Origin of the sequence: Enterobacter cloacae complex sp. P43RS, from assembly GCF_014930585.1 — a bacterium.
Lineage (GTDB): Bacteria > Pseudomonadota > Gammaproteobacteria > Enterobacterales > Enterobacteriaceae > Enterobacter > Enterobacter bugandensis.
Map to the genome: position 1 here is coordinate 56,593 of NZ_JADBRJ010000001.1, position 228,535 is coordinate 285,127.

Sequence of the window (228,535 nt, forward strand, 5' to 3'; positions counted from 1 at the left end):
AATAAGGTCTTACCGGTTTTTACCCAACAAGGTAACGCAAGCATGAATGCTGCTATTTTCCGCTTCTTCTTTTACTTTAGCACCTGACTCCAGGAGGCTAGCGCGTGAAAGATGAAACGAAAAACAGCGCCAGATAAGCCTCCCGATGGAGGCTTTTTTTGTGCCTGAATTTGAGAGAATAACTCCACCAAATCGGTGTCTGCACCGACATAATGAGGAAAATCATGTCACATCTCGCAGAGCTGGTTGCCAGTGCAACAGCCGCCATTAATCAGGCCTCAGATGTTGCCGCGTTAGACAATGTCCGCGTCGAATATCTTGGGAAGAAAGGGCACCTGACCCTTCAAATGACAACCCTGCGTGAACTGCCGCCAGAAGAACGCCCGGCAGCGGGTGCGGTGATTAACGAAGCCAAAGAGCAGGTTCAGCAGGCGCTGAACGCGCGTAAGGCCGAGCTGGAGAGCGCGGTACTAAACGCGCGTCTTGCGGCAGAAACCATCGACGTTTCTCTGCCGGGTCGCCGTATTGAAAACGGTGGTCTGCATCCGGTTACCCGTACTATCGATCGTATTGAAAGTTTCTTCGGTGAGCTCGGCTTTACCGTGGCGACTGGCCCGGAAATCGAAGATGATTACCACAACTTCGACGCCCTGAACATTCCTGGCCATCATCCGGCACGCGCTGACCACGACACTTTCTGGTTTGACGCGACGCGTCTGCTGCGTACCCAGACCTCTGGCGTTCAGATCCGTACCATGAAGGAACAGGAACCGCCAATCCGCATCATCGCGCCGGGCCGCGTGTATCGTAACGACTACGATCAGACCCACACCCCAATGTTCCACCAGATGGAAGGTCTGATTGTTGATAAAAACATCAGCTTCACCAACCTGAAGGGCACGCTGCACGATTTCCTGAACAACTTCTTTGAGGAAGATTTGCAGGTTCGTTTCCGTCCGTCCTACTTCCCGTTCACCGAACCGTCTGCGGAAGTTGACGTGATGGGTAAAAACGGCAAATGGCTGGAAGTGCTGGGCTGCGGCATGGTGCATCCAAACGTGCTGCGCAACGTGGGCATCGATCCGGAAGTTTATTCCGGCTTTGCGTTCGGCATGGGCATGGAGCGTTTGACCATGTTGCGCTACGGCGTGACCGACTTACGTGCATTCTTCGAAAACGATCTGCGTTTCCTCAAACAGTTTAAATAAGGGCAGGACAGAACAATGAAATTCAGTGAACTGTGGTTACGCGAATGGGTTAACACCACGCTGGACAGCGAAGCGCTTTCCAACCAGATCACCATGGCGGGCCTGGAAGTTGACGGCGTTGAGCCGGTTTCCGGTGCCTTCAACGGCGTCGTGGTGGGTGAAGTGGTCGAGTGCGGCCAGCACCCTAATGCCGACAAACTGCGCGTGACAAAAGTGAACGTAGGCGGCGACCGTCTGTTGGACATCGTCTGCGGTGCGCCAAACTGCCGTCAGGGCCTGAAGGTGGCCGTGGCGACCGTCGGTGCCGTACTGCCGGGTGATTTCAAAATCAAAGCGGCCAAGCTGCGCGGTGAGCCGTCTGAAGGCATGCTGTGCTCCTTCTCCGAGCTGGGTATTTCCGACGACCACAACGGCATCATCGAGCTGCCATTGGATGCGCCAGTGGGTACCGATATCCGTGAATACCTGAAGCTTGATGACAATACTATCGAAATCAGCGTCACGCCAAACCGTGCCGACTGCTTAGGTATTATCGGTGTGGCGCGCGACGTGGCCGTACTGAACCAGACCGAACTCAACGCGCCGGAGATTGTGCCGGTTGAAGCGACCATCAGTGACGTGCTGCCGATTCAGGTTGACGCTGCTGATGCCTGCCCGCGCTATCTCGGTCGCGTGGTAAAAGGCATTAACGTTAAAGCGCCAACCCCGCTTTGGATGAAAGAGAAACTGCGCCGCTGCGGTATCCGCTCAATCGACGCCGTGGTTGACGTCACTAACTACGTTCTGCTGGAGCTGGGCCAGCCGATGCACGCGTTCGATAAAGATCGTATCGACGGCGGCATCGTTGTGCGCATGGCGAAAGAGGGCGAAACCCTGGTGCTGCTGGATGGCACAGAAGCCAAACTGAACGCCGACACCCTGGTGATTGCTGACCACAGCAAAGCGCTGGCGATGGGCGGTATCTTTGGTGGCGAACACTCTGGCGTCAACGACGAAACGCAAAACGTCCTGCTCGAATGTGCGTTCTTCAGCCCGCTCTCCATCACCGGCCGCGCGCGCCGTCACGGCCTGCACACCGACGCGTCTCACCGCTACGAGCGCGGCGTTGATCCGGCGCTGCAGTACAAAGCGATGGAGCGTGCAACCCGCCTGCTGATCGACATCTGCGGCGGCGAAGCGGGTCCGGTTATCGACGTCACCAACGAAGCGACCCTGCCGAAGCGTGCGACCATTACCCTGCGCCGCAGCAAGCTGGATCGCCTGATTGGTCACCACGTTGCCGACGCGCAGGTGACCGACATCCTGACGCGCCTGGGCTGCGAAGTGACCGAAGGTCAGGACGAGTGGAAGGCCGTTGCGCCGTCATGGCGTTTCGACATGGAAATTGAAGAAGACCTTGTGGAAGAAGTGGCCCGTGTTTACGGCTACAACAACATCCCTGACGAGCCTGTGCAGGCGGGTCTGGTGATGGGCACCCACCGTGAAGCCGACCTGTCCCTGAAGCGTGTGAAAACCATGCTGAACGACAAAGGCTACCAGGAAGTGATCACCTACAGCTTCGTTGATCCTAAGCTGCAGCAGCTGATCCACCCGGGTCAGGAAGCGCTGATCCTGCCAAGCCCAATCTCCAGCGAAATGTCCGCGATGCGTCTGTCCCTGTGGACGGGCCTGCTGGGGACTATCGTTTACAACCAGAACCGCCAGCAAAACCGCGTGCGCATTTTCGAAAGCGGTTTGCGCTTTGTGCCGGATAATCAGGCAAATTTAGGCATCCGTCAGGATCTCATGCTGGCTGGCGCCATCAGCGGTAACCGCTACGAAGAGCACTGGGACCTGGCAAAAGGCACGGTTGATTTCTACGATATGAAGGGCGATCTGGAAGCGATTCTTGATCTGACCGGTAAATTATCTGAAATTGAATTCCGCGCGGAAGCGATTCCTGCGCTCCATCCGGGCCAGAGCGCGGCGATTTATTTAGACGGCAAACGCGTTGGTTTCATTGGCGTTGTTCACCCAGAGCTGGAGCGTAAGCTGGACCTGAATGGCCGTACCATCGTGTTCGAGCTGGAGTGGAGCCCGGTTGCAGACCGCGTGATTCCTCAGGCGCAGGACATCTCTCGCTTCCCTGCAAACCGCCGTGATATCGCGGTTGTGGTCGCCGAAAATGTGCCCGCAGCAGATATTTTGGCCGAATGTAAGAAAGTTGGCGTAAATCAGGTAGTTGGCGTAAACTTATTTGACGTGTACCGCGGCAAGGGCGTAGCAGAAGGTTTCAAGAGCCTCGCTATCAGCCTTATCCTTCAGGATACCAGCCGTACACTCGAAGAAGAGGAGATTGCCGCTACCGTCGCCAAATGTGTAGAGGCATTAAAAGAGCGATTCCAGGCATCATTGAGGGATTGAACCTATGGCGCTTACAAAAGCTGAAATGTCAGAATATCTGTTTGATAAGCTTGGGCTTAGCAAACGGGATGCCAAAGAGCTGGTAGAGCTGTTTTTCGAAGAGATCCGTCGTGCTCTGGAAAATGGTGAGCAGGTAAAACTCTCCGGTTTTGGCAATTTTGATTTGCGAGACAAAAACCAACGTCCGGGCCGTAACCCGAAGACGGGGGAAGATATTCCCATTACAGCCCGCCGCGTGGTGACCTTCAGACCCGGCCAGAAGTTAAAGAGCCGCGTCGAAAACGCAACGCCTAAAGCAGAGTAATATGAACTAACCAAAAAGGCCGCCCACGCGGCCTTTTTTCTTTGCGCTCTCCGGCAAACACGCCGTAAAATCAATTACATCACTCGCTAACAAACCGTACACATGCTTGATTATGCTCATCGCCAGCACCGTTCCGATCGGCGTCGCCTGCTTCTGCTGGTGCTGCTGCTTATTCTTGCCGCGGGTATTAGCCTCTGCGCAGGCGACAGCTGGATCGGGCCTGAAAGCTGGCTGGGGCCTGACGGGCAGCTCTTCGTCTGGCAAATTCGCCTGCCGCGCACCGTCGCGGTGATCCTGGTCGGCGCCGCGCTGGCGCTGTCTGGCACCATTATGCAGGCGCTGTTCGAAAACCCGCTGGCGGAGCCCGGCCTGCTGGGGGTGTCGAACGGTGCAGGCGTCGGGCTGATTGCGGCGGTGATGCTGGGCGGGGGAGGACTCTCCGGCTGGAGCATTAGCCTGAGCGCCATTCTCGGCGCACTGCTGATCACAGTCATTCTTCTTCGCTTCGCCAGACGTCACCTGTCGACCAGCCGGCTGCTGCTTGCCGGCGTCGCGCTGGGGATCATCTGTAGCGCGCTGATGACCTGGGCGGTTTACTTCTCGACCTCCTTTGACCTGCGTCAGCTCATGTACTGGATGATGGGAGGCTTTGGCGGCGTTGACTGGCACCAGGGTTGGCTAATGGCGCTGCTGGTACCGGTCATCGCGTGGGCTGCGCTGCAGGCCCAGCCGCTGAATCGGCTCGCGCTGGGGGAAATCTCTGCCCGCCAGCTCGGCATGCCGATTGGTTTCTGGCGTAACGTACTGGTCATTGCCATTGGCTGGCTGGTAGGCGTGAGCGTGGCCCTGGCGGGGGCGATTGGCTTTATTGGGCTGGTCATTCCGCACATGCTGCGTCTTTGCGGCTTCACGGATCATCGAACCTTGCTTCCGGCCTCGGCGGTTGCCGGGGCTGCCACGCTGCTGGTGGCCGACATCATCGCCCGTCTCGCCCTGACGGCCGCAGAATTGCCTGTTGGCGTGGTAACCGCAACGCTGGGCGCGCCAGTCTTTATCTGGCTACTATTAAAAGCTGGACGTTAAATCGACAACCTGAGGAAATGCTATGCAGTCAGATATCCTGAATACCGAAGTGACCACCATTGATGGGGATAACACCACGCTGGAAAGCTACAAAGGCAAGGTGTTGCTCATCGTCAACGTGGCATCGAAATGCGGCCTGACGCCGCAGTACGAGCAGCTGGAGAATATTCAGAAGGCCTGGGAGAAAGACGGTTTTACCGTGCTGGGCTTCCCGTGCAACCAGTTCCTGGGCCAGGAGCCGGGCAGCGAAGAAGAGATCAAAACCTTCTGCAGCACCACTTATGGCGTGACGTTCCCGATGTTCAGCAAAATTGACGTCAACGGTGAAGACCGCCATCCGCTGTATGCGAAGCTGATTGCCGCCGCGCCGAAAGCCGTTGCGCCGGAAGAGAGCGGTTTTTACGAGCGCATGGCCAGCAAAGGCCGCGCGCCGCTCTATCCGGACGATATTCTGTGGAACTTCGAAAAATTCCTGATTGGTCGTGACGGCCAGGTCGTTCAGCGTTTTTCGCCGGATATGACGCCTGAGGACCCGATCGTCATGGAATCTATTAAGCTGGCGCTGGCGAAATAATGTCGCTGCTGATGCAGCTCACGGACGTCGCCGAGAAGGGGCGTCTGGAGCCGGTAACCTGCGACATCAATTCGGGTGAAATCCTGCATCTCGTCGGGCCAAACGGCGCGGGTAAAAGCACGCTGCTGGCGCGGATGGCGGGGCTGACCACCGGGCCAGGGCAGATTACGCTGCTGGAACATGCTTTGGTCGACTGGTCACCCGCCTCGCTGGCCCACCGGCGCAGCTACCTGGTGCAGCAGCAGGTACCGCCTTTTGCGATGCCGGTCTGGCATTATCTGATGCTGCATCTGCACGACAAACAGCATACGACACTGCTGGAGGAAGTGGCTGCGGCGTTAGGGCTGGAAGATAAACTGTCCCGGCTTGCCAGCCAGCTTTCCGGGGGGGAATGGCAGCGGGTGCGTCTGGCGGCGGTCATTCTGCAGATCCATCCCGCGGGCAACCCTCACGGGAGGATGCTGCTGCTGGATGAACCGATGAGCGGTCTGGATGTTGCCCAGCAGGCGGCGCTGGATAACCTGCTAAGCGCTCTGAGCAGAAAAGGTATCGCCGTAGTGATGAGCAGCCACGATCTTAACCATACGTTACGTCACGCCCATCGCGTGTGGCTCCTGTCGCGCGGCAGGATGATCGCCAGCGGTACGCGGGATCGGGTCCTTACGCCGCCAAATCTTGCCCGCGCCTACAACATGTCGTTCCGCAGGCTGGATATAGAGGGACATAAGATGCTGATTTCTACCGGGCAGGAGTAACCGTTTCTTGCCTGTGAACACAATTGCACGCTAAATTACCAAAAGAACAATAAAAGCAGAGGATTCGTCTGAAAATGCGATTCTGGTTTCTCTTCGTGGCGGCACTCTTTCTTGCGGGATGCAGCAGCCATCGTGCACCGCCGCCTAATCCGCGGCTATCGGATTCTATCACTGTTATTGCCAGCCTTAACGATCAGCTGAGCAACTGGCGCGGCACGCCTTACCGCTACGGCGGCATGAGCCGCGGCGGGGTGGACTGCTCAGGCTTTGTCCTGATGACGTTTCGTGACAAGTTTGATTTACAGCTTCCGCGAGACACGCGCAAGCAGGCGGAAATAGGCACTGAAATTGATAAAGACGATCTCCTTCCCGGTGATCTGGTCTTTTTCAAAACCGGATCGGGAGAAAGCGGCCTGCATGTTGGGATATATGATACAGACAATCAGTTTATTCATGCCTCTACCAGCCGCGGCGTGATGCGCTCTTCTCTCGATAACGTGTACTGGCGTAAAAATTTCTGGCAGGCGCGACGTATTTAGACTGCCCGAACACGTTTCTTATGTCGGCATGGTAACTATTAAACCATGCCGTTTTTCTCAAATAAGCTGATTAAAGTTAAATTTACCTAAATTAGCAACATCCTTATGTATCTGTTTTATCTAAAACTGGCTATTACTCAGTAACCAGGATAAGATTATTTTAGATTCAGGGATAAATCTGAAAATTAATACGGAACTAATGAAATTAAACTTATTAAAATCAAGACAGTGGAATTGTGTCAGCAATTGCTCCAGGATGTCCTCTCTCATCTTTAATGCGGGGCGAGTGCAATGATTATTACGCTAGATAATGCTTACCAGTCTGAACTGATGCTTCTGCCTGCCCGTAATAGCGCAGGCGAGCTAAAAGGTTTAGAAATACTGGTTAACTTTACTGGCGTCGGCACCGATGTGAGGATCCCCACTGAGCTCGTTATCCCTCGGCTTTCAGCGGCAGAGGAGTTAGCGCTGTTTAACGAAAAACTGCAATTGCTTGATACCTGTAAACTGTTTTTTATTCAGCATCAGTTAATTGCATGGATCAATATTACACCAGCAATTGTTGAGTTTTTATTAAGTAATGGGAATGCTGTTTCAATTCTTGAGCGTTATCCGTTTCTTGAGTTTACTGTTAATGAGAACTATCCAGGTTTAAATAACGGAAAGGACGATCTGCAGCTGGCAAGAATGGCGATCCATTTTCCGCTGGTGCTGGCAAACTTTGGAGCCGGTGCTGCATCGCTCAAGGCCGTCTATGATGGATTATTTAAACGGGTTATTCTTGATAAAGGATTCATCCAGCAGCGTGCTTCTGAGCTTTCTTTCGAGCCTTTTATGCGCGCGATCCTCTGGCAAATAACGCCGCACTGCCAGTCGGTGATCGTCTCCGGCATTGACGACCACGGTTTGCTGCAGCGCGTTCTGTCCTTCAATTTTGGTGCCATGCAGGGTGCGCTCTGGCCAGCCGTCTCGGCGGAGCACGTCACGACGCTCGTTCAGCAGCGATAACCCTGCCTTTCGCCCGTGTTTAAGTCCGGGTAAACCCTCTACACTAAAGGCAGGAGGACTTATGACCCTGTCTTTTACTGCTCACTGGCATGACGAGTTGCCTGGCTTTTACACCGCACTCAAACCAACACCGTTACATAATTCACGTCTTATCTGGCATAACGATCGGCTGGCCGATGAGCTGGCTATTCCGCCCGATCTGTTTCAGCGTTCAGACAGTGCTGGCGTCTGGGGAGGCGAGACGCTTCTCCCCGGTATGCAGCCTCTGGCTCAGGTCTATAGCGGACACCAGTTTGGCGTCTGGGCGGGGCAACTGGGTGACGGCAGGGGGATCCTGCTCGGCGAACAACGGCTTCCCAACGGGGAGACGGTTGACTGGCATCTGAAAGGCGCAGGTCTTACCCCTTACTCACGAATGGGCGACGGGCGCGCGGTATTGCGGTCAACGATACGCGAAAGTCTGGCATCCGAAGCGATGCATGTGCTGGGGATTCCCACCACCCGCGCGCTGTCGATCGTCACCAGCGACACGCCGGTGACGCGCGAAACGGTGGAAAAGGGGGCGATGCTGATGCGCATTGCGCAAAGCCATCTCCGCTTTGGTCATTTTGAGCACTTTTACTATCGCCGCGAGCCTGACAAGGTTCGCCAGCTCGCGGATTTCGCCATTCGCCACCACTGGGCGCATCTGCAGGATGAGGCGGATAAATACGTTCTCTGGTTCCGGGACGTGGTTGCCCGTACCGCCACGATGATTGCGCGCTGGCAAACGGTAGGCTTTGCTCACGGGGTCATGAATACGGACAACATGTCGATTCTTGGCCTGACCTTTGATTACGGTCCGTTTGGTTTCCTGGACGATTATCAGCCGGGGTATATCTGCAACCATTCCGACTATCAGGGGCGTTACAGCTTTGACAATCAGCCGGCGGTTGGGCTGTGGAACCTCCAGCGGCTTGCACAAACCTTATCGCCGTTTATCGACGTTGATGCCCTGAACGATGCGCTCGACAGCTATCAGGACCTTTTGCTGCGGGAATACGGCACGCTGATGCGTAACAAGCTGGGGCTGATGACCCAGGAGAAGGGCGACAACGACATCCTCAACGGCCTGTTTGCCCTGATGGCGCGTGAGGGAAGCGATTACACCCGCACCTTCCGAATGCTGGGCCAGACGGAGCAGCACAGCGCCGCCTCGCCGCTGCGCGACGAGTTTATTGACCGTCAGGCGTTTGACGACTGGTTTGCACAGTACCGCACGCGGCTGCAGCAGGAGCAGGTAGACGACGCTACCCGTCAGGCGCAGATGAACGCAGCGAATCCCGCGATGGTATTACGCAACTGGCTGGCGCAGCGGGCGATTGAGCAGGCAGAGCAGGGTGAGTACGACGAGTTACACCGGCTGCATCTGGCGTTGCGCACGCCGTTTGCCGACCGGGATGATGACTACGTCAGCCGCCCGCCCGACTGGGGCAAGCGGCTGGAGGTCAGCTGCTCAAGCTAGCGATTTTAGCCGGGCGGCGACGTTGCCTTACCCGGCCTGTTCATCACTGAGCAACCCAGCCGCCATCCATATTCCACGCAGCGCCGCGAACGTTCACGGCGCCGTCGCTGCACAAAAACAGCGCCAGCTCGCCCAGCTGTTCCGGGGTAACAAACTCCCCTGAAGGCTGTTTCTCCGCCAGAAGCTGTTCGCGAGCCTGCTCCGGCGGTACGCCGTCCGCGATACGTTTGTCGATTTGCTGCTGCACCAGCGGGGTCAGTACCCAGCCGGGGCAAATAGTATTGGCGGTAATACCCGTGCGGGCGGTTTCCAGCGCCAGGGATTTGGTAAAGCCCACCACGCCGTGCTTGGCCGCAACGTAGGCCGATTTCTCTTTCGACGCGACCAGCCCGTGAACGGAGGCGATATTGATGACGCGCCCCCAGTTTTTATCCCGCATGGTCGGCAGCGCCAGCCGGCTGGTGTGAAACACCGCGGAAAGATTAATGGCGATAATGTCGTTCCATTTCTCTACCGGGAAGGCGTCAACCGGAGCCACGTGCTGGATCCCGGCGTTGTTCACAAGAATGTCCACGCCGCCAAACTGCGATTCGGCGTAGCGCATCATGGCCTCAATCTGCAATACGTCCCGCAGATCCGCATCGTGATAGCCCGGCTTTTTGCCCAGTTGCGCAATCTCTTCCCGTGCCGATGCGCTGTCGCCGAAGCCGTTGAGGATCAGCTGCGCGCCCGCCTTCGCCAGCACGCGGGCGATCCCCAGACCAATGCCGCTGGTTGAGCCGGTGACCAGGGCGGTTTTACCGTTCAGATTCATTTTTCTCTCCTTACACAATGCCGGTCAGATAGAACACGGCAATGACAAAAAGTACTGCCAGACTTTTAATGATGGTGATAGCGAAAATGCCGCCGTAGGCCTGGCGATGGCTCAGGCCGGTGATAGCCAGCAGGGTAATCACCGCCCCGTTATGGGGAAGGGTATCCATCCCGCCGCTCGCCATCGAGGCCACGCGGTGCAGCACCTCGAGCGGGATATTGGCCGCATGGGCGGCGGCGACAAACGAGTCGGACATGGCGGCAAGGGCAATACTCATCCCGCCGGACGCCGAACCGGTGATCCCCGCGAGCACGGTCACGCTGATGGCCTCATTTAGCAGCGGATTCGGAATGGCCGCCAGCGCTTTGGATAACACCAGGAACCCAGGCAGCGCCGCGATAACCGCGCCGAAACCGTATTCCGAGGCGGTATTCATCGCCGCCAGAATGGCTCCGCTCACCGCCGTTCGGCTGCCTTCAGCCAGACGCCCCCGGATATTGCGAAAGCCAAAAACCAGCACCAGCACGATACCGGCGATCAGCGCCGCCTCCACGGCCCAGATGGCGGTGATCTTGCCCACCTCGGTCACAATCGGTTTCGCCAGGCCGGGCAGGGTAAGCTCGTGACTCACGCCGTACCAGCCGGGGATCCAGCGGGTAAACAGCAGGTTCAGTATGCCCACCACCAGCAGCGGAGAGATAGCAATCAGCGGATGCGGGAGATTAATGTTATCCGGCGTCTCGGGTTCATTTTTCAGATCCGTGCCGTAACCTTCATTATTATTGAGCGCCTTCCGGCGCTGGCGCTCCAGCCAGAGCAGGCCAAAGATGATAATAAACAGAGAGCCGATAAGCCCCAGCCACGGGGCCGCCCAGGCGTTCGTGCCGAAGAAGCTGGTGGGGATGATATTCTGGATCTGCGGCGTGCCGGGCAGGGCGTCCATGGTAAACGAGAATGCCCCCAGCGCCACGGTGGCCGGTATCAGCCGCTTAGGGATGCCGCTCTGGCGAAACAGCTCGGCGGCAAACGGGTACACCGCAAACGCCACCACGAACAGCGAAACGCCGCCGTAGGTTAACAGCGCGCATACCAGGACAATCACCGGGATGGCGTGTCGACGCCCGAGGATCTGGATTGCGGCGGCGACGATGGAGCGTGAGAAGCCGGAAAGCTCAATCAGCTTGCCAAACACCGCACCCAGCAGGAACACCGGGAAGTAGAGCTTGACGAAGCCCACCATCTTTTCCATAAACAGGCCGGTAAACGTCGGGCCGACGGCACCCGGATCGGTCAGCAGCACGGCACCGAGCGCCGCGATCGGCGCAAACAAAATAACGCTGTATCCGCGGTAGGCCGCCAGCATCAGCAGTGCCAGCGCCGCCAGGGCTATTAACACACTCATTATGACTCCTCACTTTACTTATTATTCGGGTACCAACGAGAGGTTTAACGCTCGACGGTCAGGGCAATGCCTTGTCCGCCGCCTACGCACAGGGTGACGAGCCCTTTTTTAACGTCACGGCGCTGCATTTCGTACAGCAGGGTCACGAGGATTCGGCAGCCGGAAGCACCAATCGGATGGCCCAGGGCGATGGCACCGCCGTTAACGTTGACCTTGTGCTCATCCCAGCCGAGCTGCTGGCCCACCGCCAGCGCCTGGGCGGCAAAGGCTTCATTGGCTTCAATGAGGTCCACCTCGTCGAGCGTCCAGCCCGCCCGCGCCAGCGCCGTCCGGCAGGCGCTGACCGGGCCCATGCCCATTACTGACGGGTCAACGCCCGTCACGGCGTAACTCACGATGCGGCCAAGGACAGGCAATCCGCTCTCCCGCGCCTTTTCCTCGCTCATCAGCAGCACCGCGGCGGCACCGTCGTTGAGCGTGGAGGCATTCCCCGCCGTGACGGTGCCTTCCTCGTGCAAAAAGGCGGGGCGCAACTGCGCAAGCTGCTCTGCGGTAGTGCCTGGTCGGGGCTGTTCGTCACGATCAATAACCAGCGGCGGCTTTTTACCCTGTTTCACCGTCACCGGCGCTATCTCGGCGTCAAGCCGGCCGGACTCAATGGCGGACGCCGCTTTTTGCTGCGAGCGGGCGGCGAAGGCGTCCTGCTGCTCGCGGGAAATGTCATACTCGCGGGCGACGTTTTCTGCGGTGATCCCCATGTGGTAATCGTTGAATGCGTCCCACAGGCCGTCGGTAATCATGCTGTCCTTGAGGCCCGCATGCCCGAAACGCAGCCCGGCACGTGCGCCGTCCAGCAGATACGGGGCGTTGCTCATGCTCTCCTGACCGCCGGCGATAACCACCTCCGCGTCGCCGCAGCGGATCGCCTGGGCGGCGAGCTGGACCGCTTTTAAGCCCGCACCGCACACCAGGTTGACGGTGGTCGCCGGCGTGCTGACGGGCAATCCGGCGCCGATGGCCGTCTGGCGGGCGGGGTTTTGCCCGCATCCGGCCGTCAGCACCTGGCCGAAAATCAGTTCGTCTACCTGTTTGGCGCTGAGACCACTGTTCTCCAGCAGGTGCCGTACCGTGACGGCCCCAAGCTCAACCGCAGAAAGGGACGAGAGCGATCCGCGAAAACTGCCAATGGGGGTTCGCGTTGCTCCGACAATCATGACCTTTTTCATGCTGACCCCTCAGGTGAAGCGCATCTCGCGCACGTCGTCCGCCACAATGATTTTCCCTGCCGTTTTACGCACGATCTCGTCAATACTGGCGCCCGGGGCGTATTCCCGCAGGATGAACGCGCCGTCCTGAATTTCCAGCAGCGCGAGATCGGTCAGGACCCGACGGATACAGCCCGCGCCCGTGAGCGGCAGCGTGCAGCGCGGCAGCAGCTTCGACTCACCGCTCTTTGAGGCGTGGGTCATCACCACGATGATATTCTGCGCCCCGGCAACGAGATCCATCGCGCCGCCCATGCCCTTCACCATCTTTCCGGGGATCATCCACGAGGCGATGTTGCCCTCCACGTCCACTTCAAATGCGCCCAGCACGGTCAGGTCCACGTGGCCGCCGCGGATCATGGCAAACGACTGGGCCGAGTCGAAAATGGCCGCGCCGGTCCGCGCGGTCACGGTCTGTTTACCGGCGTTGATCATGTCAGGATCAAGGGTCTGCTCGTCGGGAAAAGCCCCCATCCCCAGCAGGCCGTTTTCCGACTGCAGCATCACGTCCATCCCGTCCGGAATGTAGTTCGCCACCAGGGTAGGGATGCCGATCCCCAGGTTGACGTAATAACCGTCGCGCAGCTCGCGGGCGACGCGCCTGGCCATCTGTTCACGGGTTAACATCGTCACACTCCTTGCGCGCGCAAGGTGCGCTGCTCAATGCGTTTTTCAAACTGGCCGACAATCAGCCTGTCGACGTAAATTCCCGGGGTGTGAATGGCCGACGGGGGCAGTTCACCCGGCGGAACAATCTCTTCCACCTCCACCACCGTGATCCGGCCCGCCGTTGCCATCAGCGGATTAAAGTTTTGCGCGGTATGGCGATAGATGACGTTGCCGTACCAGTCCGCTTTCCACCCCTTGATCAGCGCGAAGTCACCGACGATCGCCTCCTCGAGGATGTAGTGCTTCCCCGCGAACTGGCGCACGTCCTTGCCGGTCGCCACGGGCGTGCCGTAGCCGGTGGCCGTATAAAACGCCGGAATACCGGCCCCGCCCGCGCGCACCTTTTCCGCCAGCGTGCCCTGCGGCGTAAGCTCAATTTCCAGCTCGCCACTCAGCACCTGCTGCTCAAACAGCGCGTTCTCGCCGACGTAAGAGGCCACCACTTTTCGAACCTGCCGCGTTTCGAGCAGTATCCCCAGGCCGAATCCATCCACGCCGCAGTTGTTTGACACCACGGTCAAATCTCTCACCTGGCGGCGTCGGACCTCCGCAATCAGGTTCTCCGGAATGCCGCACAGGCCGAAGCCGCCCGCCAGCAAGGTCATTCCGTCCGTCAGCCCGTCCAGCGCCTGCGCATAGCTGCCGACGCGCTTATCCAGTCCTGCCATAGTCATCCCTCCCGTTAACCGTGCCGGTATCATTAGGGGCGGCGACTCATTTGTTAATTTTGAATTTGTGACCCACTCATTTGGTTTTCTTATTAATTTCCTGTTAACTAATTCTTTTCAATTAGTTAACAGGGTGAAAAATGAGAATGAGTGTCAAACAGTTACGCGCGTTTTTAGCGGTAGCTCACACTCTCAATTTCGCGCACGCCAGCGAACGCTTAAATCTCTCCCAGCCGGCCCTGAGCCTGACGATTAAAAGTCTGGAAGACGCGCTCGGCGGCCCGCTGCTGCAGCGGAGCACGCGCAAGGTTGCCCTTACGCAGGAAGGAGAGACGTTTCTGCCGATGGCGCGGCAACTCCTTGCCGACTGGGATAATGTGGAGGAGGCGATGCACCAGTGCTTTACCCTGCAGCGCGGCAAAATCTCGGTCGCGGCGATGCCGTCATTTGCCGCCAACGTTTTACCGGAGGTGCTCAAGGCGTTTCGCGATCGCCACGCCGGGATCAACGTCACCGTGCATGACGTCATTAACGAGCAGGTGATTGAGATGGTGCGGGAAGGGCGGGTTGAGATGGGGATCGCCTTTGAGCCAGCCCCCACGCACAACCTGCTATTTACGCCGCTGGGGCTCGACAGGTTTGTCGCCATTGTGCCGAAGGACTCCGCGCTGGCGGGCAAAAAGCGGCTGGCCTGGGAAGAGCTACTGACGCTGGATTTTATTACCCTGCAGCGCCCGTCGGCGGTACGTCTGATGATGGAGGAGGAGCTGGCCCGAAGCGGCAGAAAGCTGGATGTGGCGCTGGAGAGTCATCAGCTGGTGACGGTAGGTCGCATGGTCGCCAGCGGGCTGGGCGGCAGTGCCGTACCGGCGCTCTGCGAAGCGCAGATGACGGCGCTGGGCGCGGTCTGTATACCGCTCGATAATCCGCCCATTGAAAAGTGCATCGGAGCAATCCATCCGGGGCACACGCAGCTCTCTAAAGCGGCGCATGCCCTGCTGGAAACGCTGAAGGATTTTTACCAGCCCGCTCACGGGGCGAGAAATACCTGCGGTACGGGGTGATCCGGATGGCTGCCGACGCGCACCTGTGCGCCGTACCAGCGCGCCAGCGTCCCGGCCTGCAGCACGTCCTCCGGTGTGCCACTGGAGACCAGCCTGCCGTTGTGCAACAGCAGAATGCGATCCGCCCACAGCGCCGCCAGATTGAGATCGTGCAGCACCACGCACACGTGGAGATGACCCCGACGGGTCAGGGATCTCATCAGGCGCAGCAGATGCTGCTGGTGGTAGAGATCCAGCGCGGAGGTGGGCTCATCAAGAAACAGCCAGCCGCGCGGGGCTCCGTCGCACCAGAGCTGGGCCAGCGCGCGGGCGAGCTGGATCCGCTGCTGCTCGCCGCCGGAGAGCGTCGAATAGCGTCTGCCCGCCAGCGGTAGACAGCCCGTTATCGCCATCACTTCCTCAACTACCGACGCTTCAGGGGAGCGAGTCCAGGGCGCGCGTCCCATACCGACCACCGCGTCCACCGGCCAGTCGAATCCGGGCTGAGTATTCTGGCGCATCACCGCCCGGTAGCGCGCGAGGGTATCCGGCGGCCAGTCCGCAAGCGGCGTCCCGGCCAGAGTGCAGCGTCCGCTTGCGGGCTTGAGATAGCCGGTAAGCAGCCGCAATAACGTCGATTTCCCGGCACCGTTGGGGCCAATCAAGGCGACCAGCTCACCTTGAGAGAGGGTAAGCGACACATCGTCGATCAGCGTCCGCTGCCCGGCGTGAAAGAAGATTTTCTCTGCACAATAACGTTCAGCCATGCGTACCTCCGCGACGAAAGATAAGCCACAGGAACCACGGCGCGCCGAGAAGGCTGGTCAATAACCCGACGGGCATCTCCGCCGGAGAGACCTGGGTGCGCGCCAGCGTGTCGGCAACCAGCAGCAGCAGCGCACCGGCCAGCACCGAGCCGGGTATGACGGCCCGGTGGTCGGCCCCCAGCCACATGCGCATCAGGTGCGGCACCACAAGGCCAATAAAGCCGATCACGCCGCTGACGGCTACCGCCGCGGCAACCAGCAGGGCGCTGCACAGCAGCAGGATCCGCTGTACCATCGCGACATCCACCCCGAGATAGTGCGCCTCTTCATCGCCCAGCTGCAGCAGGTTGAGCGGGGCGGCCAGCCGCCAGATAATCAGCACCGCGGGCACCATCAGCGACGTTACAGCCAGCAGGGTGGACCACTGCGCCTGCCCGAGGCTGCCCATTCCCCAGAGGGAAAGCTGGCGAAGCTGGGCATCATTGCTGAGCCATGAGAGCACCCCGACGGCCGCGCCGCACAGGGCGTTGATGGCGATCCCCACCAGCAGCAGGCGGGACAGGGAGCCGTGACGCTGCTGGCTAAGCAGGAAGATAATGACGGTTGCGGCCAGCGCACCGAGGAACGCCGCGAGCATCGGGGCATACAGCATCAGCAGGGCAGGTAACGCGGCGGGAATGACCACCCACAGCGCCACCGCCAGCGCCGCGCCGCTGCTGATCCCCAGCAGACCCGGGTCCGCCAGCGGGTTGCGGAACAGCCCCTGCATCACACAGCCGGCCAGCGCCAGCGCTCCGCCAATCACCAGCGCCAGCAGTACGCGGGGCAGGCGAATGGTAAGCCAGATCTGACGCATGGCCTCATCGCTGCCGCTCCACAGCAGGCTGACCGGCAGGTGCAGTGCCCCAAACCCGGTCGCGGTGAGCGTCATGATGCTCAGGATCGCGGCCAGCATCCACAACGACAAGGCGATCCGCCGGGACATCAGGGCAGTTGCTCCGCTTTGGCGCGCAGCTGCTGGATGGCATCCGGCGTTCGCACGCTGAAGCCCAGCAGCGCCATATCATCAATCGCCAGCACCTGCCTGTTCCGTCCCGCCGGGGTTTGCGCCAGACCGGGCAACTTCCACAGGTTTTCTTCGCCGCCCAGCGCGTTCACGCCGTCCTGCGAAATCACCACCAGATCGGGCTGGCTGGCAATGACCCCTTCCTGAGACAGCGGCTGATAGCGGGTGAATCCCTGCATCGCGTTCTGCAGCCCGGCTGCACGGATGGCAGCGTCTGCGCCGGTCTGCTGCCCGGCGGCCATTGCTGTCATTCCCCCGTGGTTGAGGATAAACAGCACCCGCTTGTTGAAGGGAGCGGAGGGCAGGGCCGCCAGCGCCTGACGCAGCGTGTGGCGCAGGGCTTCCCCCTCGGCTTCATGGTGCGTAGCGTTGGCAATCACCCGAACCTTTTCGTCAATGATGCTCAGGTCGTTGCGGCCGGGAACGGTTACTACCCTGACGTGACTTTGTTCGACCTGCTTTAACGCCAGAGACGGCTGCGCCTGGTCGCTGGCCAGCACCAGCGTGGGGCGCATGGACAAAATGCCTTCGGCGTTAAGCTGGCGTAAATATCCCACGTCAGGCAGATCGTTTGCCGCCTGCGGCCACTGACTGGTGCTGTCGCGCGCGACCAGCGAAGACTGCGCGCCAAGCGCGTAGACAATCTCCGTCACGTCGCCGCCAAGGGCGACAATTTTCTCCTGCGCGGCGGCAAACGCCACCAGAGGCAGGGCGCTCAGCAGGGCTAACCACGTTTTCATGCGGCCAGCCCTTTTGGCGTCAGGGCGTCAATCTGGCTGCGCCACTGGCTCTGCTCCGGCTCACCTTCGGTACGCTGGCCGTAAAGCTGGGCGATTTGCGTGCCGTCGGCGGCAAACAGCTCCAGGCTCGTGACGTGGCCGTCAGCCGTGGGCTTGCGCGTCACCCAGCTCTCTGCGATCGTCTCCTCCAGCAGATGTAGGGTAAAGGCAGGGTTAAAGACGTTCAGCCAGCCTTTCATCGGCACGACTTTTTCCACCGCGCCGGTGAATATCTGCACGCAGCCGCGGTTGCCGACGAAGACCATGATTTCGTTGCCGTCCCGGCGTGCCGCTTCCAGCAGCTGTGCCAGCGCGCTGTTCTCCACCTTACAGGCCAGGTCGTCGCCCACCAGGCGAAACGCCTGCTGACGGCTGAGATTGTGGCGCTTGAGCAGGCTGAAGAACTGATGCACGTCGGTCATGGCGCGCCACTCCTTGTCCACGAGAGCGGCATCCGCGTTTTCGGCGTGAGCCGGGACATCCCCAGCGCTCAGCTCAAGCGGCGGGTTATCGGCAAAGATAAAGCGGGTCAGCACGTCGCCCCAGGCGGCGAGGTCGGTGTTGTCCGTGGTGTAGACCTTCAGCACCGCATCGCCCTGACGATCGAAGAACTGAATGCTCTGTCGCTCGCCGCGGGCGGTGGTTTCGCTGAGGTGAAACGCGCTCGCCCACTGGTTGAGGAACAGGCGCAGATCCAGCGCGCGCGGGTTCAGCACCAGCCCGGCGTGGCCGTTCAGGTGCTGGTTGGTGAAGCTGCCCACCTGCTCGTGAACGGCATACTCGTTGCGGCAGATGCACTTGGTTTCACCCACGGCTTCCAGCGCGCCCAGAATATCGCGGATTTCGCCGCGCAGTCGCCAGGCGTCATGGCCCACGCGGGAAAAGGTCAGCTCCGCTTCGCTGATGTTCATTAACCCTGCGATGTCTCGCGCATACTTACCCGGATTTTCTTCTTTTAGCTCAAGCCAGCGTGCGTAGTGATGCATTGTCTTATCCTTCTGAAGAGTGGCCCCGAAGGGAATTACCACTGATAGCTTACGAAAATCTTGCCGTTACGACCGTCCTGCGGAATACCCTGCGGAGACCAGTACTCCTTATCGAAGGTGTTGCCGAGCACCAGCGTGGTGGTGACGCCCTTGAACTCCTCCTGGCCCTTATAGCTGACGTAGAAATCGTTAACCGCATAGCCCGGCTGCTTGCTGTAGCTGCTGCTGACGTGGGTTGAGCGATCGGCAAAGGTGCCGATCCAGCCCACGGAGAAACCGCTTTGCGCCACCGGAACGTCCAGCTTGCTGGTGACGGTATCCGGGTTAATGCTGGAGATGTACTCGCCCGTATCGGTGTCTTTCCCGCGCGTGCGGTTATAGGCCACGTCGAGGCTAAACAGATCGGCCGAGTATTTTGCCATCATGTCCCAGCCCCAGATTTTGGCGTTCGGAACGTTGTACGACATGGTGGTCGCCGCGGCAAAATCGACGGTGGTGGAGATATAGTCTTTGGCTTTGGTATCGAAATAGCTGGCTTTAAACTCCAGCGCATCGTTGGCAAGCATCAGATCGTCAAAGCGCAGGCCAAAACCAAACTCCTGCGTTTCGTTGGTTTCCGGGCGCAGGTTCGGGTTCGGCACCCAGTAGTTGGTGTAGAAGCGGCCAATGGAGAAGTGTTTGGCGTCGTTATACATCTCACCCATGGTCGGCGCGCGGAAGGCCTGCGCGTAAGATCCGAACAGCATCAGCCAGTCGGTGGGGCTGACGGTTAACCCGGCGCGGGAGGACCATTTATCGGCATCGACATCGTCGTAGCCATTGCTGCTGCCGCGGTAGTTGTCATACCGCGTGCCGCCCAGCAAGGTGATCGGCAGATCGCGAAGGGTGATTTCATCCTGCAGCCAGCCGGAGCTGAAGTCGATTTTCGCCTCCGGGAAGCCGGTCGTGGCCCCGCCCGGACGCTGCTCCTGACGATAATATTCTCCGCCGTAGGTCAGCAGGTGAGAGGCAAAAGAGTCGCTGAACAGGCGGGTACGGTTTTCCACCTTGCCGCCTTTGGTGGTCTGCTTGCGGAACTCGCCGGTGCTGTCGATGTTCTGGGCATTAATGCGCGCTTCGGACCAGTAAACCTTCGCATCGGCGTTCAGCCAGTCGTATCCTTCCGGCGCAATGTGGTAGCCAACCTGCGCATCGCGCTGGATGGTGGAGCGGTCTGTCATCGGGTTGCTGCTATTGGCATCAGAGATTTGCGGGTTTTTCGGCTCCTGCGCGGCATTGTTGTAGTAGCGCAGGGCGCCGCTCAGCGTCTGGGCCTGGTCGATTTTCCAGCTGCCTTTCGCCAGCATGTTATTGATGGATTCGTCGTTCGGCGCCGTCGCACCGTCGCTCTGGCGGATATCGCCGCGGTCGCGGCTGGACCACGATACCAGGCCGTCCAGGGTATCGGTACGACCATAGGCGCTGGCCCCCAGGCCGAGGCTGTGGTCCCCCGTTGCGCCGGTACCAAACACGCGATAACCGCTGTTTTTGCCCGGTTCCAGCAGATCTTTGGCGTCGACGGTGTCATAGGAGATGACGCCACCCAGCGCGCCGCTGCCGTAGAGCAGCGCAGACGGACCGCGCACCACTTCAATACGTTTAATCAGCGCCGGATCGAGGAACGTGCTGTTGAGGTGCCCGGTGTCGGTACCCTGGCGCACGCCGTCGACCAGCACCAGAACGCCGCGGCGGTCGTAGCCGCGCAGGTTAACGTCCTGACCGTTGGTGCGGCCGGTGCCGTCCAGCGTCAGACCGGGCACGTTGCGCAGCAGGTCGGCGGCAGAGCTGGCGGTCTGTTTTTCCGGGGCGGTGGCGTCAACCACGCTCACCATCATTGGGGCTTCGAAAGCGCTACGGGCGTTGCCTGTGGCGGTGACGGTTATTTCATCTGCGGCAGCAAACGCGGCGCCCGGCAGGGTGCTGACAATCGCCAGCGCCAGAAGGGACGGGCGTAAACGTGCGGTATGCAGGTGTAGCATAGCAACTCTCCATAAAGTATCGAAAGCGCTGGCTGCCTGGGGATCACCTGGGTGGCTGGCGAAAGTTTTGGTTTATTTTGTGAGGATCAGTTTTCCGGCATTCGTCTGGCGCAGCAGATACTGCTGGCCGTCATGCTCGATAATCACCCGGCCTTCCTCACCCAACAGGCTTTTGCTGTCGATGCGGCGATCGGTGGAAGCAGGGGATGGCGCTGTGTGTGTTTTTACTGGCGTTGCCGCGCTGTTATCGGTCGGTGACATAATGTTTATAAATAACAATCAATGTAACAATGATAATCATTATCAATAAACTGCAAATTCACGGCAAGCGTTTTTGTGAAAATTGTGTGACGGGATCAAATTCAGGGGAAGGCGATGCGGTCTGATGCCCTCACCCCAACCCTCTCCCACGGGGAGAGGAAGAAGGGCGCGAACCGTAGGTCGGGTAAGCGCAGCGCCACCCGACAATAACATCAGAAGCGAGAATCAACCGCAGCTGCCAGCTTCTCCAGCAGCAGCTCGCTGTCTTCCCAGCTCAGGCACGGGTCGGTGATCGACTGACCGTATACCATCTGCTGGCCGGCAACGATTTTCTGCGTGCCTTCTTTGATAAAGCTTTCGGCCATGATCCCGGCAACGGCGGTCGAGCCGCTGCGGATCTGCTGACAGACCTCATCGCAGACGTCCAGCTGGCGGCGATGCTGCTTCTGGCAGTTGCCGTGGCTGAAATCCACCACCAGATGTTCCGGCAGGTCGAATTCGGCCAGCGTTTCACAGGCGGCAGCGATGTCTTGTGCATGGTAATTAGGCTTCTTCCCGCCGCGCATAATGATATGCCCATACGGGTTACCGCTGGTCTGGTAGATGGTCATATGGCCGTTCTTGTCCGGCGACAGGAACATATGGCTGGCACGCGAGGCGCGAATCGCATCGACCGCAATCCGAGTGTTGCCGTCGGTCCCGTTTTTGAAGCCGACCGGACAGGAGAGGGCTGAGGCCATCTCGCGGTGGATTTGGCTTTCGGTAGTGCGCGCGCCAATCGCGCCCCAGCTGATCAGATCGGCGATAAACTGCCCGGTCACCATGTCGAGAAACTCGGTGGCCGTCGGCACGCCCAGCTCGTTGACCTGCAACAGCAGCTTCCGCGCCAGCTCAATGCCGTGGTTTACGCGATAGCTGCCGTTAAGGTCAGGGTCGGAAATCAGCCCCTTCCAGCCCACCACGGTACGCGGTTTTTCAAAGTAGGTGCGCATCACAATCTCAAGGCGATGCTGGTATTTTTCCCGCAGCCCCTGAAGTCGTTTTGCATAATCCATCGCGGCATCCAGATCGTGGATGGAGCAGGGCCCAATCACCACCAGAAGACGCTTGTCTTCACCATTGAGGATTTTTTCAATGCGGCGGCGGGAGGCCGTCACATGTTCCGCGACCGCGGCGGAAACGGGGTGCCGCTCGGCCAGTTCAGCCGGGGTGACCAGGCTGTCTATGCGCGCCGTGCGGAGTTCATCGGTTTTATTCATGACTTGTCTCAGAAAATTTTTGCTTCATCGGCAGACTACCGGGAAGTGATGGGCATCACATTAAACCAATCCCTGCTGATTTCAAGTTCGGGGCGACACCGCCCCGCTGTTGAAAAGGATGATACATGAATCTGAGCTAATGTACTAGCTTATTAGTACATGCGGCGGTTAAGCCCCATGATGTCGAGAATTTTGGTGGCGATCTCTTCTACCGAATAGTTCGTGCTGTTCAGCCACGGGATCTGGTTTTTGCGGTACAGCGCTTCCACTTCGGAAACCTCCATGCGGCACTGACGCATCGAGGCGTAGCGGCTGTTCTCGCGGCGCTCTTCGCGGATCGCCGCGAGACGTTCCGGGTTAATCGTCAGGCCGAACAGCTTGTGCTGCAGCGGCTTGAGCGCAGCGGGCAGCACCAGGTTATCCATATCGTCGGCAATAAAGGGGTAGTTTGCGGCGCGGATGCCGAACTGCATCGCCAGATAGAGGCTGGTCGGCGTTTTGCCGCAGCGCGACACGCCGAGCAAAATCACCTGCGCCTGGTCGAGGTTGCGCAGCGAGATCCCATCGTCGTGCGCCAGGGTGTAGTCGATGGCGGCAATACGCGCGTCATATTTGGTCAGGTTGCCGGGGTTCAGCCCGTGGGTGCGGTGCGCGATAGGCGTCGGGTCAAGCTTCAGTTCGCTCTGGAGCGGGGCCACCAGCGCCTGCACGATATCCTGGCAAAAGCCTTCACTTTGCAGAATGATGTGGCGAATCTCAGGAATAACGATGGAGTAGAACACCAGCGGGCGCACGCCGGTCTGCTGGAAGATGGCGTCAATCTGGTCTTTCACCGCTTTGGCACGGCTCTCATTTTCCACAAACGGCAGCGTGATGCTGTTAATCGAAACGGGGAATTGCGACATCACCGCGTGGCCCAGCACCTCGGCGGTGATCGCCGTACCATCAGAAATATAAAAAACGTGACGATCGACAGCATTATCCATTTTACCCACCCTGAATATCATACCTAATTGTCTGAAAGCATAAATTAAAAAAGTTAATTGCACAGCAAAGAAGTTATCTGAATTTAAAATGAAATGATGTTTTTGATTTTCCTGAAAAGCGGATTTCATTTTTCAAATAGCGACTTTATTTTTGTGGTTTCTGACTGAATATAGAGGAATCATCAGCTTATTGGCTGGTGGGAAACTATCCGAAAAGTTGAAAATTTAAATTGCTTACACGATTCACCGTTTTTTTAGCGCAAATAATTATGCCAGTATAAATACGTAGTCAGGTGTTACTTACTCCGATCAAATATCACAAAAGGATTGTTTCGATGTCCAACAATGGCTCGTCACCGCTGGTGCTTTGGTATAACCAACTCGGCATGAATGATGTAGACAGAGTTGGGGGCAAAAATGCCTCCCTGGGTGAAATGATTACAAATCTGTCCGGTATGGGTGTCTCCGTACCAAACGGGTTTGCCACGACCGCCGACGCGTTTAATCTGTTTTTAGACCAGAGCGGTGTAAACCAGCGCATTTACGACCTGCTGGATAAAACGGATATTGATGACGTCACCGAGCTTGCCAAAGCCGGGGCGCAGATCCGCCAGTGGATCATCGACACACCTTTCCAGCCGGAACTGGAAAAAGCTATCCATGACGCGTACAACCAGCTCTCCGCTGACGACGCGCAGGCCTCCTTTGCCGTACGTTCTTCCGCGACCGCAGAAGACATGCCGGACGCGTCGTTTGCCGGGCAGCAGGAGACCTTCCTGAACGTTCAGGGCTACGATGCGGTGCTGGTGGCGGTGAAGCACGTATTTGCTTCCCTGTTCAACGACCGCGCCATCTCCTATCGCGTGCACCAGGGCTATGACCATCGCGGCGTGGCGCTCTCCGCGGGCGTGCAGCGCATGGTGCGCTCGGACGTGGGTTCCTCCGGTGTGATGTTCTCCATTGATACCGAATCCGGCTTCGACCAGGTGGTGTTCATCACCTCCGCGTGGGGCCTGGGTGAGATGGTCGTGCAGGGCGCGGTGAACCCTGACGAATTCTACGTACACAAGCCTACGCTTGCCGCGGGCCGTCCGGCGGTGGTGCGCCGCACCATGGGCTCGAAAAAAATCCGCATGATTTATGCCCCAACCCAGGAGCATGGCAAGCAGGTTAAGATTGAAGATGTGCCGCAGGAGCAGCGCGACCGCTTCTCCCTGACCGACGCCGAAGTGCTGGAGCTGGCGAAGCAGGCGGTGCAGATTGAGAAACACTATGGCCGTCCGATGGATATCGAATGGGCGAAAGACGGGAACACCGGCAAGCTGTTTATCGTTCAGGCGCGCCCGGAAACCGTTCGCTCTCGCGGCCAGGTGATGGAGCGTTATACGCTGCACGCGCAGGGTAAAATCGTGGCGGAAGGCCGCGCCATCGGTCACCGCATCGGTGCCGGTCCGGTCAAAGTGATCCACGACATCAGCGAGATGAACCGTATTGAGCCAGGCGATGTGCTGGTGACCGACATGACCGACCCGGACTGGGAACCGATCATGAAGAAAGCGTCGGCCATCGTCACCAACCGCGGCGGCCGTACCTGCCACGCGGCGATCATTGCCCGCGAGCTGGGGATCCCGGCGGTTGTCGGCTGCGGTGACGCCACCGAGCGCATGAAGGACGGGCAGAACGTGACCGTCTCCTGTGCCGAAGGCGACACCGGCTACGTCTACGCCGATATCCTTGACTTCAGCGTGAAGAGCTCCAGCGTGGATACCATGCCGGATCTGCCGCTGAAGATCATGATGAACGTGGGTAACCCGGACCGCGCGTTTGACTTCGCCTGCCTGCCGAACGAAGGCGTTGGCCTGGCGCGTCTGGAATTCATCATTAACCGCATGATCGGCGTTCACCCGCGCGCGCTGCTGGAGTTTGACGACCAGGACGCGAAGCTGCAGAACGAAATCCGCGAGATGATGAAAGGTTACGACTCGCCGAAAGAGTTCTACGTCGGCCGTCTGACCGAAGGGATCGCCACGCTGGGTGCAGCGTTCTACCCGAAACGCGTGATTGTTCGTCTGTCTGACTTTAAGTCTAACGAATACGCTAACCTTGTGGGCGGCGAGCGCTACGAGCCGGAAGAAGAGAACCCGATGCTGGGCTTCCGCGGGGCCGGACGCTACGTGTCCGACAGCTTCCGCGACTGCTTCGCGCTGGAGTGCGAGGCGGTGAAACGCGTGCGCAACGACATGGGGCTGACCAACGTCGAAATTATGATCCCGTTCGTGCGTACCGTGGATCAGGCGAAAGCGGTGGTGGACGAGCTGGCGCGTCAGGGCCTGAAGCGCGGCGAAAACGGGCTGAAGATCATCATGATGTGTGAGATCCCGTCCAACGCCCTGCTGGCCGAGCAGTTCCTGGAGCACTTCGACGGCTTCTCTATCGGCTCGAACGACATGACTCAGCTGACGCTGGGCCTGGACCGCGACTCCGGCGTGGTTTCCGAGCTGTTCGACGAGCGTAACGAGGCGGTGAAAGCGCTGCTTTCCATGTCCATCCGCGCGGCGAAGAAGCAGGGTAAATACGTCGGGATTTGCGGTCAGGGTCCATCCGACCATGAAGACTTTGCCGCCTGGCTGATGGAAGAGGGGATTGACAGCCTCTCCCTGAACCCGGACACGGTAGTGCAAACCTGGCTGAGCCTGGCGGAACTGAACAAGTAACGGCAACACGATCGCAAAAAGGCGAGGATTTTATTCCTCGCCTTTTTTATTTCACCTCTAATTTGCTCCCCATCACAAATAATCTAAAAAACCAAATATCATAATTTGTCTGTTAATTAAGACAATTGTTAGTGCGCAACGCGTTGCTAATACTTGAGCCTTACTGCGCATTTCCCTTCAGATGATGCGCAACTGGTTGAAATACGTTTTAACCTGATAAAAAGGCAAATAACAATGACACTTTCCTCTGTATTGTGTACCAAAGATAAAATAGGTTATGGCTTAGGTGATATGGCCAGCGCGCTGGTCTGGCAAACGGCCACATTATTTCTTGCTTATTTCTATACCGACGTTTTTGGTTTGCCTGCCGCGATCATGGGTACCATGTTTTTAGTGGTGCGCGTGCTTGATGCGTTTGTCGACCCGTGTATTGGCGCGCTGGTTGACCGCACGCAGACGCGTCACGGCCGTTTCCGTCCCTGGCTGCTGTGGTTTGCTATTCCCTTTGGCGTAAGCTGCCTTATTACCTTCTACGTACCGGACGTCGGGCCGACGGCAAAAATTGTTTATGCCTGCGCGACCTACGCGATTTTAAGTCTGATTTACTCCGCCATTAACGTGCCTTACTGCGCCATGCCGGGCGCGCTGACGCTGGATCCGCGCGAGCGTCACTCCCTTCAGTCCTGGCGTTTTGGCCTGTCATTTATTGGCGGGTTGATCGTAACGGTTATCGCTCTGCCGCTGGTCTCATTGTTGGGCCAGGGCAACATGCAGAAAGGCTATTTCTTTGCCATGAGCCTGATGGGGCTGCTGGGAATTGTGCTGTTCTTTTGCTGTTTCCTGATGACCCGCGAGCGTTATTCCCCGCGCAATGATACCTCCGGCTCCATGCTCACCGATTTAAAACTGCTGGCCGGTAACAGCCAGTGGCGCATTGTGTTTGTGTTTAATATTTTGCTGTTAACGGCGGTGGTGACGCGCGGCTCTGCCACCATGTATTACGTCAACTATGTACTGTTGCGCCCGGAGCTGGTTTTTGCCTTTATTGTTTCTGGCATGGTGGCCTCGCTAAGCGGCGCGTTATTATCTGAACGCCTGCTGGGGAAATTTGACCGCGTACGCGCCTATCAGTGGACGATAATGTCCTTCGTCATTTTCGGCGCGCTGATTTTCTTCCTGCCGCCTTCGCAGGTGTGGCTAATCTTTGGCCTTAACATCGTCTTTAGCTTTATTCAAAACCTCACAACGCCGCTCCAGTGGACCATGTTCTCTGATGTGGTCGACTACGAAGAGCATCGTAGCGGCCGCCGTCTGGACGGGCTGGTCTTCTCTACCGCGCTGTTCGCCATCAAGTTTGGCCTTGCGCTGGGCGGGGCGGTGGTCGGCTGGGTGCTCGGCATGGTGAATTACGCCCCGGGCCAGGCAGCCCAGGCGCCGCACGTGCTTTCCACCATCAACGCGCTGTTCACCCTTATTCCGTGCGCGCTGTTCCTCTGCATGGTGGCGCTGCTTTCCATCTACAAGCTCAACAGCAGGCTGGTGGATTCCATCGCCCGGGAGCTGGCCAGCAAGCGTGAGGTAAGACCCGACGCGGGGCAGCTCAGCCCGGCAACCCCTTCCGCACTACAGGAGTAAAATATGACTGCTATCTATAAGGACGCGGGACGTCCCGTGCACGAGCGCGTCGCTGATTTACTGGCGCGCATGACCCCCGAAGAGAAGTTCGCCCAGATGCACGCCTACTGGCTGATCCTTGATGAAAACGGCAACCACCGGGAGCGCAGCGATTTGAGCGACGAATTCGCCGGCGTCAGCGAGCAGGCGGCGCTGAGCGAACGGCTAAAACTGGGCGTCGGGCAGATCACCCGTCCGCTCGGCACCCACATCGTTGACGCGAAAACCGGGGTGCGCGCGGCTAACCGCCTGCAGCGCATGATGATGGAAGAGACGCGGCTTGGCATTCCGGCGTTGTTCCACGAGGAGTGCCTGGTGGGGCTGCTGTGCAAAGACGCCACCCTGTTCCCGTCCTCGCTCAACTACGGCTCGACCTGGGACCCGGAGCTGGTGCAGCGCGCGGCAGAGCAGATCGGTAAAGAGGCGCGTTCCGTCGGTTGCCAGCAGGGGCTGGCTCCGGTGCTGGACGTTTCCCGCGACGTCCGCTGGGGGCGAACCGAAGAGACGTTCGGGGAAGATCCCTGGCTGGTGGGCGTGATGGCAACCGCCTGGGTGAAAGGGTTACAGGGCGACAAGCGCGATCTGCTGGCGACGCTCAAGCATTACGTGGGCCACTCGTTCAGCGAAGGGGCGCGCAACCACGCCCCGGTGCATCTTGGCTTTAGCGAGCTGAACGACACCTTCCTGCTGCCGTTTGAAATGGCGGTGAAGCTGGCAAACGCCGGTTCGGTCATGCCCGCCTACCACGACATCGATAACCAGCCGGGGCACAGCGACAGCTTCCTGTTGACCACCGTCCTGCGCGAACAGTGGGGCTTCGACGGCATTATTGTGGCGGACTACGGCGGCGTCAGCCTGCTGCACCAGCACCACGGGATTTCCCACGACGCAGCGGAGTCCGCCGCGCTGGCGTTTAACGCCGGGCTGGACGTTGAGCTGCCGAAAGATGACTGCGCACGCCATCTGGCGGAAGCGGTAGAGCGCGGGCTGATCTCTATGGCGAAAGTCGATGAGATCGTGGCGCGTACGCTGACCGAAAAATTCCGTCTCGGCCTGTTTGAGAACCCGTATGCCGATGAAAACGGCATCGATCTGCAAAATGAGATGACCCGCCAGGTGGCGCGGGAGGTGGCGACAAAATCGGTCACGCTGCTGGAAAACAACGGCATTCTGCCGCTGAACGGTAAACCTCGCGTGGCGGTGGTGGGGCCGACGGCAGACGATCCACTGGCGTTACTCAGCGGGTATAGCTTCCCGGTCCATCTGATCATCAGCGATATGGTTGAGGAGACCTCACAGGTGACGACCCCGCGCGCGGCGCTGGAGCAGTACCTGGGTGCATCGAACGTGCGCTACGCGAAAGGGTGCCACATTATCGAAAAACGGATGGCGGGCGCGCCGGTCTTCCCGGGCGACAGCGGCGGCAAGCCAATGCAGCAGTCTCCGGTGTCGCAAAGTACCGCACTTATCCCCGAGGCGGTCAGCGCCGCACAGGAGAGTGACGTGGTGGTGGCCTGCGTGGGCGATCTCGCCGGGCTGTTCCAGAGCGGCACCGTGGGGGAAGGCTCCGATACTGACTCCCTGAATCTGCCGGGCGTGCAGCAACAGCTGCTGGAGGCGCTGGTGGCGACGGGCAAACCGGTGATCGTCGTGATGACCGGCGGGCGTCCGTACAACCTTCAGGGGCTGGAGGAGAAGATTGCCGCGCTGATGATGGCCTGGGCGCCGGGACAGGAAGGGGGCTGGGCGATTGCCGATGTGTTAACCGGTCGCGCGGAGCCGCAGGGCCGGCTGGTGGTCAGCGTGCCGAAAAGCGCCGGGGCGATGCCGTTCTACTATAACCACAAGCTGAAAAGCGGCGGCACGCCGTTCGCGTTCCATTTCGGTGCGCGTTACCCGTTTGGTTTCGGCCTCGGCTGGACGCAGTTTAGCTGGGGCACTGCCCGCGTCGCTGAAAGCAGCGTGCCGGTCGACGGGGAGGTGACGCTAAGCGTGGATATCACCAATACCGGCGAGCGCAGCGGCAGCGAGGTGGTGCAGGTCTACGTGCGGGACAAGGTCGCCACCCAGGTGCGCCCGCTTCAGGAGCTTAAGGCCTTCCAGCGCGTCACGCTCTCGCCGGGCGAAACCGCCACGCTCACCTTCACGCTGCCGGTTGAGATGTTCAACTTCACCCGCCGTGACGGCAAGCGCGTCGTTGAGCCGGGCGAGTTTGAACTGCAGATTGGCGCATCGTCGGCGGATATCCGCCAGGCGGTGACGGTCAATGTGACAAGTGAAACGCGGGTGCTGCCTGCTGAGTGGCAGATGCTCAGTGCCTGTGAGGTTACGCGCGCGTAGTCAGGATAAAAAAAAGCCCATCGTGGGAGATGGGCAAAGACTACACACAGCAATTCGTTGTTTCACTCAGGGGATTTCCATGCTTATAAATCAAGGTGTTGATTTATAACCGTGAGCTAATAGTAGGCATTGTAATTTTTAGCGTCGATCAGATTCGTCTCAATAGTTAAAGAGACGTAAAGATTTCTTGAGAATAATAGCGGACTTAGTGCTGAAATGGCGGGTCTGACCAGTGTGCAACGAATAAATACTTTAGCGGTGTTAAAGTATTGTGCGGGATAATGTAGGCCGGGTAAGCGTAAGCACCACCCGGCAACAAGGCTTAATGGGTATTCTTTTCTTCCAGCTCGTCCAGCTCGCTCAGAATCACGTCCGGGTCGGTTCCAGGCGGCGGCACTTCATGAACCCAGGCGGAGAACAGACGCCAGGTAACGGCGAGCAGCACTGGGCCAATGAACAGACCGATCATCCCGAAAGCAATCAACCCGCCGATAACCCCGGAGAGGATCAGGATCAGCGGCAGGTCTGCGCCCATGCGGATGAGGATGGGGCGAATCACGTTATCCATGGTGCCAACCACGCAGCTCCAGACCAGCAGCACCGTTCCCCACGTGGTATCACCCGTCCAGTAAAGCCAGATAATGCTCGGAACCAGCACCAGCAGCGGCCCCAGTTGCGCAAGGCAGGTCATCAGCATGACTACGGTAAAGACGGTGGCGTACGGTACGCCGGAAATGGCCAGGCCGATACCGCCCAGCACCGCCTGCACCAGCGCCGTCACCACGACGCCCAGGGCGACCGCGCGCACGGCCTGCGCGGCCAGCAGCACCGCGGCGTCACCCCGTTTTCCCGCCAGGCGGGTGGCAAAGTGACGAACGCCTAAAGCCACCTGCTCACCGCGCCAGTAAAGCAGGGCGCTGAAGACCAGCATCAGGGTACAGTGCATCATAAAGCGGCCGATATGTGCGGCCTGACCGACAAACCAGGTGGTGGTGGTGCCAATATACGGACGCACTTTCGCCATCAGCGCGCTGCCGCCCATCTCCAGCAGGCTATGCCAGCCGCTGTAAAGCTTAGCGCCCACGACCGGAATGCTGTTCAGCCAGCCGAGGTCCGGCAGAGTCAGGTCGCCGCTTGTCACGGCGCGGATCACCGGGCCGCTGGAGTCGACAAGGCTGTTTACCAGCAGCGCAACTGGAATAATAAACAGCAGGAACAGCAGCAGCGTCATCACCAGCACGGCCAGCCCGCGGCGGCCAAACAGCAGTTTCTGCAAGCGCAGCAGCAAAGGCCACGTGGCGACGACAACGGTCGCAGCCCAGGCAAAGCCGAGAATAAAGGGTTGAACAATCCACAGACACGCAATAATCATGAGGGCCAGGAACAGCACCGACAGCAGAATTTGCGCAACATCCCTGGGCTGGCGAAGATTGACCATAAATGAAACTTTCCTTAAAAGAACGCCAGTACCACTGGCGGGAATGGAAAACCGCGTCTCTCTTATCATTAGCGATCGCAGCGGTTTTTGACAGGCGAATTCTGCCTGTAATTCAGCAGAGATTATAAGAAAAAAATGTGATAAAACTTTTAAGATACACGCAAACGATTCCCACAACTCTAATTAGGGTCGACAGTAATGATCCCACAGATTTCTCAGGCACCTGGCGTCGTTCAGCTGGTGCTTAATTTTTTGCAGGCACTGGAGCAACAGGGTTTTACAGGTGATACCGCCACGAACTATGCCGACAGGCTGACGATGGCAACCGATAACAGTATCTACCAGCTTCTTCCCGATGCGGTCGTTTTCCCTCGTTCCACGGCCGACGTGGCGCTTATCGCCCGGCTGGCAACGCAGGAGCGGTTTGCCTCTCTGGTCTTCACGCCGCGCGGCGGTGGCACCGGAACCAACGGTCAGGCGCTGAACCAGGGCATCATTATTGATATGTCGCGCTATATGAACCGCATCATTGAGATCAACCCCGAAGAGGGATGGGTGCGGGTTGAGGCGGGCGTTATCAAAGATCAGCTTAATCAGTACCTCAAGCCTTACGGCTACTTTTTTGCCCCTGAACTCTCCACCAGCAACCGAGCAACCATCGGGGGGATGATCAACACCGATGCCTCCGGGCAGGGGTCGCTGGTCTACGGTAAAACCTCCGATCACGTGCTGGGCGTGCGGGCAGTATTGTTAGGCGGCGATATCCTTGATACCCAGCCGATGCCGGTCGAACTGGCGGAAACGCTGGGTAAAGATAACACCGCCAGCGGGCGCATCTACCGCACCGTGCTGGAGCGCTGCCGCGACAACCGCCAGCTTATTCTCGACAAATTCCCCAAACTGAACCGCTTCTTAACGGGCTACGACCTGCGCCACGTGTTTAACGACGACCTGACGCAGTTTGATTTAACCCGCGTGCTGACCGGGTCCGAAGGAACGCTGGCGTTTATTACCGAGGCGCGGCTGGATATCACCCGCCTGCCGAAGGTGCGTCGCCTGGTGAACGTCAAATATGACTCCTTCGATTCCGCGCTGCGCAATGCGCCGTTTATGGTGGAAGCGCAGGCGCTGTCGGTGGAAACCGTCGACTCTAAGGTGCTGAATCTGGCGCGGGAAGATATCGTCTGGCACTCCGTGCGCGAGCTGATTACCGACGTGCCGGACAAAGAGATGCTTGGCCTCAACATCGTGGAATTTGCCGGTGATGACGCGGAGCTGATTGAAAGCCAGGTGACGACGCTCTGCCAGCGCCTGGATGAGCTGATTGCTCATGGCGAAGGCGGCGTGATTGGCTGGCAGCTTTGTCACGATCTGGCCGGTATCGAGCGTATTTACGCCATGCGTAAAAAAGCCGTGGGCCTGCTTGGCAATGCGAAAGGGGCGGCGAAGCCGATTCCGTTTGCCGAAGACACCTGCGTGCCGCCCGAGCATCTGGCGGATTATATCGTGGAGTTTCGCGCCCTGCTGGATAGCCACGGCCTGAGCTATGGCATGTTCGGCCACGTGGATGCCGGGGTGCTTCACGTGCGTCCGGCGCTGGACATGTGCGACCCGCAGCAGGAGATCCTGATGAAGCAGATCTCCGACGACGTCGTTGCCTTGACCGCCAAATACGGCGGTCTGCTGTGGGGGGAGCACGGGAAAGGGTTCCGCGCGGAATACAGCCCGGCGTTCTTCGGGGAGCAGCTTTACGCGGAGCTGCGCAAGGTCAAAGCGGCGTTCGACCCGGATAACCGCCTCAATCCCGGGAAAATCTGCCCGCCTGAAGGGGTGGACGCGCCGATGCTCCAGGTGGATGCCGTTAAGCGCGGTACGTATGACAGACAGATCCCGATTGCGGTGCGCTCGTCCTGGCGCGGCGCGATGGAGTGTAACGGCAACGGCCTGTGCTTTAACTTTGACGTGAAAAGCCCGATGTGCCCGTCAATGAAAATCACCAGCAACCGCATTCACTCGCCGAAAGGGCGTGCGACGCTGGTGCGCGAGTGGCTGCGTCTGCTGGCGGACCGTGGCGTCGATCCCCTGAAGCTGGAGCAGGAGCTGCCGGAAAAACGGGCCAGCCTGCGCTCGCTGATTGAGCGCACCCGCAACAGCTGGCATGCCAATAAGGGCGAGTATGATTTCTCCCATGAGGTGAAAGAGGCGATGTCCGGCTGTCTGGCCTGTAAAGCCTGCTCTACCCAGTGCCCGATTAAAATCGACGTGCCGGAATTCCGCTCGCGCTTCCTGCAGCTCTACCACACCCGCTATCTGCGCCCGGTGCGCGATCATCTGGTGGCGACGGTGGAAAGCTACGCGCCGCTGATGGCGCGCGCGCCGAAGACCTTCAACTTCTTTATCAATCAGCCGCTGGTGCGCAAGCTTTCCGAAAAGCATATCGGCATGGTCGATCTGCCGTTGTTGTCGGTGCCGTCGCTGCAGCGCCAGCTCGTCGGCCACCGCTCGGCGAACATGACCCTGGAACAGCTCGAAGCGCTTACTCCTGAGCAAAAAGCGAAGGTGGTGCTGGTGGTCCAGGATCCGTTCACCAGCTACTACGACGCGCAGGTGGTCGCTGACTTCATCCGCCTGGTTGAAAAACTGGGCTATCAGCCTGTAGTGCTGCCGTTCTCGCCAAACGGCAAGGCGCAGCACATTAAAGGCTTCCTGAACCGCTTTGCGAAAACGGCGCAAAAAACCGCTGATTTTCTCAACCGGATCGCCGAACTTGGGATGCCGATGGTCGGCGTCGATCCGGCGCTGGTGCTTTGCTATCGCGATGAATACAAGCAGACGCTGGGTGATAAGCGCGGCGATTTCCACGTCATGCTGGTGCACGAGTGGCTGCCGGCAGCCCTGGAAGAGAAGGCCATTCAGGAGGCGGGCGGTGAACCGTGGTATCTGTTCGGACACTGTACGGAAGTGACGGCGCTGCCCGGCGCCCCGGCGCAATGGGCGTCTATTTTTGCGCGTTTCGGCGCGAAGCTGGAGAGCGTCAGCGTGGGCTGCTGCGGCATGGCGGGCACCTACGGCCACGAGGTGAAAAACCACGCCAACTCGCTCGGCATCTATGAGCTGTCGTGGCATCAGGCGATGCAGCGATTGCCAAGAAACCGCTGCCTGGCGACGGGCTACTCCTGCCGCAGCCAGGTGAAACGGGTTGAGGGTAACGGCGTACGCCACCCATTACAGGCTTTACTGGAGATAATTGGATGATCTGGAAACGTGCCGTCACGCTGCAGGCGCTAAACGCCATGGGCGAGGGGAATATGGTGGGGCTACTGGATATCCAGTTCACCCGCATTGGGGAAGACGATCTGGAGGCGACGATGCCTGTCGATAGTCGCACCCATCAGCCGTTTGGCCTGTTGCACGGCGGGGCTTCCGTCGTGCTGGCGGAAACCCTGGGCTCCGTCGCGGGATATCTCTGCACCGAAGGCGAACAGAAGGTGGTCGGGCTTGAGGTGAATGCCAACCACATTCGCTCGGTGCGCAGTGGGCGCGTGCGCGGTATCTGCCGCGCGCTGCACGCTGGTAGCCGCCACCAGGTTTGGCAGATTGATATACTTGACGAGCAGGATCGCCTGTGCTGCTCGTCGCGTCTGACGACGGCGGTCGTGTAAAGTTTTCAGATGAATTGCCTTTGGTCAAAAACTAGCCAGCATGTTGTGATATACTGGTCAGGATTTGTACATAAGCGAGGACATCATGGATACTGAAATAACCCCAACACAGCTGGCAATTGAATATTTACGTCGCGATAAGAGCAACCTGTCTCCGGCGCAGTACCTGAAAAAGCTGAAACAGCTTGAGCTGGAGTTCACGGATCTGCTGGCGCTCTCTTCGAATGAACTGAAAGAAGAGATCTACTTTGCCTGGCGGTTGGGCGTTCACGTCCATTGAGTGAGTGTTGTTGAACAGGCCGCGAGTGCGGCCTTTTTTGTGTCTGACATTCAGTATTTAGCGGGGAGCTTGTTGATTTTAATAAGCCTGCCTTCTTCCATTTCGATAAATCCGCCGGTTTTTAAATCCGCCAGAATGCGCATTACGCCGCTGCGGGAGAGCTGGGTTTTCTCCCGAATATACCTTTCCGCCGTTACGCTGCTGCGATAACTTTCATCTTCCTCCATCAGCTTTATCAGCTGCTGGCGAATCATCTCATATGCCGTCGGTGCGCCCTGCGGCATCACGTTGTTATAAAGCCGGCTATAGACAAACATCAGTTGTTTCGAGAGCAGCCCCCATAGCGCCTTTTCCTTGATTATTTCATTCACCCGTTCGGTGGTGAGCGTTCCTATCAGGCACGGGCTAACGGTCTTCAGGTAATCATTGAAATAGATATCTGTCAGATTAGCGAGACCGAAAAGGGCGGGGCTGCGGGCCGTGGAGAGCATCATGTCGTCGCTTCTTCTGTAGATAGCGACCGTCCCCTCAAGAATTAAATAGCACATTCCCTGACCGTTGATCTGAAGATCGAGCCGCTCACCGCGAGCGGTGCGTCGCGTTGTGCAATCAGGCAGTAAGTGAGAAATAAGCTCTTGTGCGTAGGGCGAGCCACGGTGAGACTTTTCTGGAAGGGACATGGTAGCCGGTAACCTTAAAAATAACCTGGCTAATTATAGCGTTTCTCGCCGGGACAGGCACGGTGGCAATCAATATTTGCGTGGCAGATGGTGAATTTCAAGCAGCACGCCGCGCTCCATGGTGATGTACTTGCCGGTCCGCAGTTCCGACAGAATACGCATAATTCCGCTACGTGAAAGATACGTCCGGCTTTTTATGTAGGCTGCCGCCGTTGTATTTTGCCGTATGGCGTCCGGCTCTTGCATCAGCTCAACAAGCTGGAAGCGGATGATATCGTAAGCAGACATTTGCGATATTTGTGCACAATGTTCGTATACCCGCGAGGCGGTATAAATAAGCAGTTTTGAGAAGTGCTCCCATAAATCGTACTGGGACACTATTTGATTGAAACTCTCCAGCGAGACGCGCGCGATCTCGGCAGTCTCCAGTGCCCTGACGTACAGGTGCTCAGAGGAAAACTGGCTGCTGACGCCCAGAATAAAAGGCGCAGATTCAGAATTTAACACAATACCGTCGCCGCGACGATGAAGCGCCACGCTGCCCTGGATTAACAAAAAACACTGCCGGACATTATCTTTATAATAATGTACCGTCTCCCCCCGACCGATGATCATTCTGCTGGCGGCTGGCAGCACATGTTTAATCAGGGTGTCTATATCGGCGAACGGCTTTAAATCCAGAACTGAGGATTGATAATTATTCAGTGGGGTGGTTAAACGTGTATTCATAAGATACCTCACATCGACTTCTTGTGTGATCAATTTTTGATCTGCAGAGGGAATTATCTTAAAAACGAAGAACACAGGGAATATTCTGGTGAGGTCTAAAAGTAGACCGGGAGTCCTTATGGGGGTAACTGGTTGAATATAAATAAAAAACTTGCAAGGTCTAATAATAGACTTCTGCAATATAAGATAAGATTTTGCTGGCGTAAATGTTGAGTTTTCGTTAAATCAGAGTCTACAGCTAGACCATCTAAAAGTTGTACTCATTAAAATGATTATATAAATTTTGACCAGTCAGTCAGGAAGACCTTAAGCCATTCAGCGAAAAATAAAAGAACCCTTAGCGATTCTTTTATCGGTCTTCTGCTGCTTGAATTTCAATAATAAATAAAGTTATCCCGTGAACAGGAAAATGAACATTATGAAAAAGAGTATTATTTTAGCGATGGTTGCGACGGGTTCAGCCTTAATGATGGGCAATGTTCTCGCCGCCGCAGGAACCGTTAATTTTAATGGTAACATCCTGGATTCAGCCTGCGACGTGGCGGTTGCTTCTCAAAACCAGGTGGTCGTATTAGGCGATTATTATAAAACAGAATTCCCGACAACGGGTTCCAGAACGGCGGCAACGAAATTCGATATTATTCTGAAGAACTGCCCGGTTACGGTCACCAGTGCCAAAGTTCGTTTTGATGGTACGCCTGACCTGACCAACGCCGATCTGCTGGCGATTGATACCTCTGTCGCCGGGGCGGCAACGGGTGTTGCCATTAATTTGATGACCGCTGATAAAGCCGATCTGCCATTGCACGGCAGCAACGGCTACAACTATGTACTGAGCAGCACCGCAGACAATACGCTGAATTTCTATGCACAGTATATTTCAACGGCGGCATCGGTAACGGCGGGTCCTGCCAACTCCGTCGCTAACTTCTCCGTTGTTTACAACTAGTCATTAAGCAGAACAAGAGTCAGCTCCGCGAGGCGCTGCGCGGGGGCATAAACTGCCCCCTTGTTTTACGAGGTCCAAAATGAATTTTATTAGCAAAACCCTGCTGAGTGCGGCGGTTATTACTGTATCTGTTTCGCATGCTTATGCCGGGGTTATTATTGGTGGTACCCGCGTAATTTTTGATGGCGGGAAAAAAGAGGCATCCATCAGTGTAAACAATGTGGATACCGCCCCTTATTTAATCCAGTCCTGGGTCGACATGCCAGAGGGTAATGCTAATAAAGCACCTTTTATCGTCACGCCACCTTTGTACAGACTGAACGGCGGCCAGCAAAATATTGAACGGATTTTACTTTCCGGCTCACTGCCGCAGGATAAAGAAAGCCTCTTCTGGTTAAATATTAAAGCGATACCTTCAGCGAGCAAACAGGCAAACTCGTTACAAATTGCCGTTAAAACACGTATTAAGCTTATTTATCGCCCGACAAGCCTGAAGGCGTCAACACCGGAAGAACAGGCGAATAAACTAACCTGGTCCCGGAGCGGAAACAACCTTCAGGTCACAAATCCTACACCGTATGTGATCAACTTTAATGAAATAAGCGTCGGCGGTAAAAAGCTGGAGGATGTTTCCTGGGTTGCACCTGGCGCAGTGGCAGCATTTCGCTTACCGCCAGGCGTTAATGGCAATCAGATCGTATTTAAAGTGATTAACGATTATGGCAGCCCGGGAATAATACATCAGGCCAGCTTTTAGTTCCTGAGAAAAGTGGCATCCGCAATATCGAGTCAGGTTTATGATGATGGCAACAATCAATATAAAAATGCAGCCCGCGCGTCTGGCAATGTGTATTGCCTTCGCGCTGGCGAATGCAGTCCCCGTGGTTAACGCCCGTGATTCCTTTAACGCCGAACTGGTGGAACTGGATAATCCGGGAATGGCTAAAGCCGATTTATCTGCATTTGAATCAGGTTCGCAGGCACCAGGGAAATACCATGTTGACATCATCCTCGACGACCAGCTTATTGAGACCAGCGATATTGATTTTGTTGCCGGGAAAGATGGGCAGGAAAACGATAGCCTGCAGCCCTGCCTGAGCATGGATCAGCTAAAAAAATGGGGCGTTAAAACGGCGCTGTTCCCCAACCTGGCGGTTGAAAGCACCTCCTGCGTCAACCTCCAGGCAATTCCTCACGCCACTACGGATTTTCAGTTTGGTGTACAGCGGCTTGTTATCAGCATTCCCCAGGCCGCGATCGACCTGCCTGCGAGAGGGTATGTCCCGCCAGAACAGTGGGACGAGGGGATCGCCGCTGCGATGCTCAACTACAGCCTGAGCGGAGCCAACAGCTGGGCGAAACAGAGCGAGAGTAAAAACAGCAGCAGTCAGTACGCCAACTTACGTCCAGGCCTCAACGTTGGGCCATGGCGACTGCGCAACTACACCACCTGGTCGCGTGATGAGAACGGTCAGGACAAATGGGATACCGTCTACACCTATGCACAGCGGGCGATTATTCCGCTCAAGGCGGAGCTCACGCTGGGCGATAGCTCCGCGCCCGCCGACGTGTTCGACAGTATACCGTTTCGCGGCGGAGAGCTGGCTTCCGATGATGACATGCTCCCGGATTCGCTCAAAGGCTACGCGCCCGTCGTGCGTGGGATTGCGCGTACGAATGCTCAGGTCATTGTTCGCCAGAATGGCTATCAGATTTACCAGACCTATGTCGCGCCCGGCGCCTTTGAAATTACCGATATGTATCCCACCGGCGGGGCAGGCGATCTGGACGTCACCATTAAGGAAGCTGACGGCAGCGAGCAGCATTTCACCCTGCCTTATGCCTCATTACCGGTTTTGCAGCGTGAAGGGCGCCTTAAGTATGCGGTGACCGGAGGGCAGTATCGTTCTTACAGCAGCAGCGTGGAAAAGACCCCGTTTGGCCAAATCACGGGGATTTATGGTCTGCCATATGGCCTCACGCTCTATGGCGGGCTGCAGGAGTCGAGCAAATATCAGTCGATCGCCACCGGGATCGGGAAAAACATGGGGGATTTCGGCGCGATTTCGGCGGACATGACCCAGGCCTGGTCAACCCCGCAGGGGGAAGAAAAATCCAACGGGCAGTCCTGGCGTGCGCGTTACAGCAAGAACTTTATCGGGACAGGGACCCAATTTTCGATTGCGGGCTACCGCTATTCGACCAGCGGTTACTACGGCATGCAGGAGATCCTTGATTCCTGGGGAGACAGCTCTGCGCTCCAGGACCGTCGTCGTAACCGTGCCGAGCTCACGATGAGCCAGACGTTGGGCAGCAATCTTGGCTCGCTGACGCTGAGCGCGGTCCGTGAAGATTACTGGAATTCGGGCAAAAGGATGGCGTCTTACAGCCTGGGTTACAACAACTACTGGCACAACATTAGCTACGGACTCACCTGGACTTACAGTAAAAACGGCAGCGCGGGTTCATATGACGGCAATAAACGCTACGACAACGATCAGCTGCTGGCCTTTAACGTCAGCATTCCGCTTGAAAAATTCCTGCCGCAGACCTGGGCTAATTATAGCGTGAGCGCCAGCAAGAATAACGGCACCACGCAGAACATTGGTCTGAACGGCGTGGCGCTGGAAAACCATGGGCTGAACTGGAACGTGCAGCAAGGGTATGGGTCGGACGGCGTTGGCTATACGGGCAACATGAACGGGGATTACAGGGGCACGTACGGCGAAGTGACGGCGGGCTATAGCTACGACAAAAACAGCGAGCGTCTTAACTATGGTTTGCAGGGGGGCATTCTTGCTCACAGAGAGGGGATTACGCTTTCTCAGCCTCTGGGGGAGACCAATGTTCTGATTAGCGCACCGGGCGCGCATGACGTAGATATTCGTAATCAGCCGGGGGCAAAAACAGATTTCCGGGGATATACGGTGGTCAGTAACCTTTCCGCGTACCGTAAAAATGACATCACGCTTGCCCCGGAAAGTATGCCGGATGACGTTGAGCTGGATATTAATACCCGCACGGTAACGCCGACGCGCGGTGCAATTGTCCTGGCCGACTATAAGGCGAAAGTGGGAAGGCGGGCATTATTCACGTTAATGCATAACGGCCATTTTGTTCCTTTTGGCGCAATCGTGAGCCTGAAAGGCAGCGACAACAGCAGCTTTATTGTTGGCGACAAAGGGCAAGTCTATCTCACTGGCCTGGATTCGCAGGGGACAGTATTCGTTACGTGGGGAGTGGAAAGCGATCGGCAGTGCCGCGCGCCGTTCCGGCTTTCGCCGCAATCTCCGGCAGGCGGAATTACTGAAATTAACGTCACTTGTATTTAGGGTTTTTAAAATGCGCATACTTAACATCCTGTTCCTGCTGTGTATCACCGCTGCCTGGAATAGTGCTCATGCAGGAACCTGCACAACGATTACGCCACAGGAATCCACTTTGTCCATCGGCACAATTACGGTGCAGCGTGATGTCGCGGTTGGCACGGTATTATTTTCAAAAAATGCGTCGGTCACCGGGTCTTATTTAAGCGGCTGTACTAATCCGTTAATGCTCGGGTTTAGCATGCGGTACCTTAATGCAACGCCGAGTACTTACGGTAATCACGTTTATAACACCAATGTAAGCGGTATTGGCGTGCGCTTTTCATCAGGTAATTATTTTGAAAACCCGACCTATACCTTTTCTTATAACGCGCAGACAAGTTATGTCGAATGGTGGGGCGGTAAAATAGAACTTGTCGTTACCGGACCCGTTGCCTCTGGCTCGCTGACGCCCGGCGTACTGGGTGTCGTTATGCTGCAGGGGAGCGATGGTGTGTATCGCGATGGCCTTACGACGACGCTTCTGGACGGGACCATCAACGTGCTGGCCTGCAGCATAACGACGCCGCAGCTGACGTTTCCCATCGGCGATATTTCTGCCGCGACGTTTGGCTCAACGGTCGGCACCACGCCGACGGGCGCTCAGAATACGCAAAACCTGGGTCTGAACTGCGACCCGGGGGCAAACGTCAACGTTTCGCTCAGCGGCATTCAGAACCCGGACGTAGCAACAACGAGCGTACTCGCGCTGACGGGGCAGGGTAATACCGGCACGGCGAAAGGGGTTGGCGTTCAGCTCCTCTATAACGGTACGTCTCTCTCGTTAAATACCCGTTTGCCGTTAAATGCCGCCGCGGGTGGGCAGCAGGCATTTCCATTAACAGCGCGTTATTACCAGACCCAAACGACGGTTGAACCCGGTACTGCCAATGCGTCTGCAACCTTAAATTTGACGTATCAGTAAAGGATAAATGATGAATATTCTGCGCACGGCAGCGCTTGCCGCCATATTAATAAGCTGCAATACCTTTGCGACGGACAGCGTTAACGTCAGCGTTACCGGAAATATTGTGGCCTCTCCCTGTATCTTTAATGGGGGAAATAACAGTCTGAATATCAACCTTGGCAATATTCAGGCATCCAATATGGCTACGCCGGGGTCATCGTCCGATCCTGTGCCGTTTAACCTGCTGTTTACCCAGTGTCCGACAGGGACGCGCAGCGTGACGGTCTCCTTTACCGGAAACCCCGATCCGGTCGCCGGGGCGGATTACTACATGAACAGCGGTTCGGCCACGAACGTCGCGATTGCGATGAGTGAGGCCGCAACGGGTGCAATGAAGGGAACCGGAACAAGTATTACACAAACTATTGCAGCAGACAGAACCGCAACGATGGCCATGCTGGCATCGGTCAGATCTTCCACGGGCGGCGCAACGCCGGGGAGCATCAGTGCCGTCGTCGTCATGACTATGCAGTACAACTAATCAGTACATGAGTTGATATTCCTTAATGATTGACAGATGTCGGTAACGGTAATGTTGAATATTCTGATAAAAGAGACAGATTCATTTTTTCGAGATGGCCTAAAGCGTTTTCTGGGGGAGTTCTTCTTTCATAATTTCAGACACCAGCTTCATTTTGAGGTTGAACTTACGCCGGAAAATGTCAGCGTTGCGGATATCATTTTTCTCTCTTTATGCCAGGGGGAAACGTTGACCTGTTATCCCGAGCTACAGGCGCGGAAAAAAGGGATTGTGATCGGCCTGGTTGATGATGAGCAGCGTTTCTCGGCATTTCCCTCCTGTTTTCAGGATATGATTTTTATCTCTCGCCGGGCCTCGCTCGATCGGATCGGTGAGGCGCTCTTTATCGCATGGTATCGCACGCAATTACCGGGATATCGCTGGAAGAATAAAAGCTGCTACGAATGCCAGCACAAAATATTATCGCCGCAGCAGATTCGCGTTATGGTCAATTTTTACCGCGGGTTATCGGTAGGGCAGATTGCGAATAAACTAAACACCAGTGATAAAACCATTTTTACGCATAAATATCTGCTGATGCAGAAATTCGACCTGCGCAGCGATTTTGAACTTATGGCCTTGATTCACCGGATGGTAGAGAAAAATGCCTGTCCGAACCGGCTGCGTGACTATCTGATTAACAGCTTATAACCAGCAATAACGCTAAAGCGTGGCGCTGTTGCCGGGTGGTGCTGACACCACCCGGCAGGAGCATCAGACGTTCACGGCATTGATCAATCGCGTTTTCATCGTCTGGTAAGACGACGCAGCAAATTCCTCCGCCCAGTGCTGATCCTCAATCACCTCCAGCTGCACCGCACAATATTTTGTCTCCGGCGTTTTTGATACGGGGTCGAGATTATCCTGCGTCAGCTCATTGCAGGCCCCGATCCACCATTGATAGGTCATATAGACCGCCCCGGCGTTGATGCGCTCGCTAATGCTGGCGCGGGTGATCACTTTACCCCGGCGCGAACGTACCCAGACCAGTTGACCGTCGCTAATACCTAGTCTCTCCGCATCGGCAGGATTCACCTGCACCCGTCCCGGCTCATCGGCGAGGCTTTGCAGCGCGGCGCAGTTACCCGTCATCGAGCGGCAGGAGTAGTGCCCAACTTCGCGTACCGTGCAGAGTACCAGCGGATAATCATCATCGGGCGTCTCGGCCGGCGCGCGCCACGGTGCGGCAAAGAGCTGCCCTTTACCGCTCGGGGTATCGAACTGATTATCTTTGTAGAGGTACGGCGTGCCGGGGTGATCGAGCGTCGGGCACGGCCACTGTACGTGGCCCATCTCGCCCATTTTTTCATACGTCACGCCGTAGAAGAGAGGGCACAGCTCGCGCATTTCATCCCAGATCTGCTGGTTATCGTCGTAATGCATCGGATAGCCCATCTCAGTGGCGAGCAGGCTGATGATCTCCCAGTCGCGCTTCACGTTGCCTTTGGCCTCAATAGCCTGGCCAAAACGCTGGAAACCCCGGTCGGCGCAGGTAAAGACGCCGCCGTGTTCGCCCCATGAGGTGGCAGGGAGCAGAACGTCCGCCACTTCCGCCGTTTTGGTCATAAAGATGTCCTGAACCACCACGAAGTCAAGCGCCTCGAAACCGCTGCGGACCAGGCCGAGATCGGCTTCCGTCTGCAGCGGATCTTCCCCCATGATGTAATAGGCTTTGACCTTGCCTTCCAGCGCAAGGTGCGGCACCTCGGTAATGCGCGTTCCAACGCGATCGTCCATGTTATTCACGTCGATCCCCCAGGCATCGGCGAACTTCTGCCGGACAGCCGGATCGGTCACATCCTGATAGCCGGGGAACATATTCGGCAGAACGCCCATATCGCAGGCGCCCTGAACATTGTTTTGCCCGCGCACGGGACCAACACCGACGGCAGGGTGGCCGAGGTTGCCGGTCAGCAGTGCCAGGCTGGAAAGCCCTTTGACGACATCGACGGCCTGGCCAAACTGGGTCACGCCCATTCCCCACATTACGGTGGCGGAAGGGGCCGCCGCGAAGGTGCGCATTGCCTGACGAACGTCGCGGGCGGGGATGCCGGTGAGGTGTTCTACGCGCTCTGGGGCATACTCTTTCACCGTCTGCCGATAGGCCTCAAGTCCTTCGGTAAACCGCGCGACGTAGTTCTTGTCGTACAGATCTTCTTCCAGAAGCACATAGCCAAAGGCGTTCACCAGCGCCATGTTGCTACCGTTCTTCAATTGCAGATGCTGATCGGCAATGCGCGCCGTTTCGATGCGGCGCGGGTCGCAGACGATGATTTTCGCGCCGTTTTCACGGGCTTTTAGCACGCGCCGGGCGACGATAGGGTGGGAGTCTGCGCAGTTATAGCCAAATACAAGCAGGCATTTGGAGTGTTCAATATCGTTGATAGAGTTGCTCATTGCACCGTTGCCGAGGGTCTCCTGAAGTCCGGCGACGGAAGGACCGTGACAAACGCGCGCGCAGCAGTCGACGTTGTTGGTGTGCAGCACCGCGCGGGCAAATTTTTGCATCACGTAGTTGGTTTCATTCCCGGTACCGCGCGACGACCCGGTGGTCATAATCGAACGCGGGCCGAACTGGGCTTTAATGCTGCTGAGCTTCCGGGCGGTGTAGCGGATAGCCTCTTCCCAGGTCACGGGAGTGAATGTCTCTCCCTTGCGGTAGCGGATCATCGGCTGGGTCAGGCGTGGGGTGAGCAGGCGGGTATCGTTAAGGAAATCCCATCCGTAAAATCCTTTCAGGCATAGCGTGCCCTGGTTTGTGGTCCCCTCTGCCGCTTCGGCACGGATGATACGGTTATTCTCAACGACAAGGTTTAGTTTGCAGCCTGCACCACAGTAAGGGCAGACGCTGGCGATTTTTTTCATCAATAACAGACCTGTTAAGAAATGAAGCAAAATGACTGGTAAGCCCAGTCCCGTAACAGGGAGTAAGCAGAAACCATGCCAACTTTATAACGTTTCTTTACAGGGGGTTATGAAGAGAGGGGGGTGTCATCGTCAGCCTGTTCGACAATTCTGACGATGACACGATCGCTGAATGGCAGGGCGTTTAAACGTCATCCATGGTGTAGCCCACAACGATTTCAAGCGTCTTACGAATAACATCCGCCTGCACAACGTCTCTGGTCGCTTCCAGCGTCTGAATGAGCCACAGGATGATCGCTTTATTGGAAATATGACCTTCAGAGGCCAGAACACAGCGTACTGCAGTAGAAAAAATAGCGGACTCTTCAGCAAAACGATCGCCTGCGTGACGGAAATATTCCGCCAGCGCACTGTCTAAAAAAGCAGAGTGGAATTCGGGTTGAAGCTGAATATTTTGTCTCATTTGTTCTCACCGTAGCTGTTAAATTGCAGTCAATGTATTTTTTTGGGATCGGACGGTTTTCCCTTTCCAAACAACGACACTACATTGCCTCTGTTATCATTGAGAGGTCCCTCTCTGCTCATTCGTCCTTGCGCGGTTCTGCGACGTTTTAATCCGAGGCTTTTTGATCCGATATCGGCAATCGCCTTCGCCAGTGTCTCCCGCCGCCGGGGATTCTTTTCATGTGTTTTCATCTGCCGCAGACGCTGAACCAGAGCTTCAGTTGTAACGGGGCCACGCTCTCTCAAAAGAGAAAGAACGGCTTCGCCAATCAGCTGATCGGTCAGTTTGTCTGCGTCACTGCTGTTCATCACGTTATCGTTCGAAGAGCAAGCCAAGCAGCATATGGTAATGCTGTTCCTCTTCGGGGCCCTCGGCCCTTTCAAGGCGACTTAACAGTTTGGTACAGAGCGATTTGCGATTGAGATTTCGCCCGTCGCTAAGGATCTCAACAACGACCTGACCCAGCGTTTCCTGTTGGGTGGGAAGCGTGGCTTTTTCGAAGTACTGTGCGATCGCTGCTGCGGAATCTGCGACGTAACCTTTCTGCTGCATGTTTCGCTCCTGTAAAATTTTGTAATCAGTAACGTTACATTTAAGGTATACACTTTTTCTAAATCTGTACATTAAAAATGTACAGATTTTTAATAAAATCAGGATATATTTTATAAATACTCTATTTTTCAATTAGTTGTTTGTTGTTCATGAAACGGTAATGCTACAGAATATATTGTACAAAACGCACGGGCGCTGTTAAGTTGTACAACACTTGTGAGAGTGCCATTAACGGGCGTAAATGATTGAGATGTAAATTATTTGTGAGGCAATTAATGTGCTATAAGAGAAGTCTCTCCACATGTTTTTGTGGTCAATACCCTTAACCCCCAGGAATCGCATGCTTACAACCATCATTTACCGCAGTCATATCTGCGAGGACGTTCCAGTGAAAGCACTGGAAGCTATGGTCGCTGCTGCAAATAATAAAAACCGGCAAGCCAACGTCACGGGGATCTTGCTGTTTAACGGCACACATTTTTTTCAGTTGCTTGAGGGGCCAGTGGAGCATGTTTCTGCTATTTATGAGGAGATCTGCAACGACCCGCGACACCATAACGTAGTCGAGCTGATGCGCGATCACGGCCCCGTCCGGCGTTTTGGCAAGGTGGGGATGGAGCTTTTTGATTTGCGCCAGTTCGACAGGAACGAGGTGCTGCAACAGGTGCTGAACAAGGGAACAACACGCTATCAGCTGACTTACAATGACCGTCCGCTGCAGTTTTTCCGTACCTTTGTCGAGGCCACGGAAAAAGCGAACTATTTTGAACTGCCGCCTGCGGATTCCTGGGAGTTCGTTCGCGAAGAAACACGCTTGTCAGCGCAACCCGAGGTAGTCGCGAAAGGAGCGGATTGCAGCTTTGCTTTCCAGCCGATAGTCGATCCGTTTATGCAGCAGGTTGTCTCCTGGGAGGCGCTTCTCCGCACGCCTGACGGCGGCGCTCCGGGGATCTACTTCGCCAATCTGCCGCGTGACGACGTGTATACCTCTGATTTGCACAGCAAGCAGGTGGCACTCTCAATGGCCAGCGCACTCGGGTTGCAGAACCAGACGTTATCCCTCAACCTGCTGCCTATGACGCTGGTTAACATTCCTAACGCCGTTGATTTCCTGCTCACCGCGATTGGAGCAAACGGTTTTGTTCCTGAGCAAATTGTGGTGGAGTTTACCGAAAGTGAAGCCATTTCCCGTTTTGACGAGTTCACGGATTCAGTCAGACAGCTAAAAAGTGCAGGCATCAGCGTGACGATCGATCACTTTGGTGCCGGCTTTGCGGGACTACAGCTACTGGCCCAATTCCAGCCCGACAGAATTAAGATTAATCGCGATCTCGTCGCGAACGTGCATAAAAGTGGCCCTCGGCAGGCCATCATTCAGGCGATTATCAAATGCTGTTCCTCGCTGGAAATTCAGTTCTGCGCGGTCGGCGTGGAGAAGGCAGAAGAGTGGATGTGGCTGGAATCTGCGGGCATTTCCCAGTTCCAGGGCCATCTGTTTGCAAGCCCCCGCCACGGCGGAATTCCGGCGATTGCATGGCCGGAGAAAAAATTTGATTTTTGATAAAGCTGTACAAAATTCGGCAGACTTAGCTGTACGAGAAGCAAACTTTAGACAACAATGTATTAACAGGTGAAGGGAGAACGACCCCTTTCACCTGTGCAAAATGCGGTCTTAGTTATACAAATGGTTTGTACAATCTGATAAGGTTGGTGTAGTTAGGTATGGAAGTTCTGAGCGTGAGGGAGTTAATGGCCTATTACAGTATCGGCGAAGTAGCCGAACGATGCGGTATCAACCCCGTTACGCTGCGTGCCTGGCAGCGACGTTATGGATTGTTGAAGCCGCAGCGCAGCGAAGGGGGTCATCGTCAGTTTGACGATGAAGATATCCTGCGTATTGAAGAGATCAAACGCCTGATGAAAAGCGGCGTTTCGGTCGGAAAAGTAAAAGCCTTGCTGGAAAATAAAGAAGTCCTGACTCAGGGTAACTGGGTCTCGTTCCAGGAAGAGATGATGACCGTTCTGCGTTATGCCAGCCCGGCAAAGCTGCGCGCCAAAATCGGTGAGTTCCGCCGGGATCACGCCATGGATGCGCTGATTGATAACATCATTTCCCCCGTCCGCCAGCGAATGAATCAGGATCAAAATACTGTACGCCACATGGCGAGCATGCTTGACGGCGTCCTGATTGAATTCGCGGTTCTAAGCCTGGCGGAGTCGCGCAAGAAAGCGGGTAAAGATGCGTTGCTTATCGGCTGGGAATGCGATGACCGTACCCATCTTTGGCTTGAAGCCGCGCGGCTGGCGCAGCAAGGCTGGCACATTGACGTGCTGGCGGACCCGATTGATTCTCCGCGTCCTGAACTTTTCCCGGGGCAAAAAATCTTCGTCTGGACGGGAAAAACGCTAACACCGCGTCAGCAGGAACAGCTGGATCACTGGCGTGAGCAGGGTTTTAGCGTTTCATTTCACCAATAATAATCAGAGGCCTTGAGGGCCTTTTATTGTTTTAGACACTTCCAGAACAAAAGCTATCTCAAAAATAGGCATTTCCGATACATATTTTACTTTTCCTCTCTTTGCTGTTTTCTCCAACAGATAATCCATTAATTTTCAAAGTATTGAACAATTAAATCCATCCCGCCCGCATCTTCTGACAGGGTCTATGCTTAATAAAAGTAGACAAAAAGGGCGGTTTAGCCGAATGCCCCTGCTGACAGAGGGTTGAAGTGATAATCGTTATCACTAACATGGTGTTATGCCCTGATGGCTAATCAGATGAGGTGGACCTATGGAACTGCATTCAGAAACCTTCAATCCTGCCGATTTTGCCTGGCGAGGATTAACGCTCACGCCTGCGGCGGCGGCGCATATCCACGAGCTGGTGGCAAAAAATCCCGACATTCTCGGCGTGCGCTTAGGCGTTAAGCAGACCGGCTGCGCGGGCTTTGGCTACGTGCTGGATACCGTCACCGCACCGGAAAAAGATGACCTGGTGTTTGAAACCGACGGCGCAAAGCTGTACGTCGCGCTGCAGGCTATGCCGTTTATCGATGGAACCGAAGTGGATTACGTGCGGGAAGGTTTAAACCAGTTATTCAAATTTCATAACCCGAAAGCCCAGAACGAATGCGGCTGCGGCGAAAGCTTTGGGGTATAGGCGGTACTATGTCTCGTAATACTGAAGCAACGAGTGATGTAAACACCTGGAGCGGCGGACACCTCAACTATAAAGAGGGTTTTTTCACGCAGCTGCAGACCGACGAGCTGGCGAAAGGCATTAATGAAGATGTGGTGCGCGCCATTTCGGCCAAACGTAACGAGCCCGAGTGGATGCTCGAATTTCGCCTGAGCGCGTTCCGCGCCTGGCTGGAGATGGAAGAGCCGCACTGGCTGAAAGCCCACTACGACAAGCTGAACTATCAGGATTACAGCTACTACTCCGCGCCCTCCTGCGGCAGCTGTGACGATACCTGCGCCTCGCAGCCCGGCGCGGTCCAGCAGACCGGTGCCGAGAACAGCTTCCTGAGCAAAGAGGTTGAAGAGGCGTTTAACCAGCTGGGCGTGCCCGTGCGCGAGGGGAGAGAGGTGGCGGTAGACGCCATTTTCGACTCCGTCTCGGTGGCGACCACCTACCGTGAAAAGCTGGCCGAGCAGGGGATCATTTTCTGCTCCTTTGGCGAAGCCATTCATGACCATCCCGATCTGGTGAAAAAGTACATCGGCACCGTGGTACCGAGCAACGATAACTTCTTCGCCGCGCTGAATGCCGCGGTAGCCTCTGACGGCACCTTTATCTACGTGCCGAAAGGCGTACGCTGCCCGATGGAGCTCTCCACCTATTTCCGCATCAACGCCGAAAAAACCGGACAGTTTGAACGCACCATTCTGGTAGCGGACGAAGGCAGCTACGTCAGCTATATCGAAGGGTGCTCCGCCCCGGTACGCGACAGCTACCAGCTGCACGCGGCGGTGGTAGAGGTCATCATTCACAAAGACGCCGAGGTGAAATACTCCACGGTGCAGAACTGGTTCCCCGGCGACGGCAATACCGGCGGTATCCTGAACTTCGTCACCAAGCGCGCGCTGTGCGAAGGCGAAAACAGCAAAATGTCCTGGACGCAGTCGGAAACCGGCTCCGCTATTACCTGGAAATACCCGAGCTGTATTCTGCGCGGGGATAACTCCATCGGTGAGTTTTACTCGGTGGCGCTGACCAGCGGGCATCAGCAGGCCGATACCGGCACCAAGATGATCCACATTGGGAAAAATACCAAATCGACGATTATCTCGAAGGGGATCTCTGCCGGGCATAGCCAGAACAGCTATCGCGGGCTGGTGAAAATCATGCCGACGGCCACCAACGCGCGTAACTTCACCCAGTGTGATTCAATGCTGATCGGTGCCGATTGCGGGGCGCATACCTTCCCGTACGTGGAGTGTCGCAACAACACGGCTCAACTGGAGCACGAGGCGACCACGTCGCGCATTGGGGAAGATCAGCTCTTCTACTGCCTGCAGCGCGGCATCAGCGAAGAAGATGCCATTTCGATGATTGTGAACGGCTTCTGTAAGGACGTGTTCTCTGAACTGCCGCTGGAATTCGCCGTTGAAGCACAAAAACTCCTCGCCATTAGTCTTGAACACAGCGTCGGTTAAGGAAAGCACATGTTAAGCATTAAAGATTTACAGGTCAGCGTGGAAGAGAAAGCGATCCTGCGCGGTCTCAATTTTGACGTCAAGCCGGGTGAAGTTCACGCCATCATGGGGCCAAACGGCTCCGGGAAAAGTACGCTTTCAGCGACGCTGGCGGGACGCGAAGATTACGAAGTGACAGGCGGCTCGGTCGAATTTAACGGCAAAGATCTGCTGGAGATGTCGCCGGAAGACCGCGCGGGCGAGGGCATTTTTATGGCCTTCCAGTACCCGGTGGAAATTCCGGGCGTCAGCAACCAGTTTTTCCTCCAGACGGCGCTGAATGCGGTGCGCAAGTATCGCGGCCAGGAGGCGCTGGATCGCTTCGACTTCCAGGATCTCATGGAAGAGAAGATCAAACTGCTGAAAATGCCAGAAGACCTGCTGACCCGCTCGGTCAACGTCGGCTTTTCCGGCGGCGAGAAAAAGCGTAACGATATCCTGCAGATGGCGGTGCTGGAGCCCGAGCTGTGCATTCTGGATGAGACCGACTCCGGTCTGGATATCGACGCCCTGAAGATTGTCGCCGACGGGGTGAATTCCCTGCGCGACGGCAAGCGCTCGTTCATTATTGTCACCCACTACCAGCGCATTCTGGACTACATCAAGCCGGACTACGTCCACGTGCTTTACCAGGGACGTATTGTGAAATCCGGTGATTTTACGCTGGTTAAACAACTGGAGGAGCAGGGTTATGGCTGGCTTACCGAACAGCAGTAATGCGCTCCAGCAGTGGCACCGGCTGTTTGAGGAGCAGGGTAATACGCGCTCCGAGCAGGCGCAGCAGCACCTGCAGCAGATGCTGCGCCTCGGCCTGCCGACGCGGAAGCATGAGAACTGGAAATACACCCCACTCGACGGCCTGCTGAACGGCGAGTTTGTGACGCGTCTGGCGGAGATTGACCCGGCCCGGCGCGACGCTCTGGCGCTGACGGTGGATGCGGTGCGTCTGGTCTTTGTCGACGGCGTCTGGCGCCCTGAACTGAGCGACGACGCCCGGGATAGCGGGTTCGATATCGTCATTAACGACGACCGCCAGAGCCTGAGCGCCCCGGTTCAGCCGGAAGTCTTCCTCCACCTGACCGAGAGCCTGGCCCGCAGCGTGACGCATATTCAGGTCAAGCGTAACCAGCGTCCGGCAAAACCGCTGCTGCTGATGCACATCACACAGGGCGTGGAGGGCGATGAGATCAACACCGCGCACTATCGCCATCACCTTGAGCTGGCGGAGGGGGCGGAGGCCACGGTAATCGAACATTACGTCAGCCTCAACGAGACCCGCCATTTTACCGGGTCCCGGCTGACGATGAACGTTGCCGCCAATGCGCAGCTTCACCACATTAAGCTGGCGTTTGAGAATCCGCAGAGCCACCATTTTGCCCATAACGATCTTCTGCTGGGCCAGGATGCCGCGGCGTACAGCCACAGCTTCCTGCTCGGCGGCGCGGTGCTGCGCCACAACACCAGCACGCAGCTTAACGGTGAAAACACTACGTTGCGCATCAACAGCCTGGCGATGCCGGTGAAGGCAGAAGTGTGCGACACGCGCACCTGGCTTGAGCACAACAAAGGCTACTGCAACAGCCGCCAGCTGCACAAAACCATCGTCAGCGATAAAGGGCGGGCGGTGTTTAACGGCCTGATTAACGTGGCCCAGCACGCCATCAAAACCGACGGGCAGATGACCAACAACAATCTGCTGCTGGGGCGCCTGGCGGAAGTGGACACCAAGCCGCAGCTGGAGATCTACGCCGACGACGTAAAATGCAGCCACGGCGCGACGGTCGGTCGGATCGACGACGAGCAGATGTTCTACCTGCGCTCGCGCGGCATCGACCAGCAGGCGGCGCAGAAAATGATCATCTACGCCTTTGCGGCGGAGCTTACGGAAGCGCTGCACGATGGCGTATTGAAGCAGCAGGTGCTGGCCCGCATTGGTCAGCGTCTGCCCGGAGGCGAAGCATGAGTTTTCCCGTAGAGAAAGTGCGGGCCGATTTCCCGGTTCTGACCCGTGAAGTGAACGGCCTGCCGCTGGCCTATCTCGACAGCGCGGCCAGCGCGCAGAAGCCGAATCAGGTGGTGGATGCGGAAGCCGAGTTCTATCGCCACGGCTACGCCGCCGTGCATCGCGGTATTCATACCCTGAGCGCCGAGGCGACCCAGCGCATGGAAAACGTGCGCACGCAAATTGCAGCCTTCCTCAATGCACGCCAGCCGGAAGAGCTGGTATTTGTGCGCGGCACAACCGAGGGGATTAACCTCGTCGCCAACAGCTGGGGCAACGCCCAGGTGCGCGCGGGGGATAACATCATCATCACCCAGATGGAGCACCATGCCAATATTGTGCCGTGGCAGATGCTCTGCGAGCGTGTCGGCGCGCAGCTGCGGGTCGTTCCGTTGAACGACGATGGCACGCTGCAGCTGGAGCAGCTTGACGCCCTGCTGGACGATAAAACGCGGCTGGTGGCGGTCACCCAGGTCTCTAACGTGCTGGGCACCGAAAACCCGGTGACAGAGATTATCGCAAAAGCCCATCAGGCCGGCGCGAAGGTGCTGATTGACGGCGCGCAGGCGGTGATGCACCACGCGGTGGACGTGCAGGCGCTGGACTGCGATTTCTACGTATTCTCCGGGCATAAGCTCTATGGCCCGACCGGGATTGGCGTGCTGTATGTGAAAGAGGACATCCTGCAGGCGATGCCGCCGTGGGAAGGGGGCGGATCGATGATCGCCACCGTCAGCCTGACGGAAGGGACGACCTACGCCCGTGCGCCCTGGCGCTTCGAGGCGGGCACCCCCAACACCGGCGGGATTATCGGCCTGGGGGCGGCGGTGTCTTACGTCTCCGCAATCGGCCTCGACGCCATTCAGGAGTACGAACAGCTGCTGATGCACTACGCGCTGCAGGAGCTTGCCAGCGTGCCTGACCTTACCCTGTATGGCCCGGCTGACCGACAGGGCGTAATTGCCTTTAACCTGGGGAAACACCACGCCTATGACGTGGGCAGCTTCCTTGATAACTACGGCGTGGCCGTCCGTACCGGGCACCACTGCGCCATGCCACTGATGGCCTTTTATCAAGTGCCGGCAATGTGCCGCGCATCGCTGGTGATGTATAACACAATGGAAGAGGTCGACAGGCTGGTGGCGGGGCTTAAGCGCATTCACCAGCTGCTGGGCTAAGAAGAGGCAAAAGATGGCAGAACTGCCGGACAGAGACAAATTGCTGCGCAACTTTGGGCGCTGTGCAAACTGGGAAGAGAAGTACCTTTATATCATCGAGCTGGGGCAGCGTCTGCCGCCGCTCGGTGAAGAGGCGCATAACCCGGAAAACATTATTCAGGGCTGCCAGAGCCAGGTGTGGATTGTGATGGAGCAGTCTGACGACGGCACTATCGCCCTGCACGGCGACAGCGATGCGGCCATTGTAAAAGGGCTGATTGCGGTCGTCTTTATTCTTTACCACCGGATGTCGGCGCAGGATATCGTCGCGTTCGATGTCCGCCCGTGGTTTGAAAAAATGGCCCTGACCCAACACCTCACCCCGTCCCGCTCCCAGGGGCTGGAAGCGATGATTCGCGCCATTCGCGCCAAAGCTGCAATCCTTAGCTAGACTTACAGAACAGCATTCATTCTGTTTCGCGAGGTGGTTCCCGCCTCGCTGGTTTTTCAGCTTTCTGGCATCCTGCCAGTGAATAAGGAATCTCAGCATGAAGCGCGCGTCTCTAATAACTCTATTACTCCTCAGTTCGCTCGGTACGTTTAATTCGGCCCGCGCGATGGACTATCCGTTGCCGCCCGCAGGCAGCCGTCTGATTGGGCAAAATCAAACCTACACGATACAGGAAGGGGATAATAAGCTTCAGACCATCGCCCGTCGGTTTAATACGGCGGCGCAGGTGATCCTTGAAACGAACAATACCATTGCGCCAGTAAACCCGGCGCCGGGTACCGTTATCACGATCCCGTCGCAGATGTTGCTGCCGGATACCCCGCGCGAAGGCATTGTGGTTAACCTGGCCGAGCTTCGGCTCTACTACTTCCCACCGGGAGAAAATATTGTCCAGGTCTTCCCGCTCGGCATCGGACAGCTGGGGCTGGAAACGCCGGTGAGCACCACCCGCGTCAGCCAAAAAATCCCTAATCCAACCTGGACGCCAACGGCGGGCATCAGAGCGCGTTCCCTGGCCCAGGGAATTAAATTGCCTCCCGTCGTCCCGGCGGGGCCAAATAACCCGCTGGGGCGCTATGCGCTGCGTCTGGGAATTGGTAATGGGGAATATCTTATTCACGGCACCAGCGCGCCGGACAGCGTAGGTCTGCGCGTCAGTTCCGGCTGCATGCGAATGAACGCCCCGGATATTAAAGCCCTGTTTGAACAGGTGCGGGTCGGCACGCGGGTACAGATCATCAACGAGCCGGTGAAATTCTCGGTTGAGCCGGACGGTAAGCGCTATATTGAGGTCCACCGTCCGCTGGCGCAGGTGGAGGGCGAGAACCCGCAGATTTCGCCCATTACCCACTCGGCAGACTTTGCCACCTTTGTTTCTCAGGCCGGAAGCGATAAGGCGTTAATTGATAAAGCCCTGGCGCGCCGTGCCGGGATCCCGGTTGTCGTATCCGCGGGTAGCGGCCCGTCGGCCAGCAATAGCGTGTTGTCAGTGCAGAACAGCCGGGTGTCTGCTGCGGTAGCAGAAGAGGAAGGGGAAAAGGTAACGCAGTAGCAGTTTGACGCAGGCAAAAAAAATGGCGCACAATGTGCGCCATTTTATTAACAGGTACTATTACTTACGGTATTTAGTAGCCTGGTTGTCCAGACGCTGGTTAGCGCGAGCTGCGTCGTCTTTAGCAGCCTGAACGTCGGAACGCATTGCGTTCACGTCGTTGCTCAGCTGGTCAACTTTAGCGTTCAGAGTCTGAACGTCAGAAGACAGCTGATCGATTTTAGCGTTGCTGGAGCAACCAGCCAGCAGAGTAGAACCCAGGATTACCGCGCCCAGTACCAGTTTAGTACGATTCATTATTAATACCCTCTAGATTGAGTTAATCTCCATGTAGCGTTACAAGTATTACACAAACTTTTTTGGGTTGAGAATATTTTTTTGATGGGAATACGCCTATTTTTGATCGTTCGCTCAAAGAAGCATCGAATCAGTGCGTTTTGAGTAAAAAGCTATGTAAAAAAAGGCATTTTTCATCGGATTCATCTTAGATAAATCGCATTTAAATAGAAAAACCCGATTTGCTTTTTGAATCAATTTGGCTAATGCCGGGAATAAAAAAAGCGCCCATTGGGCGCTTTTTATCAAATTTAATTCGTTCGTGAATTATTACAGCACGTGAACGGAGGCAGTATTGGTTGTTCCGCTTGGTACCAGAGCACCAGAAACCATTACAACCACGTCGCCCTTCTGCGCCAGACCGCTTTCCAGAGCCATTGCTTTACCCTGAATGTAGAAATCGTCAGTAGAGGCGATCTCTTTGACCAGGTGCGCAACCACGCCTTTGCTCAGCACCAGCTGACGTGCGGTGGTTTCGTTGGTGGTCAGGGCCAGGATGGTGGCATCCGGGAAGTATTTACGCACTGCGCGCGCAGATTTACCGCCCTGGGTCGCAACAACAATCAGTGGCGCTTCCAGTTTCTCAGCGGTTTCTACCGCACCGCGGCATACTGCTTCAGTGATGCGCAGCTTGCGGCTGTCGTTGTTGAAGTCCAGACGGCTGGTCATTACGCGGTCAGTACGTTCGCAGATGGTCGCCATGATGCCGACCGCTTCCAGAGGGTATTTCCCTTTCGCGGATTCACCGGACAGCATTACTGCATCGGTACCGTCGAGGATGGCGTTCGCCACGTCGCCTGCTTCAGCGCGGGTAGGGCGTGGGTTTTTGATCATGGAGTCCAGCATCTGCGTGGCGGTGATAACCACTTTACGCGCGCGAACACATTTCTCGATCATCATCTTCTGCGCGAAGATCACTTCTTCAACCGGGATTTCAACGCCCAGGTCGCCACGAGCAACCATGATGCCGTCAGACGCTTCGAGGATTTCGTCGAAGTTGTTCAGGCCTTCCTGGTTTTCGATTTTGGAGATGATCTGGATCTTCTCGCCGCCGTGGGCTTTCAGGTGCTCACGAATTTCAACCACGTCGGAACGCTTACGGATGAAGGACGCCGCAACGAAATCAACGCCTTGTTCGCAGCCGAAGATCAGGTCCTGTTTGTCTTTCCCCGCCAGTGCTGGCAGCGCGATAGAAACACCCGGCAGGTTAACGCCTTTGTTTTCGCCCAGGTCGCCGTTGTTCAGCACTTTACAGATAACTTTGTTGCCTTCGATAGCGGTGACTTCCATACCGATCAGACCATCGTCGACCAGCACGGTGTTACCCACGGACAGATCGCTGGTGAAGCCTTCATAGGTGACCGCAACGATTTCGCTGTTACCAACAACGGATTTGTCGGTAGTGAAGGTGAAGGTCTGGCCCGCTTTCAGAGAGACGTCGTTACCGCCTTCCAGTTTGATGGTACGGATTTCCGGGCCTTTGGTATCGAGCAGGATCGCCGCTTTTTTACCGGTCTTGCTCATCACGTTGCGCAAGTTCTGGATACGCTGACCGTGTTCTGCGTAGTCACCGTGGGAAAAGTTCAGACGCATCACGTTCATGCCGGCGTCCAGCATTTTGCTCAGCATCTCTTCGGATTCGGTTTTCGGGCCGATAGTACAAACAATTTTCGTCTTTTTCATGACAGTCTTAGTCTTTAAGTTGGGAAGGATATGGAAATCTCGCTCCGGGGGCGCACCGCCGCGGAGTCAAACCTGTGTTGCAAAAGAGTATATGACACGCACTAAGGATAGGAGACATCAAATGAGCGTGCAGAAGAAAGTGTGCCTGAGTGACAGCCCAACGAAGGAGAGGAGAAGTTGTACGTTGTTTTTTGTATTCCAAGCGCTGAAACCATTCACCAGGGATTTGGCGCGCATTATACGCTAATTTTAAGATAAAAGGAAAATGGAAACGGTGTTTCAGAATTAATCAATGCCGTTTCACATAATATTGTTATCAAGGCGTTAAGCCATGATGACAACTTTTGGCGGCAGGTGAGCGACCTGCCGCCGTTTGCTTATTTTTGCAGCGCCTGGCTGAGGTCGGCAATCAGGTCTTTTGGATCTTCAATGCCTACCGAGAGGCGGATCAGCTGCGGCACAATGCCGTTTGCCAGCCGTTGCTCCAGCGGAATCGAGGCGTGCGTCATGCTGTAAGGCTGGCTCACAAGGCTCTCCACGCCGCCCAGGCTTTCCGCGAGGGTGAACAACTTCAGGTTGCGAATCACCTCGCTGGCACGCTGCGCGTCACCTTTCACCACGACGGAAATCATGCCACCGGGGAGCGCCATCTGGGCGCGGGCTAGCTGGTACTGCGGATGCGATTCCAGGCCGGGATAGAACACTTTTTCGACCAGAGGATGCTGATCGAGCCATTGCGCAATCGCCAGCGCGTTGCTGCTGTGCTTTTCGACCCTCAGCGCAAGCGTGCGGATACCGCGCAGCGTCAGGAAGCTGCTGAACGGATCCAGGACGCCGCCCACCGCGTTTTGCAGATAGCCCAGCTTGTCCGCCAGCGCCGGATTATCTCCCACCACTGCCAGCCCGGCCACCACGTCAGAGTGCCCGTTAAGGTATTTGGTGGCGGAGTGCACCACGATATCGAAACCGGACGCCAGCGGACGGTGGATCACCGGCGATGCGAAAGTGTTATCCGCCACGCTGATGACGTTATGACGACGGGCGATCGCCGCAATGGCCGCCAGATCCGCCAGCTTCAGCAGCGGGTTGGTCGGCGTTTCCACCCACACCATGCGGGTCTCCGGGCAAATGGCGGCCTCAAGCCCGGCTAAGTCGTCCGGCTTAACCCAGCTGACCTGCAGGCCCATACTGCGTTTGCGCACGTTTTCAATCAGGCGGTACGTCCCGCCGTAAACGTCATCAATGGCGACGATATGGCTGTCTTTATCCAGCAGTTCGAGCACCGTGGAGATGGCCGCCAGACCGGAAGCAAAGGCGTAGCCGCGCGTGCCGCCTTCCAGTTCGGCGATGGCGGTTTCCAGCGCATGGCGCGTTGGGTTGCCGCTGCGGGAATACTCATAGCCGGTATGCTCGCCCGGTGACGGTTGCGCAAACGTCGACGTGGCGTAAATCGGCGGCATGACGGCGCCGTGCGGGTCGTTGAATGCGCCGCTGTGGACGCTCAGGGTTGCCAGGTTTTTCATCGTTTAATCCTTTATTGCTGTAGACGATTGCGCCACGCGGTCAGGACGTCGCTGCGCGTAATCAGGCCGAGAAAATGGTCATTGTCGTTAATCACGGCCACCAGACCGCGGTCGAAGATGGCGTGCAGGGCACTCTCCGGGGCACGTTTATCGAGAAATTCCACCTGACGGGTCATGGCCGCCGTGACCGGCAGGGCAAAGCGGTCGCAGTCGCCGCCGATATGCCGCAGGAGATCCCACTCGTCGATAATGCCCACCACCTTGCCGTTCTCCAGGACCGGCAACTGAGAGATGTCATACAGGCGCATGCGTGCCAGTACGGTGGAAAGCGTATCGTCCGGCGCGGCGGTGACGGTAGCGCCTTCATCATGGCGCAGGGCAATGTAGTCAGAGAGGTCGCCCGCCTGAGGGCGCGTGATAAGCCCCTGCTGGCGCATCCAGTCGTCGTTAAACATCTTCGAGAGATACTTATTGCCGCTGTCACAGGCAAAGGTCACCACGCGCTTCGGCGTGGTCTGCGCCTGGCAATACTTCAGCGCCGCCGCCAGCAGCGTGCCGCTGGAGGAGCCCGCCAGAATGCCTTCCGTCTTCAGCAGCTCGCGCGCGGTGGCGAAGGCTTCGCGGTCGGTGATGCGCCAGGCGCGATTCACCCCTTCAATGTGGGCCAGCGGCGGAATAAAGTCTTCGCCAATGCCTTCGACCAGCCAGGAGCCCGCGTCGTGGTAGCGTCCGGTTTCCACCTGGTCAGCGAGAACGGATCCGGCCGGGTCAGCAAGGACAAACTCCGTGTGCGGAGAGTGCTCGGCGAACCACGCCTGCAGGCCGCCCAGCGTGCCGCCTGAGCCGACGCCGACGACGATGGCGTCAATCTTGCCGTCAAGCTGTTCATAGAGTTCCGGTGCCGTGGTGGTGCGGTGCGCCAGCGGGTTGGCCACGTTATTAAACTGGTCGATGTAAAACGCGCCGGGCAGCTCGTTGGCCAGACGCCGGGCGTAATCCTGGTAATAGGCGGGGTGGCCCTTATTCACGTCCGAGCGGGTCAGCACCACCTGAGCACCCAGCGCGCGCAGGTGGAAAATCTTCTCGCGGCTCATTTTGTCAGGCACTACGAGGATCAGCGAGTAGCCTTTCTGGGCGGCGATCAGCGCCAGGCCAAGGCCGGTATTGCCCGCCGTGGCCTCAATAATCGTGCCGCCCGGCTGCAGCTGGCCGGTACGTTCCGCTTCGTTAATCATCGACAGCGCAACGCGGTCTTTAATCGAGCCGCCGGGGTTCTGGTTCTCCAACTTCAGAAACAGCGAGCAGGGACCGGTATCAAGCTTATGCAGCTGGATCAGCGGCGTGCGGCCAATCAGTTCGGTGACAGAGTGGTAAATCGTCATGATGTTTTCCTTTCGGTATGTCATGACGGGATGATAGGGCGGTGAAATTTTCTCAATAAAGAACCATTCACTGCCGTTTAGAACAGAAAGGAATATAAATACCGTTTTTGGATGTCAGGACAGCAAGACGTAAAGTTGTCTGGATGTGGGGATGGCTATATCGGGATAAAATGCTGCAAAAATGACCGTTTTTTGCGCGCGTCCGCCAGCAGATATGCATCCGGCAGATAATCATTGCTGAAATTGGTCTAAATGCTTCCCACCCGGTAAATCCGCTGTTTATTTCCGAAAGTTATAACACATTCTTTTTTGTTCATTTAAAAGCTGATAACGCCTGTTTACTATCGTTTGGACATCCATACTGCTAAACCGCCGAGGGCGGCACGGATAATGAATAAGAATGATTGTACTGAGCAATATTTCGAAGATTTTTGACAACGGAAAGGTCGCACTCACAGCCGTTGATAACGTCAATTTGACGATAGAGCAGGGACAGATTTACGGCATTATCGGTTACAGCGGCGCCGGGAAAAGCACGCTGATTCGCCTGCTGAACGGTCTGGAGAAACCCAGCACCGGGAGCGTCACCATTAACGGGCAGGATATCTCCGCCGCAAAAGGTGAAGCACTGCGCCAGGCGCGTCTGAAGATCAGCATGGTGTTTCAGCACTTCAACCTGCTGTGGTCGCGCACGGTGAGTGAGAACATTGCTTTCTCTATGCAAATTGCCGGTGTGCCAAAAGCGAAGATTAAGGCGCGCGTCGCCGAACTGGTGGAGCTGGTTGGCCTGAAGGGACGCGAAAATGCGTATCCGTCGCAGCTGAGCGGCGGGCAAAAGCAGCGCGTGGGGATTGCGCGCGCGCTGGCCAACAACCCCGACGTGCTGCTCTGCGATGAGGCTACGTCCGCGCTCGACCCGCAGACCACCGATCAGATCCTCGATCTGCTGCTGGACATTAACCGCCGCTTCAAACTCACCATCGTGCTGATCACGCACGAGATGCACGTGGTGCGCAAAATCTGCGACCGCGTGGCGGTGATGGAGAACGGCAAAGTGGTGGAAGAGGGCGACGTGCTGAGCGTCTTTACCCATCCACAGCAGCCGATTACGCAGCAGTTTGTCCGCCAGGTGAGCCAGTACGCCGAGGAAGAGACCTTCAATACTGAACTCGCAAACGATCTGGAAGGCACGGTGATCAGGCTGACCTTTACCGGACACAGCATGCATAAGCCGATTGTCGGGGAACTCACCCTGCGCTACGGCCTGCCGTTTAACATCCTGCACGGAAAAATGACGCAGACCGCCCACGGTGTTTTCGGGCAGCTCTGGGTCCACGTGGCGGCATCCGATGAACAACTGAACAATATCCTCGCCGACCTGCAGCACAGCGATATTGAAGGCGAGGTAATTAAACATGTTTGAGAATCTCTTTCCGCATCTCAAGTGGGATCAGCTCTGGGCTGCAACGCTGGAGACGCTGTACATGACCGCGCTGTCCGGCGTGGCGACCTTTGTGCTGGGCATCGTGCTGGGGCTGGCGCTTTTTTTAACCGCGCGCGGTGGCTTGTTCCACAACCGCACGGTCTACAGCGTCATTTCGATAGTGGTGAACGTGTTCCGCTCTATTCCGTTCATCATTCTCATCGTTCTGCTGATCCCGTTCACCAAGACCGTCGTCGGCACCATCCTTGGCGCTAACGCGGCGCTGCCGGCCCTGATTGTCGGTGCCGCGCCGTTCTATGCGCGTCTGGTGGAGATCGCCCTGCGCGAAGTGGACAAAGGGGTCATTGAAGCAACGCGCTCGATGGGCGCACGACTGAGCACGCTCGTATTTCGGGTTTTACTGCCGGAATCATCACCTGCACTGGTATCAGGTATTACGGTGACGCTGATTGCGCTGGTGAGCTACAGCGCCATGGCGGGGGTGATTGGCGCCGGTGGTTTGGGAAATCTGGCTTATCTGGAAGGATTCCAGCGCAACCATGGTGACGTCACGCTGGTGGCAACGGTGACCATTTTAATCATCGTTTTCATTATCCAGTTCTGCGGCGATGTCATTACTTCACTGTTAGATAAACGCTAATAAATACACACAGGAACCACATCATGAAAAAGACACTGACACTGATCGCCGCCGCAACCCTGAGCGCCCTGAGCTTCGCCTCCTGGGCCGACACCCTGACCGTGGGGGCATCCAACACGCCGCACGCCGAAATTCTGGAGCAGGCCAAGCCGATTCTGGCGAAGCAGGGTATCGACCTGGAGATTAAACCGTTCCAGGACTACATTCTGCCGAACACTGCGCTGGCGGGTCATGACATCGACGCGAACTATTTCCAGCACATTCCTTACCTGAACAGCGTGCTGAAAGATCATGCGGGCGATAAAGACTACGATTTTGTCAGTGCGGGCGCGATCCACATTGAGCCAATCGGCATCTACTCAAAAAAATACAAATCCCTGAAGGACCTGCCGGAAGGCGGCAAGATCATCATGCGTGATGCGGTTTCCGAGGAAGGCCGTATTCTCTCCATCTTCGAAAAAGAGGGCGTGATCAAGCTGAAGCCGGGCATCGACAAAGTGACGGCGCGCATCAGCGATATCGTTGAGAACCCGAAAAAACTGAAGTTCACGCCGAACGTGGAAGCGTCCCTGCTGCCGCAGATGTACAACAACGACGAAGGCGACGCGGTGGTGATTAACGCCAACTATGCGATAGACGCCGGTCTGGATCCGGTTCACGACCCGATTGCGGTAGAGAGCGGTGAAAACAACCCGTACGCCAACATCATTACCGTGCATCGCGGCGACGAGAAAAAGAAAGACATCGTCGCGCTGGTGAACGTGCTGCACTCCAAAGAGATTCAGGACTGGATCCGCACCAAATACAAAGGCGCGGTCATTCCAGTAAACAACTAATTATTTGATTTTCCAGATGAAGCCCGGCGAGATCCTCGCCGGGCTTCTTTTTTGTATCCGGCGGGAGAATCATTTAAGCTCAACGTTTAACAGGCAATGGAGTGATGACGATGGGAAACGTGACCAAAGATGAAGCGCTGTACCAGGAGATGTGCCGGGTGGTCGGAAAGGTGGTGCTGGAGATGCGTGATTTAGGGCAGGAGCCGAAGCATATTGTCATTGCGGGCGTGCTGCGCACGGCGCTGGCGAACCAGCGCATCAAGCGCAGCGCACTGACAACCGAAGCGATGGAAACGGTGGTTAAGGCGCTGGCCGGCTAACGCGCCAGCGTTTCGCGACCTGTTCAAGCGAGCAGCAGAGCAGGTAATAGACCGCACCCGTAAAGATAAAGATGGCCGCCGGGTAGATTTGCACCCGGTTGTTGACCTGTCCCGCCACCGTGGTTAGCTCCGGGACGTTGACGATGAATGCCAGCGACGTATCCTTCAGCAGGCTGATAAAAATTCCCACCAGCGACGGCAAAATATTTCTCAGCGTCTGCGGCAGCAGCACGCGCCACAGGGTTTGCTGCGTGCTGAACCCCTGAGACAGCGCGGCTTCGTGTTGACCCGCAGGGAGCGCCCTGAGCCCGGCAAAAACCGAATGCATCACCGATGCCGCCGTAAACCAGGCCAGCGCCAGCGTCACGGTCAGCGCCCCCGGCAGATCCCCGCCGGTGATCAGCGGCAACAGGTACCACATCCAGAAAATCACAAAAATCAGGGGAATACCGCGAATCAGCTCTGCCCACAGAAAAAGCCCCCTGCGCACCAGCCCAGGATAGCGCCAGGCGAGGCACGCCAGCGCCACGCCGCCGGGAAGCGCAAGCAGGGCGGCCCCTGCGGCCATCAGCAGCGAAAGCAGTACGCCGCCGGGTTCACCCGCTGCCGTTCGTCCCCACAGCAGATAATCCAGGTTTTCGACAATAACGTTAAATCCTGCAACCATCTTTTTTCCTCCCTGAATGCGGACCGACGCGCACCAGCACCATCCCCATGACAATGCCGGTAAGCAAATAGAGCACCGTACCGACGATAAACGCCTCCATGGCGTGGGCGTTGTAACTTTCAATCTGCCGGACCTGATAGGTTAGCTCAGCGAAGCCAATCCCGCTGGCGAGCGAGGAGAGCTTCATCAAGTTGAGGTACTGGCCGACAACGGGCTGCCAGGCGTTGGCGAGCCCCTGCGGCAGAAGGATGTAGCGAAATAAACGCCACGACGAGAACCCTTGCGCCAGCGCCGCTTCCTGCTGTCCGGCAGGAACAGAACGCAGTCCCGATGCCGCTTCCTCAATTAGAAACGCCGAGGTAAAAACGCCCAACCCCCAGGCAGAACATAAAAACTCAGGGGTAAACCACCAGACGTCGCCGGGCAGAATTGACCAGCTGTGATCCGCATTCACCGCGTCTCGAAAGCCCTGCGGTAATCCGTTCCAGGCGGCGAAATACCAGAACAGCAGCTGCACCAACAGCGGCGTATTGCGAAACAGCGATACCCAGCCGCTGACGACCGCATTCCCGATGCGTCCACCGGAAAGACGCAGGAGCAAAAAGGTCGGTGCAAGCAGGCTGGCGATCAGGCCCCCCGCCAGCGTCACCCACAGGGTGGTGAGAAATCCGGAGAGTATCCACTGCAGAGGCTGTCCGGCCAGCACGCCCTGCCAGTCGAGGGCGGGCATCAGAGGTGCTCCTGGTGCAGTGGGTTCAGCACTTTTTGCAGGAAACGCTGCGCCCGGGGATGCGACGGTTGACTGAAAAATTGCCCCGGCGGCGCGGTTTCAAGAATCTGCCCGCCGTCGATAAAGACAATCCGGTCGGCAATTTCCCGGGCGAACTGCATCTCATGAGTCACGACAATCATGGTGATCCCGCTATGGGCAAGGGCTTTCATGACGAATAACACTTCGCCAATCATCTCCGGATCGAGCGCCGACGTCGGCTCGTCGAAGAGGATGATCTGCGGCGACGAGGCCAGGGCGCGGGCAATCGCCACGCGCTGCTGCTGGCCGCCGGAAAGCTCCGCGGGGAAGTGGTGAGCCTTTTCCTGCATTCCGACCTTCTCCAGCAGCGCCAGCGCGCGCTCCTGAGCTGGCTTTGGCTTCCAGCCGTGCACATGCTCCAGCGCCAGGGTGATGTTCTGGCTGGCGGTGAGGTGGGCATACAGATTGAACTGCTGAAACACAAATCCAACGCGGCTGCGCAGCTGACGCAGCCTGCTGCCGGAAAGCTGCCCGGTCGGCTTGCTGTCGACCAGAATTTCCCCGCCGCTCAGGGTTTCAAGCTGATTGATAAGACGGATCAGCGTTGATTTACCCGAACCGGAAGGGCCGAGAATAGCAACCACTTCACCGGGCGTAATGGTGAGGTTAATGTCGCGTAAAACCTGATGGTCGCCGTAGCGTTTGTCCACGTGACGAAACTCAACGCTGGCCTGTTCCAGATGTGAAAAATCCGCGGCACCGGCCGCGGAGTGGGAAAATAAACCTGAGAGCATAATTACCTGGCTTCTATTTTAAAGGCGCGAGGCTGTGGAGCGGGCGTGTTTGGGCCAAACCAGACGTCATAGATCTTTGCCGCCTGACCGTTCTTCTCGAGATTAACCAGCTCATCGTTGACGGCTTTCAGCAGCGCCGTTTCACCTTTCTTCACCCCGACGCCAATTTCTTCTTTACTGAGCAGATCGGGCAGGATTTTAAAGTTCGCTTTATCCGGGGCCTGTGCCAGCAGGCCTGCAAGAATTGTGCTGTCCTGGGTAATGGCCTGTACGTTGCCGTTGCGCAGCGCCGTCAGCGCCAGAGGAATGTCGTCATAAGCCAGTACGCGGGACTGGGGGAAACGCTGGTGGAGCGCCTGTTCACCCGTGGTGCCTTTGACCGCGCCAATGCGCGCCCGGCTGTATTCATCCAGCTTATCGGGCGATTTGGCGGGAACCAGGAACTGTTGTCCGGTCACGAAATAGGGGGTGGAGAAGTCAATCACCTGCGCGCGTTCCGGGGTGATGGTGATATCCGCTACGATCAGATCTGCTTTACCGGACTGAAGCAGCGGAATTCGGTTGGCCGGATTGGTGGCAACCAGTTCAAGCTTCACGCCGAGTGATTTTGCCAGTGCTTTGGCAAAGTCCACGTCGTAACCCACGATCTCGTGCGTTTTTGCATCAATTGAGCCAAACGGTGGGTTGGCGTCAAACGTGGCGACTTTCACCACCCCCGCGGCCTTAATATCCTCCAGCCGATCGGCCAGCGCCTGCGCTGAAAACAGGCTCCCGGCGGCCAGTAATCCCAGAACTGCCGTCCCTTTTTTAAACCTTTTCATCTTTGCTGCCATAGTCATCGTTCGTCCCGTTGTTTTTGTTTTGCACCGTTACGCTCCCATAAGCAAAAGCTATCGCCAAATAAGAAAATGTTCTTTGCTCTATACAAAAAAGCATTAGTGAACAGTGTGTTACCGGCAGGTAAATGTAAGGAGCTATTTGCACTTCCTGCACATTGACTGCCGGAATTGATATTTCCGCGGCCAGGAAACGCGTGCTTAACTCAGGGCTGGTGAAGCGAGAGGGGTAAAGGCAATGAAAAAATGGATCGGCACGCTACGGCGGTTTTTTGCGACCCGGCCAGCGAATGCGGAGAACAGCGCGCAGCGTGTTCTGGAGTCAATACTGCCTGTTGCCAGCCTGTATGGCGTGGACGTCGCTAACATCGACCCGGAGTGGTTCCATGATAAAACGTCACGCTGAACTTCGCCGCACGCGCGAAACGTACTGGAATGAGCTGTGCGTGATCCGTGTAAAGCAGGGATGAACGGAAAAATAGGCGGGCAAATCCTCGGTAAACCCTGGCCGTTTTGATACCAATATCTCCTTTCTCAGAAGGAGATGATAATGAAACGGACAGTATTAACCCCGGCACTTTCTGCCACCGCACTACTGATTGCCATGCAGGCGGCGCACGCTGCGCCACAGGCGCACGTCGTCTGCGGTTACTCCCACACGCTCGGCGACGATGCCATTATGATGCACGGCATGCCCAACGAGGCCATGCTGCACGATTTTTTTGGCAACGTGCAAACGGATGCCTTCTCCAGCCGTGAATCGCTGCGTAAAGATGAAAAGACCACCTGCGATAACAAAGCAGACAGCTCGGCCTACTGGGCACCCTCTCTGAAATTGCCTGACGGAACGGTGGTCAAACCCGCCTATCAAAAAACCTATTATCAGGCATCGAACGTGGACGCCTGGCCGCTGCACCCGTTCCCGGCGGGGCTGTCGCTGCTGGCGGGCGATCATCACGGTACCGCGCCGAATCCACATATCACCTTCCTGTGCGCTAACGGCAAGGGCTACACCACCAAAACGGGTGAGGTCTGCGGCTTACGCAAGGCGAACGATGCCGTGCAGTTTAATATCGGCATTCAGTTTCCGAACTGCTGGGACGGGGTAAATCTTAAGCCCGCTCACGGTCTGGCCAACGCCACCTACGACACCAAAGGGCAGTGCCCGTCCGACTTCCCGGTGAAAATTCCCACCGTGAACATGAACATTGCGTACGTGCTCCCGACGATTAGCTCGCTCGATACCAGCAAAGCGCAGCTTTCCCTCGACCCCATCATGCACGGCAACGAGCGTGAAGAGCGGTGGGGGAGCCTGTATACGGCGCATGCTGATTTTATGAACGGCTGGACGGAAGATGCCGCGCGCTTTATGACCGACCTGTGCATGAACCGCGGTCTGGACTGCGGCACCACCGTTCCGTATGGTTATTCAAAAGCGAAGGCCAGCGTCTGGCTCAGCAGCCTGGAGCCCGCGCTTACCCAGCCAGAGCCCCAGGTCCTGCTGGTGCAGGATAACTGGCAGAACGGCGGGCGCACCAAAAACAGCGAAACGCTGTCGCTGGTGAAGTTTCACATTCCCCCGCTGCCTGCCGGACAGGATCCTTCGCAGTTTAAATACCGCGTGCGGATTTATGGCGGGAAAGTGGAAACCAACGGCGCGGATCAAATTTTCTTCTATCCGGCAAGCAACGACTGGGATCCGGCCAGCGTGAGCTGGCAGTCGCGGCCAGCCTGTAACTACCGCTCGGATGCGGTGCTTTACCTTAACCACTCCCGCGAATACCGGATGGTGGACGTGGATAAAGCGGTGCGCAAGGCGCTGGCAGAAGGGAAAACCGAGATTTCGTGGTACATCGGCGGCGATCGTCAGGGAAATCACTACCAGTTTGAGACGGCGTCTTCCCCGCAAAGCCTGATCCTGATGCTGACCGGCTTTAGCAAAACGCCGGAGATCTGATTACGCCCGCGTTTTTTTGTTCTCATCAACGTTAACTGGTAATGTCGACAGCCTGAATGACGGGCCAGTTAACGCGATGAGCATAAAAAAGATGATAAAGCGCAGCATCGCTGCGTGGGTGGTGGTCTGCCTGATAAGCGGCGTGCTGCTGTATGCGGAACAGATACGCCGCCAGTTCTGGGAGCGCGACCGCGAGTTTACGGCGCTGTATTCGGGGATCGGCGCCGTGCTGACGCAAAACGAGTCGGTACTTCCGCTTCTGACCGGCGATGAAGACCTCACCGCGTTACGCAAAAAATTCCCCCACATTAAGGCTCTGGAAAAAACCACCGGTCGCGCGCTGGACGCCGCCCGCGTGGAGCCTTTTCGCGGCGTTCAGTACTGGCTATACAACCCGTGGCGGCAGATCCGCATCCTGATCGACTTAAGCGCGCTGCTTGCGCCGAGCCATAGCTTTGCTGAGCTGCATCTGAATCTCTCGAATGACGATTGGCCGCGGTCAACGGGCGCTTTCTGGCACTGGCAGCGCACCTTCCCGCAGCATACTCAGCCCTTTATTCTCACTGCCGCGGCAGATCCGGACTGGTTCAGGGTCTCCTGGCTGGCGTATCCGCTGCTGTTTCTGACGTGGGGGATAGTGATTGCGGGCGCAGGAACCGTGCTCTGGCAGCGCAAACAGCGCCAGCAGGCCGAACAGCGTGCGCTCTATTATCAGCACGCCAGGCTTAACACGCTGGGAGAGATCACCGCGGGCATTGTCCATGAAATCAACCAGCCGCTGACCGCCGTGCAAACCTGGATCCAGGGGGCGCAGCGACAGCAGCAGGATAATCCGCAGGCCGTGTCGCAGGCGCTCGCGGCCGCGCTGCTGCAAACGCAGCGTATAAGCGCCTTGCTGACCCGATTTCGCGAGCATGTGGTACAGGAAAAGGTGACCCTGCGCGAAACCGATCTGGTGCAGTGCTGGCAGCAGGTGGAGAATTTACTGGAGCACGAGCGTAAATCCCGGCGTATCGCGGTTATCCATGCGTTTGCTGTGGATGCTACGACCGTGATGGCGGACCGACTCTGGCTGGAGCAGATCCTGCATAATCTGCTCAGTAATGCGATTCAGGCGCAGCAGGAGAGCGCGGACGGCTGGGTGCGAATCGACAGTCAGAAAAATGAGAAGGGCATTCTGGTTACCCTGACCGACGGCGGGCCCGGGTTTAGCCCGGATGCCCTGCAGAACGCATTTATGCCATTCTTTAGCGGACGCCCCGGCGGAATTGGGCTGGGAATGACGTTAACGGAAACGCTGATGACGCGCATGAACGGCTCGATCGCCCTGGGCAATGCCCCGCAGGGTGGGGCGCAGATCCGCTTGCAGCTGGCAGCAGGAAAGGAGTTAAAACATGGATAAGGTGGTCTGGCTCATTGATGACGACGAGTCCATCAGAGAATCCCTGTCGTTTTTACTGTCGGGGATGGGCTGGCAGGTTAAGACGTTTGCGAGCGTCGAGGCTTTTACTCAGGCGCAGAGCGGTGAATCGGCGCTTGTCGGCTGTCTGCTGCTGGATATGCGCATGCCGGGTAAAGGCGGGCTGGCGTGGCTGGAAGAGGGCGAATGGCCGTGGCCGCTGCTGCCGGTCGTTGTCATGACCGGACACGGAACGATCGACGCCTGCCGTCGCGCGTTTCGCAACGGCGTATTTGAGTTTTTCACCAAGCCGTTAGACGCCGATAAGCTCATCGAAACGGTTGGGCTGGCCTTTGAGGAGAGCCAGCGGCGGTCTGCCGCCTGGCAGGATATTTCGCAGATCAAAGCACGCTTTGAACAGCTAACCGCGCGGGAGCACGAGGTACTGACCGTACTGATGGAAGGGTGCAGTAATAAAGAGGTGGCAGCACGCCTGAATCTTTCCCCGAGAACCGTGGAAGCGCACCGTGCGGCGGCGTTTGCCAAGCTCGGCGTCACCAGTCTGGTACAGGCGAGCCGGGCGTACGACAAATTGCAATCCGTATAACTACCAGGTGGAGTGCGTAATCAACCGAATTACGTTTCATCGCGCCGTTAAGTAACCTCCGGGATGTCTAACAACACGCGAGGAAGTGCGATGAAAAAAGTCATGATGGTTGCGGCACTGGTCGCAGGTAGCGTAAGTCTGGCCGCACAGGCCGAGACGTTGACCCAAAAAAATCTCTCTCTGACGCAGGCTAACGCACTGGCAACATCCGCCATTCAGTCCTGTGCAACGAAAAATTACCAGGTCGCGGTCACGGTGGTTGACCGTGCGGGCGTGGTAAAAGCGGTGCAGCGTATGGATAACGCCGGTCCTCACACGGTTAAAGCCAGCGAAATGAAAGCGTTTACGGCGCTCAGCGCAAAGAATGCGTCAGGCAAAGTGATGGAAGCGGCGCAGAGCAATGCGGGCGCACAGAACATGCGTGATATTCCTGGCTACTTGCTGCTGGCAGGTGGTCTGCCGGTAAAAGAAGGCGATGAGGTGATTGGGGCGATCGGCATCGGCGGCGCGCCGGGCGGTCATCTTGATGAAGCCTGCGCTCAGGCGGCCATTGACGGGCTGAAAAAGTAATATAAAAAAAGCACCGGTTTACCGGTGCTTTTTTTATCAAATCTTGCAGGCATCACCGCAGTCGTCGTCGGCAACAATCGCCTGCGCTTTTTTATCCGCGTCGTCCAGACGTTCCGCGTTACGCTCTTCCGCTTCATCCAGACCGTTAAAAACTAAGTTATCGAGATCAATTTCCATGTTGCACCTGCTCTGTTCGGTTTTTGATACTGGCACAGTATAGGGTAAAAAACGTCGGCAATGTACCTCGCAGCACATAAGGATAATCCCTGCCATACTCAGTGCTTTATCACCGAGGAGCGCTCATGATTACACTCTGTAAAACCTGCGGTACCTCCTATGATGGAAAGCCGGAGAGATGTCCGATTTGCGAGGATGAACGCCAGTATGTCCCGGTCAGCGGTCAGGCGTGGATTGATTACGCGACGGTGACGGCCACGCACGTGAATAAATGGCAGCAGTTGGAGCCCGCGCTGTTCAGTATCAAAACGGTTCCCGCTTTTGCGATTAACCAGAGGGCGCTGCTTCTGCGCACCCCGCACGGCAATATTCTTTGGGACTGCATTGCCAACCTTGACCCGGCAACCCAAACGCTCATCACCGCGCTCGGTGGCCTTCACGCCATTGCGATTTCGCATCCGCACTATTACACCACGATGCAGGAGTGGGCCGCGGCTTTCGATGCGCCGGTCTACCTGCACGCCAGCGACCGCGAATGGGTGATGCGCAACAGCCCGGCGATTCATTTCTGGGAGGGGGAGGCGCTGGAGATTTGGCCGTCCGTCACGTTGCTACGTCTCGGCGGCCATTTTGCGGGCGGAACGGTACTGCACTGGCAGGAGGGCGAGGGCGTTTTGCTGGCGGGGGATATTTTGCAGGTCACCCCGGGGAAAGATGCGGTGTCTTTTATGTGGAGCTACCCGAATATGCTCCCGCTGCCTGCCCGTACGGTTGAGGACATTACCCGGCGCCTGGCGGGAAAATCGTTCGCTCGTCTTTACGGCGCATTCGAAGGGCAAAACATCCCGGCGAACGCCGACGACATCGTGCAGCGGTCGGGCCAGAAATATATTGCTTGTCTCAGGTAAAGTACGGTGGGTAAACTTTACGAGTGTGATCGCGATCATACCTAAACGAAAACAGATAAAAGAGAAATTGCTATGCAACATATCATTGAAGGTTTTCTCAGCTTTCAAAAAGAGATTTTCCCGCAACGTAAAGAGCTCTTTCGCAGTTTAGCGTCCAGCCAGAATCCCAAAGCGCTGTTCATCTCCTGCTCCGACAGCCGTCTGGTTCCTGAACTGGTCACCCAGCAAGAGCCGGGACAGCTTTTTGTCATTCGTAATGCTGGCAACATTGTCCCGCCTTTCGGGCCGGAGCCGGGCGGCGTATCTGCAACTATCGAGTACGCGGTGGTGGCGCTGGGCGTGACGGATATCGTGATCTGCGGCCACTCCAACTGCGGCGCGATGAAGGCGATTGCCGATAACGCCAACCTGGAGCCAATGCCAGCCGTATCGCACTGGCTGCGCTATTCCGACGCGGCGAAAGCCGTGGTAGAGAAGAAAAGCTGGGACAAGCCTATCGATAAAGTGAATGCGATGGTGCAGGAGAACGTGTTTGCGCAGCTGAGCAACATCAAGACCCATCCGTCCGTCGCGGTGGGCCTGCGTAATAACTCGCTTCGTCTGCACGGTTGGGTGTATGACATTGAAAGCGGCAAAATCCTTGCCCTGGATAAGAACACCAAAACGTTCGTATCGCTGTCGGAAAACCCGGAGGTCTTCTTCGAGTAATCACCGATAGCAGGGCATGGAAGCCCTGTCAGTTCTCCACGTACGGTAACCGACGCCGTCTCCCCGAGGCAGGTTTTTCAGCCGCCTTCGCCATCGCCTCTGCAATCTCCGCACACTCCGCCAGCCCCTGAACGAAGGGACTATCGTGCATCAGCCACGGTATCGCACCGAAAGCAATGCGCCCGCGAACCGTTTCAGGCGCTTTAAGCGTGTAATCCTCGCCAACGTCGGGTATCTCGTCGCCCGTCTCTGCCAGCTGTTTACGCAGCGTCGGGAAAGGCAAATCCTTTGTTTTGAGCGGCTTTTGTCCGCGCGCGTCAATAAACACGTCGAAACGATAAACGCTCTCTTTGGTGGTAATTACCGTCCGATCGCTGCCAGCGTCGAGCGTGTAATCATCGCCGAGCGCCGCCACGCTAATGATGCCGGCCTCGCGAAGCGCAAGCAGCCTGCGGATAGACTGCGGCGGAATGGCGGCATAGTTGTCGATAAACACGCGGGCGAGGCCCTGCTTAAAGCGCTCTCTGTCCTCTTCGCTGAGGTGGGGCACAATCTCCTGAACCACCTCATGCAGTCGAAGGACGGTATAGCGCCAGGCCACGGTGCGCCGTTCGCGTTTGTTGCGTTCAACCTCGCTGAGGTTCTCCTCCGCCCAGGTAAAGGGCCCGTGCCGTTTACGGTCCTCAAACCAAGCCTCACGAAGGCTGTCGGCATCCTGGTTACGCAGAGAAATTTTCTCGCACCACGCCGGGTCGGCGAGCTCGAGCTCTTTCACCATCAGGGAAAATATGCGGTCAAGCAGGCCGTCCGATCCTTTGGCTATCTCGTGTTCAACCACGAATTCGGTCAATACCGACAGCGGTTCGTAAGGGATTGGACAGTAAAAATCGGCTTCCGGCAGAATGCCCGTGCGGGACATCAGCGTAATGTTTAAACCTTCACTGCCCTTGTCGAGGAGGAATTTACCCTCACGAAACTCACCGTGCTGCATTACCACCGCCATAGCCGCGTCCAGACCGCTCAACGACGTTCCCATAATGCCCACGCGGCAAGGGGGAATGCTGGCGTCCATCAACCCCGACCACGGGCTGGGGAAGAACGTGCGCGTAGCTTCCTCCTCATCTGGCCAGACGTGGCCGGTGGCGATAACCGCCAGGTCAAACCGATCGGGCAAAGTGGTGTCGTTGACGGAAAGCGTTACGCCAGTTGTCGAGGGGATGATGTCCGTTACCTTCGCGGATTCATGGACCGTAACCTGGAACCCCAGCTTTTTTGCCTCTTTCACGATTGAACGCAAGCTGTCGCGAAAATACTCTCCCAACAGGAGTCTGGGCAGGAACTGCCGGTCATGCAGGCTGGCTTTATCAACCTTAAAGCGCGCCAGATGGGTGTCGCTCTGTTCCTTGAGCCAGTCGAGGTAGGTCATAAAAATGGGCGGAATTTCTATGCTCGCAATGTTCGCCAGCATCAGCCGGGAATTATTGTCGTCGTTATAGGGCATGCCCACGCCGGCTTCATTTGCCTGTTCGAAGACGGATACGGAGAGCGGGGTGCTGTTATTAAGCAGATGATAAAAGGTGTAAATCCCTGTAGGGCCGGAGCCGATAATCGCGATATTCTTCATTGACGCGCTTCCTGTATTTATTCCATAAGAAAAGCGTAGCAGGAGAATAATGATGAAAATAAGCGATTAAGAAAATTCAGGGTAAAAGGAGAGAATTTGCACCATTTCAGGACTGAAATGGTGCGTCCGAGTGGACTCGAACCACCGACCCCCACCATGTCAAGGTGGTGCTCTAACCAACTGAGCTACGGACGCAGAATGGTGCGTTCAATTGGACTCGAACCAACGACCCCCACCATGTCAAGGTGGTGCTCTAACCAACTGAGCTATGAACGCAACGTGTTGTCGGTGACAACGGGGACGAATATTAGCGGCACAGCATCAAGGAGGCAAGAGGGAAAACGCATTTTTCTCTCTGATTTCACGCGATTGCTTCATTACCGCGCAAAGTGAAGAGAAAGTAGCCGCCAGCTGGCGGCTACTGCGTAGTTAACGCGCAGCGCGCTGCAAAATTACCGTTGACGGCTGGCGCTGCAGGAAGCGCATGCGCATCATCATCATGATCGCCGCCGACGTCAGTCCGATGATAAAGCCCATCCAGAATCCGGCTGGCCCCATGCGATCAACGACCAGATCGGTCAGCGCCAACACGTAGCCAGTAGGCAGACCCAGCACCCAGTAGGCGATAAAGGTAATAAAGAAGATCGAACGCGTGTCTTTATATCCGCGCAATACGCCACTGCCAATCACCTGGATGGAATCAGAAATCTGATACACCGCAGCCAACAGCATCAGGTGCGAAGCCAGCGCCACCACGTCCGGGTTGTCGTTATAGAGCAGGGCGATCTGCTCGCGCAGCGCCACCGTAAACAGCGCCGTACAGATGGCCATGCAAACACCGACGCCGAGCCCGGTGCGCGCGGCCGTTTGCGCATCCAGGGTGGAGCCCTGTCCCAGGCGGAAGCCGACACGAATCGTCACCGCCGCCGCCAGCGACATCGGCAGGACGAACATCAGGGAGCTGAAGTTGAGCGCAATCTGGTGTCCGGCCACGTTAACAATCCCCAGCGGGGAGACCAGCAGGGCAACCACGGCAAAGAGCGTCACCTCAAAGAACAGGGCCAGCGCAATCGGCAAGCCTAGCTGCACCAGGCGCGTCATGATGCTCCAGTCCGGCGTGCTGAATCTGTTCTCGTTACGAATATCGCGCATTGAGCGGGCGCGTTTCACATAAGCGATCATACTGAAGAACATTACCCAGTAAACCGCAGCCGTCGCCACGCCACAGCCGACGCCGCCCAGCTCCGGCATGCCGAAATGGCCGTAGATAAAGATGTAGTTCACCGGAATATTCACCAGCAGGCCGATAAAGCCCATCACCATGCCTGGCTTGGTTTTCGCCAGCCCTTCACACTGGTTACGGGCGACCTGGAAAAAGAGGTAGCCGGGCGCACCCCAGAGCAGGGCGCGCAGATAGCCCACGGCTTTGTCTGCCAGCGCCGGGTCAATGTTATGCATGGCGCGGATGATATGACCCGCGTTCCAGAGCACGACCATAATCAGCACAGAGACAAACCCTGCCAGCCAGAAACCCTGGCGGACCTGATGGGCAATACGCTCGCGACGACCCGAGCCATTAAGCTGAGCGATAACCGGGGTGAGGGCGAGCAGCAGACCGTGGCCGAACAGGATGGCCGGCAGCCAGATTGACGTGCCGATGGCAACGGCCGCCATATCGGTGGCGCTGTAGCCACCCGCCATTACCGTATCCACAAATCCCATTGCGGTCTGGGCCACCTGCGCGACGATCACTGGTATAGCCAGTGCCAATAGCTGGCGCGCTTCATTCATGTACTTCTGCACGTGAACACCTTTATTTTGTAGTTATATGAGAGACTAAAAAAGCCGCCGAAACGGGCAGTAAGAAGAAAATGCAGGGGGGTGCCAGCTATTGTAGCGGGCTTTAGCTATTTATCTAGTGAAAAAATCGCCAGAAAATGCGCTCCGCTGGCAACCTGTTTTTCCAACTGTTATTGTGGTGGGATTAAACGGTGTCACCACCGTCCGGAAAAAACAGGAGTTGTAAGCATGTTTACTGGTATTGTGCAGGGCACCGCCAAAGTGGTGTCCATTGATGAAAAACCTAATTTTCGTACTCATGTTGTAGAGCTGCCGGAATATATGCTCGACGGCATCGAAACCGGCGCCTCGGTTGCCCATAACGGCTGCTGCCTGACCGTCACCGAAATTAATGGCAACCAGATTAGCTTTGATTTAATGAAAGAGACGCTGCGTATTACTAACCTGGGCGAGCTGGTGGTGGGGGACACCGTCAACGTTGAGCGCGCGGCGAAGTTCAGCGACGAGATTGGCGGCCATCTGATGTCCGGGCACATCATGACCACCGCCGAAGTGGCGAAAATCGTTACATCAGAAAATAACCGTCAAATCTGGTTTAAAGTGCAGGACCCGTCATTAATGAAATACATCCTCTATAAAGGGTTTATTGGCATTGATGGGATTAGTCTGACGGTGGGAGAAGTTACTCCGACGCGTTTTTGCGTGCATTTAATTCCCGAGACGCTGCAGCGCACCACGCTGGGTTCGAAAAAACTGGGGCATCGCGTGAATATCGAAATCGATCCGCAAACCCAGGCGGTTGTAGATACCGTTGAGCGCGTGCTGGCCGCAAAAGAAGCCGCAATAATTAAAACTGTAGAAGAAGAATAAAAAATAACCCCGGCTGGCCGGGGTTATTTTTCTAGCGTGCGACCCGCAAGCCGTGTTCAATCCCACGGCTAAAAACAACCTGCCAGAGCTGAATATCTCGCGCGCGAAACGCCCCCGCGCAGGCATTCAGATAATAGCTAAACATCCGCTTGAATCGTTCAGAATAGTTGTCCGCAATTTCAGGCCAGGCTTCCTGAAAACGTGCATGCCACGCCATTAACGTGGTGTCGTAATCCGCGCCGAAGTTATGCCAGTCTTCCATCACGAAATGGGATTCGCTGGCGTTGGCAATCTGGCGTACGGACGGTAAACAGCCATTCGGAAAGATGTATTTGTTGATCCACGGGTCAACGTTATTGTCGGTCCGCTTAGAGCCGATGGTGTGCAGCAGGAAAATACCGTCCGGTTTCAGATTACGGTCCACCACCTCGAAATAGGTGTCGTAATTTTTCGGCCCGACGTGCTCGAACATGCCCACGGAAACGACCCGGTCAAACTGTTCGTTCAGATCCCGGTAATCCTGCAGGCGGATATCCACATCAAGCCCCAGGCACCGCTCCTGCGCCATTTTTTGCTGTTCAGCGGAAATGGTGACGCCGACCACGCTGACGCCGTAGTGCTTCGCCATAAAATACGCCAGCCCGCCCCAGCCGCAGCCGATATCCAGCACGCGCATACCGGGCTGCAACTGCAATTTCTCGCTAATCAGGCGCAGCTTGGCCTGCTGAGCCTCTTCAAGCGTCGACGCCTCTTTCCAGTAGGCGCAGGAGTATTGCATGAAGGGGTCCAGCATGCGGCTGAACAGATCGTTGCCGAGATCGTAATGCTCTTTGCCGACGATCCAGGCACGCTTTTTACTTTGCAGGTTAAAGAGACGGGCAGAGGCGACACGCAGGGTGTCTTTAAGATTACGGGGGAGTTGTTTTTCCAGACCAGCACGCAGCACGCTGGCGAAAAAAGTGTCCAGCCGTTCGCATTCCCACCAGCCGTCCATATAGCTTTCCCCCAGGCCTAGCGACCCCTCGCGCAACACGCGTTTAAAAAAATCGGGATGTTTAACCTGAGGATCCGATGGGGATGATCCGTTGATAGTGATGCCTGCCCGACCTAACAGTTCACTGACGATCCGGGACCAGTTATCGTCCGGAACGCTGACTTCTTCTATACACGATGAACTCATAGCTTCTCCATCACCCTACTGTGATCAGAACCTTAAAACAGCGTAGACGCTTTTTTGGTTTGTGAGAAATCTCACGGTAAATACCGCGAGGCTAGTATCCGACGTAGAACAGAGGAAGGGAGATAACCCTTGCCGAAATGCCTTCCATGGTAAAACGGGAGCACTCCGGCTCCCGTTAACACATAATATTTATCGTATTTAATCGAACCAAATTTAGTATAGGCCTCAAAATTTGGTGATTCAATAGAAAATTCTTAGCAACCTAATCACTGAAAATTAACATAGTTTCTGGCGCGATTAGGCATGCGAGGTTTCTACCTGCGTGCTCTCATCCTGCGCGGAAGCCTGCATGCGATAGCCTATGACGGCCAGCGCAACGGTAGCCAGCATCACGCTGGTTGTCGTCAGCAGCGGCGTGGCAATCAGCGCGGAGACCACCAGGCTTGCCAGGAAGCACAGCCCCAGCTGCAGGGTGTTCTGCAGCGCAGCCGCGCGGCCTGTCGCCTGCGGGAACGGACGCAGCGCCTGCGCCACAACGATAGGGTAGATCGCCCCGTTCGCGATGGCCATCACGCAGAATGGAATCAATATTTCGGCCAGACCCGCGCCCGGAATAAAGCCAACGGCCCAGGTGCCAATGACGCTCAGCGCATAGAGCACCAGCAGCCACGGCAACATCTGCTGGCCTTCCCATTTTTGCAGCGCCGCGCGGCAGCCGTACCCGCCCACCAGGAACGCGATGGTCTGCGGAACGTAGCTCAGGCCAATGGCCGCCGGGCTATAGCCCATATCGTGCAGAATAAAAGGCGAACCGGTCAGCCACGCGAAGAAGCTCGCCGAGCAGGCGGCATAGATCAGAACGTTGCCGCGATACGCTTTCGCGCTCAGCAGGGAGGTGAAGGTAATCGGCTTCGCGTCTGCGTGCGCCTCTTTTTTATGCGCGGGCTTGAGGGCGAACGCCGGCAGCATCAGCACCAGCGTGATGGCAAACAGCGTGGCAAAGATGGCCTGCCAGTCAAAGTGCGCGAGGATCCAGCTGCCCAGCAGCGGGGCGAGGGCCGGTGAGAGCCCCACCAGCGGCATGATGGTGGCGAAAATACGGTTAGTGCGGTTCGCCGGGTAGTAGTCGGTGACCAGCGCCTGCCAGGTCACGGCCGCGGCACAGACGCCGACCGCCTGAACAAACCGCAGCACCAGCAGCCAGGTGGCATCGCGCACCCATAGCATCCCCAGGCAGCCCACGGCAAAAATGGCCAGCCCCAGCAGCAGCACCGGTTTACGCCCAAAGCGATCCGAAAGCGGTCCCCAGAGCAGCTGCGCGAAGGCAAAACCGGCCAGGAACAGGCTCAGGCTGGCGCTGATGGCGGCAGCAGGGGTTTGCAAATCTTCCTGCATGGCGGCAAACGCCGGCAGGTACATATCGGTGGCCAAAAAGCCCAGCACGCTTAAGCCGCCGAGCCAGACTAAAAAACCTTTCCTGGGTTGCACTGTTTTATTCTCCTGAGGAGGCAGGTATACGTTGGCGCTGAGTGTAGGGAGTGCAAAGCCGCTTGTGAAACGCTAATATTTGGCGGGTGCATTCAAATTTTTTGCAGGCAGAAAATGTGGTCAGATTATTCTCTTGAGGTGGTCGATGCTGTCGCGCGTAACGGCAGCTTTAGCGGAGCGGCGCAGGAGTTGCACCGCGTACCTTCAGCCATCAGCTATACGGTGCGACAGCTTGAGGAGTGGCTGGCGGTACCGCTGTTTGAACGGCGGCATCGTGATGTGGAATTAACGCCCGCAGGGGCGTGGTTTTTGAAGGAAGGGCGTTCTGTTATCAAAAAAATGCAGATCACCCGCGAGCAATGCCAGCAGATCGCGAACGGCTGGCGGGGGCACCTTTCCATTGCGGTGGATAACATCGTTAAGCCCGAGCGCACCCGGCAGATGATTGTCGATTTTTATCGGCATTTCTCTGACGTAGAACTGCGGGTCTCGCAGGAGGTGTTCAACGGCGTCTGGGATGCGCTGGCGGACGGCAGGGTAGAGATGGCGATTGGCGCAACCCAGGCGATCCCGGTCGGGGGACGTTACGCCTTCCGCGATATGGGGATGCTGAGCTGGAAATGCGTGGTGGCAAGCGATCATCCCCTGGCGGCGACGGAAGGGCCGCTGAGCGACGATACGCTGCGCAGCTGGCCGTCGCTGGTGCTGGAAGATACCTCCCGCTCGCTGCCGAAGCGAATTACCTGGCTGCTGGACAACCAGCGGCGGGTTGTCGCCCCTGACTGGGGATCGTCGGCGACGTGCCTCAGCGCCGGGCTCTGCGTAGGCATGGTGCCCGCCCATTTTGCACGTCCGCGAATCGACACCGGTGAGTGGGTTGAGCTAACACTGGAGAATCCGTTCCCAGATGCGGCCTGCTGCCTCACCTGGCAACAAAATGATGTCTCGCCGGCGATGGCCTGGCTGCTGGACTATCTGGGGGACAGCGAAACGCTTAACCGGGAGTGGCTGCGGGAGCCAGACTGACTGGCTCCGCAATGAAATTAACGACGGTAGTCGCGGAACGGGCCATCCGCAACGGAACGGCGTTCGATGAGGCGAGGGTGAACTTCAATGGACTGCGACTCTTCACGCTTGTTGACGATCCTGTCCAGCAGCATATTGAAGGCGGTTTCACCCAGCGAATCTTTCGGTTGGTGAATGGTGGTCAACGCTGGCGTGAAGAAGCGCGCGTTGCGCACGTTGTCATACCCGATCACGGAGATGTCCTGCGGTACGCGCAGACCCAGCTCGTCGGCCGCACAGAGGGCGCCCATCGCCATGATATCGCCCCCGCAGAAAACGGCGGTTGGACGGTGCGGCTGGGAGACGATCTGCTGCATCGCGCGGTAGCCTGATTCCGGCTCAAAGTCGCCCTGCACGATCCAGTTTTCCGGCACGGTGATTAGCGCTTCTTCCATCGCTTTCATAAAACCAGCCAGGCGGCCCGCGCCGGTGTTGCGTTCCAGCGGGCCCGGGATCACGCCAATCTCGCGGTGGCCGCGTTCGATCAGATAACGGCCCGCCATGTAACCGCCTTCGAAGGCGTTATCGATAACGGAGTCGGTGAAGTCGGCGCGCGCTTCGCCCCAGTCCATCACCACCATAGGGATATGGCGATACTCTTCCAGCATCGACAGCACGGATTCCGGGTACTCTGAACACATCACCAGCAGGCCGTCCACGCGCTTTTGCGCCATCATCGACAGGTAGGCGCGCTGTTTTTCAATGCTGTTCCAGGCGTTGCCGAGAATCAGGGTATAGCCTTTCTGGAAGCAGTTTTTTTCTACCGCTTCAATGATCTCGGCAAAATAGGCCGCTTCGCTGCTGGTCGCCAGCAGACCAATAGACTTGGTGTGATTAACCTTGAGGCTGCGCGCAACCGCGCTCGGCGAGTAGTGCAGCTCTTTGATCGCTGCCCAAACGGCGTTGCGCGTCTCTTCCGCCACAAAACGGGTTTTGTTAATTACATGTGATACGGTTGTAGTGGAAACGTTTGCGCGTTTTGCTACGTCTTTAATTGTTGCCATTAAATGTCACTCCAGACCATATCCTAAGCTCCTGAAAAACTTGAAGGTAAACGTTTGCCTTCTCTCACCCTTATCACGCAATTTTGAATTGCGGCACGCCGGGAAAACGACACGGGACGTCAGGAGGGGGTCAATGGCCGGTACGCTAATAAATTTAGCGTGGAATTTTGGCCTATCTTGATGAAAAGGGGAAGAGGTAAAGTGTTTATCAGCTTAAATCCAGGAAGATTTTTGACGTAAACTGTGCAAAAATGAGCAAGCTCACTTTTCGTGGGGGGATTAAAAGGAGAAAAATTGATGAGTTCCGATCTGAAGTTTTCGCTGTTCACCACCGTTATTGTGCTGGCGCTGATTGTGGCGGCTGGCCTGACGGCTGCGCTGCATTGATTTACGCGGGGGGAGAGCCTTCTCCCTCCCGAACGCTCCGATTGTTACTTCTCTGGCAAAAATCTTTTGCCATTTTGTTAACTTCTCATTTTTTGTGATTGATGTCATGCTTTCCGCTTCTTTGTTCTGTGTCACCACATGACACGGCATCCGGAGTTGACGCATGAAAATCAATTTTCCCCTGCTGGCCCTGGCGATTGGCGCTTTTGGGATTGGCACCACTGAATTCTCCCCGATGGGGTTACTGCCCGTTATCGCCCGGGGCGTGGACGTCTCGATCCCGGCCGCCGGGATGTTAATCAGCGCCTACGCCATCGGCGTGATGGTAGGAGCGCCGCTGATGACGCTTCTGCTTTCGCACCGTGCGCGTCGCAATGCGCTGATTTTCCTGATGGCGATTTTCACCCTGGGCAACGTGCTTTCGGCCATTTCGCCGGATTACACCACTCTGATGCTGTCGCGCATTCTGACCAGCCTCAACCACGGTGCCTTCTTTGGTCTGGGCTCAGTCGTGGCCGCAAGCGTGGTGCCAAAACACAAGCAGGCCAGCGCCGTGGCGACCATGTTTATGGGGCTGACCATCGCTAACATCGGCGGTGTTCCTGCGGCAACCTGGCTGGGCGAGGTCATTGGCTGGCGGATGTCCTTCCTGGCGACGGCCGGACTGGGCGTGGTCGCGATGGTGGCGTTATTCTTCTCCCTGCCAAAAGGCAGTGCGGGTGAACGCCCTGATGTACGCAGAGAGCTGTCGGTGCTGATGCGCCCGCAGGTACTCTCCGCGCTGCTGACCACCGTGCTGGGGGCAGGAGCGATGTTTACCCTCTACACCTATATTTCGCCGGTCTTACACGACATTACCCACGCAACGCCACTCTTTGTTACCGCGATGCTGGTGCTGATTGGCGTCGGCTTCTCGATTGGCAACTATCTCGGCGGGAAATTTGCTGACCGTTCCGTGAGCGGCACGCTGAAGGGCTTTTTAACCCTGCTGATTGTCATTATGGTCGCGATCCCGTGGCTGGCACAGAATGAATTCGGCGCGGCGATTGCGATGGTTGTCTGGGGCGCTGCCACCTTTGCCGTGGTGCCGCCGCTGCAGATGCGCGTGATGCGTGTCGCCCATGAGGCGCCGGGTCTCTCGTCTTCCGTGAATATCGGGGCGTTCAACCTCGGCAATGCGCTGGGTGCCGCCGCCGGAGGCGCCGTGATTTCAGGCGGTCTGGGGTACAGTTTTGTGCCGGTGATGGGGGCGATCATTGCCGCGCTCGGCCTGCTGCTGGTGATGATGTCCGGCCGTAAACAGCCTGAAGCGGTTTGCACGGCTGAATAAGCAAAAACGCAGAAGGGTTACCCCTTCTGCGTGTCTCTTACGCGGCGAAGTTCTTCGCGACAAAGTCCCAGTTAACCAGAGCCCAGAAGTGCTCCAGGTAGTTCGGGCGCGCATTACGGTAATCAATGTAGTAAGCATGTTCCCACACGTCCACGGTCATCAGCGGCGTAGCGCTGGTGGTCAGCGGGGTGCCCGCGTTAGACGTGGACACGATAGCCAGTTTGCCATCCGCCTCTTTTACCAGCCATGTCCAGCCAGAACCGAAGTTCTTGATGGCGGCATCGGTAAACTTCGCTTTAAACTCTGCAAAGCTGCCAAAGGCGGCGTTGATGGCGGCTGCCAGTTCACCGGCAGGTTCGCCACCGGCATTCGGCGCCAGGCAGTGCCAGTAGAAAGTGTGGTTCCACACCTGAGCCGCGTTGTTAAAAACGCCACCCTCTGAGCTGCGAACGATCTCTTCCAGCGTTTTGCCTTCAAAATCGGTGCCCTTGATGAGGTTGTTCAGGTTAGTGACGTACGTCTGATGATGCTTGCCGTAGTGGTATTCCAGGGTTTCCGCAGAAATGTGCGGTGCCAGGGCGTCTTTTGCATACGGTAGTGCAGGTAATTCGAACGACATTGCTTCTCTCCTTATTGTATTTTGTGTTGCCAATAACCCTACAGACAACAAGGACAGGATAGCAAATTGAAAGGGTATGCAAAAGAGGAACTTACCCTGCCGCAGATGCGGCAGGGCAGGGATTAACGAATGGTTTTTGGCGTCATGACGCGACGCGCGCCGACGTAATGACGTACCCAGTAATCTTCGCTGAGCGAGGTGATCTGAATGTCCTGACCGCTGCGCGGAGACTGGATGAATTTCCCGTTGCCGACGTAGACGCCCACGTGGTCAGCCGTACCGCGACCCTGCGTGCGGAAGAAGACCAGGTCGCCGTTTTCCAGCTCACCCCGGTTAACCGGTGACGCATCGCGCAGGTGATACATCTCATTGGCGGTACGTGGAATACGGAATTTAACCAGATCTTTATAGGCGTAATAGACGAGGCCGCTGCAGTCGAAACCGGTACGCGGCGAACTGCCGCCCCAACGATAAGGTTTGCCAATCTGCCCCATCAGTTTATTCATCGCGGTTTTTTGCGCTTTTTGCACACGCACTTTATGCACATCCGCCAGCTTTGTTACCTTCGTGCATTTTGCTTTATGGCCTTTACGGGTAATGCATTTTTCTGTAACGAGGTTAGCGGCGGTCTGCGAAGCATTATTTTTGGCGGTGCGGGTAGTGCGGGAAGATTTTGTTTTCGTCTTGCTGGAAGCGGTTTGTTTAGTCTGAGCGGTGGTTTTTTTCTTGTCGTTCTTGTTGCTGGTTTTTTTCTTACGTTCTGTGGCTTTCACCAGATGGCTTTTTTGTACAGCAGATTGCCGCGCCTGCTGAGAGGCGTTTGCCGCTGGCGTTAACGTGAGTGATGTAAACAGTAAAGCACAGAGCGTGATCGAGATTTTAGTTATCCGCGCCACTGGGCAGTCCCCTGATATATGCAGGTCATCAATAATACCCGCGTGTGATTTACAAAGCCCGTCGATTCTAATCCATAAAAACCCGAGAAGTTAATAGCATTTTTCAATCTAAAAACGTGTTTCGTTAGCAAGTGCAAAAAAATTCATCGTTCTGACGCACAATTGTTCACTCCCTAAGCAAAACCCTGACGGGCGGAGGGGTAAACACCATTTGCAATGCAACTTTTGTGGAGTCGGGGTAAAATATATAAACGTGACGAAAATGTTATTTTCCGATGCCAGCCTGACCCGCTACAATGTCAGACTATTGCCGTAACAGAAGTTAAAGGAAGCAAGACATGAGCACCACTATTGAAAAAATCCAGCGCCAGATCGCTGAAAACCCGATTCTGCTGTATATGAAAGGTTCTCCGAAGCTGCCAAGCTGCGGCTTCTCCGCGCAAGCGGTTCAGGCGCTGTCAGCCTGTGGTGAGCGTTTTGCTTACGTTGATATCCTGCAGAACCCGGACATCCGCGCTGAGCTGCCAAAATACGCTAACTGGCCGACCTTCCCGCAGCTGTGGGTAGACGGCGAGCTGGTGGGCGGCTGCGATATCCTGATTGAGATGTATCAGCGCGGCGAACTGCAGCAGCTGATCAAAGAGACGGCGGCGAAGTACAAAACGGAAGAGCCGGACGCTGAATAATTTTCTGCGTTAATAAAAAAGCGACCTGAAGAGGTCGCTTTTTTTTATTCTTCACTGTCGCCCATCGGCAGCGGCCAGCCGCCCAGACGCTTCCAGCGGTTGACGATCTCACAGAACAGCTCTGCGGTGCGCTCCGTATCGTATAAGGCGGAGTGCGCCTGGGTACCGTCAAACGGTATACCCGCCGTAATGCAGGCTTTGGATAAAACCGTTTGTCCCAGTGCCAGGCCGCTTAGCGCGGCGGTGTCGAAGGTCACGAACGGGTGGAAAGGGTTGCGTTTGAGCGACGCGCGTTCGGCTGCTGCCATGGTAAAGCTGTGATCGAAGGTGGCGTTATGGGCTACCATGATGGCGCGGCTGCAGTTGCTCTCTTTCATGCCTTTACGCACCATTTTAAATATGGCGTGCAGCGCATCATATTCACTGACTGCACCACGCAGCGGGTTATGCGGATCGATACCGTTAAACGCCAGCGCCTCCGGCTGTAAGTTTGCCCCTTCGAAAGGTTCAATGTGGAAATGCAGCGTGGTGTCCGGTGTAAGCCAGCCCTGTTCATCCATCTTCAGCGTGATGGCGGCAATTTCGAGCAGCGCATCGGTTTTAGCGTTAAATCCGGCTGTTTCTACATCAATGACAACGGGATAAAAACCACGAAAACGGTCGCACAGACCGCTAAATTGAGCGTTATCGGACATCAGGGTCTCTTACAAGGGGAAAAAGCAGTGCGCATTATGGCAAATTTTGCAGGGTGATGCAGTAAAACTACGGGCGCATGTTGCGCCCTGAGGGATCAGTTGCCCAGACCGCGACCCGCGTCTTTGGCTTCAATCAGCTCGATCTTGTAACCGTCCGGATCTTCTACAAAGGCAATAACGGTGGTGCCGCCTTTTACCGGGCCGGCTTCGCGCGTGACGTTACCGCCGTTGCTGCGAATGCGTTCACACGCCTCGGCCGCGTTATCCACTTCCAGCGCGATATGGCCGTAGGCGGTGCCCAGCTCATAGCTGTCCACGCCCCAGTTGTAGGTCAGTTCAATGACCGCTTCATCCGTTTCCGGGCCGTAACCCACGAACGCCAGCGAGTATTTGTATTCCGGGTTTTCGCTGGTGCGCAGCAGCTTCATGCCCAGGACGTTAGTGTAGAAATCGATTGAACGTTGCAGATCGCCAACGCGCAGCATGGTGTGAAGTAGGCGCATAATTTCCTCATTAACCAATGGAATAGACTATTTTTTTGAACAGAAACGATGTTTTAGTATAGCGGCGAAGTGTCGCCGCTATCAATGAACAATGGCGAGATTACAGTGAAGGGTAGTCGGTGTAGCCTTCCGCGCCGCCGCCGTAGAAGCTCTCAGGACGCTGCGGGTTCAGGGCCGCTTTCTGCTGTAGTCGAGCAACCAGATCCGGGTTGGCAATATAGTCGCGGCCAAACGCCACGGCGTCGATCAGCCCTTTATTAATCAGGTCTTCGGCTTTCTCAGGGGTATAAGCACCCGCTCCGATGATCACCCCGTGGAAGCGCTCGCGCACTTTCTGACGGAAGGCTTCCGTATAAGGCTTACCGCCGGCCCAGTCCGGCTCGGACATGTGCAGATAGGCAATGCCGCGTTTCGCCAGCTCTTCAATCAGATACAGCGCGTCCGCTTCTTCATTCGGACCGTTGTCGACGTTCTGGAACGTACCGATTGGGGAGACGCGGATACCGATACGGTCCGGGCTCCACTCCTGACAAACGGCGTCAACCACTTCCAGCACCAGGCGGGCGCGGTTTTCGACGCTGCCGCCGTACTGGTCGGTGCGATGGTTAGACGACGGTGACAGGAACTGGTGCAGCAGGTAACCGTGAGCGGAGTGCAGCTCAACCAGGTCAAAACCGGCTTCGCGGGCGTTGGCCACGGCCTGACGGAAATCGTTCACGATACCCGGGATCTCATCCAGCTCCAGCGCGCGTGGCGTAGAGGTGTCGACGCGGATCGCGTTACCGTTTTCATCGCGCAGGGAGGTGCGGGTGTTCGCGTTCAGGGCAGACGCTGAAACCGGCGCCTGACCGCCAGGCTGAATGCTGCTGTGGGAGATACGACCGGTATGCCACAGCTGGACCGCAATGCGACCGTCTTCAGCGTGAACGCCCGCGGTGATTTTCTGCCATGCGGCGATCTGCTCCGGGCTGTGCAGCCCCGGCGCACCCGCATATCCCTTGGCCTGAGCAGAAATCTGCGTGGCTTCAGTGATGATCAGGCCAGAGCTGGCGCGCTGACGATAGTATTCACCCATCAGTGGGGTTGGGATATCACCCGGCTCAATGCTGCGCAGACGGGTAAGCGGAGCCATAAACACGCGGTTTGGCGCGGTGACGGCACCCACTTTTAAGGGGGTAAATAATTTTTCAGCTGACATAACGACTCCTGAGTAGACCAGTCGACTAGTAATAACGTAAATAAAAACGCCTGCTAAGCGCCAGGCGCAGTAATCGTACTTATCACATGTGCCAGCGCGCTTTCGAGCGGCACGGCACTGCGAGAAATTTTAGCCTGCAGGTTGGCGCCTAACCAGAGGGAGTAGAGCACCTGAGCCTGCGTTAAGGGATCCCCGGGGAAGGCGAGCGTATTTTCTTCGCGCCCCTTCGCCAGCGCCTGCGCCAGCAGGGCGATAACGCCGCTGGCGCCTTTATCCATTGCAGTGCGCATATCTTCTGAGAGATCGCACACTTCGGCAGAGAGTTTAACCGTCAGGCATCCGCTGATAATGCCCTGCTGACAGAACTGGTTCAGCGTTTCCTGGTAGTAGTTCAGAACACGATCCCGATAGTTACCTTCCCCCGTGGCGAAGTGGGTCGCGAGGCGCTGGTGGTAAGCAGCATAGTGCCGCTCCAGCATCGCCACGCCAAAGGCCTCTTTGGACCGAAAGTAGTGATAAAACGACCCTTTCGGTACCTCAGCGGTTTTTAATAGCTCGCTCAACCCCATACCGGTGAAGCCGCGGTGCATGCACAGCCGCTCGCCGGTCGCCAGGAGATGTTCGCGCGTGTCGTGTTCAGTATTTCTGCTCATGGATTCACTCTAATAGACCGTTCGGTCTAATGCAAGCGCTGTTACCGGCGACACGCATTCAGAATGTCCAGCTGTTGCTGATAAACGCTTGATTTAACGTCCATCATGCCCAGCACCGTCGAGAATAAATTGTCCTGCGAAACCGCATTTTTTGCTGCGTGGTCGCGTAAACACTGCGCGTTGATGCCAAAGTTTTTCGCATAGTCCGGGGACAGCCAGAACATAAACGGAATGTGCGTCTGCTGCTCCGGCGCCAGCATGTACGGCGTGCCGTGCAGATAAATACCGCTTTCACCGAGCGATTCCCCGTGATCCGAGAGGTAAATCAGCGCGGTGTTCATGTTCGCCTGACGGGCTTTCAGCGCATCAATGGTTTTGCTGACCATGCTGTCGGTATACAGGATGGTATTGTCATAGGTGTTCATCAGCGCCTGATGGTCGCAATCCTGAATTTCGTTGGTGTCGCAGGTGGGGGTGAATTTACGGAAATTATCCGGGTAACGGCGATAGTACGCCGGGCCGTGGCTGCCCATCAGGTGGATAACCAGCACCGTGTCCTGCTTCAGACCGTCCAGCACGTTGTCCAGGCGGTAGAAATTCACGTCATCAATACAGGACTGGTCTTTGCAGAACTGATCCAGCTTCCACTGCGTCATGTCGGTATGGGGAATACGATCGCAGGCACCTTTACAGCCACCGTCGTTGTCGCGCCACAGGAGGTTGATACCCGCATGGTTGAGTACGTCGAGCAGCCCTTCCTGATGGTGCGCCAGGTCGGCATCGTATTTGCTGCGCGTCATACCGGAGAACATGCACGGAACGGATACGGCGGTTTCAGTGCCGCACGAGGAGGCCTGCGGGAAGTTAATCACATCCTGCTTTTTCAGCTCGGGGTTGGTTTCACGCCCGTAGCCATTGAGGGAGTAGTTCGCCGCGCGCGACGCTTCGCCGATGACCAGCACCAGAACGGCTTTCTTCTGCTGACCCGTAATCAGCGCGCCTTTGTGCGCATCTTCGCCAATCCGCACCAGCGTTTGATCGCCGGCAAACCAGCGCATCTTGCTGTATTTCACCACGGCGCTGACGTAGTTCGCCGGAGTGACCATTTTGACGATGCTTTTGTTATTGCGGAACAGCGACGCGTAATCTTTATAAAACACTGCGGCGATAAGAATAATCACCAGCAGGGCACCGAGCATCGCGGCAACTCGCGTCAGCAGGGCGTACCACCATTTGCCGGTACGAATGCGGGTCAGCGCCAGCACCAGGGATGGAACAAGACCGGCTATGACAATCCACAGAATCATCTGCGGGGTCACCAGCGCGGTGGCTTCCTGGGAGTTAGTTTCGAACACGTTCACAATCATGTTCTGATCGATGACCGCGCCGTAGGTAAACATAAAGTAAGTTGCCGCAGCGCACCCGACAGTTAAGACGATCATCAGCGGCTTACGGATATACGGGATATTGAGCAGGCTAAATACAATGATCCAGCCACAAAACAGCACCACCGGCACGGATGCGGCGAAGAGAATATCGTGCAGATGCGCAGGGGCAATAATGGCCCAGCTGCGCTGGATAAACAGCCCGTTAAGCAGAGTAAAAAAGAGTGCACAGCCCAGAGTAAATTTTATGTCGTTACATTGTAACTTTTTACTTAACCACATCGATCGTAAAACCTGTCATTGTCATGATGTGGCGAGTATAAAGAGGGAAGATTAGTGAAACCTTAATGCCACAAAACTGTGGTAAAGCCCTTGCACGCGGCGCTTTTAGCGTCTTCACTGTAGGTGAGAGAGGTTAAACGGAGGTGAGTGTGGCAGAGCAACTGGAGTTTTTCCCCATCCAGAGCCCGTGCCGGGGGATTTGTCAATCAGATGAACGCGGTTATTGCCGCGGGTGCATGCGTACCCGTGACGAGCGTTTTAACTGGCAAAACTTCAGCGACACGCAAAAGCAGGATGTGCTGCGCCTCTGCAGACAGCGACTTCTGCGCAAAATCCGCGCAAACAAAGCCTCTGAGACCGAAGAACCCCAGCAACCTTCACTGTTTTAATGCGGTAATTGCGTATACTCATGACATCACGTCCTTGAGGAAAATGTTATGGTTCAGCGTATTACCCTTGCCCCCCAGGGGCCAGAATTCTCCCGTTTTGTGATGGGCTACTGGCGCCTGATGGACTGGAATATGTCCCCCCTCCAGCTGGCAAGCTTTATTGAAGAGCATATCGATTTAGGGGTAACAACCGTCGATCATGCGGATATTTACGGTGGCTATCAGTGTGAAGCCGCCTTTGGCGAGGCGCTCAAGCTGGTTCCGGCACTCCGGGAGCGCATGGAGATCGTTACCAAATGCGGTATTGCCACCACGGCCAAACCGGAGCATGCCCTCGGCCACTACATCACCGACAGCGCTCATATCATCAAGAGCGCCGAGCAGTCGCTGGTCAATCTGGCAACCGATCGTATCGACCTGCTGCTGATTCATCGTCCGGACCCGCTCATGGATGCCGACGAGGTGGCGGAAGCCTTCCTGAGTCTGCATCAGAGTGGGAAGGTGCGTCACTTCGGCGTCTCCAACTTTACCCCGGCCCAGTTTGCGCTGCTTCAGTCTCGTCTGCCGTTTACGCTCGCCACTAACCAGGTTGAGATCTCCCCGGTGCATCAGCCGCTGCTGCTGGATGGTACGCTCGACCAGCTGCAGCAGCTGCGCATTCGCCCGATGGCCTGGTCGTGCCTCGGCGGTGGACGCCTGTTTAATGATGATGCGTTCCAGCCGCTGCGCAATGAGCTGGAAACCATCGCCCGCGAGCTGAACGCCCAGAGCATAGAGCAGGTGGTTTACGCCTGGATCCTGCGTCTGCCGTCAAAACCGCTGCCGATTATTGGCTCCGGGAAAATTGAACGCGTCCGTTCCGCGCTGGCCGCCGAAGAGCTGCAGATGACCCGCCAGCAGTGGTTCCGCATCCGCAAAGCCGCGCTGGGTTACGACGTGCCTTAAACCGCAAGAAGGTGACTTTCCGGTGAAATCTGGGCCCCTGGTATACACTTAAGGGGCAAAAAATAACCAGCGGAGGTCATATGAAGCGTTTTACTCTGGCATTGGTCACGCTGGTTGTTTGCGCAGGGGCGCAGGCAGCCAGCGACGAAGTAGAAATGAATCTCGTCACCTCACAGGGTGTGGGTCAGTCCATCGGGACGGTGAAAATCACCGAGACCGATAAAGGGCTGAAATTCGCACCCGATCTTAAAGCACTCCCGCCGGGCGAACACGGCTTCCATGTTCATGCCAAAGGGAGCTGTCAGCCAGCCATGAAAGAGGGTAAACCGTCGGCAGCGGAAGCAGCAGGGGGCCACCTTGACCCGCAGAATTCAGGCAAACATGAAGGGCCTGAAGGTATGGGACACCTGGGCGACTTGCCGGTGCTGGTGGTAAACAATGACGGTAAAGCCACGGATCCGGTCGTGGCCCCGCGGCTGAAAAAGCTGGATGAGGTCAAAGGCAAAGCGCTGATGATCCATGTGGGCGGCGATAACATGTCCGATCAGCCTAAACCGCTTGGCGGCGGCGGGGCGCGCTATGCCTGCGGCGTAATCTGATCCCCAATCGTTCCCGGCGGGGGCGCCTGTTCCAGCTGCGACAGCGAGCAGTGCAGGCGCCAGATTATCGAGGCCAAATCGCGGGCTGCGGGAAGATGATGCCGGGCAAGGGTGTCGCAGATCCGCTGCAGTTCAGCCAGTGTGGCCTCCAGAGGCCGCTGCTGAACGCCGCGCTCGCTCATCACATCGCGTAGCAGAGAGATACACACATCACGTACCTGCGACAGCGGATCGGAGCGCGTTTCCCATGCGCGAAGCTGCCAGACCACGTGCGAGCAGTTCAACAGCACCACCCCCCAGCGCAGCAGCCAGCGGCGGGACAGCGCGTCCTGGCTGTTATTTAACTGGCTGACGTGGTGATAAACCAGCGATTCATACTCGCTTTCTTGCAGATGCGGCTTGCGGCTGAGCTGGTCGACAAATCCTCTGCGCAATTCACGGATATGTCGACGGCTTTTGCGTGCGTCAGAGCCGGGACGCAACACCGCGAAGGCCAGCCACGCCAGCCCGACGCCAAGGATCTTTGCCAGGTTGTCATTCAGAAAAGCGGCGTAATCATACACCGGCGGATTCGTCACGGAGATAAACGAGCCCATAAAGACAATCAGCTGCCCCCACAGACCCGCCAGTTTCGGCATTTGCAGCTTAAGGAGCTGCATCGTAGTTAGCAGCGGAAACAGGAACAGCAGAAACTGCCAGAGATCGCTTATCTGTACCATCAGGCCAAACTTCACCACAAAACTGAACAGTGATAGCAAAACAAGCGTTCGCAGCAGCAACGTAAGCGAGTTAAACGGCGAGGCCGCGACGGAGTAAAGCACGCAGCTGATAGCGGCAAGCGTTAACGCCGCAGAACCTGACTCCCACTGCGTAGTAATGCTCCACGCCCCCACCAGCATCAGTGCGCTGAAGGTGCGAAAACCGCTCCACAGCGCTTCCAGATAATCGGTGTGACGTGCGAGAGCCGGGCTGCCGGGAACGGCGAACTCCGTGACCGGGGTAGCATTCTCTACCGCCTTAATCCAGCGGCTGCTGCGCAGGTATAGCCGACAAAAGTAATTCAGCCGCTGCCAGAAGGCGCGATGGCGATAATCAAACTCATCCACCGGGGCGAGCGGGGCGATGATCTTCGCGACGGTATAGATGTCCGCATCCGGTCGCGCGAGCGCCGCGAGCAGGGTTTCGATTACCGCGCGGGTGTTTTCTGGCGGTGTCGGCCAGTTGAGCAGCATTCGGCGCAGGCTGGAGATAGCGCTGGTCATGCGCAGCTGCTGGTGCAGCAAATAGTTAAGCAGCGTGTTCTGACGGCGAAAACGGTAATGGCTCCAGAACGCCTGAATTCGCAACAGATTCATGGTCAGGATCTGCCCGATAACCTTTTCATGCGCGAGGCGGATGTCATCGCTGGTATCCGGTTGCCACAGCAGGCTCGCATGTTCCAGTAGCCGGGTATGCATGGTTTTCAGCGCAGTGATAAGCGCAGTGCCGTCAGAGGTGCTGGGCAGGATCATCATCATAAATCCGCCGCAGAGGATCCCGACAATGACTTCGCAGACGCGCGCCTGTGCGATATCCCATAGCTCGGTGGTGTCGAGCACGTTGACGACCGGGAAGGCGATAATGGCGGCGGTATAGCCCGCCAGCTGGAAAGCATAGGCCACGTTATTGGTGAAATGGGCGCAGGCCCAGGTACAGCAACCCAGCCATGCCGCCATGCTCAGCAGGAACAGCCACGGATCGTTCAGCGTGTGGCCCGCAATGATTAACGCCGCGGTGGCGCCCAGCAGGCTACCTGCGATACGGCCAAGGCTTTTGCTGATCACCCCGCCAACGGTGGGGAAGCTTACCACCGCCGCGGAGGTCATCGCCCAGTAGGGTTCATCCAGGTTCAGATAATAGGCAACAGTCAGCGCCAGGCACATGGCAATGCCGTTACGCAGCGCGTAGCGCCACTGGGGGCGCGTCGCTTTCATCCACGGCGTGTTTTGCCAGGAGAGCGCCTGCAGCTTCATTAACGGGTTCCGATAGAGACAGTGCAGGTGGTGCCGGAAACCAGCGTGATGTCCTCGGGTAAACGGTCAAACTCCACGCGCACAGGCACGCGTTGAGCCAGGCGCACCCACGGTACGTTCGGCTTGATGTCCGGCACCAGCCCGGAATCCGTTTCAACGCTTTGATCGTAAATGGCGCGGCCAATGCTGGAAACGTGACCCTGTAACTTTTGCGGGCCACTATACAGCGTTATGGCGGCGGGTGCGCCTTCACGGATATGACGAAGCTTGGTCTCTTCGAAATAGCCCACGACGTAGAACGAGTGGCTGTCGACGAGAGCAAAAACCGGCTGACCGGCGGTGGCATAATTTCCCACCCGGGCGGAGAGGTTGGTCACCCATCCGTCGACGGGTGCGGTGACCACGGTTTGGGTTAATTCCCACTGCGCCTGCTTCAGCGTGGCCTCAGCCACGTTGACGCTCGCCTGCATGGCCTTGACGTTGATATTGGCGGTATCTAAATCTTCCGCGGAGATGTAGTTTTTCGACAGGTGACGGCGGCGATTGGCCTCATTATTGGCCTTTGCAAGGTCAGACTGGGCTTTTGCCAGCTGCGCCTGGGCGTTCAGAATCGCAATGTGATACGGGGTGTCGTCGATGCGGAATAACACCTCTCCCTTTTTAACGTACTGATTATCCTTAACCAGCAGCGTTGTGATACTTCCCGACACCTGGGGGGTGATGCTGACCTGCTCAGCGCGAACTTTGCCGTCACGGGTCCAGGGGGACTGCATATAATAATTCCACAACCACCATCCAGCAGCCAGGGCGAGGACAAGAACGAACAGGGTGGAAAAGTACTTCAGCGTTTTCAGAGGCATATTCACCACACGATCAGAACAGCAAGGCCCAGGCATACGGAGAGGGCAAACAGGGAGAGATCCATCAGCATGGGGTGCCAGATTTCGCCGGAGTACATCCAGTCGCGAAGCAGGCGATGCGCGATGAGCCAGAGAACAAAGCCCACCAGCACGGCTTTAAACAGGGGAGGAAAGTAGACTGACGCACCGAAGATCAGGTCCTGAAGGGGTAAACCTTCTGAGCGATGAAAAAAGATCACAGGCAGAAATCCTTTGCAGTGAACAGAATGCCGCGTTGGCTTGTCTGAGTATGAAGAAGCATCATAATTCAGTGTAAGTCATACTTTTGAGTCCGATGAATGCAGTATTGCATTTGTTTTGCCAATACAAATGCTGCACACTATTCTAAAATCAGTATAATAACTTAGCAAGCTAATTATAAGGAGATGAAATTGGAATCGCCATTAGGTTCTGATCTGGCAAGGTTGGTACGCGTCTGGCGTGCTCTGATTGACCATCGCCTGAAACCTCTGGAACTGACGCAGACGCATTGGGTCACGTTGCACAACATTCATCAGCTGCCGCCCGACCAGTCGCAAATTCAACTGGCTAAAGCGATAGGCATTGAGCAACCGTCGCTGGTGCGCACGCTTGACCAACTGGAAGAGAAGGGACTGATCTCCCGGCAAACCTGCGCCAGCGATCGTCGCGCCAAGCGCATTAAGCTGACGGAGAAAGCGGCGCCTATCATCACTGAAATGGAAGCGGTGATCACCAAAACGCGCGGTGAAATCCTTTCAGGGGTTTCACCGACGGAGCTGGAAATGCTCATCAGCCTCATTGCGCGCCTTGAGCAAAACATTCACGAGCTACAGTCTCGCGACTGACCAGACAACAAGGCCTTGCATCTGCAAGGCCTTGTTTTTACTTAAAGACAACGACGCGGTTACGGCCCGTCTCTTTCGCTTCATACATCGCCTTATCGGCACTTTCCACGCACGCTTCTGCGCTTACCGACGAAGAGGTTGCCGTAAACACACCCATGCTGATGGTAATCGGCTCTGGTAACTGACCCTCGCTGCTAATTTTATCAAAACCGCTTAGCTTCAACCGAATGCGCTCTGCCACCTGATATGCGTCTTCTGCGGAGGTGTTTGCCAGCATCAGGACAAACTCTTCGCCGCCGATTCGCGCTGCGATATCCTGCGGACGTACGGAGTCCATCAGCAGATTGGCGACAAACTGCAGGACTTTATCTCCCTGCAGGTGACCGTAGTTGTCGTTGATACGCTTGAAACGATCGAGATCGCTGACGATAACCGAAACCGGGCGGCTGGGTTTGGCGATGCCCAGCGCCTGGTTTAACGATTCATAAAAATAGCTGCGGTTATACAGGCGCGTGAGCGGATCGCGAATCGAATTTTGATACGACTGCTGATACTTCAAATGGGAGTCACGATACAACCTGAAGACATCATAGAGCAGCACAAAAATAATAATCAGCGTCGCGACGGTTTCAAATAATCGGGCGCGATACCAGGATATATCTTCTGCATGTCCGCCTACCAACAGCATAGAGAGCGTGACGACATAGCAGACACACAGAAAATTACCGCCTACCCAGAACAGATTACGCACGCGCGTAATAAACATCAGCGTGGCTAGTGTCACGACCCAGAGAACGATTAATGAAATATTAATGCTGTGGCTCCAGAGAACCATAAACTGCCGCGTTTCATTATCAACCAGATCGAGGGATAAAAACGGGGAATGGCTGGAATACATCCAGGCCAGCATCACCATACATGCGGTAAAAAGAAATGAACCGCTAACGATGATGATATGCGCCAACCGTGAAAGGGGCAGATTGCGCGTGGGATAAAGTAATGCCGAAACGATCATCAGCACCGCCATTAAGAGGTGGCGGAACATATAGTAGATCATCGCATCGTTGTAGTTCACAACGTTGAACTGATAGAGATCCAGCCACGCCGGAAAGCTGGTCAATGTTCCGACCATCAGCAAGGCCGAACCGGCAAAGGCAAATGAGATGGCAATCAGATAGAGCCGCCGCTTATCACACCAGTATTTCATTGCCATAAAACAGGCAATAAACAGGTGAAACACGAGTAAAAAAATGGTGAGTGTGGGGAACAAAAGAGGCGAAAAGGACGGAACCCAGTCAACCAGTTTTGAAAATAAAGCCTGTAATATTCCGATGACGACCAAGCAACCGAAACAGAACGAGATATAACGACCTTTTACAGAACGACTATTCGCAAGCATATAAAGTTATACAAATTAAAATAATTATGAAGAGATGATTGCGAAGAGTTTAATCAATTAGCACGCTAAATACTTTGCGCAGAAACAATATATGGCGCGTTTAATAATGCGTGGGATGAATGCATTCTGTAAATATATTTGTGAGGGTGATATATATTGTAAATGGATGTGACCTGATGACCACATCCATTTTTAATTAACGCGGAGAAACGGTAACCTGGCTGCCGTTGCTCGCCAGCACGACGCGTTGACCAGCCGAGAAGCGGGTGTTGCCCTGCTTCTGAACAACCATAATGGTGCTGCCGTCGTCTTTACGAATTTCCAGCTCTACACCCTGGGTTTTGTTCATCGCGCCCTGAACGCCCTGACCCGCGACACCACCCGCTACAGCCCCCGCTGCGGTTGCCAGAGAACGGCCCGTGCCGCCGCCAACGGTATTACCCAGGAAACCACCCAGTACAGCACCGCCGATTGCGCCCATCACGTTGTTTTCATCACCACCCTGAATTTGCACAGGACGGGCGTTAACAACGGTACCGTAAGTCACGCTCTGAACCTGTTTTGCTTCAGAAGCGCTGTAAACGTCGCCAGACAGCGAGCTGTCGTTCACACAGCCAGCCAGGGTTAAACCAATCAGCGAAACGCCCAGTACACGTACAATCATTTGAATCTCCTGTTCACCAAAAACGCCCATCTGGAGGCATCCGTTATGGCTAAATTATATGGCATAAAGAGCCATAGTTCATATCTTTGCACTAACAATAAGAAAATTGTACTTGAATTTGACTTAACGAGACATAAACAGGAGCCACTCGCCATACCGGCAAGACATTGTTAAAAAATATTATCGTCGGATGGCAAAGGAGCGCTGTTTATGGTTGAGTGGATATCCTTAGCCCACGCAACGTAAGGAAAGCGCATGAAATCGGGTCGCTACATTGGTGTGATGTCGGGCACCAGTCTGGATGGGGTAGATGTCGTTCTGGCCGCCATTGACGAACATATGGTGGCACAGCAGGCGAGCCTGACCTGGCCAATCCCCCTTTCGCTGAAAGAGGACATTCTGAGCATCTGTCAGGGGCAGCAGTTAACCCTCTCCCAGCTTGGTCAACTTGATGTTCGGCTGGGGGCGCTGTTTGCGGATGCGGTGCAGGCGTTAATGCAAAAAGAACACCTTCGTCCCCAGGATGTGGTCGCCATCGGGTGTCACGGACAAACCGTCTGGCATGAGCCGACTGGCGACGCGCCGCATACGTTGCAAATCGGCGATAACAACCAGATTGTGGCGAAGACGGGCGTAACGGTCGTCGGGGATTTTCGTCGCCGCGATATTGCGCTTGGCGGCCAGGGCGCGCCGCTGGTGCCTGCCTTCCATCAGGCGTTGCTGGCGCACCCAACAGAACGCCGCATGGTGCTCAACATAGGCGGGATTGCTAACCTCTCGATGCTTATTCCGGGGCAGCCCGTTCGCGGCTACGATACCGGCCCGGGGAATATGTTAATGGATGCCTGGATCTGGCGGCAGTGCGGTCAACCGTATGATAAAAACGCCGAGTGGGCGAGCGAGGGTAAAGTGGTTCTCCCGCTGCTGCAGTCCATGCTCAGCGACCCTTATTTTGCCTTACCGGCGCCGAAAAGCACGGGACGAGAATACTTCAACTTTGGCTGGCTCGAGCGCCAGCTTGCGCTGTTCCCGGCACTCGCTCCGCAGGATGTCCAGGCGACGCTTGCCGAATTAACGGCCGTGTCGATCTCTGAGCAAGTGCTGCTCAGCGGCGGCTGCGAACGCCTGCTGGTGTGCGGCGGGGGAAGCCGAAACCCGCTGGTGATGGCGCGTCTTGCCGGGCTGCTGCCGGGCACCGAGGTGACGACGACGGACGAGGCCGGCATCAGCGGGGATGATATGGAAGCGCTGGCTTTCGCCTGGCTTGCCTGGCGCACTATCGCAGGGCGGCCAGGGAATTTGCCGTCGGTAACCGGCGCGCGCGAGGCCAGCGTCCTCGGGGCGATTTTCCCTGCAAATCCTCGTCATAATCAGAGTTAACTGAAATTCAGCGCGGCGCCTCGTCGTTAGAATGGAATAAAACAGGGGGGCAGCCATGCCCTCCAGGACCAGGAAAGTCTTCGGAATACGACCATGAAAAAACTTCTTCTTATTGCCGCGCCTTTATTGCTGTCAGGATGCAGCGTCTATAACCAGTTCCTTGAGCGCATGCAGACCGATACGCTGGAGTATCGCTGCGATGAAAAACCGCTGACCGTGAAGCTGAATAACCCGCGTCAGGAAGCCAGCTTCGTTTACGATAACAAGCTGCTAACCCTTAAGCAGGGTATCTCGGCCTCCGGGGCGCGTTATTCGGACGGCATCTATGTCTTCTGGTCGAAAGGCGACAGCGCCACGGTCTACAAACGAGACCGCATTGTGCTGAACAACTGCCAGCTTGAAAATCCGAAGCGTTGAGATTTTTACAGGGGCGGCGCACAATAGCGCCACCCAATCTCAAGATCAGCTAACGCCATGTCAGATAACGACGAACTGCAGCAAATTGCGCATCTGCGCCGTGAATACACCAAAGGCGGCCTGCGTCGCCAGGATCTTCCCGCTGAACCCCTCGTGCTTTTTGAGCGCTGGCTGAAACAGGCCTGCGACGCGAAGCTGGCCGACCCAACGGCCATGGTCGTCGCGACGGTAGATGAAAACGGTCAACCGTATCAGCGCATCGTCTTGCTTAAGCATTACGACGAGAAAGGGCTGGTGTTCTATACCAATCTGGGCAGCCGCAAGGCGCACCACTTAGAAAACAACCCGCGCATCAGCCTGCTGTTCCCGTGGCATATGCTTGAACGTCAGGTGATGGTCACCGGTAAAGCGGAACGTCTCTCGACCCTTGAGGTGGTGAAGTATTTCCACAGCCGCCCGCGCGACAGCCAGATTGGTGCCTGGGTGTCAAAACAGTCCAGCCGGATCTCTGCCCGCGGCGTGCTGGAAAGTAAATTCCTGGAGCTGAAACAGAAGTTCCAGCAGGGGGAAATTCCGCTGCCCAGCTTCTGGGGCGGCTTCCGCATTCCGATTGAGCAGATGGAATTCTGGCAGGGCGGTGAGCATCGCCTGCATGACCGCTTTTTATACCAGCGCGAGAATGGCGGCTGGAAAATCGACAGACTGGCCCCGTAATCCCCGAAATTTGTTGATTTAAGCGCTAGCGCACACCGCGCTTGCGCTTTATTCTATGGTCCTTTCGCATCAGGCGAAAAGTCGTGTACCGGCAAAGGTGCAGTCGTTTATACATGGAGAATTTGATGGCAAGCAGTAACTTGATTAAACAATTGCAAGAGCGGGGCCTCGTGGCCCAGGTGACGGACGAGGAAGCGTTAGCAGAGCGACTGGCGCAAGGCCCGATCGCGCTCTATTGCGGCTTCGATCCCACCGCTGACAGCTTGCATTTGGGGCATCTTGTTCCATTGTTATGCCTGAAACGCTTTCAGATGGCGGGCCATAAGCCTGTTGCCCTGGTGGGCGGCGCGACCGGTCTGATTGGTGACCCGAGCTTTAAAGCCGCGGAGCGTAAGCTGAACACCGAAGATACCGTGCAGGAGTGGGTGGATAAGATCCGCAAACAGGTTGCACCGTTCCTCGACTTCAACTGTGGTGATAACTCTGCCATTGCTGCTAACAACTACGACTGGTTTGGCGGCATGAACGTGCTGACCTTCCTGCGTGACATCGGCAAGCACTTCTCTGTTAACCAGATGATTAACAAAGAAGCGGTCAAGCAGCGTCTGAACCGTGACGATCAGGGTATCTCCTTTACCGAGTTCTCCTACAACCTGCTGCAGGGCTATGACTTTGCCTGCCTGAACAAGCTGCACGGCGTCTCTCTGCAGATCGGCGGCTCTGACCAGTGGGGGAACATCACCTCCGGTATCGACCTGACCCGTCGTCTGCATCAGAACCAGGTCTTCGGCCTGACCGTTCCACTGATCACCAAAGCAGACGGCACCAAATTCGGTAAAACCGAAGGCGGCGCGGTGTGGCTCGATCCGAAGAAAACCAGCCCGTACAAATTCTATCAGTTCTGGATCAACACGGCGGACGCCGATGTTTACCGCTTCCTGAAGTTCTTCACCTTCATGGACATTGCAGAGATCAATGCGCTGGAAGAGGAAGATAAGAACAGCGGTAAAGCGCCGCGTGCCCAGTACGTGCTGGCGGACGAAGTGACCAAACTGGTTCATGGTGAAGAGGGCCTGGCCGCGGCAAAACGCATCACCGCAAGCCTGTTCAACGGTACGCTGAGCGATCTGAGCGAAGCGGACTTCGAACAGCTGGCGCAGGACGGCGTGCCGATGGTTGAGATGGAGAAAGGAGCTGACCTGATGCAGGCGCTGGTGGACTCTGAGCTCCAGCCTTCCCGTGGTCAGGCGCGTAAAACCATCGCCTCCAACGCTATCACCATCAACGGTGAAAAGCAGGCTGATCCGGAATACACCTTCGTTGACGGCGACCGTCTGTATGGCCGCTACACGCTGCTGCGCCGCGGTAAGAAAAACTACTGTCTGGTCTGCTGGAAGTAAGTAAAAGTCTCGAGGGGCGTGGGAAACCACGCCCTTTTTGTTTGTTCAGGGTTTGGTAAGAAAAAGATGAAGAACATCCTCGCCATTCAGTCCCACGTTGTGTTTGGACATGCTGGCAATAGCGCAGCGGAATTCCCGATGCGCCGCCTCGGTGCCAACGTCTGGCCTCTCAATACCGTGCAGTTCTCTAACCACACGCAATACGGCAAATGGACCGGTTGCGTGATGCCGCCTTCGCACCTCACAGAGGTTGTGCAGGGTATTGCGGATATCGACCAGCTCAAGCGCTGCGACGCCGTTCTGAGCGGCTACCTCGGCTCAGCGGAGCAGGGGGAACACATCCTCGGCATCGTCCGTCAGGTGAAAGCGGCAAACCCGGCGGCAAAATATTTCTGCGACCCCGTCATGGGACACCCGGAGAAAGGCTGCATTGTGGCGCCTGGCGTAGCGGAATTTCATGTTCGCCATGCGCTGCCCGCCAGCGATATCATTGCGCCCAACCTGATTGAGCTGGAGATCCTCTGCGAGCATCCGGTTGACAGCGTAGAAGAGGCTGTACGCGCGTCTCGCGAGCTGATAGCCCAGGGGCCGGAGATTGTGCTGGTAAAACATCTCGCCCGCGCAGGGCTGACCCAGGAGCGTTTTGAGATGCTGCTGGTGACGAAAGATGACGCATGGCATATCAGCCGTCCGCTGGTGGATTTCGGCACGCGTCAGCCGGTGGGCGTGGGTGATGTGACCAGCGGGCTACTGCTGGTGAAACTGTTGCAGGGTGCAACGGTGAGAGACGCGCTGGAGCACGTGACGGCAGCGGTGTACGAAATTATGATTGCGACGAAAGAGATGCAGGAATATGAACTGCAGGTGGTCGCGGCACAGGATCGTATCGCGAAGCCGGAGCACTATTTCAGCGCCACACGGCTATAATCGTCCAGAGTTCGTAGGCCGGGTGAGCGTCAGCGCCACCCGGCAACACAGACGCCTCGCTTAATTCAACCCTTCCGCTTTTAGCGCCGCGGCCACCGCTGGACGCTCCGCCACGCGCGCCATATACGATGCGATATGGTCCAACCCTTCCAGGTTCAGCTTAACCGCACGCGCCCAGCGCAGTACGGTAAACAGGTACGCGTCGGCAATGGTGAAGCGTGAACCACAAATCCACTGATCGTCTTTCAGCGATTCGTTAACATACTGCAGCTTTTTCTCCAGCAGAGCTCGCACGGTAGGCTTGTACTCTTCCGGCGTATCCGGGCGGAAGAGGGGGGTAAAACCTTTGTGCAGCTCGGTGGCGATATAGTTCAACCACTCCAGCGTTTTATAACGTGCGACGCTGCCGGTAGGGGCAAGGAGCTGGCGATCCGGTACGTTGTCCGCCAGGAACTGCATAATCGCCACGCCTTCGGTCAGCAGAGTTCCGTCATCCAACAGCAGGGCCGGAACCTGCCCTTTTGGGTTAATCGCAAAAAAGTCATCCCCGTTTTCCAGGCGCTTTTTCATCAGATCAACGCCATCCAGCGTGAAATCTTTGCCGCTCTCGCGCAGGGTGATATGGGAAGCAAGAGAGCACGCGCCCGGTTTGTAGAACAGTTTCATCGGTAACTCCTTTTTGCTGAGGTTTCAGCTATGTTAGTGCGCGAAGGGACAAAAAAAAAGCCGCTAATCTCTTAGCGGCTTCTGTTCTGTCGTTTCTCTCAAATATCACGCGGTAGCGGTTTTGTTCGCTTCCGCCGTCTTGTCGTCGTCCTGAGTCATTCGATTCAGTTTCGGCGCGGTCAGCAGCATCAGCGCCGCGATAACCGCCGTAGCGATACCAATCTGCATGAACACGGTACCGTAGACGTTCAGGGAGAGCAGCGGATCGGTCACGTTTTCTGGCACAGCCATCAGGTTCGCGATCTTACCGGCGATGATCGCCGCACCGGCAGTGGTCAGGAACCAGCTACCCATAATGAAGCCCATCAGACGCTGTGGAACCAGCTGTGCAACCATCGCCAGACCCAGACCGGAGATCATCAGTTCGCCGATAGACTGCAGCGCGTAGCTCAGGATCAGCCAGTTAACGGACACGATACCGGCGTCGGACGCAAACTTAGTCCCCAGCGGCAGCACCAGGAACGCACCAGAACAGAGCACCATACCCACCGCGAACTTGTGCGGCATTGGCAGACGATCGCCCATCTTGTTATAGATTGCGGCCAGAATCGGGGAACCGATCATGATCCAGAATGGGTTCAGTGCCTGGAACTGCTCGGGTTCGAATGCGATACCCAGGATAGAGTGCTCAACGTTACGAATAGCGAAGAAGTTCAGAGAGGTTGGCATCTGGCTGTACAGCACGAAGAAGATAATCGCTTCCAGCATCAGAATGAACGCCACAATCATCTTACGACGGGCTGCACCCTTCATAGCGAACGCTTCTTTCGCGAAGATGACCACGATGCCCAGCGCAACTACGCCCAGAACGGCACGAGCGATACCCTGGTTGTGCAGCAGCCAGGTGGCGATCGCCGCCAGGACGACAACGCCCACGATGGTAGCCAGCAGCTTGCCCATGTGTACAGGCTCGAAGTCAGGTTTTGAACCGTAGTCTTTCACCCAGTTGCGGCAGAACAGGAAGTTTACCACGGTGATCAGCATACCCACGAAGCTCAGCGCAAACGCCACGCTCCAGCCGAATTTCGCGGCCAGCCATGGGGTTGCCAGCATGGAAAAGAAGGAACCGATGTTGATGGACATGTAGTACATGGTAAATGCACCGTCCAGACGTGGGTCATCTTTGCTGTAGCAGGTTGAGAGCAGGGAAGACGGGTTCGCTTTGAACAGGCCGTTACCCACGGCGATGGTTGCCATGCCCATGTAGACCACAGCCGCATCATGTCCTGACCATGCAACCAGACCATAGCCAATAGCCAGAACAATGGCACCCAGCATAATGACGCGCTTAGTACCGAGAACTTTATCACCCAGCCAGCCGCCGATAGCAACCAGACCGTAAACGAGGGCACTAAAGGAGGAGAACAGCGTGATGGAATCGGCTTCGGACATACCCAGTTGTTTAACCAGGTAAACCGCCATGATCCCTTGCAGGCCGTAGTAACCAAAACGCTCCCATAACTCGATAGAGAAGATGAGATAAAACGCTTTCGGTTGTTTAAAAGCGTTCAGACTCACGCTTTCATCTGTTGGTTTATTGTTTGCAGTCGACACATATACCTCTTTTTTTACATCCCATATTAACGGGGGTGTTCATCGCGTGATGGCCGTAGCCCATCCGCCTTATAGTTATATTGGGAGGAGAAACGGCGGGTAATGTTCACTATCCTGCCCCGTCTGGCAATACGTTTGTAATAATCTGTTACATATATCTTGAACGGTATAATTGTCGGTTTCTACAAATGTTATTTAGCGTTAAATTTTATACGATAACTAAAGGTAGTTTTTTCGACTGGTATACACCCAGTGTGATGGGGTTTTGGCGATATGTTCTGCTATTTGCCGCTTGTTGTAGTGATATAGCCCATATTCTGAAAAATAGCTGGTCTTATCTTCCGGGTAAACGCATTTAAATCTTGCCCGGCAAAGGGTTTGCGATGACTTTGACTACAAAAAATCAACATGACGTTATCAGAGTGATCGCGATCACAGATGTATAGAAATTTTTGGCTATGAAAAAAGTATTAACCTGTTTGAGCGTTATAGAGCCGAACAAGTGACAAGTCAGAAGAAAGTAAGAGCGGACAAATAACGGCCAAAAGAAGAACGAACGGTAGTCCTTCTTTTGGTAGGGGATTATGACGATCAGGGATAGACTTTTTCTTTATATTCGCAGAGATCTTCAATAACGCAGGAGCCGCAGCGCGGCTTTCGGGCTATGCAGGTATAACGACCGTGCAAAATCAGCCAGTGGTGGCAGTCAACCTTGAATTCGGCAGGAACCACTTTTAACAGCTTCTCTTCTACCTGCTCGACATTTTTCCCTGGGGCGAAATTGGTCCGGTTTGAGACGCGGAATATATGCGTATCAACGGCGATGGTCGGCCAGCCAAACGCGGTATTGAGCACAACGTTCGCGGTTTTACGCCCCACGCCCGGCAAGGCTTCCAGCGCGGCGCGATCTTCCGGTACTTCGCCTCCGTGCTGTTCCAGCAGGATCCGACAGGTCTTAATCACGTTCTCGGCTTTGCTGTTAAACAGGCCGATGGTTTTGATATATGACTTCACGCCTTCCACGCCCAGCTCCAGCATGGCCTTCGGCGTATTGGCGACCGGATAGAGCAGGGCAGTGGCTTTATTGACGCTCACGTCGGTCGCCTGCGCAGAGAGCAACACCGCGATCAGCAGCTCAAACGGGGAGGTAAAATTCAGCTCCGTCGTCGGGTGCGGGTTCTCGTCCCGCAGACGGGTCAGGATCGCAATGCGCTTTTCTTTATTCATGAGGCCTTCTCGGGTGTCCCTTCCAGAACGCTGCGCTCAGCCGCGCGGCGCTTACGTTTCTCATCAATCAGGTATTTTATTGCCAGCATCATGCCGAGGCCAATAAACGCGCCGGGCGGTAGCATCGCCAGCAGGAATGGCGTATCGGTGTGAAACACCTCAACGCGCAGCGCTTTAGCCCAGCCGCCCAGCAGCGCATCTGCGCCGTCGAACAGCGTACCGTTGCCGAGGATTTCACGCAGCGAGCCCAGCACGAACATGGCGCACGTGGCGCCCATGCCAATGGAAAAACCATCCAGCGCCGACATGGCTGGGCTGTTTTTTACCGCGAACGCTTCCGCACGCCCGACCACGATACAGTTGGTGACGATAAGAGGAATGAAGATCCCGAGCGACTGGTACAGACCAAACGCGTAGGCGTTAATCAGCATCTGGACAATACTGACCACCGACGCAATGATCATGACGTAAATCGGAATACGAATTTCCGACGGCGTCCAGCGTCGCAGGGCAGAGATGGAGAGGTTGGTCAGGGTCAATACCAGCGTGGTTGCCAGACCCAGACCGAGCGCGTTGGTGGCGGTGGATGTCACCGCCAGCAGGGGGCACATACCCAGAAGCTGTACCAGCGCGGAGTTGTTCTTCCACAATCCCTGGACAATAACCTCTTTAACCTGGCTCATGATTACTCCTCACAGGCCGGAAGATTGTTGATCTGCGCGGGCAGCGTTTCAGCGTACAGCCCGGCTCGTTTTACGGCGTTTACCACCGCCCGCGGGGTGATGGTTGCGCCCGTGAACTGGTCAAACTCGCCGCCGTCTTTCTTCACCGCAAACGCGGTGTCATCTTCACCATGGATCACTTTACCGGCAAAGTGCAAAATCCAGTCGCTCAGACGGGTTTCAATTTTGTCGCCAAGACCCGGCGTTTCATGATGCTCCGTCACGCGGGTGCCCAGGATGGTACCGGAGAAATCGCTGCCCACGAGCAGCTGAATGGCGCCGGAATAGCCATCAGGCGCGGTCGCTTCCATCACCGCGCCGACCGGTTTATCCCCTTTGCGGGCGATAAAGAGGCGGTGCGGGCCTTTCCCAAGCTGCGGCGCGTCTACCACAAAGCAGCTTTTTTGCAGGTCATTATCGTAGAAATCGGACGGGATCACCTGATCGAACAGCGCCTTTTGCTGCTTCGAGGCCTGTTCTTCGATGGTCGTTTTGGTCAGCGCATTAACCAGTGCCGTCAGCCCCGTCAGAACCGCGGCGAAGACAGCCAGCGTGACGCCGTGTTTTTGCATCGTTTTTAACATGGCGAAACCCTTAGCGATGGCCGTACACGCGGGGGCGCGTGTAATAGTCGATGAGCGGAACGGTAATATTGGCGAGCAGGACGGCAAACGCCACGCCGTCCGGATAGCCGCCAAAGCTGCGGATCAGCCAGACCAGCAGGCCAGCCAGCGCGCCGAAGATCAGGCGACCGCGGTTGGTGGTGGAGGCCGTCACCGGATCCGTCAGGATAAAGAAGGCACCCAGCATAGTCGCGCCGGAGAGCAGGTGCATCTGCGGGCTGGCCAGCGATTCAGGAGAGAATACCCAGCCCAGCGTGGCGCAGACCGCCAGCGTTACCAGGAAGCTGACCGGAATATGCCAGCGGATAGCCTTCTGCTGCAACAGGAACAGGCCGCCCAGCAGATACGCCAGGTTGACCCACTGCCAGCCGGCTCCCGCCAGCACGCCGCTGTAGATGGCGGACTTCATGATTTGCTCAACGCTGTGCCCGGCGTGCAGGGACGTTTTAAACGTATCGAGCGGCGTCGCCTGGCTGATACCGTCCACGCCCATACGCAGCGCGTTCATATCAGCACCCAGCGCCGTATGGCCGGTAAAGATCACCTGCAGAGCATCCATAAAGCCGGGCACTGTGGCTGCAATCTCGTGCGGTGGCAGCCAGCTGGTCATCTGTACCGGGAAGGAGATCAGCAGCACCACGTAGCCAATCATCGCCGGGTTAAACGGGTTATGACCGAGGCCGCCATAGAGCTGTTTGGCAATAATCACGGCAAACACGGTGCCGAGCACCACCATCCACCACGGGGCAAGCGGGGGAATGCTGATGGCCAGCAGCAGGCCGGTCAGCAGAGCGGAGTTGTCGGCCAGGATGCGGGAAACCGCCATCTTGCGCAGCTTCAGCACGAGGGTTTCCGCGGCGACGGCGCTGGCGCATCCAAGAGCTATCTGGAACAGAGTTCCCCAGCCGAAAAACCAGCACTGAACGGCAATGCCCGGCAGCGCGGCCAGGCAGACCAGCATCATGATGCGCGAGGTCTGGCGCTGATTGTGGGTGTAAGGGGAACTTGCGATTCTGAAAACCATTTAATCCTCGTTTACGGCTTGCTGTGCGGCTTTCTTTGCCTGAACGCGCGCAATGGCGGCGGCGACGGCGGCCTTGCGCGGGTCATCGTTGGCGGCCTGCGGCTGCTCTTCCTGCTGTGCTGCTTTGCGCGCTTTGGCGCGGGCTATCGCCGCTTCAACGGCGGCTTTGCGTGGGTCGACCGGTGCTTCAGGTTCTGCGGCTGGCGCCTGCTGCGCTGCTTTGCGCGCTTTGGCGCGGGCAATCGCCGCTTCAACGGCAGCTTTACGCGGATCGACCGGTTCCTGTTCAACCACCACTGGCTGCTCCCCGGCCTTGCGCGCTTTGGCACGGGCAATCGCCGCCTCAACGGCGGCTTTGCGTGGATCGATTTCAGCTTCCGGCTGCGCCGCTTGCGCTTTTTCCGCCTGACGGGCGCGGGCCGCAGCTTTACGCGCTTCGCGGGCGGCAATCGCTTCGCTGTTATCCGGTTTTTCACCGGCCTGGATCACCAGCGTCTGGGCGGCACTGGCTTTTTTCTCGCGAACGCGCGCCAATGCGGCGTTGATTGCATCCTGATCTTTCCCGGCAGGCTGAACGGCGGCCTGCTTATGTCGCTCCTGACGAGCCATCTTCTCACGTTCGAGACGCGCCTGACGCGCTTCGAAACGTGCCTTGGCTTCCGCGGCGCGTTTTTCTTCCATGGAGATGGCATAAATCTCGGCCTTCTCCTGGCGGAAGTACTGCACCAGAGGAATGTTGCTTGGGCAGACCCAGGCGCAGGCGCCGCATTCGATGCAGTCGGCCAGGTTATGGGATTTGGCCTTGTCGTGTAGCTGGCCTTTGCTGTACCAGTACAGCTGCTGCGGGAGGAGATCCGCCGGGCAGGCATCGGCACAGGCGCTGCAGCGGATGCAGCCTTTCTCTTCCTGCTCCTCCCCCATTTCGGTTGGGGAAGGGGCAAGCAGGCAGTTGGTGATTTTCACTACCGGAACGTCGAGCCACGGCAGGGTAAAGCCCATCAGCGGACCGCCCATGATCACCATCTGGTCGCTGGCCGGGCAAAATTCAGCCTGTTCCAGCAGATGGCGCACCGGCGTGCCGAGGCGCGCCCAGACGTTACCCGGACGAGAGACAGACTCTCCGGTCAGCGTTACCACGCGCTCGGTCAACGGCTCGCCGTCAATCACCGCACGCTTGACGGCGTAAGCGGTGCCGACGTTTTGCATCAGCACGCCGATATCCGACGAGCGTCCGCCGTGCGGGACCTGCTTGCCGGTGAGGATTTGCGTCAGCTGTTTTGCGCCGCCAGAGGGGTACTTGGTCGGAATAACGCGCAGGGCGATATCATGGCTACCGGCCAGCACGGCGCGCAGCATTGAAATAGCCTGCGGTTTATTGTCTTCGATACCGATCAGCACTTCCCGCGGCTGTAAGATGTGGGCGAGGATGCGGATGCCTTCCACCACCTGGGCGGCGCAGTCCTGCATCAGACGATCGTCGGCGGTGATGTACGGCTCGCACTCGGCGGCGTTGATAATCAGCGTCTGAATCTTATCGCCACCACCGCGCAGCTTGACGCCGGTCGGGAAGCCCGCGCCGCCAAGCCCCGCGACGCCGAACTGATGAATACGCTCAATGAGCGCTTCGCGGCTCTGGCTGCGGTAGTCGCTCCAGCCGTCACGGTCAATCCAGCGATCTTCGCCGTCGGCTTCAATAATCACGCTCAGTTCCGACAACGCGGACGGATGCGCCACCGTATGAGGGGCAATTGCCACCACTTTCCCGGAAGTAGGGGCGTGTACCGGCAGCATACGTCCGCGTCCGAAGGTCAGCGGCTGACCGCGCAGCACCGTATCGCCTTCTTTCACGCACAGCTCGCCCTCAGCGCCAATATGCTGCTTGAGCGGCATGACGTAACGCGTCGCCAGCGGAATTTGACGCAGCGGCGTGCCGTTGGACTGGGTTTTCATCTCTGGCGGATGGATACCGCCGTCAAAGTCCCAGATCTTCTCTTTTCTGAAAGCAGAAAATAACTTAAGCATGTTGTTCCACAGGAATATTGCGAACCGGAATGGTTTGAAGATCCCACTTCCAGCTTTCGGTAGTCGTTTCAACCGGGCGCAGCTCTATACATTGCGTCGGGCAGGGGGCCACGCAAAGGTTACAGCCGGTGCAAAGATCCGCCACAACGGTGTGCATGGTGCGCGTTGCGCCAACAATGGCGTCGACCGGACAGGCCTGAATACATTTGGTGCAGCCGATGCAGTTTGCTTCGTCGATCACCGCGAGGGCACGGACCGGCTCCTGGACTTCCGCATCGCCATCAACGGGCTGCGGATCGACGTTAAGCAGGGCGGCAATTTTCAGCATCACCGCTTCGCCGCCGGGCGCACAGCGGTTAATTTTTTCACCCTGAATGCCTACCGCTTCAGCGTAAGGGCGGCAGCCCGGGTAGCCGCACTGTCCACACTGACTTTGCGGCAAAAGCTCATCAATTTTTTCAACAACAGGATCGTCCTCTACCGCGAAACGGCGGGAGGCGTAGCCTAGGATAAGGCCAAACACCAACCCCAGGACGCTGATAGAGGCGATGGCAATCCAGATAGCATTCATTACAACTTCACCAGACCACTAAAGCCCATAAAGGCCAGAGACATTAAACCCGCGGTCACCAGCGCAATGGCATTACCGCGAAATGGCGCAGGGATATCCGCTGCTGCCAGACGTTCGCGAATCGACGCGAACAGCACCATAACAAATGAGAAACCGACAGCGGCGGAGAAACCGTACAGCGCCGACTGCATGAAGTTATGGCCAAGGTTGATGTTCAGCAGCGCCACGCCAAGCACCGCACAGTTGGTGGTGATCAGCGGCAGGAAGATACCCAGCAGGCGATAGAGCGCCGGGCTGGTTTTACGCACCACCATTTCGGTAAATTGCACCACCACCGCAATGACCAGAATAAACGCCAGCGTGCGGAGATAGATTAACCCCAGCGGGATGAGGATCCAGGTGTCAATCAACCACGCGCAGATGGACGCCAGCGTCATGACGAAGGTCGTCGCCAGCCCCATGCCCATCGCCGTTTCCAGCTTTTTGGACACGCCCATAAACGGGCACAGGCCAAGGAACTTCACCAGAACGAAGTTGTTAACCAGCACGGTGCCGACAAAGAGCAGTAAGTAATCGGTCATTATTTAGCCTGAAATAAAAAAGCCGCCTATTATCGGACAAACCGGGGCAGGCGACAACAGGTTATCTGTAAGGTTATTACGGGTTCACGAAGGTGTTTTTCACACGCGTTGAACGTTTGAAATAGGGCACCAGCAGCGCCGCAGCAAGTAACGGGAAAAGCAACTGGCGGACAGCAAGCGCGTCAGAGACGGGCGAGAAAGCAAACGCTTTAACCGCCAGCAGGACCGAAATGAGCAGCCAGATAATGTAGTGCTTAGGCACACTCTTGCGGCGCTTAAAGAAGGCGATAGTCAGCCACAGGGTGTAGTACCACATCCCAATCGCGAAAACGAACGACACAAACCACATCGCTATATTCAGCACGCTTTGCGACATCAGGGTCTGAATAGCGTGAGGGGTAATCAGTGCGGTGGTATAAAGCAGCAGCGCAAGCGATGCGCTTAATAAGGCAACCAGCAGCCATGCCAGTGGGGCGATTAACCAGCCTCCGATGCGTTCTCCAGGCGTTGCGGTCATGAACTCTCCCATTATCTGCGCGAAATGTTGTACAGCCAGTTTGCAGGGCGGAGAGTATATAACATTTCGCGCGGATGGCTACTTTCTTATAAAACGTAACGCCATACGGACTTCGGCACCTCGCCGACGTTGAACAAGCGTCCGCCGGAGACCAGCTCCGCACGGCGATGGTCAGCAGCGCGATACATATTGATGATGTCCTGATTATCCGACAGGGTGTAGTTCAGATGGTCAAACAGTTTTTCCAGGCTCTCAAGCGAATTGATCTTGCGAAATTTTAATAAATAGTCCTGAACTGTCATATTAATAATTTTCCATATAAAAGTGAGTAATACCAGTTAAGGTAATTCGGTCGAATAATAAACGGATTAATACAGACGTAAACAGCCCACTCAGATAACGCGACGAAATTAGGAGTTTTCTTTGCTGAAATTCAGGCACCGAAGGTGATGCCTGGAAGAGAAGGTTAACCGCGTTCACCAGGGCTGGCAATACGAAACTGACACATTATGTCACTCTTTAAAGCAGCAACCGGTTACTTAGGATGGGTGACGGCAGCAGGCTCCGGCGGCTGGTAGTTATCAATATGGCTGGCTACGCCGAGCAAAATGACCGAAACCCCAAGAACAATCCATCCCGCTAATTCAATGATTCGATTAATAATTGATGCCATGATTCACTGTTGTAATTTATCCATAAATACAGGTCGCAAATGTTACAGCGCTGTTTCTCTGACGGCAAGCGCTTTGGGAACGATTCCCTTAAACAAAATCAGAAGGTTAATACTATGTAACAAAAATAGCCGGTACAGCCTGCTATTTTAAGCGCCATGGCTCATTATTAATGAGGACAATGCCAGAAAAGCCAGTATGAAATAAGAAACGCAACAAGAGGACAACACGATGAGTGATAACATTCGCGTCGGGCTTATAGGCTACGGGTACGCGAGCAAAACGTTTCATGCGCCTCTGATAGCCGGAACGCCGGGAATGGCGCTGGCGGCGGTATCCAGCAGCGACGCCGCCAAAGTCCACGCTGACTGGCCCGCAGTGCCGGTTGTCTCCGAGCCTAAACACCTTTTCAACGATCCGAATATCGATTTAATTGTTATTCCCACCCCGAACGACACGCACTTCCCGCTGGCGAAAGCCGCGCTGGAAGCCGGGAAGCACGTCGTTGTTGACAAACCCTTCACCGTGACGTTGTCACAGGCGCGTGAACTGGAGGCGCTGGCAAAAAGCCTGGGCAGAGTGCTGTCCGTTTTCCATAACCGCCGCTGGGACAGCGACTTCCTGACGGTTAAAACGCTTCTCGGGGAAGGCACGTTAGGAGAGATTGTTTTTTTTGAATCGCATTTTGACCGCTTCCGTCCGCAGGTGAGAAACCGCTGGCGCGAGCAGGCCGGTCCGGGCAGCGGCATCTGGTACGATTTAGCCCCGCATCTGCTGGACCAGGCCGTGAATCTGTTTGGACTGCCGGTGAGCATGACGGTCGATCTGGCCCAGCTCAGGCCCGGGGCGCAGACAACGGATTACTTCCACGCGGTGTTGAGTTACCCGCAGCGGCGGATTGTGCTGCACGGCACGATGGTCGCGGCCGCGGAATCTGCCCGCTATATCATCCACGGCACGCGCGGGAGCTACGTGAAGTTTGGCCTCGATCCGCAGGAAGACCGCCTCAAAAACGGTGAACGTCTGCCGCAGGAAGACTGGGGCTATGATATGCGCGACGGCGTCGTGACACGGTCGGAAGGTGAGGAGCTGGTTGAGGAAACCCTGTTAACGATCCCGGGTAACTATCCGGCTTATTATGCTGCCATCCGCGATGCGCTGAACGGCACGGGGGAGAACCCGGTTCCGGCCAGCCAGGCGATCCAGATTATGGAGCTGATTGAGCTGGGGATCGAATCTGCCAAACATCGCGCCACGCTCTGTCTGGCATAAGTTTTAAATGCTTTTGTATGCCGGGTAAGGCCTAGCCGCCACCCGGCAAAGGGTTTACGCGGTTGCCACCTTATCCCGCAGCGCCTGCTTCTCTGCAGGCGTAAGGAAGGCGATCTCCAGCCCGTTGATCTGCGCCTGGCGGATCTGCTCGCGGCTCAGGCCCGCCTGCGGCGCGGCGATGTTGTACTCGTGGATGATATCCACGCCCTGAACCGCCGGATCGTCCGTGTTCAGCGAGGCCAGTACGCCGTGCTCAAGGAACGTTTTCAGCGGGTGCTGCGCCAGCGTTGCCACGGTGCTGGTCTGAATGTTGGACGTCAGGCACGACTCAATGCCGATGCGCTGCTCCGCCAGGAAATCCATCAGCGCGCGGTCTTCTACCGCCTTCACGCCGTGGCCGATACGCTCGGCGCCCAGCTCGCGGATGGCCTGCCAGATACTTTCCGGGCCCGCTGCTTCACCCGCATGGACGGTAATGTGCCAGCCAGCATCGCGCGCGCGGTTGAAGTGGGAGAGGAACAGGCTGCCGGGGAAGCCCAGTTCGTCGCCGGCGAGGTCGACGGCGGTGATGGCATCGCGGTGCGCCAGCAGCGCTTCCAGCTCCTGCAGGCAGGCGGCTTCGCCGAACGTGCGGCTCATGATGCCGATCAGGCGGGCCTGAACGTCGAACGTTTTACACCCTTCGCGGACGCCTTCAATGACGGCTTCCACCACGCCTGCAACGGGCAGGTTGTGGGTCATCGCCATATAGCCCGGCGAGAAGCGCAGCTCGACGTAGTGCAGGCCGTTGCGGGCGGCGTCTTCAATGTTTTCAAACGCCACGCGGCGGCAGGCATCCAGCGAGGCCAGCATCTTCACGCCCCAGTCGAGTTTGCTCAGGAAACTGACCAGGTCCGGTTCATTGGAGGTGACCTGTACGTGTGGGATCAACGACTCAAGCGTCTGAGCGGGAAGCGTTAAGTTGAACTGGCGGCCAAGATCGAGGATGGTTTGGGCACGAATGTTACCGTCAAGGTGACGATGAATATCAGTTAAGGGCAGGCGTGTATCAATCATGGTCGCACTCTTTTCGGGTTAAAGTGCGCCATATTATAAAAACAAAACGGGGTAAAAAGCTATTTGCGCAAGGGAATATTCCGTTGCGCAAACAAATTACAGGAGCGTGTTGATCCCGGCGATGAGGCGCTGCACCCCTTGTTCCAGCTTGCTGCGCGGGCAGCCGGCGTTAAGGCGCACGAAGCCGTTACCCTCGTTTCCATACGTGTATCCCGGCATGATGGCGACTTTTTGGTGCTCGATCAGTACTTTTTGCAGTGCCCTGTCGTCAATGTTCAGCGGGCGCAGGTCAATCCAGGCCAGATAGGTTGCTTCCGGCGGCTGCCAGTTCAGTTTCGGAAAAGCACTGTTTAATTCCTGTGCGATATACAACAGATTCTCTTCCAGATAACGACGCAAGGCATTCAGCCACGGCTCTCCCTGCTGATAGGCGGCGATATGGGCCGTCAGCGCCAGCACGGAAGGGGAAGATAGCCCATCTCGTCCTTTTAGCGCGCTGAGATAGCCGTTACGGCTCTCTTCATCGCCGATCAGGCCGTATGCGCCCGTCAGTGCCGGAATATTAAAGCTTTTCGAGGCGGAGGTGAGAAGCGCCCATTTGCCGCGCGCTACCGCATTCCACGGGGTGTGGCGATGCGCCCCCCACACCATGTCCATATGAATTTCATCGCTGATAACCGCCACGTCATAGCGTACGCAAAGCTCTGCCATATGGGTCAATTCATCCCGCGTCCAGACCTTGCCGGTCGGGTTCTGCGGGCTGCACAGTAGCAGAATTTTGTTTTCCGGTTTCGCCAGGGCCGCTTCAAGCGCCACCATATTGCCCTGCCAGCCAGCCGCCTGCTTTTCCATCTCAACGGCCACAACCTGACGCGCATTGCCTCCAATGGCGTTGTAAAACGCATCGTACGCCGGGGTGTGAACCACCACGCCGTCACCGGGCTTTGACCAGAGGCGGATCAGCTCTGACACCATATAGATGACGGAAGGGCCATAAACGATGGTTTCTTTATCAATGCGGCTGTTAAAGCGCTGCCGAAACCAGTGCTCAACAGCGGCAAGAAACTCGTCGTTTTTCCAGCGGCTGTAGCCCAGCACGCCGTGGTTGATGCGCTGATGCAGCGCGTCGGTAATGCAGGGGGCGGTGGCGAAGTCCATATCCGAGATGGTGAAGGGCAGCAGATCCGCCGCGCCAAAGCGGTCGGCGACGTAGTCCCACTGCGTACACCAGGTGCCGTGACGATCCACGACGGTAGAAAAATCAAACATGACGTTAATCCTTAAAGTAAAACCCCCTCATGAGAGGGGGTTGAGGCATCAGGCTTCTACTGTTCGCATCAGGGTTGCCAGCTCATCTTTCACCGACTGAACCTGCGGGCCGATAACCACCTGCAAATTATGCTGATTTAACTGTACCACGCCGATGGCCCGGTTGGCTTTCAGGGCGTTGGTATCCACTTTTGACATATCCGCCACCGACAGACGCAGGCGGGTGATGCAGTTATCCAGCGAGGTAATGTTATCCGCACCGCCCAGCGCAGCCAGAATGGCAGGGGTATTATACCCGGATTTGCCCACGGTACCGGCCACCGCCTGCTCAACGCTGGTGGCGGTATCGGTATCGCGGCCCGGCGTTTTCAGGTTAAAGCGGGTGATGGCGAAGCGGAAGATACCGTAGTACACCGCGAACCAGATAGCCGCCACGACCGGCACCAGATACCACTTGGTTGACAGGCCGTGCAGGATCCCGAACACCACGAAGTCAATCACGTTGCCGTCGGTGTTGCCGATGGTGACGCCCAGCACCGCCATCACGGTAAAGCCCAGGCCGGTCAGCAGCGCGTGGATGAGATACAGCACCGGCGCAACAAACAGGAACAGGAATTCGATAGGCTCGGTGGTGCCGCCCACGACGCAGGCAATCACGCCGGAGATCAGCAGCCCTTTAATTTTATGTCGGTTTTCCGGGCGCGCGCAGTGGTACATCGCCAGCGCGGCACCCGGCAGGCCGCCGAGGAAGGCCGGCATTTTACCCTGAGACAGGAAGCGGGTGGCGCTTTCGGAGAAGCCGTGGGTAGTCGGACAGCTCAGCTGCGCCTGGAAGATGGTCAGCGCACCGCTCACGTCGTGACCGCACACCTCCATGGTACCGCCCGCTTCGGTGAAGCGAATCAGGGCCACCAGGATATGCTGCAGGCCGAACGGCAGCAGCAGACGCTCGCCGGTGCCGAAGATCATCGGACCAAAATCTCCCGCGCCGTTGATGATGCGGCCAATGCCGTTGATGCCCATCGCAAAGACCGGCCAGATCAGCGGAATGATCAGGCCGAACAGACCCATGACCACCAGGGTGACAATCGGCACGAAGCGGGTACCGCCGAAGAAGGCCAGAGCATCCGGCAGGCGGATATTGTGGAAGCGTTCGTGCAGCATCCAGATAATCACCCCGGCGATCACCGCTCCGAGGATCCCGGTATCAATAGACTGAATACCAATCACGCTCTGAATGTTGTTGGCCTTCAGCACGGCAGCATCGGTCGTCGGCAGAATGCCTTTCGCGGTCAGCCAGAAGTTAACCGCCAGGTTCATCACGGCGTAACCCACAAACCCGGCAAACGCCGCGACACCTTTATTCTCGCGGGCCAGGCCCAGCGGGATGGCGATGCAGAACATCACGGGCAGGAAGCTAAACGCGAAGGAGCCGACCTTACTCATCCAGATAAAGATCGCCTGCAGCACGGGAGTACCGAGGAACGGGATCAGCGTGATGACGTCTTTACTGCTCAGCGAACTGCCGATCCCGAGCATGATCCCGCAGAACGAGAGGAGCGCCACGGGCAGCATAAAGGTTTTACCCAGTTGCTGGAAAAACTCCCACAGCGATATTTTTTGTGCTGTTTTCGCCGTCATAAAACGACTCCTTTATTGTTAAAATCAGTTTGCCTGCTTCAATGCTGCGAGAAGATAAAACGTTTTATCAAAGTTTAGTGCGCGCTAAATCACATTCTCAGGCTTTGACTGGTAGTATAAAGATAACGTATTGATAAAACGTTTTACCGATCTCATTTCAGGGAGTCACGCTGACACATGGCTGTAGCGAAAAAAGTCACCATCAACGATGTCGCGCTGGCGGCGGGGGTTTCCGTCAGCACCGTTTCTCTCGTGCTCAGTGGTAAAGGGCGCATCTCGCCCGCAACCGGCCAGAGGGTGAACGAGGCGGTTGAACAGCTGGGCTTTGTGCGTAACCGTCAGGCGTCGGCGCTGCGCGGCGGGCAAAGCGGGGTGATTGGCCTGATTGTCCGCGACCTGACGTCACCTTTCTATGCGGAGCTGACCGCCGGGTTAACCGAAGCGCTGGAAGCGCAGGGGCGGATGGTCTTTCTTCTGCACGGCGGGCGCGAGGCCGGGCAGCTTCTCTCCCGTCTCGATATGCTGCTGACCCAGGGGGTTGACGGAGTGATCGTCGCCGGAGCGTCGGGCGTGGGTAGCGAACTGTGCGAGCGCGCCGCCGAAAAAGGTGTGCCGCTGGTGTTCGCCTCGCGCGCCAGCTATCTGGACGAGGCCGATACGCTGCGCCCGGATAACATGCAGGCCGCGCAAATGTTGACCGAACATCTTATTCGCCGCGGGCATCAGCGCATTGCCTGGCTGGGAGGGAAAAGCTCCTCCCTGACGCGCGCCGAGCGGGTCGGCGGCTACTGCGCGACGCTGATTAAATACGGCCTGCCGTTCCACAGCGAATGGGTCGTGGAATGTGAATCCAGCCAGAAGAAAGCGGCGGAAGCGATAGGCGCGCTGTTGCGAAGCAATCCGACGATCAGCGCCGTGATTTGCTACAACGATGTGATTGCCATGGGGGCCTGGTTTGGCCTGATCCGCGCCGGGCGTCAGAGCGGCGAGGGTGGGGTGGAAACCTTCTTCGGCCATCAGGTGGCGTTAGGGGCGTTCGCCGACGTTGGTGAAAACGCGCTGGACGATCTCCCCATCGTCTGGGCTACCACCCCTGCGCGGGAGATGGGTTACACGCTGGCAGACAGAATTATGCAGCGCATCGACAACACGGATGTCCAGTCCGGGCACCAGATTGTGGCGGCGCGGCTGGTGACGGTGAAATAATTCAGCTCTGCTGCGTAAGCGGGTTGAGCGTCAGATGTGTCTCCAGGGCTTCTACAAATTTTCGTACTTTTGCCGGGATCAGCCGGGAGGTCGGGTAAACCGCCCAAATGGCCAGCGATTCCGGCTGAGCATCTTCCAGGACGATCCGCACGAGTTTACCCTCAGCAATGGCAGGCTCTACGTACCAGCGAGATAAATTTGCGATGCCGAGTCCCCCCAGGCAGGCCTCGAAAATCGCCTCAATAGAGTTAGCCGAGAATCGGCCTGACACCTTTTGTTTGTAGCGCTGTTCACCCTTTTCAAATGACCAGTGTGTCGTATCTGAGGTGGTCAGGCAGCTATGTCCAGCCAGATCGTTAAGCAATTTCGGTGAACCGTACGCGGCGAGATATTCCGCGCTGGCGCAAAGCTCGCGGGGGTTATCACAGATGCGGTGTGCAACTAACCGGTTATCGCGCAGCGGTGCAATGCGTAACGCCACGTCTATGCCTTTCCCGACAATATCAATTTGCTCATCGGTTGCCAGCAAGTCGACCTGCAGGGCAGGATGTTGCTGCATAAACAGCGGCAACATCGGTGCAACGATCTTGCGTCCAAACGCCGCTGAGGCGGTAATGCGAAGGCGTCCGGACAGGTGCGTACCATCAGGAAACAGATCGGCCAGCGCGTTATTTTTATCTTCCAGCAACGCCTGCGCATGAGGCAAAAAAACGTCACCATCGCTGGTGGGTGAGAGGGATCGCGTGGTGCGATGCACCAGCCTGACCCCCAGCTCAGCCTCAAGATTGTTAAGAGAGCGTGACGCCGCCATGGCGCTCATTGAGAGCCGACGCGCGGCGCCCGCCAGGCTACCCGTCTTAATCGCTTCGACAAACACTTCAACGTCTTCCAGTTTCATTGTATCGCTTTTCGTTATGCTGCCTTATCAAAGTACATATCTACAGTATTTATCGTTACGCTGCCATAGTCTCTTCACAACCTGAAAAATATCAATCTGGAGTGAAGATGAAAAAGTTGAAAACGGTTCTGGCATTCAGCAGCCTGTTGCTGGTAAGTGCCGCCTGGGCTGACGCACCTGCGCAGGTGAAGCAGCAGGTCCCCGGCTATTATCGTCTGGCGGTAGGGGAATATGAGGTCACGGCGCTGTTCGACGGCTATAACGACCTTTCGCCGTCATTACTCCACGGTCTTTCAGACGACAAGGTTCGTAAACTGCTGGCTCAGCATAAAATCGATGCCGAACGCATGCCGACCGCTTTTAACGCTTTCCTGGTTAATACCGGTAAACATCTGGTCATGATTGACAGCGGAGCGGGGCACTGCGTGCCGGAAACGGCCGGCCAGCTGGTTAACAATATGAAAGCATCAGGCTATCGTCCCGAGCAGGTTGATACCATTTTCCTGACTCACCTGCATCTTGACCACGTGTGTGGCCTGAGCGATGCAGACGATAAAGCGCTGTTCCCCAATGCCACCGTCTACGTACCGCAGGGGGAGGCCGACTACTGGCTTGATCCTGCAAAAGAAGCGAGCGCGCCGGCTAATGCGAAAGAGTATTTTGCTATCGCCCGAAAAGCATTGTCTGATTATAAAGCCTCCGGACAACTTAAAACCTTCGTTCCGCCAGCTTCGCCGATCCCGGAAGTCCAGACGGCCTATGCCGTTGGCCATACGCCCGGCAGTACCGTTTATCGCTTTGCGTCGCAGGGGACGGCTATTAACTTCATTGGGGATCTGATTCATGCGCCAGCCGTCCAGTTCCCGCATCCTGAAGTGTCTATTCGCTTTGATGTCGATTCGAAAAAAGCCATCTCGTCCCGGGCGCAGGAATTTAACGCCCTGGCGAAAGACGGCGAGTGGATGGCCGCTGCGCATCTGCCTTTCCCCGGTATTGGGCATATCACCGCCTGGCAGCAGGGCTATAACTGGAACCCTGTAAATTACGGTCCTTATCAACGTGCGGCCAACGTGCCTCTGCTGAAATAAAGTGAGGTTACGAATATGAAAAGTTACACCGTAACGGCAAACGACATTCGCCAGTTTGTGGTTGAAGAGGGTGAAGGCGCGCCGGTTATTCTTCTGCACGGTTTTCCTGAAACAAACTATGCCTGGCGCTACCAGATACCTGTATTGTCCCGGCACTACCGCGTCATCGCGCCGGATTTGCGAGGATATGGCGAAACGGATAAACCGGCTTCTGGCTATGATAAACGGAACATGGCCCGGGATATCCGCGAGCTAATGCGTGCGCTGGGGTTACAGAAGGTGGTGCTGGTGGGGCACGATCGCGGGGCGCGCGTCGCGACGCGGTTCGCAAAAGATTACCCTGAGCTGGTGGATCGTCTGGTGGTCATGGATAACGTGCCAACGCGTATCGTGGCGCGCGATTTGAATGCGTCCATCGCCCGCGCATACTGGTTCTTCCTGTTCCATCTTGTGCCCGATCTGCCGGAAGCGCTGATTGCAGGACGTGAAAATATCTGGCTGCGCCACTTTTTCTCAGACTGGACCTACGATCCGTCAACCATCAGCGGCGAGGCGTTTGACACCTATGTTCGCGCGTATCAGGCGCCCGGAGCCGTGCGAGGCGCGATGGCTGACTATCGCGCCAACGCGGAAGACGTGGCGCAGGATCTTGCCGACGCTGACGTGAAAATCGCCTGTCCGGTAATGTCGCTGTGGGGCAATGATTTTCACGCGGTTGGCAAGCTCTTCGATATGCAAAGCGTCTGGGCTGAAATGGCGGATAACCTGCGGGCGCAGGGTATCGACGAGTGCGGCCATCTTCCTCAGGAGGAACAGCCTGAGAAAGTTAATGCCTTGCTGCTGGATTTCCTGCAGGGATGGAAAGGATAAGGGCAATAAAAAACCCCTCTTGCGAGGGGTTTTGACGTTTACTGCTGCGGTGCCGCCGGTACGGCTGGCGCTGCGGGTTCAGCCGGTTCCGGCATTCCCAGCGTCGGCATACCAAACATGCCAACAAACTCTTCCAGCGGCATTTTGTCGCCGTTCAGCGTTACCTGGCCGTTGGCATATTGCAGGCTGGTGGAAATGGTGTTGTCTTCCACTTTGGTGATGCGGAACATCTGACCCATCGCCGCCAGACCTTTCACCTGCTGGTTCGCCAGCTTGCCAGCATCTTCATCGCCGTAGCCTTCCAGCTTCGCAATCTGGGTCATAAACTCGGTCGCCATATCCATCGGGATGGTCAGCTTGCTGTCGAGCGACTTCACGCTGCGATCCACTTCCTGCGCCAGCGTCTGCGGTTCACCCGTGGCGGCTGCAGGATCTTTCAAGAACAGCGACAGGTTAAAGCTGGTTTCGCCTTTGCTGTTTTTCCAGCTCAGCGGCGCAACGGTGACTACCGGCTGGCCTTTCAGCAGGATTGGCAGGTTATTGAACAGCACCGCCATCGCCTGCTGCTGGTACACTTCCGGGTTCTGCTGCAGCGCGGCGTCGGTCAGCAGCGCCTGGCTCTCTTTGCTGTATTTCTGGCTAAATTCGTGCCATGCCTGGCCGTCGATATTGCCGATCTTCAGCGACAGCTTGCCGGTGCCCAGATCCTGATTCTGCACTTTCAGGCTCTTCAGCGTGTAATCCAGCTGGGTATTGATGCTCTTACCGTCTTTGGATACGTCGGATTGACCGTTAACGTCCATGCCTTCCAGCACGGCCATCTCTTTTCCTTCAATTGCGATAGCAATCTTATCCACGGAGAGCTTCTGATCGCCGATACGCTCTTTAAAGTCGGTCATACGGCTGTTGCCGTCGGCTTTCAGGTTGTTGAAGGTGAGCTGAACTTTTTGGTTATATTCGTTCACGGCGTTGACCAGGCCGCTTTCCGCTTCACCCGTCATGGAGAAGACGTTGCCGTCCCGATCCGCATCAAGTTTGAAATGGCCGCCGCTGAAGGCGACTTTTTCGTTCTCTTTCTCGTAGTTCAGTGGTTTCAGCGCGATATCAGAGCTGGTATCACCGGAGTAGCTAATGCGGGTGTTAATGTCGAAAGGTGATTCATTCTTCGCCAGGTCAAACAGCGGTTTGGTGACGTCGTTATTCACCAGTACGGTATGAACGGACGCCATGGACGGGATCAGGTTAAACGACTTTAACTGCGCCAGCGGCAGCGGACCGTGGCTTACCACTTCATCCAGCACCACGCTCTGTCCCGGCTTCAGCCAGCCGTTTGCCGCACCGGCCACCGGCTTCACCACCAGCTGCATGCGGCTGGTGAACACGCCGCGCTGATAGTTCTGGTAGCTCAGCTCCAGACCCGCCTCCGGCGCGCTGCGCTTAATTTCTCCGTTAGCCTGCGCCACCATCTCAGCCAGACGGCCTTCCAGCTGTTTCCCGGTAAACCAGGAGGCACCCGTCCAGACCACGCCTAACGCTACAATCACTCCAACCGCTACGACCGATTTTTTCATTGCGACTATCCCTAAAATGAAACCAGGCGGTAAAAACCGCCCGGAGATATTAAGCCTTCAACTAGCTTAGCAAGAGTTGTTAAAAAATTCAGTAAGTGCTTAAAGCTTATTAAAAACGCGCGCCAGGCGACCGGTGCCGCTCACGCTGACCGGGGACTCATTGGCTGCAACGAATGCTGACTCGCCAGGCTGGAGAACCAGACGCTGCTCGCCTTTGCGCAGCGTTGCTTCGCCCTCGACGCAGAACAGGATCGCAGCGCTCTCCTGTGCGATTGTCGTTTCCGTCTGATTGAGGTCGTGCAGGGAGAACGCAAAATCCTCAACCGGAATCGGGAAGTCCAGCTCTGCACCGTTTTTCACCGGCTGAGTCAGCAGCTCCGCGGCAGGCTTCGCTACAAACTTCACGTTGGCAACCAGCTCAGGGATGTCGATATATTTCGGCGTCAGGCCCGCGCGCAACACGTTGTCAGAGTTGGCCATCACCTCCAGCGCTACGCCCTGCAGGTAGGCGTGCGGGGTTTCCGCGAACAGGAACATCGCTTCGCCAGGGTTCAGCTTCACCACGTTCAGCAGCAGAGGGGAGAACAGGCCGCTGTCGTCAGGGTAAAACTCGGAAATCAGGCGGATGGTCTCCCACGGTTCCCCTTGCTGGCTGTTCAGGGCCGCTTTCAGCACCGCCAGCGCGTGAGATTTCTCTTCACCCTGCATATTCAGCAGGCTGGCAAACAGCTGGCTGAGCGCGTCCGCGTTTGGGTTTTCGAGGAAGTGGGCAATAGCCTTGTTGGCACCCGCGACCGGCTGCAGCAGGGAGATAATCTCTGAAAACTCGCGGAAGGCGTTCATCGCCAGGAACGGCGTCAGCGCGAACACCAGCTCCGGCTTGTGGTTAGGATCTTTGTAGTTACGCTCGGCGGCGTCCAGCGGGATGCCCGCCGCGTTCTCTTTGGCAAAGCCGATTTCAGACGCTTTCTTGTTCGGGTGAACCTGGATGGAGAGCGGCTGGTCGGCGCACAGCACCTTAAACAGGAACGGCAGTTCGCCAAAGCGCTGAGCCACCTTGTCGCCCAGCAGTGCGGCTTTATCGGCATCAATCACGTCACGCAGGCTGCGTATCTGGCCGCTGGCGTCTTCAATTTTTGAGCTGCTCTTCGGGTGCGCCCCCATCCATAGTTCCGCCATCGGCAGGTTGTTCGGGTTCGCGATACCGTAGAGATCCGTTAACGCAGTTTTACTTCCCCAGGCGTAGTTTTGCACTGAGTTAATGAGTTTTTGCATTATCAAGCCCTGATTCAAATGTGGAATTAACTCCGGGTATTAAAGCAATAAACTACGTGGAAGTAACCTGTGGATGTAAAAAGTCGTACTAGTCTCAGTTTTTGTTAAAAAATTGTGTAGGATAAGCTGACTCGCTTTTAAGCCGGGCAGCGGAACATCTGCCCTGAATAAACAGACCGAAGCAGTAAGTGAGAGAACAATGTCGAATAAACCCTTCCATTATCAGGATCCTTTCCCCCTCAGTAAGGATCAGACCGAGTATTACCTGTTAACCCGCGATCACGTCTCCGTCTCTGAGTTTGAAGGACAAGAGATCCTCAAGGTGGATCCGCAGGCGCTGACGCTGCTGGCGCAGCACGCTTTCCACGATGCCTCCTTTATGCTCCGCCCCGCGCATCAGCAGCAGGTTGCTGATATCCTGAGCGACCCGGAAGCCAGCGAAAACGACAAGTACGTTGCCCTGCAGTTCCTGCGTAACTCCGATATCGCGGCGAAAGGCATTCTGCCAACGTGCCAGGACACCGGCACGGCGATCATCGTCGGTAAAAAAGGCCAGCGCGTCTGGACCGGCGGTGGTGACGAAGCGGCGCTGGCGCACGGCGTCTACAACACCTACACCGAAGACAACCTGCGCTACTCGCAAAACGCGGCGCTCGATATGTACAAAGAGGTCAACACCGGCACCAACCTGCCCGCGCAGATTGACCTCTACAGCGTCGACGGTGACGAGTACAAATTCCTCTGTATCGCCAAAGGCGGCGGTTCAGCCAACAAAACCTATCTCTACCAGGAAACCAAAGCGCTGCTCACGCCGGGCAAGCTGAAAAATTACCTGGTTGAGAAGATGCGTACCCTCGGCACCGCGGCGTGCCCGCCGTACCATATCGCCTTCGTGATTGGCGGAACCTCAGCTGAAAGCACGCTGAAAACCGTCAAGCTGGCCTCGACCAAATACTACGACGGCCTGCCTACTGAAGGTAACGAGCACGGTCAGGCGTTCCGCGACGTGCAGCTTGAGCAGGAACTGCTGGAAGAGGCGCGTAATCTGGGACTCGGGGCGCAGTTTGGCGGTAAGTACTTCGCCCACGACGTGCGCGTGATCCGTCTTCCGCGCCACGGTGCCTCCTGTCCGGTCGGGATGGGCGTCTCCTGCTCTGCGGATCGCAACATCAAGGCCAAGATCAACCGCGAAGGCGTGTGGATCGAAAAGCTGGAAAATAACCCGGGCAAATACATCCCGGAAGCGCTGCGTAAAGCGGGTGAGGGTGAAGCGGTTCGCGTTGACCTGAACCGTCCGATGAAAGAGATTCTGGCGCAGCTTTCTCAGTATCCGGTATCGACCCGTCTCTCCCTGAACGGCACGATCATCGTGGGCCGCGACATTGCGCACGCGAAGCTGAAGGAGCGTCTGGACAACGGCGAAGGGCTGCCGCAGTACATTAAAGATCACCCGATCTACTACGCGGGCCCGGCGAAAACGCCTGAAGGCTATGCCTCCGGCTCGTTAGGCCCAACCACGGCAGGGCGTATGGACTCGTACGTTGACCAGCTGCAGGCCAACGGCGGCAGCATGATCATGCTCGCTAAAGGCAACCGCAGCCAGCAGGTGACGGACGCGTGCCACAAGCACGGCGGCTTCTACCTCGGCAGCATCGGCGGCCCGGCGGCGGTTCTGGCGCAGGGCAGCATCAAGAGCCTGGAGTGCGTGGAATACCCGGAGCTGGGTATGGAAGCGATCTGGAAAATCGAAGTGGAAGACTTCCCGGCGTTTATCCTGGTGGATGATAAAGGCAACGACTTCTTCAAGCAGATCCAGTCGTCCCAGTGTTCGGCGTGCGTGAAGTAAATTGAAAAAAACGGGTGGCGCAGCCGCCACCCGACATCAAAAAGAGCGCACAAAGCGCCATACCGTTTCTCAGAAGTCATCAATACTTATCCCTTAAGCATGTGAGCAATCCCTCTTTTGTTATCAAGGAGAAAGTAATGACCACGGTACGCCATGAGAAAGACTCGATGGGCGCCATCGACGTCCCGGCCGACAAGCTATGGGGCGCGCAAACCCAGCGTTCGCTGGAGCACTTCCGTATTTCGACCGAAAAAATGCCCGTCTCGCTGATTCAGGCGCTGGCGCTGACCAAACGCGCCGCCGCGAAAGTGAACCAGGATTTGGGCCTGCTGGACACCGATAAAGCCACCGCCATTATCAACGCCGCAGACGAAGTGCTGGCGGGCAAGCATCCTGACGAATTTCCCCTTGCTATCTGGCAGACCGGTTCCGGTACCCAGAGCAACATGAACATGAACGAAGTGCTGGCGAACCGGGCGAGCGAGCTGCTGGGCGGCGTGCGCGGCATGGAACGTAAGGTCCACCCGAACGATGACGTCAACAAAAGCCAGAGCTCTAACGACGTTTTCCCGACGGCGATGCACGTGGCGGCGGTAATCGCCATTCGCGAGCAGCTTATCCCGCAGCTCAACGTGCTCAAATCCACGCTTAACGAGAAAGCGCAGGCCTTCCGCGACATCGTCAAGATTGGCCGTACGCACCTGCAGGACGCCACGCCTTTGACGCTCGGCCAGGAGATTTCCGGCTGGGTGGCGATGCTGGAACACAACCTGAAGCATATCGAGAACAGCCTGCCGCACCTGGCGGAGCTGGCGCTCGGTGGGACGGCGGTCGGTACCGGGTTAAACACCCATCCAGAATACGCGGTGCGCGTGGCGGAGGAGCTTGCTGCCATCACCGGACAGCCGTTCGTCACGGCGCCCAATAAGTTCGAAGCGCTGGGGACCTGCGATGCGCTGGTCCACACCCACGGCGCGCTGAAGGGGCTGGCGGCCTCGCTGATGAAAATTGCTAACGACGTGCGCTGGCTGGCCTCGGGCCCGCGCTGCGGCATCGGTGAAATCAGCATCCCGGAAAACGAGCCGGGCAGCTCCATCATGCCGGGTAAAGTGAACCCGACCCAGTGCGAAGCCATGACCATGCTCTGCTGCCAGGTGATGGGCAACGACGTGGCCGTCAACATGGGCGGTGCGTCCGGCAACTTCGAGCTGAACGTCTATCGCCCGATGGTGATCCACAACGTGCTGCAATCTGTTCGTCTGCTGGCGGACGGGATGGAGAGCTTTAACGAGCATTGCGCGGTGGGAATTGAGCCCAATCGCGAACGCATCAGCCAGCTGCTCAATGAATCTCTGATGCTGGTCACCGCGCTCAATACCCATATTGGCTACGACAAGGCCGCCGAGATCGCCAAAAAAGCGCATAAAGAGGGGCTGACGCTGAAAGCCTCCGCCCTGGCGCTGGGCTATCTCACGGAGGCGGAGTTTGACGCCTGGGTTCGCCCGGAAGCGATGGTCGGCAGCCTGAAATAATCATCCCGCCACGTACAGGTGCAGCCGAGGAATAATCAGCTCTAGCGGCTGCGCCTGAGGTCTGTAACGGTGCTGAACATTGTCAGCATCATAATTCAGCAGTTCCCCAATATCGGGTACCACCGCGCCCTGATCGGCATCGTAAAGCGCAATCAGCGGCGTCGGGCAGGCATACTGTACCTGCTTTTGTTGACCGGAATACCAGACGCGAGCGATAGGCTGCACCTTCACCGGGCGCTTTATCTTCAGGCGCGCATCCACCGGCAGCGAGGCGATGCTGTGGTACTCCTGCTCCAGGCGCTCAATCCACTGCTCCCGCGACCACGGCGCGACGGTGCGCGGCGTCTTCAGGCTTTTTTCCAGCTGGGCCAGAATCTCATCCCGGGTGAAGTTTTTAATGATGTGCTTATTCGCCCAGCCGAAGCGCAGCGTAGCGGGGTGACGCAGTACCGTCAGCGTCCGATAGGCATTCAGGGTAATCAGCCCCGGAAGCTGTCGGTGCACCCACTCAAACCGCGCGGCAGGGGCGAGGCCGGACTCTTCGGTGATGATCTTTTCAAAGGCCGCTTTCAGGGTGTTGATATGCGCAATCTGGCTTTCCAGCGCTTCGCGCGATGTCGCATCGGTTTGCAGGCAGATGACCCCCGGCAGGCGCACGGCGGCCTTGCTGCTGCGGTTTTCTGACTGCTGCTGGATAAACAGGCGACGATAGTGTTTTAGCGCCAGCTCAAGAGCCGCGCTGCCGATGTGCTGTTCGACCTCGATGGTGTCCAGCGGATCGTGCTCGGCTCCCTTAGCCACATCCGGCAGGGTAAAGACGCGCGCGGCCAGCAGGCGGCAGGCCTGCAAACGCTCGGTCAGGGTCAGGAGTTCGTGTTCTATTTCCCGAAACGTGCCGTTAAGCCGTTCGATGAGATCGTAGTTCGCCATAAACACTCTCATTAGTTACAACATACTTATCATATAGCACAGCACGCCGGGTCAGGCCAGCGTGCGGTTGAGGTCAGGCAGGGACGGGAAGGGCGATGTTATGGTACACCGGCCAGCTAAAACAGAAGCGTGCGCCGCCGAGCTCGCTCTCCTCACAATGCACCGTGCCGCCCATCGCCTGCGCGATAGAGTAGACAATCGCCAACCCCAGGCCGCATCCGCCGGTGGCGCGATCGCGGCTGGGATCGAGGCGGACAAACGGTTCAAACACGGTTTCTCTCGCTTCCGGGGCAATTCCCGGTCCGTCGTCCTCCACCGTCAGGCTGGCCCGGTTGCCCTGTAAATCCAGGCCAATCTGGAGCGTACTTTCGCTGTAGCGCATGGCGTTGTTCATCAGGTTGTCCAGCACGCGCTCCATCAGGCGCATATCGAGTGCGCCGTAGTCACCCGGCGTGACGCGCGTCAACAGCGTGCGCTGCGGGTTTACGCTCTGAACGTCATCAATATGGGTTTGCAGCCAGGCGGGCAGATCCGGCGTGGTGAGGTTCAGCTCGTTTTGCGGGCGGTCGAGACGCGCGTAGGTCAGCAGCTCCTCAATCAGCGCTTCAAGCTGGCCAATGTCGCGGTTAAGCGCCTGATTCTCTGCCTCGGTCAGATTTTCGCTCATCTCCAGACGGTAGCGCAGGCGAACCAGCGGCGTGCGCAGCTCGTGCGCAATTCCGTCGATCAGCTGCTTCTTACTGGCGATCAGGGCGTTGATGTTATCGGCCATCTGGTTAAAGGCCACGCCCAGACGCTCAAAGCTGGAACCGCTGTCGAAGTGAATGCGTTCGGTAAAATGCCCCTCGCCAAAACGCTGCGCGGCGGATTCCAGCTTCAGCATGTCCTGCCAGTGGGGCCGCATCCAGATAAAGACCGGAAATGCGAGCGAAATGGCGATAAAGGCCATCAGCGCCATGTCCAGCAGGCGCATCTGGTGCAGATAATAGAGATAGGGCACCGGCCCGACGGCCAGCACATAATGGCTGCGCGGAATGCGCTGGATAAAGGTGTATTTCTCATCCAGCGCGACGATGTCCCCGTCGCGCAGACGCTGCATGGCGGGCGGGTCCAGATCGAAATCTTTTAACGGCTCAATGCGTAAATCGAATGACAGATTGAGATCCAGCTCTTTCAGGGTTTTCGCCCAGTCGTGTGGCGGGATCTCTCTTAGCTCGCTGCGCATCAAATAGAGCGAGCTTTTCATCAGATCGTCCAGCGACTGCCGGCCCGCACGTTCGGCGGTGAATTTATAAACCAGGCCTACCAGCATGGTCATCACCAGGAAGCAGACAAACAGTAAAAGATAAAACTGGACAAACAGCTTTTTCATTAAATATCACCGGGACATCAAGTAATTAACTACTTTGTTTTGACCTTCAGGGGCACTATAGGGGCATTTGCATATCCGCCAAAGCGCTGATTCAAAAATGGTACCTGATCGCTATCGAGAACATTTATCCACGCAGAGTATACATGGAAGACCATCTCTGCATTCTCATCACCCATCTGATTCGCTATAAAAGCAGGATTAGCACCTGCCGACAACATCCAGCACGCGTATGTATGACGCAGCTGATAAGGGCGTCTGCGGCGAATGCCCGATCGTTTTATCGTTCGGTAGGCCTGTCTTCTCTTTGAGTTTTGAAGCAATTTCTCGGCTGAACAAGCTTGATCATATTATTAATACCGAAACGAAAGAGGTTAGTCATTGCGCCAGCAAAATGGCCCGGTGGGAAGCTGGTGGTAGGAAACAATTTCTTCATGTGGCTCGTGAGTGGATGATGAGCGAAGTTCAGATTTATTTGCCAGGCTTCAAATAAGTATTCACAGAGAGCCCTTTTCACAACGGCTCCCGGATAAAATTACTTCCTGTAAAGGTCGCCTTGACCGGACCTTGCTCTTCCCCAGATTTCATCATCAGAGAGTGTAGTTTCTATGAGTTCAATCGGTGCGCCATTGTAATTAATCATGGCAACAAAGAAACCATCAATGGGCTCATAGGGACCAAGAATGACTTCTTCATCTTCGATAGCTCTTAGCAGGTTGTCCACTTTGAAGGCGACATGAGGCACAGTTTTTATCAGATTATGGAGTGGAGAATTATCTTTAAATCTATGCCACTGCACACGAAACTGACCTGGGTTATCAACTGTATACATCCCGGCTTTTTCGCTGTATGCACCTTCAAAAACGCCATCCTGTAACGGGATGCCGAAGTGATGAAAAGTATACTTTACATTTGATTTCATTCTTATCTCGCTAACTAATTAATGACAATGTAATTGAGCATAGGATGTAACTACTGTGGGCAATGTACTAAATATAAACAACTAAAGAATACCATACATGAAATTCTTCCAACACGAGCGCATTTGTAAGTGGATTTAAAAGAGATATCCCTACAGCGGATAAATCACCTGCTATTCCCTTGAGTGGATAAATAGACATTCATGACTTACATCGACAGATGCATAAAACCTGTAAGGGAATCGATTTAACTGCTGGTAATTTTGAAATGATCAATCTGATGCGAGCATTTGTTTCTGAAGGTGTTGAATTTTTTACAAACTTATGCAGCAAGCGGTTTGGTTCAGTTTGTACGGGGGCATTACTCCTGGCGCTCACCGGAAAGCTAAATGGAAAAAGAGTGACCACGCATTGGGCATGTGCGAAAACCCTTTCCGTCAGGCATCCCCAAATAATCGTAGAGGCAGATGCGTTGTAACGAGCCGTTAATAGCTTTGCGAACGGGAGAGAAGCTATAGCCTTTCCAGTAAATTGCAGGTTTTCTGCACACTAAACTGCACAAACAGCTTTTTCATTGGATCTCACCGAAAAAACGCTATGTGCAGAATATACATGAAAACCCTTCGGGTTTTTCACGTCTGTCGAGCGTGTTATATGGCTTTCGCGCTGTTTTTTACCTTGGCGATGAGTTTTTCGGTCACGGCCAGGCCTTCCGCAATGTGCGTATCAATCACATCCGCCCCGTATTCGCTGATGAGATCCAGCAGTATTTCGTAAGACTGGATGAGTTCCAGCAGGTCAAAGAGCGCTTTTTGATCGGTGCGTGAGGGGGAGGTGTGGTTAAGGGTTGCCTGATTAACAATCCACTCAAGATTGGTTTTTATCGCTTCTACCTGACCGTAGCTATACATAATTCATGGGCTTAAATCCTCATTTCAAGATTTCTGGGAGCGATGTCGTGAAAGCTTCACGGCGAAAATGAGTAAAACGATCGCAAGAGCGGGATGAGCTGAAGACAGGAGAGTCGAGAAGCTAATTATGGAATAGTTTGCGTGCTTAGCAAGTTAAATGTTGCGCAAACGTAAAAATAAATGCGCGAAAGGAGGGCGTTTTAGCGCAATGCCTTCAATTCGCGCAGATTATCCTAACCGACGATCAGGTTTCCCAGGCGTGCGGGGCAAACAGATAACCCTTGTTACGCACGGTTTTAATGCGGTAGGGCTCGGTGGCGTTATCCTGCAGTTTTTTGCGTAATCGCGAAATTGCCACGTCAACGCTGCGATCCATACCGTCATAGCTCACGCCACGCAGGTTTTTCAGCAGCGCGTCGCGGTCCATGATTTGCCCGGCATGCGTGGCCAGCTCCCAGAGCAGGTCAAAGTCTGCGGTAGAAAGGGCGATAAGCTCGCCGGAAAGCAGGACCTGGCGGTTAACCGGGTCAATAGACAGCGTACCGAAGCGCAACGCTTTGTGCGGCGTCAGGGACGGCGCGGGCGCTTCGCGTTCGATGCTGGCGTGCTGGCGCAAATGCAGGCGCAGGCGGGCCAGCAGGACGGCAGGCGGTGTGGTTTTCAGAATGTAATCATTGGCGCCCATCTCCAGCGACAGAATATGGTTCATATCGCTGTCCAGTGAGGTAAGCAGAACGATAGGACCGTCCCAGCGGGCGCGCAGGTCCCGGCAGAGCGTCATGCCGTCTTTGCCTGGCAGCATGATGTCCAGCAGCACTAAATCCGGGTTTTCACGGACGACCACCTCTTCGGCACGATCGCCGCGAGGCTCGACAATGACGTCCATATCATGTTTACCCAGATAGGCGGCGATCAATTGCCCGACTTCGGGTTCGTCTTCAACATATACAATCTTATTCATACAGCGTCTGTTTTCGTGAAAAAAGCCAAAATACACCGCGGAACCTTAACCTTCCATTAATCTTTCAAAATTAACGCCGCTTCCGTTATTCTGACGTTTCTTGTTATTTGATTGTTATAGGAAAAAATATGGGGCTGGTGATCAAAGCCGCGCTGGGGGCGCTGGTGGTGTTACTGATTGGCATTCTGGCAAAAACCAAAAACTATTATATTGCCGGGCTTATCCCGCTGTTCCCGACCTTTGCGCTGATTGCCCACTATATTGTGGCCTCTGAGCGGGGTACGGAAGCGCTACGCACGACCATCGTGTTTGGCATGTGGTCAATCATTCCGTACTTTCTCTACCTGCTTTCCCTGTGGTATTTCACCGGTTTTCTGCGGCTTCCCCTGGCGCTGGGCGGGGCAGTGGTCTGCTGGGGGCTCAGCGCCTGGGTGTTAATCTTCTTCTGGAGCCGCTTTCACTAGCGCAGCGGGCGACCGCCGTCCACGGCAAAGGTTCTGCCGGTGACGTAGCAGCTGGTGAGCAGATAATCTACAAGGTCGATCACCTCTTTCTCGCCTGGGGCAATTTTCATCAGCGACTTATTCAGCGCCTGCTGGCGGTATTCCGCATCATCGTGTTCGTTAAACAAAATCATCGCCGGGGCGATGGCGTTCACCTTTACCTCGGGCGCGAGCTTGCGGGCAAAGGAGCGCGTCATGTTATCCAGCGCGGCTTTGCTGGCCGCGTAGGCGATATGCTTGTCGCTGCCGCGCTCCACCACATAATCGGTAAAGTGAATAATGTCACCCGCCGCATGCCCGTGGCCGCGCAGCAGATCCTGCAGCGCGTGATTAAGCAGATAAGGGGCGTTAACGTGGATCTGCAGCATGGCGGAGAGCGTATCGCTGAGGGACGTGCCGGGCTTCTCGGCACACCATGCGCTGGCGTTATGGATCACGGCACGCAACCCCGTCGCGGTGGATTTAACCTGTTCGGCAAAGGCCAGAATGCCTTCGTCGGTGGAAAAATCAGCCTGAATGCAGACCGCTCCGGCTTTGCGCAGCCCCTCAATCGACGGGTATTCCGTACGGTAGCTGACAATGACCGGATGCCGAAGGTTGAGAAAGTGATGGGCGAGGGCGAGGCCGATACGGCGGCCTCCACCGGTGATCAGTATTGGGCGAAGCGGTGCATTTCCCATCGTATTCTCCTTTACAGTTCAACAATGGGAAAGACAATGCTATCCCATTAACATCCAGGTTGCCGGTACGGCAGCAACCAGTAACAGCCCGATTAAGGCCATTTCACGGCGTTTCAGCGCGTTCTCCAGCTGATGCGTGCGGCGGGCATAGATAAACACCAGCAGACCCGGCGCATACAGCACAACCGACAGCAGCAGATGCATCGGCCCGGAAGCATACAACAACCACAGGCCGTAAATACAGGCCCCTACGCCCACAACATAGTGCGCCGGACGCGTGGCGATTTTTAACAAATACGCACCTACTAAGAAATAGGGTACCAGAATCATCTCCGAGGCGATGGTCAGCAGGGTGTTATAGTCTGAACCTGTGAGCCAGATCAGCACCAGACAGACCTGAACGCTGATGTTGGTCAGCCAGAGTGAGGCTGATGGCGCATTATTTTGGTTTTGACGGGCAAACAGGCGTGGAAACGCCTTGTGCGTCGCGGCCAGGAACGGCACTTCAGCCGCCATGATGGTCCAGCTCAGGTAAGCGCCGCAGACGGAGACGATCAGCCCTGCGGCAATCACCACGTCGCCCCACGGGCCGAGCATTTTCACCATCAGGCCTGCCATGGACGGGTTACGCATTTCGGCCAGTTCAGGACGCGCCACCACGCCCAGCGACAGCAGGGTCACCAGCAGATACACGCCCAGCGCCGCCAGGACGGCCAGCAGCGTGGCGCGGCCCACATCGCGCTTATTACGCGCGCGGGCAGAAACCACGACGGCACCCTCAACGCCGATAAATACCCACAGGGTAATCAGCATCGTGTTTTTCACCTGCTCCCAGACCGGAACGCCCAGCGCAATGCCGCTGAAATCAAGCGAAAACACGTCGAGACGGAACGCAATGAAGGCCAGCACGATAAACAGGCCAAGCGGCACCAGCTTCGCCAGCGTCGCCACCAGGTTGATGCTGGCGGCGGTCTGGACACCGCGCAAAATCAGCCAGTGAACAATCCACAGCAGCACCGAGGCGCCGACGATAGACTGCCAGGTATTGCCGTCGCCAAACAGGCGCAGCTCAGGGGTATCGGTAAAGAAACTGAGCGCCGAGAAGACAATCACCAGATAAGAGACGTTGGCGATGACCGCGCACAGCCAGTAGCCCCAGGCGGAACAGAAGCCGATTAGCTCGCCGAAACCTTCACGTGCATAGGTGAAAATGCCGCCGTCCAGATCCGGGCGAATGCGCGTCAGCAACAGCATGGCAAACGCCAGCAGCAATATCCCGACACCGGTAATGCCCCAGCCAATGAGCAGGGCGGCAGGGCTTGCGACGGCCGCCATGTTCTGCGGTAAACTGAATACGCCCGCGCCCAGCATTGAGCTCAATACAAGTGCAGTTAAAGCACTCAGGCCAAGTTTCTTTTCCATTGGCTTCCTGTTATGAAAAGTCCCAATCCAGAATAATTATTTCGCTAAGGCGCATAAAAATGGTGGATCACACTAAGGCGCGGGATTTTACGGAGTGTAACGAAAGCATGCAATGATGTGTGGCAGATTTTCAAAAAAAGTAACAAAAAAGGCGGCATTGCGCCGCCTTTCGTCAACGGTTTTCTTACTTGTACAGATCGGCGCTGATGGTCACGTTGTTACCACGTTCCTGCCACTGGCGGGTGATGTGGTAATACTTCGCCCCTTTCTTCGCCGCACGCTTCGCGACCTGATAAGAGACTTCCGTCATATTGCCGTAGTTGCCGGTAAACTTGATGCTGTCGAACGGCACCATCTGCGCGGCAGTGGCTTTGTTCAGCTCTTCAATTTTGGTGCCGTCCGGCAGCGTCACGGAGTAACGGCCACCTTTCGTGGACTGCGTTTCAAAGAAACGGCCAACTTCAGCGCTTGGCGCCGCAGAGGTGGCTACGCCCGGAATTTCAACTTTCTTCGCTTCTTCGCCGCCTTTGGCTATCGCCGCGCGACCCGCTTCAGAATCCGCAGGGATGGCATCCGGGCTCTGCAGAACGCGTTTTTTCGCATCTTCTTTGTAGATGAATGCGGTAATGCGCTGGTTGCCGCCCTGGTTAGCATCCACCTGACGCACGATATAGAAAGAGTAGGCACCTTTCTCTTTCGCGGCTTTGGTGATGGCATCGTTCACTTCTGGCTGGCTGCGATAGAAGCCCTGAACGGTAACGGTGTCGTAAGGTTCCAGCTCAATGGCCTGGTCTTTCGGCAGCTCAACGATACCGTTGATCACGCGATTTTTCGGCGCGTCAGCCTTTGGTGCATTATCTTTATACAGCGCAATGGTCACGCGCTGGTTACCGCTGTTGCCGTAATCGGACTGGTCAACTACGTAAAACGAGGCCGCCCCGTTTTTATCCGCGGCTTTTGATGCGGCGGCGACGGCATCGCCAATAGAATTATAACGACCCACAATGACCGTATGGTCAAAAGGTTTTAACGCTGCCGCTTGCTCTGGCGTTAACTCTGTTGCGGCATTCGCAGACAGGGCGGTCGCACAGAGAAGTGCGGACGCCAGGAGTGTGTTCTTAAGCTTCATAAAAATAATCCTTCGCCTTGCGCAAACCATGTACTGGTATTGTTGTTTATTTGAGACGGCCCCGATTATGGCATTTAAAACCCGTCGCTGTCTGCGCCATTTTTCACTGCCTGTGCTCACTCAATTACCGAATTCGATAACATTTAGTGATATGTTGAAAAAACAGGCGTTTGACAAGCAAAACTGATAAAGCATATGACTTTTACAAGTTAATTTAATGTTAATAACTTGTTCTCTTATGGCGCTATATCATGTTTTTACCGCTTCGCTTGCGCGATTTATCGGTTCTGGCGATGAATTTAAGGTAAATATCACTGTCAGTGACGTCGATCGCTTATTTTTCACAGATAAAGTAAGAAATAGTGTTTTCTGGCGGTAGATCACAAGCGCTATTTTCAGTAGGTTATAGACAGTTTGTTACTGTTTTATTTTGCGGGGTTACTCATTTCTCGTCGCTATCATGCTGGCGAAAATTGATACAAACCGCGGGCATTTATCGACAAACCATCATCAAAAACCGATGGAAGGGAAAACTATGCGTATTGGGGTACCAAAAGAACGGTTAGCCAATGAAACCCGCGTAGCGGCAACACCGAAAACGGTGGAGCAACTGCTTAAGCTGGGTTTTACCGTCGCGGTTGAAAGCGGCGCAGGCAAGCTGGCGAGTTTCGATGACGAAGCCTTTATTCAGGCTGGCGCGGAAGTGGTGGACGGTGCTGAAGTCTGGCAGTCGCCCGTGATTCTGAAGGTCAACGCGCCGGAAGAGAGTGAGATTGCGCTGCTGAATCCAGGCACCACGCTGGTGAGCTTCGTCTGGCCTGCACAAAATCCTGAACTGATGGAGAAGCTGGCGGCCCGTGGCGTGACCGTGATGGCGATGGACTCCGTGCCGCGTATTTCGCGCGCGCAGTCGCTGGATGCGCTGAGCTCCATGGCAAACATTGCCGGCTACCGCGCCATTGTTGAAGCCGCTCACGAATTTGGACGCTTCTTTACCGGCCAGATCACCGCGGCGGGGAAAGTTCCACCGGCGAAAGTGATGGTGATTGGCGCGGGCGTGGCGGGTCTTGCCGCAATCGGTGCGGCAAACAGCCTGGGCGCTATCGTGCGCGCGTTCGACACCCGTCCCGAAGTGAAGGAACAGGTCCAGAGCATGGGGGCCGAATTCCTTGAGCTGGACTTTAAGGAAGAAGCGGGCAGCGGTGATGGTTACGCGAAGGTGATGTCCGAAGCCTTTATCAAAGCCGAAATGGAACTCTTCGCCGCGCAGGCGAAAGACGTCGACATTATTGTTACCACCGCGCTTATTCCGGGTAAACCGGCGCCGAAGCTGATCACCCGTGAGATGGTCGACTCCATGAAGCCGGGCAGCGTGATTGTCGACCTGGCGGCGCAAAACGGCGGTAACTGCGAGTATACCGTTGCCAATCAGGTGACCACGACCGCTAACGGCGTGAAGGTGATCGGCTATACCGACCTGCCTGGCCGCCTGCCAACCCAGTCGTCTCAGCTGTACGGCACGAACCTCGTTAACCTGCTGAAGCTGCTCTGCAAAGAGAAAGACGGCAACATCACCGTCGATTTTGACGATGTGGTGGTGCGAGGCGTCACCGTCGTTCGCGAAGGTGAAATTACCTGGCCTGCGCCGCCTATTCAGGTTTCAGCCCAGCCCCAGGCTGCGCCAAAAGCGGCACCCGAGCCAAAAGAACCGGCTAAACCGGCTTCTCCGTGGCGCAAATACGCCATCATGGCGCTGGTCATTATTCTGTTCGGCTGGCTGGCTGACGTCGCGCCGAAAGAGTTCCTCGGCCACTTTACCGTCTTCGCACTCTCGTGCGTTGTGGGTTACTACGTGGTGTGGAACGTCTCCCATGCGCTGCATACGCCGCTGATGTCGGTAACCAACGCCATCTCCGGGATCATCGTGGTAGGGGCGTTGCTGCAGATTGGACACGGCGGCTGGATCAGCTTCCTGAGCTTTATCGCGGTGCTGATCGCCAGTATCAATATTTTCGGTGGTTTCACCGTGACTCAGCGCATGCTGAAAATGTTTCGTAAAGGCTAAGGGGTAGCATATGTCTGGAGGATTAGTGACAGCCGCATACATTGTTGCTGCAATCCTGTTTATTTTCAGTCTGGCGGGGCTTTCCAAACACGAAACGTCTCAGCAGGGAAATAACTTTGGTATCGCCGGGATGGCGATTGCGCTGATTGCCACCATCTTCGGGCCGGATACCGGCAACGTGGCGTGGATCCTGGTGGCGATGATCATCGGCGGCGCGATTGGTATTCGCCTGGCGAAGCGCGTGGAAATGACCGAGATGCCGGAGCTGGTGGCGATTCTGCACAGCTTCGTGGGCCTGGCGGCGGTGCTGGTGGGCTTCAACAGTTACCTGTATCACGAACCGGGCATGGAGCCGATTCTGGTCAACATTCATCTGACCGAAGTGTTCCTCGGTATCTTCATCGGTGCAGTAACCTTCACCGGCTCTATCGTAGCGTTCGGCAAGCTGCGCGGTAAGATCTCTTCTAAACCGCTGATGCTGCCTAACCGTCACAAGCTGAACCTGGCGGCGCTGGTGGTGTCGTTTGTGCTTCTGGTGGTCTTCGTGCGTACCGAAAGCGTGGGCCTGCAGGTACTGGCGTTGCTGGTGATGACCATCATCGCGCTGGCGTTTGGCTGGCATCTGGTGGCGTCCATCGGCGGTGCGGATATGCCGGTGGTTGTCTCGATGCTGAACTCCTACTCCGGTTGGGCAGCGGCGGCTGCGGGCTTTATGCTGAGCAACGACCTGCTGATCGTCACCGGTGCGCTGGTCGGTTCTTCCGGTGCCATCCTGTCTTACATCATGTGTAAGGCGATGAACCGTTCGTTCATCAGCGTTATCGCCGGTGGCTTCGGTTCTGACGGATCTTCTACCGGCTCTGACGAAGAAGTGGGTGAACACCGTGAGATCAGCGCGGAAGACACCGCAGAAATGCTGAAAAACTCGCATTCAGTGATCATCACCCCAGGCTACGGTATGGCGGTGGCGCAGGCGCAGTATCCGGTGGCGGAAATCACCGAGAAGCTGCGCGCGCGCGGTATCAAAGTTCGCTTTGGTATTCACCCGGTGGCCGGACGTCTGCCGGGCCACATGAACGTACTGCTGGCGGAAGCGAAGGTGCCATACGACATCGTGCTGGAGATGGACGAGATCAACGATGATTTCGCCGACACCGACACCGTGCTGGTTATTGGTGCTAACGACACCGTTAACCCGGCGGCACAGGACGATCCGCGCAGCCCAATCGCCGGGATGCCGGTTCTGGAAGTGTGGAAGGCGCAGAACGTCATTGTCTTCAAACGCTCTATGAACACCGGCTATGCTGGCGTGCAGAACCCGCTGTTCTTCAAAGAGAATACCCATATGCTGTTTGGCGACGCCAAAGCCAGCGTGGATGCGATTCTGAAAGCGCTGTAATTCGCTTTCTCCTGACAAACCGCCCTTCGGGGCGGTTTTCCTATTTCTGCGGCCAGCGTTTCTCCTCTGTCTATACTTTACCCTTTGTGTAATACGAGGAGGTGTAATGCAATTTCTGTCCCGCTTCGACATCATCGCGCTGATGATGACGCCGACATTCTGGATAGGCGCCGCCACGGTTGTCTTTGTGACGCTGCTGGTGTACTGGCTGCTAACGCGCCTGATCGCGTTCGTTAAGAAAGGCATCACCACCTGGGGCGACAAGCACCCGACCACCAACCGGATGCGTTTTATCCTGACCGATATGCTTAACCGCACCAGCCGCTTCCTGCTGTTTGTGGTGGCGCTGCTCTTCAGCCTGCGTTTCGTTGACTTGCCGGATCATCTCTTTGGCACCGTGAGCCACGCCTGGTTCCTGGTTTTCGCCATCCAGGTGGCGCTGTGGATGGATCAGGGGGTGGTGTCGTGGCTTCGTCACGTCATGCTGGCGCCCGGAAGCCATAAAAACCCGGTCACGCTGGTGATCACGGGGCTTATTCTCCGTGCCATCGTCTGGTCAGTGATGCTGCTGTCTATCCTTGCTAACGCGGGCGTCAACATCACTGCTCTGGTTGCCAGCCTTGGGGTAGGGGGTATTGCCATCGCTCTCGCCGTACAAACGATCCTCAGCGACGTGTTTGCCTCGCTCTCTATCGGCTTTGATAAGCCGTTTGAAATTGGCGATTTTGTGGTGTTCAACGACGTGGCGGGGACGGTAGAGCACATTGGCCTGAAAACGACCCGTATCCGCAGCCTGAGCGGGGAGCAGATCGTCTGCGGTAACGCCATTTTGCTTCAGCAGACGCTTCACAACTACAAACGCATGCAGACGCGTCGCATCGTCTTTACCTTTGGCGTTGCCAGCGACACGCCGCCCGATAAGTTGCGCTACGTGGGGGATATGGTCAGGCAGATCATTACTGATGTCGGCGAGACAAAATTCGATCGTGCCCATTTTCTGGGATTTGACCGCGACCGCCTGACGTTTGAAGTTGTCCATATCGTTAATACCGCGGATTACAATAAATACATGGACATCCAGCAGGAGATCAATATCCGTATTCTTCAAGGGCTGAACGCCCAGGAGATTAAGCTGGCGCTGCCCAGCATGGTATTGCACGCGCCGTGGATGCAGGATGAGTCAGGTGAACAGACGAAGCCGGTAATGGAGAGCTGATGAGAAAAGCCCGCCGGAGCGGCGGGCTTTGATGTTTACGTTAATCGTCTTCCGGGTCGTCCAGCTCAATCGGCGTCTGATACTCATCCGGCTTGATGACCAGCAGGTCGCAGCGCAGATGGTCGATCACCTGTTCGGCGGTATTGCCGAGGAAGGCAGCAGAGATACCGGTCCGGCCAATGGTGCCCAGCACCACAATCCCGGCCTGCAGATGTTCGGCTAAATCCGGGATCACCTCTTCAGGCAGCCCTTTTTCCACGTGCGTCATGTTCTCGTCAATGCTGAACTTCTGGCGCAGCGCTTTCATCGCCAGCAGGTGCTGACCGCGGATCGCGTCGTTATAGACGCTTGGGTCAAATTCCGGCAGCTCAATGGCGATATTGATCGGGGTAACCGGATAGGCGCCCACCAGATGCACTTCGGTATGGTTAACCTGATCGGCAAGCTGGATGGTCTCCTTCACCAGCTTCTCGTTGAGCGAATTGTGATAATCCTCTTCGCTCGCGAGATTCACCGCCACAACGGCTTTCCCGCCTTCAGGCCACGGCTGGTCTTTCACCATCCAGACCGGGCAAGGGCATTTACGCAACAAATGCCAGTCGGTCGGAGTGAAGATTACGGACTCCAGCTTGTCGTGCTGGTGCGCCATCTTCAGCAGCAGGTCGTGCCCACCGGCAACCACTTCCTGGATAATGGCCTCAAAAGGTCGGTTATGCCAGACCACTTTAATATCAATAGGCACGCCCGCTTCCAGGTAATACTTCGCCTGTTCACGGATCCACGCGGTACGCTGGCTGATGACGCCCTGACGCATAGCGGTGCGCTCGTCAGGCGACAGAAGGGTGGTCATCTCATACGAGAAGTCATAGATCGGCAAAAACGCTTTGATTTTGCCACCAATCCGTTGATGTAAATACACAGCACGTCGTAATGCCGGCTGATCGTCCTGATTCGGATCGATAGCTACCAGCATGTTTTGATACTTGGCCATACAGGTCTCCTTACTACTGTCACCACAGTCTGTAATTAAAAGAGTAACCTATATATCCTGAATGAAACAGAGGGGAGCTTTTGCCAGATCAATAATTCATGAAAATTTATCAGAGGAAAAGCACGGTGGATGTCACCGCGATAAACGCAATGAACAGCAGCACCATCACCGCTATCGCAAAGGTCGTGGAATCCTGTACGTAGGTTTTTTCCTCCCCCTTCATCGGGCCGACAAGCATGATCCAGATGAATATAAAGGTCACTGAGGCGATCACGACTGAAACGAAAAACAAACTTTCTCTCAATTCATAACCTCAACGACAACCTTTCAGGCGCTGTGTGGGGACGTGCTACGGTGAAAATGACTTAAAGCGGAAGCGATGATACCAGACCAATAAATCACGTGAATTTATCAGTCTGGTTATCAACATGCGGAGAGTTACGCCACGTTGCGGGCGTGTCCGGCAAGAACGGCCAGCGCTTCGCCGTTTTCGATAGTGATGTATTTACCCTTAACGGCCAGCATTCCGCTCTTCTGGAAACGACCCAGCAGACGGCTGATGGTCTCAACGGTCAGGCCCAGGTAGTTACCGATATCGCCACGGGTCATGGTCAGACGGAACTCACGCGGCGAGAAACCGCGCTCGGCGAAGCGGCGGGAGAGGTTGTAGATAAACGCGGCCAGGCGCTCTTCTGCGTTCTTTTTGGAAAGTAGCAGAATCATGTCCTGATCGCCTTTGATCTCACCGCTCATCAGACGCATCATCTGCTGACGCAGGTTAGGCATCTTACCGGACAGATCGTCCAGGGTTTCAAACGGAATTTCGCAAACCATTGAGGTTTCGAGTGCCTGAGCAAAGCTCGGGTGGTGACCAGTGCCGATGGCATCAAAGCCCACCAGATCGCCTGCCAGGTGGAAGCCGGTGATCTGCTCGTCACCCTGTTCGGTGATGGTGTAGCTCTTGATGGTGCCAGAGCGGATAGCATAGAGCGATTTCAGTTCGTCTCCCGCTTTAAACAGCGTCTGCCCTTTCTGAATCGGCTTTTTGCGCTCGATGATATTATCAAGCTGATCGAGTTCATGCTCATTCAGGGTAAACGGGATACAGAGCTGGCTGATGCTGCAATCCTGGCAATGGATAGCACAACCGCCAGACTGAATGCGTCGTATAATTCGCTTTTCCGGGATCATAGGTTTGCTCAAGCCTTAATTGATATTGGTCAATTTTAACATCTTTTTGGTAAGTACGTAAGCCTGACAAACCCTCAATAAGGACAAGAGACGGCAACGTGTTGCCATCTTCTTGAAATTCCACAGCTTGATTATGGATTTTTAGCCTAACCGGTAGAAAATTAAGCACAAAAAGCCTGGGATCTACAGCAAGAGATACCCTTCGTGACGCAGTAACCACTCCTTGCGCTGCACGCCGCCGGCATAGCCGGTCATGGTGCCGTTACGGCCAATGACCCGATGGCAGGGCACCACAATGCTGACCGGATTAGAGCCATTGGCGGCACCCACCGCGCGTGCGGCGCCTGCGCGGCCTAGCTGCTCCGCGAGCTGGCCGTAATGCATGACCTGCCCGCACGGAATCGACCGCAGCGCCTGCCACACTTCGCGCTGAAAAGGGGTACCTGCCGTGGCGGTTGGCAGAGTGTCAATGATGCTGAGATCGCCTTCAAAATACGCCGCCAGCTTGTCGCTCAGCCCGCCCGGGTTGGTGGCGCTAATGCGTTCATAACCCTGTGCGCGGTAATGAATATCAAGCAGTTCCTCCATGCGGTCGCTGTGCTCTTCCCACTCAACGGCGCGCAGGCAGAACTGCTCGTCCGCGATCACCCACAGCGGCCCGAGCGGCGTCGCAATTTTATCTTCGAGTAATCTCAGCATTTTCAATCCTTTAATTTAGCCTCGGGTATATCCCCGGCCCAATCGGCAGGCCGACAAGATACCATGCCACCAGCATCACCAGCCATACCCCTAAAAAGATAAGCGGGTAGGGTAAAACCAGCGAATAGTAGGTACCCAGTCTGGCCTCGGGCTTATAGCGCTGCAGGAAGCCTAAAAACAGCGGAACGAAAGGTGAGACGGGCGCCAGCGGGATCACCGAGGAGTCCGCGATGCGGAACAGGATCTGGGCAAACGCCGGGTGGAACCCGAGCATCATAAACATCGGCACGAAGATCGGCGCCAGAATTGACCAGATGGCGGAGCCGCTGGCAATAAACATGCACAGCAGGGATGACAGCAGCGCCAGCCCGACAAACGCCGGTACGCCGCTCAATCCGGCAGCCTCCAGCGCGTCGGTCAGGCCCACGGCCATAAACTTGCCCATGTTGCTCCAGTTAAACATCGCCACAAACTGCGCCAGCGGGAATACCATTACGATAAAGCCCGCCATCTCTTTCATCGGCTCGATCATCAGCTGCGGCAGATCGCCCTGACGGCGGATTTTGCCGGTAGCGATACCGTAGGCGAGCGAAACGACAAAGAAGAAGAGAATAATCAGCGGCACGATGCCCTGAATAAACGGCGACGGCAGGACGGTATGCTTAACCGGATCGCGCAGTATGCCGTTTTCCGGCACCACCATCAGCGCCACCAGCGCGATAAACGCCAGCGAAACCAGCCCGGCCACGCGCAGGCCGAAGCGCTGCTCTTTGCTCAGCGTCTCCAGCTTTTCATCGCTACGGCCTTCCCATTTGCCCAGACGCGGCTCGACGATCTTATCGGTAATCAGCCCGCCGACAATCGTCAGGACAATCACCGAGCTGGCCATAAAGTACCAGTTGTCGATCACGCTGACGTGCATGGCCGCATCAATGGTTTTCGCCGCCTCCGTGCTGATGCCCGAGAGCAGCACGTCGGTGGTGACGATCAGCAGGTTGGCGGTAAAGCCGCAGCCCACGCCCGCAATGGCCGACAGCAGACCCGCCACGGGATGGCGCCCGACGGCGAGGAAGATCAGCGCCCCCATCGGCGGCATAATCACCAGCGCGGCATCGGATGAAATGTGGCTGAAGAAGGCGATAAACAGCACCATGTAGCTGGCATAGCGCGCGCTGACGTGGGATGCCATTTTTACCATCAGCGCGGGTAACAAGCCCACGCGTTCAGCCAGCCCGGCGCCCAGCACCAGCGCCAGAATGGCCCCCAGCGGAGCGAAACCGCTGAAGTTTTTGATCACGTTCGGTAAAAACCAGTGCAGCCCGTCAACGCTGAGCAGGTTTTTCACCGCCACCAGGCTGCCGTCTGCCGGGCTGCGCACGCTGACGTCAAAGGCCGAGAGCACGGCGGTGGCAACCATCAAAATCACAATCAGATAGATAAACAGCAGGAAAGGGTGCGGCACTTTATTGCCGATCCTTTCAACCCAGCCATAGAGCTTACCGGATGGGGAATGCGAAGGTATGGATGACATACTCATGGGCGTTCCTCGGGAGTGTTGTGTTGTTGTGTTGTGTTTTTTTATTTTAAAGGTGACGGTGTCACGCCCGATGGGATCGGACACGCGTACGGTTTTTCTTCTATTTGTTGTTCGAACTCTTCACGGCATGTTTTCAGCAGGTCTGCATCCTGCAGCAGATTGAGTGCGGTTGCGCCCATCACTTTCCCGGCCAGCAGCATGCCTTTGTGGGCGATGGAGGTTCGTCCCTGCGCCACCAGTTGCCAGGTGTGCAGCGGCGTGCCGACGGTAAAGCAGGGGCTGAAGCACTGGGCGACCGGCATTTTCCAGCTGACGTCACCCACGTCCGTTGAACCCGCCAGCACGTTATCGGTGATGGCATAGGGCGCGACTTCATCCACCAGCAGCGTCTCCTGATGGCGGCGGGCAAAGGCTTTGCCTGCTTCTCCCCCCGTGGCGGCAATGTTTTTCAGGCTGTTCTGCAGATCGTTGGGCGTCAGCGTGGCGCGGATTTCGCGGGCAAAGTCGCGCTCTTCATCGGTCCACTCCGGCGTGCCGTAGTGCTGCAACGCGCGGTACATCGCAGCCTCAAGCGTGCGGTTCGGCAGGTAGCTGGAGCAGGCCTTATCAAAGCGGCATTCGACGGTGGTTTCGGTCATCATCGCCGCGCCCTGGGCAATTTTTTCGATGCGTTGGTAGATCTGCTGCGCGTCGGCCATCTCCGGGGCGCGGATCAGGTACAGCACTTCAGCCTGCGCCTGCACCACGTTGGGCGAAATCCCGCCGGTGTCGGTGATGGCGTAATGGACGCGCGCTTTCTCTATGATGTGCTCGTTAAGGAAGTTGGTGCCGGTAGTCATCAGCGTCACGGCGTCCAGCGCGCTGCGCCCTAAATGGGGCGAGTTGGCTGCATGTGCCGCCACGCCGTGAAAACGCCAGGCCGCCTGAATGTTGGCGAGCGTGCTGACGTTAAACATCCCGGCAAAGGCCTCCGGGTGCCAGGTGACGGCGGCATCAACGTCATCAAACAGACCTTCACGTACCATAAAGGTTTTCCCGGAGCCGCCTTCCTCACCGGGACAGCCGTAAAAACGCACCGTTCCGCTGCCGCCGTGCTGCTCCAGCCAGCTTTTTATCGCCACCGCGCCCGCAAGCGCCGCGGTACCCAGCAGGTTATGCCCGCAGCCGTGGCCGTTCGCCCCCGGCGTGGCGGATTGCGCCGTCGCGCAGTGCGCCTGCTGGCTTAGCCCGGCCAGCGCGTCGTACTCGCCCAGCAGAGCGATAACCGGTTTTCCGCTGCCGAAGCTGGCGATAAACGCGTTGGGGATACCGCCAGCCTCGCGGGTCAGCGTAAAGCCCTCGGCTTCCAGCTCGTCAGCGAGCCGTCTGGAGGACCAGAACTCTTCAAAGCGGGTTTCGGGATGATCCCAAATCGCGTCGGCAATATCGGTTAGCGTCTGACATCGCGTGTCGATGGCATCGGCAATAAAAGCGTAGTTCTCCTGCATTACACACCTCGCGTCCACGGGAAATTGAGCGCAGTTCGCGCCAGCGTTTCAATGGCGACAGCCATGATCTGCTCATCGAAGTCGAATTTTTCGTTGTGATGTCCGGCGCTCAAATCCGTGCCGAACACCATATACGACGCCATGCCGCCGTTCTGCTGCACGCGGGCCATCATCAGCGTGGCGTCTTCAGAGCCTGCTGGCGCTTTCACCTTATCGATTGCGTGCACAATTCCCGATACCTGGCTCGCCTGTTCACGCAGGTAATCAACCCAGGCCGGCGTCGGCGCGCTGGAGGTGGCGGCCCCCATCAGGCGCATCTCCGCGCTCACGCCATAGAGCGCGGCCGCGCCGGTAATGACAGCCTGCGCACGTTCAAAGACATACTGGTTTATTGCTTCGCTTTCGCCGCGGGTTTCAACCTTAATCAGTGCATTTGCGGGCACCACGTTGCGGCCGCTACCCGCCTGCATCACGCCGACGTTGACGCGGGAAGCGCCTTCGCTGTGCGGGGCGATGCTGTGCAGGGCGAGGGCGGCCTGCGCGGCGGCAAGCAGGGCGTTACGTCCATCCTCCGGTTTGCCGCCCGCGTGTGCGGCAACGCCGGTAAAGTTCACGTCGAACTTGGTGGTTGCCATAAAGTTATCGCTGCCGCAGATCGCCGTTCCGGCGGGGACGCCGGTACCAATATGGATGGCGGTAAAATAATCCACGCCGTCCAGCGCCCCGGCGGCGACCATGGCGCGAGCGCCGCGGGTGCCTTCCTCGGCAGGCTGGAAAATCAGCTTGACGGTACCGTTGAGCTGCGCTTCGTTCTGCTTAAGCACCTTTGCCAGCCCCAGGCCAATGGCGGTGTGGCCGTCGTGCGCGCAGGCGTGCATCATTCCCGCGTTGCAGGAGGCAAAACCGTCGCGGAACGGGCGATGGCTGTCGTCGAGCGCTTCGCTTAAATCAAGGGCATCCATGTCGACGCGAAACGCCAGCGTCGGGCCCGGTCGTCCGGTATTCAGGGTCGCCACAATGCCGGTAAATCCGCCTTCAAACGGTGCCAGCCATTTCTCAGGCGCGCCCTGTGACCGCGCACGGGCAAACTCTCGCGAAAGGGTGGCTTCATCGGGCAGCCCCATACGGCTTTCGGCATCGATCACGTCGCGACCCATCGCCAGTTCGTAGCCCAGGGAGTCAAGAATTTCCGCGACCTTTGCGGCGGTACGGAACTCTACCCAGCCGGATTCCGCAAAAAGGTGAAAATCGCGACGCCATGCGATCAGCTGGGGGGCTAATGTCTGGATGTACTTCGCCAGTGTGTCCATATCTGTTCCTGTCATCATTAAAAAATGTGAACTGCTTCACGCTGTGATAGTTTTTACTTATCACTAACCGTTTTTTCACAGTTTTAACCGTTCAGGAATTACCCTCGCACATCCCTTTCCATTAAAGTAGATGACAGTTTCTTTACTCTGATAAACAACGGTTATCGGTTGGGCTATGTCATTTCAGATTAAATTTCATCAAATCCGGGCGTTTGTTGAAGTGGCGCGTCAGGGCAGTATTCGCGGTGCCAGCCGGACGCTGAATCTCTCGCAGCCGGCGCTGACCAAATCCATCAAAGAGCTGGAGGAGGGCATGGCGGCGCAGCTTTTTGTTCGCCGGAGTAAAGGCGTTGCGCTGACCGAGTGCGGGGAAGGGTTTTACCAGCGCGCCAGGCTGATTCTGGAAGAGCTGCGTGCGGCGCAGGATGACATTCGCCAGCGGCAGGGGGATCTGGCCGGGCAGATCAATATCGGGATGGGGGCCAGCGTGTCACGCAGCCTGATGCCCGCCGTCATCACCCGTTTTCACGCCCAGCACCCGCAGGTTAAAGTGCGAATTATGGAAGGGCAGCTGGTGTCGATGATCAATGAATTACGCCAGGGCGAACTGGACTTCACCATCAACACCTATTATCAGGGGCCTTACGACCATGAGTTTACGTTTGAAAAACTCTTCGAAAAACCGTTTGCGGTATTTTGCCGGGAAGGGCATCCGGCGACAGGGGCAACATCCATTAACGATCTGCTGCATTATAACTGGACAATGCCAACGCCGCGGGGAAGTTATTATAAGCAATTAGAAGATCTATTTAGCCACCGCTCGCAAATACCGCGGATTGGCGTAGTGTGCGAAACCTTTTCTTCCTGCATTAGCCTTGTTGCGCAAAGTGATTTTTTAAGTATCCTTCCACAGGAGTTAGGCTGTGATCCGCTGCTGGCGCACCGTCTGGTCATTCTGCCGGTTGCCGAGTCGCTTCCAAAAGCCGCATATTATTTAATTCAGCGCCGTGATTCTCGTCAAACTCCGCTTGCCGAATCATTAATTACGCAATTCAGAAGGGAAGCGAGAAAAATAATTTCAGGGTGAATGTCGCATAATAAAAAAACAGAGTCTGCCCGACATCAGACAGACCCTATAGTACACACAGCAGTGCGTCCTTTCGCAAGTCCTGGGTATTATATCCATGAGGCAGGTAAATTTAGTTATAACACCTTTCCCGAAAAATGAAAGGAAGGTGAATGACTGATTTTAGAAAAATTTAACGCAAATCACCTATTTTACTGTTGTTGGGGTTTTAGTTAAGTCAGGTTTAAGTACATTTTATAATGACTATATATATTCATCGGGTTAATATTTATCTCGTGCCTCATCTTCTAAGGGTTATTGAGACACCTGTCTGGCGCAGGTATAGTACAAGCCCAGATGTAGCCGGAGGATTTCCATGAACCCTGACGACAAATCCCTTTTTCTTGACGCCATGGAGGATGTCCAGCCCCTGAAACGCTGCACCGATATCCACTGGCAGCAAAGCCGTAATACCCGGGCTCGCCAGGACATCGATACCGAACAGCTCGACAACTTTCTGACCCTGGGTTTCCTTGAGCTATTGCCGCTTGACGAGCCGCTGGCGTTCCAGCGCGAAGGCGTCCAGCAGGGCGTTATTGATAAGCTGCGTTCGGGTAAATACTCCCGACAGGCCAGCTTAAATCTGTTGCGTCAGCCCGCTGAACGCTGCCGCCAGATGCTGTATTCCTTTATTCGCCAGGCCAGTCGTGACGGATTACGTAACCTCATCATCATCCACGGGAAAGGGCGCGAGCAAAATTCGCATCCTAATGTGGTGCGTAGCTATCTGGCACGCTGGTTAACCGAGTTCGAGGAAGTGCAGGCGTTCTGCGTGGCGCTGCCGCATCACGGCGGCAGCGGGGCTTGCTATGTTTCCCTGCGAAAATCCGACGACGCGAAGCAGGAGAACTGGGAACGGCACGCCAAGCGCAGCCGTTAGCGGGCGATATCTTCGCCCGCCTGAGGCTTAGAAGGTTTCCCAGTTACTGTCGGAGGTGGCGTTAGCCGTTGCCGGACGCAGCAGTTGCGGTGTTTTAACGTTGGCCGGGCGTGGGGCGGTGGCGTTTGCTTTACCGTTCAGACGAAACGCGGCCACGGCCTGACGCAGCTGTTCGGACTGTTCTTCCAGCGCCGCTGCCGCCGTGGCCGACTGCTGCACCAGCGCGGCGTTTTGCTGCGTCACGCTGTCCATCTGCGACACGGCCAGGCTCACCTGCTCAATTCCGCGGCTCTGCTCATCCGATGCGGACGAAATCTCGCCCATGATATCGGTGACGCGGGTGACGGCGGCGACAATCTCCTTCATGGTCGCGCCCGCTTCGCTGACCTGCTCAGAACCGGTGTTCACCCGGCTGACGGAGTTCTCAATAAGCCCTTTGATCTCTTTCGCCGCCTGCGCGCTGCGGCTGGCCAGCGTACGAACTTCACCGGCGACAACCGCAAACCCGCGGCCTTGCTCGCCTGCGCGTGCGGCTTCCACCGCGGCGTTAAGCGCCAGAATGTTGGTCTGGAATGCAATGCTGTCAATCACGCCGGTAATATGAGCGATTTGCTGCGAACTGTCGGCAATTTCGTTCATGGTGCGCACCACGTTATCCACGACGTGGCCGCCGCGAGCCGCTGTTTCAGAGGCATTCTTCGCCAGCAGCGTCGCCTGACGGGCGTTATCGGAGTTCTGTTTAACCGTTGCGGTCAGCTCTTCCATGCTGGCGGCTGTCTCTTCGAGCGAGGAGGCCTGCTCTTCGGTGCGGGCGGAGAGATCGTTGCTCCCTGCGGCAATTTCACCCGCGCCGGTGTAGATGGAGTCGGTGCTGCCGCGTACGGCGCTGACGGTCGTCACCAGCGACTGCTGCATCTCGTGCAGGCCAGCCGCCAGTTGGCCCATCTCATTGCGGCCAGAGAGGGTGATATCCTGCGTCAGATCGCCTCCCGCAATGGCGCGAATATGGTTCATGATGGCGTTGAGCGGTTTTAACAGCAGGTGCTGTAAACCCTGCCAGATCACCACCAGCACGGCGATAACGGCCAGGAAAATGGCTGCCAGCGTCCACTGCATCTGCGTGAAGCTGCTTTGGTTCTCTTCGGTTGCCGCCTTCAGCAGCGTGTTGTTCTCGGCGCGCCAGCGGTTATAGACCGCTTCCATGTCGTCCTGGGCCTGCTGAGCGTCCAGATCGCCATAGGCCTGGTAGTTGTCGGCACGCAGATACTCAATCGACAAACGCATCACCTCGTGCATCTGATTCCATGACTTCTGCATCTCGTCGGTTAACGCCGCATTCTGGCCGTTAACCTGCGGCATTTTCTGCCATTCTTTGTTATAGGCTTCAGCTTTAGCCAGCGAGTCGCCTGCGGTGCCGAGCAGTTTGTTAATCGCGGCAAGGGATGCCGGGTCGCGCTGGTTCTTCAGGTAGCGGATTGCCACGCGGGTGACGGTAACGCGCGTTTTCACCAGCGTGTTCACGCTGTCGCTCAGGCTTTCCTGCTGGGCATTCAGCACGCCGGAGTTCTGGAAGTTATGGCGATCGTTGCTGACGGCAGAGTAGAACAACCCTCCCGTGACAACTTGCAGCAGACAGAATATGGTGAGGGCAAAGATAATTCCGGTAATCACGTGCAGATTTTTCAGCATAGCGGTCGTCCGTTAGAAAAGATGCAGAGGTACACCCATACTATCGTCGTATAGAATTTAAACTTTAATTTAACTCGCGCTTAACTTAGGGCTTCGGTCAGGAACCTGTTGTAAATCCGGATCATTTTATGAGGAAGGTTAACATGAGCAGCATTGATAAAAGCGGGACGTACGCGCTCGGAACGCGAACGGTTAAACGACTGGGCTACGGGGCAATGCAGCTTGCCGGGCCGGGCGTATTTGGCCCGCCGAAGGATAAACAGGCCGCGCTGGACGTGCTGCGCGAAGCCGTGGCGGCGGGTGTGAATCATATCGATACCAGCGATTTTTACGGGCCGCATGTGACGAACCAGCTGATCCGCGAGGCGCTTCATCCTTACCGGGACGATCTCACCCTCGTCACCAAGATCGGTGCCCGTCGCGATGACAAAGGGGCCTGGCTGCCGGCCTTTTCCGCGCAGGAGCTGACCCAGGCGGTGCATGACAACCTGCGCAACCTGAAGCTGGATGTGCTGGACGTGGTGAACCTGCGGATCATGTTTAGCGCACACGGCCCGGCAGAAGGATCGATTGCTGAACCGCTTTCCACCCTCGCAGAATTACAGCAGCAGGGGCTGGTACGTCACATTGGCCTGAGCAACGTCACGGCCACGCAGGTGGCGGAAGCGCGGAAGATGGTGCAGGTCGTCTGCGTGCAGAACATGTACAACATTGTGAACCGCGGCGACGATGCGCTGGTGGATTTACTGGCGCAGCAGGGGATTGCGTATGTGCCGTTCTTCCCGTTGGGAGGCTTCACGCCACTGCAGTCCACCGGCCTGCAGGCCGTCGCGGATTCCCTGGGCGCAACGGCGATGCAGGTTGCGCTGGCATGGCTGCTGCAACGGTCGCCGAACATCCTGCTGATCCCCGGCACGTCATCCGTGGCGCATCTGCGGCAAAACCTCGCGGCGGGAGAGGTGCAATTGCCGCCTGAAGCACTTGAAAAACTGAATGCGCTGATGGGTTAATCACAGCATGGGCAAAGCCGGAAGGACACTTCCAGGCTTTGCCTGCTCAGACTCCGCATTGACTTTTTTGTCTGTGAAGCGCTAACGCTTCTGCCACAATTTCCTGCTTGCTTTTTCGCGTCTCAAAGGCGGTGATTCTGATGTATTCCATCAGGTCAGGCTCAATGCGGGCGCTCAACATCCTGAGATCGGCCTCCTTTGCTAAACCGCGGGCAACTCGCTTGTCGGGATAGTCACGGGCTGGCATAGAAAACGTCCTCCAAAAATCTTGATAATTCGTGCCCTAAAATATGCGTTATTCTGATGTTTAAGTCAATTAATAGTGTTTCTATAGTGATTTAATGATCTTTTTTTCACATGAAGTGATTTTAAAGTGTTTGTTGTTGACTTTTTTATGACTTTTGGTTGGCCCGTCTGCGATCGCCAGCAGGAGAGGTTGCTAAATTAAATCCGCTCAAACTTCAACGCGTTTGCGGTCTTTGTCGGAAATGACCTTGATCCTGTGCCGTAATCCGTAATACTGTGTTTATATACAGTATCTGGCGGGAAAGGCATTTATGGACACTCTCTTTTCTTATCATCCAAAGCAACTTATTGAATTACCTTTATATCTTGAGCGTGTTGCCTGTGGCTTTCCAAGCCCTGCGCAGGATTATGTGGAGGATCGTCTCGATCTTAACCGGCTGGCGGTCAGGCACCCCAGTGCGACCTACTTTATCAAAGTGAGCGGGGACTCCATGATCGGCGCAGGGATTAGCGACGGCGATCTGCTGGTGGTAGACCGCTCGTTAAATGCCGAACACGGGGACATTGTTGTGGCGTCGGTCGGCGGCGAGTTTACGGTGAAAGAGCTACAGACCCGCCCGGTTCTGCGGCTGCTGCCGCGTAATGCCCGCTATCAGCCGATCGCCTTTCAGTCCGAAGAGGAGCTGCAAATCTTCGGTGTCGTCACTCATACGCTCAAAACGCATAAACATGTTCGCGCTGGTTGATGTGAATAGCTTCTATGCCTCCTGCGAGAGGGTGTTTCGCCCCGATCTGGTGGGTAAGCCCATCGTGGTGGTGTCCAATAACGACGGCTGTATTATTTCGCTGTCGCGGGAGGCAAAGCAGTTCGGCATAAAAATGGGGGAGCCCTATTTTAAATTCAAAGAGAAGGGGTATCCGTCGCGGGTTTACGTCTTTAGCTCCAACTATGCGCTGTATGCCGATCTCAGCAGCCGGGTGATGCAGACGCTGACCGATCTCGCGCCGGCCATTGAGATCTACTCCATCGATGAAGCATTTGTGAACGTTTCGGGTGTCAGCAACTGCATCTCGCTGGAAGCATTCGGTCATCAGATGCGTACGCAGGTCTTTAAAAACACAGGCTTAAGTGTGGGCGTCGGGATTGCGCCGACTAAAACGCTGGCGAAGCTGGCCAACTATGCGGCGAAGCGGTGGTCAGCCACCGGTGGCGTGGTCGATCTCTCGGATCGTGGACGGCAGCGTAAGCTGCTGGCAAAGGTTCCGGTGGAGGAGGTGTGGGGCGTAGGACGACGCATCACGAAAAAACTTAACGCGATGAGGATAACCACGGCGCTGGAGCTGGCGGAAGCGTCATCCTGGGTCATCCGCAAACATTTTAACGTGGTAATGGAGCGCACGGCGCGCGAGCTTCGAGGTGAGCCCTGCCTCGATCTGGAAGAGTTTACTCCCACGAAGCAGCAAATTATCTGTAGTCGTTCGTTTGGACACCGTATTACGCAGTACGAGGAGATGCATCAGGCCATTTGCGCCTATGCAGAACGTGCTGCGGAAAAACTGCGTGGCGAGCATCAGTATTGCCGCTTTATCAGCGTGTTTGTGCGCACCAGCCCGCATGCCGACAACGAAATTTATTACGGCAACCAGGCTTCCGTCACCCTGATGACGCCCACCAATGATTCGCGCGATATCATCCGTGCCGCCACTGAGGCGCTGGGGCGTATCTGGCTTGACGGATATCGCTATATGAAAGCGGGGGTGATGCTGGCAGACTTTTTCAGCAGCGGCGTTGCCCAGCTGAATTTGTTTGACGATAACCGCCCGAGCGCCAACAGCGCGGCGCTGATGGCGACGATCGACAGCTTAAATCATTCCGGCAAAGGGAAAATATGGTTTGCCGGGCAGGGGATTGAGAAAGCCTGGGCGATGAAGCGGGAGATGCTGTCACCGGCCTATACGACGCGCTACGCGGATTTACCGGTGGCGAGATGAAAGGCGGCTATGTGTGACAAAGAGCCGAAGACGGTTTACGGACGCCGCTCCTGTGCTGCGTCCATAGCATCAGGGTTAAGGGCTTACTCAACCGTTAACGCATCGACAACCTCGACCACGCTTCTCACGCTGCGGATATTCCCGATCCCCGTGCCGAGCGCGATATAACCTTCATCGGTGTTATTTTCCAGCATGCCCAGGCGCAGGCCCCGCAATCCTCCCATCGCCTTGCCCAGCGCTTCATTGCTTGCGCCAGCTTTATCCAACGCCGCCAGTTTTTCCGCCAGCTTGCCGGGCAGAGAACGATAGTAGTGAGGGACGGTGCGGAAAAGCAGCAGGTCCAGGCCGTTGGCGGCAACAATTTTCTCTTTGACCTCCTGCGGCACGCGGCTTTCTACGGTACTGATAAAGACCGAACCGGCAAACACGCCTTCCGCACCTAACGCATGCGCCGCTCTGGCGGTGCGGCGATCGGTAATACCGCCCGCCGCCATCACCGGAACATGCTCCACGGCATCGGCAATCAGCGGCACGATGGAAAAGGTGCCAAGCGCCGTTGCGGGTAAGGTACCGCCTTCATCAAAACCGGTGGCCACAATAATGTCAGCCCCTGCGTCTTCCGCGAGACGGGTGTTTTCCGGGGTGGGATTAATGTCGCGGTAGATAATGGCAATACCCGCCTCTTTTAATTCACTGAACAGCGCAGGAATAATGCTGCCTTCACCATAGCCCGTATACACCACGGCCCTGACGCCTTCCTCTTTTATCACCTTAAGAATTGGCCCGGTCCAGACGTCATTAACGGCGGTGGGGATCAGGTTCACGCCGAAGGGTTTTTCGGTCAGCCGTTTGGTTTTGCGAATTTCTTCCCGCATTTTTTCGGCGGTTTCTTCCGGCGTGGAGACCGCGGTATCGGCGGTTAACCCTGCGTTGGGGCCGAGCACGCCGAGTCCTCCTGCATTGCTGACCGCGGCCACTAAACGGGCATCAGTAAGCCAGGATAACGGTCCCTGAATAACAGGCTTTTCGATACCCAGGATCTGACAGATACGGTTATTTTTCATAGCAGAACATTCCTCACGTTTGAATGGAGGAGAGTGTAGGGCGGAAGATTGTTAGGAAAAATAGCCAAAAAGATTCATCACTGTTATAAAATAAGTAACAATCCTGACATTCCTGTGACGGCAAAAGAGACAACCAATGCAACTAAATCTCTTTGAATCAATTAGAGTTTTCATTGAAATTGTCGAGTCGGGCAGCCTGACCCAGGCGGCGGAAAATCTGCAGATCCACCGTCCGGCGGTCACCAAAGCGTTACAGCATCTGGAGCAGCACAGCGGCACGCGTTTGCTGCAGAGAACAACGCGGCGGATTAGCCTGACGCCGGACGGAGAGGCGTTTTATCGCCGAAGTAAACCCCTGCTGGCGCAGGCGGACGATTTACTGGAGTCGTTTGGCACTGGCCGGGCAATACACGGTCAGTTGCGGGTGGATATGCCCATCGCTTTTGCGGCGCTGAGGGTCATACCCAACCTGCCGGATTTTTATCGGCAGCATCCTGAAATCGACATCATACTGAGCAGCTCTGACCGCCGTCGGGATATGCTGCGCGATGGCCTGGACTGTGTGCTGCGAGTGGGGGAGCTGGACGATGGTGACTATGTCGCGCGCAAAATCGGGAACATAAAAATCACGACCTGTGCCAGCCCGGCCTGGCTGGCAAAACACGGTACGCCAGAAACGCTGGATGATTTATACAAACATCAGGCCATCAACTGGATCAATAACAACAGCAGAAAAATTCAACCCTGGACGTTTACTACGCCAGAAGGCATTGCGGAAATAACGTTGCCCGGCAAGCTGGTCGTGGATAACTCCGAAGCCTACATCGCGGCGGGCCTGGCCGGGTTAGGGTTAATACAGGGGATGAATCTTTTTCTGCAGCCCTATATTGACCGCGGCCAACTGGTTGAAGTGTTACCGGAGCATCGCTCCCCGGATCGTAAATTGTCGCTTCTCTATCCACACCGCCATCTCTCCCGCAAGGTGCGGGCCTTTACCGAGTGGCTGGAAAGTTTAGTGTAAAACCGCCCCCGGAGAAGAGCCGCCAGTTCATGACACCGCGCGCTAATCTGTTCCATGGCATTCAGCAGGCGAGGCGTGGGTTCGTTTGCACAGTTTAGCCGCAGCTGACGGAGGATGAGATCCCCCGGATCCTGAGGAACCGTTTTGCGCTGACTGCTGTGTAATCTGCCGGGGAACGATTGAGCCTCAGCTCACCTTTCTTCTGCGGCTTTGCGCTGAGTCCCCCCACTGTAACAGCAGGCTAAACGACGCGGGTAATACGGTCAGCGTTACCAGCGTCGCGACCAGCAGCCCGCCGATAATCGCATAGGCCATTGGCCCCCAGAATACCTGATGAGAGATCGGGATCATGCCCAGAATGGCGGCGCAGGCGGTCAGACAGATGGGTCTGGCCCGATGCTCCGCGGCCGCCACAATCGCGGCATCGTTTGCCATCCCCTGAGCAAGATTACTGTCTACCTCGCTAATCAGTATCACCGCGTTACGCACGATCATCCCCGCCAGGGCGATGACGCCCAGCAGCGCGACAAATCCCATCGGCGTGCCGCCGGGCAGCATAGCCAGCACAATCCCCGGTAAACCAAACGGGGCCATCAGAAGCGCCAGCAGCATCCGGGAATATCGGCGCAACTGAAGCATCAGCAGCATCAACATGATGACAAGCGTCACCGGAAGAACGCTAAAAACGGAGCTGTTCCCCTTATCTGATTCGGCAACCGCGCCGCCTTCTTCTATGCTGTAACCGGCTGGCAGCTCCGCGCGCAGCGTGTCGATCGCCGGACGCAGCGCCGCCGATACCGCTTCGGCCCTCAGCCCCGGCGCGAGGTCAGTTTGCACCGTAATAAAAGGCAACCGCTGTCGACGCCAGATGACCGGATCGTCCACGCTCCAGACCAGCGTCGCGACGGCGCTGAGCGGAATTTTTTTACCGTCATTCCCCTGAACGGTCAGCGAGGAGAGGGGGGCGGTGCTGTGACGTTCATTGTCCGTGGCCCGTAGCACCACGTCGACAAGGCGATCGTTATCCCTGACCGAGGTGACAACGCTGCCGGACCAGAGGGTATTCAAGGTGCGGGCGAGAGCTTCTGACGATATTCCTGCCGCCCTGGCCGCCGTCTGATTCACCTTCAGAGTAATGATCCTCTCCGGCTCTCCGGCCGTCTGGTTAACCTCGCGCGACAGCGGCGATTGGCCAATCGCGTCGGCCAGACGGTTCGCAAGCGCCCGGACCTGCAGATAATCAGGCCCGCTCACCCGGTATTTGATTGGCCAGCCGACGGGCGGCCCAAGCTCCAGGGGCGACACGCGCGTGATGATGTCGCTAAACTGCGCCGCCAGCAGCCTGTTCAACTGCCCATGCAGACGATCCCGCGCCTGAAGATCCTTCGCCACCACCACAATCTGGGCGATGTTTTCATTTTCCAGCAGCACGTCCATCGGCAGGTAAAAACGGATGGCTCCTGACCCGACGTACGTCGAGTAGCGCTCGATATTGCTGTTGCCGGCCAGCGCGTGTTCCAGCTTTTCCACCTCTCTTAACGTTTCGGGCTGCGACGCGTTGGCCGGAAGCGTCAGGCTGACCAGCAGCTCAGGCCGGTCCGACGCGGGGAAGAACTCACCCTGCATAAACGTCGTGCCGTACACGGACAGCCCCAGCGCGGAAAGCGCAATCAGCACGGTGGCGAGCCGGTGACGTAGCGCCAGCCCTAAAAGCCGCCCGTACCCGCGCGCGATCCTTCCAGGGCCTGCCGCGCGATGTCTGACCTTCTCCGGCAGCAGCCACGTGCCCGTCAGCGGCGAAAACAGGATCGCGACAACCCAGGAGCAGAGCAGGGCAATCAGCACTACCGCAAACAGGGAAAAACAATATTCACCGGCGCTGGAGGCCGCAAAACCAACGGGAATAAACCCGGCAATCATCACCAGGGTTCCAGTGAGCATCGGGAAGGCCGTCGTTTTGAATGCATGGGTGGCCGCATGCCGACGGGAATCCCCGGCTTCCAGTCGGGAGACCATCGTTTCGACGGCGATCATGGCGTCATCCACCAGCAGACCCAGCGCAATGATCAGCGCCCCAAGCGAGATACGCTGAAGCCCGATGCCGGCGAGCATCATGCCGGCAAACGTCATGGCGAGCACCAGCGGAATGGCCGCAGCCACCACCAGCCCCGCCCGCAAACCCAGCGAGACAAATGAAACCGCCAGCACGATAACAACAGCTTCAATAAGCACCCGGACAAAACCACTTACCGCGTCACTGACCACCGCCGACTGATCGGCAACTTTCACCATTTCAATACCGTGCGGCAGCCCGGCGCTGAGGACTGTCATTCTGGCGTTCAGCGCGGCGCCAAAACGCAGCATGTTGCCCGTTGGCGCCATTGACACCGCCAGCCCGATGGCCGGTTTGCCGTTTACCCGGTACGCGGGGGCCGGCGGCTCGGCGGCTTCCCGGGTGACGGTGGCGATATCGGTCAGCGGAATATAGCGATTGTTAATATGCAGCGTGACGGCGCGTAAACTCTCTTCGGACGTGAGCGCCCCGCTGACCTTGATCGCGATGTTCTCCTGCCCGGTACGCATAACGCCAGCCGGGACAACCGCGTTTTGCGCCCGCAGCGCATCGGCGACCGCCTGAATATCCAGTCCCATACCCGCCAGACGGGCCGGAGAAAAGGCGAGAACCATCTGATCCTGCTGTTCGCCCAGCAGGGTGGTTTTGCCGATATCTGGCAAGGAGGCGAGCTCACGACGTATTGTCTCAACGCGATCCCGCACTTCCCGTAAGGTGTAGCCGTCGGGAATAAAGCCGTAAATCGTGCCGAACGTATCGTCAAATTCGTCGTTCACGGCCGGGCCCTGAACGCCTTCCGGTAAAGACGGCGCGATGTCCTGCATTTTTTTGCGGATCTGATACCAAATGTCCTGCACCTTTTGCGGTGGGGTATTGTCACGGAGATTCACATGGATAACCGCGCTCCCGGCACGGGTTTCACTTTCGAGATAATCAAGCCAGGGCGTTTCCTGCAGCTTTTTTTCAAGCGTATCGGTCAGCAGACGGGTGGTGTCCGTTACGGACGCGCCCGGCCACTGCGCGGAGACGACCGCCGTTTTGATGGTAAAAACCGGATCTTCATTACGCGGCAGTTTTTCATAGCAGAACACGCCCATCGCCACGATCAGCAGCATGAAGAAACTGACCATCTGCTGATGGTTAAGCGCCCATGCGGACAGGTTAAATTTCGCTTCCGGTTTCGTGTTCATGGCTGAACCTCCCCGGGTACCACCGGCTCTCCGGAACGGAGTTTGCTCACGCCAGCCGTAATCACCCGGTCGCCTGGCTCAAGGCCGGAGGCGATAATCACCGAGGAGGCCGTATAGCAGGCAGGCACCACCGCACGCAGCTGCGCCTGCGAATGCGGGTTAATCACAAACACCGCCGGTCTATCTCCTGTTCGGCTCAGCGCCGATGCGGGAATGACGTAACCTCGCGGGCCAGTCGAGGGCAGGGTGACGGTGACGCTGGCACCCAGCGCTATCGCCGCTGGCGGGTTTATCAGGGTGGCTCTGACGCGCCAGGTGCGGGTCTGAGGATCGGCCTGCGGGGTGATATCCTGCAGCACGGCAGATGCCTGTACCGACGGGTCGCTGAGCAGGGAAACCCGCAATTCCGCCTTATCCAGCGGCGGTATCGCATCGGGCGTGGCGATATCAAACGCTACGTCGCGGGCTTCGCCGGTTGCCAGCGTAAGCACCGTCTGTCCCGCGCTGACAACCTGGCCCGCAGAGGCGCTCACCTCGGTGATCGTGCCGGTTTGTGGAGCGATAAGGCGCGTCCAGCCAAGGCTTTCGCGGGCGTTACGCCACGCGGCCTCGCTGCTTTTTAATCGCGCGCGGGCGACAAGCCAGTCCGCGCGGGCGCTGTCGAGTTGCGTGCGGGCTATTGCGCCCGTCGGCATGAGCTTTTGCATTCGGCTGACGTTAAGCGCGGCAACCTGCGCTGAGGCTTTGGCCCCTTCATAGTCGGCCGTTGCGCTGTCGAGCTGATTTTGTCCGGTGGTATTTTCAAGTGTGGCCAGCAGCTGTCCGGCATTAACCCGATCGCCAATATCAACGCTGCGCGTCAGTATTCGCCCCCCGGTTTGAAAGCTCAGCGTCGTTTCATCGCGGGCATGGATCTCACCGGTCCTTTCCAGCGCGGGGAGGGTTTGGGCTGTACGTACGACGACGTAGCGCACCGTACGCACTGGGGCAGGCTTATTTTCCTGTTTGTCACCGCAGCCGGTGAGCGGAAAAATCACCAGCGCGAGCAGGACCAGAGGGAGAAAATTTACCCAGGAAAGAGTACGCGCCACGCCGTACAGATGGTGCAGGCAGTGGCGGAGGGAGAGAACAAATTCGTCTGACATAACGCCGCTCCATAAAGATGAGGGCGTTATTAAATGCGCGCTACGTCGAGAAAGATTCGATGTTCTGTCAAGGGTTTATCAAGAGAGGATATTTTTATTACCGGACGGCTGCCAGGGTAACAAAATACGCACAGCAAGGCCGCCCGTTTCCGGTAATGAGGCCTCGATCGTGCCCCCATGTGCCTGACAAATCGCCCGGGCGATAGACAAACCGAGGCCGCTGCCGCCGGAATGCCGCGCGCGGGACTGCTCCTCACGGCTAAAGCGCTTAAACATGTCCGGTAAGAACTGGGGGGATACGCCCGGTCCGTCATCGTGAAATTCAATGGCGTAATGCCCGCTGGCGTAGTGCAGCGCCACCTCAAGATGGCCGCCTTCGCGCCCGTAGCGTAGTGCATTTTCCATAAGGATAGTAAATACCTGCCCCATGCGGAACGCATCGCCTCTGAACGGGAACGTACGCGGGTTACGCAGCGTAATCGTAAAATGATGCGCTTCGGCCTGCGGCATGATCCAGGCCGCCCGCTCCTGAATAAGCTCATCCAGAGAAAAGGTCTGCTCTTCCAGCACCAGATTTCCCGCGTCCGCTAACGAGAGAAGGTGAAGCTCATCGGTCAGGCGATTAAGATGCTGAAGCTGTTTCATCACCATTCCCAGCTGCACCGGGCTGGCATCAAACACACCGTCCAACATGCCCTGCAGACGACCAATGGCGGCCGTCAGGGGCGAGCGCAGCTCGTGCGCCATCGCGACGTGCGAGGCGCGGAGCTCTTTTTCATAGCGGGCGAGTTGCCCCGTCATGGAGTTAAAGTCGTTTGCAAAGCTGACCATTTCCGCTGGCGCATCCTTGACCAGTTCAGCCTGACGGCCAAACTGCCCGTCGGCGACATCTTTGGCGGCATCGCGAAGACGGCTGAACTGCAGCGCCAGCGGTCGGGCGTGTTTTAACCCCATCACCACAATAAACGGGATCATCACCAGCACCAGCAGGGCCACCGTAACCCAGTCCGCAGAGGCGATGGATGGCGTGGAATAACTCAGCCCCCACCAGGTATCCACAATGCTGTGGAAGCGGGCCGGATCGGCCTGTGGGTTCTGGCTGAGCGTCAGAAATTCCTGCCGGACCGCCGCTGGCATTCTGCCCATTATCCAGTAGTTCTGTACCGCATAACGTAGCCACATGCAGGTGGCAATGACGATCACGCTGCCGATGGCCAGTGCCAGGATACGCGCGCAAATCCAGCGCCAGAGAGAGGAGTGCCGGTTTTTTATCATGGTTGTCTGAACCTGTATCCCACGCCGCGAACGTTAATCAACACGCCGGAAATACCCGCCGCTTCGAGTTTTTTACGCAGGTTATAAATATGGGTGTCCACCACGCGCTCCAGCGCCTCGCTTTCCGGCAGACAGTGTTCCAGCAGGTACTGACGGGAAAAGGGGCGTGCGGGAGAACGCAGCAGCGTTGCCAGAAGCGAGAATTCCGTTGGCGTAAGATCGAGCATCACGGGCGCGTCGCCGCCGTTATCCACGCTCGCCACAATGGCGGCCACATCCACCTCCAGCGTTTGCCAGCGAAGGATCTCGTCGTCTGTCTCTTTTTTACTGCTGCGTCGCAGCACCGCCTGTACGCGAGCCACGACTTCTCCCGGATGATAGGGTTTCACAACATAATCATCGGCACCGTACCGCAGGGCACCAATGCGATCGGGGGTGTCGCCCATGGCGGTGACCATGATCACCGGTACATCGCTTTTACGACGCAGTCCGGCCAGCACTTCGGTGCCGTTAAGCCCGGGCAGCATCACGTCCAGCAGGATGAGGTCGGGTTTCCACCGCTGCGCCATATCCAGCCCGGAAAGACCGTCTCCGGTAATGGTGACATCGTAATTTTCACGACGTAAATAGGCTTCAAGCACGCCAGCCGCATCGGCGTCATCTTCAATAATCAGCACTCTTCTGGACAACATCCGTTCACCTTGACCGTTTCTTAACACTATCCCGACGATTCATTGATTTAGCCAAACCATACTGCGCCAACATTGTGTGGCAGACCCTGAATCAGCAGACGCCAGCGTCTGCGTGGAGAACAGTATGATAGCGATAAAAAAAGGCCTGTATATGACCGTTCCGCTTCTGATGGCCGTTGCCTCAGGTGTGCAGGCGGATGATGACGCCGCTTCCGGCTCTTTAACCGTCGGGCTGGGCGGTCACTATGCCCCCCGTTATTCAGGCTCAGACAAGCAGGTGTGGCAGGTGGTTCCTGTGCTGCAGGGGCGCAAGGGTGCTTTCTTTATTGATGCACAAAAAGGAGTGGGATATGACCTGCAAAACGACAGCGGTTGGTACCTGGAACATACGCTGGGTTACGACCTCGGGAGGGCAGAGAAAAATTCTGGCTGGCGTGAGGGCGCAAACAATCTGAAGGGGATGGGGGACATTGATGCCACCCTGAATACCGGCCTGGCCGTCGGCTGGCAGGCTGCGTCCTGGCTAAGCGTTGAGGGTAAGGCGACGCTACCGTTAACGGACAGCCAGGGCGTAAGTTATCAGGCGTCCGTTACGTTGATGCCCCTACAAAACAGCGAGGACACGATCGCCCTTCAGTCTGCGGCTCTGTTTGGCGACAGCCGTTATCTGAATACCTGGTATGGGGTCAGCGAGCAGCAGAGCCGCCGCACCGGCTATCGCCGCTATTCAGCGCCGGGGGGATTTTATGGCGTCGACACCAGCCTGACCTGGAGCCATCAGTTCGATGCTCACTGGGGAACGGTCCTGAGCGCGGACTATACCTGGCTTGGCGACCATGCGAATGAAAGCCCAATAGTGATGCGGCGCAATGAGGGGTCTGCAACCGCCGCTATCACCTGGACATTTTAAAATTGCGGAGCACGAGCGGACGAGAAGATTATTTCTTCTTATCCATCATCGCTTTTAAATCGGCAAACGGGTTAAACGTGGCGACGCCCACGTCTTTTTGCGCGTCTTCACCGGCGACCACGGTGGTGCCGTACTGATCCGCTTCGGTGTATTTCGAATGCTCGTGATCGTGGCAAAACAGGCACAACAGCTCCCAGTTGCTGCCATCTTCCGGGTTGTTAGTATGGTCATGATCGATATGGTGAACCGTCAATTCACGCAGGTTGGAATAGACGAACTCCCGCGAGCAGCGTCCGCAGACCCAGGGATAGATTTTTAATGCTTTCTCGCGATAGCCGCTTTCCAGTCGCGCGTAGTTTTTAGGGATCAGAGCCATTGCCGGTTTTACCTGCCATGAAAAAAGTGGGGGATATTATATCCATTATGGAGCGGAATGACGAACCCCGCTATTCCGTCAATTTATTTGATGCTTTCCGTTAAATAAACGGCATTTATTCTTACCGGGTAATGCGTAAAGTGGACAGAACGCAACGCATTATCAGGACACAGGGTTATGAAAAAGATCGGTTTTTTATCGTTTGGTCACTGGACGCCTTCTCCGCAGTCCGGAACGCGCTCGGCGGCAGACACGCTGCTGCAGTCCATCGACCTGGCCGTGGCCGCTGAAGAGCTGGGCGCGGACGGCGCCTATTTCCGCGTGCACCACTTCGCCCGTCAGCTTAGCTCGCCGTTCCCTCTGCTGGCGGCAATAGGCGCGAAAACGAAAACCATTGAAATCGGTACGGGCGTGATTGATATGCGCTATGAAAACCCGATGTATATGGCCGAGGATGCGGGCGCGGCAGATCTGATCTCCGGCGGCCGTTTGCAGCTTGGCATCAGCCGCGGCTCCCCGGAGCAGGTCATTGATGGATGGCGTCATTTCGGCTATGTCCCGCAGGAAGGAGAAAACGAAGCGGACATGGCGCGCCGTCATACCGAGGTGCTGCTTGAGGTGCTGCGCGGCGAAGGGTTTGCAAAGCCGAATCCACAGCCGATGTTCCCCAATCCGCCTGGGCTGCTGCGCCTGGAACCGTATTCTGAAGGGCTGCGGGAGCGTATCTGGTGGGGCGCCGGTTCGAATGCGACGGCGGTATGGGCCGCGAAGCTCGGAATGAACCTGCAAAGCTCAACCCTGAAAGACGATGAAACCGGTGAGCCGTTCCATATTCAGCAGGCAAAACAGATCCGCGCGTACCGTCAGGCGTGGAAAGAGGCAGGGCATACGCGGCAGCCACGCGTCTCGGTCAGCCGCAGTATTTTTGCCCTGATGGACGACCGCGACCGGATGTACTTCGGCGCCAGCCGCAACGACAGCGATAGCGTGGGGTATCTTGATGAAAAAACGCGCGCGATCTTCGGGCGCAGCTATGCCGCGGAGCCTGACAGGCTGATTGAACAGCTGAAGAAGGACGAGGCGATTGCCGAGGCTGATACGTTATTACTGACCGTACCGAACCAGCTCGGTGTGGATTACAATGCGCACGTGATTGAGTCCATTCTCAAACATGTCGCACCGGCAATGGGCTGGCGCGATTAAGTATTCCGCCGTCAGCCGTGAGATCGTAATGGAAAATCTGGCCCTCTGGTATCGCCGTTTTGGCGAGCCAGAATCTGTTCTGCAACCTGAAACTGCGCCGCCGGGCGCGCTTGCGCCGGGATACCTCCGCGTGCAAATGCTGTATGCGCCGGTGAACGCGTCCGATCTCATTCCCATTACCGGCGCTTACCGCCACAGAACCCCGCTGCCCGCCGTCGCGGGGTATGAAGGCGTCGGCGTTGTCATTCAGGCGCCCGCGTCTTTTGCGCATCTGCCGGGTAAACGCGTTCTGCCGCTGCGCGGGCAGGGCACCTGGCAGCGCTATGCGGATTGCCCGGCAGAGTATGCGATACCCGTGCCGGATGATGTCGATTCACGCCTGGCCGCGCGGGCCTATATCAACCCGCTGGCGGCGCAGATGATGTTGAGCCACTATCCACCGCGGGGAAAGCGGGTGCTGCTCACGGCCGCCGGTTCGGATTGCGCTATTCTGCTCGGGCAGTGGGCGCGTCTGGCGGGGGCAGAGGCGGTGTACGGTATTCATCGTTCGCCCGTTCACGCTGAACGGCTGGCGGCGATGGGGATCGTTCCTGTCGCACAGCATGACATGCAGCGGATTCTCTCCGTTGCCGCGTGTGCCGACGTCGTTTACGATGCAACCGGCGGGGCGCTGGCGGAAGCGATCCTGAGCGTGCTGCCGGAGCAGGGCATATTTGTCTGCTACGGGCTGCTCTCCGGGCAGACCTTCCGCCAGCAGCGGCCCCTGCCGCGCGTGGCGTGGTTCCATATTCGTAACTATCTGGATGGGCTCAGCGCAGAGGCGTGGCGCGCGGAGTTCGATCAAATCTGGCCCCGGATGCGCGCCAGTGAATACAGCCCCGGAACGGTGTACCCTCTGACGGACTGGCAGAGGGCGCTCAGGGCATACCGTGAAGGAGGAAGGGCAAGCAAGCCCCTCATGTCGATGGCGGAATGACGGCTATTGATGGCTCATATCGCTCAGCAGCACGGCGATGCTTTGCCCGCCCGCCGTCTGTTCCAGACCAATCTTCACGATGATGGTCAGCGGAACGGAGAGCAGCATGCCTACGGGACCGAGCAGCCAGCCCCAGAAAATCAGGGACAAAAAGACGACCAGCGTCGAAAGCCCCAGCCCACGCCCCATCATTCGTGGTTCAAGAATATTCCCGAATACCAGGTTAATCGCCAGATAGCCGGCCAGCAGAATCAGTGCATCATAAAATCCACTGAATACCAGCACCTGAAGAATAGGGGGGATTGCCGCCAGCACGGAGCCGATGTTAGGAATGTAATTGAGCGCAAATGCCAGTAACCCCCAGACGAACGCAAAGCGGACGTCCAGCGCCACCAGCATTCCCCAGACCACCACCCCGGTGACCAGGCTGATGACGGTTTTCAGTACCAGATAGCGTGAAACGCTGTCCAGCGCGCGCTGAATAGCGCCCATTCCTTCAACCGGACGAACCATGATTTGCTGTAACTTTGCGGGCAGCTGTGGCACCTCCAGCAGCATGAACACCACCGTTAAAAACAGCAGGAAAATGGAGGTCATGGCATTGGAAAGCTGCGTCAGCAGGCCTGTGACGATGGTCATGGCCGCATTAGGGTCGATATATTTAAGAAGCTCCTCAACCGAGACTTCTATTCCCGCGCGCTGAAGCCAGGGCTCAAGCTGCAGCAGCGGTATCGCCAGCGAGGAACGGTATTTCGGCAGCGTTCGCGCCAGTTCGTTCAGCGAGGTACCCAGATACGCAACCAGTAACACCATGGCGAAAATAATGACGCTAATTAGCAGAGTAATTGCCAGCACGCGCGGGATGCGCAGCCGCGTCATGCGCCGGACCAGTGGGTTAAGGATCACCGCAACAAACAGGGCCAGAATAAAGGGCACAATGATGTCGGCGGCAAAACGAACGCCAGTGAGTATGATCACCAGCATGCCCAGCATGATGACAATTTTTAACCCGTTGAGGGTAATAATGGGTTTAGCCATGGTGACTCCAAAAAACGCTTTTTATTTATAATAGAGGGTAAACGTCCTGCAATAAACTAACCAAAATCAAACGGGATGGGTAAAGAATTGAAAAGACTTTGAGTAAAATCTTCAGTTATGGTACAAATTTGGCGTGTTCAACTACCGAGGACAATTTTCATCCGCAAAGACGAGAAGCAACAACGCGGATAATTGTAATTTTATGGACAATTTGTTCAGGACCTATTCTTCAAACAACGCTGCTCTATTTTCTACCTCCTTCTGCCTGATTGCTGGTGAGCAACACTGGCGCACCGCACTATAGTCACCTCTTCTGCCTGAGCTGGCGCTACGCGCTTAGCTGTCTGATTTAATTTCATATTTTTTTGGTTTGCTGCATGCAGCGGGCCACGATGGATTATATTCTCAAGCAGGAGAAAAACATGTTTTACTGGATCTTATTAGCCCTGGCTATCCTCGCTGAAATTACCGGCACGCTGTCAATGAAATGGGCAAGCGTCAGCGAGGGCAATACCGGTTTTATTTTAATGCTGGTGATGATATCCCTTTCCTATATTTTCCTCTCATTTGCGGTGAAGAAAATTGCGCTGGGTGTGGCCTATGCGCTGTGGGAAGGGATCGGTATTTTATTGATTACGCTGTTCAGCGTTCTGATATTCGACGAAACATTAACAACAATGAAGGTCGCCGGGTTAACGACGCTGGTCGCGGGTATCGTGCTGATTAAATCAGGTACCCGTAAACCGACAAAACAGCAGAAGGAGCAGAACCATGCAACAGTTTGAATGGGTTCACGCGGCCTGGCTGGGCTTCGCCATCGTACTGGAAATTCTGGCGAACGTTCTGCTGAAATTCTCTGACGGTTTTCGCCGTAAGGTTTATGGCCTGATGTCGATTGCCGCAGTGCTGGGGGCATTTAGCGCCCTGTCACAGGCGGTCAAAGGTATCGATCTGTCTGTGGCCTATGCGCTGTGGGGCGGTTTTGGTATCGCCGCCACCCTGGCCGCAGGGTGGGTGCTTTTCGGGCAGCGTTTAAATAATAAAGGCTGGATAGGGCTGATCTTGCTGCTGGCGGGCATGATCATGATAAAACTCGCCTGATCAATCGGTCACGCTGATCCACAGACGGCCGCGCTGGCTTACTCTTTAGCCAGCGCTTCCAGCTTATCGCGAAAACCGGTGACGGATAAGGCCCGGTTATCGGCTCGCCAGCGGTCTTTCGCCGCCGGGGCGGAGCTTTGAACCCCAATCAACTGCCAGCCGTTATCGGTTTTCAGCATCAGCGGTGAACCGCTGTCGCCCGGCAACGTATCGCACTGATGGGAAAGCACGCTGGTCTGCGCCCAGCCCGTCACGATACAGTCCGTGTGGGTGTAAAGCGCATCCAGATGATCGACCGGGTAGCCTGACTGCGTTACCTTGCGGTCGGCAGCTTTCAGCGCGGCGGTGAGCGCCGCTTTATCGCCGTCAAATAACGGCAGCGGCGTAATGCCCGAAGGCGGGTAGCGCAAAATAATCAGGCCAAAATCCCACGAGGCTGCCGCGGGCGGCACAATCCAGCCGTCTCCATCCGGTTTAAGACGTTTCCCAAGAGAAGCATCAACCCGACCTTCAATGCCGTGGATTTCATAGCGCCAGATCCCTTTTTGCGACACAAATCGTAAGACAACCGCTTTGTCTGGCTTACCGTTGGGTGGCGTCAACAGGCAGTGGCCCGCCGTCAGCGCTAATTGCGGGGTGATTAACGTCGCGGTACACAGGTTGCCGCTGGCGGTTTCCAGTTGGCCTATAGCGTCCCAGGGAGCCTGGGTAGGATCGGTGACGCGAGTACGATCGTCATGACCGAAAAAAAGCGTCTTTAGCTCTTTCGCGCTAATGGCGTTATCACCGCCATCATCCGCCTGTGAAAATCCAGAAAAAAGGCCAAACGTTCCCAGCAACAACACAACAGATTTACGCATATCACACTCTGGTGGGGGTAATTATGATTATTAAAAGTGAACCCTATGAAAATACTATAGACGGGACGGCGCTAAAGTGGGAGTAAAATCAGCGTGCTACAGTCAGGAAAGATAAAAGCGGCTTGCGATGAGCGCGCATAAAATAAGCAGGATAAGAATCAGCTCAAACCGATAGCGTCGCAGCATACGCCCTCCGGATAAAAAAAACGGCGCAGAACCTTTTCCGGTTCAGCGCCGGTTTACCAACGTGCCCCGCAGGGCACGGTTAAGCTTGTACGCTTACGCAGCTGGCTGTGCAGCTGGTTTAGCAGCTTCGTGTTTTACTGCTTTTTTGTGATGCTTTTTCGCAGCCTGGGCTTTCTGCTCTACGGCTGGTTTAGCGGCTTTCTTGTGGTGCTTTTTCGCAGCCTGAGCCTTCTGCTCTACGGCTGGTTTAGCGGCTTTTTTGTGGTGCTTTTTCGCAGCCTGCGCTTTTTGCTCTGCAGCCGGTTTAGCGGCTTTGTGGTGTTTCTTGTGATGTACGGTTTTTGCTGGCGCCGCGGTGGTCGTTGCAGCAGGCGCCGCAGCAGCTGGTGCAGCAGTGGTTTCAGCAGCAAACGCAGCAGAAGACAGACCCATAGCAGCGGCAACAACCAGAGCTAATACTTTTTTCATGTTCATACCCTCGAATTTGGTTTTTCATTTAACCCCACTGCGGGGCCGTTGAAATAACTATATCCCTGTAAATTCGGGGTTTCCGTGAGTGATTGGTATCGGCGTGTAACCATATGTACAAGGCCGGGGAAGAACCCCGGCCTTATCATTACAGGTAGCGTGAGGTCAGGTGTTCGCGGAAGTAGCGGATATTCAGATCTTCCCCCGTCGCCTGGGTGATTAACTGCGACGTGCTAAAGCGGCTACCGTGCTGCCAGATGTTCTGACGCAGCCACTCAAAGAGGGCGGAAAAATCCCCTTCAGCGATGGAGGACGCCAGTCCCGGAAGCGCGGTCTTTGCAGCATGGAACAGCTGCGCGGCATACATCGCGCCCAGCGTGTACGACGGGAAGTAACCAAACCCGCCGTCGGTCCAGTGGATATCCTGCATGCAGCCGTTGCGGTAGTTATCTTTGGTGGATAATCCGAGCCAGGCCTGCATTTTCTCATCCCACAGGGCGGGGATATCGTCCACCTCAATCTCGCCGTTGATCAGCGCGCGCTCAATCTCATAGCGCAGCACCACGTGTGCCGGGTAGCTCACTTCGTCGGCATCGACGCGGATATAGCCAGGCTTCACGCGCTGGTTCCAGGCGATAAAGTTCTCTTCGCTAAACGCCGCCTGACTGCCAAAGCGGGCGTGAACGGCAGGGAGGAGGTGCTTAAGAAAGGCTTCGCTGCGTCCCAACTGCATCTCAAAGAACAGGCTCTGGGATTCATGGATCGCGGTTGAGCGTGCCAGGGCAATAGGCTGGCCTGCCCACGCGCGCGGCAGGTTTTGTTCGTAGCGCGCGTGTCCGGTTTCGTGGATCACGCCAAACAGCGCGCTGAGCAGCTCGTCCTCATCATAGCGCGTGGTGATGCGCACATCTTCCGGTACGCCGCCGCAGAACGGGTGCGCACTTACGTCGAGGCGACCGCCGTTAAAATCGAAGCCGAGCATCTTCATGGCTTCCAGACCCAGTTCGCGCTGGGTTGCCGTCGGGAAGGGGCCCTGCGGCGGAACGAACGACCGCTGAGCCTGTTTCTCCACCGCGCTTGCCAGCAGGTCCGGCAGCCAGGTTTTCATATCACCAAACAGCACGTCCAGGCGCGCGCTGGTCATGTCCGGTTCAAAAATATCCAGCAGCGCGTCGTACGGCGTACAGCCTTTGGCTTCTGCGCGCAGGCGGGCTTCTTCACGGCTGAGTTTCACCACTTCTTTCAGGTTGGCGGAAAAGCCCTGCCAGTCGTTCGCGGGACGCTGCGTACGCCAGGCGTGCTCGCACCTGCTGCCCGCGAGAGATTTGGCTTCCACCAGCGATTCCGGCAGCAGGGTAGCCTGCTGATACTGTCGCGTCATTTCACGCAGGTTGGCCTGTTCGACGTCATTCAGATCTTCCCCTGCTGCGGCCGCTAACAGGTCGCCGACTTTTTTATCGGTCAGGATCTGATGTTGCAGGACGCTCATCTCTGCCAGCGCTTCACCGCGCGCGGCGCTGCCGCCGGGCGGCATCATGGTGAACATGTCCCAGCTGGCGATGGAGGAGAGATGCGAGAAGCGGGAGAGGCGCTGGAAGGTTTTCACAAGTGACTGATAGGCGGATGTTTTTTGCAATTCTTATTTCCTCATGCCAGGGATGTGTTTCAGGGAGCATACAATGAAACCGAGCAAATTCCCCAACATTTCCCACACGGAGGAAATCTATGCCGATCTCCTCCGTTGAAACCGTCTCCGGAATGCCGGGAGACGGTTTTCGGTGGGCACTCAGGACTTATCGCGCATAACCTGTTGCAGGATCGCCAGCGCCTGGTTGAACTGGGCATCCGGAATGGTCAGCGGATAAAGGAAGCGGATCACGTTGCCGTACTGGCCGCAGATCAATAACAGCAGGCCCTGGGCGAGCGCCTTTTGCTGGATCGCCTGCGCGATGGCGGCCGAAGGCTCACGGCTCTCGGGATCAAAAAACTCCGCCGCAATCATCGATCCTCTTCCCCTTATCGCCACGAGCGCAGGGAAGGTGCCCTGAATCTCCTCCAGCGTGGCTTTCAGTCGATCCCCCAGATGGCAGGCGCGGGCGCACAGTGACTCGTTGTCGATAATATTCAGCACCGCGTGCGCGGCGGCCACCGCAAGCGGGTTGCCTGCATAGGTCCCCCCCAGACCGCCGGGCGCCGGCGCGTCCATGATTTCGGCGCGACCCACCACGCCAGACAGCGGCATTCCGCCTGCCAGGCTTTTCGCCATCGTCATCAGGTCGGGCTTGTCCACGTAGTGTTCCATGGCAAACAGTTTACCCGTACGGGCGAAGCCGCTCTGCACTTCGTCGGCAATCATCACGATCCCGTGCTCATCACAGATTCGGCGGATGGCGGCCACCAGCTCTGGCGGGGCGACGTTGAATCCGCCTTCACCCTGAATGGGTTCAAAAATAATCGCCGCCACCTGTTTCGCCTCAATATCCGCTTTGAACAGGCGTTCTATCGCCGTGATGGCATCCTGCGTCGTGATGCCGTGCAGCTCTGAGGGATACGGCACGTGATAAACCGACCCCGGGAAGGGGCCAAATCCCAGCTTATAAGGCGCGACCTTGCCGGTTAAGGCCATGGTCATATAGGTTCGGCCGTGGAAGCCTCCGCCGAAGGCAATCACGCCCGGTCTGCCGGTGTGGGCCCGGGCGATTTTAATGGCGTTTTCCACCGCTTCCGCGCCCGTGGTGAAGAACGCCGTTTTGGCCGGGCTCTGGACCGGGGCCAGCTCGTTAAGTTTCTCGGCTAATGAAACATAGCTTTCATACGGCACAATCTGGTAGGCCGTGTGGGTGAACTGGTGAAGCTGTTTTTCCACTGCGGCCACCAGTTCAGGATGACGATGGCCGGTATTCAGCACTGCGATCCCGGCGGCGAAATCAATATAGTCGTTGCCTTCCACGTCGGTAAGCGTGGCATTCTCCGCCGTGCGGGCAAAGAAATTACACATTACGCCTACGCCGCGCGGGGTGGCAGAAAGTCTGCGCTGATGAAATTCCTGGTTACTCATGTCAGATACCCTTTTGTCGAAACGATCATACGCCAAGACGATCGCGCAGGCTGTAATACGCCGCGCCCATCGCCGTGAATGGAATCCGCAGGCTGCGGCCGCCCGGGAAGGGGTAGTGCGGGAGGTTGGCAAACGCATCAAAGCGCTCAGCGTCACCGCGCAACAGTTCCGAGATCAGCCGCCCGGCCAGGTGGGTGCAGGTCACGCCGTGGCCGCTATAGCCCTGCATGTAATAGATGTTCTTGTCCAGACGGCCAAACTGCGGCATACGGGACAGGGTCAGCAGGAAGTTGCCCGTCCAGCGGTAGTCGATTTTGACGCCTGCCAGCTGAGGGAAGGTTTTGAGCAGCTTTGGCATCACCAGGCGCTCGACATCGTCCGGATCGCGCGCGCCATAGACGACGCCACCGCCGTACAGCAGGCGGTTGTCGGCGGTGAGGCGGTAGTAATCCAGCAGATAATTGCAATCTTCCACGCAGTAGTTATTGGGGATCAGCGTGCGGGCGACCTCTTCCGACAGCGGGGCGGTGGTCACCACCTGGGTGCCGCAGGGCATGCTGCGTTTTGCCAGCTCCGGTTCTATCTTATCGCCCAGATAGGCATTCCCGGCGACGATCACGTAGCGGGCCGTGACCTGGCCATGCTGCGTGCTTACTACTGCCGGGCTGGTGTGCTGAATGGCGGTCACCGGAGACTGTTCATATACACGCCCACCGTTCAGGCGAATGGCGTCCGCTTCGCCGATCGCCAGGTTCAGCGGATGAATGTGCCCCCCGCTGCGGTCCAGCAGCGCACCGGTATAGCGGTCGCTGTCGACTTCCCGGCGGATGGCGCTGGCGTCCAGCAACTCCAGCTGCGTGTTGCCGTAGCGTTCCCAGTTGGACTTTTGCTCCTCCAGCGTCTCCAGTTGCTTATGATTTAGCGCCACAAACAGCCCGCCGGGACGATAGTCGCACTGGATCTGATAGCGCTGGATACGCTCCCGAATAATTTCCCCGCCTTCAAACATCATGCTCCCGAGCACTTTGGCGGCATCGGGCCCGTAGTTTTTCTCGATCACGTCGATATCGCGGCTGTAGGAGTTAACCAGCTGGCCGCCGTTGCGTCCGCTGGCGCCGAAGCCGATGCGCGCACCTTCAAGGAGCACTACGTCGTAGCCCATTTCAGAAAGATGCAGCGCGGAGGAGAGGCCGGTATAGCCGCCGCCCACCACGCACACGTCACAGCTGATCGACTCGTTAAGCGTCGGGAAAGGTTCATAAGCATTCGCGCTGGCCGCGTAGTAGCTGGTGGTATGTTCGGTCATGATTGAGGCTCCAGGGCAATCCAGATGGTTTTCAGTTCGGTAAATTTTTCCAGCGCGTGCAGGGACTTATCGCGACCGTTGCCGCTCTGCTTATAGCCGCCAAAGGGGACGGTCATGTCACCGTCGTTGTAGTTATTGACGAAGACCGAGCCGGCTTTCAGGCGGCGGCTCATGCGGTGCGCCCGGGAGAGATCGCGGGTCCATACCGCCGCGCCAAGCCCGTATTCACTGTCGTTGGCCAGCGTTAAGGCTTCCTCTTCGGTTTTAAAACGGGTGACAACCAGCACCGGCCCGAAAATCTCTTCCCGGCACAGCGGGGAGGCAGGGTCGATGTCGACAAAAATGGTGGGACCGACTGCGGAAGGCCATGATTGTTCCCGCCCGTCCAGCAGCAGCGTACCTTTCCGGGTTCCCTCGCGAATAAACGTGTGGACGGTATCGGCGTGCGCAGCGTCGATGAGCATGCCCATCGTGCTGTCCGGGTCGAGCGGATCGCCCGGCTGCCAGTGACGGGCCTGCGCTTTCAGCCTTGCCAGGAAGTCATCGGCGATGCTGTCTTCGAGCAGCAGGCGGGTACCGGCGATACAGACTTGCCCCTGGTTGTAAAAAATCCCGGCGGCGGTCGCGCTCACGGCCTTGTCCATGTCCGGACAGTCGGCAAAGATAATGTTGGCGCTCTTGCCGCCTGCCTCCAGCCAGACGCGCTTCATGTTGCTTTCTCCCGCGTCCTTCAACAACTGCTTGCCGGTACGGGTAGAGCCGGTAAACGTCAGCACTTCGACCTCAGGATGCAGTGCCAGCGCCTGGCCCGCTTCGTGGCCGTAACCGCTTATCACATTCAGCACGCCGTCCGGCAGGCCCGCCTCCTTCGCCAGCCCGGCCAGTCGCAGGGCGGTGAGCGGTGATTTCTCCGACGGTTTTAATACCACGCTATTGCCCGTGATCAGCGCCGGGCCCAGCTTCCAGCAGGCCAGCAGCAGCGGGAAGTTCCAGGGGACGATGGCCGCGACAACCCCGATCGGCTCGCGCACGATCATCGCCAGCTCGCCCGGACCCGTAGGCGCCACTTCGCCGTAGACTTTATCCGCCGCTTCGGCGTACCAGCGAATGGCGCGAGCCGCGCCGGGAATATCGTCGCGCAGGCTGTGGCGGATGGGTTTACCGGTGTCCAGCGTTTCCAGTAAGGCCAGCTCTTCGCCGTGGCGCTCCATCAAATCGGCGAGCTTATTCAGCACGGCCTTGCGCTGCGCCGGAGACGCCTGTGACCAGTCACCGCGCTCAAATACCTCACGCGCGGCCTGAACCGCGCGGTTCACGTCCGCCTGCTTGCCCCGGGCCACGTTCGCCAGCGTCTGTTGGGTAGCGGGATTGACGGTTTCAAATGTGGCATTATCGGCGGCGTCACAATAGGCACCGTTAATAAATAACCGGGTCTCAATGGCGCTGTTTTTTGCTTTATCCTGCCAGTAAGTCAGGTGCTGAAAATGCATATTCACTCCTTTCTTTCGCAATCAGATAAATAAAGGCATGGCCGTTTCAGGCAATACGAAGCCGTGGGGCATCCCGGGAATTAACCCGTTGAATGCCGACATTGATCGTTTTTATTTGTCCCGGCGTAAGCGCGCTTACGCCGGGACTGAGTGGTAATTAGAACGTGGTGGGGGTGTGGGCACTGATAATGCGGCAGATGCCTGCCGAGGTATTGCTGAAGCTGTGCGGTATGCCGGTATTGATGGCATAGCTCTGCCCTGCAACCAGGTGATAAGGCTGGCCATTAATGGTCAGCACTATTTCACCTTCCAGTATCGTACCGATCTCCTCACCCTGATGTTTGATCCTCTCTCCGGTCGTGGTTCCAGGCTGGTAAGTTTCAAAAATCATCGCCAGCGTACGGTTCGGATTTCCGTTATGAACCAGCTTCATCGAAACCCCCTGACTGCCTATTTCGATAAGGTCTTCCTGATTAATAACCACCTGCGGTTCATCAGGTTTTTCCGGTTCCGAAAAGAATTCCGAGAGCGACAGCCCATAGACTTTCAGCAGCTTTTGCAGCGTACTGATGGCAGGACTCACTTTGTCCTGCTCAATGGTGCTGATGGCACTGTGTGTTAACCCAGACAGTTCGGCGGCACGCCGCTGCGAGAGACCCAATTGCTGGCGGATCTCAGACAGACGTTTCCCTGGCGCCAGTCCGTCATCGCTCATAGTTGCATTTCCTTTACGGTAGTGGTCAAAGCCGTTGCTTCTCGGCAATGTGGCTTTGACAGGCGGTGATAAAACCATCAAACAACATACGTGAGAGGGCGTACTCGCTGCTGTTCCATTCGGGGTGCCATTGCACGCCGAGGGCAAAAGGGTGGTCATGAACGCTGACCGCTTCGACCAGCCCATCCGTCGAACGGGCCTCCACGCGAAGCCGTGGTCCTAACGTTCGTGCACCTTGCCCGTGTAACGAGTTTACCCAAAATGTGTTACAGCCTGGTATTAATTGAGACAGCAGTCCTCCCTCCTGAACCTGAACCTCATGAGAAGGGGCGTATTGTAGCTCAACCGGCAGTTCAGGATCTTCCCGGTGTTCAAGCAGGTCGTTCTGCTCGAACAGGCGGCGATACAGCGTTCCTCCCGTCGCAACAACCAGTTCCTGCAGCCCCCGGCAGATGGCGAAAATGGGGATGCGCCTTTCGAGCGCGGCGGCAATCAGCGCCATACTCAGAAGATCTCGCCCGGGATCGGCGTCAGGCTCATCGCCGTTTTCACCATAAAGGTGCGGCTGCACGTTACTTGGGCTGCCCGGCAGGTAAATCCCGTCCAGGGTTGGCAGCAGAGCGGTAAGTAGCTCTGGCTCTGCCAGCGCATGGGGTAAGGCAATCGGTAAGCCCCCCGCGTTAATAATGGCATTCAGGTACTTTTCTTGCAGGGTCTGGGTCTCATGACCCTTAAGCCTGTTTCTGCACATCACTACGCCAATAACTGGCTTGTTCATTATATTTTCCATGATCGCCCTCACAAAGTGGACTAAATTTAGGCCATTCTCGCCTGTGAAACGGCCTTTTCGTTCAATATTTTCTCAATCTAGCAACGGGATCTGCCTTTTGCAAACTTAATTTAACATTTGACAAACAATTTGTTTGCATACAGATTCGATAGGGTGGACATTATATTTGACGGTCCAGAGCAGCGAACGCAAATCCCAAAAACGGTGGTAAATCATGGAAACCAATATCGTAGAAGTTGAGAACTTTGTGCAGCACACGGATGAGAGGCGGGGCAGCGCCTTTACGCAGGAAGTGAAGCGCTATTTAGAAAAGTATCCTGACACCCAGTTTATTGATGTCCTCCTGACCGACCTGAACGGCTGTTTTCGCGGCAAGCGCATCCCGGTTGCCGGACTGAGCAAGCTTGAAAAAGGCTGCTATTTCCCGGCATCGGTTTTCGCCATGGACATTCTGGGTAACGTCGTGGAAGAGGCGGGTCTGGGGCAGGAGCTCGGCGAGCCGGACTGTATCTGCGTGCCGGTACCGGGCACCCTGACGCCGTCCGCCGCTGACCCGGAATACATTGGTCAGGTGCAGCTCACCATGGTTGATGAAGATGGCGCTCCCTTTGACGTTGAGCCGCGGAATGTACTCAACCGACTCTGGCAGCAGCTGCGCCAGCGCGGTCTGTTCCCCGTGGTAGCGGTAGAGCTGGAGTTCTATTTACTTGACCGTAAGCGCGATGCCGACGGCTATCTGCAGCCCCCCTGCGCGCCGGGCACCGACGTGCGCAACACGCAGAGTCAGGTCTACTCGGTTGATAACCTGAACCACTTTGCTGACGTGCTGAACGACATTGACGAACTGGCGCAGCTGCAGCTGATCCCCGCCGACGGGGCAGTGGCTGAGGCCTCCCCGGGCCAGTTTGAAATTAACCTGCATCATACGGAAAACGTGCTCGACGCCTGCGATGATGCGCTGGCGCTAAAACGTCTCGTCAGGCAGATGGCGGAAAAACATAAGATGCACGCCACGTTTATGGCAAAGCCGTATGAAGAGCATGCAGGCAGCGGGATGCATATTCACATCAGCATGCAAAACAACCGAGGCGAAAACGTGCTCGCAGACGCCAGCGGCGAGGATTCCGCGCTGCTGAAACGCGCGCTGGCCGGGATGATCGATCTGATGCCCGCATCCATGGCGCTGTTGGCGCCGAACGTCAACTCCTACCGCCGCTTCCAGCCGGGAATGTACGTACCGACGCAGGCGTCATGGGGACACAATAATCGCACCGTTGCCCTGCGTATCCCCTGCGGCGATCGCCATAACCATCGGGTCGAGTACCGGGTGGCGGGAGCAGACGCGAACCCGTATCTGGTGATGGCGGCGATTTTTGCCGGCATTCTGCACGGGCTGGATAACGATTTACCCCTGCAGGAAGAAGTTGAAGGCAATGGTCTGGAGCAGGACGGACTGCCGTTCCCGATTCGTCAGAGCGATGCGCTGTGGAAATTCATGCAAAACGATCATCTTCGCGAGCGGCTGGGCGAACGTTTCTGCCACGTCTATCACGCCTGCAAAAATGATGAATTACTGCAGTTTGAACGCCTGATTACCGAAACAGAAATTGAGTGGATGCTGAAAAACGCATGATGACGTGCCCCGGTTAGGGGCCGCTTTGTTTCATCGCATACGTATCACCAAACGGCCTGCGCGGAGCCTGGCCGAAACGTTCGCTGGCACGCCAGCTATCTCCCGGGAGTCGCGTTATGGAGCGCAGGCGGCACAGGGACTTTCTTAACGACACTGTGTGACGAGGTAGGAAATGATGCAGATGTTCAACTATCCGCAGGGCGAAGGGGGCCAGTCAGGCGCCTGCTGTGAGTGCGAGCGAGAGACGCTGCGCTGGTACGATCGCGTATGTTCTTTACAACTTCCCCCTTTGCTAAGCAGGTTTGCGTTACGGTCAGCGCGATTGCAAACCACGGTAAGCATGGGGGGGATGGTTTATGGCGACTAACACCTCTCTTGATTCGCCGCGCATGGCCGGAAGAACCCGGCTGCGCAGTTCCCTCAAGCTCTGGCAGGTTGTCATGATGGGGCTGGCTTACCTCACTCCCATGACCGTGTTTGATACCTTCGGCATTGTGTCCGGAATCAGCAACGGCCACGTGCCCGCCTCGTATCTGCTGGCGCTGGCGGGCGTCATGTTTACCGCCATCAGCTACGGCAAACTGGTGCGGCAGTTCCCGGAAGCGGGCTCCGCGTATACCTACACGCAGAAATCGATCGGCCCCCACTTAGGCTTTATGGTCGGCTGGTCATCGCTGCTGGACTATCTCTTCCTGCCGATGATCAACGTGCTGCTGGCGAAGATCTACCTTTCCGCGTTGTTCCCTGAAGTCCCGCCCTGGGTCTGGGTGGTGGGGTTTGTGACGATCCTGACGCTGGCGAACCTGAAAAGCGTTAACCTGGTCGCCAACTTTAACACCCTGTTTGTGCTGGTGCAGGTCGCCATCATGGTGGTGTTTGTCATACTCGTAGTGCATGGCCTGCACAAGGGTGAGGGGGTCGGCACCGTCTGGTCGCTCCAGCCGTTTATCAGCGAGAACGCGCACCTGCTTCCTATCATTACCGGCGCGACTATCGTCTGCTTCTCTTTCCTTGGCTTTGACGCGGTCACCACGCTGTCGGAAGAGACGCCAAACGCGGCGCGGGTGATCCCCAAAGCCATTTTCCTGACCGCACTGTATGGCGGGCTGATATTTATTGTTGCCTCGTTTTTCATGCAGCTCTTTTTCCCGACGATCGCGCGCTTCAAGAACCCGGACGCCGCGCTGCCGGAAATTGCGCTGTACGTGGGCGGCAAGCTCTTCCAGTCGGTGTTTCTGTGCACCACGTTTGTGAATACGCTTGCTTCAGGCCTGGCCTCGCACGCCAGCGTCTCACGCTTATTGTACGTGATGGGGCGTGACAACGTCTTTCCTGAGCGGGTGTTTGGCTACGTGCATCCGAAGTGGCGCACTCCGGCCCTGAACGTGATTATGGTAGGGATAGTGGCGCTGTCGGCCCTGTACTTTGATCTCGTAACCGCGACGGCGCTGATCAACTTTGGCGCGCTGGTGGCGTTTACGTTTGTTAATCTCTCGGTGTACAACCATTTCTGGCGGCGTAAGGGGCTGAACAAAACGTGGAAAGATCGGCTCCACTATTTCCTGCTGCCACTCATTGGTGCCGCAACGGTCGGCGTGCTTTGGATCAACCTCGAAGCGACGTCCCTGACGCTTGGCCTCATCTGGGCGGCACTGGGTGTCCTTTACCTGACCTGGCTCACGCGCCGCTTCCGAAAACCGCCTCCGCAGTTTGAAGCTGGTAAGATAGAGCAGGCCTGGGATTCCTGAACGTGAAACGGCACCAGTAAGCTGGTGCCGTTTATCTGGATCGGGCATCAGCCCGCAGGATGATTATCTCAGGCGTTTATGAAGGCTTGCGCCCACCAGCAGTGCGGCACAGAGCATCAGCGCGATAAACCCGCCCACGCCGTTCCAGCCGTAGTGATGCCAGAACACGCCGCCCAGCGTCCCGGCGATGCTTGAGCCCAGATAATAGCTAAACAGATACAGCGACGATGCCTGGCCTTTGGCGCGACGCGCGCGCGGGCCAATCCAGCTGCTGGCGACGGAGTGAGCGGCGAAGAAGCCTGCGGAGAAGAGCAGCATCCCGGCAAAGATAAGCCACAGGGAAGAGAAAAGCGTCAGCAGCAGGCCGAGCAGCATCACTGCGGTAAACACCAGCATCACCGGCCCGCGGCCAAAGCGTGCCGTCATCGCCCCGGCTTTCGGCGAACTCCACGTACCAGTGAGATAGGCCACGGAAAGCAAACCCACAACGGCCTGATTCAGATGCCACGGCGAGAGCATCAGCCGGTAGCCAATATAGTTAAACAACGTCACGAAGGAACCCATCAGCAGGAATCCCATCAGAAACAGTCGCGGTAAACCTTTGTCACGCCAGTGCAGACGGAAGTTGATAAACAGCGTTTTCGGACGCAGAGACGTCGGGCGAAAATGACGCGATTCCGGCAGGATTTTCCAGAACATCAGGGCCGATGCCAGCGCAAAACACCCGATCACCGCCAGCGCAATGCGCCAGCTAAAGAAGTCCGTGAATACCCCGCTCAGCAGACGCCCGCTCATGCCGCCAATCGAGTTCCCGCTGATGTACAGCCCCATCGAAAAGGCGACGAAGCTCGGATGGATCTCCTCGCTGAGATAGGTCATCCCGACTGCCGCCACGCCGCTGAGCGAGAGCCCGATCAGCGCGCGCATCATCAAAATGCCGTGCCAGCTGGTCATCATCGTCGAGAGTAACGTACAGACCGAGGCCAGCATCAGGGCGGTTACCATCACCTGTTTACGGCCAATGGCGTCGGAGAGCGGGCCGGTAAAAAGCAGGCCAATTGCCAGCATCCCGGTTGAAATGGAAAGCGAAACGCTGCTGCTGGCAGGCGATACGCCAAACTCGTGGGAGAGAACGGGCAGGATCGGCTGAACGCAGTAGAGCAGGGCAAACGTTGCCAGACCGGCGGAAAAGAGCGCCAGCGTGACGCGCATAAACTGGGGGGTACCACGTTTGATGAACTGAACCGGCTGCGATGCTACAGGCAAATCATTAATATCTCTGGCCGGCTCGATATCAATGGTAGATGTACGACTCACACAGTTTCCTTGCTTAAACATCCCCGTGATTTTTGGTGACGGGTATGACCACACGTTTAGGGTAGGAAAATGTAAATATTCTGTCTAATATATTAATAATCTCAAATGATACTTTAAAAATATGAATATCGAGCTGCGTCATCTTCGCTACTTTGTCGCCGTCGCCGAGGAACTGCATTTTGGCCGCGCGGCGGCACGGCTGAACATTTCTCAGCCGCCTTTAAGCCAGCAGATTCAAATCCTCGAACAGCAGGTCGGGGCGCGTCTTCTGGCCCGCACCAACCGCAGCGTGAGCCTGACGGCAGCGGGTAAGCAGTTTCTGATCGACAGCCGACAAATTCTGAGCATGGTCGACGACGCCGCTGCCCGGGCGGAACGGCTCTATCTTGGGGAAGCCGGGGAGCTGCGGATCGGGTTTACCTCGTCCGCGCCGTTTATCAGCGCCGTCTCGCAGACGCTTTCGTCATTCCGCCGTCATTTTCCGGACGTGCATATTCAGACGCGCGAAATTAATACCCGCGAGCAGATTGCGCCGCTTAACGAAGGTGCGCTCGATCTGGGGCTGATGCGTAATACCCAGCTGCCGGACACGCTGGCGTGGGAGGTTATCCTGCGCGAACCGCTGATGGCCATGATCCCGAACGATCACCCGCTGGCGTCGCGTCCGGCGGTTTCGCTGGCGGAGCTGGCAAAAGAGCCGTTTGTCTTTTTTGACCCGCAGGTCGGGACGGGCCTGTATGACGATATTCTGGGGCTAATGCGCCGCTACGATCTGGCGCCGGTCATTACCCAGGAAGTGGGAGAGGCGATGACCATTATCGGCCTGGTCGCCGCCGGGCTGGGCGTGTCGATACTCCCGGCCTCCTTTAAGCGGGTACAGCTACGCGAGATGCGCTGGGTTACTATCGCCGAGGAGGATGCCGTTTCAGAGATGTGGCTGGTGTGGTCAAAACATCGCGAACAGAGTCATGCTGCCCAGCGCTTCAAACAGCGGTTAATCCAGGCTTCCGCGGTCTGATATTTCCCTGGAAAACGGGTAAAAATGTGCGGTAAATCACAAGGCTAAGTAAATATTTGACGACACCCATGGAAGTGCTTCACCATAGCCAACAGTTTATTTCGAAGCTCGAAAATAAGGGAGTACGAGGTGGTTGCTGATAGTCAGCCAGGGCATATTGATCAGATTAAGCAGACCAACGCTGGCGCGGTGTATCGCCTGATTGATCAGCTTGGTCCGGTTTCGCGTATCGATCTGTCGCGCCTGGCACAGCTGGCACCTGCCAGTATCACCAAAATTGTCCGCGAAATGCTGGAAGCGCACCTGGTCCAGGAGACGGAAATTCAGGAGCCGGGCAGCCGTGGTCGTCCGGCGGTCGGCCTGGTGGTCGAGACGGAAGCCTGGCACTACCTCTCGCTGCGCATCAGCCGCGGAGAGATCTTCCTTGCGCTGCGCGATCTCAGCAGCAAGCTGGTGGTGGAAGACCGGCTTGAGCTGCCGCTCAACGCCGAGGAACCGCTTCTCGATGCGATTGTCTCCCATATCGATCGCTTCTTTATTCGCCATCAGCAGCGGCTTGAACGCTTAACGGCGATTGCCATCACCATGCCCGGCATTATTGATACCGAAAATGGTATTGTTCACCGCATGCCGTTTTACGACGATGTTAAAGAGATGCCGCTGGGCGAAGTGCTGGAAAACCATACCGGCGTCCCGGTCTATATTCAGCACGACATCAGCGCCTGGACGATGGCGGAAGCGCTGTTCGGCGCGTCGCGCGGTGCGCGGGATGTCATTCAGGTGGTTATCGACCATAACGTCGGGGCGGGGGTGATCACCGACGGACGGCTTCTCCACGCCGGGAGCAGCAGCCTGGTGGAAATTGGTCATACCCAGGTCGACCCGTACGGTAAACGCTGCTACTGCGGGAACCATGGCTGTCTGGAGACGATCGCTAGCGTGGAAAGCGTGCTAGAACTGGCGCAGGTGAGGCTCAGTCAGTCCATGAGCTCCTCGCTTCACGGCCAACCCTTAACGGTGGATTCCCTTTGCGCCGCCGCGCGTCAGGGGGATCTGCTGGCGAAGGACATTATTACCGGGGTGGGTAATAACGTAGGCCGCATTCTGGCGATTATGGTGAACCTCTTCAATCCGCAAAAAATCCTGATCGGCTCACCGCTCAGCCAGGCGGCGGAGATCCTTTTTCCGGCGATTACGGCCTGTATTCAGCAGCAGTCGCTTCCTGCCTACAGCAGAAATATTGCGGTAGAAAGTACCCAGTTTTCCAACCAGGGCACAATGGCCGGCGCGGCGCTGGTCAAAGATGCCATGTACAACGGCTCGCTGCTTATCCGCCTGTTACAGGGTTAACTCTTTTCCGCGGATGTAAGAAAAATTGCGCTATCTCAAGCCGGGTAGCGCACGCATCCCGTAGACTTCCTCCACTGAATTATTTACCTGGTTGATATTTTCGAAGCATACCCAAGAGGTGGAGTGAGTCATGCTTAAGCGTTTCTTTGTTACTGGTACAGATACCTCTGTCGGCAAGACCGTTGTATCCCGCGCATTGCTGCAGGCTCTGACAGCAAGCGGTAAACGCGTCGCTGGGTACAAACCGGTCGCAAAAGGGAGTAAAGAGACGCCAGAGGGATTGCGAAATAAAGACGCCCTGGTGCTGCAAAGCGTCTCGTCGCTGGAACTGCCTTACCACGCGGTCAATCCTATTGCGTTAAGCGAAGATGAAAGCAGCGTGGCGCACAGTGGCCCGATCAATTATTCCCTGTTATCCGACGGGCTGGCGAACCTGAGTGAGCAGGTCGATCACGTAGTCGTCGAAGGAACGGGCGGCTGGCGCAGCCTGATGAATGATTTACGCCCGCTGTCTGAATGGGTCGTGCAGGAGCAGCTGCCGGTAGTGATGGTGGTGGGGATCCAGGAAGGCTGTATCAACCACGCGCTGCTGACGGCGCAGGCGATTGCCAATGACGGCCTGCCGCTGGCTGGCTGGGTGGCAAACCGTATTAATCCAGGCCTCGCGCACTACGCGGAGATCATCGACGTACTGAGCACCAAACTGCCTGGCCCGCTGGTGGGCGAGCTGCCTTATCTGCCTCGCGCCGAGCAGCGCGAGCTAGCGCAGTACATCGATCTCTCTGCCCTCGGTGGCGTGTTGACCGTAGATCGAGTCGTGGCGTAACGTCCGCGACAGTACGGACGCTATCACGCAGGCGACCAGTAAACCGGGCAGTAAAAAATACTGCCCGGTCATTTCACAGACCATCAGCGCCGACATAATGGGCGCATGCGTGGTCGCAGCGAGCAGCGTTGCCATCCCGGCCAGCCCCAGCAACATGGCCGTCTCAGAACCCGGCAGCCACAGCGCGAAAAACTGCGCGAACAGCATCCCCGTAGCCATACCGACAAACAGGGTAGGCGTAAATACCCCGCCCGGCGCACCCGAACCGCTGCTTGCCAGCACCGCCAGCAATTTACAGATGAACACGCCGGCAATCACCGACAGCAGCGGCGGGGCGAGCAGAAAAGCCTGAACCACGCTGTAGCCGTTCCCCCAAACCTTCGGCGTCAAAAGAGACAGCAGCCCGACAATCAAGCCGCCGAGTGCCAGCTGCCACGGCGGCGAAAGCCTGAGACGCAGGAAAAGCCCGTGGCTGAACGCCATTAGCCACATCAGCAGCGGTCCGCAGAGACCTGCCAGCAGCCCCATCGCGACCAGCAGGGCATAATCTGCCGCGGTGAGAATGCCGCTCAGATGGACCTCGTAGAGCGTACCGGCACCCGGTGCCAGGAGTTGCGTCGTAAGAAGCGCCACCACCGCCGCAATCACCACGGGGCCGAGCGAGGCCAGCATCAGCGTGCCAAACAGAATCTCTGCAATAAACAGGCTTCCCGCTAACGGAGCATGGTAGGCGCTGGCCATCCCGGCGGCGGCGCCACAGGCGATCCAAAGCTTCCATTCCGATTTGGGCGTAAAGCGCCGGGCAAAAAAGGAGGCGGCGAGGGCGGCAAGCAGGATCATGGCCCCTTCGCGGCCGATGGCGCTTCCGCTGGCAACGACCAGCAGCGAAGCAAGAGATTTAACGAGGCTCGCGCCGTAATCAAACTGACCGTCGCCGGTCTCCAGCGCTTCCATATAATCGGTGGGGGCATGAGGCCGCTGGGCGGTCAGGCGCTGCCATCCCCAGAGCAACAGCCCGGCAGCCAGCCCGCCCAGCGCGGGCGTCAGCGCGCGCCTCCAGGGGGAGAGCGACGCGGCGGCATTCACCAGGCTGCCGCTGTCGTTGCTCAGAAGCAGCCACTCCAGCAGGTACATGCTGTGGCGGAACACCGCAACGGCCAGCGCGGCCAGCACGCCGGTGACGGTGGCAATCAGGAGTCGGCGAAACATCGCACGGATGTCGGGGTACGTATGAAGACGTTGCATGGGTCGCGAGTAAACGGGGATGATGTCCTATTGTGGTTGGAACTCAACCAGTATGCAAATGAGCTTTTATAGGGTGTTCTATATATATTATTTATTTTTCTTTGTCATTTATTTGATTATTAAATATTAACCAGAAGTGCTGAATAAATCTGGTGAACTCGTCTTCATAGTAAAATTGCTTTTTTATTTACAGGAAGGAAAAGGAAATTCTTTATGAGTAACGAACTCACTAATTACCGGAGCGTAATGCATGGGTTACCGTACCGATAATTATGGTCGGGGGCAGGCGCTTGAGAATGATAAAACGACTACCGGTGCCAGGTGTATTGCGTCTATAACGGACAGCACCGAATTTGGGCGCAGGATACTCCGGGTAGGTGATAAAACCACTCCCTGCCCCAAATGCGGGAAACAGGGCGTCATTGTATCAGGTGAAGAACGCGTGACATTTCACGGGGTACCCGCCGCTGTTCACGGTTCAGAAGTTCACTGTGATTGCCCTCCGGGTTCGAACCGGGTGATTGCTCCGGCAGGTCAGTGGCTGGGACGGGGACGTGACCCGGTTGAGATTGCCAGAGAGGAACACGCTGCCAGGCTGGCAGCAGAAAAGGAAGCCGAAGAAAAACGCAAGGCGGAGGAAAGGGAACGCAACCGGGTATTCGCAAAATCCTGCCTGCGCGGTGAGGGGTGTAATGATACCGGTGACCAGCGCGAGCCACATACCAATTTTGCTGATATGGCTTTTTTTCAGGCCATGCCCGCCAGCGACCCGGCAACCGATTCAGACGCACCGCAGCACGCACAGACCGCAAAAAAGAAAAAGCCAGACGATATCCCCAAACCGAAGAAGCGCAGCGCCCTTTATCGCTGGTGGAACGGTAACCATGAGGCGATGGATTATCAGGCCGCCGTTGCTGCCGCAGTTGCAGCTTCACGTGCACAGACGGCCACGGCAGGCGCAAGCCTGCTGGAGCTGATAAGCGGCAGGGCGCTGACATACGGCACCTGGGCGGTACGTGGTGCCGCCGGGCTGGGGGAGACAGCCGCCGCCGGAGCGGGTGCATCCGTGGCCGGGCTGCTGGTGGGAATGATGCCCGGCAGGCTGAACGACGGCGAACAGGATTTTATCGACCGTATGCGCCTGGAGCAGATGCGTGAAGCCCCGAGCCGGGTGCGCTATACGTGGGAGAACGACAGCAGCGGGAACGCGGTCCCGCGTGGCTGGCACACGCCACCCGGCCGGGACAGTGTTCGCGTCAGAAAAATGGAGTATGACAGCAGCGCTCAGGCGTACACCTTCACCACGGAGGAAGAACCGCGCGTCACCATCGTCTGGACGCCTGATCGGACAGGTGAAGAAAAACCGTGGAATACCGGCAACCAGACGCGGCCAGTGTTGCCGAACCCGGTGATAGTGGACCCGCTGCCGGATAACACCGGCATAACGGCGACCACCAGCCCGGCACCGGAGGAAAAACGTTTCGCGGATTACATTCTGATCCTGCCGTTCCCTGACCTGCCGCCGATTTATATTTACCTGAGCAAACCGCCGGTGGAGTTTCTGGAGGTTGAGTTATACAGTGACTTCAAACGCCGTTCTCGGCAGGGGATTTACGAGGCTGATCACATGCCGTCGAGGGCTGCCGTTGATGCATATCTAAAAGCTAATTATCCGTTGCTAGATGATGACGAGATATTTGCACTGACTGATAAAGTTGCAGCCATCGTGATCCCGAAAGATATTCATCAAAAAATAAGCGAGACATATGGTGGACGTAATACGCCTACACATATTGATCTTGACTCAAGGAACCTCAGGGCAGCAGTGGATCGCAATCTGGATGCTATAAAACCGGCATTGAAAGAGCATGGAGCGACCGAAATCCAGATCGAAGCAGCAAGGGTGAAAATACATACAATTAACAGTGAAGCGGGGCTTTACAAATGACGATAGACGTTGAAGCGCTGATATATAGTCTTGGTAAGTCTTATCAATATATGCTTGATAAGGACTTAATTCCGTATAAATCTCCTCCAAAGGGATCTTCTGGAACACCGACCCTCAACCTCGAAATGGCTCAGGAAGGGATTTTTCTTTCTTTTTGGCGAGAGGGGAGGATTTTGAAATCTGTCACACTCAGAATTCAGCACGAACCTGCTTCCAGTTGGACATTTCCTAATGAACTACCAGCACCCTTGCAGGCGTCTATGTCTCGTAAATGGGTTAATGAAACTCTTGGTGAGCCGCTAAGAAGTGCGCCGCCTTACACTGTGATGAATAAGGATTATGGTTGGACAGACCTTTATGAGGTAAAGGATCACGATATTCCTACGAGCATGCAGATTAACTATGACGTAGAGGATCGCGTGAGGTCTGTAACCTTCATGCCAACCTCAGAGCTTCGCTGGTAATGCGCAACACAAGCCCCGGGAGGGGCTTTTTTGTGCCCGCGTGCAATAAAGCCGCCATTAAAAAAGCATGGTGCGAGGGAAAGTCAGATTGAAGCTGCAAAGGTTAAAATTCACGAATTGAATCGTAATGTGGGGTTATACGAATGACCGTCAATGTAGAAGCACTGATCCGTAATCTGGGCAGGAGCTAAAAAAATTAGTGGACAATGAAATAATCACTTATAAAACTGACACTAAAGAGGCAGTAAGTTGTGGAAGGGTAACGATGAGGAGGTGGATTATCAGGCTGCCGCAGCTGCGGCTAAAAGGCGAGCAGATGAAGCCTGCCGACCCATCAAGCAAGGTTGAAAGATGAATATCGTTTACACTATTGATGTTTACAGCAAAGAAATGCAAGTCTTACTTTCCGAGATAGAAGTCCCACCTGAAAAAGCTACTGAAATGGCGAATATTTTAGGGTTAAATGCCAATGACCGAGAGGAGTTTGCGCGTGGCATTGGTGTTTACCAGCTAACAAAAGAACAGGCACACCAAATTGAATTATTGGTAGGTAAAACGTTTTATTCAGATGATGTGACCTTGCAAATTTCTGGTGGAGAAATATGAGGGCCGGGTTCTTCAACCCACCAGCGAATTGTTGCTGGTGGGTTGAAATTGCCGGGAAGAAATTACGTTGTCTCTTCAGCGTGATGACGTAAAGGGATGAGGCTTCCCGAATGAACTCCCTACACAGTTCCTACGGAACCTGTCTCGCGCATGGATTCAAAACTTAGTAAATATAATTCTCAGCTCTCACTATGAATATTCAGCGCCCGGCGCGTACGCCCTGAGCTCAGGTATTCGGCAATATAATCCTGCGAAATCTCGCCGTTGTAGCGCCCGTCCTCATCCACGATCGGCATCCAGCTGGTGTTGCTCTCATACAGGCGTGACAGCACCACGCGCAGGTTGTCTTCGGCTTTGCCGGTCATGCGGAACGGATGCAGGATGTCGGCGCAGGTCCCGCTGGCGTTACGCGCTTCGCGACGCTTCACAAAGCCCAGCGGCTTGCCGTGCTCGTCAACCACGGTAATCGCGCGAATATCGTTATCATCCATGGTTGCAAAGGCTTCCGGGAGCGGAGTCGAACCCCGTACCGTAATGGTCGGCTGCTGGTCGGTGACGTCGCCGGCGGAGACCAGCAGCAGGCGCTTCAGCGTGCGGTCCTGACCGACAAACGAGCCGACAAATTCGTTCGCCGGTTTCGCCAGCAGTTCGTCCGGGCTGGCACACTGGACGATTTTTCCCTGACGGAAGACCGCGATGCGGTCCCCGAGCTTCAGGGCTTCGTCGATATCGTGGCTCACCAGCATGACGGTTTTTTTCAGCTTGCGCTGCATCTCGAGGAACTGGTTCTGGATCACCTCACGGTTGATCGGGTCCACCGCGCCGAAGGGTTCATCCATTAGCAGTACCGGAGGATCCGCCGCCAGGGCGCGAATAACGCCAATACGCTGCTGCTGGCCGCCGGACATCTCGCGCGGATAACGGTGGAGGAACTTGTGCGGATCCATTGCCACCATATCCATCAGCTCTTCGGCGCGGGCTTTGCAGCGCGCTTTATCCCAGCCCAGCATGCGCGGCACGACGGTGATGTTCTCTTCAATGGTCATGTTCGGGAACAGGCCAATCTGCTGAATCACATAGCCAATGTTGCGGCGCAGGGTCACGGTGTCCATCCCGTTGGTGTCCTCGCCGTTAATCAGGATGTTTCCGCTGCTTGGGGTGATGAGGCGGTTAATCATCTTCAGGGTGGTGGTCTTTCCGCAGCCAGACGGGCCGAGCAGGACGCACATTTCCCCTTCTGGCACGTTCAGGTTGACGTTATCGACGGCCTTAAAGGTCTGGCCGTGCTTCTGTGAAAATTGTTTGGTGAGGTTTTCCAGTTTTATCATTATCGAATCCCCTTTGGAGTCAGAACCACCTGCAGACGGTGCAGCAGCCAGTCGAGCACAATCGCTAAAAGACAGATCATCAGCGCGCCCGCAATCAACATACGAATATCGCTTCCGCCGATGCCGTTAAGCAGCAGCAGGCCAAGTCCGCCCGCGCCAATCACGGCGGCAATCGCCATGACGCCGATGTTCATCACCACGGCGGTGCGGATCCCGCCGAAAATCACCGGCAGCGCCATCGGAATTTCCACCCAGCGCAGACGCTGCCAGAACGTCATGCCGATGCCGCGTCCGGCTTCGCGCAGGCCCGGCGGCAGGCTGTCGAGCGCCGTGTGGGTGTTACGCACGATCGGCAGCAGCGAGTAGAGAAACACCGCCGTGATTGCGGGCAGGGCGCCAATCCCCTGACCGACCAGCGAAAACAGCGGGATCATCAGGCCAAACAGGGCAATGGACGGGATGGTCAACACAATGGTGGCAATCCCCAGCACCGGCGTCGCCAGCCACTTGTGGCGCACAATCAAAATGCCCAGCGGGACGCCGATGATAATCGCTAAGCCCACGGCCAGCGCCACCAGCCACAGATGCTGCAGCGTCAGGGTTAACAGATAGTCCCAGTTGTCCAGAATGTAGTGAACGGTATCCATAGCGCCTCCTACAGCAGCTGTTTGCTACGCAGGAAATCGCGGGCGACCTGCTGCGGTGACTGATGGTCAATATCCACCTTCTTGTTCAGCTCGGTGATAACGTCGTTGTTGAGCTGGGCCGAGAGGGTATTGAGCGCCTCTTCCAGACCGGGATTGGCCTCCAGGGTGTCCTTGCGCACCACCGGGGTGACCGCGTAGCTCGGGAAGAAGCCTTTATCATCTTCCAGCACTTTGAGATCAAAGCCCTTCACGCGCCCGTCGGTGGTATAAACCAGCCCGGCGTCGACGAAGCCGTCGCGCACGGCGTTATAGACCAGACCCGGGTCCATCTGGCGGATTTGCGGACGGTCCAGATCCATCTTATAGGCCTCCTGCAGAGGCTTCATGCCGTCGCTGCGCCCGGCAAATTCAAGGTCTAAGCCCAGCAGCCAGTTTTTGTCCGGGTTGGTTTTGCGAACCTGTTCAATTTTCGCCACCATCTCCGACATGGTGTTGATATGCTCCGCCTCGGCGCGCTTGCGCTGCATGGCGAAAGCGTAGGTGTTGTTCATATCGGCGGGTTTGAGCCACACCAGACCGTGCTTCGCATCCAGGCGCTTCACCGTCTCCCAGGACTCCTGCGGCGACATGCGCTTGTTGATGTGGTTGAAGATGATCAGCGACGTGCCGGTGTACTCCCAGGTCATATCAATCTGCTTGTTGATCATCGCGTTGCGGGAGATCACCGTGGCGATATTGGTTTTTGGCTGAACCTGAAAACCTTTCTTTTGCAGGTACTGTACGGTCATCGCCGAGAGAATGTGCTGTTCGGTAAAGCTCTTGGTCGCCAGAATCAGCGGGGCTGCCATCGCCTGGCCGGTGAACAGCGCCGCGGCACACAGCGCCGCAAGGCTGGATATCAGTCTCATAAAAGCTCCTTGTTATTGTTATCGAGCGAGATGGGGACTCATCACGCGACCCAGCGCCGCCAGCAGGGTGTCGAGGATCAGGGCGAACAGGGCGGTGGCCGCCGCGCCGAGGATCAGGGTTGGGAAATCGTTCAGGTAAATGCCCGGGAAAATCAGCTCGCCGTAGCTGCTGGCGCCAATCAGGAACGCCAGCGGCGCGGTACCGACGTTAATGGCGGTGGCGATGCGGATCCCCGAGAGCATAACCGGCCAGGCGTTGGGCAGCTCAACCTGGCACAGGCGCTGCCATTTGGTCATCCCAATCCCGTTTGCCGCTTCCAGCAGCGACGACGGGACCGAGCACAGCCCGGCGTAGGTATTGCGCACAATCGGCAGCAGCGAGGCGAGGAACAGGGCGATGATGGCGGGCGTATCGCCGATACCAATCACCACCATCGCCAGCGCCAGCACGGCCAGGGGCGGCAGGGTGTTGCCGACATTAAAGATTTGCATCACGTATTCGGCGACGCCCCGCGCGGCCGGACGGCTCAGCAGAATACCGGCCGGAATGCCCACCAGCAGGGCAAAAAACATCGACGAGAAAACCAGAATCATGTGCTGTTGCCCGAGGTAGACCAGGTCAACCTGACGCGCCTTGATTGTCTCAAGCCCGATTCCCCAGACGAGGAGGGCGAGGACCACGAGAATGGCGCCGACAAATAGCAGCGAGCGTTTGAGTAATGGGTGCATTGCGGTGTGTCTCCCTGTGCGCATGCGTTATAGCAACCACCGGTTGCCTGTTGTTATGCCATGTTTCGGCAGGGGTAATTGACCTATAGCAAGCGTTTGGGAAGGGTTCCAGCGAAGGGGGGAAATCAGTAACCCTATGAAATTAGTGACAACCTTAATTAAAGCCTTATGGCGTAAGGGCTGGTTGCGTGCCGGGCAGAATAGTCCTAAAGCGAATTTTCAATAGTGACAGTGTCACATATCAGAAGGCGCCCTTACGCCGAGAGTCGTTCGTTATTTAGATAGAGGCACGAACCCGGCGAACGCGAACCGAGATGCTAATGATAGAAAAAATGGCAACAATCGCGAGCAGCAGCCCAAGCGCCAGCATGGCGTTAAACCCAATCCATCTGAACAACAGCAGCCCAGCAATCCCTCCGCTCATAAACGAGAAAATGGTGGTTAAGTGAGTTTTCAGCTGACTTTTTTGTGCCGCGGTATCCTTCGAGTAATCCCTGCGTAGCATCGCCACCAGCACGGAGGCCAGTGATATGCCTGCATCCGTTAGCGTGCCGGTAATGTGCGTCGATCTCACCCGCCCTCCGGAGAGCTGCGTGGAGGTTGAATTATGAATGCCCATCAGGCCGCACAGAAAAATAATAATCTCGCGGTTGCTCGTGAGGGCGTGGAAATACATCTCGTAGAGAGAGATGCCGGTCAATAGTATTCCCTCGACGAAAAGGATTTGGCAAAAAACCAGCCTGATATTGTGGATAATGCCCCAGAGTACAATAAGACGAGCAAGGATGGAGCCGGTGACAAAAGAGAGAATAATCGAGCCAAAGAAAATCATATCGCTCAGATCGGTGGAGGAGACTTCGCTGGATAATTGTGAGGTATTGCCGGTCATGTGAGAGGGGAAAAAGCCAAATGCCCCAAGGGCGATGGCGTTAAGCAAACCTGCCGAGGTCGCCAGCCAGAGGGCAAGCCGACGATCCTCCTTATGCGTTCGTTCTTTCTTGAGTCTAATCAGCAAGAATACCTCCGAGTTGAGCTTTGCCTGAATAGTCAGGCTAGCAAAGCGGTGCAACGGGCTGTCCAGGATATGGCTTAATTATTATTCCCTCTGACGCCAATCAGGGTTTAGTAATTAAATAAAATATCCTTACTCAAGGTGTGGGCGTAAATAATTTATATCATGCCGTTATTGCCGTGACGCAAAAACGCCGGGCGCTGGTTGAGGCGCTCATACCAGGCCTCAATCGCCGGCACGTCGGGCTTGTCAAACGGCGTCATCTTCCAGCGATTCACCGACAGCCCAAGCACCACGTCCGCAAGGGTAAACGTCTCGCCCGCCGCAAAGGCCCCGGTGCGCTGCAGCTGGTTTTCCAGAATGGTGATGCAGTGGTTCCACTCTTTTATTCCCGCCGCAATGCGCGCAGGGTCGTTAAAGTCCGGGTTTTTTCGTCCCAGCGCCGGGAAGACATAGCGCCAGGCGTTATTGAATTCAGTTGCCTGCCAGTCCATCCAGCGCTCAACGTTGGCGCAGGCCTGCGGCTCTGCAGGCAGCAGATCGTGACGTCCGGCCTTGCGCACCAGATAGCGGCAGATGGCGTTGGACTCCCACAGCACGAAATCGTCATCCATCAGCACCGGCACCATGGCGTTGGGGTTCAGCGCGCGGAAGTCATCCGTTTCTGTTGAGGCAAAACCGCTGCCGTAGTCTTCCTGCAGGTAAGGGATGCCCGCTTCTTCACAGGTCCAGAGCACTTTACGAACGTTGATGGAGGTGGTTTTACCGAGGATGTTAATCATGACGCCGTTTCTCTTCAGGGGGATTAATCATTTAAAAACAATACACCCTTTGCGCGAAGAGGGAGGGATAATATTGAGTGAGGAGTGCGCTGTACGGGCAGGTCAGCGCGTTTTAAGCGGAAACGTTACGTTTTCAGGGTGCGTAATGGCGGTTATTCCGCGCCGTTTTCTCCAGAGGCGCCTGCTTGCTTAATGCCTGGAAAAAATTTAGGCTAACCTCAGAGATATGCTTGCTCATTAAAGGCTTAGAAATGGAAAAAATAACCCCTGAATATACGTCCGTTGACTTATCTCGTTGGGCAAGGAAGGAACATTTTGAGATTTTTCAGGGGTTCGCTCAGTCGACGTTTAACCAGACGGTTTTAATCGATATTACTGCGCTGTTAAAACATATCAAAGCGGTCGGCTGGAAATTTTACCCGACTATTATTTTTCTCATTTCGAAAATCGTCAACAGTCATCCGGAGTTCCGTATGGCCATGAAAGACAATGAGCTTATTATATGGAACGAAGTTCATCCAAATTATACCATTTTCCATAATGAAACAGAGACCTTTTCATCATTATGGAGCCATTATGATGGCAATATTCAGCACTTCCAGAAGACCTATGCTGAAGACGTTGCGCGCTACGGTAATAATTTTTCTTATTGGCCTAAGGACGAATCCCGGGAAAATATCTTTTTCATATCGGGTATTCCCTGGGTGAGTTTTACCAGCTTTAACGTCAACGTTGCGCACATGAAGAACTTTTTTGCCCCTATGTTTACGCTTGGAAAATACTATGAACAAGATGGCAAAGTATTAATGCCCCTTGCCGTTCAGGTTCATCATTCCGTGTGCGATGGTTTCCATGTGGCAAGACTGTACAATGAACTACAAGAGATGATTGATGCCTTGCCGCAATCCGGCGCGTGACGTTAATAAAAAGCCGCAAGCAGCATGCTGCTTGCGGCGTCAGGCTCGGTGACGATGTGGCAATCAGGCAGCTTTTACCGCTCTGATTTTTTTACTGTCAGCCGCAGGGGCATCGAGAGCAGGGAGCTTGCTGGTGCGCAGAATATGCTGCACGGTCTCTTTCTGCTCGGCGAGATACAGACCAAGATTTTCAGCCTGCGTTTCATCCATCTGCATTCCGCTTTGCAACAGCCAGTCGGTGAACGCGTCTGCCATATCGAGCAGCTTGTCGTGAGCGTCAGCCTCTTTCTTACTGGCAAATGTCATTTTCTCTTCACCTTTTCTTACGACAACATATTTTATTTCAACAGCCATCACGCACCTCTCATACTGTATTTATATACAGTATAACAGCTTCGGGATGATGTTGCAGTAAAAAGTGAGCTACTGGTGCATCGGCTGCGTTTCACGGCCGCCGATACTGCGTCGCCATGCGCCAGGTGCCTGACCGAATTGGCGCTTAAAGCTGCGGTTGAACGACTGCTGAGAGTCAAACCCGAGCGCGATTGCCACGTTCAGGATGGGCTCATCGCTGTGGGCTAAGCGCTCAACCGATTTTTGCAGCTTTTGCGCGCGAATATAGCCGGCGAGGGGATAGCCCGTGTGCTCTTTAAACAGGCGCTGGAGGTGCCATTTCGAGTAGCCGGAGCGCCTGGAGACGGTCTCAATGTCCAGGCGACTGTCGAGGTTGTTATCAATCCAGTCGAGTAAATCATGCATAAATGCGCCAGTGTTCATCAGGTTTCCCCCACGCAGCGATAGAAAGGTATCTTTGTCTGTTGCATTTTAAGGTGGCCTGGTTTCACGATAATTGCAAGTTTTATTGTTGCATTTAAATCCTTGCCCGAAACGGGCCTTTTATCGCCGCCTCAAATAGCACATAAAGTGCAACAATTATTCTTGCACTTAGTTAGGCGCATTCCTACAATCGCCGCGATAGTGTATTCGAAACTGTTACAGTTTTGTGGCGATGAACGACACAAATGGCCTTAAGCCAGCCCGGACAAAGGAAGTGGCGCGGCACCTCCCGCTGCGTCTTGCCCGGCGGCTACAATTACCGGAATAAAAATAATGAGCCTGCAAAAAACCTGGGGAAACTATCATCTGAATGCGCTGGGAGCGATGATGCTCTCCGTGCTGCTCGTCGGATGTGATGACAGCGTCGCGCAAAACGCCGCGCCGCCCGCGCCCGCCGTTAATGCTGCAGACGTGGTTGTGAAATCCATTAGCCAGTGGGATAGCTTTAACGGCCGGATTGAAGCCGTGGAAAGCGTGCAGCTTCGTCCCCGTGTCTCTGGCTACATCGACAAAGTGAATTTCACCGACGGCCAGGAGGTGAAAAAGGGCGAGGTGCTGTTCACGATTGATGACCGAACCTATCGCGCCGCGCTGGAGCAGGCGCAGGCGACGCTGGAGAGAGCCAAAACGCAGGCCAGCCTGGCGCGAAGCGAGGCAAACCGTACCGATAAACTCATTAATACCAACCTGGTATCCCGTGAAGAGTGGGAGCAGCGTCGTTCGGCCGCCATTCAGGCACAGGCCGATATTCGCGCGGCCCAGGCTGCGGTAGACGCCGCGCAGCTGAATCTCGACTTCACCAAAGTGACGGCTCCTATTGATGGCCGCGCCAGCCGGGCGTTAATCACCAGCGGCAATCTGGTCTCCGCGGGCGACAGCGCCAGCGTGCTCACCACCCTGGTCTCGCAGAAGACGGTTTACGTCTACTTTGACGTGGATGAGTCAACCTATCTTCACTATCAAAATCTCGCCCGCAACGGGCAGGGGGCGTCCAGCCACCATACGGCGCTACCGGTTGAGATCGGCCTTGCCGGCGAGGAGGGCTACCCCCATCAGGGTAAAGTGGATTTCCTTGATAATCAGCTCACGCCGAGTACCGGTACGATCCGCATGCGCGCGCTGCTGGATAACGCGCAGCGTCAGTTCACGCCGGGACTCTTTGCCCGCGTGCGCCTGCCGGGCAGCGCGGAATTCCAGGCCATGCTTATTGACGACAAAGCGGTACTGACTGACCAGGATCGCAAGTATGTCTATATCGTGGATAAAGAGGGTAAAGCGCAGCGTCGCGATATTACGCCGGGGCGTCTGGCCGACGGTTTACGCATCGTGCAGCAGGGGCTGAAACCTGGCGATAAGGTCATCGTTGACGGTCTACAGAAAGTGTTCATGCCGGGTATGCCGGTGAACGCGAAAACCGTCGCCATGACCGCCAGCACCGCCCTCAACTGATCACTTGACCTGAGAATCCTTCCCATGGACTTTTCCCGCTTTTTCATCGACAGGCCGATTTTCGCTGCCGTACTGTCGATTCTGATTTTTATCACAGGATTAATCGCCATCCCGCTTCTGCCGGTGAGTGAATATCCTGACGTCGTACCGCCAAGCGTACAGGTGCGCGCGGAGTATCCGGGCGCCAACCCGAAAGTGATTGCCGAGACCGTGGCGACGCCGCTGGAAGAGGCGATCAACGGCGTCGAGAACATGATGTACATGAAATCCGTTGCCGGCTCGGACGGCGTGCTGGTTACTACCGTCACGTTCCGTCCGGGTACCGATCCGGATCAGGCGCAGGTGCAGGTGCAAAACCGCGTCGCGCAGGCCGAGGCGCGTCTGCCGGAAGACGTGCGGCGCCTGGGCATCACGACGCAGAAGCAGTCGCCAACGCTGACGCTGGTGGTGCATCTGTTCTCGCCCAACGGCAAGTACGATTCACTGTATATGCGCAACTACGCCACGCTGAAGGTGAAGGACGAGCTGGCGCGTCTGCCCGGCGTCGGCCAGATTCAGATTTTCGGCTCCGGTGAATACGCGATGCGCATCTGGCTGGATCCGAACAAGGTCGCAGCCCGCGGGCTGACCGCCTCGGACGTGGTCACGGCAATGCAGGAGCAGAACGTGCAGGTCTCTGCCGGGCAGCTTGGCGCCGAGCCGCTGCCGAAAGAGAGCGATTTCCTGATCTCCATTAACGCCCAGGGTCGTCTGCATACCGAAGAAGAGTTTGGCAACATTGTCCTGAAAACGTCGGAGGACGGTTCGGTCGTCCGCCTGCGCGACGTGGCGCGTATCGAAATGGGTTCCGGCAGCTATGCGCTGCGTTCCCAGCTTAACAATAAAGACGCGGTCGGGATTGGTATCTTCCAGTCACCGGGGGCGAACGCCATCGATTTGTCTAACGCGGTGCGCGCCAAAATGGACGAGCTGTCCACCCGTTTCCCGGAAGATATGAAGTGGGCGGCACCTTACGATCCGACGGTTTTCGTGCGCGACTCCATCCGTGCGGTGGTGCAAACCCTGCTGGAAGCGGTGGTGCTGGTTGTACTGGTGGTGATCCTGTTCCTGCAAACCTGGCGCGCGTCGATCATTCCGCTGATCGCGGTGCCGGTGTCGGTGGTGGGGACGTTCAGCATTCTCTATCTGCTGGGCTTTTCGCTTAACACCCTGAGTTTATTCGGGCTGGTGCTGGCGATTGGTATCGTGGTGGACGATGCCATCGTGGTGGTGGAAAACGTCGAGCGAAACATTGAAGAGGGGCTTGCGCCGCTTGCGGCGGCGCATCAGGCGATGCGTGAAGTCTCCGGGCCCATTATCGCAATTGCGCTGGTGTTGTGCGCGGTGTTCGTGCCGATGGCGTTCCTCTCCGGCGTAACCGGTCAGTTCTACAAGCAGTTTGCGGTGACGATAGCGATTTCCACGGTGATCTCCGCCATCAACTCGCTAACGCTCTCTCCGGCGCTGGCTGCGCTGCTGTTAAAACCGCACGGCGCGCCGAAAGACTTCCCGACCCGGCTTATCGATCGCCTGTTCGGCTGGATTTTCCGTCCGTTTAACCGCTTTTTCCATCGTAGCTCTAACGGCTATCAGGGGCTGGTGGGCAAAACGCTTGGCCGACGCGGCGCGGTGTTTGTGGTGTATCTGCTGCTGCTGTGTGCCGCGGGCGTCATGTTTAAAGCGGTACCCGGCGGGTTTATTCCGACACAGGATAAGCTCTACCTGATTGGCGGCGTGAAGATGCCGGAAGGCTCGTCGCTGGCGCGCACCGACGCGGTGATCCGCAAAATGAGCGAAATCGGCATGAATACCGAAGGCGTGGACTACGCGGTGGCTTTCCCGGGGCTGAACGCGCTGCAGTTTACCAACACGCCGAATACCGGGACGGTGTTTTTTGGCCTGAAGCCGTTTGACCAGCGCAAGCACTCTGCGGCGGAAATTAACGCGGAGATCAACGCGAAAATCGCGCAAATCCAGCAGGGCTTTGGTTTCTCCATTCTGCCGCCGCCGATTCTGGGGCTGGGTCAGGGGTCAGGCTACTCGCTGTATATTCAGGATCGCGCGGGTCTGGGCTATGGCGCGCTGCAAAACGCGGTGAACACCATGTCCGGTGCGATTATGCAGACGCCGGGAATGCACTTCCCGATCTCAACCTATCAGGCTAACGTTCCGCAGCTGGACGTGCAGGTTGACCGCGATAAGGCGAAAGCGCAGGGCGTGTCGCTGACCGATCTATTCGGTACGCTGCAAACCTATCTGGGCTCGTCGTACGTGAACGACTTCAACCAGTTCGGGCGCACCTGGCGCGTGATGGCGCAGGCAGACGGGCAGTTCCGCGACAGCGTGGAAGATATTGCGAATTTACGCACCCGGAATAGCCAGGGCGAAATGGTGCCGATTGGCAGTATGGTGAAAATCACGACCACCTACGGGCCGGATCCGGTAATCCGCTATAATGGCTACCCGGCGGCGGATCTGATTGGCGATGCCGACCCGCGCGTACTCTCGTCCGCGCAGGCGATGACGCAGCTGGACGCGATGTCTAAGCAGATCCTGCCGAACGGAATGAACATTGAATGGACGGATCTGAGCTTCCAGCAGGCCACGCAGGGTAATACGGCGCTGATCGTCTTCCCGGTCGCGGTACTGCTGGCGTTCCTGGTGCTGGCGGCGCTGTATGAGAGCTGGACGCTGCCGCTGGCGGTGATCCTCATCGTTCCGATGACCATGCTTTCCGCGCTGTTTGGCGTCTGGCTGACCGGGGGCGATAACAACGTCTTCGTGCAGGTGGGGCTGGTGGTGCTGATGGGGCTGGCCTGTAAAAACGCGATTCTTATCGTGGAGTTTGCCCGCGAGCTGGAAATTCAGGGTAAAGGCATCATGGAAGCAGCGCTGGAAGCGTGCCGCCTGCGTTTACGTCCGATTGTAATGACATCCATCGCCTTTATCGCCGGGACCATTCCGCTGATCCTCGGCCACGGCGCGGGCGCAGAAGTGCGCGGCGTCACCGGGATTACGGTCTTCTCCGGGATGCTGGGCGTGACGCTGTTTGGTCTGTTCCTGACGCCGGTCTTTTACGTGACGCTGCGTAAGTTCGTGACGCGCGGCAAAGTGGAAAGAGAGGTTCTGCCTGCGTAGGGATATCGCAGATAACAAAAAACCGCACTCATTATGAGGGCGGTTTTTTTTTGCGTAAATTACTGGGCTTTTTTGTACTGGGCAATCAGTTCAGGTAAAGGATCGCACCCGCTGGTATCGGCTTTTTTGACCTCTTCCAGCGCGCTTGCCACGGTGTGGCGCGCTAATACCGCGAGCGAGGCCTGCTCTGCTTCTTCGGAAATAGATTTGAAGTACCAGCAGGCGTTCGCGCTGACCACGCAGCGGGCCGGCACGTCCGGGCGCGACGCCCAGAGTTTTTTGTCTTCGGTGACTGAAAGGTAGATATCGCGCAGGGTAATCTCTTCCGGCGGACGTCCAAGATGAATTGAGCCGTTGCGGCCAAGCGTTGAGACGATAATGCCGTCACGCGTGAGTGGAACCATCAATTTGCGGATAAAGCTCGGGTTGGCTTCCAGGCCGTAGGCCAGAATCGCACTCGTCGAACGTTCACCTAGTTGCTCCGCCATCGCTACGCTGAGAACCATCTGCAAAGCTGTCGGGAAGCGGTAATCTAACATTTCTCTTTCCTGGGTTGCGGTGAATCTTGTTCTTTTTGGCACCGCAGAGGTGAATAAGCAATAAACAACAATATAACAAATACGGTAATTTTTTTGAAGCAATCTGCGGCATTTGCGATCAAACACCCTGTTCCGGTTTAGCTATATGTGCGGTTCGGGAAGTCAACCGTCACCAGCAGGCCACCTTCTGCGGAAGTACTCAGGTTTACGCTGCTGCCGTGTTGCTGTGCAACGGCTTTGACAATGGCAAGCCCCAGTCCGCTCCCGCTTTGCAGCTGATTGGGATCGCGGAAAAACCGGTCGAATACGCGCTCGCGCAATTCAACCGGGATACCCGGCCCCCGATCGGAGACGCGTAGCTGGGCTGATTTATCTGCTGAGCGTACCTCTACCTGAATCCGCCCGCCCTCAGGACTGTACTTCACGGCGTTTTCAATGAGATTGTCTATAAGCGACATCAGACGCTCCCTGACGCCAGCGATCCAAATCTCATCCTCAGCGAAGAATTCCAGCTCAATCTTGCGCCCGGACGCTAGCGGCTCCAGCGCAGCCATCCGCTCTTGTATGAGCGAGGTTAGCGGCACGGGCTCCATCGCGGTGTCAATGCGCGCTTCACTGTGCATCATCAGCAGCAGCTGGTTGACGAGACGGGCCGCCCGGCTATTGCTGCGCACAATCCCTGCAAGCAGCTGCCGCTGGCTCTCGCTGCTCACCCAGGACTGCAGCGCCTCCACGTTGATGCGCATCGCGGCCAGCGGCGTACGCAGCTCGTGCGCGGCGTCCGCAATGAAAACCCGTTCGCGTTCCGCGCTTTCCCGCACTCTGGCAAGAAAGTCATTGATCGCGTCCACCATCTGGCGGAGTTCCTTATGCCCGGGAACAGCCTTTAAAGGGGAGAGATCGTCAGGCGAACGTAATGAGATCTCATTAACCACCTTGCTCCAGGGGCGCATCGCAATGCGGATTGACAGCCACGCAGGAAACAGAAGAAAAGGAATGCACACCAGCAGCGGCATAATGTAGTAGCCCCGCGAGTTCAGGTAGATAAAGAAGTTCCAGCTTCCGGCAGGGGTGAAAAGGGTAACCTCCACGTTGGAGTGGGGGGATTTAAGCGTGCGGCTCGTCCAGGCGTGACCTTCACTCTGAACGCGCTGCATTTCGCCCAGTCTGGTGTTTTTTACCCCCGTAGGTGCACCATCAGAAGAGAAAATAACCGCGTTGTTTTCGCGAACGATCAGGTTTATCGACAGCTCCGGATCTTCACCGCCGCCATAGCCTTCCCGCAACGCTTTGCTGAATGCTTCCAGGGCATCATTACGATCCTGCGGGCGCTCGTCACTGAGATCAACCAGAGTAAAAATGGTTTCGTAAGTCTTACTTCCCGTGAGTATCGGAGGGCTACGCAGGTCTTCCAATAAAATAAAGGTTAAAAAAAGACACCACAGCAGGGTAAGCAGCAGCATCTGGGCGATGATAATTCGCCGTACCAGCGTTGGGCGCCTCAGTTGGTGCCAGACATTTCGCATTAATCTGTCACCTTCTGGATAGCGACGGTATCAATGACATACCCGACGCCCCGCACCGTTCGTACATAGCCGTCACCAATTTTTCGCCGCAAATTCCCCATATGCACGTCGAGCGCATTGCTGAGATTTTCCTTCGCGCCAAATATCCTCTCTTCCAGGAACCGCCGCGTGATCACCCGGTCAGCGCGCAGCATCAACGTTTCAAGCAGCGCATATTCACTGGCCGTCAACTCAACGTGACGCGCGTTCACCGTTACGCGACGCGTCGGGATATGAAGCGATAAGCTCCTGATTTCTATCGCTTCATTTTCAAAACCGTAGCTGCGTCGCGCAAGGGCTCTGACTCGCGCCAGCAGTTCGGCGAGAACGAAGGGTTTGACAAGATAGTCGTCTGCGCCAGCATCCAGCCCGCCCAGGCGATCCTGCAGGGTGCCTCGCGCCGTCAGGATGATGACGGGGATCCCCTTAAGCTGCTGGCGCAAACGCGTCATCAGGCTCATGCCGTCGCCGTCGGGCAGCCCCAGGTCGAGCAGAATAAGTTCCGGCACGCCGACCTCAAGCTGATGCAGCGCATCCTCTTTACGGCGAACCCATATGACATCAAATCCTTGATCTGAGAGGGCGATACGTACGCCATTGCCGAGATCCAGGTCGTCTTCGATTAGTAAGATTTTCACATTGGTAACTGTATCAACAGTGAATGAAGAACAACTTAAGAAAAAAACGGTAACAGGAAATCCGTCCGGTTGACAGCGCCCGCACGCGCTTCAGCGTTTCTTCATTTTCGGCTCATAAGAACCTCAGGGTGAGTATTCAGAATGAGTGCTCTGGCGTGTAAACCGCTGGCATTGCAATCATTTGAATCCAAAGGACTTCTTCAATGAGTAACATCGAACTGCGTCATACTTTCCCTTATTTACTTCCGAGCCGCAGACTGAAAAACATCGTGCCGGGCGTTATTCTGGCGTTACTGGCAACCCCGGTACTGGCGGCAGAGCAGAAACAGGGCAATGTCTTAACCCTGGGGGGAGGCGTGGACATCGCGCCACGCTACTCGGGTTCGGATAAAAGCCGGGTCTCGGCAGCTCAGGTAGTAGATTATTCCATGGCAAATGGTTTCTTTATCAGCACTACGCGGGGTATCGGTTACGGAAACAACATTGGCAACCTGGATTACAACGCCGCAGTGAGCTACCGAACAGGCCGTAAAGATAAAGACGTGAGCAGTGATTCGATCAGCTCCGGCAGCGACTACCTGCGGGGGATGGGCGATATCAAAGGTTCCGCTATCGTGGTGCCGGGTCTGGGGTATAAGGTGACCGACTGGCTCAATCTGCAGCTGCAGGCTGAGATCCCGGTTTCTGAGAGAGACAACGGTGAGGCAGTGCATTTCGGCATTTCCAGCCCGCTCTACACATCGTCGAAAAATGCGGTGACGCTGGGGCTGACGGGCAGTTGGGGTTCCGGCAAGTACATGCAAACGTACTATGGGGTTAATGCTGCCCAGTCCGCCGCATCAGGATTTGCCCGACATGACGCCGGAGCGGGAATTTACGCCTGGTCGATGAACCTTGACTGGACCTACAGGCTCACCTCGCGCTGGAGCGTTCTCACCTCCGCGGGCGTAACGCAGCTGATGGGGGATGCGGGTGATAGCCCGATCGTGCAACGTAAAACGTCGCCAACGGGAAGCCTGAAGGTGACGTACAGTTTCTGATTGCGGGTTGCTTATAGATATGAGCGCGCAATAGCGACGAATTTGAGCCGCCCCGGAAAGATGATGGGGCGGTAGTTTTTAAATGATGTTTAACAGTAGTCAGAATAATGAGTTGACTGACGTTTTATTAAGAACTGATAGGCATCGACCTGACTCCGGAGCATTTGGAAACCATAACCTCACTGAGAAGTGTGCCAATATTACGTGGCTATCATCCCTGTCCGGAGAATAAAGTGCTCGGAAAATTATTGTTAAAGTACATGCCAGGGTTACAAAATTTGTTAGCCTACGATAAAAGCTGGCTAAAACATGATGTTAAAGCTGGATTATCCGTTGCGGCTGTAGCGCTACCCGTTGCGATTGCTTATGCTGAATTGGCGGGTGTTGGGGCAATAGTGGGGCTCTATTCCTGCGTTTTACCGATGATAGCTTATGCACTGTTTGGTTCTTCACGTCAGCTTATTGTTGGCCCTGATGCAACGACCTGCGCCGTGATTGCAGCCGTCGTGTTTCCTCTTTCTGCAGGCAATCCTGAACTGCACTGGCAACTGACGATCGTCATGACATTGATGATGGGCGGGTGGTGCCTGCTTGCCAGTAAATTTCATCTGGGTGCACTTGCCGATCTCCTTTCTCATCCCATTCTTACAGGGTTGCTTAATGGCGTAGCCGTGACGATTATTGTCGGGCAATTAGGCAAGGTTTTGGGGATCAAGCTCGATGAAGCGCAGGTTATTGAGAAAATACTGGCCTTGCCAGGCCGACTTTTAGATAGCCATGTATTAACAATAGGGATATCACTTTTAACGTTAATTATTTTAATGGTTATCAAAACGTATCGCAGCCACTGGCCAGCACCTCTGATTGCCATTGTGATAACAACGATACTGGTATGGGGAACATCTGCGCAACAGTATGGTATTGCCACGATTGGGGGGGATGGCTTCCAGCCTGGTTTACCCGTCGTTAACTGGGGGGCGTTCCAGCCCGGTCCGATGCGAGAATTAGTGATCCCGGCGCTGAACCTGGCTTTAGTGAGTTTTGTCAGCCTGATGCTGACCGCCCGCAGTTTCGCCGCGAAAAATGGCTATGAAATTAATGCTGATGCAGAGTTCCGGGCACTGGGTATTGCGAACATTATGTCTGGGCTATCTCAGGGATTTGCCATCAGTGGAGCCGATTCCCGGACCGCGGTTAATGATTCCGTTGGGGGGAAAAGTCAGCTGGTTTCCATAGTCGCGGCCTTACTGATAGGTTTAGTGGTGGTATTTTTCACGCAGCCATTACAATTTATTCCGGTATCTGCATTAGGTATTGTTCTAATGTATGCATCGTGGTCATTAATTGATTTGCGCGGGTTATGGAACCTGAGGCGAAGAAATAAACAGGCATTTCGCCTGGCCTTCTTTACGTTTGGCTGTGTTTTAATCATCGGTGTAATTCAGGGGATCGGCCTTGCGGTGTTGCTTGGCCTGTTACAGTTCCTGCGTACGGTATTTCGTCCCTCTGAGCACTTACTCGGGACTGACGAAAATGGAATGATCCACTCATTAGGGAATACAACTGATATTAAAATGGTCCCGGGCGTGCTGATGTATCGATTTAACTCACCGTTGACCTATTTTAATGTGGCTTATTTTAAACGTCGGGTATTGAACCTGGTTGATGGTGCAGCATTACAACCTAAATGGGTGGTTATTGATGCCGTGGCTTGCTTCACCTATTCAGATATCAGTGTCCTGGCAATCATTAATGAGTTAAAGCGTGACCTGAAAGCCCGACAGATTGTGTTAATCCTTGCGGGCAGGAAAACGGAATTAACACGTTGGTTTAAAGAAAGTCGGCCAACGATGAATGATGATGACATGATTCTGGCGCCAGACCTCTATTTGGCACTCCGGTTCATTCAAAGCAAAGAGAGTGTGAGTGAATCAGGTGGTGATGCACAACCAAACCCTGGTTAAAGGCTTGCTCGCCACCCGCGAGCAAGCCATATCCCTTAGCGGTACAACGTCTTTTCCGCAACCGGAACAACCAACGCCGATCGCCAGTCCGCCAGCGTCAGCTGCGCAAGCCTGCCGAGCGCGATATAGAACGGATGCCCGGCGTTGTCGACAAACACCGACAGAAAGCGGGTGCTCCACGGCAGCAGATGCCACGCCAGAAGCCGATCGCACTCCGACTCGCGGCCATTCTCGGCCAGCCATGCCGCCAGCAGCAGCAGGGTGCCGAAATGATCTTCCGGTTCATTTTGCTGCATCTGAAACGCGATATTGTTTTCCCGCATCCACTGGCGCAGCGCGAGGGTCGAATCGCCAAACAGCACGGATTCACGGTCCAGCCAGACGGAACCCCACGGCGGAGCGGGCAGGGCATAAGGACCAATGAACAGCCGTTGCCAGGCATCCGTCAGCGGCTCATCGGAAGATGAAGCAAAGGTTTCGGCAACAGGCAGCAGCGTTTCCGGCGGCAGGGGCCAGTCCTCTATCCATTCGCCAGCGGTAAGTGCCTGCACCAGCGGGGCTGTTTGCTCGCTGTCTGGCGCGAAGTAAAACAGCGCGCCCAGTACGCGGGCGCTGAACGCGAACGAGTCACGGTGTGAGACGTCTTTCATTAAACCTTCCTTGTTCGCGCGGTTATGTCCGCGCGACGTGATTAACCATTAATACAGACCAAAGCATAAACCAGGGTCATAGAATTCACCCCTTACACCTTCTCAATCTGCACCAGATTGGTGTGCTGCGGGTTGCCTTTTGCCAGCGGTGACGGGCGGTGCGTGGTCAGGGTGTTGATACACGAGCCGTGGTCGATACGATCGCCATTCATATTGGCATCGTGCCAGGCTCCCTGGCCCATGGCGCTTACGCCTGGCATGATGCGCGGCGTGACTTTCGCTTCTATTCTCACCTCACCGCGATCGTTAAAGACGCGCACCGTATCGCCGTTTTTAATGCCACGTTTCGCGGCATCAACGGGATTCAGCCAGACCTCCTGGCGGCAGGCCGCTTGCAGCACGTCGACGTTACCGTAGCTCGAGTGGGTGCGGGCTTTAAAATGGAAGCCAAACAGCTGCAGCGGGAACTGCGCGCGCTCGGGCGCATCCCAGCCGTCAAAGGTGGATGCGTAGACGGGCAGCGGGCTGATGGTCTCATCTTTTGCCAGCTCCCAGGTCGCCGCAATATCCGCCAGCTTGCTGGAATAAATTTCAATCTTGCCTGAAGGCGTTTTCAGCGGGTTGGCTTCCGGATTCTCGCGGAATTTTTTATAGGCCACAAAGTGTCCGTTCGGATCTTTGCGCTTATAGATGCCCATTTTTTTCAGCTCGTCATAGGACGGCAGTGTGGGATCTTTAGCGAGCATTTTGGCATACAGATACTGCAGCCACTCTTCCTGCGTTCGCCCTTCGGTAAATTTCTGATGGATATCCGGTCCGAGGCGTTTCGCCACTTCGCTCATGATCCAGTAGATAGGCTTGCGCTCAAACTTCGGCGCGGTCACGGGCTGGAGAAAAATCAGGTAACCCATGTTCCCGGCGTAATCGTTAGGGATAATGTCTTCCTGCTCGACGGTCATTAAATCTGGCAGCAGGATATCGGCGTATTTCGCCGATGAGGTCATAAAGTTGTCGATCACCACGATGGTTTCGCACTTGCTTTCGTCCTGCAGAATATCGTGGGTTTTATTGATATCGGAGTGCTGGTTAATAATGGTGTTGCCCGCATAGTTCCAGATGAACTTAATCGGTACGTCCAGCTTATCTTTACCGCGCACCCCGTCGCGCAGAGCGGTCATTTCCGGGCCACGGGCGATGGCGTCCGTCCAGCTGAAGCAGGAAATTTGCGTTTTGACCGGGTTTTCCGGCAGCGGCATACGTTCGATAGTGATGGTGTAGGTCGACTCACGGGCGCCGCTGTTGCCGCCGTTGATCCCCACGTTGCCGGTCAGAATCGGCAGCATCGCGATGGCGCGGGAGGTCAGTTCACCGTTCGCCTGACGCTGTGGTCCCCAGCCCTGGCAGATATAGGCCGGCTTAGCGGATCCAATCTCGCGGGCCAGTTTAATGATGCGGTCTGCAGGAATGCCGGTGATGCGCGAGGCCCACTCCGGCGTTTTCGCCGTGTTGTCCTCACCCTGGCCGAGAATGTACGCTTTATAGTGACCATTCGCGGGGGCACCTTCCGGCAGCGTTTTTTCGTCGTAGCCAACGCAGTATTTGTCCAGGAACGGCTGGTCAACCAGGTTTTCGTCGATCAATACCCAGGCAATCCCCGCCACCAGGGCGGCATCGGTACCCGGACGGATCGGGATCCACTCGTCTTCGCGTCCGGCTGCCGTATCGGTATAGCGCGGGTCGATGACAATCATGCGTGCGTTAGAACGCTCGCGGGCCTGCTCCAGATAGTAAGTAATCCCGCCGCCGCTCATGCGCGTTTCCGCCGGGTTATTGCCGAACATCACCACCAGTTTGGTATTTTCGATATCCGAGGTGCTGTTGCCGTCGTTGCTGCCATAGGTATAAGGCATCGCGCAGGCGATTTGCGCCGTGCTGTAGGTGCCGTAGTGGCTCAGGAAACCGCCGTAGCAGTTCATCAGGCGCGCCACCAGCGAAGCGTAAGGGGAGGAGCGGGTGATATTGCCGCCGACAATCCCGGAGGAGTAATTAATATACACCGCTTCGTTGCCGTACTTACTGACCACGTCTTTCAGGCTGGCGGTGATGGCGTTCAGCGCTTCGTCCCAGCTGATGCGCTCGAACTTGCCTTCACCCCGCTTACCCACGCGTTTCATCGGGTAGTTCAGACGGTCAGGGTGGTTGATGCGGCGGCGAATGGAGCGCCCGCGCAGGCAGGCCCGGACCTGGTGATTGCCGTAGATATCCTCACCGGTGTTATCCGTTTCGACCCAGTACACTTCGTCATCGCGGACGTGCAGACGCAGCGCACAGCGGCTACCGCAGTTGACCGAACAGGCGCCCCAGACCACTTTATCTTCTGCCGGTTTCATTGCATTTTGTACCGCGGCTGCGGCGCTTTTCAGTCCAAAAGGCAACGAAATTCCGCCAGCGGCAAGCGCCAGAGAACCTATCGCCGTAGATTTCACGAGTGTTCGACGGCTAATCCCGCCGTGATGTTCGATATCGGACATGGCTCACCCCACCATTGTGATTACATATTATTTTTCCCGAAACGATAACCGGGCTAATGATGGGGTGAGTGTTACTTATTTGGAGGTATTAAATATTAATCCTTGTCAAATCAAAGGGGATTGACGGTGATTTACTGAGGTTCAGCCGGCGCATTATCCTGATTGCCGGCCGCCGCCCCGCTGCCCGTACGGGTGTACAAAATTTTAAAGGTGTCGTTGGCACAGTGGCCCACCACCTGAGCGTCCGGCTGGTCAGCCTGATCGTTCGGCACAATGTTCAGCGTAAAACCTGACTCCGGCACGCCGTTGTTGATGATCTTCTGCTGAATGTCGCTTTTCACGCGCTCGCAGGAGTCCGGTGCCGCCAGCGCGGCCGTTGAGGCACTCATTAACAGCAGGGCGGTAATCCAGGGTAACCGTTTCATCTGTAGCTCCTTTTCTCTGTGTAGAGATTAATTTTAGCAGGCTTCGTGTAAACAACTGTATTTGCTAATATGATTGGGAATAATCTCTCTGTATTGGTAAAGAATGTGAAGAAATATGCAGCGATAACGCTCCTGGCAGCTACTCTCGCAGGGTGTGATAATAACTCCGCGCCGCTGTCGTTTACGCCCGAGATGGCGAGTTTTTCGAACGAATTTGATTTCGACCCTCTTCGCGGCCCGGTCAAGGATTTTACCCAGACGCTGTTCAACGAGAAGGGTGAAGTGTCCAAACGAGTCACCGGCACTGTGTCGGCGGAAGGGTGTTTCGATACGCTGGAGCTGCACGACCTGGAGGCTAACACGGGCGTAGCGCTGGTCCTGGATGCCAATTACTACATCGATGCAGAAACCCAGCAGCGTAAGGTGAAGCTGCAGGGCAAATGCCAGCTGGCCGAACTGCCGTCAGCCGGGGTGACGTGGGATACCGACGACAACGGCTTCGTGGTGGCCGCACATGGTAAAGAGATGGAGGTGAAGTACCGCTACGATGCGGATGGCTACCCGCTGGGCAAAACCACCGTCTCCGGGGATCAGCATTTATCGGTACAGTCGACGCCGTCTAAGGATCTGCGCAAAAGAATGGATTACTCGGCCGTGAGCCTGTTAAACGATAAGCCGCTGGGCAACGTGACGCAGAGCTGCGACTACGATCGCCACAATAACCCGGTGAGCTGCGATCTGACGATCACGGACGACAGCGTCAAACCCGCCGTTGAGCGCAAGTACACCATCAAAAACACGATTGAGTATTACTGAGAATGAAACCGCGCAGGCTACTGCGCGGTTGGTTTCAGCAGGCTGGCGCCTGACGGCTTGTGACCGGCCAGATGCTGATGCTGGAAAATGCACATGCGGATGGTATTCCGGTATTCACCGTTGATAAAGAACTCATGAATCAGCTCGCCTTCTACCATAAAGCCCAGCTTGCGGTAGATATGGATCGCTTTTTCGTTCTCTTTATCCACGATCAGATAAAGCTTGTAGAGATTCAGTACGTTGAATCCGTAATCCATCGCCAGCTTCGCCGCCCGGGAGGCCAGGCCTTTCCCCTGGTGCTCCGGCGAAATAATGATCTGGAACTCCGCCCGGCGGTGAACGTGGTTGATCTCAACCAGCTCCACCAGCCCGGCTTTGTCGCCTTCACACTCCACCACAAAACGACGTTCGCTCTGATCGTGAATGTGCTTGTCGTAAAGATCCGACAGCTCGACAAAGGCCTCGTACGGCTCTTCAAACCAGTAGCGCATCACGCTGGCGTTATTGTCGAGCTGGTGGACAAAGCGCAGGTCTTCACGCTCCAGTGGCCGGAGTTTTACGTCACAGGGCGCCGACATTATGGGGCTACCGTACGACCAGTGCGGCGATCCAGGCAGCGCAGGGTGTTCGGCTCCCAGTAGGCATTGACGTTCGCACTTTGCTGACACTTATCGCGTGCGTCAAAGGCGACATCTTCTTTGTCCCACTCTTTTTCAGCACGTTTGTTGACCTTCTGACGAAGGCTGCGGGTGTCATTCCATTGTTCTTTGTCCATCGCGGCGTTCTGGCGGCTTTGCGCGCTGTCACCAGACTCAATAATGAGCTTGCTGGTTTCCGCTGTCGCAGAGGCGGCAAAGGCGAACGATGACAGCGCCAGCAGGGCTGTCAGACAAAGGCGTTTGCTTAATGTAGTCATAGCGTTTCCTTTTAAATGGGTGCAGATGAGCAAGTTTCCCCATTCAGATTCTACACCAAAGAGCAATAACGGCATACCCGCGGCACGGGTATGGAAAAGTAAAAGATATCTTCAGGTACGCTGCCTAAATGAATCGTCACCTGAAGTGAAACAGGCACAAAATGATGGGTTTTAGGGGGACGAGCAGGCGACCGTTTTTGTGATCGTTAGCCGATTTTATGATCATCATACTTGTATGGTAGTTATGTGGGTGGGTAAATTTCCGTCATCACAACGAACGATGTAAGGAAAGGAATTATGAAGATTGTCGCGGCTGACGTGTTTGTTACCTGCCCGGGGCGGAACTTTGTCACTCTTAAAATCACTACCGATGAAGGGATCGTTGGCCTCGGTGACGCCACGCTAAACGGGCGTGAGCTCTCCGTTGCTTCCTACCTGAAAGATCATCTCTGCCCGCAGCTGATTGGCCGCGACGCGCACCGCATCGAAGATATCTGGCAATTCTTCTATAAGGGCGCCTACTGGCGCCGCGGGCCGGTCACCATGTCGGCAATTTCCGCCGTGGATATGGCGCTCTGGGACATCAAAGCCAAAGCGGCCAATATGCCGCTCTATCAGCTGCTGGGCGGCGCATCCCGTGAGGGCGTAATGGTCTACTGCCACACCACCGGGCACACCATTGACGACGTGCTGGAAGATTACGCCCGCCATAAGGAGATGGGCTTTAAGGCGATCCGCGTCCAGTGCGGCGTGCCGGGTATGAAAACCACCTACGGCATGGCTAAAGGGAAGGGGTTGGCCTACGAGCCCGCCACCAAAGGCGACTGGCCGGAAGAGCAGCTCTGGTCCACCGAGAAATACCTCGATTTCACGCCAAAACTGTTTGACGCGGTGCGCAGTAAATTTGGCTTCAATGAGCATCTCCTGCACGACATGCACCACCGCCTGACGCCCATCGAAGCGGCGCGCTTCGGCAAGAGTATCGAAGCGTTCCGCATGTTCTGGATGGAAGACCCAACGCCTGCGGAAAACCAGGAGTGCTTCCGCCTGATCCGCCAGCATACCGTCACGCCAATTGCGGTGGGCGAGGTGTTCAACAGCATCTGGGACTGCAAGCAGCTTATCGAAGAGCAGCTTATCGACTATATCCGCACCACTATCACCCATGCGGGGGGGATCACCGGGATGCGCCGCATCGCGGACTTCGCGTCGCTCTATCAGGTGCGTACCGGCTCGCACGGCCCGTCCGATCTGTCGCCGATCTGCCACGCAGCCGCGCTGCATTTCGACCTGTGGGTGCCGAACTTCGGCGTGCAGGAATATATGGGATACTCCGAACAGATGCTGGAAGTCTTCCCGCACAGCTGGCGCTTTGATAACGGCTATATGCACCCGGGCGAGAAGCCGGGGCTGGGCATTGAGTTTGATGAAAAGCTGGCGGCGAAATACCCGTACGATCCGGCCTATCTGCCGGTGGCCCGTCTCGAAGACGGCACGCTGTGGAACTGGTAACCGAGGAGCGAACGATGAAAAGCGTAGTGATTCAACAGCCGAACCAGCTGGTGATTGAAGAGCGTCCGCGCCCGAAGCCAGGCGCAGGCGAGGTCCGCGTCAAAATCAAGCTGGCCGGGATCTGCGGGTCAGACAGCCACATCTACCGCGGGCATAATCCGTTTGCAAAATATCCGCGCGTGATTGGCCACGAGTTTTTTGGCACGATCGACGCCGTGGGCGAGGGCGTAGAACCGTCCCGGTTAGGGGAGCGCGTTTCGGTGGATCCGGTGATCAGCTGCGGGCACTGCTACCCGTGTTCCGTCGGCAAGCCTAACGTCTGCACCTCGCTGGTGGTGCTGGGCGTCCACCGCGACGGCGGATTCAGCGAATATGCCGCCGTGCCCGCTAAAAATGCCTGGCGCATCCCGGATGCGATCCCGGATAAACACGCCGTGATGGTTGAACCTTTCACCATTGCCGCCAACGTGACGGGGCAGGCTAGCCCTACCGAACAGGACGTTGCGCTGATCTACGGTGCAGGGCCGATGGGACTGGTCACCGTACAGGCACTGAAGGGCGTCTACAACGTGAAGCAGGTAATCGTCGTCGACAGAATCAATGAGCGTCTGGCCATGGCCCAGCGCAGCGGCGCGGACTGGGTCTTTAATAACGGCGAAACGTCGCTGCAGGCCGCGCTGGACGAAAAAGGCATCAAGCCGACGCTGATTATTGATGCCGCCTGTCATCCGTCGATTTTGCAGGAGGCGGTCACCCTGGCTTCTCCGGCGGCGCGCATCGTGCTGATGGGCTTCTCCAGCGAGCCGAGCCAGATAGTCCAGCAGGGGATTACCGGTAAAGAGCTGGCGATCTTCTCCTCGCGCCTCAATGCCAACAAATTCCCGGTCGTCATCGACTGGCTTGAAAAAGGGCTGATCGACCCGGAAAAACTGATCACCCATACCTTTGACTATCACCATGTAACAGACGCCATCGAACTGTTTGAAAAAGACCAGCGGCAGTGCTGCAAGGTTTTACTGACGTTCGGGCAATAACCCTACACGCGGTTAAGAGCCCGCGAAGACGGGCTCTCAGTGGTACGCATCTTACCTTTAGAGATAGCCATTATGACGCAAGCACAACCTCAAAGAACCACCTCAGATCTGGTGAAAGCCGCCGTCTCCGGCTGGCTGGGCACCGCGCTGGAGTTTATGGATTTCCAGCTCTACTCGCTGGGGGCGGCGCTGGTATTTCATGAAATCTTCTTCCCGGAACAGTCGGCCGCGATGGCGCTGATTCTGGCGATGGGAACCTACGGCGCGGGCTACATCGCGCGTATCGTCGGGGCCTTTATCTTCGGCAGAATGGGCGACAGCATTGGCCGTAAAAAGGTGCTGTTTATCACCATCACCATGATGGGGATCTGCACCACGCTGATTGGCGTGCTGCCGACCTACGCGCAGATCGGCATTTTTGCGCCCGTACTGCTGGTGACGCTGCGTATCATTCAGGGGCTGGGCGCCGGGGCGGAGATCTCCGGGGCCGGGACCATGCTGGCGGAGTACGCCCCGAAAGGGAAACGCGGCATCATCTCCTCGCTGGTGGCTATGGGGACTAACTGCGGGACGCTGAGCGCCACGGCGATCTGGGCCATTATGTTCTTCGCCCTCGATCGTGAACAGCTGCTCGCCTGGGGCTGGCGCGTGCCGTTCCTTGCCAGCGTCGTGGTGATGATCTTTGCCATCTGGCTGCGAATGAACCTCAAGGAGAGCCCGGTCTTTGAGAAAGTAAACGATGCAGAAACCGTGCAGCCGGACACCTCGCTGGGTTCAATGGTGAAAAGTAAATCCTTCTGGCTGGCGACCGGCCTGCGCTTCGGTCAGGCGGGCAACTCGGGGCTGATCCAGACCTTCCTCGCGGGTTATCTGGTCCAGACGCTGCTGTTCGATAAAGCGATTCCCACCGATGCGCTGATGATAAGTTCTATTCTCGGGTTTATCTCCATCCCGCTGCTGGGCTGGCTTTCCGACAAAGTGGGGCGCAGGCTGCCGTACATTATCCTCAATATCTCGGCCATTGTTCTCGCGTACCCGATGCTGTCGATTATCGTCGATAAGAGCTATGCGCCGGGGACAATCATGCTCTCGATCATCGTTATCCATAATTTCGCCGTGCTGGGGCTGTTTGCGCTGGAAAATATCACCATGGCGGAGATGTTTGGCTCGCGAAATCGCTTTACCCGTATGGCTATCTCCAAGGAGGCGGGCGGTCTGGTGGCGGTGGGCTTTGGCCCGGTACTGGCGGGGATTTTCTGCAATATGACGGGTTCCTGGTGGCCGATTGTAGCCATGCTGGTGGCCTATTCCGTGATTGGGCTGGTTTCGGCGTTCCTGATGCCGGAAGTCCGCGACCGCGACCTCAGCGCGGCTGAAGATGCCGCAGAGGCCGCGCCGAAAGAGCGCGTGAGTTACGGCGCGGTCTCCACGCGACGCTAGCGGTTTATATCTTTCGTGACTTATCACACAACTTTTTGTTTATGTCACACCACCTGAGCAAAAGTTAATATAAATCAAAAACTCAAACGGCAGTATCAGTATGGTTGATGGCAGTAATATTTTACCCCGACTGCCATTCTAGTTGGTGTAGTCAGCAGGCGCTGCCGCTCTGGACTGGAGGCGGCAGCGATCCACAGCTTTCTAATTAGCGAGTCTTAATCATGGAAAACACCTTATTACAGGCCAACGCGACGCTGCCTCAGTACGAGCGCGACAGCCTTAAAGCACGCATTGTACATTTAGGCTTCGGTGCATTTCACCGCGCGCATCAGGCGGTGTATGCGGACATCCTCGCGGCTGAACACGGCAGCGACTGGGGCTACTGTGAGGTTAACCTGATTGGCGGCGAGCAGCAGATTGCCGACCTGAAGGCGCAGGATAACCTCTACACCGTAGCGGAAATGTCTGCCGATGCCTGGACGTCCCGCGTGGTTGGCGTAGTCAAAAAGGCCCTGCACGCGCAGGTCGACGGGCTGGAAAGCGTGTTGGCGGCAATGTGTGAACCGCAGGTGGCGATTGTCTCGCTGACCATCACCGAAAAAGGCTACTGCCACTCTCCGGCAACCGGGCAACTGATGCTCGATCATCCTTTCATCGTTGCCGACCTGCAAAACCCGCATCAGCCGAAATCCGCGCCGGGCGTGGTGGTGGAAGCGCTGTCGCGCCGTAAAGCGGCGGGGCTGCCCGCGTTTAGCGTGATGTCCTGCGACAACATGCCGGAGAACGGTCACGTGATGCGCAATGTCACCTGCGCGTACGCCCGGGCGGTAGACGGCGAGCTGGCGGACTGGATCGAGGCTAACGTCACCTTCCCGTCAACCATGGTGGACCGCATCGTGCCGGCGGTCACACCCGATACGCTGGATAAAATCGCGCAGCTGACCGGCGTACGCGATCCGGCGGCGGTGGCCTGCGAGCCGTTCCGCCAGTGGGTTATCGAGGATAACTTTGTGGCCGGGCGTCCGGAATGGGAAAAAGCCGGAGCCGAACTGGTTTCAGACGTGATCCCGTTTGAAGAGATGAAGCTACGCATGCTCAACGGCAGCCACTCTTTCCTGGCCTACCTGGGCTATCTGGCCGGTTATCAGCACATCAATGAGTGTATGGAAGACGAACACTATCGCGTCGCCGCGCACGCGCTGATGCTTAACGAGCAGGCGCCGACCCTGAAAGTGAAGGGCGTCGATTTAGAACGCTACGCTGACCTGCCGATCGCCCGTTACAGTAACCCGGCCCTGCGCCACCGTACCTGGCAAATTGCGATGGACGGCAGCCAGAAGCTTCCGCAGCGGATGCTGGATCCTGCGCGCTGGCACCTGGTGCACCAGACGCCTTTCCCACTGCTGGCGCTGGGCGTGGCTGGGTGGATGCGCTATGTCGGCGGTGTGGACGAGCAGGGGAACGCCATCGACGTGAGCGATCCGCAGCTGGCGGTGATTCAGGCGGCGGTGAAGGGAAGTGCCGAAGGGGAAAACCGGGTTAACGCGCTGCTCGGCATTGAGGCCATTTTTGGGAAAGAGTTGCCGCGAGAAAAAGCCTTTACAGATGCCGTGATGAGCGCGTATCAGACGCTGCTGCAGAAGGGGGCAAAGACCACGGTGGCGGAGTACGTGTCGCACCTGTAATTCAACACATGCCGCCGTTCGCGGCGGCATGTTGGCGCACAATTTAGTGCATACCCAGACGAATCAGTTCAATTGGTTCGAACTTACCTTCGAATCCTTCCACTTCCACCGTTTTGCCACGGCGCACCTGCGCGGCATCCAGCCCGTCGCTGTGGATCGCCTTAATCACGCCGGTTTTGCCAGTGCCGCTAATCATGACGCGGCTGCCGGTGGTGATTGCATTGCGGTTACGGTCGTATGTCATCATGGTATTTTCTCCTCTCTAAACTTTCCGTTACGGCGCTATTTCAGGTTTTGCCGTTCACGGGGCACTATAAATACGCCTGTCTGCCAGTCATGTTTTTGTTTTTGATCAAACTCACACTTTTTTCTTTATTACATGGGGCGTTGACGCTTCACGACGGCAATTTACAAAGCAGACCGTTATTTTCACTTATTGATAGTTTCTACGGGGAAGCGTTGAGGATTGGTTTATATTCCCGATGCCATTCTGGTTGCAGGAAATAACCCTTCATCGGAATAAGGAGTCAGGCTTATGTATAAGAAGATTTTGATGCCTGTTGACGTGTTTGAAATGGATTTAAGCGACAAAGCGGTTCGCCACGCGGCTAACCTAGCAAAGGCCGAGGGCGCGTCGATTACCCTGGTCAATATTCTGCCTGCCAGCAGTCGGTCTCTGCTGCGCGGATTCAACGCCGATATTAAAAAGTTTGAAGAGTATATGAGCGTAGAATCCGGGAAGAAAATGAACGAGTTAAAACGACTGTTCGATATCTCCCCGGAGAATATTCACACTCTGGTTCGTTTTGGCAGCGTCCGCGATGAAATTATCAAGCTGAGCAAAGAAGGGGAATATGACGTGATTGTCATCGGGTCAAAAAATCCGGGTATCACCACCCATCTGCTGGGGTCAAATGCGGAATCTATTCTGCGCTACGCCACAATTCCGGTGTTAGTCGTTCGCTAATTACGGTGCCGCCCGCGAAAAGGGCGGCAAATATCACTCTTCGCTAAACCACTCGCTATTTTCCTGACGAATAAGCTGCACGGATTCGCCTATCTCCTGCAGATGCAGGGTCATCGCTTTTTCCACGCCGTCCGGGTCGCGTTTTTCCAGCGCGCTGAAAATATCGTGATGCTGGCGGAGCAGCATTTCCGGCGGGGAGACGTGATCGAGGCTCATGTAGCGCACCCGGTCAATGGTGGCCTTGATATTCTCGATGGTATCCCAGGCCAGCTGGCAGTCTGCAATTTGCGCCAGCTTCTGGTGAAACTCATCATCAAGCTGGAAGAAATCGTTGAGCTGTTTACGGTCAATCGCAATACGCTGCTGATGCAGGTTTTGCTCCAGCAGGTAACACTGGTTGTCATTAATGAGCGTCGCGGCACGGCGCACTACAGCGCATTCAATCGCCTGGCGTACGAAACAGCCGTTGCGCACCTGTGAGAGTGAAATTTTGTTCACGTAGCTGCCGCGCTGCGGGCGGATCTGAATCAGGCCGTTCTCCGCAAGCTTAATAAACGCTTCACGCACCGGCTGACGGGACACGTCAAATCGCACGGAGACCTCTTTTTCAGAAAGCGGCGTTCCCGGTGGGATCAGGCAATGGACAATATCACGTCGCAAAATGCGATAGATTTGCTGGTTTACGGGCTGGGTGGGGTTGAGTTGCGATTCAGCGGCCATGAGTTGTCATTTCTCAGAGAGTTAGCCCGAACATACTACCATTCTTTTATGACCCGAAACAGACCCGGCCCGCGGGCCGGGAAGGGCTTATTTAGCCACGATGGACGCTAAGTCCGGCAAAACTCTGGCTGACCGGCATCATTTCCACGGTATTGATGTTGACGTGTTTTGGCAGCGTTGCGACCCACCAGACCGTTTCGGTGACGTCTTCCGGCGTCAGGGCGTTGGCGTTTTCGTAGGTTTTATCCGCTTTCGCGTCATCGCCCTTGAAGCGCACGTTGGAGAATTCGGTGCCGCCTACCAGCCCCGGCTCGATATCGGTGACGCGAATGGCGGTGCCGTGCAGGTCGGTGCGCAGGTTCAGGCTGAACTGGCGCACAAACGCTTTGGTCGCGCCGTAGACATTACCGCCCGCGTAAGGCCAACTCCCGGCGGTAGAACCGATGTTGATAATGTGGCCGCGGTTGCGCTCGACCATGCCCGGCAGCACCGCGCGGGTCATGTACACCAGCCCTTTGTTGTTGGTGTCGATCATGTTTTCCCAGTCTTCAACGCTGGCTTTGTGGGCAGGCTCCATGCCCAGCGCCAGGCCGGCGTTGTTGACCAGCACGTCGATGGCACGCCACTCTGCCGGCAGGCTGGCAATCATCTCTTCAATGGCCGCACGGTTACGCACGTCCAGCTGCGCGGTCAGGATGCTATCACCTAAATCGTCCTTCAGCTCCTGCAGGCGCTCCTGACGACGGCCCGTTGCAATCACCTTATGCCCGTTGGCGACGAAGCGACGCGTGATGCTTTCACCAAAACCTGCCGTTGCCCCGGTAACTAAAATAATCATCTCACTGTTCCTCAACGCTTTTTGTGTGGTACTAACATAGCACGCCCGCAGAGGGTGCGTTAAGGCAACATTTGTATGACGGCGTTGCAGGCGATGGCGGCCTGGCCTACTCTGGGAAGATATCCGTTCGGAGGAGTGAAAGATGACGGCCACCAACCCCTTTTTTGACATCAGCCTACTGCCTTACCAGGCTCCCTATTTTGAAACCATCAAAGACGAGCATTATCGTCCGGCCTTCGATGAAGCGCTTCGCCAGAAGCGGGCGGACATAGAGGCGATAGTCTCTCACACCGCTGCGCCAGACTTCACTAACACCGTGCTGGCGCTGGAGAAAAGCGGCGTCATGCTCGCGCGCGTCAGCAGCGTTTTCTTCGCCATGACCTCCGCGCACACCAATGCGTACCTGCAGGAACTGGAGGAGCAGCTCTCCACCGAACTTGCCGCGCTGGCGAACGACATCTGGCTGAACGACACCCTTTTCGCCCGCGTCGAGAGCGTCTGGCAGGACCGCGCCGCGCTGGATGCCGAATCCCGTCGGCTGGTCGAGGAGACGTACCAGCGCTTTATTCTGGCCGGCGCGCGCCTGAATGAAGCGGAAAAAGCCGAGCTGAAGGCGCTGAATACCGAGGCCGCGTCCCTGACCAGCCAGTTTAACCAGCGCCTGCTGGCCGCTAACAACGCGGGCGGGCTGGTGGTGGATTACGCGCACCAGCTTGAAGGCCTTAGCGCCGAAGAGATTGCTGCTGCGGCGCAGGCCGCCGCGGAAAAAGGGCTTAACGACCGCTGGCTGATCCCGCTCCTGAATACGACACAGCAGCCTGCGCTAGCCGCGCTGCGCAATCGGCAGACGCGCGAAAACCTGTTCAACGCCGGCTGGACGCGCACCCAGAAAGGAGATGAAAACGACACCCGCACGCTGATCCTGCGCCTTACGGCGCTGCGGGCGCGCCAGGCCCGTCTGCTCGGCTTTGAGGATTACGCCAGCTGGAGCATCGCCGACCAGATGGCGAAAACCCCGGCCGCCGCGCTGGAATTTATGCGCGGCATTGTGCCTGCCGCCCGCGCCCGTGCGGAACGCGAGCAGGCCGATATTCAGAAGGTCATCGACGACGAGCAGGGTGGCTTCACCGTGCAGGCCTGGGACTGGGCCTTTTATGCCGAGCGCGTGCGCCAGGCGAAATACGCCCTCGATGAATCGCAGATTCGACCCTATTTTGCGCTCAATACCGTATTGCAGGACGGTGTATTCTGGGCGGCCAGCCAGCTGTTTGGCATTCATTTTGTGGAGCGTTTCGACATTCCGGTTTATCACCCTGACGTCCGCGTATGGGAAATTTTTGACCATACCGGTGAGGGCATGGCGCTGTTTTACGGCGACTTCTTCGCCCGCGATTCCAAGCAGGGCGGGGCCTGGATGGGCAATTTCATCGAGCAGTCCTTTGAGCTTGCTGCCCGCCCGGTGATCTACAACGTCTGCAACTACCAAAAGCCGGGTAACGGCGGCGTCGCGCTTCTCTCCTGGGATGACGTGATAACCCTGTTCCACGAGTTTGGCCATACCCTGCACGGTCTGTTTGCCAGCCAGCGCTTCGCCACGCTGTCCGGTACCAATACGCCGCGTGATTTCGTTGAATTCCCGTCGCAAATCAATGAGCACTGGGCCAGCCATCCTGAGGTGTTTAGCCACTATGCCCGTCATTACGAAACCGGTGACCCCATGCCGGACGCGCTGCGGGAAAGCATGCTCAACGCGACCCATTTCAACAAGGGCTATGACATGACGGAGCTGCTGAGTGCGGCGCTGCTGGACATGAACTGGCACGGCATCAGCGAGGCCGTGTCGAGCGTTGAAGAATTCGAAGCCGCCGCGTTGAAAAAAGAGGGGCTGGATCTGCCCGCTGTACCGCCGCGCTATCGCAGCAGCTACTTTGCCCATATTTTTGGCGGCGGCTACGCGGCGGGGTACTACGCTTACCTGTGGACGCAAATGCTGGCGGACGATGGCTATCAGTGGTTCGTGGAGCAGGGTGGATTGACGCGTGAAAACGGGCAGAAATTCCGTGAGGCGATTTTGTCTCGCGGCAACAGCGCTGACTTAGCCGAACTTTATCGAAACTGGCGCGGACACGATCCGAAGATTGAACCGATGCTGGAGAATCGCGGGTTGAGCGCATAAAGCCACTTTTAGCTAAGAAGATAACCGGGCCCCGCGCCCGGTTTTTTTATAGGTCTGAAAGCCCGAAAATGGTCAAAAAAAGAACTGAAATTTACATTTATTAATAGTTTGAGATATATTTATATTAAATGCGCTTAAATTTAGGCGCTTTTACCAATCTCAATTTTATAATGCTCGCAAGTTTATTTAATTATTTATGCTGACTGGTACATGGCCGTTTATTGCATATAAGAATCATCGCAAAAGATGATTATTATATTTTTACCTCAGCCTAAAGTATTAATTTTCTCTGCCGATTAGCATGGGTGTGGTCGTGGTGGAAACCCATTTCCATTAACCACAAAAAATAAGCCGTTATTAAAATTCATCTCCAGAAGATGAACCTATGCTAATTATTAAGGAAGAGTCATGTTTAAAAATCTCAACATCGGCACCCGGCTTACCATAGCATTTGGCGCAATTGTGGTTTTAATGTCAGTCGTCTGCGGGCTGCTCTATTTGAGCTTTGACAGAGTGACGGCCGTCAGCAAGCTCAACGTTCATAGCTATAAAGTGGTCGATAACCTTCGCTCCGTAACCGAAAACCTGATCAACATGGAAACCGGCATTCGCGGTTTTGCGCTCACCGGTAATCAGGACGTTCTTCAACCCTTCACGCAGGGGGATGAGAGGTTTAAAAGCAAAGTTGACGAAATTGCAGGGCTTACGCGTGATAACCCGTCGCAGCAGCAAAAATTAACCACCCTCTCCAGGCTTGAAGAAGAATGGAAAAGGTCATTTGCGCTGCCGTTAATCCAGCGAAGAGAGAGTGTATCCCGCGGGGGCGAAGAGATGGATGCGTTCATCAGTAGCCTGGAGCGTAATACCGGAAAAGAGCAAATGGACGCCATGCGGGGTGTTATTCAGCAAGCGCTGAACGACGAGTACCGCATTATGGCTGAACGTCAAACCCGACTGGCTGAAGAACGCTTCCGTACGCGCATGATGATAATCCTGGGAATGATTGCGGCGGTTGTCACCGCGCTGCTGACGGGCATTTTGCTGTCGCGCAGTATTCTCCGACCGCTAAAGCAGGCCGTGAATACGGCGAACACCATTGCCGCCGGCGATCTCACATCAACCATACATATTACCCGGATGGATGAAACCGGCACGCTGCTTGCGGCTCTGGACAACATGCAGACCCAGTTGAAAACCCTTGTCACCGAAATCAAAGAGGCCGCGACGTCGGTGGATCTGGCTGCCGGTGAGATCGAGCAGGGCAATATGGAGTTATCGTCTCGTACCGAGGAGCAGGCCGCGGCGTTGCAGCAGACTGCCGCCAGCATGGAACAGTTGACGATGACCGTTCGGAACAATACCGAGGTCGCGGAGCATACGGCAACGTCAGCAAGAAAGACGGAAGCACTGGCACGTGAAGGTGAGTCTGCCGTGGGCGAAATGAGCGAAACGATGCAGAATATCTCGGCTAACGCTCTGAAGATAAAGGAAATCACCAGCGTTATAGAAGGGATTGCTTTCCAGACTAATATTCTGGCGCTGAATGCGGCGGTCGAGGCTGCACGTGCCGGTGAGCATGGTCGTGGCTTCGCCGTGGTGGCGACGGAAGTCAGAAATCTCGCTCAGCGCAGCGCAACGGCGTCCAAAGAAATTGGGGCGCTGATTGAGCATGCCGTTGAGGATGTCGATAACGGTGTGTCGGTGGCATCCAGAACGGCAGAGACGATTTTGCGGGCTGCGAGCAACGTGGCTACGCTGGCAGAAACTATGGACAGTCTTTCAATGGCCTCGGTTGAGCAAATGCAGGGCATCATGCAAATCAGCGCTGCTGTCACCCAGATGGATGGCGTGACGCAGGGTAATGCGGCGCTCGTTGAGCAGTCCGCAGCGGCATCGCAGGCGCTGACCGAGCAGTCCAGGGCACTGAAGCAGATGACGGAAAACTTTGCTATTTGAGCAGCAAAAGCATAATTAAAAGGTAAAGCTCCGGCGTTTTAAACGCGAAATTTAATCAAACCAGCAACGGGGGCGCTAATAAAAAGGGGCGTCCCCGTGAATAATGAAGAAAATAGCCGAGCGTCAGTGACAATTTAAAAATACTGACTACGATTTCGTAAAACGAAAAATTTTAAAGGAGTTTCTGATGGCGATTGCTGTGGTGACAGTTTTACTCTTCCTGTTGATGTTCCCGGCGGCTATTCACATTTTGCTACAGCTCGTTGGAGGCTGGTGTGACGAGTAGCCTCCCCGGTTAATCCGGTCTTTTGGGCCGTCATCTGATTTTCAATAAGCAGCGCTACACTACATTTTTAATTTTATTGTACGATCGTCTGGACGCGGGTCATCGCGAAACGCGAGCCGGATAATTTACAGGCAGGAAGTATGTCTCTTCGTTCGCTGCGGGCGTTATGCCTGACAAGTTTTTTCATTGCGGATGTCCGTGATGGCCTTGGTCCTTTTCTCGGTATCTTTCTGACAGAACGCCACTGGAGCCCCGATGATATTGGCATCCTGATGACTGCCGGTGGGCTGGCGGGATTGCTGGCTACGCTCCCGGCGGGGGTAATTACTGACACTTCGCGGAACAAACGCGCCGTACTGGCGCTGCTCTGCACTTTGATCACTCTCAGCACGCTGCTGCTCTGGTTTAGCCAGCAGACCAGCGTTGTTGCCGTCTCACAAATGGTCACCGGCATCTGCGCGGCGTTTGTCGGGCCGCTCATCGCCGGGATTACGCTGGGCCTGACCGGCCAGCGCGGGTTCAGCGCGCAGATGGGCAAAAATGAGGCGTTCAATCACGGCGGCAATTTTGTCACCGCAGTGATAGCAGGGGGCATTGCCTGGTACTGGGGCGTCGGGGGGATTTTCCTGCTGATGACCTGCACGACGCTGCTGACGCTCTGCGCGCTGCTTGCCATCCGCAACGGGGACATTGATAACGATGCGGCGCGAGGGCTTTCATCCTCAGGTAGCGTTCCTG

General features: G+C 56.3%; 218 protein-coding genes, 2 tRNA genes, 1 other RNA gene, 3 pseudogenes and 1 other annotated feature (1 of these 225 cut by a window edge). Of the genes and pseudogenes, 102 read left to right on the top strand and 122 right to left on the bottom strand.

Annotated elements, in window-relative coordinates; all coding sequences use genetic code 11:
- Positions 1-37: 37 nt before the first annotated feature.
- Positions 38-162, top strand: a sequence feature (Phe leader region).
- From pheM to selO, 10 genes are all read left to right on the top strand, one after another.
- Positions 43-87 carry a pheST operon leader peptide PheM gene (pheM, locus tag IM294_RS00295; RefSeq protein ID WP_001386830.1) on the top strand — a complete coding sequence of 15 codons (45 nt, stop codon included), beginning with the start codon at positions 43-45 and terminating at the stop codon, positions 85-87. (Overlaps the previous feature by 45 nt.)
- A 62-nt stretch (positions 163-224) precedes the next feature.
- Complete coding sequence (pheS, locus tag IM294_RS00300) at positions 225-1,208, top strand: phenylalanine--tRNA ligase subunit alpha (protein WP_020884406.1); 984 nt, start codon at positions 225-227, stop codon at positions 1,206-1,208.
- A 15-nt stretch (positions 1,209-1,223) separates the two neighbouring features.
- Complete coding sequence (gene pheT, locus IM294_RS00305) at positions 1,224-3,611, top strand: phenylalanine--tRNA ligase subunit beta (protein WP_126817501.1); 2,388 nt, start codon at positions 1,224-1,226, stop codon at positions 3,609-3,611.
- 4 nt (positions 3,612-3,615) lie between these two features.
- Positions 3,616-3,915, top strand: coding sequence for an integration host factor subunit alpha (gene ihfA, locus IM294_RS00310; protein ID WP_003857805.1), 300 nt, complete (start codon positions 3,616-3,618; stop codon positions 3,913-3,915).
- A gap of 102 nt (positions 3,916-4,017) precedes the next feature.
- The gene (gene btuC, locus IM294_RS00315; protein ID WP_088205301.1) at positions 4,018-4,998 is read left to right on the top strand and encodes a vitamin B12 ABC transporter permease BtuC; all 981 of its coding nucleotides are present in this window, start codon (positions 4,018-4,020) and stop codon (positions 4,996-4,998) included.
- Positions 4,999-5,020: 22 nt separating this feature from the next.
- Positions 5,021-5,572 (top strand): glutathione peroxidase, encoded by a 552-nt coding sequence (locus IM294_RS00320; protein WP_028012818.1) that lies wholly within the window; start codon positions 5,021-5,023, stop codon positions 5,570-5,572.
- On the top strand, positions 5,572-6,327 hold the full coding sequence (gene btuD / locus IM294_RS00325) for a vitamin B12 ABC transporter ATP-binding protein BtuD (RefSeq protein WP_126817499.1): 756 nt from the start codon (positions 5,572-5,574) through the stop codon (positions 6,325-6,327). Before IM294_RS00320 ends, btuD begins: the two co-directional genes overlap by 1 nt.
- Positions 6,328-6,401: 74 nt before the next feature.
- Entirely contained in the window at positions 6,402-6,866 is a 465-nt protein-coding gene (locus IM294_RS00330) for a C40 family peptidase (RefSeq protein WP_028012820.1), read from the top strand.
- A gap of 291 nt (positions 6,867-7,157) precedes the next feature.
- Entirely contained in the window at positions 7,158-7,874 is a 717-nt protein-coding gene (locus IM294_RS00335; RefSeq protein ID WP_028012821.1) for an EAL domain-containing protein, read from the top strand.
- A 61-nt stretch (positions 7,875-7,935) separates the two neighbouring features.
- The gene (gene selO, locus IM294_RS00340; RefSeq protein ID WP_126817497.1) at positions 7,936-9,378 is read left to right on the top strand and encodes a protein adenylyltransferase SelO; all 1,443 of its coding nucleotides are present in this window, start codon (positions 7,936-7,938) and stop codon (positions 9,376-9,378) included.
- A gap of 43 nt (positions 9,379-9,421) precedes the next feature.
- Here selO and IM294_RS00345 read toward each other — a convergent pair whose 3' ends face one another.
- Genes IM294_RS00345 through IM294_RS00365 form a run of 5 tightly spaced genes read right to left on the bottom strand, consistent with a single transcriptional unit; the run spans position 9,422 to position 14,196 of the window.
- Positions 9,422-10,192 (bottom strand): 3-hydroxybutyrate dehydrogenase, encoded by a 771-nt coding sequence (locus IM294_RS00345; protein ID WP_048959435.1) that lies wholly within the window; start codon positions 10,190-10,192, stop codon positions 9,422-9,424.
- 10 nt (positions 10,193-10,202) lie between these two features.
- Positions 10,203-11,597 (bottom strand): GntP family permease, encoded by a 1,395-nt coding sequence (locus IM294_RS00350; protein WP_202816180.1) that lies wholly within the window; start codon positions 11,595-11,597, stop codon positions 10,203-10,205.
- Positions 11,598-11,638: 41 nt separating this feature from the next.
- Complete coding sequence (locus IM294_RS00355; protein WP_193360289.1) at positions 11,639-12,820, bottom strand: acetyl-CoA C-acetyltransferase; 1,182 nt, start codon at positions 12,818-12,820, stop codon at positions 11,639-11,641.
- Between the two features lie 9 nt (positions 12,821-12,829).
- Positions 12,830-13,486: a CoA transferase subunit B gene (locus IM294_RS00360; RefSeq protein WP_126817493.1), complete on the bottom strand. Its 657-nt coding sequence runs from the start codon at positions 13,484-13,486 to the stop codon at positions 12,830-12,832.
- A gap of 2 nt (positions 13,487-13,488) precedes the next feature.
- A complete protein-coding gene (locus IM294_RS00365) occupies positions 13,489-14,196 on the bottom strand; it encodes a CoA transferase subunit A (RefSeq protein WP_028012827.1) in 708 nt (235 codons plus the stop codon).
- 140 nt (positions 14,197-14,336) lie between these two features.
- On the opposite strand from IM294_RS00365, the gene IM294_RS00370 reads away from it, so the two are divergent.
- Positions 14,337-15,260: a LysR family transcriptional regulator gene (locus tag IM294_RS00370; RefSeq protein ID WP_032644866.1), complete on the top strand. Its 924-nt coding sequence runs from the start codon at positions 14,337-14,339 to the stop codon at positions 15,258-15,260.
- Here IM294_RS00370 and IM294_RS00375 read toward each other — a convergent pair.
- From IM294_RS00375 to IM294_RS00410, 8 genes are all read right to left on the bottom strand, one after another.
- Positions 15,227-16,006, bottom strand: coding sequence for a heme ABC transporter ATP-binding protein (locus tag IM294_RS00375; protein ID WP_041910427.1), 780 nt, complete (start codon positions 16,004-16,006; stop codon positions 15,227-15,229). The two genes, IM294_RS00370 and IM294_RS00375, sit on opposite strands and share 34 nt — an antisense overlap.
- A complete protein-coding gene (locus IM294_RS00380; RefSeq protein WP_126817491.1) occupies positions 15,999-16,991 on the bottom strand; it encodes an iron ABC transporter permease in 993 nt (330 codons plus the stop codon). The genes IM294_RS00375 and IM294_RS00380 overlap by 8 nt, the downstream gene beginning before the upstream one ends.
- Positions 16,991-17,812 (bottom strand): hemin ABC transporter substrate-binding protein, encoded by an 822-nt coding sequence (locus IM294_RS00385; protein WP_126817489.1) that lies wholly within the window; start codon positions 17,810-17,812, stop codon positions 16,991-16,993. Before IM294_RS00385 ends, IM294_RS00380 begins: the two co-directional genes overlap by 1 nt.
- Positions 17,809-18,837, bottom strand: coding sequence for a hematinate-forming heme oxygenase ChuS (gene chuS / locus IM294_RS00390; RefSeq protein ID WP_045630149.1), 1,029 nt, complete (start codon positions 18,835-18,837; stop codon positions 17,809-17,811). The genes IM294_RS00385 and chuS overlap by 4 nt, the downstream gene beginning before the upstream one ends.
- Before the next feature lie 35 nt (positions 18,838-18,872).
- Positions 18,873-20,855 (bottom strand): TonB-dependent hemoglobin/transferrin/lactoferrin family receptor, encoded by a 1,983-nt coding sequence (locus IM294_RS00395; protein WP_126817487.1) that lies wholly within the window; start codon positions 20,853-20,855, stop codon positions 18,873-18,875.
- Between the two features lie 72 nt (positions 20,856-20,927).
- Positions 20,928-21,116 carry a hemin uptake protein HemP gene (gene hemP, locus IM294_RS00400; RefSeq protein WP_028012833.1) on the bottom strand — a complete coding sequence of 63 codons (189 nt, stop codon included), beginning with the start codon at positions 21,114-21,116 and terminating at the stop codon, positions 20,928-20,930.
- A 212-nt stretch (positions 21,117-21,328) separates the two neighbouring features.
- Positions 21,329-22,375 carry a 3-deoxy-7-phosphoheptulonate synthase AroH gene (gene aroH, locus IM294_RS00405; RefSeq protein WP_028012834.1) on the bottom strand — a complete coding sequence of 349 codons (1,047 nt, stop codon included), beginning with the start codon at positions 22,373-22,375 and terminating at the stop codon, positions 21,329-21,331.
- A 152-nt stretch (positions 22,376-22,527) separates the two neighbouring features.
- The gene (locus IM294_RS00410) at positions 22,528-23,361 is read right to left on the bottom strand and encodes a pyruvate, water dikinase regulatory protein (protein WP_028012835.1); all 834 of its coding nucleotides are present in this window, start codon (positions 23,359-23,361) and stop codon (positions 22,528-22,530) included.
- 335 nt (positions 23,362-23,696) lie between these two features.
- Here IM294_RS00410 and ppsA point away from each other — a divergent pair, with 335 nt between their 5' ends.
- From ppsA to IM294_RS00425, 3 genes are all read left to right on the top strand, one after another.
- Positions 23,697-26,075 carry a phosphoenolpyruvate synthase gene (ppsA, locus tag IM294_RS00415; RefSeq protein ID WP_126817485.1) on the top strand — a complete coding sequence of 793 codons (2,379 nt, stop codon included), beginning with the start codon at positions 23,697-23,699 and terminating at the stop codon, positions 26,073-26,075.
- Positions 26,076-26,309: 234 nt separating this feature from the next.
- Positions 26,310-27,710: an MFS transporter gene (locus tag IM294_RS00420; RefSeq protein WP_126817483.1), complete on the top strand. Its 1,401-nt coding sequence runs from the start codon at positions 26,310-26,312 to the stop codon at positions 27,708-27,710.
- 3 nt (positions 27,711-27,713) lie between these two features.
- The gene (locus IM294_RS00425; RefSeq protein ID WP_126817481.1) at positions 27,714-30,089 is read left to right on the top strand and encodes a glycoside hydrolase family 3 N-terminal domain-containing protein; all 2,376 of its coding nucleotides are present in this window, start codon (positions 27,714-27,716) and stop codon (positions 30,087-30,089) included.
- A gap of 5 nt (positions 30,090-30,094) precedes the next feature.
- Here the strand turns inward: IM294_RS00425 and rprA are convergent.
- An RNA gene (rprA, locus tag IM294_RS00430) (antisense sRNA RprA) lies at positions 30,095-30,202 on the bottom strand.
- Positions 30,203-30,411: 209 nt separating this feature from the next.
- On the bottom strand, positions 30,412-31,527 hold the full coding sequence (gene ydiK, locus IM294_RS00435; protein WP_100170429.1) for an AI-2E family transporter YdiK: 1,116 nt from the start codon (positions 31,525-31,527) through the stop codon (positions 30,412-30,414).
- 198 nt (positions 31,528-31,725) lie between these two features.
- Here ydiK and IM294_RS00440 point away from each other — a divergent pair, with 198 nt between their 5' ends.
- The 3 genes from IM294_RS00440 (at position 31,726) to IM294_RS00450 (ending at position 35,469) form a co-directional block, all read left to right on the top strand.
- Positions 31,726-34,782 carry an FAD-binding and (Fe-S)-binding domain-containing protein gene (locus tag IM294_RS00440; RefSeq protein ID WP_126345705.1) on the top strand — a complete coding sequence of 1,019 codons (3,057 nt, stop codon included), beginning with the start codon at positions 31,726-31,728 and terminating at the stop codon, positions 34,780-34,782.
- Entirely contained in the window at positions 34,779-35,189 is a 411-nt protein-coding gene (gene menI, locus IM294_RS00445; RefSeq protein WP_028012841.1) for a 1,4-dihydroxy-2-naphthoyl-CoA hydrolase, read from the top strand. Before IM294_RS00440 ends, menI begins: the two co-directional genes overlap by 4 nt.
- Before the next feature lie 85 nt (positions 35,190-35,274).
- Complete coding sequence (locus IM294_RS00450) at positions 35,275-35,469, top strand: YdiH family protein (protein ID WP_003857766.1); 195 nt, start codon at positions 35,275-35,277, stop codon at positions 35,467-35,469.
- Positions 35,470-35,519: 50 nt separating this feature from the next.
- Here IM294_RS00450 and IM294_RS00455 read toward each other — a convergent pair whose 3' ends face one another.
- Together IM294_RS00455 and IM294_RS00460 are read right to left on the bottom strand one after the other, a co-directional pair.
- Positions 35,520-36,149, bottom strand: a complete 630-nt coding sequence (locus IM294_RS00455; protein WP_045630155.1) for a helix-turn-helix domain-containing protein — start codon at positions 36,147-36,149, stop codon at positions 35,520-35,522.
- A 69-nt stretch (positions 36,150-36,218) separates the two neighbouring features.
- Positions 36,219-36,878: a winged helix-turn-helix transcriptional regulator gene (locus tag IM294_RS00460; RefSeq protein WP_049138935.1), complete on the bottom strand. Its 660-nt coding sequence runs from the start codon at positions 36,876-36,878 to the stop codon at positions 36,219-36,221.
- Positions 36,879-37,296: 418 nt separating this feature from the next.
- On the opposite strand from IM294_RS00460, the gene IM294_RS00465 reads away from it, so the two are divergent.
- The 6 genes from IM294_RS00465 (at position 37,297) to IM294_RS00490 (ending at position 43,330) form a co-directional block, all read left to right on the top strand.
- Complete coding sequence (locus IM294_RS00465) at positions 37,297-37,827, top strand: fimbrial protein (RefSeq protein WP_041912021.1); 531 nt, start codon at positions 37,297-37,299, stop codon at positions 37,825-37,827.
- Between the two features lie 79 nt (positions 37,828-37,906).
- Complete coding sequence (locus tag IM294_RS00470) at positions 37,907-38,584, top strand: molecular chaperone (RefSeq protein ID WP_126817479.1); 678 nt, start codon at positions 37,907-37,909, stop codon at positions 38,582-38,584.
- Between the two features lie 46 nt (positions 38,585-38,630).
- The gene (locus IM294_RS00475; protein ID WP_126817783.1) at positions 38,631-41,159 is read left to right on the top strand and encodes a fimbria/pilus outer membrane usher protein; all 2,529 of its coding nucleotides are present in this window, start codon (positions 38,631-38,633) and stop codon (positions 41,157-41,159) included.
- Positions 41,160-41,169: 10 nt separating this feature from the next.
- The gene (locus tag IM294_RS00480) at positions 41,170-42,117 is read left to right on the top strand and encodes a fimbrial protein (RefSeq protein ID WP_126817477.1); all 948 of its coding nucleotides are present in this window, start codon (positions 41,170-41,172) and stop codon (positions 42,115-42,117) included.
- Between the two features lie 7 nt (positions 42,118-42,124).
- Entirely contained in the window at positions 42,125-42,640 is a 516-nt protein-coding gene (locus IM294_RS00485) for a fimbrial protein (RefSeq protein ID WP_126817475.1), read from the top strand.
- A gap of 51 nt (positions 42,641-42,691) precedes the next feature.
- The gene (locus tag IM294_RS00490; protein WP_088205596.1) at positions 42,692-43,330 is read left to right on the top strand and encodes a LuxR C-terminal-related transcriptional regulator; all 639 of its coding nucleotides are present in this window, start codon (positions 42,692-42,694) and stop codon (positions 43,328-43,330) included.
- Positions 43,331-43,393: 63 nt separating this feature from the next.
- Here IM294_RS00490 and fdhF read toward each other — a convergent pair whose 3' ends face one another.
- From fdhF to ycgZ, 4 genes are all read right to left on the bottom strand, one after another.
- Positions 43,394-45,544, bottom strand: a complete 2,151-nt coding sequence (fdhF, locus tag IM294_RS00495) for a formate dehydrogenase subunit alpha (protein ID WP_126817473.1) — start codon at positions 45,542-45,544, stop codon at positions 43,394-43,396.
- 184 nt (positions 45,545-45,728) lie between these two features.
- Positions 45,729-46,007, bottom strand: a complete 279-nt coding sequence (locus IM294_RS00500; RefSeq protein ID WP_063942594.1) for a biofilm development regulator YmgB/AriR family protein — start codon at positions 46,005-46,007, stop codon at positions 45,729-45,731.
- A gap of 29 nt (positions 46,008-46,036) precedes the next feature.
- Entirely contained in the window at positions 46,037-46,357 is a 321-nt protein-coding gene (locus IM294_RS00505; protein ID WP_047368384.1) for a hypothetical protein, read from the bottom strand.
- Positions 46,358-46,361: 4 nt separating this feature from the next.
- Positions 46,362-46,601 (bottom strand): regulatory protein YcgZ, encoded by a 240-nt coding sequence (gene ycgZ, locus IM294_RS00510; RefSeq protein WP_028012861.1) that lies wholly within the window; start codon positions 46,599-46,601, stop codon positions 46,362-46,364.
- Between the two features lie 340 nt (positions 46,602-46,941).
- Between ycgZ and IM294_RS00515 the strand changes: the two genes are divergently transcribed.
- The 9 genes from IM294_RS00515 to IM294_RS00555 all read left to right on the top strand — a co-directional run bounded on the left by IM294_RS00515 (position 46,942) and on the right by IM294_RS00555 (position 56,020).
- Positions 46,942-48,162, top strand: coding sequence for a diguanylate phosphodiesterase (locus IM294_RS00515; RefSeq protein WP_047368385.1), 1,221 nt, complete (start codon positions 46,942-46,944; stop codon positions 48,160-48,162).
- 188 nt (positions 48,163-48,350) lie between these two features.
- Positions 48,351-49,079 carry a MerR family transcriptional regulator gene (locus IM294_RS00520; RefSeq protein WP_048956258.1) on the top strand — a complete coding sequence of 243 codons (729 nt, stop codon included), beginning with the start codon at positions 48,351-48,353 and terminating at the stop codon, positions 49,077-49,079.
- Between the two features lie 313 nt (positions 49,080-49,392).
- The gene (gene sufA / locus IM294_RS00525; RefSeq protein WP_041910386.1) at positions 49,393-49,761 is read left to right on the top strand and encodes a Fe-S cluster assembly scaffold SufA; all 369 of its coding nucleotides are present in this window, start codon (positions 49,393-49,395) and stop codon (positions 49,759-49,761) included.
- Positions 49,762-49,769: 8 nt separating this feature from the next.
- A complete protein-coding gene (gene sufB / locus IM294_RS00530) occupies positions 49,770-51,260 on the top strand; it encodes a Fe-S cluster assembly protein SufB (protein ID WP_028012865.1) in 1,491 nt (496 codons plus the stop codon).
- A 9-nt stretch (positions 51,261-51,269) separates the two neighbouring features.
- Entirely contained in the window at positions 51,270-52,016 is a 747-nt protein-coding gene (gene sufC / locus IM294_RS00535) for a Fe-S cluster assembly ATPase SufC (RefSeq protein ID WP_041910384.1), read from the top strand.
- A complete protein-coding gene (sufD, locus tag IM294_RS00540) occupies positions 51,991-53,262 on the top strand; it encodes a Fe-S cluster assembly protein SufD (RefSeq protein WP_041910382.1) in 1,272 nt (423 codons plus the stop codon). Before sufC ends, sufD begins: the two co-directional genes overlap by 26 nt.
- Positions 53,259-54,479 carry a cysteine desulfurase SufS gene (gene sufS, locus IM294_RS00545; protein ID WP_126817471.1) on the top strand — a complete coding sequence of 407 codons (1,221 nt, stop codon included), beginning with the start codon at positions 53,259-53,261 and terminating at the stop codon, positions 54,477-54,479. Before sufD ends, sufS begins: the two co-directional genes overlap by 4 nt.
- Before the next feature lie 13 nt (positions 54,480-54,492).
- Positions 54,493-54,909 (top strand): cysteine desulfuration protein SufE, encoded by a 417-nt coding sequence (gene sufE, locus IM294_RS00550; protein WP_028012869.1) that lies wholly within the window; start codon positions 54,493-54,495, stop codon positions 54,907-54,909.
- Positions 54,910-55,006: 97 nt separating this feature from the next.
- Positions 55,007-56,020 carry a L,D-transpeptidase family protein gene (locus IM294_RS00555; RefSeq protein WP_028012870.1) on the top strand — a complete coding sequence of 338 codons (1,014 nt, stop codon included), beginning with the start codon at positions 55,007-55,009 and terminating at the stop codon, positions 56,018-56,020.
- Positions 56,021-56,080: 60 nt separating this feature from the next.
- Here IM294_RS00555 and lpp read toward each other — a convergent pair whose 3' ends face one another.
- From lpp to IM294_RS00575, 4 genes are all read right to left on the bottom strand, one after another.
- On the bottom strand, positions 56,081-56,317 hold the full coding sequence (gene lpp, locus IM294_RS00560; RefSeq protein ID WP_001082307.1) for a murein lipoprotein Lpp: 237 nt from the start codon (positions 56,315-56,317) through the stop codon (positions 56,081-56,083).
- A 309-nt stretch (positions 56,318-56,626) separates the two neighbouring features.
- The gene (gene pykF, locus IM294_RS00565; protein WP_126817469.1) at positions 56,627-58,039 is read right to left on the bottom strand and encodes a pyruvate kinase PykF; all 1,413 of its coding nucleotides are present in this window, start codon (positions 58,037-58,039) and stop codon (positions 56,627-56,629) included.
- Positions 58,040-58,416: 377 nt separating this feature from the next.
- Entirely contained in the window at positions 58,417-59,562 is a 1,146-nt protein-coding gene (locus tag IM294_RS00570) for a PLP-dependent aspartate aminotransferase family protein (RefSeq protein ID WP_126817467.1), read from the bottom strand.
- Between the two features lie 11 nt (positions 59,563-59,573).
- Positions 59,574-60,944 carry a cystathionine beta-synthase gene (locus IM294_RS00575; RefSeq protein ID WP_126817465.1) on the bottom strand — a complete coding sequence of 457 codons (1,371 nt, stop codon included), beginning with the start codon at positions 60,942-60,944 and terminating at the stop codon, positions 59,574-59,576.
- 400 nt (positions 60,945-61,344) lie between these two features.
- On the opposite strand from IM294_RS00575, the gene IM294_RS00580 reads away from it, so the two are divergent.
- The 4 genes from IM294_RS00580 (at position 61,345) to fumD (ending at position 64,184) form a co-directional block, all read left to right on the top strand.
- Positions 61,345-62,367, top strand: coding sequence for a methionine ABC transporter ATP-binding protein (locus tag IM294_RS00580; protein ID WP_126817463.1), 1,023 nt, complete (start codon positions 61,345-61,347; stop codon positions 62,365-62,367).
- On the top strand, positions 62,360-63,028 hold the full coding sequence (locus IM294_RS00585) for a methionine ABC transporter permease (protein ID WP_049138910.1): 669 nt from the start codon (positions 62,360-62,362) through the stop codon (positions 63,026-63,028). The genes IM294_RS00580 and IM294_RS00585 overlap by 8 nt, the downstream gene beginning before the upstream one ends.
- Before the next feature lie 23 nt (positions 63,029-63,051).
- The gene (locus IM294_RS00590; protein WP_028012875.1) at positions 63,052-63,864 is read left to right on the top strand and encodes a MetQ/NlpA family ABC transporter substrate-binding protein; all 813 of its coding nucleotides are present in this window, start codon (positions 63,052-63,054) and stop codon (positions 63,862-63,864) included.
- A gap of 110 nt (positions 63,865-63,974) precedes the next feature.
- Positions 63,975-64,184, top strand: a complete 210-nt coding sequence (gene fumD / locus IM294_RS00595) for a fumarate hydratase FumD (protein WP_028012876.1) — start codon at positions 63,975-63,977, stop codon at positions 64,182-64,184.
- Here fumD and IM294_RS00600 read toward each other — a convergent pair.
- Genes IM294_RS00600 through IM294_RS00615 form a run of 4 tightly spaced genes read right to left on the bottom strand, consistent with a single transcriptional unit; the run spans position 64,165 to position 67,229 of the window.
- Positions 64,165-64,851, bottom strand: a complete 687-nt coding sequence (locus IM294_RS00600; RefSeq protein ID WP_126345694.1) for an amino acid ABC transporter permease — start codon at positions 64,849-64,851, stop codon at positions 64,165-64,167. The genes fumD and IM294_RS00600 overlap by 20 nt on opposite strands.
- Positions 64,835-65,581 (bottom strand): amino acid ABC transporter permease, encoded by a 747-nt coding sequence (locus tag IM294_RS00605; RefSeq protein ID WP_069732390.1) that lies wholly within the window; start codon positions 65,579-65,581, stop codon positions 64,835-64,837. Before IM294_RS00605 ends, IM294_RS00600 begins: the two co-directional genes overlap by 17 nt.
- Positions 65,581-66,396: an amino acid ABC transporter ATP-binding protein gene (locus IM294_RS00610; protein WP_126817461.1), complete on the bottom strand. Its 816-nt coding sequence runs from the start codon at positions 66,394-66,396 to the stop codon at positions 65,581-65,583. Before IM294_RS00610 ends, IM294_RS00605 begins: the two co-directional genes overlap by 1 nt.
- A 2-nt stretch (positions 66,397-66,398) precedes the next feature.
- Positions 66,399-67,229 carry an ABC transporter substrate-binding protein gene (locus IM294_RS00615; protein ID WP_071993779.1) on the bottom strand — a complete coding sequence of 277 codons (831 nt, stop codon included), beginning with the start codon at positions 67,227-67,229 and terminating at the stop codon, positions 66,399-66,401.
- 241 nt (positions 67,230-67,470) lie between these two features.
- Between IM294_RS00615 and IM294_RS00620 the strand changes: the two genes are divergently transcribed.
- From IM294_RS00620 to IM294_RS00640, 5 genes are all read left to right on the top strand, one after another.
- Positions 67,471-67,638 carry a hypothetical protein gene (locus IM294_RS00620; RefSeq protein ID WP_032644868.1) on the top strand — a complete coding sequence of 56 codons (168 nt, stop codon included), beginning with the start codon at positions 67,471-67,473 and terminating at the stop codon, positions 67,636-67,638.
- A 144-nt stretch (positions 67,639-67,782) separates the two neighbouring features.
- Positions 67,783-69,189, top strand: a complete 1,407-nt coding sequence (locus tag IM294_RS00625; protein WP_049138904.1) for a DUF1996 domain-containing protein — start codon at positions 67,783-67,785, stop codon at positions 69,187-69,189.
- A gap of 91 nt (positions 69,190-69,280) precedes the next feature.
- Positions 69,281-70,591 (top strand): sensor histidine kinase, encoded by a 1,311-nt coding sequence (locus tag IM294_RS00630; protein ID WP_227015488.1) that lies wholly within the window; start codon positions 69,281-69,283, stop codon positions 70,589-70,591.
- Entirely contained in the window at positions 70,584-71,195 is a 612-nt protein-coding gene (locus IM294_RS00635) for a response regulator transcription factor (RefSeq protein ID WP_047368399.1), read from the top strand. The genes IM294_RS00630 and IM294_RS00635 overlap by 8 nt, the downstream gene beginning before the upstream one ends.
- A gap of 90 nt (positions 71,196-71,285) precedes the next feature.
- Positions 71,286-71,765: a heme-binding protein gene (locus tag IM294_RS00640; RefSeq protein ID WP_126817457.1), complete on the top strand. Its 480-nt coding sequence runs from the start codon at positions 71,286-71,288 to the stop codon at positions 71,763-71,765.
- A gap of 36 nt (positions 71,766-71,801) precedes the next feature.
- On the opposite strand, the gene IM294_RS00645 is transcribed toward IM294_RS00640, so the two are convergent.
- On the bottom strand, positions 71,802-71,942 hold the full coding sequence (locus tag IM294_RS00645; RefSeq protein ID WP_003857665.1) for a hypothetical protein: 141 nt from the start codon (positions 71,940-71,942) through the stop codon (positions 71,802-71,804).
- 125 nt (positions 71,943-72,067) lie between these two features.
- On the opposite strand from IM294_RS00645, the gene IM294_RS00650 reads away from it, so the two are divergent.
- Both IM294_RS00650 and IM294_RS00655 read left to right on the top strand, forming a co-directional pair.
- Complete coding sequence (locus IM294_RS00650; RefSeq protein ID WP_048960371.1) at positions 72,068-72,850, top strand: MBL fold metallo-hydrolase; 783 nt, start codon at positions 72,068-72,070, stop codon at positions 72,848-72,850.
- 72 nt (positions 72,851-72,922) lie between these two features.
- Positions 72,923-73,558, top strand: coding sequence for a carbonic anhydrase (locus IM294_RS00655; protein ID WP_028012884.1), 636 nt, complete (start codon positions 72,923-72,925; stop codon positions 73,556-73,558).
- 28 nt (positions 73,559-73,586) lie between these two features.
- On the opposite strand, the gene IM294_RS00660 is transcribed toward IM294_RS00655, so the two are convergent.
- From IM294_RS00660 to mdtK, 4 genes are all read right to left on the bottom strand, one after another.
- Positions 73,587-75,182, bottom strand: coding sequence for an FAD-NAD(P)-binding protein (locus tag IM294_RS00660; protein ID WP_126817455.1), 1,596 nt, complete (start codon positions 75,180-75,182; stop codon positions 73,587-73,589).
- A 118-nt stretch (positions 75,183-75,300) separates the two neighbouring features.
- A tRNA-Val gene (locus IM294_RS00665) sits at positions 75,301-75,377 on the bottom strand.
- A 4-nt stretch (positions 75,378-75,381) separates the two neighbouring features.
- Positions 75,382-75,458 (bottom strand) — tRNA-Val (locus IM294_RS00670).
- A 153-nt stretch (positions 75,459-75,611) separates the two neighbouring features.
- Complete coding sequence (mdtK, locus tag IM294_RS00675; RefSeq protein WP_049138896.1) at positions 75,612-76,985, bottom strand: MdtK family multidrug efflux MATE transporter; 1,374 nt, start codon at positions 76,983-76,985, stop codon at positions 75,612-75,614.
- Positions 76,986-77,210: 225 nt separating this feature from the next.
- Here mdtK and IM294_RS00680 point away from each other — a divergent pair, with 225 nt between their 5' ends.
- Positions 77,211-77,852, top strand: coding sequence for a riboflavin synthase (locus IM294_RS00680; RefSeq protein WP_069732384.1), 642 nt, complete (start codon positions 77,211-77,213; stop codon positions 77,850-77,852).
- 31 nt (positions 77,853-77,883) lie between these two features.
- On the opposite strand, the gene cfa is transcribed toward IM294_RS00680, so the two are convergent.
- Complete coding sequence (cfa, locus tag IM294_RS00685; protein WP_028012888.1) at positions 77,884-79,032, bottom strand: cyclopropane fatty acyl phospholipid synthase; 1,149 nt, start codon at positions 79,030-79,032, stop codon at positions 77,884-77,886.
- A 297-nt stretch (positions 79,033-79,329) separates the two neighbouring features.
- Positions 79,330-80,520, bottom strand: a complete 1,191-nt coding sequence (gene punC, locus IM294_RS00690; protein WP_047368404.1) for a purine nucleoside transporter PunC — start codon at positions 80,518-80,520, stop codon at positions 79,330-79,332.
- Between the two features lie 114 nt (positions 80,521-80,634).
- Between punC and punR the strand changes: the two genes are divergently transcribed.
- Positions 80,635-81,546, top strand: coding sequence for a DNA-binding transcriptional activator PunR (gene punR / locus IM294_RS00695; protein ID WP_028012890.1), 912 nt, complete (start codon positions 80,635-80,637; stop codon positions 81,544-81,546).
- A 17-nt stretch (positions 81,547-81,563) separates the two neighbouring features.
- Here the strand turns inward: punR and purR are convergent, their stop codons facing one another.
- Positions 81,564-82,589, bottom strand: a complete 1,026-nt coding sequence (gene purR, locus IM294_RS00700) for an HTH-type transcriptional repressor PurR (protein ID WP_008500597.1) — start codon at positions 82,587-82,589, stop codon at positions 81,564-81,566.
- Positions 82,590-82,886: 297 nt separating this feature from the next.
- Between purR and IM294_RS00705 the strand changes: the two genes are divergently transcribed.
- Together IM294_RS00705 and IM294_RS00710 are read left to right on the top strand one after the other, a co-directional pair.
- On the top strand, positions 82,887-82,976 hold the full coding sequence (locus IM294_RS00705; RefSeq protein WP_020688313.1) for a YnhF family membrane protein: 90 nt from the start codon (positions 82,887-82,889) through the stop codon (positions 82,974-82,976).
- A gap of 163 nt (positions 82,977-83,139) precedes the next feature.
- Positions 83,140-84,306 carry an MFS transporter gene (locus tag IM294_RS00710; protein ID WP_028012891.1) on the top strand — a complete coding sequence of 389 codons (1,167 nt, stop codon included), beginning with the start codon at positions 83,140-83,142 and terminating at the stop codon, positions 84,304-84,306.
- A 37-nt stretch (positions 84,307-84,343) separates the two neighbouring features.
- Here the strand turns inward: IM294_RS00710 and sodB are convergent, their stop codons facing one another.
- Positions 84,344-84,925: a superoxide dismutase [Fe] gene (gene sodB, locus IM294_RS00715; protein WP_028012892.1), complete on the bottom strand. Its 582-nt coding sequence runs from the start codon at positions 84,923-84,925 to the stop codon at positions 84,344-84,346.
- Between the two features lie 122 nt (positions 84,926-85,047).
- Positions 85,048-85,821 (bottom strand): C40 family peptidase, encoded by a 774-nt coding sequence (locus IM294_RS00720; RefSeq protein WP_126817453.1) that lies wholly within the window; start codon positions 85,819-85,821, stop codon positions 85,048-85,050.
- Between the two features lie 338 nt (positions 85,822-86,159).
- Between IM294_RS00720 and grxD the strand changes: the two genes are divergently transcribed.
- Complete coding sequence (gene grxD, locus IM294_RS00725) at positions 86,160-86,507, top strand: monothiol glutaredoxin 4 (protein WP_003832760.1); 348 nt, start codon at positions 86,160-86,162, stop codon at positions 86,505-86,507.
- Positions 86,508-86,551: 44 nt separating this feature from the next.
- On the opposite strand, the gene rnt is transcribed toward grxD, so the two are convergent.
- From rnt to eptA, 5 genes are all read right to left on the bottom strand, one after another.
- Positions 86,552-87,202, bottom strand: coding sequence for a ribonuclease T (gene rnt / locus IM294_RS00730; protein WP_028012894.1), 651 nt, complete (start codon positions 87,200-87,202; stop codon positions 86,552-86,554).
- Positions 87,203-87,297: 95 nt separating this feature from the next.
- A complete protein-coding gene (gene gloA, locus IM294_RS00735; RefSeq protein ID WP_013096923.1) occupies positions 87,298-87,705 on the bottom strand; it encodes a lactoylglutathione lyase in 408 nt (135 codons plus the stop codon).
- A 100-nt stretch (positions 87,706-87,805) separates the two neighbouring features.
- The gene (locus IM294_RS00740) at positions 87,806-88,903 is read right to left on the bottom strand and encodes an alkene reductase (RefSeq protein ID WP_028012895.1); all 1,098 of its coding nucleotides are present in this window, start codon (positions 88,901-88,903) and stop codon (positions 87,806-87,808) included.
- 53 nt (positions 88,904-88,956) lie between these two features.
- Positions 88,957-89,556: a TetR/AcrR family transcriptional regulator gene (locus IM294_RS00745; protein ID WP_047368408.1), complete on the bottom strand. Its 600-nt coding sequence runs from the start codon at positions 89,554-89,556 to the stop codon at positions 88,957-88,959.
- 41 nt (positions 89,557-89,597) lie between these two features.
- Complete coding sequence (gene eptA / locus IM294_RS00750) at positions 89,598-91,223, bottom strand: phosphoethanolamine transferase EptA (RefSeq protein WP_126817452.1); 1,626 nt, start codon at positions 91,221-91,223, stop codon at positions 89,598-89,600.
- A 149-nt stretch (positions 91,224-91,372) separates the two neighbouring features.
- On the opposite strand from eptA, the gene IM294_RS00755 reads away from it, so the two are divergent.
- From IM294_RS00755 to sodC, 3 genes are all read left to right on the top strand, one after another.
- On the top strand, positions 91,373-91,612 hold the full coding sequence (locus tag IM294_RS00755; RefSeq protein ID WP_028012898.1) for a DUF1289 domain-containing protein: 240 nt from the start codon (positions 91,373-91,375) through the stop codon (positions 91,610-91,612).
- 48 nt (positions 91,613-91,660) lie between these two features.
- Positions 91,661-92,557, top strand: coding sequence for an aldo/keto reductase family oxidoreductase (locus IM294_RS00760; protein ID WP_028012899.1), 897 nt, complete (start codon positions 91,661-91,663; stop codon positions 92,555-92,557).
- A gap of 80 nt (positions 92,558-92,637) precedes the next feature.
- Positions 92,638-93,156, top strand: a complete 519-nt coding sequence (sodC, locus tag IM294_RS00765) for a superoxide dismutase [Cu-Zn] SodC (protein WP_063438364.1) — start codon at positions 92,638-92,640, stop codon at positions 93,154-93,156.
- On the opposite strand, the gene IM294_RS00770 is transcribed toward sodC, so the two are convergent.
- Genes IM294_RS00770 through IM294_RS00780 form a run of 3 tightly spaced genes read right to left on the bottom strand, consistent with a single transcriptional unit; the run spans position 93,135 to position 96,267 of the window.
- Complete coding sequence (locus IM294_RS00770; protein WP_041910337.1) at positions 93,135-95,168, bottom strand: FUSC family protein; 2,034 nt, start codon at positions 95,166-95,168, stop codon at positions 93,135-93,137. The genes sodC and IM294_RS00770 overlap by 22 nt on opposite strands.
- The gene (locus tag IM294_RS00775) at positions 95,168-96,028 is read right to left on the bottom strand and encodes an HlyD family secretion protein (RefSeq protein ID WP_045261497.1); all 861 of its coding nucleotides are present in this window, start codon (positions 96,026-96,028) and stop codon (positions 95,168-95,170) included. Before IM294_RS00775 ends, IM294_RS00770 begins: the two co-directional genes overlap by 1 nt.
- Before the next feature lie 2 nt (positions 96,029-96,030).
- The gene (locus IM294_RS00780) at positions 96,031-96,267 is read right to left on the bottom strand and encodes a DUF1656 domain-containing protein (RefSeq protein ID WP_028012903.1); all 237 of its coding nucleotides are present in this window, start codon (positions 96,265-96,267) and stop codon (positions 96,031-96,033) included.
- A gap of 186 nt (positions 96,268-96,453) precedes the next feature.
- Between IM294_RS00780 and slyA the strand changes: the two genes are divergently transcribed.
- Complete coding sequence (slyA, locus tag IM294_RS00785; RefSeq protein WP_028012904.1) at positions 96,454-96,894, top strand: transcriptional regulator SlyA; 441 nt, start codon at positions 96,454-96,456, stop codon at positions 96,892-96,894.
- A 37-nt stretch (positions 96,895-96,931) separates the two neighbouring features.
- On the opposite strand, the gene IM294_RS00790 is transcribed toward slyA, so the two are convergent.
- A complete protein-coding gene (locus IM294_RS00790; protein WP_126817450.1) occupies positions 96,932-98,293 on the bottom strand; it encodes a GGDEF domain-containing protein in 1,362 nt (453 codons plus the stop codon).
- A 196-nt stretch (positions 98,294-98,489) separates the two neighbouring features.
- Entirely contained in the window at positions 98,490-98,957 is a 468-nt protein-coding gene (gene slyB / locus IM294_RS00795; RefSeq protein ID WP_028012906.1) for an outer membrane lipoprotein SlyB, read from the bottom strand.
- 255 nt (positions 98,958-99,212) lie between these two features.
- On the opposite strand from slyB, the gene anmK reads away from it, so the two are divergent.
- The 5 genes from anmK to pdxY all read left to right on the top strand — a co-directional run bounded on the left by anmK (position 99,213) and on the right by pdxY (position 103,795).
- Positions 99,213-100,337 carry an anhydro-N-acetylmuramic acid kinase gene (gene anmK / locus IM294_RS00800; protein ID WP_063942578.1) on the top strand — a complete coding sequence of 375 codons (1,125 nt, stop codon included), beginning with the start codon at positions 99,213-99,215 and terminating at the stop codon, positions 100,335-100,337.
- 93 nt (positions 100,338-100,430) lie between these two features.
- A complete protein-coding gene (gene mliC, locus IM294_RS00805) occupies positions 100,431-100,754 on the top strand; it encodes a C-type lysozyme inhibitor (protein WP_028012908.1) in 324 nt (107 codons plus the stop codon).
- A 57-nt stretch (positions 100,755-100,811) separates the two neighbouring features.
- Entirely contained in the window at positions 100,812-101,468 is a 657-nt protein-coding gene (pdxH, locus tag IM294_RS00810; RefSeq protein WP_028012909.1) for a pyridoxamine 5'-phosphate oxidase, read from the top strand.
- Positions 101,469-101,593: 125 nt separating this feature from the next.
- Entirely contained in the window at positions 101,594-102,868 is a 1,275-nt protein-coding gene (gene tyrS, locus IM294_RS00815) for a tyrosine--tRNA ligase (RefSeq protein ID WP_028012910.1), read from the top strand.
- Positions 102,869-102,934: 66 nt separating this feature from the next.
- Entirely contained in the window at positions 102,935-103,795 is an 861-nt protein-coding gene (pdxY, locus tag IM294_RS00820; protein WP_126817448.1) for a pyridoxal kinase PdxY, read from the top strand.
- Between the two features lie 60 nt (positions 103,796-103,855).
- Here the strand turns inward: pdxY and gstA are convergent, their stop codons facing one another.
- The 12 genes from gstA to blr form a co-directional block, all read right to left on the bottom strand.
- Entirely contained in the window at positions 103,856-104,461 is a 606-nt protein-coding gene (gstA, locus tag IM294_RS00825) for a glutathione transferase GstA (RefSeq protein ID WP_028012912.1), read from the bottom strand.
- 105 nt (positions 104,462-104,566) lie between these two features.
- Positions 104,567-106,075 carry a dipeptide/tripeptide permease DtpA gene (dtpA, locus tag IM294_RS00830; protein WP_028012913.1) on the bottom strand — a complete coding sequence of 503 codons (1,509 nt, stop codon included), beginning with the start codon at positions 106,073-106,075 and terminating at the stop codon, positions 104,567-104,569.
- Between the two features lie 591 nt (positions 106,076-106,666).
- Entirely contained in the window at positions 106,667-107,302 is a 636-nt protein-coding gene (gene nth / locus IM294_RS00835) for an endonuclease III (protein ID WP_028012914.1), read from the bottom strand.
- A complete protein-coding gene (locus IM294_RS00840; protein ID WP_023617347.1) occupies positions 107,299-107,985 on the bottom strand; it encodes an electron transport complex subunit E in 687 nt (228 codons plus the stop codon). The genes nth and IM294_RS00840 overlap by 4 nt, the downstream gene beginning before the upstream one ends.
- A 2-nt stretch (positions 107,986-107,987) precedes the next feature.
- Entirely contained in the window at positions 107,988-108,608 is a 621-nt protein-coding gene (gene rsxG / locus IM294_RS00845) for an electron transport complex subunit RsxG (protein ID WP_045261492.1), read from the bottom strand.
- Between the two features lie 10 nt (positions 108,609-108,618).
- A complete protein-coding gene (rsxD, locus tag IM294_RS00850) occupies positions 108,619-109,671 on the bottom strand; it encodes an electron transport complex subunit RsxD (protein ID WP_048959890.1) in 1,053 nt (350 codons plus the stop codon).
- Positions 109,672-111,693: an electron transport complex subunit RsxC gene (gene rsxC, locus IM294_RS00855; RefSeq protein WP_126817446.1), complete on the bottom strand. Its 2,022-nt coding sequence runs from the start codon at positions 111,691-111,693 to the stop codon at positions 109,672-109,674. It abuts the gene before it with no gap.
- A complete protein-coding gene (gene rsxB / locus IM294_RS00860; protein ID WP_126817444.1) occupies positions 111,686-112,264 on the bottom strand; it encodes an electron transport complex subunit RsxB in 579 nt (192 codons plus the stop codon). Before rsxB ends, rsxC begins: the two co-directional genes overlap by 8 nt.
- The gene (gene rsxA / locus IM294_RS00865) at positions 112,264-112,845 is read right to left on the bottom strand and encodes an electron transport complex subunit RsxA (RefSeq protein WP_028012919.1); all 582 of its coding nucleotides are present in this window, start codon (positions 112,843-112,845) and stop codon (positions 112,264-112,266) included. Before rsxA ends, rsxB begins: the two co-directional genes overlap by 1 nt.
- Before the next feature lie 76 nt (positions 112,846-112,921).
- Positions 112,922-113,362 carry a DUF2569 domain-containing protein gene (locus IM294_RS00870; RefSeq protein ID WP_023311379.1) on the bottom strand — a complete coding sequence of 147 codons (441 nt, stop codon included), beginning with the start codon at positions 113,360-113,362 and terminating at the stop codon, positions 112,922-112,924.
- An 86-nt stretch (positions 113,363-113,448) separates the two neighbouring features.
- The gene (gene ydgT / locus IM294_RS00875; protein WP_013096896.1) at positions 113,449-113,664 is read right to left on the bottom strand and encodes a transcription modulator YdgT; all 216 of its coding nucleotides are present in this window, start codon (positions 113,662-113,664) and stop codon (positions 113,449-113,451) included.
- A 233-nt stretch (positions 113,665-113,897) separates the two neighbouring features.
- The gene (gene blr / locus IM294_RS00880; RefSeq protein ID WP_168733269.1) at positions 113,898-114,023 is read right to left on the bottom strand and encodes a division septum protein Blr; all 126 of its coding nucleotides are present in this window, start codon (positions 114,021-114,023) and stop codon (positions 113,898-113,900) included.
- A 241-nt stretch (positions 114,024-114,264) separates the two neighbouring features.
- On the opposite strand from blr, the gene IM294_RS00885 reads away from it, so the two are divergent.
- On the top strand, positions 114,265-115,305 hold the full coding sequence (locus tag IM294_RS00885; protein WP_126817442.1) for an oxidoreductase: 1,041 nt from the start codon (positions 114,265-114,267) through the stop codon (positions 115,303-115,305).
- Between the two features lie 54 nt (positions 115,306-115,359).
- Here IM294_RS00885 and add read toward each other — a convergent pair whose 3' ends face one another.
- The 3 genes from add to malX all read right to left on the bottom strand — a co-directional run bounded on the left by add (position 115,360) and on the right by malX (position 119,271).
- A complete protein-coding gene (gene add / locus IM294_RS00890; protein WP_047368418.1) occupies positions 115,360-116,361 on the bottom strand; it encodes an adenosine deaminase in 1,002 nt (333 codons plus the stop codon).
- Between the two features lie 96 nt (positions 116,362-116,457).
- A complete protein-coding gene (locus IM294_RS00895) occupies positions 116,458-117,630 on the bottom strand; it encodes a MalY/PatB family protein (RefSeq protein WP_126817440.1) in 1,173 nt (390 codons plus the stop codon).
- Between the two features lie 48 nt (positions 117,631-117,678).
- Positions 117,679-119,271, bottom strand: a complete 1,593-nt coding sequence (malX, locus tag IM294_RS00900) for a maltose/glucose-specific PTS transporter subunit IIBC (RefSeq protein WP_028012923.1) — start codon at positions 119,269-119,271, stop codon at positions 117,679-117,681.
- Positions 119,272-119,448: 177 nt separating this feature from the next.
- Between malX and IM294_RS00905 the strand changes: the two genes are divergently transcribed.
- Positions 119,449-120,477: a Mal regulon transcriptional regulator MalI gene (locus IM294_RS00905; protein WP_028012924.1), complete on the top strand. Its 1,029-nt coding sequence runs from the start codon at positions 119,449-119,451 to the stop codon at positions 120,475-120,477.
- A 1-nt stretch (position 120,478) separates the two neighbouring features.
- On the opposite strand, the gene IM294_RS00910 is transcribed toward IM294_RS00905, so the two are convergent.
- Entirely contained in the window at positions 120,479-121,375 is an 897-nt protein-coding gene (locus IM294_RS00910; protein ID WP_028012925.1) for a LysR family transcriptional regulator, read from the bottom strand.
- A 107-nt stretch (positions 121,376-121,482) separates the two neighbouring features.
- Between IM294_RS00910 and IM294_RS00915 the strand changes: the two genes are divergently transcribed.
- Positions 121,483-122,463: an MBL fold metallo-hydrolase gene (locus tag IM294_RS00915; protein ID WP_126817438.1), complete on the top strand. Its 981-nt coding sequence runs from the start codon at positions 121,483-121,485 to the stop codon at positions 122,461-122,463.
- A gap of 15 nt (positions 122,464-122,478) precedes the next feature.
- Positions 122,479-123,333, top strand: coding sequence for an alpha/beta fold hydrolase (locus IM294_RS00920; RefSeq protein ID WP_126817436.1), 855 nt, complete (start codon positions 122,479-122,481; stop codon positions 123,331-123,333).
- 38 nt (positions 123,334-123,371) lie between these two features.
- Here IM294_RS00920 and IM294_RS00925 read toward each other — a convergent pair whose 3' ends face one another.
- Positions 123,372-124,904, bottom strand: coding sequence for a YdgA family protein (locus IM294_RS00925; protein WP_047365362.1), 1,533 nt, complete (start codon positions 124,902-124,904; stop codon positions 123,372-123,374).
- A 99-nt stretch (positions 124,905-125,003) separates the two neighbouring features.
- A complete protein-coding gene (gene manA, locus IM294_RS00930; protein ID WP_126817434.1) occupies positions 125,004-126,179 on the bottom strand; it encodes a mannose-6-phosphate isomerase in 1,176 nt (391 codons plus the stop codon).
- Positions 126,180-126,378: 199 nt separating this feature from the next.
- Between manA and fumA the strand changes: the two genes are divergently transcribed.
- The gene (gene fumA / locus IM294_RS00935; protein WP_028012930.1) at positions 126,379-128,025 is read left to right on the top strand and encodes a class I fumarate hydratase FumA; all 1,647 of its coding nucleotides are present in this window, start codon (positions 126,379-126,381) and stop codon (positions 128,023-128,025) included.
- Between the two features lie 137 nt (positions 128,026-128,162).
- Positions 128,163-129,557, top strand: coding sequence for a class II fumarate hydratase (fumC, locus tag IM294_RS00940; RefSeq protein ID WP_126817433.1), 1,395 nt, complete (start codon positions 128,163-128,165; stop codon positions 129,555-129,557).
- Here the strand turns inward: fumC and tus are convergent, their stop codons facing one another.
- The 3 genes and pseudogenes from tus to IM294_RS00955 form a co-directional block, all read right to left on the bottom strand.
- The gene (gene tus, locus IM294_RS00945) at positions 129,558-130,487 is read right to left on the bottom strand and encodes a DNA replication terminus site-binding protein (protein ID WP_126817431.1); all 930 of its coding nucleotides are present in this window, start codon (positions 130,485-130,487) and stop codon (positions 129,558-129,560) included. It abuts the gene before it with no gap.
- Between the two features lie 73 nt (positions 130,488-130,560).
- Positions 130,561-131,859 (bottom strand): two-component system sensor histidine kinase RstB, encoded by a 1,299-nt coding sequence (rstB, locus tag IM294_RS00950; RefSeq protein ID WP_028012933.1) that lies wholly within the window; start codon positions 131,857-131,859, stop codon positions 130,561-130,563.
- Between the two features lie 29 nt (positions 131,860-131,888).
- A pseudogene (locus tag IM294_RS00955) lies at positions 131,889-132,140 on the bottom strand (tyrosine-type recombinase/integrase); the annotation flags it as partial.
- 32 nt (positions 132,141-132,172) lie between these two features.
- Between IM294_RS00955 and IM294_RS00960 the strand changes: the two are divergent.
- A pseudogene (locus IM294_RS00960) lies at positions 132,173-132,349 on the top strand (KilA-N domain-containing protein); the annotation flags it as partial.
- A 42-nt stretch (positions 132,350-132,391) separates the two neighbouring features.
- On the opposite strand, the gene IM294_RS00965 reads toward IM294_RS00960, so the two are convergent.
- Complete coding sequence (locus IM294_RS00965; RefSeq protein ID WP_126817429.1) at positions 132,392-132,778, bottom strand: hypothetical protein; 387 nt, start codon at positions 132,776-132,778, stop codon at positions 132,392-132,394.
- A gap of 326 nt (positions 132,779-133,104) precedes the next feature.
- Between IM294_RS00965 and IM294_RS00970 the strand changes: the two are divergent.
- A pseudogene (locus tag IM294_RS00970) lies at positions 133,105-133,251 on the top strand (DJ-1/PfpI family protein); the annotation flags it as partial.
- Positions 133,252-133,426: 175 nt separating this feature from the next.
- Here the strand turns inward: IM294_RS00970 and IM294_RS00975 are convergent.
- Both IM294_RS00975 and rstA read right to left on the bottom strand, forming a co-directional pair.
- On the bottom strand, positions 133,427-133,687 hold the full coding sequence (locus IM294_RS00975; RefSeq protein ID WP_069732373.1) for a hypothetical protein: 261 nt from the start codon (positions 133,685-133,687) through the stop codon (positions 133,427-133,429).
- A 244-nt stretch (positions 133,688-133,931) separates the two neighbouring features.
- On the bottom strand, positions 133,932-134,648 hold the full coding sequence (gene rstA, locus IM294_RS00980) for a two-component system response regulator RstA (protein WP_028012938.1): 717 nt from the start codon (positions 134,646-134,648) through the stop codon (positions 133,932-133,934).
- A gap of 128 nt (positions 134,649-134,776) precedes the next feature.
- Here rstA and IM294_RS00985 point away from each other — a divergent pair, with 128 nt between their 5' ends.
- Positions 134,777-135,112, top strand: a complete 336-nt coding sequence (locus IM294_RS00985; protein ID WP_014883596.1) for a GlpM family protein — start codon at positions 134,777-134,779, stop codon at positions 135,110-135,112.
- Here the strand turns inward: IM294_RS00985 and folM are convergent.
- The 3 genes from folM to ydgH form a co-directional block, all read right to left on the bottom strand.
- Positions 135,109-135,831 (bottom strand): dihydromonapterin reductase, encoded by a 723-nt coding sequence (gene folM / locus IM294_RS00990; RefSeq protein ID WP_028012939.1) that lies wholly within the window; start codon positions 135,829-135,831, stop codon positions 135,109-135,111. The two genes, IM294_RS00985 and folM, sit on opposite strands and share 4 nt — an antisense overlap.
- Positions 135,832-135,870: 39 nt before the next feature.
- The gene (locus IM294_RS00995) at positions 135,871-137,253 is read right to left on the bottom strand and encodes an amino acid permease (protein WP_028012940.1); all 1,383 of its coding nucleotides are present in this window, start codon (positions 137,251-137,253) and stop codon (positions 135,871-135,873) included.
- 184 nt (positions 137,254-137,437) lie between these two features.
- Entirely contained in the window at positions 137,438-138,382 is a 945-nt protein-coding gene (gene ydgH, locus IM294_RS01000) for a DUF1471 family protein YdgH (RefSeq protein ID WP_028012941.1), read from the bottom strand.
- A gap of 535 nt (positions 138,383-138,917) precedes the next feature.
- Here ydgH and pntA point away from each other — a divergent pair.
- From pntA to IM294_RS01015, 3 genes are all read left to right on the top strand, one after another.
- The gene (gene pntA / locus IM294_RS01005; RefSeq protein ID WP_028012942.1) at positions 138,918-140,447 is read left to right on the top strand and encodes a Re/Si-specific NAD(P)(+) transhydrogenase subunit alpha; all 1,530 of its coding nucleotides are present in this window, start codon (positions 138,918-138,920) and stop codon (positions 140,445-140,447) included.
- 10 nt (positions 140,448-140,457) lie between these two features.
- Positions 140,458-141,846: a Re/Si-specific NAD(P)(+) transhydrogenase subunit beta gene (pntB, locus tag IM294_RS01010; protein WP_013096868.1), complete on the top strand. Its 1,389-nt coding sequence runs from the start codon at positions 140,458-140,460 to the stop codon at positions 141,844-141,846.
- Between the two features lie 106 nt (positions 141,847-141,952).
- Positions 141,953-143,062, top strand: a complete 1,110-nt coding sequence (locus tag IM294_RS01015) for a mechanosensitive ion channel family protein (RefSeq protein WP_126817427.1) — start codon at positions 141,953-141,955, stop codon at positions 143,060-143,062.
- Between the two features lie 40 nt (positions 143,063-143,102).
- Here IM294_RS01015 and uspE read toward each other — a convergent pair whose 3' ends face one another.
- The 7 genes from uspE to IM294_RS01050 form a co-directional block, all read right to left on the bottom strand.
- The gene (gene uspE, locus IM294_RS01020; protein WP_028012944.1) at positions 143,103-144,053 is read right to left on the bottom strand and encodes a universal stress protein UspE; all 951 of its coding nucleotides are present in this window, start codon (positions 144,051-144,053) and stop codon (positions 143,103-143,105) included.
- Between the two features lie 109 nt (positions 144,054-144,162).
- A complete protein-coding gene (locus IM294_RS01025; RefSeq protein WP_223824746.1) occupies positions 144,163-144,315 on the bottom strand; it encodes a hypothetical protein in 153 nt (50 codons plus the stop codon).
- A gap of 176 nt (positions 144,316-144,491) precedes the next feature.
- The gene (gene fnr, locus IM294_RS01030; protein WP_006174991.1) at positions 144,492-145,244 is read right to left on the bottom strand and encodes a fumarate/nitrate reduction transcriptional regulator Fnr; all 753 of its coding nucleotides are present in this window, start codon (positions 145,242-145,244) and stop codon (positions 144,492-144,494) included.
- 183 nt (positions 145,245-145,427) lie between these two features.
- Positions 145,428-145,943: a methylated-DNA--[protein]-cysteine S-methyltransferase gene (gene ogt / locus IM294_RS01035; RefSeq protein ID WP_028012946.1), complete on the bottom strand. Its 516-nt coding sequence runs from the start codon at positions 145,941-145,943 to the stop codon at positions 145,428-145,430.
- A gap of 10 nt (positions 145,944-145,953) precedes the next feature.
- Positions 145,954-147,480 carry a p-aminobenzoyl-glutamate transporter gene (gene abgT, locus IM294_RS01040; protein ID WP_045261473.1) on the bottom strand — a complete coding sequence of 509 codons (1,527 nt, stop codon included), beginning with the start codon at positions 147,478-147,480 and terminating at the stop codon, positions 145,954-145,956.
- Positions 147,481-147,521: 41 nt separating this feature from the next.
- Positions 147,522-148,967 (bottom strand): M20 family metallopeptidase, encoded by a 1,446-nt coding sequence (locus IM294_RS01045; protein WP_126817425.1) that lies wholly within the window; start codon positions 148,965-148,967, stop codon positions 147,522-147,524.
- Positions 148,967-150,277 (bottom strand): M20 family metallo-hydrolase, encoded by a 1,311-nt coding sequence (locus IM294_RS01050; protein ID WP_126817423.1) that lies wholly within the window; start codon positions 150,275-150,277, stop codon positions 148,967-148,969. Before IM294_RS01050 ends, IM294_RS01045 begins: the two co-directional genes overlap by 1 nt.
- A 175-nt stretch (positions 150,278-150,452) precedes the next feature.
- On the opposite strand from IM294_RS01050, the gene IM294_RS01055 reads away from it, so the two are divergent.
- Positions 150,453-151,364 carry a LysR family transcriptional regulator gene (locus IM294_RS01055; protein WP_045261470.1) on the top strand — a complete coding sequence of 304 codons (912 nt, stop codon included), beginning with the start codon at positions 150,453-150,455 and terminating at the stop codon, positions 151,362-151,364.
- A gap of 355 nt (positions 151,365-151,719) precedes the next feature.
- Positions 151,720-152,283, top strand: a complete 564-nt coding sequence (gene smrA, locus IM294_RS01060; RefSeq protein ID WP_045630204.1) for a DNA endonuclease SmrA — start codon at positions 151,720-151,722, stop codon at positions 152,281-152,283.
- A 27-nt stretch (positions 152,284-152,310) separates the two neighbouring features.
- On the opposite strand, the gene IM294_RS01065 is transcribed toward smrA, so the two are convergent.
- Positions 152,311-153,972: a methyl-accepting chemotaxis protein gene (locus tag IM294_RS01065; RefSeq protein ID WP_126817420.1), complete on the bottom strand. Its 1,662-nt coding sequence runs from the start codon at positions 153,970-153,972 to the stop codon at positions 152,311-152,313.
- A 143-nt stretch (positions 153,973-154,115) separates the two neighbouring features.
- On the opposite strand from IM294_RS01065, the gene IM294_RS01070 reads away from it, so the two are divergent.
- Positions 154,116-154,982, top strand: coding sequence for an aldo/keto reductase family oxidoreductase (locus IM294_RS01070; protein ID WP_028012953.1), 867 nt, complete (start codon positions 154,116-154,118; stop codon positions 154,980-154,982).
- 46 nt (positions 154,983-155,028) lie between these two features.
- Here IM294_RS01070 and IM294_RS01075 read toward each other — a convergent pair whose 3' ends face one another.
- Positions 155,029-155,229, bottom strand: coding sequence for a hypothetical protein (locus IM294_RS01075; protein WP_028012954.1), 201 nt, complete (start codon positions 155,227-155,229; stop codon positions 155,029-155,031).
- A gap of 310 nt (positions 155,230-155,539) precedes the next feature.
- Here IM294_RS01075 and umuD point away from each other — a divergent pair, with 310 nt between their 5' ends.
- Both umuD and umuC read left to right on the top strand, forming a co-directional pair.
- Positions 155,540-155,974, top strand: coding sequence for a translesion error-prone DNA polymerase V autoproteolytic subunit (gene umuD / locus IM294_RS01080; RefSeq protein WP_028012955.1), 435 nt, complete (start codon positions 155,540-155,542; stop codon positions 155,972-155,974).
- Positions 155,958-157,220, top strand: a complete 1,263-nt coding sequence (gene umuC, locus IM294_RS01085) for a translesion error-prone DNA polymerase V subunit UmuC (protein WP_126817418.1) — start codon at positions 155,958-155,960, stop codon at positions 157,218-157,220. Before umuD ends, umuC begins: the two co-directional genes overlap by 17 nt.
- Positions 157,221-157,303: 83 nt before the next feature.
- Here umuC and IM294_RS01090 read toward each other — a convergent pair whose 3' ends face one another.
- Positions 157,304-158,284, bottom strand: coding sequence for a nitronate monooxygenase family protein (locus IM294_RS01090; RefSeq protein WP_126817416.1), 981 nt, complete (start codon positions 158,282-158,284; stop codon positions 157,304-157,306).
- A gap of 136 nt (positions 158,285-158,420) precedes the next feature.
- Here IM294_RS01090 and IM294_RS01095 point away from each other — a divergent pair, with 136 nt between their 5' ends.
- Positions 158,421-159,305, top strand: a complete 885-nt coding sequence (locus IM294_RS01095; RefSeq protein WP_045261464.1) for a LysR family transcriptional regulator — start codon at positions 158,421-158,423, stop codon at positions 159,303-159,305.
- 186 nt (positions 159,306-159,491) lie between these two features.
- Here the strand turns inward: IM294_RS01095 and IM294_RS01100 are convergent, their stop codons facing one another.
- From IM294_RS01100 to IM294_RS01115, 4 genes are all read right to left on the bottom strand, one after another.
- Positions 159,492-162,569, bottom strand: coding sequence for an efflux RND transporter permease subunit (locus IM294_RS01100; protein WP_126817414.1), 3,078 nt, complete (start codon positions 162,567-162,569; stop codon positions 159,492-159,494).
- Entirely contained in the window at positions 162,566-163,714 is a 1,149-nt protein-coding gene (locus tag IM294_RS01105) for an efflux RND transporter periplasmic adaptor subunit (RefSeq protein WP_126817412.1), read from the bottom strand. The genes IM294_RS01100 and IM294_RS01105 overlap by 4 nt, the downstream gene beginning before the upstream one ends.
- Before the next feature lie 78 nt (positions 163,715-163,792).
- Complete coding sequence (locus IM294_RS01110; protein WP_126817410.1) at positions 163,793-164,989, bottom strand: cell wall metabolism sensor histidine kinase WalK; 1,197 nt, start codon at positions 164,987-164,989, stop codon at positions 163,793-163,795.
- Positions 164,986-165,681: a response regulator gene (locus IM294_RS01115; RefSeq protein WP_028012960.1), complete on the bottom strand. Its 696-nt coding sequence runs from the start codon at positions 165,679-165,681 to the stop codon at positions 164,986-164,988. The genes IM294_RS01110 and IM294_RS01115 overlap by 4 nt, the downstream gene beginning before the upstream one ends.
- A gap of 124 nt (positions 165,682-165,805) precedes the next feature.
- Between IM294_RS01115 and IM294_RS01120 the strand changes: the two genes are divergently transcribed.
- Positions 165,806-166,591 carry a MipA/OmpV family protein gene (locus tag IM294_RS01120; RefSeq protein WP_126817408.1) on the top strand — a complete coding sequence of 262 codons (786 nt, stop codon included), beginning with the start codon at positions 165,806-165,808 and terminating at the stop codon, positions 166,589-166,591.
- Positions 166,592-166,619: 28 nt separating this feature from the next.
- On the opposite strand, the gene yajD is transcribed toward IM294_RS01120, so the two are convergent.
- Positions 166,620-166,967 (bottom strand): HNH nuclease YajD, encoded by a 348-nt coding sequence (gene yajD / locus IM294_RS01125; RefSeq protein WP_003857471.1) that lies wholly within the window; start codon positions 166,965-166,967, stop codon positions 166,620-166,622.
- 177 nt (positions 166,968-167,144) lie between these two features.
- On the opposite strand from yajD, the gene IM294_RS01130 reads away from it, so the two are divergent.
- Both IM294_RS01130 and IM294_RS01135 read left to right on the top strand, forming a co-directional pair.
- Positions 167,145-168,170, top strand: a complete 1,026-nt coding sequence (locus tag IM294_RS01130) for an LLM class flavin-dependent oxidoreductase (RefSeq protein ID WP_080327265.1) — start codon at positions 167,145-167,147, stop codon at positions 168,168-168,170.
- A gap of 28 nt (positions 168,171-168,198) precedes the next feature.
- Positions 168,199-169,146 (top strand): zinc-dependent alcohol dehydrogenase family protein, encoded by a 948-nt coding sequence (locus IM294_RS01135; protein WP_126817406.1) that lies wholly within the window; start codon positions 168,199-168,201, stop codon positions 169,144-169,146.
- A 3-nt stretch (positions 169,147-169,149) separates the two neighbouring features.
- Here IM294_RS01135 and IM294_RS01140 read toward each other — a convergent pair whose 3' ends face one another.
- Positions 169,150-170,184: an AI-2E family transporter gene (locus tag IM294_RS01140; protein ID WP_041910260.1), complete on the bottom strand. Its 1,035-nt coding sequence runs from the start codon at positions 170,182-170,184 to the stop codon at positions 169,150-169,152.
- Positions 170,185-170,606: 422 nt separating this feature from the next.
- Between IM294_RS01140 and mdtJ the strand changes: the two genes are divergently transcribed.
- Together mdtJ and mdtI are read left to right on the top strand one after the other, a co-directional pair.
- Complete coding sequence (gene mdtJ, locus IM294_RS01145) at positions 170,607-170,969, top strand: multidrug/spermidine efflux SMR transporter subunit MdtJ (protein ID WP_028012965.1); 363 nt, start codon at positions 170,607-170,609, stop codon at positions 170,967-170,969.
- Positions 170,956-171,285, top strand: a complete 330-nt coding sequence (gene mdtI / locus IM294_RS01150; RefSeq protein ID WP_028012966.1) for a multidrug/spermidine efflux SMR transporter subunit MdtI — start codon at positions 170,956-170,958, stop codon at positions 171,283-171,285. The genes mdtJ and mdtI overlap by 14 nt, the downstream gene beginning before the upstream one ends.
- A 38-nt stretch (positions 171,286-171,323) precedes the next feature.
- Here the strand turns inward: mdtI and IM294_RS01155 are convergent, their stop codons facing one another.
- The 9 genes from IM294_RS01155 to puuD all read right to left on the bottom strand — a co-directional run bounded on the left by IM294_RS01155 (position 171,324) and on the right by puuD (position 180,158).
- Positions 171,324-172,145: a serine protease gene (locus IM294_RS01155; RefSeq protein WP_028012967.1), complete on the bottom strand. Its 822-nt coding sequence runs from the start codon at positions 172,143-172,145 to the stop codon at positions 171,324-171,326.
- Positions 172,146-172,247: 102 nt separating this feature from the next.
- Positions 172,248-172,331, bottom strand: a complete 84-nt coding sequence (locus tag IM294_RS22200; protein ID WP_023617729.1) for a hypothetical protein — start codon at positions 172,329-172,331, stop codon at positions 172,248-172,250.
- Positions 172,332-172,424: 93 nt separating this feature from the next.
- On the bottom strand, positions 172,425-172,799 hold the full coding sequence (gene asr, locus IM294_RS01160; protein ID WP_032642591.1) for an acid resistance repetitive basic protein Asr: 375 nt from the start codon (positions 172,797-172,799) through the stop codon (positions 172,425-172,427).
- Positions 172,800-172,947: 148 nt separating this feature from the next.
- Positions 172,948-174,435: a carboxypeptidase M32 gene (locus tag IM294_RS01165; protein WP_045261459.1), complete on the bottom strand. Its 1,488-nt coding sequence runs from the start codon at positions 174,433-174,435 to the stop codon at positions 172,948-172,950.
- A 150-nt stretch (positions 174,436-174,585) separates the two neighbouring features.
- On the bottom strand, positions 174,586-175,857 hold the full coding sequence (gene puuE, locus IM294_RS01170; protein WP_048961371.1) for a 4-aminobutyrate transaminase: 1,272 nt from the start codon (positions 175,855-175,857) through the stop codon (positions 174,586-174,588).
- 25 nt (positions 175,858-175,882) lie between these two features.
- The gene (locus tag IM294_RS01175; protein WP_069732357.1) at positions 175,883-177,163 is read right to left on the bottom strand and encodes an FAD-binding oxidoreductase; all 1,281 of its coding nucleotides are present in this window, start codon (positions 177,161-177,163) and stop codon (positions 175,883-175,885) included.
- Complete coding sequence (gene puuC / locus IM294_RS01180) at positions 177,160-178,653, bottom strand: aldehyde dehydrogenase PuuC (protein WP_126817404.1); 1,494 nt, start codon at positions 178,651-178,653, stop codon at positions 177,160-177,162. Before puuC ends, IM294_RS01175 begins: the two co-directional genes overlap by 4 nt.
- Positions 178,654-178,810: 157 nt before the next feature.
- Entirely contained in the window at positions 178,811-179,368 is a 558-nt protein-coding gene (gene puuR / locus IM294_RS01185) for an HTH-type transcriptional regulator PuuR (RefSeq protein ID WP_013096835.1), read from the bottom strand.
- A 25-nt stretch (positions 179,369-179,393) separates the two neighbouring features.
- Entirely contained in the window at positions 179,394-180,158 is a 765-nt protein-coding gene (puuD, locus tag IM294_RS01190; protein WP_028012974.1) for a gamma-glutamyl-gamma-aminobutyrate hydrolase, read from the bottom strand.
- A gap of 214 nt (positions 180,159-180,372) precedes the next feature.
- Between puuD and IM294_RS01195 the strand changes: the two genes are divergently transcribed.
- Together IM294_RS01195 and IM294_RS01200 are read left to right on the top strand one after the other, a co-directional pair.
- Complete coding sequence (locus IM294_RS01195; RefSeq protein WP_126817402.1) at positions 180,373-181,791, top strand: glutamine synthetase family protein; 1,419 nt, start codon at positions 180,373-180,375, stop codon at positions 181,789-181,791.
- Between the two features lie 356 nt (positions 181,792-182,147).
- Positions 182,148-183,539: an APC family permease gene (locus tag IM294_RS01200; RefSeq protein ID WP_063153918.1), complete on the top strand. Its 1,392-nt coding sequence runs from the start codon at positions 182,148-182,150 to the stop codon at positions 183,537-183,539.
- A gap of 63 nt (positions 183,540-183,602) precedes the next feature.
- Here the strand turns inward: IM294_RS01200 and IM294_RS01205 are convergent, their stop codons facing one another.
- A complete protein-coding gene (locus tag IM294_RS01205) occupies positions 183,603-184,856 on the bottom strand; it encodes an MFS transporter (RefSeq protein WP_048961365.1) in 1,254 nt (417 codons plus the stop codon).
- 121 nt (positions 184,857-184,977) lie between these two features.
- Here IM294_RS01205 and IM294_RS01210 point away from each other — a divergent pair, with 121 nt between their 5' ends.
- From IM294_RS01210 to bioD, 3 genes are all read left to right on the top strand, one after another.
- Positions 184,978-185,874: a LysR family transcriptional regulator gene (locus IM294_RS01210; protein ID WP_048961364.1), complete on the top strand. Its 897-nt coding sequence runs from the start codon at positions 184,978-184,980 to the stop codon at positions 185,872-185,874.
- Between the two features lie 129 nt (positions 185,875-186,003).
- Positions 186,004-187,224 (top strand): sugar metabolism global transcriptional regulator Mlc, encoded by a 1,221-nt coding sequence (mlc, locus tag IM294_RS01215; protein WP_041910244.1) that lies wholly within the window; start codon positions 186,004-186,006, stop codon positions 187,222-187,224.
- 130 nt (positions 187,225-187,354) lie between these two features.
- A complete protein-coding gene (gene bioD, locus IM294_RS01220; protein WP_028012980.1) occupies positions 187,355-188,050 on the top strand; it encodes a dethiobiotin synthase in 696 nt (231 codons plus the stop codon).
- On the opposite strand, the gene clcB is transcribed toward bioD, so the two are convergent.
- On the bottom strand, positions 187,985-189,295 hold the full coding sequence (clcB, locus tag IM294_RS01225) for a voltage-gated ClC-type chloride channel ClcB (RefSeq protein ID WP_126817400.1): 1,311 nt from the start codon (positions 189,293-189,295) through the stop codon (positions 187,985-187,987). The two genes, bioD and clcB, sit on opposite strands and share 66 nt — an antisense overlap.
- Before the next feature lie 250 nt (positions 189,296-189,545).
- Here clcB and IM294_RS01230 point away from each other — a divergent pair, with 250 nt between their 5' ends.
- From IM294_RS01230 to IM294_RS01240, 3 genes are all read left to right on the top strand, one after another.
- Complete coding sequence (locus IM294_RS01230; RefSeq protein ID WP_193360290.1) at positions 189,546-191,243, top strand: S-type pyocin domain-containing protein; 1,698 nt, start codon at positions 189,546-189,548, stop codon at positions 191,241-191,243.
- Complete coding sequence (locus IM294_RS01235) at positions 191,240-191,707, top strand: DUF6392 family protein (RefSeq protein WP_126817988.1); 468 nt, start codon at positions 191,240-191,242, stop codon at positions 191,705-191,707. The genes IM294_RS01230 and IM294_RS01235 overlap by 4 nt, the downstream gene beginning before the upstream one ends.
- A 351-nt stretch (positions 191,708-192,058) precedes the next feature.
- Positions 192,059-192,313 carry a hypothetical protein gene (locus tag IM294_RS01240; RefSeq protein WP_126817989.1) on the top strand — a complete coding sequence of 85 codons (255 nt, stop codon included), beginning with the start codon at positions 192,059-192,061 and terminating at the stop codon, positions 192,311-192,313.
- A 179-nt stretch (positions 192,314-192,492) separates the two neighbouring features.
- Here IM294_RS01240 and osmV read toward each other — a convergent pair whose 3' ends face one another.
- The 6 genes from osmV to IM294_RS01270 all read right to left on the bottom strand — a co-directional run bounded on the left by osmV (position 192,493) and on the right by IM294_RS01270 (position 197,719).
- On the bottom strand, positions 192,493-193,641 hold the full coding sequence (gene osmV, locus IM294_RS01245) for an osmoprotectant ABC transporter ATP-binding protein OsmV (protein WP_045631630.1): 1,149 nt from the start codon (positions 193,639-193,641) through the stop codon (positions 192,493-192,495).
- Positions 193,641-194,288, bottom strand: a complete 648-nt coding sequence (gene osmW / locus IM294_RS01250; RefSeq protein ID WP_049137936.1) for an osmoprotectant ABC transporter permease OsmW — start codon at positions 194,286-194,288, stop codon at positions 193,641-193,643. Before osmW ends, osmV begins: the two co-directional genes overlap by 1 nt.
- A gap of 8 nt (positions 194,289-194,296) precedes the next feature.
- Positions 194,297-195,196, bottom strand: coding sequence for an osmoprotectant ABC transporter substrate-binding protein OsmX (gene osmX / locus IM294_RS01255; protein WP_041910236.1), 900 nt, complete (start codon positions 195,194-195,196; stop codon positions 194,297-194,299).
- An 18-nt stretch (positions 195,197-195,214) separates the two neighbouring features.
- Entirely contained in the window at positions 195,215-195,925 is a 711-nt protein-coding gene (gene osmY, locus IM294_RS01260; RefSeq protein ID WP_028012985.1) for an osmoprotectant ABC transporter permease OsmY, read from the bottom strand.
- Between the two features lie 277 nt (positions 195,926-196,202).
- Positions 196,203-196,940, bottom strand: coding sequence for a YoaK family protein (locus tag IM294_RS01265; RefSeq protein WP_126817990.1), 738 nt, complete (start codon positions 196,938-196,940; stop codon positions 196,203-196,205).
- Between the two features lie 155 nt (positions 196,941-197,095).
- Positions 197,096-197,719 carry a glutathione S-transferase family protein gene (locus tag IM294_RS01270; protein WP_028012987.1) on the bottom strand — a complete coding sequence of 208 codons (624 nt, stop codon included), beginning with the start codon at positions 197,717-197,719 and terminating at the stop codon, positions 197,096-197,098.
- A gap of 251 nt (positions 197,720-197,970) precedes the next feature.
- Between IM294_RS01270 and catA the strand changes: the two genes are divergently transcribed.
- Positions 197,971-198,636, top strand: coding sequence for a type A chloramphenicol O-acetyltransferase (catA, locus tag IM294_RS01275; protein ID WP_126817991.1), 666 nt, complete (start codon positions 197,971-197,973; stop codon positions 198,634-198,636).
- Between the two features lie 63 nt (positions 198,637-198,699).
- On the opposite strand, the gene IM294_RS01280 is transcribed toward catA, so the two are convergent.
- Positions 198,700-198,990 (bottom strand): YebG family protein, encoded by a 291-nt coding sequence (locus IM294_RS01280; protein ID WP_028012989.1) that lies wholly within the window; start codon positions 198,988-198,990, stop codon positions 198,700-198,702.
- 69 nt (positions 198,991-199,059) lie between these two features.
- On the bottom strand, positions 199,060-199,413 hold the full coding sequence (locus IM294_RS01285) for a helix-turn-helix domain-containing protein (protein ID WP_028012990.1): 354 nt from the start codon (positions 199,411-199,413) through the stop codon (positions 199,060-199,062).
- A 333-nt stretch (positions 199,414-199,746) separates the two neighbouring features.
- Between IM294_RS01285 and IM294_RS01290 the strand changes: the two genes are divergently transcribed.
- Complete coding sequence (locus IM294_RS01290) at positions 199,747-200,922, top strand: efflux RND transporter periplasmic adaptor subunit (RefSeq protein ID WP_028012991.1); 1,176 nt, start codon at positions 199,747-199,749, stop codon at positions 200,920-200,922.
- A gap of 24 nt (positions 200,923-200,946) precedes the next feature.
- Positions 200,947-204,099 (top strand): multidrug efflux RND transporter permease subunit OqxB, encoded by a 3,153-nt coding sequence (gene oqxB / locus IM294_RS01295; protein ID WP_028012992.1) that lies wholly within the window; start codon positions 200,947-200,949, stop codon positions 204,097-204,099.
- Between the two features lie 59 nt (positions 204,100-204,158).
- Here oqxB and IM294_RS01300 read toward each other — a convergent pair whose 3' ends face one another.
- The 3 genes from IM294_RS01300 to IM294_RS01310 form a co-directional block, all read right to left on the bottom strand.
- On the bottom strand, positions 204,159-204,638 hold the full coding sequence (locus IM294_RS01300) for an Rrf2 family transcriptional regulator (protein ID WP_126817992.1): 480 nt from the start codon (positions 204,636-204,638) through the stop codon (positions 204,159-204,161).
- 137 nt (positions 204,639-204,775) lie between these two features.
- Positions 204,776-206,164 carry a HAMP domain-containing sensor histidine kinase gene (locus IM294_RS01305; RefSeq protein ID WP_126817993.1) on the bottom strand — a complete coding sequence of 463 codons (1,389 nt, stop codon included), beginning with the start codon at positions 206,162-206,164 and terminating at the stop codon, positions 204,776-204,778.
- Positions 206,164-206,841 (bottom strand): response regulator, encoded by a 678-nt coding sequence (locus IM294_RS01310; protein ID WP_126817994.1) that lies wholly within the window; start codon positions 206,839-206,841, stop codon positions 206,164-206,166. Before IM294_RS01310 ends, IM294_RS01305 begins: the two co-directional genes overlap by 1 nt.
- Before the next feature lie 203 nt (positions 206,842-207,044).
- Between IM294_RS01310 and IM294_RS01315 the strand changes: the two genes are divergently transcribed.
- Both IM294_RS01315 and IM294_RS01320 read left to right on the top strand, forming a co-directional pair.
- Positions 207,045-207,881 carry a MipA/OmpV family protein gene (locus tag IM294_RS01315; RefSeq protein ID WP_193360291.1) on the top strand — a complete coding sequence of 279 codons (837 nt, stop codon included), beginning with the start codon at positions 207,045-207,047 and terminating at the stop codon, positions 207,879-207,881.
- Between the two features lie 233 nt (positions 207,882-208,114).
- A complete protein-coding gene (locus tag IM294_RS01320) occupies positions 208,115-209,845 on the top strand; it encodes a SulP family inorganic anion transporter (RefSeq protein WP_126817996.1) in 1,731 nt (576 codons plus the stop codon).
- Positions 209,846-209,880: 35 nt separating this feature from the next.
- Here IM294_RS01320 and dmsD read toward each other — a convergent pair whose 3' ends face one another.
- The 3 genes from dmsD to IM294_RS01335 form a co-directional block, all read right to left on the bottom strand.
- On the bottom strand, positions 209,881-210,495 hold the full coding sequence (dmsD, locus tag IM294_RS01325; RefSeq protein ID WP_028012998.1) for a Tat proofreading chaperone DmsD: 615 nt from the start codon (positions 210,493-210,495) through the stop codon (positions 209,881-209,883).
- A 92-nt stretch (positions 210,496-210,587) separates the two neighbouring features.
- A complete protein-coding gene (gene ynfE, locus IM294_RS01330) occupies positions 210,588-213,026 on the bottom strand; it encodes a selenate/tellurate reductase subunit YnfE (protein ID WP_063437307.1) in 2,439 nt (812 codons plus the stop codon).
- Positions 213,027-213,157: 131 nt separating this feature from the next.
- Positions 213,158-213,451, bottom strand: a complete 294-nt coding sequence (locus IM294_RS01335) for a DUF1161 domain-containing protein (RefSeq protein ID WP_047368462.1) — start codon at positions 213,449-213,451, stop codon at positions 213,158-213,160.
- A 69-nt stretch (positions 213,452-213,520) separates the two neighbouring features.
- Between IM294_RS01335 and IM294_RS01340 the strand changes: the two genes are divergently transcribed.
- Positions 213,521-214,267, top strand: a complete 747-nt coding sequence (locus tag IM294_RS01340; protein ID WP_032644870.1) for a YnfC family lipoprotein — start codon at positions 213,521-213,523, stop codon at positions 214,265-214,267.
- Between the two features lie 17 nt (positions 214,268-214,284).
- On the opposite strand, the gene speG is transcribed toward IM294_RS01340, so the two are convergent.
- Together speG and IM294_RS01350 are read right to left on the bottom strand one after the other, a co-directional pair.
- Positions 214,285-214,845: a spermidine N1-acetyltransferase gene (speG, locus tag IM294_RS01345; RefSeq protein WP_041910220.1), complete on the bottom strand. Its 561-nt coding sequence runs from the start codon at positions 214,843-214,845 to the stop codon at positions 214,285-214,287.
- Positions 214,845-215,183 carry a DUF1283 family protein gene (locus IM294_RS01350; RefSeq protein WP_008502414.1) on the bottom strand — a complete coding sequence of 113 codons (339 nt, stop codon included), beginning with the start codon at positions 215,181-215,183 and terminating at the stop codon, positions 214,845-214,847. Before IM294_RS01350 ends, speG begins: the two co-directional genes overlap by 1 nt.
- Positions 215,184-215,480: 297 nt before the next feature.
- Here IM294_RS01350 and manD point away from each other — a divergent pair, with 297 nt between their 5' ends.
- The 4 genes from manD to IM294_RS01370 all read left to right on the top strand — a co-directional run bounded on the left by manD (position 215,481) and on the right by IM294_RS01370 (position 220,854).
- Entirely contained in the window at positions 215,481-216,695 is a 1,215-nt protein-coding gene (gene manD / locus IM294_RS01355; RefSeq protein ID WP_028013004.1) for a D-mannonate dehydratase ManD, read from the top strand.
- Between the two features lie 14 nt (positions 216,696-216,709).
- Entirely contained in the window at positions 216,710-217,729 is a 1,020-nt protein-coding gene (locus IM294_RS01360; RefSeq protein ID WP_126817997.1) for a Zn-dependent oxidoreductase, read from the top strand.
- 72 nt (positions 217,730-217,801) lie between these two features.
- On the top strand, positions 217,802-219,169 hold the full coding sequence (locus IM294_RS01365) for an MFS transporter (protein WP_126817998.1): 1,368 nt from the start codon (positions 217,802-217,804) through the stop codon (positions 219,167-219,169).
- Between the two features lie 221 nt (positions 219,170-219,390).
- Positions 219,391-220,854 (top strand): mannitol dehydrogenase family protein, encoded by a 1,464-nt coding sequence (locus IM294_RS01370; RefSeq protein ID WP_193360292.1) that lies wholly within the window; start codon positions 219,391-219,393, stop codon positions 220,852-220,854.
- 43 nt (positions 220,855-220,897) lie between these two features.
- On the opposite strand, the gene ydfZ is transcribed toward IM294_RS01370, so the two are convergent.
- Positions 220,898-221,101, bottom strand: coding sequence for a putative selenium delivery protein YdfZ (ydfZ, locus tag IM294_RS01375; RefSeq protein ID WP_126818000.1), 204 nt, complete (start codon positions 221,099-221,101; stop codon positions 220,898-220,900).
- A 288-nt stretch (positions 221,102-221,389) separates the two neighbouring features.
- Between ydfZ and IM294_RS01380 the strand changes: the two genes are divergently transcribed.
- Positions 221,390-221,821, top strand: a complete 432-nt coding sequence (locus IM294_RS01380; RefSeq protein WP_069732340.1) for a universal stress protein — start codon at positions 221,390-221,392, stop codon at positions 221,819-221,821.
- A gap of 33 nt (positions 221,822-221,854) precedes the next feature.
- Here the strand turns inward: IM294_RS01380 and IM294_RS01385 are convergent, their stop codons facing one another.
- Together IM294_RS01385 and ydfG are read right to left on the bottom strand one after the other, a co-directional pair.
- Complete coding sequence (locus IM294_RS01385) at positions 221,855-222,541, bottom strand: GntR family transcriptional regulator (RefSeq protein ID WP_028013010.1); 687 nt, start codon at positions 222,539-222,541, stop codon at positions 221,855-221,857.
- 91 nt (positions 222,542-222,632) lie between these two features.
- Positions 222,633-223,379 (bottom strand): bifunctional NADP-dependent 3-hydroxy acid dehydrogenase/3-hydroxypropionate dehydrogenase YdfG, encoded by a 747-nt coding sequence (ydfG, locus tag IM294_RS01390; protein ID WP_028013011.1) that lies wholly within the window; start codon positions 223,377-223,379, stop codon positions 222,633-222,635.
- A gap of 142 nt (positions 223,380-223,521) precedes the next feature.
- Here ydfG and dcp point away from each other — a divergent pair, with 142 nt between their 5' ends.
- The 3 genes from dcp to IM294_RS01405 all read left to right on the top strand — a co-directional run.
- Positions 223,522-225,555: a peptidyl-dipeptidase Dcp gene (dcp, locus tag IM294_RS01395; protein WP_126818002.1), complete on the top strand. Its 2,034-nt coding sequence runs from the start codon at positions 223,522-223,524 to the stop codon at positions 225,553-225,555.
- A 408-nt stretch (positions 225,556-225,963) separates the two neighbouring features.
- On the top strand, positions 225,964-227,511 hold the full coding sequence (locus tag IM294_RS01400; RefSeq protein ID WP_126818003.1) for a methyl-accepting chemotaxis protein: 1,548 nt from the start codon (positions 225,964-225,966) through the stop codon (positions 227,509-227,511).
- A gap of 426 nt (positions 227,512-227,937) precedes the next feature.
- Positions 227,938-228,535, top strand: partial view of an MFS transporter gene (locus IM294_RS01405; protein ID WP_126818004.1) — the beginning only. 608 nt of this gene lie beyond the right edge of the window; the window shows 598 of its 1,206 coding nt (coding positions 1-598); it begins with the start codon at positions 227,938-227,940; the stop codon falls past the right edge of the window.

Excerpts from the sequence above, each read along its gene's own strand:
- pheS (WP_020884406.1), top strand. The coding sequence starts at position 225 with ATGTCACATCTCGCAGAGCTGGTTGCCAGTGCAACAGCCGCCATTAAT.
- pheT (WP_126817501.1), top strand. The coding sequence starts at position 1,224 with ATGAAATTCAGTGAACTGTGGTTACGCGAATGGGTTAACACCACGCTG.
- ihfA (WP_003857805.1), top strand. The coding sequence starts at position 3,616 with ATGGCGCTTACAAAAGCTGAAATGTCAGAATATCTGTTTGATAAGCTT.
- btuC (WP_088205301.1), top strand. The coding sequence starts at position 4,018 with ATGCTTGATTATGCTCATCGCCAGCACCGTTCCGATCGGCGTCGCCTG.
- IM294_RS00320 (WP_028012818.1), top strand. The coding sequence starts at position 5,021 with ATGCAGTCAGATATCCTGAATACCGAAGTGACCACCATTGATGGGGAT.
- btuD (WP_126817499.1), top strand. The coding sequence starts at position 5,572 with ATGTCGCTGCTGATGCAGCTCACGGACGTCGCCGAGAAGGGGCGTCTG.
- IM294_RS00330 (WP_028012820.1), top strand. The coding sequence starts at position 6,402 with ATGCGATTCTGGTTTCTCTTCGTGGCGGCACTCTTTCTTGCGGGATGC.
- IM294_RS00335 (WP_028012821.1), top strand. The coding sequence starts at position 7,158 with ATGATTATTACGCTAGATAATGCTTACCAGTCTGAACTGATGCTTCTG.
- selO (WP_126817497.1), top strand. The coding sequence starts at position 7,936 with ATGACCCTGTCTTTTACTGCTCACTGGCATGACGAGTTGCCTGGCTTT.
- IM294_RS00345 (WP_048959435.1), bottom strand. The coding sequence starts at position 10,192 with ATGAATCTGAACGGTAAAACCGCCCTGGTCACCGGCTCAACCAGCGGC.
- IM294_RS00355 (WP_193360289.1), bottom strand. The coding sequence starts at position 12,820 with ATGAAAAAGGTCATGATTGTCGGAGCAACGCGAACCCCCATTGGCAGT.
- IM294_RS00360 (WP_126817493.1), bottom strand. The coding sequence starts at position 13,486 with ATGTTAACCCGTGAACAGATGGCCAGGCGCGTCGCCCGCGAGCTGCGC.
- IM294_RS00365 (WP_028012827.1), bottom strand. The coding sequence starts at position 14,196 with ATGGCAGGACTGGATAAGCGCGTCGGCAGCTATGCGCAGGCGCTGGAC.
- IM294_RS00370 (WP_032644866.1), top strand. The coding sequence starts at position 14,337 with ATGAGAATGAGTGTCAAACAGTTACGCGCGTTTTTAGCGGTAGCTCAC.
- IM294_RS00375 (WP_041910427.1), bottom strand. The coding sequence starts at position 16,006 with ATGGCTGAACGTTATTGTGCAGAGAAAATCTTCTTTCACGCCGGGCAG.
- IM294_RS00380 (WP_126817491.1), bottom strand. The coding sequence starts at position 16,991 with ATGTCCCGGCGGATCGCCTTGTCGTTGTGGATGCTGGCCGCGATCCTG.
- IM294_RS00385 (WP_126817489.1), bottom strand. The coding sequence starts at position 17,812 with ATGAAAACGTGGTTAGCCCTGCTGAGCGCCCTGCCTCTGGTGGCGTTT.
- chuS (WP_045630149.1), bottom strand. The coding sequence starts at position 18,837 with ATGCATCACTACGCACGCTGGCTTGAGCTAAAAGAAGAAAATCCGGGT.
- IM294_RS00395 (WP_126817487.1), bottom strand. The coding sequence starts at position 20,855 with ATGCTACACCTGCATACCGCACGTTTACGCCCGTCCCTTCTGGCGCTG.
- hemP (WP_028012833.1), bottom strand. The coding sequence starts at position 21,116 with ATGTCACCGACCGATAACAGCGCGGCAACGCCAGTAAAAACACACACA.
- aroH (WP_028012834.1), bottom strand. The coding sequence starts at position 22,375 with ATGAATAAAACCGATGAACTCCGCACGGCGCGCATAGACAGCCTGGTC.
- IM294_RS00410 (WP_028012835.1), bottom strand. The coding sequence starts at position 23,361 with ATGGATAATGCTGTCGATCGTCACGTTTTTTATATTTCTGATGGTACG.
- ppsA (WP_126817485.1), top strand. The coding sequence starts at position 23,697 with ATGTCCAACAATGGCTCGTCACCGCTGGTGCTTTGGTATAACCAACTC.
- IM294_RS00420 (WP_126817483.1), top strand. The coding sequence starts at position 26,310 with ATGACACTTTCCTCTGTATTGTGTACCAAAGATAAAATAGGTTATGGC.
- IM294_RS00425 (WP_126817481.1), top strand. The coding sequence starts at position 27,714 with ATGACTGCTATCTATAAGGACGCGGGACGTCCCGTGCACGAGCGCGTC.
- ydiK (WP_100170429.1), bottom strand. The coding sequence starts at position 31,527 with ATGGTCAATCTTCGCCAGCCCAGGGATGTTGCGCAAATTCTGCTGTCG.
- IM294_RS00440 (WP_126345705.1), top strand. The coding sequence starts at position 31,726 with ATGATCCCACAGATTTCTCAGGCACCTGGCGTCGTTCAGCTGGTGCTT.
- menI (WP_028012841.1), top strand. The coding sequence starts at position 34,779 with ATGATCTGGAAACGTGCCGTCACGCTGCAGGCGCTAAACGCCATGGGC.
- IM294_RS00450 (WP_003857766.1), top strand. The coding sequence starts at position 35,275 with ATGGATACTGAAATAACCCCAACACAGCTGGCAATTGAATATTTACGT.
- IM294_RS00455 (WP_045630155.1), bottom strand. The coding sequence starts at position 36,149 with ATGTCCCTTCCAGAAAAGTCTCACCGTGGCTCGCCCTACGCACAAGAG.
- IM294_RS00460 (WP_049138935.1), bottom strand. The coding sequence starts at position 36,878 with ATGAATACACGTTTAACCACCCCACTGAATAATTATCAATCCTCAGTT.
- IM294_RS00465 (WP_041912021.1), top strand. The coding sequence starts at position 37,297 with ATGAAAAAGAGTATTATTTTAGCGATGGTTGCGACGGGTTCAGCCTTA.
- IM294_RS00470 (WP_126817479.1), top strand. The coding sequence starts at position 37,907 with ATGAATTTTATTAGCAAAACCCTGCTGAGTGCGGCGGTTATTACTGTA.
- IM294_RS00475 (WP_126817783.1), top strand. The coding sequence starts at position 38,631 with ATGGCAACAATCAATATAAAAATGCAGCCCGCGCGTCTGGCAATGTGT.
- IM294_RS00480 (WP_126817477.1), top strand. The coding sequence starts at position 41,170 with ATGCGCATACTTAACATCCTGTTCCTGCTGTGTATCACCGCTGCCTGG.
- IM294_RS00485 (WP_126817475.1), top strand. The coding sequence starts at position 42,125 with ATGATGAATATTCTGCGCACGGCAGCGCTTGCCGCCATATTAATAAGC.
- IM294_RS00490 (WP_088205596.1), top strand. The coding sequence starts at position 42,692 with ATGTTGAATATTCTGATAAAAGAGACAGATTCATTTTTTCGAGATGGC.
- fdhF (WP_126817473.1), bottom strand. The coding sequence starts at position 45,544 with ATGAAAAAAATCGCCAGCGTCTGCCCTTACTGTGGTGCAGGCTGCAAA.
- IM294_RS00500 (WP_063942594.1), bottom strand. The coding sequence starts at position 46,007 with ATGAGACAAAATATTCAGCTTCAACCCGAATTCCACTCTGCTTTTTTA.
- IM294_RS00505 (WP_047368384.1), bottom strand. The coding sequence starts at position 46,357 with ATGAACAGCAGTGACGCAGACAAACTGACCGATCAGCTGATTGGCGAA.
- ycgZ (WP_028012861.1), bottom strand. The coding sequence starts at position 46,601 with ATGCAGCAGAAAGGTTACGTCGCAGATTCCGCAGCAGCGATCGCACAG.
- IM294_RS00515 (WP_047368385.1), top strand. The coding sequence starts at position 46,942 with ATGCTTACAACCATCATTTACCGCAGTCATATCTGCGAGGACGTTCCA.
- IM294_RS00520 (WP_048956258.1), top strand. The coding sequence starts at position 48,351 with ATGGCCTATTACAGTATCGGCGAAGTAGCCGAACGATGCGGTATCAAC.
- sufA (WP_041910386.1), top strand. The coding sequence starts at position 49,393 with ATGGAACTGCATTCAGAAACCTTCAATCCTGCCGATTTTGCCTGGCGA.
- sufB (WP_028012865.1), top strand. The coding sequence starts at position 49,770 with ATGTCTCGTAATACTGAAGCAACGAGTGATGTAAACACCTGGAGCGGC.
- sufC (WP_041910384.1), top strand. The coding sequence starts at position 51,270 with ATGTTAAGCATTAAAGATTTACAGGTCAGCGTGGAAGAGAAAGCGATC.
- sufD (WP_041910382.1), top strand. The coding sequence starts at position 51,991 with ATGGCTGGCTTACCGAACAGCAGTAATGCGCTCCAGCAGTGGCACCGG.
- sufS (WP_126817471.1), top strand. The coding sequence starts at position 53,259 with ATGAGTTTTCCCGTAGAGAAAGTGCGGGCCGATTTCCCGGTTCTGACC.
- sufE (WP_028012869.1), top strand. The coding sequence starts at position 54,493 with ATGGCAGAACTGCCGGACAGAGACAAATTGCTGCGCAACTTTGGGCGC.
- IM294_RS00555 (WP_028012870.1), top strand. The coding sequence starts at position 55,007 with ATGAAGCGCGCGTCTCTAATAACTCTATTACTCCTCAGTTCGCTCGGT.
- lpp (WP_001082307.1), bottom strand. The coding sequence starts at position 56,317 with ATGAATCGTACTAAACTGGTACTGGGCGCGGTAATCCTGGGTTCTACT.
- pykF (WP_126817469.1), bottom strand. The coding sequence starts at position 58,039 with ATGAAAAAGACGAAAATTGTTTGTACTATCGGCCCGAAAACCGAATCC.
- IM294_RS00570 (WP_126817467.1), bottom strand. The coding sequence starts at position 59,562 with ATGAAAAACCTGGCAACCCTGAGCGTCCACAGCGGCGCATTCAACGAC.
- IM294_RS00575 (WP_126817465.1), bottom strand. The coding sequence starts at position 60,944 with ATGACGATTTACCACTCTGTCACCGAACTGATTGGCCGCACGCCGCTG.
- IM294_RS00580 (WP_126817463.1), top strand. The coding sequence starts at position 61,345 with ATGATTGTACTGAGCAATATTTCGAAGATTTTTGACAACGGAAAGGTC.
- IM294_RS00585 (WP_049138910.1), top strand. The coding sequence starts at position 62,360 with ATGTTTGAGAATCTCTTTCCGCATCTCAAGTGGGATCAGCTCTGGGCT.
- IM294_RS00590 (WP_028012875.1), top strand. The coding sequence starts at position 63,052 with ATGAAAAAGACACTGACACTGATCGCCGCCGCAACCCTGAGCGCCCTG.
- fumD (WP_028012876.1), top strand. The coding sequence starts at position 63,975 with ATGGGAAACGTGACCAAAGATGAAGCGCTGTACCAGGAGATGTGCCGG.
- IM294_RS00600 (WP_126345694.1), bottom strand. The coding sequence starts at position 64,851 with ATGGTTGCAGGATTTAACGTTATTGTCGAAAACCTGGATTATCTGCTG.
- IM294_RS00605 (WP_069732390.1), bottom strand. The coding sequence starts at position 65,581 with ATGCCCGCCCTCGACTGGCAGGGCGTGCTGGCCGGACAGCCTCTGCAG.
- IM294_RS00610 (WP_126817461.1), bottom strand. The coding sequence starts at position 66,396 with ATGCTCTCAGGTTTATTTTCCCACTCCGCGGCCGGTGCCGCGGATTTT.
- IM294_RS00615 (WP_071993779.1), bottom strand. The coding sequence starts at position 67,229 with ATGGCAGCAAAGATGAAAAGGTTTAAAAAAGGGACGGCAGTTCTGGGA.
- IM294_RS00620 (WP_032644868.1), top strand. The coding sequence starts at position 67,471 with ATGAAAAAATGGATCGGCACGCTACGGCGGTTTTTTGCGACCCGGCCA.
- IM294_RS00625 (WP_049138904.1), top strand. The coding sequence starts at position 67,783 with ATGAAACGGACAGTATTAACCCCGGCACTTTCTGCCACCGCACTACTG.
- IM294_RS00630 (WP_227015488.1), top strand. The coding sequence starts at position 69,281 with ATGATAAAGCGCAGCATCGCTGCGTGGGTGGTGGTCTGCCTGATAAGC.
- IM294_RS00635 (WP_047368399.1), top strand. The coding sequence starts at position 70,584 with ATGGATAAGGTGGTCTGGCTCATTGATGACGACGAGTCCATCAGAGAA.
- IM294_RS00640 (WP_126817457.1), top strand. The coding sequence starts at position 71,286 with ATGAAAAAAGTCATGATGGTTGCGGCACTGGTCGCAGGTAGCGTAAGT.
- IM294_RS00645 (WP_003857665.1), bottom strand. The coding sequence starts at position 71,942 with ATGGAAATTGATCTCGATAACTTAGTTTTTAACGGTCTGGATGAAGCG.
- IM294_RS00650 (WP_048960371.1), top strand. The coding sequence starts at position 72,068 with ATGATTACACTCTGTAAAACCTGCGGTACCTCCTATGATGGAAAGCCG.
- IM294_RS00655 (WP_028012884.1), top strand. The coding sequence starts at position 72,923 with ATGCAACATATCATTGAAGGTTTTCTCAGCTTTCAAAAAGAGATTTTC.
- IM294_RS00660 (WP_126817455.1), bottom strand. The coding sequence starts at position 75,182 with ATGAAGAATATCGCGATTATCGGCTCCGGCCCTACAGGGATTTACACC.
- IM294_RS00680 (WP_069732384.1), top strand. The coding sequence starts at position 77,211 with ATGTTTACTGGTATTGTGCAGGGCACCGCCAAAGTGGTGTCCATTGAT.
- cfa (WP_028012888.1), bottom strand. The coding sequence starts at position 79,032 with ATGAGTTCATCGTGTATAGAAGAAGTCAGCGTTCCGGACGATAACTGG.
- punR (WP_028012890.1), top strand. The coding sequence starts at position 80,635 with ATGTGGTCAGATTATTCTCTTGAGGTGGTCGATGCTGTCGCGCGTAAC.
- purR (WP_008500597.1), bottom strand. The coding sequence starts at position 82,589 with ATGGCAACAATTAAAGACGTAGCAAAACGCGCAAACGTTTCCACTACA.
- IM294_RS00705 (WP_020688313.1), top strand. The coding sequence starts at position 82,887 with ATGAGTTCCGATCTGAAGTTTTCGCTGTTCACCACCGTTATTGTGCTG.
- IM294_RS00710 (WP_028012891.1), top strand. The coding sequence starts at position 83,140 with ATGAAAATCAATTTTCCCCTGCTGGCCCTGGCGATTGGCGCTTTTGGG.
- sodB (WP_028012892.1), bottom strand. The coding sequence starts at position 84,925 with ATGTCGTTCGAATTACCTGCACTACCGTATGCAAAAGACGCCCTGGCA.
- grxD (WP_003832760.1), top strand. The coding sequence starts at position 86,160 with ATGAGCACCACTATTGAAAAAATCCAGCGCCAGATCGCTGAAAACCCG.
- rnt (WP_028012894.1), bottom strand. The coding sequence starts at position 87,202 with ATGTCCGATAACGCTCAATTTAGCGGTCTGTGCGACCGTTTTCGTGGT.
- gloA (WP_013096923.1), bottom strand. The coding sequence starts at position 87,705 with ATGCGCCTACTTCACACCATGCTGCGCGTTGGCGATCTGCAACGTTCA.
- IM294_RS00740 (WP_028012895.1), bottom strand. The coding sequence starts at position 88,903 with ATGTCAGCTGAAAAATTATTTACCCCCTTAAAAGTGGGTGCCGTCACC.
- IM294_RS00745 (WP_047368408.1), bottom strand. The coding sequence starts at position 89,556 with ATGAGCAGAAATACTGAACACGACACGCGCGAACATCTCCTGGCGACC.
- eptA (WP_126817452.1), bottom strand. The coding sequence starts at position 91,223 with ATGTGGTTAAGTAAAAAGTTACAATGTAACGACATAAAATTTACTCTG.
- IM294_RS00760 (WP_028012899.1), top strand. The coding sequence starts at position 91,661 with ATGGTTCAGCGTATTACCCTTGCCCCCCAGGGGCCAGAATTCTCCCGT.
- sodC (WP_063438364.1), top strand. The coding sequence starts at position 92,638 with ATGAAGCGTTTTACTCTGGCATTGGTCACGCTGGTTGTTTGCGCAGGG.
- IM294_RS00770 (WP_041910337.1), bottom strand. The coding sequence starts at position 95,168 with ATGAAGCTGCAGGCGCTCTCCTGGCAAAACACGCCGTGGATGAAAGCG.
- IM294_RS00775 (WP_045261497.1), bottom strand. The coding sequence starts at position 96,028 with ATGCCTCTGAAAACGCTGAAGTACTTTTCCACCCTGTTCGTTCTTGTC.
- slyA (WP_028012904.1), top strand. The coding sequence starts at position 96,454 with ATGAAATTGGAATCGCCATTAGGTTCTGATCTGGCAAGGTTGGTACGC.
- IM294_RS00790 (WP_126817450.1), bottom strand. The coding sequence starts at position 98,293 with ATGCTTGCGAATAGTCGTTCTGTAAAAGGTCGTTATATCTCGTTCTGT.
- slyB (WP_028012906.1), bottom strand. The coding sequence starts at position 98,957 with ATGATTGTACGTGTACTGGGCGTTTCGCTGATTGGTTTAACCCTGGCT.
- anmK (WP_063942578.1), top strand. The coding sequence starts at position 99,213 with ATGAAATCGGGTCGCTACATTGGTGTGATGTCGGGCACCAGTCTGGAT.
- mliC (WP_028012908.1), top strand. The coding sequence starts at position 100,431 with ATGAAAAAACTTCTTCTTATTGCCGCGCCTTTATTGCTGTCAGGATGC.
- pdxH (WP_028012909.1), top strand. The coding sequence starts at position 100,812 with ATGTCAGATAACGACGAACTGCAGCAAATTGCGCATCTGCGCCGTGAA.
- tyrS (WP_028012910.1), top strand. The coding sequence starts at position 101,594 with ATGGCAAGCAGTAACTTGATTAAACAATTGCAAGAGCGGGGCCTCGTG.
- pdxY (WP_126817448.1), top strand. The coding sequence starts at position 102,935 with ATGAAGAACATCCTCGCCATTCAGTCCCACGTTGTGTTTGGACATGCT.
- gstA (WP_028012912.1), bottom strand. The coding sequence starts at position 104,461 with ATGAAACTGTTCTACAAACCGGGCGCGTGCTCTCTTGCTTCCCATATC.
- nth (WP_028012914.1), bottom strand. The coding sequence starts at position 107,302 with ATGAATAAAGAAAAGCGCATTGCGATCCTGACCCGTCTGCGGGACGAG.
- IM294_RS00840 (WP_023617347.1), bottom strand. The coding sequence starts at position 107,985 with ATGAGCCAGGTTAAAGAGGTTATTGTCCAGGGATTGTGGAAGAACAAC.
- rsxG (WP_045261492.1), bottom strand. The coding sequence starts at position 108,608 with ATGTTAAAAACGATGCAAAAACACGGCGTCACGCTGGCTGTCTTCGCC.
- rsxD (WP_048959890.1), bottom strand. The coding sequence starts at position 109,671 with ATGGTTTTCAGAATCGCAAGTTCCCCTTACACCCACAATCAGCGCCAG.
- rsxC (WP_126817446.1), bottom strand. The coding sequence starts at position 111,693 with ATGCTTAAGTTATTTTCTGCTTTCAGAAAAGAGAAGATCTGGGACTTT.
- rsxB (WP_126817444.1), bottom strand. The coding sequence starts at position 112,264 with ATGAATGCTATCTGGATTGCCATCGCCTCTATCAGCGTCCTGGGGTTG.
- rsxA (WP_028012919.1), bottom strand. The coding sequence starts at position 112,845 with ATGACCGATTACTTACTGCTCTTTGTCGGCACCGTGCTGGTTAACAAC.
- IM294_RS00870 (WP_023311379.1), bottom strand. The coding sequence starts at position 113,362 with ATGACCGCAACGCCTGGAGAACGCATCGGAGGCTGGTTAATCGCCCCA.
- ydgT (WP_013096896.1), bottom strand. The coding sequence starts at position 113,664 with ATGACAGTTCAGGACTATTTATTAAAATTTCGCAAGATCAATTCGCTT.
- IM294_RS00885 (WP_126817442.1), top strand. The coding sequence starts at position 114,265 with ATGAGTGATAACATTCGCGTCGGGCTTATAGGCTACGGGTACGCGAGC.
- add (WP_047368418.1), bottom strand. The coding sequence starts at position 116,361 with ATGATTGATACACGCCTGCCCTTAACTGATATTCATCGTCACCTTGAC.
- IM294_RS00895 (WP_126817440.1), bottom strand. The coding sequence starts at position 117,630 with ATGTTTGATTTTTCTACCGTCGTGGATCGTCACGGCACCTGGTGTACG.
- malX (WP_028012923.1), bottom strand. The coding sequence starts at position 119,271 with ATGACGGCGAAAACAGCACAAAAAATATCGCTGTGGGAGTTTTTCCAG.
- IM294_RS00905 (WP_028012924.1), top strand. The coding sequence starts at position 119,449 with ATGGCTGTAGCGAAAAAAGTCACCATCAACGATGTCGCGCTGGCGGCG.
- IM294_RS00910 (WP_028012925.1), bottom strand. The coding sequence starts at position 121,375 with ATGAAACTGGAAGACGTTGAAGTGTTTGTCGAAGCGATTAAGACGGGT.
- IM294_RS00915 (WP_126817438.1), top strand. The coding sequence starts at position 121,483 with ATGAAAAAGTTGAAAACGGTTCTGGCATTCAGCAGCCTGTTGCTGGTA.
- IM294_RS00920 (WP_126817436.1), top strand. The coding sequence starts at position 122,479 with ATGAAAAGTTACACCGTAACGGCAAACGACATTCGCCAGTTTGTGGTT.
- IM294_RS00925 (WP_047365362.1), bottom strand. The coding sequence starts at position 124,904 with ATGAAAAAATCGGTCGTAGCGGTTGGAGTGATTGTAGCGTTAGGCGTG.
- manA (WP_126817434.1), bottom strand. The coding sequence starts at position 126,179 with ATGCAAAAACTCATTAACTCAGTGCAAAACTACGCCTGGGGAAGTAAA.
- fumA (WP_028012930.1), top strand. The coding sequence starts at position 126,379 with ATGTCGAATAAACCCTTCCATTATCAGGATCCTTTCCCCCTCAGTAAG.
- fumC (WP_126817433.1), top strand. The coding sequence starts at position 128,163 with ATGACCACGGTACGCCATGAGAAAGACTCGATGGGCGCCATCGACGTC.
- tus (WP_126817431.1), bottom strand. The coding sequence starts at position 130,487 with ATGGCGAACTACGATCTCATCGAACGGCTTAACGGCACGTTTCGGGAA.
- rstB (WP_028012933.1), bottom strand. The coding sequence starts at position 131,859 with ATGAAAAAGCTGTTTGTCCAGTTTTATCTTTTACTGTTTGTCTGCTTC.
- IM294_RS00965 (WP_126817429.1), bottom strand. The coding sequence starts at position 132,778 with ATGAAATCAAATGTAAAGTATACTTTTCATCACTTCGGCATCCCGTTA.
- IM294_RS00975 (WP_069732373.1), bottom strand. The coding sequence starts at position 133,687 with ATGTATAGCTACGGTCAGGTAGAAGCGATAAAAACCAATCTTGAGTGG.
- rstA (WP_028012938.1), bottom strand. The coding sequence starts at position 134,648 with ATGAATAAGATTGTATATGTTGAAGACGAACCCGAAGTCGGGCAATTG.
- IM294_RS00985 (WP_014883596.1), top strand. The coding sequence starts at position 134,777 with ATGGGGCTGGTGATCAAAGCCGCGCTGGGGGCGCTGGTGGTGTTACTG.
- folM (WP_028012939.1), bottom strand. The coding sequence starts at position 135,831 with ATGGGAAATGCACCGCTTCGCCCAATACTGATCACCGGTGGAGGCCGC.
- IM294_RS00995 (WP_028012940.1), bottom strand. The coding sequence starts at position 137,253 with ATGGAAAAGAAACTTGGCCTGAGTGCTTTAACTGCACTTGTATTGAGC.
- ydgH (WP_028012941.1), bottom strand. The coding sequence starts at position 138,382 with ATGAAGCTTAAGAACACACTCCTGGCGTCCGCACTTCTCTGTGCGACC.
- pntA (WP_028012942.1), top strand. The coding sequence starts at position 138,918 with ATGCGTATTGGGGTACCAAAAGAACGGTTAGCCAATGAAACCCGCGTA.
- pntB (WP_013096868.1), top strand. The coding sequence starts at position 140,458 with ATGTCTGGAGGATTAGTGACAGCCGCATACATTGTTGCTGCAATCCTG.
- IM294_RS01015 (WP_126817427.1), top strand. The coding sequence starts at position 141,953 with ATGCAATTTCTGTCCCGCTTCGACATCATCGCGCTGATGATGACGCCG.
- uspE (WP_028012944.1), bottom strand. The coding sequence starts at position 144,053 with ATGGCCAAGTATCAAAACATGCTGGTAGCTATCGATCCGAATCAGGAC.
- fnr (WP_006174991.1), bottom strand. The coding sequence starts at position 145,244 with ATGATCCCGGAAAAGCGAATTATACGACGCATTCAGTCTGGCGGTTGT.
- ogt (WP_028012946.1), bottom strand. The coding sequence starts at position 145,943 with ATGCTGAGATTACTCGAAGATAAAATTGCGACGCCGCTCGGGCCGCTG.
- abgT (WP_045261473.1), bottom strand. The coding sequence starts at position 147,480 with ATGAGTATGTCATCCATACCTTCGCATTCCCCATCCGGTAAGCTCTAT.
- IM294_RS01045 (WP_126817425.1), bottom strand. The coding sequence starts at position 148,967 with ATGCAGGAGAACTACGCTTTTATTGCCGATGCCATCGACACGCGATGT.
- IM294_RS01050 (WP_126817423.1), bottom strand. The coding sequence starts at position 150,277 with ATGGACACACTGGCGAAGTACATCCAGACATTAGCCCCCCAGCTGATC.
- IM294_RS01055 (WP_045261470.1), top strand. The coding sequence starts at position 150,453 with ATGTCATTTCAGATTAAATTTCATCAAATCCGGGCGTTTGTTGAAGTG.
- smrA (WP_045630204.1), top strand. The coding sequence starts at position 151,720 with ATGAACCCTGACGACAAATCCCTTTTTCTTGACGCCATGGAGGATGTC.
- IM294_RS01065 (WP_126817420.1), bottom strand. The coding sequence starts at position 153,972 with ATGCTGAAAAATCTGCACGTGATTACCGGAATTATCTTTGCCCTCACC.
- IM294_RS01070 (WP_028012953.1), top strand. The coding sequence starts at position 154,116 with ATGAGCAGCATTGATAAAAGCGGGACGTACGCGCTCGGAACGCGAACG.
- IM294_RS01075 (WP_028012954.1), bottom strand. The coding sequence starts at position 155,229 with ATGCCAGCCCGTGACTATCCCGACAAGCGAGTTGCCCGCGGTTTAGCA.
- umuD (WP_028012955.1), top strand. The coding sequence starts at position 155,540 with ATGGACACTCTCTTTTCTTATCATCCAAAGCAACTTATTGAATTACCT.
- umuC (WP_126817418.1), top strand. The coding sequence starts at position 155,958 with ATGTTCGCGCTGGTTGATGTGAATAGCTTCTATGCCTCCTGCGAGAGG.
- IM294_RS01090 (WP_126817416.1), bottom strand. The coding sequence starts at position 158,284 with ATGAAAAATAACCGTATCTGTCAGATCCTGGGTATCGAAAAGCCTGTT.
- IM294_RS01095 (WP_045261464.1), top strand. The coding sequence starts at position 158,421 with ATGCAACTAAATCTCTTTGAATCAATTAGAGTTTTCATTGAAATTGTC.
- IM294_RS01100 (WP_126817414.1), bottom strand. The coding sequence starts at position 162,569 with ATGAACACGAAACCGGAAGCGAAATTTAACCTGTCCGCATGGGCGCTT.
- IM294_RS01105 (WP_126817412.1), bottom strand. The coding sequence starts at position 163,714 with ATGTCAGACGAATTTGTTCTCTCCCTCCGCCACTGCCTGCACCATCTG.
- IM294_RS01110 (WP_126817410.1), bottom strand. The coding sequence starts at position 164,989 with ATGATAAAAAACCGGCACTCCTCTCTCTGGCGCTGGATTTGCGCGCGT.
- IM294_RS01115 (WP_028012960.1), bottom strand. The coding sequence starts at position 165,681 with ATGTTGTCCAGAAGAGTGCTGATTATTGAAGATGACGCCGATGCGGCT.
- IM294_RS01120 (WP_126817408.1), top strand. The coding sequence starts at position 165,806 with ATGATAGCGATAAAAAAAGGCCTGTATATGACCGTTCCGCTTCTGATG.
- yajD (WP_003857471.1), bottom strand. The coding sequence starts at position 166,967 with ATGGCTCTGATCCCTAAAAACTACGCGCGACTGGAAAGCGGCTATCGC.
- IM294_RS01130 (WP_080327265.1), top strand. The coding sequence starts at position 167,145 with ATGAAAAAGATCGGTTTTTTATCGTTTGGTCACTGGACGCCTTCTCCG.
- IM294_RS01135 (WP_126817406.1), top strand. The coding sequence starts at position 168,199 with ATGGAAAATCTGGCCCTCTGGTATCGCCGTTTTGGCGAGCCAGAATCT.
- IM294_RS01140 (WP_041910260.1), bottom strand. The coding sequence starts at position 170,184 with ATGGCTAAACCCATTATTACCCTCAACGGGTTAAAAATTGTCATCATG.
- mdtJ (WP_028012965.1), top strand. The coding sequence starts at position 170,607 with ATGTTTTACTGGATCTTATTAGCCCTGGCTATCCTCGCTGAAATTACC.
- mdtI (WP_028012966.1), top strand. The coding sequence starts at position 170,956 with ATGCAACAGTTTGAATGGGTTCACGCGGCCTGGCTGGGCTTCGCCATC.
- IM294_RS01155 (WP_028012967.1), bottom strand. The coding sequence starts at position 172,145 with ATGCGTAAATCTGTTGTGTTGTTGCTGGGAACGTTTGGCCTTTTTTCT.
- IM294_RS22200 (WP_023617729.1), bottom strand. The coding sequence starts at position 172,331 with ATGCTGCGACGCTATCGGTTTGAGCTGATTCTTATCCTGCTTATTTTA.
- asr (WP_032642591.1), bottom strand. The coding sequence starts at position 172,799 with ATGAAAAAAGTATTAGCTCTGGTTGTTGCCGCTGCTATGGGTCTGTCT.
- puuE (WP_048961371.1), bottom strand. The coding sequence starts at position 175,857 with ATGAGTAACCAGGAATTTCATCAGCGCAGACTTTCTGCCACCCCGCGC.
- IM294_RS01175 (WP_069732357.1), bottom strand. The coding sequence starts at position 177,163 with ATGACCGAACATACCACCAGCTACTACGCGGCCAGCGCGAATGCTTAT.
- puuC (WP_126817404.1), bottom strand. The coding sequence starts at position 178,653 with ATGCATTTTCAGCACCTGACTTACTGGCAGGATAAAGCAAAAAACAGC.
- puuR (WP_013096835.1), bottom strand. The coding sequence starts at position 179,368 with ATGAGCGATGACGGACTGGCGCCAGGGAAACGTCTGTCTGAGATCCGC.
- puuD (WP_028012974.1), bottom strand. The coding sequence starts at position 180,158 with ATGGAAAATATAATGAACAAGCCAGTTATTGGCGTAGTGATGTGCAGA.
- IM294_RS01195 (WP_126817402.1), top strand. The coding sequence starts at position 180,373 with ATGGAAACCAATATCGTAGAAGTTGAGAACTTTGTGCAGCACACGGAT.
- IM294_RS01200 (WP_063153918.1), top strand. The coding sequence starts at position 182,148 with ATGGCGACTAACACCTCTCTTGATTCGCCGCGCATGGCCGGAAGAACC.
- IM294_RS01210 (WP_048961364.1), top strand. The coding sequence starts at position 184,978 with ATGAATATCGAGCTGCGTCATCTTCGCTACTTTGTCGCCGTCGCCGAG.
- bioD (WP_028012980.1), top strand. The coding sequence starts at position 187,355 with ATGCTTAAGCGTTTCTTTGTTACTGGTACAGATACCTCTGTCGGCAAG.
- clcB (WP_126817400.1), bottom strand. The coding sequence starts at position 189,295 with ATGCAACGTCTTCATACGTACCCCGACATCCGTGCGATGTTTCGCCGA.
- IM294_RS01230 (WP_193360290.1), top strand. The coding sequence starts at position 189,546 with ATGGGTTACCGTACCGATAATTATGGTCGGGGGCAGGCGCTTGAGAAT.
- IM294_RS01235 (WP_126817988.1), top strand. The coding sequence starts at position 191,240 with ATGACGATAGACGTTGAAGCGCTGATATATAGTCTTGGTAAGTCTTAT.
- IM294_RS01240 (WP_126817989.1), top strand. The coding sequence starts at position 192,059 with ATGAATATCGTTTACACTATTGATGTTTACAGCAAAGAAATGCAAGTC.
- osmV (WP_045631630.1), bottom strand. The coding sequence starts at position 193,641 with ATGATAAAACTGGAAAACCTCACCAAACAATTTTCACAGAAGCACGGC.
- osmW (WP_049137936.1), bottom strand. The coding sequence starts at position 194,288 with ATGGATACCGTTCACTACATTCTGGACAACTGGGACTATCTGTTAACC.
- osmX (WP_041910236.1), bottom strand. The coding sequence starts at position 195,196 with ATGAGACTGATATCCAGCCTTGCGGCGCTGTGTGCCGCGGCGCTGTTC.
- osmY (WP_028012985.1), bottom strand. The coding sequence starts at position 195,925 with ATGCACCCATTACTCAAACGCTCGCTGCTATTTGTCGGCGCCATTCTC.
- IM294_RS01270 (WP_028012987.1), bottom strand. The coding sequence starts at position 197,719 with ATGATTAACATCCTCGGTAAAACCACCTCCATCAACGTTCGTAAAGTG.
- catA (WP_126817991.1), top strand. The coding sequence starts at position 197,971 with ATGGAAAAAATAACCCCTGAATATACGTCCGTTGACTTATCTCGTTGG.
- IM294_RS01280 (WP_028012989.1), bottom strand. The coding sequence starts at position 198,990 with ATGGCTGTTGAAATAAAATATGTTGTCGTAAGAAAAGGTGAAGAGAAA.
- IM294_RS01285 (WP_028012990.1), bottom strand. The coding sequence starts at position 199,413 with ATGAACACTGGCGCATTTATGCATGATTTACTCGACTGGATTGATAAC.
- IM294_RS01290 (WP_028012991.1), top strand. The coding sequence starts at position 199,747 with ATGAGCCTGCAAAAAACCTGGGGAAACTATCATCTGAATGCGCTGGGA.
- oqxB (WP_028012992.1), top strand. The coding sequence starts at position 200,947 with ATGGACTTTTCCCGCTTTTTCATCGACAGGCCGATTTTCGCTGCCGTA.
- IM294_RS01300 (WP_126817992.1), bottom strand. The coding sequence starts at position 204,638 with ATGTTAGATTACCGCTTCCCGACAGCTTTGCAGATGGTTCTCAGCGTA.
- IM294_RS01305 (WP_126817993.1), bottom strand. The coding sequence starts at position 206,164 with ATGCGAAATGTCTGGCACCAACTGAGGCGCCCAACGCTGGTACGGCGA.
- IM294_RS01315 (WP_193360291.1), top strand. The coding sequence starts at position 207,045 with ATGAGTAACATCGAACTGCGTCATACTTTCCCTTATTTACTTCCGAGC.
- dmsD (WP_028012998.1), bottom strand. The coding sequence starts at position 210,495 with ATGAAAGACGTCTCACACCGTGACTCGTTCGCGTTCAGCGCCCGCGTA.
- ynfE (WP_063437307.1), bottom strand. The coding sequence starts at position 213,026 with ATGTCCGATATCGAACATCACGGCGGGATTAGCCGTCGAACACTCGTG.
- IM294_RS01335 (WP_047368462.1), bottom strand. The coding sequence starts at position 213,451 with ATGAAACGGTTACCCTGGATTACCGCCCTGCTGTTAATGAGTGCCTCA.
- IM294_RS01340 (WP_032644870.1), top strand. The coding sequence starts at position 213,521 with ATGATTGGGAATAATCTCTCTGTATTGGTAAAGAATGTGAAGAAATAT.
- speG (WP_041910220.1), bottom strand. The coding sequence starts at position 214,845 with ATGTCGGCGCCCTGTGACGTAAAACTCCGGCCACTGGAGCGTGAAGAC.
- IM294_RS01350 (WP_008502414.1), bottom strand. The coding sequence starts at position 215,183 with ATGACTACATTAAGCAAACGCCTTTGTCTGACAGCCCTGCTGGCGCTG.
- manD (WP_028013004.1), top strand. The coding sequence starts at position 215,481 with ATGAAGATTGTCGCGGCTGACGTGTTTGTTACCTGCCCGGGGCGGAAC.
- IM294_RS01360 (WP_126817997.1), top strand. The coding sequence starts at position 216,710 with ATGAAAAGCGTAGTGATTCAACAGCCGAACCAGCTGGTGATTGAAGAG.
- IM294_RS01365 (WP_126817998.1), top strand. The coding sequence starts at position 217,802 with ATGACGCAAGCACAACCTCAAAGAACCACCTCAGATCTGGTGAAAGCC.
- IM294_RS01370 (WP_193360292.1), top strand. The coding sequence starts at position 219,391 with ATGGAAAACACCTTATTACAGGCCAACGCGACGCTGCCTCAGTACGAG.
- ydfZ (WP_126818000.1), bottom strand. The coding sequence starts at position 221,101 with ATGATGACATACGACCGTAACCGCAATGCAATCACCACCGGCAGCCGC.
- IM294_RS01380 (WP_069732340.1), top strand. The coding sequence starts at position 221,390 with ATGTATAAGAAGATTTTGATGCCTGTTGACGTGTTTGAAATGGATTTA.
- IM294_RS01385 (WP_028013010.1), bottom strand. The coding sequence starts at position 222,541 with ATGGCCGCTGAATCGCAACTCAACCCCACCCAGCCCGTAAACCAGCAA.
- ydfG (WP_028013011.1), bottom strand. The coding sequence starts at position 223,379 with ATGATTATTTTAGTTACCGGGGCAACGGCAGGTTTTGGTGAAAGCATC.
- dcp (WP_126818002.1), top strand. The coding sequence starts at position 223,522 with ATGACGGCCACCAACCCCTTTTTTGACATCAGCCTACTGCCTTACCAG.
- IM294_RS01400 (WP_126818003.1), top strand. The coding sequence starts at position 225,964 with ATGTTTAAAAATCTCAACATCGGCACCCGGCTTACCATAGCATTTGGC.